Source organism: Comamonas terrigena NBRC 13299, assembly GCF_006740045.1.
Classification (GTDB): domain Bacteria; phylum Pseudomonadota; class Gammaproteobacteria; order Burkholderiales; family Burkholderiaceae_C; genus Comamonas; species Comamonas terrigena.
In genome coordinates, this window is sequence record NZ_AP019749.1 from 629418 (window position 1) to 857248 (window position 227831).

203 protein-coding genes and 3 tRNA genes (2 of these 206 cut by a window edge) are annotated in these 227831 nt (G+C 65.2%); 134 read left to right on the forward strand and 72 right to left on the reverse strand.

What is annotated here, in order from left to right:
- The 11 genes from CT3_RS02865 to CT3_RS02915 form a co-directional block, all read right to left on the reverse strand.
- On the reverse strand, positions 1-408 hold the start of the coding sequence (locus tag CT3_RS02865; protein ID WP_066540122.1) for a pilus assembly protein TadG-related protein. Its footprint begins 849 nt before the window's first position; the window shows 408 of its 1257 coding nt (coding positions 1-408); its start codon is at positions 406-408; the stop codon falls past the left edge of the window.
- 97 nt (positions 409-505) lie between these two features.
- Complete coding sequence (locus tag CT3_RS02870; protein ID WP_066540125.1) at positions 506-703, reverse strand: Flp family type IVb pilin; 198 nt, start codon at positions 701-703, stop codon at positions 506-508.
- Between the two features lie 47 nt (positions 704-750).
- Positions 751-960, reverse strand: coding sequence for a Flp family type IVb pilin (locus CT3_RS02875; RefSeq protein WP_066540127.1), 210 nt, complete (start codon positions 958-960; stop codon positions 751-753).
- A 158-nt stretch (positions 961-1118) separates the two neighbouring features.
- Positions 1119-1451 carry a hypothetical protein gene (locus CT3_RS02880; RefSeq protein WP_066540129.1) on the reverse strand — a complete coding sequence of 111 codons (333 nt, stop codon included), beginning with the start codon at positions 1449-1451 and terminating at the stop codon, positions 1119-1121.
- 13 nt (positions 1452-1464) lie between these two features.
- Positions 1465-2964: a type II and III secretion system protein family protein gene (locus CT3_RS02885; protein WP_370510819.1), complete on the reverse strand. Its 1500-nt coding sequence runs from the start codon at positions 2962-2964 to the stop codon at positions 1465-1467.
- A 139-nt stretch (positions 2965-3103) separates the two neighbouring features.
- Positions 3104-3952 (reverse strand): Flp pilus assembly protein CpaB, encoded by an 849-nt coding sequence (cpaB, locus tag CT3_RS02890; protein WP_066540132.1) that lies wholly within the window; start codon positions 3950-3952, stop codon positions 3104-3106.
- A gap of 29 nt (positions 3953-3981) precedes the next feature.
- Positions 3982-4572 (reverse strand): A24 family peptidase, encoded by a 591-nt coding sequence (locus CT3_RS02895; RefSeq protein WP_066540142.1) that lies wholly within the window; start codon positions 4570-4572, stop codon positions 3982-3984.
- Between the two features lie 1020 nt (positions 4573-5592).
- Positions 5593-6888 (reverse strand): TRAP transporter large permease, encoded by a 1296-nt coding sequence (locus CT3_RS02900; RefSeq protein WP_066540145.1) that lies wholly within the window; start codon positions 6886-6888, stop codon positions 5593-5595.
- Entirely contained in the window at positions 6881-7387 is a 507-nt protein-coding gene (locus tag CT3_RS02905; RefSeq protein WP_066540148.1) for a TRAP transporter small permease, read from the reverse strand. The genes CT3_RS02900 and CT3_RS02905 overlap by 8 nt, the downstream gene beginning before the upstream one ends.
- Positions 7388-7484: 97 nt before the next feature.
- Positions 7485-8468 (reverse strand): TRAP transporter substrate-binding protein, encoded by a 984-nt coding sequence (locus CT3_RS02910; protein ID WP_066540150.1) that lies wholly within the window; start codon positions 8466-8468, stop codon positions 7485-7487.
- Positions 8469-8685: 217 nt separating this feature from the next.
- Positions 8686-9357 (reverse strand): GntR family transcriptional regulator, encoded by a 672-nt coding sequence (locus tag CT3_RS02915; protein WP_066540152.1) that lies wholly within the window; start codon positions 9355-9357, stop codon positions 8686-8688.
- 71 nt (positions 9358-9428) lie between these two features.
- On the opposite strand from CT3_RS02915, the gene CT3_RS02920 reads away from it, so the two are divergent.
- From CT3_RS02920 to CT3_RS02935, 4 genes are all read left to right on the forward strand, one after another.
- Positions 9429-10181 carry a LamB/YcsF family protein gene (locus CT3_RS02920; protein ID WP_066540153.1) on the forward strand — a complete coding sequence of 251 codons (753 nt, stop codon included), beginning with the start codon at positions 9429-9431 and terminating at the stop codon, positions 10179-10181.
- A gap of 5 nt (positions 10182-10186) precedes the next feature.
- On the forward strand, positions 10187-11803 hold the full coding sequence (locus tag CT3_RS02925; protein WP_066540803.1) for a 5-oxoprolinase subunit B/C family protein: 1617 nt from the start codon (positions 10187-10189) through the stop codon (positions 11801-11803).
- A 9-nt stretch (positions 11804-11812) separates the two neighbouring features.
- Complete coding sequence (locus tag CT3_RS02930) at positions 11813-13552, forward strand: acetyl/propionyl/methylcrotonyl-CoA carboxylase subunit alpha (protein ID WP_066540154.1); 1740 nt, start codon at positions 11813-11815, stop codon at positions 13550-13552.
- A 92-nt stretch (positions 13553-13644) separates the two neighbouring features.
- A complete protein-coding gene (locus CT3_RS02935) occupies positions 13645-16134 on the forward strand; it encodes a heavy metal translocating P-type ATPase (protein ID WP_066540156.1) in 2490 nt (829 codons plus the stop codon).
- A gap of 79 nt (positions 16135-16213) precedes the next feature.
- Here the strand turns inward: CT3_RS02935 and CT3_RS02940 are convergent, their stop codons facing one another.
- Positions 16214-16918, reverse strand: coding sequence for a riboflavin synthase (locus CT3_RS02940; protein WP_066540159.1), 705 nt, complete (start codon positions 16916-16918; stop codon positions 16214-16216).
- Positions 16919-17040: 122 nt separating this feature from the next.
- Positions 17041-17910, reverse strand: a complete 870-nt coding sequence (locus CT3_RS02945) for a hypothetical protein (protein ID WP_225608839.1) — start codon at positions 17908-17910, stop codon at positions 17041-17043.
- 650 nt (positions 17911-18560) lie between these two features.
- Between CT3_RS02945 and CT3_RS02955 the strand changes: the two genes are divergently transcribed.
- The 8 genes from CT3_RS02955 (at position 18561) to CT3_RS02990 (ending at position 27512) form a co-directional block, all read left to right on the forward strand.
- Positions 18561-19238, forward strand: a complete 678-nt coding sequence (locus tag CT3_RS02955) for a DUF2760 domain-containing protein (protein WP_066540166.1) — start codon at positions 18561-18563, stop codon at positions 19236-19238.
- A gap of 3 nt (positions 19239-19241) precedes the next feature.
- Complete coding sequence (locus CT3_RS02960) at positions 19242-21218, forward strand: Hsp70 family protein (RefSeq protein ID WP_218568131.1); 1977 nt, start codon at positions 19242-19244, stop codon at positions 21216-21218.
- A gap of 211 nt (positions 21219-21429) precedes the next feature.
- Entirely contained in the window at positions 21430-22581 is a 1152-nt protein-coding gene (locus CT3_RS02965) for an acetyltransferase domain-containing protein (RefSeq protein WP_083520594.1), read from the forward strand.
- A gap of 70 nt (positions 22582-22651) precedes the next feature.
- Complete coding sequence (locus CT3_RS02970) at positions 22652-23032, forward strand: Fur family transcriptional regulator (RefSeq protein WP_225608838.1); 381 nt, start codon at positions 22652-22654, stop codon at positions 23030-23032.
- 11 nt (positions 23033-23043) lie between these two features.
- A complete protein-coding gene (locus tag CT3_RS02975; protein ID WP_066540172.1) occupies positions 23044-25941 on the forward strand; it encodes an Hsp70 family protein in 2898 nt (965 codons plus the stop codon).
- A gap of 127 nt (positions 25942-26068) precedes the next feature.
- Complete coding sequence (locus tag CT3_RS02980) at positions 26069-26518, forward strand: ribosomal maturation YjgA family protein (RefSeq protein WP_066540175.1); 450 nt, start codon at positions 26069-26071, stop codon at positions 26516-26518.
- Positions 26502-26915 (forward strand): DUF4087 domain-containing protein, encoded by a 414-nt coding sequence (locus CT3_RS02985; RefSeq protein ID WP_066540808.1) that lies wholly within the window; start codon positions 26502-26504, stop codon positions 26913-26915. The genes CT3_RS02980 and CT3_RS02985 overlap by 17 nt, the downstream gene beginning before the upstream one ends.
- A gap of 192 nt (positions 26916-27107) precedes the next feature.
- Entirely contained in the window at positions 27108-27512 is a 405-nt protein-coding gene (locus CT3_RS02990; protein ID WP_218568132.1) for a bleomycin resistance protein, read from the forward strand.
- An 8-nt stretch (positions 27513-27520) separates the two neighbouring features.
- Here the strand turns inward: CT3_RS02990 and CT3_RS02995 are convergent, their stop codons facing one another.
- A complete protein-coding gene (locus CT3_RS02995) occupies positions 27521-28885 on the reverse strand; it encodes an aminotransferase-like domain-containing protein (protein WP_066540813.1) in 1365 nt (454 codons plus the stop codon).
- A gap of 133 nt (positions 28886-29018) precedes the next feature.
- Here CT3_RS02995 and CT3_RS03000 point away from each other — a divergent pair, with 133 nt between their 5' ends.
- Positions 29019-29927 carry a DMT family transporter gene (locus CT3_RS03000; protein ID WP_066540177.1) on the forward strand — a complete coding sequence of 303 codons (909 nt, stop codon included), beginning with the start codon at positions 29019-29021 and terminating at the stop codon, positions 29925-29927.
- Positions 29928-29945: 18 nt separating this feature from the next.
- Here CT3_RS03000 and CT3_RS03005 read toward each other — a convergent pair whose 3' ends face one another.
- Positions 29946-30770, reverse strand: a complete 825-nt coding sequence (locus tag CT3_RS03005) for a GntR family transcriptional regulator (RefSeq protein ID WP_066540183.1) — start codon at positions 30768-30770, stop codon at positions 29946-29948.
- Between the two features lie 130 nt (positions 30771-30900).
- Between CT3_RS03005 and CT3_RS03010 the strand changes: the two genes are divergently transcribed.
- From CT3_RS03010 to CT3_RS03045, 8 genes are all read left to right on the forward strand, one after another.
- Positions 30901-32070, forward strand: a complete 1170-nt coding sequence (locus tag CT3_RS03010; RefSeq protein WP_083520571.1) for a CaiB/BaiF CoA transferase family protein — start codon at positions 30901-30903, stop codon at positions 32068-32070.
- 14 nt (positions 32071-32084) lie between these two features.
- Positions 32085-32888 (forward strand): enoyl-CoA hydratase/isomerase family protein, encoded by an 804-nt coding sequence (locus tag CT3_RS03015; RefSeq protein ID WP_066540186.1) that lies wholly within the window; start codon positions 32085-32087, stop codon positions 32886-32888.
- Positions 32889-32939: 51 nt separating this feature from the next.
- Entirely contained in the window at positions 32940-34121 is a 1182-nt protein-coding gene (locus tag CT3_RS03020) for an acyl-CoA dehydrogenase family protein (protein ID WP_066540192.1), read from the forward strand.
- 119 nt (positions 34122-34240) lie between these two features.
- Positions 34241-35659, forward strand: coding sequence for an MmgE/PrpD family protein (locus CT3_RS03025; RefSeq protein WP_225608836.1), 1419 nt, complete (start codon positions 34241-34243; stop codon positions 35657-35659).
- Between the two features lie 212 nt (positions 35660-35871).
- Positions 35872-36900, forward strand: a complete 1029-nt coding sequence (locus CT3_RS03030) for a Bug family tripartite tricarboxylate transporter substrate binding protein (protein WP_066540197.1) — start codon at positions 35872-35874, stop codon at positions 36898-36900.
- A 630-nt stretch (positions 36901-37530) separates the two neighbouring features.
- On the forward strand, positions 37531-38346 hold the full coding sequence (locus tag CT3_RS03035) for an HpcH/HpaI aldolase family protein (RefSeq protein WP_066540817.1): 816 nt from the start codon (positions 37531-37533) through the stop codon (positions 38344-38346).
- A gap of 218 nt (positions 38347-38564) precedes the next feature.
- A complete protein-coding gene (locus CT3_RS03040; protein WP_066540199.1) occupies positions 38565-40007 on the forward strand; it encodes an NAD-dependent succinate-semialdehyde dehydrogenase in 1443 nt (480 codons plus the stop codon).
- Between the two features lie 183 nt (positions 40008-40190).
- Positions 40191-40451, forward strand: coding sequence for a DUF2789 family protein (locus CT3_RS03045; RefSeq protein WP_066540821.1), 261 nt, complete (start codon positions 40191-40193; stop codon positions 40449-40451).
- Between the two features lie 73 nt (positions 40452-40524).
- On the opposite strand, the gene CT3_RS03050 is transcribed toward CT3_RS03045, so the two are convergent.
- Complete coding sequence (locus CT3_RS03050; RefSeq protein ID WP_066540208.1) at positions 40525-41634, reverse strand: YeiH family protein; 1110 nt, start codon at positions 41632-41634, stop codon at positions 40525-40527.
- A gap of 173 nt (positions 41635-41807) precedes the next feature.
- Between CT3_RS03050 and CT3_RS03055 the strand changes: the two genes are divergently transcribed.
- The 3 genes from CT3_RS03055 (at position 41808) to CT3_RS03065 (ending at position 43604) form a co-directional block, all read left to right on the forward strand.
- Positions 41808-42722: a LysR family transcriptional regulator gene (locus tag CT3_RS03055; protein WP_066540211.1), complete on the forward strand. Its 915-nt coding sequence runs from the start codon at positions 41808-41810 to the stop codon at positions 42720-42722.
- A gap of 139 nt (positions 42723-42861) precedes the next feature.
- Positions 42862-43080 (forward strand): hypothetical protein, encoded by a 219-nt coding sequence (locus CT3_RS03060; protein ID WP_066540824.1) that lies wholly within the window; start codon positions 42862-42864, stop codon positions 43078-43080.
- A gap of 62 nt (positions 43081-43142) precedes the next feature.
- Complete coding sequence (locus tag CT3_RS03065; protein WP_066540214.1) at positions 43143-43604, forward strand: GNAT family N-acetyltransferase; 462 nt, start codon at positions 43143-43145, stop codon at positions 43602-43604.
- Positions 43605-43734: 130 nt separating this feature from the next.
- On the opposite strand, the gene CT3_RS03070 is transcribed toward CT3_RS03065, so the two are convergent.
- A complete protein-coding gene (locus CT3_RS03070; RefSeq protein WP_225608835.1) occupies positions 43735-44238 on the reverse strand; it encodes a CreA family protein in 504 nt (167 codons plus the stop codon).
- Between the two features lie 447 nt (positions 44239-44685).
- Here CT3_RS03070 and CT3_RS03075 point away from each other — a divergent pair, with 447 nt between their 5' ends.
- On the forward strand, positions 44686-45888 hold the full coding sequence (locus CT3_RS03075; RefSeq protein ID WP_066540220.1) for an MFS transporter: 1203 nt from the start codon (positions 44686-44688) through the stop codon (positions 45886-45888).
- Positions 45889-45995: 107 nt separating this feature from the next.
- A complete protein-coding gene (locus CT3_RS03080) occupies positions 45996-46625 on the forward strand; it encodes a LysE family transporter (RefSeq protein WP_218333042.1) in 630 nt (209 codons plus the stop codon).
- Positions 46626-46652: 27 nt separating this feature from the next.
- Here CT3_RS03080 and CT3_RS03085 read toward each other — a convergent pair whose 3' ends face one another.
- A complete protein-coding gene (locus tag CT3_RS03085; protein ID WP_066540223.1) occupies positions 46653-47150 on the reverse strand; it encodes an Lrp/AsnC family transcriptional regulator in 498 nt (165 codons plus the stop codon).
- Positions 47151-47224: 74 nt separating this feature from the next.
- Here CT3_RS03085 and CT3_RS03090 point away from each other — a divergent pair, with 74 nt between their 5' ends.
- Positions 47225-48121, forward strand: a complete 897-nt coding sequence (locus CT3_RS03090) for an EamA family transporter (RefSeq protein WP_066540830.1) — start codon at positions 47225-47227, stop codon at positions 48119-48121.
- A gap of 207 nt (positions 48122-48328) precedes the next feature.
- Here the strand turns inward: CT3_RS03090 and cphA are convergent, their stop codons facing one another.
- Both cphA and CT3_RS03100 read right to left on the reverse strand, forming a co-directional pair.
- Positions 48329-50899 carry a cyanophycin synthetase gene (gene cphA / locus CT3_RS03095; RefSeq protein ID WP_066540226.1) on the reverse strand — a complete coding sequence of 857 codons (2571 nt, stop codon included), beginning with the start codon at positions 50897-50899 and terminating at the stop codon, positions 48329-48331.
- 78 nt (positions 50900-50977) lie between these two features.
- Entirely contained in the window at positions 50978-53149 is a 2172-nt protein-coding gene (locus tag CT3_RS03100; protein WP_066540228.1) for a cyanophycin synthetase, read from the reverse strand.
- Positions 53150-53343: 194 nt separating this feature from the next.
- Here CT3_RS03100 and CT3_RS03105 point away from each other — a divergent pair, with 194 nt between their 5' ends.
- From CT3_RS03105 to CT3_RS03115, 3 genes are all read left to right on the forward strand, one after another.
- Positions 53344-55641 (forward strand): cyanophycin metabolism-associated ABC transporter, encoded by a 2298-nt coding sequence (locus tag CT3_RS03105; protein WP_066540236.1) that lies wholly within the window; start codon positions 53344-53346, stop codon positions 55639-55641.
- A gap of 3 nt (positions 55642-55644) precedes the next feature.
- Positions 55645-56136, forward strand: coding sequence for a cyanophycin metabolism-associated DUF1854 family protein (locus CT3_RS03110; protein WP_066540238.1), 492 nt, complete (start codon positions 55645-55647; stop codon positions 56134-56136).
- Between the two features lie 179 nt (positions 56137-56315).
- Positions 56316-56774, forward strand: coding sequence for a hypothetical protein (locus CT3_RS03115; RefSeq protein WP_066540240.1), 459 nt, complete (start codon positions 56316-56318; stop codon positions 56772-56774).
- Positions 56775-56864: 90 nt separating this feature from the next.
- Here the strand turns inward: CT3_RS03115 and CT3_RS03120 are convergent, their stop codons facing one another.
- From CT3_RS03120 to ilvA, 9 genes are all read right to left on the reverse strand, one after another.
- Positions 56865-57281, reverse strand: a complete 417-nt coding sequence (locus tag CT3_RS03120; protein WP_083520572.1) for an EF-hand domain-containing protein — start codon at positions 57279-57281, stop codon at positions 56865-56867.
- Positions 57282-57492: 211 nt separating this feature from the next.
- Positions 57493-58401: a 5'-nucleotidase gene (locus CT3_RS03125; RefSeq protein WP_066540241.1), complete on the reverse strand. Its 909-nt coding sequence runs from the start codon at positions 58399-58401 to the stop codon at positions 57493-57495.
- Positions 58402-58483: 82 nt separating this feature from the next.
- Entirely contained in the window at positions 58484-59686 is a 1203-nt protein-coding gene (locus CT3_RS03130) for an ammonium transporter (RefSeq protein WP_066540833.1), read from the reverse strand.
- 249 nt (positions 59687-59935) lie between these two features.
- On the reverse strand, positions 59936-60943 hold the full coding sequence (locus CT3_RS03135) for an LLM class flavin-dependent oxidoreductase (protein ID WP_066540243.1): 1008 nt from the start codon (positions 60941-60943) through the stop codon (positions 59936-59938).
- 140 nt (positions 60944-61083) lie between these two features.
- The gene (locus tag CT3_RS03140) at positions 61084-61374 is read right to left on the reverse strand and encodes a hypothetical protein (protein ID WP_066540245.1); all 291 of its coding nucleotides are present in this window, start codon (positions 61372-61374) and stop codon (positions 61084-61086) included.
- 114 nt (positions 61375-61488) lie between these two features.
- Positions 61489-61752 (reverse strand): DUF2164 domain-containing protein, encoded by a 264-nt coding sequence (locus CT3_RS03145; protein WP_066540249.1) that lies wholly within the window; start codon positions 61750-61752, stop codon positions 61489-61491.
- A gap of 159 nt (positions 61753-61911) precedes the next feature.
- Positions 61912-62511 (reverse strand): histidine phosphatase family protein, encoded by a 600-nt coding sequence (locus CT3_RS03150; RefSeq protein WP_066540252.1) that lies wholly within the window; start codon positions 62509-62511, stop codon positions 61912-61914.
- Positions 62512-62518: 7 nt separating this feature from the next.
- The gene (locus CT3_RS03155; RefSeq protein WP_066540255.1) at positions 62519-63346 is read right to left on the reverse strand and encodes an adenosylcobinamide-GDP ribazoletransferase; all 828 of its coding nucleotides are present in this window, start codon (positions 63344-63346) and stop codon (positions 62519-62521) included.
- 198 nt (positions 63347-63544) lie between these two features.
- Complete coding sequence (gene ilvA, locus CT3_RS03160) at positions 63545-65101, reverse strand: threonine ammonia-lyase, biosynthetic (protein WP_066540258.1); 1557 nt, start codon at positions 65099-65101, stop codon at positions 63545-63547.
- Between the two features lie 427 nt (positions 65102-65528).
- Between ilvA and CT3_RS03165 the strand changes: the two genes are divergently transcribed.
- From CT3_RS03165 to CT3_RS03175, 3 genes are all read left to right on the forward strand, one after another.
- On the forward strand, positions 65529-65978 hold the full coding sequence (locus tag CT3_RS03165; RefSeq protein ID WP_066540262.1) for an OsmC family protein: 450 nt from the start codon (positions 65529-65531) through the stop codon (positions 65976-65978).
- A 249-nt stretch (positions 65979-66227) separates the two neighbouring features.
- Complete coding sequence (locus CT3_RS03170; RefSeq protein WP_066540268.1) at positions 66228-67283, forward strand: porin; 1056 nt, start codon at positions 66228-66230, stop codon at positions 67281-67283.
- A 179-nt stretch (positions 67284-67462) separates the two neighbouring features.
- Positions 67463-68782, forward strand: coding sequence for a porin (locus CT3_RS03175; protein ID WP_066540270.1), 1320 nt, complete (start codon positions 67463-67465; stop codon positions 68780-68782).
- 41 nt (positions 68783-68823) lie between these two features.
- On the opposite strand, the gene CT3_RS03180 is transcribed toward CT3_RS03175, so the two are convergent.
- On the reverse strand, positions 68824-69678 hold the full coding sequence (locus CT3_RS03180) for a MurR/RpiR family transcriptional regulator (protein WP_066540835.1): 855 nt from the start codon (positions 69676-69678) through the stop codon (positions 68824-68826).
- Between the two features lie 120 nt (positions 69679-69798).
- Between CT3_RS03180 and tal the strand changes: the two genes are divergently transcribed.
- From tal to CT3_RS03215, 7 genes are all read left to right on the forward strand, one after another.
- Positions 69799-70755: a transaldolase gene (tal, locus tag CT3_RS03185; RefSeq protein ID WP_066540272.1), complete on the forward strand. Its 957-nt coding sequence runs from the start codon at positions 69799-69801 to the stop codon at positions 70753-70755.
- Between the two features lie 33 nt (positions 70756-70788).
- Positions 70789-72378, forward strand: a complete 1590-nt coding sequence (pgi, locus tag CT3_RS03190) for a glucose-6-phosphate isomerase (protein ID WP_066540274.1) — start codon at positions 70789-70791, stop codon at positions 72376-72378.
- A 460-nt stretch (positions 72379-72838) separates the two neighbouring features.
- Complete coding sequence (locus CT3_RS03195; protein ID WP_066540837.1) at positions 72839-75073, forward strand: TonB-dependent siderophore receptor; 2235 nt, start codon at positions 72839-72841, stop codon at positions 75071-75073.
- A 13-nt stretch (positions 75074-75086) separates the two neighbouring features.
- Positions 75087-75389 carry a DUF3325 domain-containing protein gene (locus CT3_RS03200; protein ID WP_083520573.1) on the forward strand — a complete coding sequence of 101 codons (303 nt, stop codon included), beginning with the start codon at positions 75087-75089 and terminating at the stop codon, positions 75387-75389.
- Between the two features lie 63 nt (positions 75390-75452).
- The gene (locus CT3_RS03205; protein WP_066540276.1) at positions 75453-76634 is read left to right on the forward strand and encodes an efflux RND transporter periplasmic adaptor subunit; all 1182 of its coding nucleotides are present in this window, start codon (positions 75453-75455) and stop codon (positions 76632-76634) included.
- Positions 76628-78643, forward strand: coding sequence for an ABC transporter permease (locus CT3_RS03210; protein WP_066540277.1), 2016 nt, complete (start codon positions 76628-76630; stop codon positions 78641-78643). The genes CT3_RS03205 and CT3_RS03210 overlap by 7 nt, the downstream gene beginning before the upstream one ends.
- A 50-nt stretch (positions 78644-78693) precedes the next feature.
- Complete coding sequence (locus tag CT3_RS03215; protein WP_428042518.1) at positions 78694-80043, forward strand: efflux transporter outer membrane subunit; 1350 nt, start codon at positions 78694-78696, stop codon at positions 80041-80043.
- A 90-nt stretch (positions 80044-80133) separates the two neighbouring features.
- Here CT3_RS03215 and CT3_RS03220 read toward each other — a convergent pair whose 3' ends face one another.
- Positions 80134-81054: a LysR family transcriptional regulator gene (locus CT3_RS03220; protein ID WP_066540281.1), complete on the reverse strand. Its 921-nt coding sequence runs from the start codon at positions 81052-81054 to the stop codon at positions 80134-80136.
- Positions 81055-81265: 211 nt separating this feature from the next.
- Between CT3_RS03220 and CT3_RS03225 the strand changes: the two genes are divergently transcribed.
- The 11 genes from CT3_RS03225 to CT3_RS03275 all read left to right on the forward strand — a co-directional run bounded on the left by CT3_RS03225 (position 81266) and on the right by CT3_RS03275 (position 96083).
- A complete protein-coding gene (locus tag CT3_RS03225; protein WP_066540283.1) occupies positions 81266-82096 on the forward strand; it encodes an alpha/beta hydrolase in 831 nt (276 codons plus the stop codon).
- 217 nt (positions 82097-82313) lie between these two features.
- Positions 82314-83576 carry an efflux RND transporter periplasmic adaptor subunit gene (locus CT3_RS03230; protein WP_066540287.1) on the forward strand — a complete coding sequence of 421 codons (1263 nt, stop codon included), beginning with the start codon at positions 82314-82316 and terminating at the stop codon, positions 83574-83576.
- A 26-nt stretch (positions 83577-83602) separates the two neighbouring features.
- Entirely contained in the window at positions 83603-86845 is a 3243-nt protein-coding gene (locus tag CT3_RS03235; RefSeq protein WP_066540289.1) for an efflux RND transporter permease subunit, read from the forward strand.
- Positions 86846-86862: 17 nt separating this feature from the next.
- Positions 86863-88341 carry an efflux transporter outer membrane subunit gene (locus tag CT3_RS03240; protein ID WP_066540291.1) on the forward strand — a complete coding sequence of 493 codons (1479 nt, stop codon included), beginning with the start codon at positions 86863-86865 and terminating at the stop codon, positions 88339-88341.
- Between the two features lie 294 nt (positions 88342-88635).
- On the forward strand, positions 88636-89190 hold the full coding sequence (locus CT3_RS03245) for a sigma-70 family RNA polymerase sigma factor (protein ID WP_066540293.1): 555 nt from the start codon (positions 88636-88638) through the stop codon (positions 89188-89190).
- A gap of 20 nt (positions 89191-89210) precedes the next feature.
- Entirely contained in the window at positions 89211-90185 is a 975-nt protein-coding gene (locus CT3_RS03250) for a FecR domain-containing protein (protein ID WP_066540295.1), read from the forward strand.
- 200 nt (positions 90186-90385) lie between these two features.
- Positions 90386-92911, forward strand: a complete 2526-nt coding sequence (locus tag CT3_RS03255) for a TonB-dependent siderophore receptor (protein WP_098066051.1) — start codon at positions 90386-90388, stop codon at positions 92909-92911.
- A 26-nt stretch (positions 92912-92937) separates the two neighbouring features.
- Positions 92938-94575 carry a PepSY-associated TM helix domain-containing protein gene (locus tag CT3_RS03260; protein ID WP_066540841.1) on the forward strand — a complete coding sequence of 546 codons (1638 nt, stop codon included), beginning with the start codon at positions 92938-92940 and terminating at the stop codon, positions 94573-94575.
- Entirely contained in the window at positions 94572-94874 is a 303-nt protein-coding gene (locus tag CT3_RS03265; RefSeq protein WP_066540297.1) for a DUF3649 domain-containing protein, read from the forward strand. The genes CT3_RS03260 and CT3_RS03265 overlap by 4 nt, the downstream gene beginning before the upstream one ends.
- Positions 94871-95725 carry a DUF3325 domain-containing protein gene (locus CT3_RS03270; RefSeq protein WP_066540300.1) on the forward strand — a complete coding sequence of 285 codons (855 nt, stop codon included), beginning with the start codon at positions 94871-94873 and terminating at the stop codon, positions 95723-95725. The genes CT3_RS03265 and CT3_RS03270 overlap by 4 nt, the downstream gene beginning before the upstream one ends.
- The gene (locus CT3_RS03275) at positions 95712-96083 is read left to right on the forward strand and encodes a hypothetical protein (RefSeq protein WP_083520574.1); all 372 of its coding nucleotides are present in this window, start codon (positions 95712-95714) and stop codon (positions 96081-96083) included. Before CT3_RS03270 ends, CT3_RS03275 begins: the two co-directional genes overlap by 14 nt.
- Before the next feature lie 32 nt (positions 96084-96115).
- Here the strand turns inward: CT3_RS03275 and CT3_RS03280 are convergent, their stop codons facing one another.
- Positions 96116-97093, reverse strand: a complete 978-nt coding sequence (locus CT3_RS03280) for a LysR family transcriptional regulator (RefSeq protein ID WP_066540303.1) — start codon at positions 97091-97093, stop codon at positions 96116-96118.
- 126 nt (positions 97094-97219) lie between these two features.
- On the opposite strand from CT3_RS03280, the gene dsdA reads away from it, so the two are divergent.
- From dsdA to CT3_RS03340, 12 genes are all read left to right on the forward strand, one after another.
- Positions 97220-98557, forward strand: a complete 1338-nt coding sequence (dsdA, locus tag CT3_RS03285) for a D-serine ammonia-lyase (RefSeq protein WP_098066054.1) — start codon at positions 97220-97222, stop codon at positions 98555-98557.
- A 125-nt stretch (positions 98558-98682) separates the two neighbouring features.
- Entirely contained in the window at positions 98683-100260 is a 1578-nt protein-coding gene (locus CT3_RS03290; RefSeq protein ID WP_066540306.1) for an ABC transporter substrate-binding protein, read from the forward strand.
- Between the two features lie 31 nt (positions 100261-100291).
- Positions 100292-101233 (forward strand): ABC transporter permease, encoded by a 942-nt coding sequence (locus tag CT3_RS03295; RefSeq protein ID WP_066540308.1) that lies wholly within the window; start codon positions 100292-100294, stop codon positions 101231-101233.
- An 8-nt stretch (positions 101234-101241) separates the two neighbouring features.
- Positions 101242-102141, forward strand: a complete 900-nt coding sequence (locus CT3_RS03300) for an ABC transporter permease (RefSeq protein WP_066540310.1) — start codon at positions 101242-101244, stop codon at positions 102139-102141.
- 40 nt (positions 102142-102181) lie between these two features.
- The gene (locus tag CT3_RS03305) at positions 102182-103840 is read left to right on the forward strand and encodes an ABC transporter ATP-binding protein (RefSeq protein WP_066540312.1); all 1659 of its coding nucleotides are present in this window, start codon (positions 102182-102184) and stop codon (positions 103838-103840) included.
- 63 nt (positions 103841-103903) lie between these two features.
- On the forward strand, positions 103904-105406 hold the full coding sequence (locus CT3_RS03310; protein ID WP_066540315.1) for a M81 family metallopeptidase: 1503 nt from the start codon (positions 103904-103906) through the stop codon (positions 105404-105406).
- A 693-nt stretch (positions 105407-106099) separates the two neighbouring features.
- Entirely contained in the window at positions 106100-106390 is a 291-nt protein-coding gene (gene groES / locus CT3_RS03315; RefSeq protein ID WP_066540317.1) for a co-chaperone GroES, read from the forward strand.
- 141 nt (positions 106391-106531) lie between these two features.
- A complete protein-coding gene (gene groL / locus CT3_RS03320; protein ID WP_066540320.1) occupies positions 106532-108181 on the forward strand; it encodes a chaperonin GroEL in 1650 nt (549 codons plus the stop codon).
- A gap of 214 nt (positions 108182-108395) precedes the next feature.
- Complete coding sequence (aroB, locus tag CT3_RS03325; RefSeq protein ID WP_066540323.1) at positions 108396-109541, forward strand: 3-dehydroquinate synthase; 1146 nt, start codon at positions 108396-108398, stop codon at positions 109539-109541.
- Positions 109542-109630: 89 nt separating this feature from the next.
- Complete coding sequence (locus CT3_RS03330) at positions 109631-110806, forward strand: deoxyguanosinetriphosphate triphosphohydrolase (RefSeq protein ID WP_066540326.1); 1176 nt, start codon at positions 109631-109633, stop codon at positions 110804-110806.
- A 222-nt stretch (positions 110807-111028) separates the two neighbouring features.
- Positions 111029-111658: a DUF1415 domain-containing protein gene (locus tag CT3_RS03335; RefSeq protein WP_066540329.1), complete on the forward strand. Its 630-nt coding sequence runs from the start codon at positions 111029-111031 to the stop codon at positions 111656-111658.
- A complete protein-coding gene (locus CT3_RS03340) occupies positions 111658-112623 on the forward strand; it encodes a class I SAM-dependent methyltransferase (protein WP_083520576.1) in 966 nt (321 codons plus the stop codon). The genes CT3_RS03335 and CT3_RS03340 overlap by 1 nt, the downstream gene beginning before the upstream one ends.
- Before the next feature lie 120 nt (positions 112624-112743).
- Here the strand turns inward: CT3_RS03340 and CT3_RS03345 are convergent, their stop codons facing one another.
- From CT3_RS03345 to CT3_RS03380, 8 genes are all read right to left on the reverse strand, one after another.
- A complete protein-coding gene (locus CT3_RS03345; RefSeq protein ID WP_066540332.1) occupies positions 112744-114690 on the reverse strand; it encodes a sensor histidine kinase in 1947 nt (648 codons plus the stop codon).
- Positions 114687-115382, reverse strand: coding sequence for a response regulator (locus CT3_RS03350; RefSeq protein ID WP_066540335.1), 696 nt, complete (start codon positions 115380-115382; stop codon positions 114687-114689). The genes CT3_RS03345 and CT3_RS03350 overlap by 4 nt, the downstream gene beginning before the upstream one ends.
- A gap of 103 nt (positions 115383-115485) precedes the next feature.
- Positions 115486-117669, reverse strand: coding sequence for a TonB-dependent siderophore receptor (locus CT3_RS03355; protein WP_192334742.1), 2184 nt, complete (start codon positions 117667-117669; stop codon positions 115486-115488).
- A gap of 315 nt (positions 117670-117984) precedes the next feature.
- On the reverse strand, positions 117985-118980 hold the full coding sequence (locus CT3_RS03360; RefSeq protein WP_066540341.1) for a Bug family tripartite tricarboxylate transporter substrate binding protein: 996 nt from the start codon (positions 118978-118980) through the stop codon (positions 117985-117987).
- A 139-nt stretch (positions 118981-119119) separates the two neighbouring features.
- Positions 119120-119860: an SDR family NAD(P)-dependent oxidoreductase gene (locus CT3_RS03365; RefSeq protein ID WP_066540343.1), complete on the reverse strand. Its 741-nt coding sequence runs from the start codon at positions 119858-119860 to the stop codon at positions 119120-119122.
- A gap of 52 nt (positions 119861-119912) precedes the next feature.
- The gene (gene pcaF / locus CT3_RS03370; protein WP_066540345.1) at positions 119913-121124 is read right to left on the reverse strand and encodes a 3-oxoadipyl-CoA thiolase; all 1212 of its coding nucleotides are present in this window, start codon (positions 121122-121124) and stop codon (positions 119913-119915) included.
- Between the two features lie 105 nt (positions 121125-121229).
- Positions 121230-121895 (reverse strand): 3-oxoacid CoA-transferase subunit B, encoded by a 666-nt coding sequence (locus CT3_RS03375; RefSeq protein WP_066540347.1) that lies wholly within the window; start codon positions 121893-121895, stop codon positions 121230-121232.
- A gap of 23 nt (positions 121896-121918) precedes the next feature.
- The gene (locus CT3_RS03380) at positions 121919-122620 is read right to left on the reverse strand and encodes a 3-oxoacid CoA-transferase subunit A (protein WP_066540350.1); all 702 of its coding nucleotides are present in this window, start codon (positions 122618-122620) and stop codon (positions 121919-121921) included.
- Positions 122621-122771: 151 nt separating this feature from the next.
- On the opposite strand from CT3_RS03380, the gene CT3_RS03385 reads away from it, so the two are divergent.
- The 4 genes from CT3_RS03385 to CT3_RS03400 all read left to right on the forward strand — a co-directional run bounded on the left by CT3_RS03385 (position 122772) and on the right by CT3_RS03400 (position 131363).
- Positions 122772-123557 (forward strand): IclR family transcriptional regulator domain-containing protein, encoded by a 786-nt coding sequence (locus tag CT3_RS03385; protein WP_066540352.1) that lies wholly within the window; start codon positions 122772-122774, stop codon positions 123555-123557.
- A gap of 516 nt (positions 123558-124073) precedes the next feature.
- Entirely contained in the window at positions 124074-124853 is a 780-nt protein-coding gene (locus CT3_RS03390) for a transposase (RefSeq protein WP_225608834.1), read from the forward strand.
- A 227-nt stretch (positions 124854-125080) separates the two neighbouring features.
- Positions 125081-129814, forward strand: coding sequence for a glutamate synthase-related protein (locus CT3_RS03395; protein ID WP_066540354.1), 4734 nt, complete (start codon positions 125081-125083; stop codon positions 129812-129814).
- A gap of 73 nt (positions 129815-129887) precedes the next feature.
- Positions 129888-131363 (forward strand): glutamate synthase subunit beta, encoded by a 1476-nt coding sequence (locus tag CT3_RS03400; protein ID WP_066540356.1) that lies wholly within the window; start codon positions 129888-129890, stop codon positions 131361-131363.
- Positions 131364-131515: 152 nt separating this feature from the next.
- Here the strand turns inward: CT3_RS03400 and CT3_RS03405 are convergent, their stop codons facing one another.
- On the reverse strand, positions 131516-132001 hold the full coding sequence (locus tag CT3_RS03405) for a DUF3293 domain-containing protein (RefSeq protein ID WP_066540359.1): 486 nt from the start codon (positions 131999-132001) through the stop codon (positions 131516-131518).
- Positions 132002-132156: 155 nt separating this feature from the next.
- Between CT3_RS03405 and CT3_RS03410 the strand changes: the two genes are divergently transcribed.
- From CT3_RS03410 to CT3_RS03485, 16 genes are all read left to right on the forward strand, one after another.
- Positions 132157-132966: an amino acid ABC transporter substrate-binding protein gene (locus CT3_RS03410; RefSeq protein WP_066540362.1), complete on the forward strand. Its 810-nt coding sequence runs from the start codon at positions 132157-132159 to the stop codon at positions 132964-132966.
- A 158-nt stretch (positions 132967-133124) separates the two neighbouring features.
- Positions 133125-133778: an amino acid ABC transporter permease gene (locus CT3_RS03415; RefSeq protein WP_066540365.1), complete on the forward strand. Its 654-nt coding sequence runs from the start codon at positions 133125-133127 to the stop codon at positions 133776-133778.
- 16 nt (positions 133779-133794) lie between these two features.
- Positions 133795-134547, forward strand: a complete 753-nt coding sequence (locus CT3_RS03420; RefSeq protein WP_066540845.1) for an amino acid ABC transporter ATP-binding protein — start codon at positions 133795-133797, stop codon at positions 134545-134547.
- Between the two features lie 212 nt (positions 134548-134759).
- Entirely contained in the window at positions 134760-135584 is an 825-nt protein-coding gene (locus tag CT3_RS03425; protein ID WP_066540368.1) for an ABC transporter ATP-binding protein, read from the forward strand.
- Positions 135581-136363 carry a lipid asymmetry maintenance ABC transporter permease subunit MlaE gene (gene mlaE, locus CT3_RS03430; protein ID WP_066540371.1) on the forward strand — a complete coding sequence of 261 codons (783 nt, stop codon included), beginning with the start codon at positions 135581-135583 and terminating at the stop codon, positions 136361-136363. Before CT3_RS03425 ends, mlaE begins: the two co-directional genes overlap by 4 nt.
- A gap of 36 nt (positions 136364-136399) precedes the next feature.
- Positions 136400-136891 (forward strand): outer membrane lipid asymmetry maintenance protein MlaD, encoded by a 492-nt coding sequence (gene mlaD, locus CT3_RS03435; RefSeq protein ID WP_066540374.1) that lies wholly within the window; start codon positions 136400-136402, stop codon positions 136889-136891.
- Positions 136892-136897: 6 nt separating this feature from the next.
- A complete protein-coding gene (locus tag CT3_RS03440) occupies positions 136898-137638 on the forward strand; it encodes an MlaA family lipoprotein (RefSeq protein WP_066540847.1) in 741 nt (246 codons plus the stop codon).
- A 160-nt stretch (positions 137639-137798) separates the two neighbouring features.
- Positions 137799-138437, forward strand: a complete 639-nt coding sequence (locus CT3_RS03445) for an MlaC/ttg2D family ABC transporter substrate-binding protein (RefSeq protein ID WP_066540377.1) — start codon at positions 137799-137801, stop codon at positions 138435-138437.
- Positions 138434-138742 (forward strand): STAS domain-containing protein, encoded by a 309-nt coding sequence (locus CT3_RS03450; RefSeq protein WP_098066060.1) that lies wholly within the window; start codon positions 138434-138436, stop codon positions 138740-138742. Before CT3_RS03445 ends, CT3_RS03450 begins: the two co-directional genes overlap by 4 nt.
- Positions 138743-138894: 152 nt before the next feature.
- On the forward strand, positions 138895-139800 hold the full coding sequence (locus tag CT3_RS03455; RefSeq protein ID WP_066540381.1) for an ABC transporter ATP-binding protein: 906 nt from the start codon (positions 138895-138897) through the stop codon (positions 139798-139800).
- The gene (locus CT3_RS03460; protein ID WP_066540849.1) at positions 139800-140555 is read left to right on the forward strand and encodes an ABC transporter permease; all 756 of its coding nucleotides are present in this window, start codon (positions 139800-139802) and stop codon (positions 140553-140555) included. Before CT3_RS03455 ends, CT3_RS03460 begins: the two co-directional genes overlap by 1 nt.
- Before the next feature lie 66 nt (positions 140556-140621).
- The gene (locus tag CT3_RS03465) at positions 140622-140867 is read left to right on the forward strand and encodes a BolA family protein (RefSeq protein WP_066540383.1); all 246 of its coding nucleotides are present in this window, start codon (positions 140622-140624) and stop codon (positions 140865-140867) included.
- Between the two features lie 87 nt (positions 140868-140954).
- Positions 140955-142226, forward strand: a complete 1272-nt coding sequence (murA, locus tag CT3_RS03470) for a UDP-N-acetylglucosamine 1-carboxyvinyltransferase (protein ID WP_066540385.1) — start codon at positions 140955-140957, stop codon at positions 142224-142226.
- Entirely contained in the window at positions 142223-142885 is a 663-nt protein-coding gene (hisG, locus tag CT3_RS03475) for an ATP phosphoribosyltransferase (protein ID WP_066540386.1), read from the forward strand. Before murA ends, hisG begins: the two co-directional genes overlap by 4 nt.
- A 21-nt stretch (positions 142886-142906) precedes the next feature.
- Positions 142907-144223, forward strand: coding sequence for a histidinol dehydrogenase (gene hisD / locus CT3_RS03480; RefSeq protein ID WP_066540389.1), 1317 nt, complete (start codon positions 142907-142909; stop codon positions 144221-144223).
- A gap of 144 nt (positions 144224-144367) precedes the next feature.
- Positions 144368-145192 (forward strand): hypothetical protein, encoded by an 825-nt coding sequence (locus tag CT3_RS03485; protein WP_066540392.1) that lies wholly within the window; start codon positions 144368-144370, stop codon positions 145190-145192.
- A gap of 42 nt (positions 145193-145234) precedes the next feature.
- On the opposite strand, the gene CT3_RS03490 is transcribed toward CT3_RS03485, so the two are convergent.
- The gene (locus CT3_RS03490) at positions 145235-145552 is read right to left on the reverse strand and encodes a DUF2917 domain-containing protein (protein WP_172591856.1); all 318 of its coding nucleotides are present in this window, start codon (positions 145550-145552) and stop codon (positions 145235-145237) included.
- Between the two features lie 200 nt (positions 145553-145752).
- Here CT3_RS03490 and CT3_RS03495 point away from each other — a divergent pair, with 200 nt between their 5' ends.
- The 8 genes from CT3_RS03495 (at position 145753) to CT3_RS03525 (ending at position 152215) form a co-directional block, all read left to right on the forward strand.
- Positions 145753-147198, forward strand: a complete 1446-nt coding sequence (locus CT3_RS03495) for an aminotransferase-like domain-containing protein (RefSeq protein WP_066540398.1) — start codon at positions 145753-145755, stop codon at positions 147196-147198.
- Between the two features lie 58 nt (positions 147199-147256).
- Positions 147257-147538 (forward strand): DUF6364 family protein, encoded by a 282-nt coding sequence (locus tag CT3_RS21130; protein WP_066540400.1) that lies wholly within the window; start codon positions 147257-147259, stop codon positions 147536-147538.
- Positions 147535-147975 (forward strand): PIN domain-containing protein, encoded by a 441-nt coding sequence (locus tag CT3_RS21135; RefSeq protein WP_066540402.1) that lies wholly within the window; start codon positions 147535-147537, stop codon positions 147973-147975. Before CT3_RS21130 ends, CT3_RS21135 begins: the two co-directional genes overlap by 4 nt.
- A 62-nt stretch (positions 147976-148037) precedes the next feature.
- On the forward strand, positions 148038-149156 hold the full coding sequence (gene hisC / locus CT3_RS03505; protein ID WP_066540405.1) for a histidinol-phosphate transaminase: 1119 nt from the start codon (positions 148038-148040) through the stop codon (positions 149154-149156).
- Entirely contained in the window at positions 149153-149785 is a 633-nt protein-coding gene (gene hisB, locus CT3_RS03510; protein ID WP_066540408.1) for an imidazoleglycerol-phosphate dehydratase HisB, read from the forward strand. Before hisC ends, hisB begins: the two co-directional genes overlap by 4 nt.
- An 83-nt stretch (positions 149786-149868) precedes the next feature.
- Complete coding sequence (hisH, locus tag CT3_RS03515; protein ID WP_066540411.1) at positions 149869-150537, forward strand: imidazole glycerol phosphate synthase subunit HisH; 669 nt, start codon at positions 149869-149871, stop codon at positions 150535-150537.
- Between the two features lie 68 nt (positions 150538-150605).
- A complete protein-coding gene (gene hisA / locus CT3_RS03520; protein ID WP_066540413.1) occupies positions 150606-151358 on the forward strand; it encodes a 1-(5-phosphoribosyl)-5-[(5-phosphoribosylamino)methylideneamino]imidazole-4-carboxamide isomerase in 753 nt (250 codons plus the stop codon).
- Between the two features lie 5 nt (positions 151359-151363).
- On the forward strand, positions 151364-152215 hold the full coding sequence (locus CT3_RS03525; RefSeq protein WP_066540415.1) for a D-hexose-6-phosphate mutarotase: 852 nt from the start codon (positions 151364-151366) through the stop codon (positions 152213-152215).
- 160 nt (positions 152216-152375) lie between these two features.
- Here the strand turns inward: CT3_RS03525 and CT3_RS03530 are convergent, their stop codons facing one another.
- The 9 genes from CT3_RS03530 to CT3_RS03570 all read right to left on the reverse strand — a co-directional run bounded on the left by CT3_RS03530 (position 152376) and on the right by CT3_RS03570 (position 166576).
- Positions 152376-153098 (reverse strand): hypothetical protein, encoded by a 723-nt coding sequence (locus CT3_RS03530; RefSeq protein ID WP_066540424.1) that lies wholly within the window; start codon positions 153096-153098, stop codon positions 152376-152378.
- Positions 153095-153946, reverse strand: coding sequence for a DUF2167 domain-containing protein (locus CT3_RS03535; RefSeq protein WP_083520578.1), 852 nt, complete (start codon positions 153944-153946; stop codon positions 153095-153097). Before CT3_RS03535 ends, CT3_RS03530 begins: the two co-directional genes overlap by 4 nt.
- A gap of 160 nt (positions 153947-154106) precedes the next feature.
- A complete protein-coding gene (gene pelG / locus CT3_RS03540) occupies positions 154107-155480 on the reverse strand; it encodes an exopolysaccharide Pel transporter PelG (protein ID WP_066540425.1) in 1374 nt (457 codons plus the stop codon).
- Positions 155480-157024 carry a GT4 family glycosyltransferase PelF gene (gene pelF, locus CT3_RS03545; RefSeq protein ID WP_066540426.1) on the reverse strand — a complete coding sequence of 515 codons (1545 nt, stop codon included), beginning with the start codon at positions 157022-157024 and terminating at the stop codon, positions 155480-155482. Before pelF ends, pelG begins: the two co-directional genes overlap by 1 nt.
- Before the next feature lie 4 nt (positions 157025-157028).
- Entirely contained in the window at positions 157029-158033 is a 1005-nt protein-coding gene (locus CT3_RS03550; RefSeq protein WP_066540853.1) for a hypothetical protein, read from the reverse strand.
- Complete coding sequence (locus tag CT3_RS03555) at positions 158026-159345, reverse strand: PelD GGDEF domain-containing protein (protein ID WP_172591857.1); 1320 nt, start codon at positions 159343-159345, stop codon at positions 158026-158028. The genes CT3_RS03550 and CT3_RS03555 overlap by 8 nt, the downstream gene beginning before the upstream one ends.
- Positions 159346-159424: 79 nt before the next feature.
- Positions 159425-159976 carry a penicillin-binding protein activator LpoB gene (locus CT3_RS03560; protein ID WP_066540435.1) on the reverse strand — a complete coding sequence of 184 codons (552 nt, stop codon included), beginning with the start codon at positions 159974-159976 and terminating at the stop codon, positions 159425-159427.
- Between the two features lie 29 nt (positions 159977-160005).
- Positions 160006-163836, reverse strand: coding sequence for a tetratricopeptide repeat protein (locus CT3_RS03565; RefSeq protein WP_066540437.1), 3831 nt, complete (start codon positions 163834-163836; stop codon positions 160006-160008).
- Entirely contained in the window at positions 163796-166576 is a 2781-nt protein-coding gene (locus CT3_RS03570) for a bifunctional glycoside hydrolase/polysaccharide deacetylase family protein (protein ID WP_066540444.1), read from the reverse strand. Before CT3_RS03570 ends, CT3_RS03565 begins: the two co-directional genes overlap by 41 nt.
- Before the next feature lie 222 nt (positions 166577-166798).
- Here CT3_RS03570 and galE point away from each other — a divergent pair, with 222 nt between their 5' ends.
- The 10 genes from galE (at position 166799) to tatC (ending at position 173381) form a co-directional block, all read left to right on the forward strand.
- Positions 166799-167833, forward strand: coding sequence for a UDP-glucose 4-epimerase GalE (gene galE, locus CT3_RS03575; RefSeq protein WP_066540446.1), 1035 nt, complete (start codon positions 166799-166801; stop codon positions 167831-167833).
- 144 nt (positions 167834-167977) lie between these two features.
- Complete coding sequence (hisF, locus tag CT3_RS03580) at positions 167978-168778, forward strand: imidazole glycerol phosphate synthase subunit HisF (RefSeq protein WP_066540449.1); 801 nt, start codon at positions 167978-167980, stop codon at positions 168776-168778.
- Positions 168779-168888: 110 nt separating this feature from the next.
- On the forward strand, positions 168889-169278 hold the full coding sequence (gene hisI, locus CT3_RS03585) for a phosphoribosyl-AMP cyclohydrolase (RefSeq protein ID WP_066540456.1): 390 nt from the start codon (positions 168889-168891) through the stop codon (positions 169276-169278).
- A gap of 8 nt (positions 169279-169286) precedes the next feature.
- Entirely contained in the window at positions 169287-169685 is a 399-nt protein-coding gene (locus CT3_RS03590; RefSeq protein ID WP_066540855.1) for a phosphoribosyl-ATP diphosphatase, read from the forward strand.
- Entirely contained in the window at positions 169682-170074 is a 393-nt protein-coding gene (locus CT3_RS03595) for a DUF4870 family protein (RefSeq protein ID WP_066540459.1), read from the forward strand. Before CT3_RS03590 ends, CT3_RS03595 begins: the two co-directional genes overlap by 4 nt.
- Before the next feature lie 31 nt (positions 170075-170105).
- Positions 170106-171146, forward strand: a complete 1041-nt coding sequence (locus CT3_RS03600) for a patatin-like phospholipase family protein (RefSeq protein WP_066540462.1) — start codon at positions 170106-170108, stop codon at positions 171144-171146.
- 49 nt (positions 171147-171195) lie between these two features.
- Positions 171196-171570 (forward strand): histidine triad nucleotide-binding protein, encoded by a 375-nt coding sequence (locus CT3_RS03605; RefSeq protein WP_066540465.1) that lies wholly within the window; start codon positions 171196-171198, stop codon positions 171568-171570.
- Between the two features lie 131 nt (positions 171571-171701).
- Positions 171702-171953, forward strand: coding sequence for a Sec-independent protein translocase subunit TatA (tatA, locus tag CT3_RS03610; protein ID WP_066540467.1), 252 nt, complete (start codon positions 171702-171704; stop codon positions 171951-171953).
- Between the two features lie 21 nt (positions 171954-171974).
- Positions 171975-172460, forward strand: a complete 486-nt coding sequence (tatB, locus tag CT3_RS03615; protein ID WP_066540470.1) for a Sec-independent protein translocase protein TatB — start codon at positions 171975-171977, stop codon at positions 172458-172460.
- 114 nt (positions 172461-172574) lie between these two features.
- Complete coding sequence (gene tatC, locus CT3_RS03620) at positions 172575-173381, forward strand: twin-arginine translocase subunit TatC (RefSeq protein WP_066540857.1); 807 nt, start codon at positions 172575-172577, stop codon at positions 173379-173381.
- Between the two features lie 354 nt (positions 173382-173735).
- Here tatC and CT3_RS03625 read toward each other — a convergent pair whose 3' ends face one another.
- Positions 173736-174770, reverse strand: coding sequence for a trypsin-like peptidase domain-containing protein (locus CT3_RS03625; RefSeq protein WP_370510811.1), 1035 nt, complete (start codon positions 174768-174770; stop codon positions 173736-173738).
- Between the two features lie 359 nt (positions 174771-175129).
- Between CT3_RS03625 and CT3_RS03630 the strand changes: the two genes are divergently transcribed.
- The 3 genes from CT3_RS03630 (at position 175130) to pdxA (ending at position 178575) form a co-directional block, all read left to right on the forward strand.
- On the forward strand, positions 175130-176458 hold the full coding sequence (locus CT3_RS03630) for an MFS transporter (protein ID WP_066540472.1): 1329 nt from the start codon (positions 175130-175132) through the stop codon (positions 176456-176458).
- 120 nt (positions 176459-176578) lie between these two features.
- A complete protein-coding gene (locus tag CT3_RS03635) occupies positions 176579-177328 on the forward strand; it encodes a Nif3-like dinuclear metal center hexameric protein (protein ID WP_066540860.1) in 750 nt (249 codons plus the stop codon).
- Between the two features lie 188 nt (positions 177329-177516).
- The gene (gene pdxA, locus CT3_RS03640) at positions 177517-178575 is read left to right on the forward strand and encodes a 4-hydroxythreonine-4-phosphate dehydrogenase PdxA (protein WP_066540474.1); all 1059 of its coding nucleotides are present in this window, start codon (positions 177517-177519) and stop codon (positions 178573-178575) included.
- 115 nt (positions 178576-178690) lie between these two features.
- Here the strand turns inward: pdxA and mscL are convergent, their stop codons facing one another.
- Positions 178691-179128 (reverse strand): large conductance mechanosensitive channel protein MscL, encoded by a 438-nt coding sequence (gene mscL / locus CT3_RS03645; RefSeq protein WP_066540862.1) that lies wholly within the window; start codon positions 179126-179128, stop codon positions 178691-178693.
- A gap of 151 nt (positions 179129-179279) precedes the next feature.
- Here mscL and petA point away from each other — a divergent pair, with 151 nt between their 5' ends.
- From petA to CT3_RS03680, 7 genes are all read left to right on the forward strand, one after another.
- Positions 179280-179879: a ubiquinol-cytochrome c reductase iron-sulfur subunit gene (gene petA, locus CT3_RS03650; RefSeq protein ID WP_066540484.1), complete on the forward strand. Its 600-nt coding sequence runs from the start codon at positions 179280-179282 to the stop codon at positions 179877-179879.
- A 10-nt stretch (positions 179880-179889) separates the two neighbouring features.
- Positions 179890-181305: a cytochrome b gene (locus CT3_RS03655; protein WP_066540486.1), complete on the forward strand. Its 1416-nt coding sequence runs from the start codon at positions 179890-179892 to the stop codon at positions 181303-181305.
- Positions 181306-181323: 18 nt separating this feature from the next.
- Positions 181324-182082: a cytochrome c1 gene (locus tag CT3_RS03660; protein ID WP_066540488.1), complete on the forward strand. Its 759-nt coding sequence runs from the start codon at positions 181324-181326 to the stop codon at positions 182080-182082.
- 106 nt (positions 182083-182188) lie between these two features.
- Positions 182189-182800, forward strand: coding sequence for a glutathione S-transferase N-terminal domain-containing protein (locus tag CT3_RS03665; RefSeq protein WP_066540495.1), 612 nt, complete (start codon positions 182189-182191; stop codon positions 182798-182800).
- Between the two features lie 47 nt (positions 182801-182847).
- The gene (locus CT3_RS03670; RefSeq protein ID WP_066540497.1) at positions 182848-183384 is read left to right on the forward strand and encodes a ClpXP protease specificity-enhancing factor; all 537 of its coding nucleotides are present in this window, start codon (positions 182848-182850) and stop codon (positions 183382-183384) included.
- Between the two features lie 59 nt (positions 183385-183443).
- Positions 183444-183519 (forward strand) — tRNA-Thr (locus CT3_RS03675).
- 76 nt (positions 183520-183595) lie between these two features.
- Positions 183596-183671: transfer RNA gene (locus CT3_RS03680), tRNA-Thr, on the forward strand.
- A gap of 36 nt (positions 183672-183707) precedes the next feature.
- On the opposite strand, the gene CT3_RS03685 is transcribed toward CT3_RS03680, so the two are convergent.
- Complete coding sequence (locus CT3_RS03685) at positions 183708-184043, reverse strand: hypothetical protein (protein WP_083520580.1); 336 nt, start codon at positions 184041-184043, stop codon at positions 183708-183710.
- Between the two features lie 229 nt (positions 184044-184272).
- Between CT3_RS03685 and secA the strand changes: the two genes are divergently transcribed.
- The 4 genes from secA (at position 184273) to CT3_RS03705 (ending at position 189979) form a co-directional block, all read left to right on the forward strand.
- Entirely contained in the window at positions 184273-187008 is a 2736-nt protein-coding gene (gene secA, locus CT3_RS03690; protein WP_066540499.1) for a preprotein translocase subunit SecA, read from the forward strand.
- A 137-nt stretch (positions 187009-187145) separates the two neighbouring features.
- Positions 187146-188375 carry a bifunctional glutamate N-acetyltransferase/amino-acid acetyltransferase ArgJ gene (argJ, locus tag CT3_RS03695; RefSeq protein ID WP_066540509.1) on the forward strand — a complete coding sequence of 410 codons (1230 nt, stop codon included), beginning with the start codon at positions 187146-187148 and terminating at the stop codon, positions 188373-188375.
- A 136-nt stretch (positions 188376-188511) separates the two neighbouring features.
- The gene (locus CT3_RS03700) at positions 188512-189471 is read left to right on the forward strand and encodes an ATP-binding protein (RefSeq protein WP_066540511.1); all 960 of its coding nucleotides are present in this window, start codon (positions 188512-188514) and stop codon (positions 189469-189471) included.
- Positions 189472-189511: 40 nt separating this feature from the next.
- Positions 189512-189979, forward strand: coding sequence for an NUDIX domain-containing protein (locus CT3_RS03705; protein ID WP_227657853.1), 468 nt, complete (start codon positions 189512-189514; stop codon positions 189977-189979).
- Positions 189980-190225: 246 nt separating this feature from the next.
- Here the strand turns inward: CT3_RS03705 and CT3_RS03710 are convergent, their stop codons facing one another.
- From CT3_RS03710 to CT3_RS03735, 6 genes are all read right to left on the reverse strand, one after another.
- Positions 190226-190462 (reverse strand): DNA gyrase inhibitor YacG, encoded by a 237-nt coding sequence (locus CT3_RS03710; protein WP_066540517.1) that lies wholly within the window; start codon positions 190460-190462, stop codon positions 190226-190228.
- A 28-nt stretch (positions 190463-190490) separates the two neighbouring features.
- Positions 190491-191246, reverse strand: coding sequence for a cell division protein ZapD (zapD, locus tag CT3_RS03715; RefSeq protein ID WP_066540520.1), 756 nt, complete (start codon positions 191244-191246; stop codon positions 190491-190493).
- A gap of 99 nt (positions 191247-191345) precedes the next feature.
- Positions 191346-191957 (reverse strand): dephospho-CoA kinase, encoded by a 612-nt coding sequence (gene coaE, locus CT3_RS03720; RefSeq protein ID WP_066540522.1) that lies wholly within the window; start codon positions 191955-191957, stop codon positions 191346-191348.
- Positions 191957-192838, reverse strand: coding sequence for a prepilin peptidase (locus tag CT3_RS03725; protein WP_066540525.1), 882 nt, complete (start codon positions 192836-192838; stop codon positions 191957-191959). Before CT3_RS03725 ends, coaE begins: the two co-directional genes overlap by 1 nt.
- Positions 192839-193228: 390 nt before the next feature.
- Positions 193229-193305: transfer RNA gene (locus tag CT3_RS03730), tRNA-Pro, on the reverse strand.
- A 49-nt stretch (positions 193306-193354) separates the two neighbouring features.
- Positions 193355-194284, reverse strand: coding sequence for a polyprenyl synthetase family protein (locus tag CT3_RS03735; protein WP_066540529.1), 930 nt, complete (start codon positions 194282-194284; stop codon positions 193355-193357).
- A 216-nt stretch (positions 194285-194500) separates the two neighbouring features.
- On the opposite strand from CT3_RS03735, the gene rplU reads away from it, so the two are divergent.
- From rplU to proB, 4 genes are all read left to right on the forward strand, one after another.
- Positions 194501-194812 carry a 50S ribosomal protein L21 gene (gene rplU, locus CT3_RS03740; RefSeq protein ID WP_066540532.1) on the forward strand — a complete coding sequence of 104 codons (312 nt, stop codon included), beginning with the start codon at positions 194501-194503 and terminating at the stop codon, positions 194810-194812.
- A gap of 18 nt (positions 194813-194830) precedes the next feature.
- On the forward strand, positions 194831-195088 hold the full coding sequence (rpmA, locus tag CT3_RS03745) for a 50S ribosomal protein L27 (RefSeq protein ID WP_066540535.1): 258 nt from the start codon (positions 194831-194833) through the stop codon (positions 195086-195088).
- A 156-nt stretch (positions 195089-195244) separates the two neighbouring features.
- Entirely contained in the window at positions 195245-196369 is a 1125-nt protein-coding gene (gene cgtA, locus CT3_RS03750; RefSeq protein WP_066540538.1) for an Obg family GTPase CgtA, read from the forward strand.
- 107 nt (positions 196370-196476) lie between these two features.
- A complete protein-coding gene (proB, locus tag CT3_RS03755; protein WP_066540540.1) occupies positions 196477-197616 on the forward strand; it encodes a glutamate 5-kinase in 1140 nt (379 codons plus the stop codon).
- Between the two features lie 99 nt (positions 197617-197715).
- Here proB and CT3_RS03760 read toward each other — a convergent pair whose 3' ends face one another.
- Complete coding sequence (locus tag CT3_RS03760) at positions 197716-198363, reverse strand: RNA pyrophosphohydrolase (RefSeq protein WP_066540542.1); 648 nt, start codon at positions 198361-198363, stop codon at positions 197716-197718.
- A 90-nt stretch (positions 198364-198453) separates the two neighbouring features.
- Between CT3_RS03760 and CT3_RS03765 the strand changes: the two genes are divergently transcribed.
- On the forward strand, positions 198454-200199 hold the full coding sequence (locus tag CT3_RS03765; RefSeq protein ID WP_066540544.1) for a proline--tRNA ligase: 1746 nt from the start codon (positions 198454-198456) through the stop codon (positions 200197-200199).
- 173 nt (positions 200200-200372) lie between these two features.
- Here CT3_RS03765 and paeA read toward each other — a convergent pair whose 3' ends face one another.
- From paeA to hemA, 5 genes are all read right to left on the reverse strand, one after another.
- Positions 200373-201806, reverse strand: a complete 1434-nt coding sequence (paeA, locus tag CT3_RS03770) for a polyamine export protein PaeA (RefSeq protein WP_083520582.1) — start codon at positions 201804-201806, stop codon at positions 200373-200375.
- A 207-nt stretch (positions 201807-202013) separates the two neighbouring features.
- Positions 202014-202337 carry a Grx4 family monothiol glutaredoxin gene (gene grxD / locus CT3_RS03775; protein WP_066540866.1) on the reverse strand — a complete coding sequence of 108 codons (324 nt, stop codon included), beginning with the start codon at positions 202335-202337 and terminating at the stop codon, positions 202014-202016.
- Positions 202338-202392: 55 nt separating this feature from the next.
- On the reverse strand, positions 202393-203250 hold the full coding sequence (gene prmC, locus CT3_RS03780; RefSeq protein WP_066540547.1) for a peptide chain release factor N(5)-glutamine methyltransferase: 858 nt from the start codon (positions 203248-203250) through the stop codon (positions 202393-202395).
- Positions 203251-203351: 101 nt separating this feature from the next.
- Entirely contained in the window at positions 203352-204434 is a 1083-nt protein-coding gene (prfA, locus tag CT3_RS03785) for a peptide chain release factor 1 (protein ID WP_066540549.1), read from the reverse strand.
- A gap of 123 nt (positions 204435-204557) precedes the next feature.
- On the reverse strand, positions 204558-205850 hold the full coding sequence (hemA, locus tag CT3_RS03790; protein ID WP_066540550.1) for a glutamyl-tRNA reductase: 1293 nt from the start codon (positions 205848-205850) through the stop codon (positions 204558-204560).
- A gap of 72 nt (positions 205851-205922) precedes the next feature.
- On the opposite strand from hemA, the gene CT3_RS03795 reads away from it, so the two are divergent.
- The gene (locus tag CT3_RS03795) at positions 205923-206201 is read left to right on the forward strand and encodes a hypothetical protein (RefSeq protein WP_066540868.1); all 279 of its coding nucleotides are present in this window, start codon (positions 205923-205925) and stop codon (positions 206199-206201) included.
- 134 nt (positions 206202-206335) lie between these two features.
- On the opposite strand, the gene CT3_RS03800 is transcribed toward CT3_RS03795, so the two are convergent.
- Positions 206336-207268 carry a LysR substrate-binding domain-containing protein gene (locus CT3_RS03800; RefSeq protein ID WP_066540551.1) on the reverse strand — a complete coding sequence of 311 codons (933 nt, stop codon included), beginning with the start codon at positions 207266-207268 and terminating at the stop codon, positions 206336-206338.
- A 173-nt stretch (positions 207269-207441) separates the two neighbouring features.
- Here CT3_RS03800 and CT3_RS03805 point away from each other — a divergent pair, with 173 nt between their 5' ends.
- The 3 genes from CT3_RS03805 (at position 207442) to CT3_RS03815 (ending at position 210518) form a co-directional block, all read left to right on the forward strand.
- Positions 207442-208428, forward strand: a complete 987-nt coding sequence (locus CT3_RS03805; RefSeq protein ID WP_066540553.1) for a tripartite tricarboxylate transporter substrate binding protein BugE — start codon at positions 207442-207444, stop codon at positions 208426-208428.
- Positions 208428-209333, forward strand: coding sequence for an N-formylglutamate amidohydrolase (locus tag CT3_RS03810; RefSeq protein WP_066540556.1), 906 nt, complete (start codon positions 208428-208430; stop codon positions 209331-209333). Before CT3_RS03805 ends, CT3_RS03810 begins: the two co-directional genes overlap by 1 nt.
- A 204-nt stretch (positions 209334-209537) precedes the next feature.
- On the forward strand, positions 209538-210518 hold the full coding sequence (locus tag CT3_RS03815) for a Bug family tripartite tricarboxylate transporter substrate binding protein (protein WP_066540559.1): 981 nt from the start codon (positions 209538-209540) through the stop codon (positions 210516-210518).
- A gap of 162 nt (positions 210519-210680) precedes the next feature.
- On the opposite strand, the gene ugpQ is transcribed toward CT3_RS03815, so the two are convergent.
- The 5 genes from ugpQ to ugpB all read right to left on the reverse strand — a co-directional run bounded on the left by ugpQ (position 210681) and on the right by ugpB (position 215873).
- On the reverse strand, positions 210681-211457 hold the full coding sequence (gene ugpQ, locus CT3_RS03820) for a glycerophosphodiester phosphodiesterase (protein ID WP_066540561.1): 777 nt from the start codon (positions 211455-211457) through the stop codon (positions 210681-210683).
- Positions 211458-211545: 88 nt separating this feature from the next.
- Complete coding sequence (locus CT3_RS03825; RefSeq protein ID WP_066540567.1) at positions 211546-212553, reverse strand: sn-glycerol-3-phosphate import ATP-binding protein UgpC; 1008 nt, start codon at positions 212551-212553, stop codon at positions 211546-211548.
- Positions 212554-212623: 70 nt separating this feature from the next.
- On the reverse strand, positions 212624-213472 hold the full coding sequence (gene ugpE / locus CT3_RS03830) for a sn-glycerol-3-phosphate ABC transporter permease UgpE (RefSeq protein WP_066540570.1): 849 nt from the start codon (positions 213470-213472) through the stop codon (positions 212624-212626).
- A 2-nt stretch (positions 213473-213474) separates the two neighbouring features.
- The gene (gene ugpA, locus CT3_RS03835) at positions 213475-214356 is read right to left on the reverse strand and encodes a sn-glycerol-3-phosphate ABC transporter permease UgpA (protein ID WP_066540573.1); all 882 of its coding nucleotides are present in this window, start codon (positions 214354-214356) and stop codon (positions 213475-213477) included.
- 203 nt (positions 214357-214559) lie between these two features.
- Positions 214560-215873: a sn-glycerol-3-phosphate ABC transporter substrate-binding protein UgpB gene (ugpB, locus tag CT3_RS03840; protein ID WP_066540576.1), complete on the reverse strand. Its 1314-nt coding sequence runs from the start codon at positions 215871-215873 to the stop codon at positions 214560-214562.
- A gap of 352 nt (positions 215874-216225) precedes the next feature.
- Between ugpB and CT3_RS03845 the strand changes: the two genes are divergently transcribed.
- The 10 genes from CT3_RS03845 to CT3_RS03890 form a co-directional block, all read left to right on the forward strand.
- Complete coding sequence (locus CT3_RS03845) at positions 216226-220125, forward strand: DUF3683 domain-containing protein (RefSeq protein WP_066540577.1); 3900 nt, start codon at positions 216226-216228, stop codon at positions 220123-220125.
- Between the two features lie 8 nt (positions 220126-220133).
- Entirely contained in the window at positions 220134-220577 is a 444-nt protein-coding gene (locus CT3_RS03850) for an HIT family protein (RefSeq protein WP_066540870.1), read from the forward strand.
- Positions 220578-220632: 55 nt separating this feature from the next.
- Complete coding sequence (locus CT3_RS03855; protein WP_083520583.1) at positions 220633-221118, forward strand: gamma-butyrobetaine hydroxylase family protein; 486 nt, start codon at positions 220633-220635, stop codon at positions 221116-221118.
- Positions 221119-221317: 199 nt separating this feature from the next.
- Complete coding sequence (ubiE, locus tag CT3_RS03860; RefSeq protein ID WP_066540580.1) at positions 221318-222049, forward strand: bifunctional demethylmenaquinone methyltransferase/2-methoxy-6-polyprenyl-1,4-benzoquinol methylase UbiE; 732 nt, start codon at positions 221318-221320, stop codon at positions 222047-222049.
- 89 nt (positions 222050-222138) lie between these two features.
- Positions 222139-223122, forward strand: a complete 984-nt coding sequence (locus tag CT3_RS03865; protein WP_066540583.1) for a Tim44 domain-containing protein — start codon at positions 222139-222141, stop codon at positions 223120-223122.
- A gap of 33 nt (positions 223123-223155) precedes the next feature.
- The gene (locus tag CT3_RS03870; protein WP_066540586.1) at positions 223156-223761 is read left to right on the forward strand and encodes a ubiquinone biosynthesis accessory factor UbiJ; all 606 of its coding nucleotides are present in this window, start codon (positions 223156-223158) and stop codon (positions 223759-223761) included.
- On the forward strand, positions 223758-225326 hold the full coding sequence (gene ubiB / locus CT3_RS03875) for a ubiquinone biosynthesis regulatory protein kinase UbiB (protein WP_066540595.1): 1569 nt from the start codon (positions 223758-223760) through the stop codon (positions 225324-225326). Before CT3_RS03870 ends, ubiB begins: the two co-directional genes overlap by 4 nt.
- 34 nt (positions 225327-225360) lie before the next feature.
- Positions 225361-226824, forward strand: coding sequence for a high affinity choline transporter 1 (locus CT3_RS03880; protein ID WP_066540597.1), 1464 nt, complete (start codon positions 225361-225363; stop codon positions 226822-226824).
- A gap of 137 nt (positions 226825-226961) precedes the next feature.
- Complete coding sequence (locus CT3_RS03885; RefSeq protein ID WP_066540603.1) at positions 226962-227237, forward strand: FmdB family zinc ribbon protein; 276 nt, start codon at positions 226962-226964, stop codon at positions 227235-227237.
- An 8-nt stretch (positions 227238-227245) separates the two neighbouring features.
- A protein-coding gene (locus tag CT3_RS03890) for a DUF502 domain-containing protein (protein WP_066540605.1) crosses the window boundary here: on the forward strand, positions 227246-227831 show its 5' portion. It continues 38 nt past the right edge of the window; the window shows 586 of its 624 coding nt (coding positions 1-586); its start codon is at positions 227246-227248; its stop codon lies beyond the right edge, outside the window.

The following is a 227831-nucleotide window of genomic DNA, read 5'->3' on the forward strand; positions in this document are numbered from 1 at the left end:
CTGGGCATAGACCGCCGCAGTCGGGGCGGTGGTGTCGATGTAGCTGCTGTTGCGGAAGGTGATGTCGGCCGCGGTCACCTTGCCTTGGCCGTTCCAGGTGGCGGACTGCAGGTTCACGCCGTTTACGTTGGCGGCGGTGCTGCCGGCGCTCACGGCGCGGGTGATGGCATCGGACTTGCCATTGAGTTCACGTGCGGCCGCCAGTGCGCAGCTGTCCAGGGCGGTCTGCAGTTCGGTCTTGACGATGAACAGGCGGCCGAAATCCAGTGCGATGCCCATGAAGCCCAGCAGCAGCAGCAGGGCCAGTGCGGCGGTGATGATGATGGCTCCCCGCTGGCGCCGGTGTCCGCGGCAGCCAGTGAGTCCGGCAGGCCGCGCCAATCTGGGGGCTAGTGTGCGGGTGCTCATGATGGAACCTCATCGGGTGGAGAAAGGGTGGTGTGTGTGGACGCCGGGGGCGTCGGCACGGCAGCAGGCTGCCGTGCCGACCCCGTCGACATGGCCTCTAGGTGCATGTGCCCGTCAGGCAGTCCGAGACTCGGGTGATGAAGTCCGCGAACTGGCCGCCGGCCAGGCCCTGCAGTGCCAGCACCAGTGCAATGGAAACCACTGCAATGATCAGCGCGTATTCCACGACCTGTGCGCCTTCCTCATCCTTGAGGAAGTGGTGCACAGCGCCGCGCCATTGAGGTGATAAGTACATGGTTTCCTCCTGTGAGGGGTGTCAGGGCGAACGCTTGCTGCGTCAAATCATTCGCAGGTCGACGTGGTCAGGCAGGCGGAGACCCGGTCAATGAAATCGCTGAAGCCGCCACCGTCTTCAGTGAGTGCCTTGAGTGCAATCACCAGCGCAATGGAGACCACGGCGATGATCAGTGCGTACTCGACGACCTGTGCGCCTTCTTCGTCGCGGACAAAGGACAGCAGGGAATTGCCAAATTGATGAGCGATATGGGACATGGTGAACCTCAGTGTGTTGAAGGGTTGGAGACACGTGTGAAACATTGGCTCTAGGCCGTTAGCTGGCGTGCAAGGCCGGTGTGCGGTCTGGACTCCTTTCGAACTCAGGTTTTTGTGGCGTGTGGTGATGGATACAGCGGGTGTAGGAGGCTGAGGCGTCACGGCGTGCCGCCACTGCCACCGCCGCCGCCACCACCGCCACCCGCGCCGCTCAGGGAGCCGCCGATATTGATGACGTTGACGGCCTGGGGCGGGCTCTTGTAGCTTTGCTGGTAGCGCTCCAGGGTGTGCCGGGTGGCCCGGCCATCCATGCCGCTGGCGGCGTCGGCGCCGGTGCCCGGCGTCTTGCCCGCATCGGGGTTGATGGTCATCTGCATGCGGGCAGACCGGACGGCGTCTCCGAAGCGGGCGTCGTAGTGGGGGGTGGTGCTGCCGCAGCCCGCCAGCAGCGCGGCGGTGGCCAGTGGAAGCAAGGTGGTGCGAATGGACATGGCGGCCTCCGGTTCAGGTGGGCGGGTTTTGGGGGGCCGGACGGCTGGCTGGGGGCTCAGCCGAGGGCAGCGTCTGCATGTCCGGTGTGGCGGCCGCCGGAACCGGTGTCGCCATCGAGGCCGGTGCAGGCGCCGGGGCTGGCGTGGGCGAGGGCGGCGGTGTGGAGCTTTCCAGCGCACCGTTCAGGTACACCTCGGCACGTGAAGGCGGCACATGGTTGTCGGTGGGGACAGAGGGCGCTTGGGCCAGTGCCTGTACCAGGCGCGGGGTGATGATGAACATCAGCTCGGTCTGGTCCGTCTGGAACTCGGTGCTGCGGGCCAGTGCCCCCAGCACGGGAATCTCGCCCAGTCCCGGAAAGCGCTTGATGGCTTCGGTGATGTTGTTCTTGATCAGCCCTGCAATGACCAGGCTCTGACCGTCGTTGAGCTGCACCGTGGTATCGGCCCGGCGCACCGACAGCGAGGGGATGATGGAGGTGACTCCATTGATGGCGGTGAAGGGGGACCCGGTCTGGGACAGGTCGGACACTTCGGACACCAGCTTCAGGTTGACGCGTGCATTGCCCAGCACCGTGGGGGTGAACTTGACGCCGATGCCGAACTCTTTTTCCTCCAGCGTCATCACCGGCACACCGTTGGTATTGGTCTGCGCCACCGGGATGAAGATCTTCCCGCCGGACAGGAAGCTGGCCTGCTGGCCGCTGATGGCCATGATGTTGGGCTCGGCCAGGATGCGCACCAGGCCATCGTCCTTCTGTCCATCGATGTTCAGCGCGCCTTTGCCGACGCGCAGGGCGCTCAGCAGGCCGCCGCCGCCGCTCAGGAAGTTCGACACGACGGAGTAGGAGTTCATGCCACCGCTGGTGATGCGCTGGCCGCTGAAGCTGGAGCCCAGCTTGTCGAGCAGGGTCTTGCTGACTTCGGCGATCTTGACTTCCAGCATCACCTGGTGGGGCGAGGTGGTGCGCAGCAGGTTGACGATCTTCTTGCTGTCGCTGTAGGCCCCTGCCAGGGTGACGATGTCGTCCAGGCGCAGCGGATTGCTGATCTCGCCGCTGAGCACCAGGGCGTTGTCGGCGCCCTGGATGCGGATGCCGCGTTCTTCAGGCATCAGTTCAGCGAGCTTGGCTTGCAGCGGTCCCGGGTCGATGGTAACCACCACATCCTTGATGAAGCAGGTGCCCTGGGCGTTCTGCAGGATGACGTTCATGGCACCCGACTTGCGGCCGCGGAAGAACAGGTCGCGTGGGCTGAGCAGCTGCACTTCGATGTCGGCAATGCCGTTCTGTGCCTGTGCCTGGCCGCCCATGGCAGTGGCGGGGGCTGCCTGGCCGGCTGCGGGTGTCTGGCCGCTCACCAGGATGCGCGCCATCGGTGAGCTCAGGGGAATGACGACGGATTTGCCCAGCGTGACGGTGGCGGGTTCCTCCATGCGGATGGCGGTGCATTGCCGGGTGGGCGAGGCGGCACGTGGTGCCGCAGACGCTGCGGCGGGTGCCGCCATGGCCATGGCAGGGGATGCGCCAGCGGGCTGGGCATCGGCGGCCAGCGCGGATGATGCGCTGACCAGCAGCAGGTTCACTGCTGCACAGAGATGGTGGTATTTCACGGCCGGCCTCTCTCTCTTGGATATGTGGGTAGCGTGGATGTCAGAAGCAGTTGAGGGTGCTGGTGCCGCCCTGGATGACTTCGACACAGGTGGCTGCCGATGGCAGTGGTGCGGGCCGGGCGCGGGGCGCGGCGGGCTTGGCCACAGCCACCTTGACGGGGGCGCTGGGCGGTGTGGGTTCGGCCGTGCCGAACAGCTGGTGCTTGGTGATGCCCGTGGTGCTGACGGGATCCTTGTCAATCTGGTTGCGCAGCACCAGGGACAGATTGCCTACGCTGCGTGCCAGATCCAGTTTCTCGGCCTCTTCCGGGCTGAGTTCGAGCGTGACGGCGCTGACCACCTTGGGCTTGGTTTCGTCGCGATCGGCTTCCTGCGCCACGGCCAGGACCAGCACGTTCTCCAGCACGGTCTTGCTGATCTGGCGCGCATCGTCCGATTTGCCACCTTGCTCTGTTTGGGCGTTGACCACCACGTCCACGTGGTTGCCTGGCAGGGCAAAGCCCGCCACGCCCACCACATCGTTCACCCGCACGGTCATGGCCCGCTTGCCCGGGGCGATGACGGCGGCCAGGCCGCCCCGGGTTCCCACGGGGGCCAGCTTGCCTTCCAGTACGGCCTCCCCGCGCAGCACGCCCACCTTGACGACGCGGTCCTGCAACTGCTGGATGTCATGGAAGGCGCCGTTCGGGATGGATCCCCGGGGCCAATCCACCGTGCTGAGCATGGTGGGAAGAATCTTGCTGCCCAGAGGGATGTCGCTGGCGGCGACGATCACCTTGTCGGCATCGATGCTGCCGCGCTGGGCAACCCAGTTGGCGGCGTAGACCGCAGCGGCCAGGCTGGCAAGTGCAGCGAGGACGAACAGACCCAGGGCCTTGAGGTTTTTCATGGGGACCTCCCGCTATACCGTAGTGATGGTTAAACCCAGGTGAATTGCCGGGCGACGAGAAACGATGCCGTGCCCAGCGCGATGCTGACCCCGTAGGGCAGCGTGCCCACGGATGGCGCTGAACTGGTGCGTGCATCGGGACGGATCCCCGCGGCGACGGAGATGAACAGCAGCTGTGTGGTCTGCCGTGTGTTGTGCAGCAGCTTCCTGGCGGCCCTGTGCCACAGCGCGTAGACCAGGGCAGCGATGCCGCCAGCGATGAAGACGAAGACCACGGCATGCCAGGCGCCGTCGGGACCCAGGAATGCGCCCGCCATGGCCATGAGCTTGACGTCCCCTGCACCCATGGCGCGCAGCAGGTACAGCGGCAGCATGAGCACCAGACCCAGGCACATGCCGCCCAACGCCCAGAAGAATCCGCCGCCGTGGTGGGAGGAGGAGGTCAGGCTGTACAGCAGGGCGATGGCCGCACCACCGAAGGTCAGGGCATTGGGGATGCGGCGGCTGCGCAGATCGCAGATGGCGGCGGCCAGCAAAAGCAGCAGCAGCAGCAGCGAGCGTGGCTCGGTGAGCAGTGCGCCCACCAGCTCGGCTCCGGCGCGAAGTTCTGAAAAGTCCATGACCAGCCTCCACTCTCTGTGCTTGCTGAACCGTGTCCGTCACCGTGGCCGGTGTTGATCGGATGCGATCCAAAAGTGACATTGCAAGATAGATAATCTCTATCGGAATATTTATCTTGTTTTGAGAAATATTAGGCCTGGTGGATATTTTTCACAATCGAATAGTGCGTAAGAAATCTCCGATACCCATCGACGCGGTTACATAACCGTCGCTGTAGGCTAAATCGCATCTGACCCCATATGTAATTGCGACGTATTTGTATTTTGTTTACGGTTGGCCGATTCAATAAAGTGGAAAAGACCTTGTATGTCCGGGTGTGCCTGCGCTGGTCGCCAGGCGGGTCGGAGGGGGGGGGCTACCTGGCCCTACCTGGTTTGCGCCGGATGCCCAGGGTTTGCGCGCCGTGCAGGGCAAATTCATGTGCGCTTTGGCGCTCCACTTTTGCAAGCAAATCCAGTGTGCCGGCGGCCGATCATCTAGGGATTTAATGGGTATTTATTATTTAAAAAGATAAATATAAGTGGCAATCTATAGGCAGAACTGAGAATTTTTTGAGATGTGAATAGTAGTTTCTTGTGTAACTGAAAAAATAGATATTCACAATTAGTTCAGGTGATATTTGGTTTTTACCAACCAGATAAATATTCAGAATCCGTTCAGGTCAATCACATGGTCCATGGTATTTCCACCTATTTGGAAGTGGCTGCTGGAAAATGCGAGCCAGAAAAAAATCTGCTGTCGCGGAACGCGAACCATCCTTGCGTATCTCCACGCTGCTTTCGGAAAGGTCCGGTGGAAGGGGCCAGCGGGGCAGGCCGCAGTGCTTCACCGCAGATTGCGGCGTGCTTTGCCGGTGCATTCCTGCTGGGAGTGCAGGGCACAGTGGTGGCGCGGCATGCTGCAGAAGCGGCATGGGGAAAGCCGCTGTGGAGGCTGGAGCCGGCACCGCACCGTTGCACGGCCAAGAAAAAAAAGAGCGCTTCACAGGAAGCGCTCTGGGTGCGGGGCGTAGACGGGGTCTACATGTTGTTGGGCAGTGCAGTCACGATCTGCGGGAAGAACCACAGGATCACCAGGGCCAGCACCATCAGGAAGAAGTAGGGTGCGCAGACGCGGGCGATATAGGTGATCTGCTTGCCCGTCATGCCTTGCAGCACAAACAGGTTGAAGCCCACCGGCGGCGTGATCTGCGCGGTCTCCACGGTGATCACCAGGAAGATGCCGAACCACAGGGGGTCGATGCCAGCGGCCTGGATGATGGGCAGCACCACGCTCATGGTCAGCACGATGGTGGAGATGCCGTCCAGGAAGCAGGCGATCACGATGTAGAAGATGCCCAGCACGATGATCAGCATGGCGGGCGACAGGTGGAGGCTGCCCACGAATTCCGCCAGCTGGCGCGGCAGGCCGATGTAGCCCATGGACAAGGTCATGAAGGCAGCCCCGGCCAGGATCAGCGCGATCATGCAGTACAGGCGCGTAGCGCCAAACAGGGCGTCCTTGAAGTTCTTCCAGGTCAGCGCGCCTTGCACGGCCGACAGCACCAGCGAGCCGACCACGCCAATGGCGGCCGCCTCGGTTGCCGTGGCAATGCCCGAATAGATGCTGGCGATCACCGCCGCAATCAGCAGCACGACCGGAATCAGGTGGCGCGATTCGTAGATCTTCTCCTTGAAACTCATGGTCCCGTCGGCCTTGGGCACCTTCTCGGGGTTGAGCAGCGCCCAGATCATGATCCAGCCGCTGAACATGACCGCCAGCATGATGCCCGGCAGTACGCCGGCCATGAACAGCTTGGAGATCGACATCTCGGCCGACACGCCGTAGACGATCAGGATGATCGATGGCGGAATCAGCAGGCCCAGGGTGGCCGGGCCGCCCAGCGAGCCAATTACCTGGTCCTGCGGGTAGCCGCGCTTGAGCAGCTCGGGCACATTCATCTTGCCCACGGTGGCGCAGGTCGCGGCGGAGGAACCCGACACGGCGGCAAAGATGGTGCAGCCGATCACATTGGTGTGCAGCAGGCGGCCGGGCAGGGCGTTGACCCAGGGGGCCAGGCCGCGGAACATGCTCTCCGACAGATTGGTGCGGTAGAGGATTTCGCCCATCCACACAAACAGCGGCAGCGCGGTCAGTGTCCAGCTGCTGGCCGATCCCCAGATGGTCATGGCCATGGCATCACCGGCGGCGCGCGCGGTGAAAAACTCCATGCCGAACCAGGCCACGCCGGCCAGGGTCAGGCCGACCCAGACGCCGCCCGTGAGCAGGGCCAGCAGCACCACGATCAGTGCAATGCTTGCGGTAATTTCATTCATGGTGCGCGTCCTCGTTCGCAACGGCCTTGCGCTTGCCCATCAGCTCCAGCACCAGTTCGTCGCAAAAAGCGATAAAGAAAACAATGGTGCCCAGGGCCATGAAGATCTGGGGAATCCACATCGGCGTGGCATCGATGCCCACCGAGATATCGTCAATCTCCCACGACTGGAACACCAGGCGTGTGGAATAGAACGCCAGAAAGCCGGCCAGCGTGGTGGCGATCACCAGGGCAGTCACTTCCATGGTCTTGAGCGCCTTGCCTTTGAGGGCGCCCAGCAGCAGGGTGACGCGGATGTGCTCGCCCTTCTTGAGCGTGCTGGCCAGGGCCATGAAGCCGCAGCCGGCCATGGCATAGCCCGCATAGGCATCGGTGCCCGGGGCGTTGAAGCCGATGACGCGGCTCAACACCGTGAGCAGCACCATCACCAGAATTCCGATCATTCCCAGGCCCGCCAGCCAGGCCGTAGATCCGTACAGACCATCTAAAAATTTGCGCATGCTTGTGTTCCGCAGCAGGGGTTGAACCGGTCCCATCGGACAAGGCCCTTGCGCTGCCTGGTGCAATGCAAGGGCCTTGTTTCAGGGCTGCAACCGATTACTTGGCCTTCTTGTAGGCGTCCAGAATGGCCTGCCCGTCCGCACCGGCCTTTTCGGTCCACTCCTTGACCACGGTCTCGCCGACCTTGGCCAGATCGGCCTTCAGCTGGGCGGAGCCGGTTTCGATGCTCATGCCACCGGCCTTGAGCGCGGCGATGGACTTGGCATCCACTTCCTTGGATTCCTTCCAGCCGCGGGCTTCCGCGTCGGCTGCGGCCTTCAGCACGGCGTCCTGCGTGGCTTTGTCCAGCGCGGCAAAAGCCTTCTTGCTCACGGTCACGGCATTCTTGGGGATCCAGGCCTGCACGTTGTAGTAGTACTTCAGGTTTTCAAACAGCTTGTTGTCGGCACCGGTGGCGCTGGAGGTGATCAGGCCGTCCACCACACCAGTGGCCAGGGCTTGCGACAGCTCGGCTTCCTGCACGGTCACAGGCTGTGCGCCGATCAGCTCGCCGATGCGGGCGGTGGTGGGCGAGTACACGCGCCACTTCATGCCCTTGAGGTCTGCCACCGAGTTGACGGGCTTCTTGGTGTAGATGCCCTGGGGCGGCCAGGCCACCGAATACAGCAGCACCTGGCCTTGCTTGTCCAGCAGCTTTTGCAGCGCAGGCTTTTGCGCCTGGTAGAGCTTGAAGGCTTCGTCGTAGCTGCTCACCAGGAAGGGCAGGCCGTCTGCGCCGAAGATCTGCGATTCGTTCTGGAAGCTCACCAGAAAGAACTCGCCCATCTGCGCATTGCCGGTTTGCACGGCGCGCTTGATCTCGGGCATCTTGAACAGCGATGCGCCGAAGTGCGGCGTGATCTTGAGCTTGCCGCCGGTGGCAGCGTCCACCTCTTTCACAAACAGCTCGTTGTTCTTGGAGTGGAAGTTGCCGGGGCCGTAAGCGGTGGCGAAATCCCACTTGGTTTGGGCAGCGGCCGCACCGGCAAAACCGATGCTGGCGACCAAGGTGGCGGTAGCGCAAAAGATGCGACGCTTCATGTTGACTCCTTGAGGAAGGGCTGAAAGATGCAGGTGGTCACGTAAGGCAAGTTACGTGCCAAAAGTAGCATTGGTTTCAACAATCATCCATAAGGGATTTCAACGATGATGCAGTTGCGTAGGTGTTGTAGCTTCTTATTGTTGAGAGTCTGAATTCAGATTGTTCAACTAAATTGGTGCATACCCCTGTGGCGGTGCACCTTCCTGGGGATCGGAATCACGGCAGCTGGCGGGCATAGACGGCCAGCACCATGCGTTCGGATTGCACCAGATAGGTCTCCAATTCCTGGGCAGCCTCCTTGGTCTGCCCATCCATCAACATCTGCAGCAGGCGCGCGTTATGGTCGACATAGGGGGCATGAAGGTATTCGGGATCGTCCAGCATGCCGAAGGCCAGCCGCAGTTCGGCGGCCAGGTGGGCAAACATGGAGGACAGGCGTGCACTGTCGCTGAGCGCCACGATGCCCGCATGGAAAGCCATATTGGCCGAGCCCACGGTGCGCCAGTCCTTCACCTGGCGGGCGGCCAGGGCGTCGTCCACGGCCTGGCGCATGCGTTTGTGCGCAGGGTGCAGCGGCCATGCCTTCTCCAGCGACTGGCATTCGATCAGCCGGCGCACCCGGTAGATGTCAATGATGTCGGCAATGGAGGGGGTGGCCACGGAGACCCCGCGGTTGGGTTCATGCCGCAGCAGGCCTTCCTTGATCAGCGTGCGGAAGACCTCCCGCAAGGTGTTGCGCGAGATGTCCAGTTGCTGGCTCAGCGCGGCTTCCGACAGGCGCTGCCCGGCGCGCAACTCGCCGTGGATCAGCTGTTGGCGGATGCGCTCGGCCACGGCATCGCTCAGGCTCGTGGATTCGTTGCTGGAAGGGTCGCGTGGGCTTGGCATGGCAGATTGGTAAGGAATTTGCTAGATATTGTTGAACAAAGCGCTGGCATGTGGCGCAAGGAGCATACAAGATGGATTTGAACAGCGATCTGGGCGAAAGCTTTGGTGCCTGGAGCATGGGCGACGATACCGCCATGCTCGATATCGTCAGCAGCGCTAATGTGGCATGCGGCTTCCATGCCGGTGATGCCGCGGGCATTCTCGCCACCCTGAAGGCGGCCAAGGCGCGCAATGTGGTCGTGGGCGCCCATGTGGCCTACCGCGATCTGGCCGGTTTCGGCCGCCGCAACATGGATGTGGCCAGCAGCGATCTGGTGGCCGACGTGATCTACCAGATCGGCGCGCTGCAGGGCCTGGCCCAGGCGGCGGGCACCACAGTGCGGTATGTGAAGCCGCATGGCGCGCTCTACAACACCATTGCCCAGGACCGGCGCCAGGCCACCGACGTGATCAACGCCATCAAGGCGATCGATCCCTCGCTGGTGCTGATGGCGCTGGCGGGAGCACCGCTGATCGGCTGGGCGCGCGACGCCGGCCTGACCGTGGTGGCCGAAGCCTTTGCCGACCGTGCCTACACCCCCCAGGGGGCCCTGGTTTCGCGCCGCGAAGCCGGTGCCGTGCTGCACGATGAAACCCTGATCGCCCAGCGCATGCTGACCCTGGTGCGCGAAGGCGTGATCGAGGCCGTGGATGGCTCCATGGTGCGCGTGGAGGCCGATTCGATTTGCGTGCATGGCGACAGCCCCGGGGCGGTGTCCATTGCCCGTGCGCTGCGCCAGCGCTTTGAAGCAGAAGGCGTGCAGATCGCCTCGTTCGTGGCATGAGTGGCATGCGTTTTCTGCCGGTCCACCGCCAGGCCCTCATGGTGGAGCTGGACGATCTGCAGCAGACCCTGGTGCTGCTCCAGTCCCTGCAGGCCGAGCCGATTGACGGCGTGCAGGAGCTGGTGCCTGCTGCGCGCACCATCCTGGTGTACTTTGCTCCGCACCGGGTAACGGCGGCGCAGCTGGTGCAGGCAATTGCGGGCCGCAATCTGCAGGGCAGCGTGCAGCGCTCGGATGTGCTGGTGGAAATTCCCGTGCGCTATGACGGCGAAGACCTGGCCGATGTGGCGCAGATGCTGGGCATCAGCGCGCACGAGGTGGTGCAGCGCCACACCGGCAGCGAATGGTCGGTGGCGTTCACCGGCTTTGCACCGGGCTTTGCCTATCTGTCAGGGGGCGACCCCATTTTCAACGTGGCGCGCCGTACCACCCCGCGCACCAAGGTGCCGGCGGGCGCGGTGGCGCTGGCCGGTACGTTCAGCGCGGTCTACCCTCAGGCCAGCCCGGGCGGCTGGCAGATCATCGGCGTGACGGATGCCGCCATGTGGGATCTGGCGCGTGACCTCCCCGCGCTGCTGCAGCCGGGCTACCGCGTGCGGTTTGTCGATGCATCCACCGCCAGCGCCGGGGCAGACCCGCGCCTGGCGGATGCAGCACCCGTCCAGGCTGCGGCGGCGGTGCCCCCCGCAGCCATGGGGGACACCGGCCAGGCGCTGTGGGTGCGCGCCACCGGGTTGCTGACCGTGTTCCAGGACTGTGGCCGCCATGGGCAGGCGGGCCAGGGGGTTTCGGCTTCCGGCGCCATGGACCAGGCGGCTTTCAAGAGCGCCAACCGCCTGGTTGGCAATGCCAGCCACCTGCCGGTGCTGGAGACCGTGGGCGGCGGCCTGGTGCTGCAGAGCGTGGGCGAGAACGTGGTGGCCGTGACCGGCGCCGACGCGCCCCTCACTATCACCACCGCAGCCGGCCGCCGCTGGAATGCGCCGCGGTACGCGGCCATTGCGCTGGCCGATGGCGACAGCCTGGGCCTGGGGCAGCCCACGACCGGTGCCCGCTGTTATGTGGCGGTGCGCGGCGGCTACCGGGTGACCCCGGTGCTGGGCAGCGCATCCACCGATACCTTGGCCCAGGTGGGCCCGCCCGCCCTGCACAGCGGTCAGCTGCTGCCTGTGGAAGCGGCTTGGCATGCCGTGGTGGGCGATGCGGCCCTGGCACCAGACCTGCTGCCGGCCCCTGGCCAGGAGGTGGTGCTGGATGTGGAGCTGGGACCGCGCACCGACTGGTTCACGCCCGAGGCCGTGGCCCTGCTGGCCCGCCAGCGCTGGGAGGTCACGCCCCAGTCCAACCGGGTGGGCCTGCGCCTGGCCGGTGACGAGGCCTTGGCGCGTGCCATCACCAGCGAGCTGCCCAGCGAAGGCACTGCCCTGGGCGCCATCCAGGTGCCTGCCAGCGGCCAGCCGGTGCTGTTTCTGGCGGACCACCCTCTGACCGGGGGCTACCCGGTGATCGGCTGTGTGGTCCCCCACCACCTGGATCTGGCGGGGCAGATCCCGGTGGGTGCATGGATTCGTTTTAAGCCCGTTCGTGCATTCGCAGTGTTGAACCCTGCGGTGGCGGACTGAGGAAGCGGTATGAAAAAAGTCCTGATAGCGAACCGCGGCGAGATTGCCGTGCGCATTGCCCGTGCCTGCGCCGACTACGGCGTGAAGTCCGTGGCGGTGTATGCCAATGCCGACATCGATGCCTTGCATGCCCGCACGGCCGACGAAGCCTATGGCCTGGATGGCGACCAGCCTGCCGACAGCTATCTGCACATCGGCAAGCTGCTGGCGATTGCCCAGAAATCCGGCGCCGATGCGGTGCACCCCGGCTATGGCTTTCTGTCGGAAAGCGAAGCCTTTGCGCGCGCGGTGCTGGATGCCGGCCTGATCTGGATCGGCCCCCGGCCCGAGACCATTGCCCAGTTGGGCGACAAGGTGGAAGCCCGCAAGATTGCGCTGAAGGTAGGCGCGCCGCTGGTGGCGGGCACGCCCGGCCCGGTGCAGAACGCCGATGAGGTGCTGGTCTTTGCACAGCAGCATGGCCTGCCCATCATCATCAAGGCGGCGTTCGGAGGCGGTGGCCGCGGCATGAAGATCGCGTGGCGCATGGACGAGGTGGCCGAGCTCTATGCATCGGCCGTGCGCGAAGCCGTGACCGCCTTTGGCCGCGGCGAGTGCTTTGTGGAACAGTTCCTGGACAAGCCCCGCCATATCGAGGCGCAGGTGCTGGCGGACACCCACGGCCACGTGGTGGTGATGGGCACGCGGGACTGTTCGCTGCAGCGCCGCAACCAGAAGCTGGTGGAAGAGGCGCCTGCGCCCTTCATCACCGAGGAGCAGCGGGCACGCATCCACAACGCGGCCAGGGCGATCTGTGCCGAGGCGGGCTATGTCGGTGCCGGCACCGTGGAGTTTCTGCTCAGCGACAACGGCCAGGCCGGGGGCGCCATCTCTTTCCTGGAGGTCAACACCCGCCTGCAGGTGGAGCACACGGTGACCGAGGAGACCACGGGCGTGGACCTGGTGATCGAGCAGCTGCGCGTGGCCGACGGCCTGCCGCTGTCCGTCACCGAGACCCCGGTGCCACGCGCGCACTCCATCGAGTTCCGCATCAATGCCGAGGATGTGGGGCGCGGCTTTCTGCCCACGCCCGGCCCGGTGCTGAAGTTCGTTCCGCCATCCGGCCCCGGCGTGCGCCTGGACTCCGGGGTGGAATCGGGTTCGGTCATTCCCGGCAGCTTTGACTCCATGATGGCCAAGCTCATCGTGACGGGCGCCACGCGGGAGCAGGCCCTGGCCCGCGCCCGCCGTGCGCTGCGCGAGTTCCAGATCGAAGGCGTGGCGTCGGTGCTGCCCTTCCACCAGGCGGTGATCGGGCACCCAGACTTTGTGGGGCAGGACGGTTTCAAGGTGCACACGCGCTGGATCGAATCGGGCTTTGCCGAGCCGCTGGCCGCTGCCGTGCGTGCGGAGCCGCTGCCCGACGCCAGCCTGGTGCGCACCGCCATCGAGATGGATGGCCGCCGCGTGCAGCTGGGCTTGCCCGCGGTGCTGCTGCAAGGGCTGGCCGCAGGCACTGGTGGTGCAGTGTCGGTGTCTTCCGCCCCGGAGGCGGTGGATGCAGCGGCCGTGCAGTCCCCGATTGCAGGCAATCTGCATGCCTGGAAGGTGGAGGATGGCGATGCGGTCCAGGAAGGCGATGTGATTGCCGTGATGGAAGCCATGAAGATGGAAATGCAGGTCTCGGCGCACTGCAGCGGGCGCATCACGCTGGCGGCGGCCGCCGGCACGGCCCAGACGCTGGGGGCGGTGATCGCGCACATCCGCTGAATGGAAGGGGCGGCAGGCCAGGCTGGGCACCGTGCTTGACATTGACATGATGTCAATCTCTACAGTCATACTCCATAACCTTGGAGAGTGTGATGAACGCTGCAAACAGACTGCCTGCCCATTTCGATTTCACCGTAGAGGGAATGACCTGCGCGTCCTGTGTGGGCCGGGTGGAGCGTGCGCTCAAGAAGGTGCCCGGTGTGCAGGAGGCAGTGGTCAATCTGGCCACGGAAAAAGCCAGCCTGCAGCTGGATGATCCGGCGCAGGCTGCCGCCATCCTGCCGTTGGCGGTGGCGGCCATCGAAAAGGCTGGCTATGCCGTGCCCCAGCAGACCGTGGATCTGCAGGTCGGCGGCATGACCTGCGCCTCCTGCGTGGGGCGGGTGGAGCGGGCGCTGAAGAAAGTGCCCGGCGTGCAGGGCGCCAGTGTCAATCTGGCCACGGAGCGCGCCGCCGTGCAGGTCAACGACGGCACCGATGTGGGGGCGCTGATTGCCGCCGTGGCCAAGGCCGGCTACGAGGCCAGCGTGGTGCCGCAGGCCGGATCCGGCAAGGCGGTGGACGACGCGGCGGCCGAGCGCCAGGCGCAGGAGCGGGCCTCGCTGCAGCGCGCGCTGATTTTTGCCGCGGTGTTTGCATTGCCCGTGTTCCTGCTGGAAATGGGCGGCCACATGGTGCCGGCTTTCCACCATTGGGTGTCCCATACCATCGGCACGCAGAACAGCTGGTACCTGCAGTTTGCACTGACGGCCGTGGTGCTGTGCGGCCCGGGCCGCCGCTTCTTTGAAAAAGGCATTCCCGCCTTGCTGCGCGGGGCGCCGGACATGAATTCGCTGGTCGCCGTGGGTACCTCGGCCGCCTTTGCCTATTCGGTGGTGGCCACCTTTGTGCCGCAATGGCTGCCGGCCGGCACCGTGAATGTGTACTACGAGGCGGCCGCCGTCATCGTGGCGCTGATCCTGTTGGGGCGCTTCATGGAAGCGCGCGCCAAGGGCAATACCTCCGAAGCCATCCGCCGCCTGGTGCAGCTGCAGGCCAAGACCGCCCGCGTGCGCCGCGATGGTGCGGTGCTGGAGCTGGACATCGCCCAGGTGCATGCCGGTGATGTGATCGAAGTGCGGCCGGGCGAGCGCATTCCGGTGGACGGGGAGGTGGTCGAGGGCCAGAGCTTTGTCGATGAATCCATGATCAGCGGCGAACCCGTGCCGGTGGAAAAGACCGTGGGCGCCGAAGTCGTGGGCGGCACGGTGAACCAGAACGGTGCCCTGGTGTTCCGGGCCACCAAGGTGGGGGCCGACACGCTGCTGGCGCAGATCATCCGCATGGTGGAGCAGGCCCAGGGCAGCAAGCTGCCGATCCAGGCGCTGGTGGACAAGATCACCATGTGGTTTGTGCCTGCGGTGATGGCGGCGGCACTGCTGACCTTTGCCGTCTGGCTGGTCTGGGGCCCAGCGCCTGCGCTGAGCTTTGCGCTGGTGAATGCCGTGGCCGTGCTCATCATTGCCTGCCCCTGCGCCATGGGGCTGGCCACGCCGACGTCCATCATGGTCGGCACCGGCCGCGCCGCGCAGATGGGGGTGCTGCTGCGCAAGGGCGAGGCGCTGCAGCAGCTCAAGGATGCCAAGGTGGTGGCGGTGGACAAGACCGGCACGCTGACCAAGGGCCGCCCGGAGCTGACCGATCTGGTGCTATCTGATGGGCTGCAGCGCAGCCAGGTGCTGGCGCAGGTGGCGGCCGTGGAGGACCGCAGCGAGCACCCGATTGCCCGCGCCATCGTGGATGCGGCGCGTGCCGAAGGTCTGCAGATCCCGGCGATCAGCGGGTTTGAATCCGTCACCGGCTTTGGCGTGCGCGCGGTGGTCGACGGCCACCGGGTGGAGATCGGCGCGGACCGCTTCATGCGCGAACTGGGCCTGGGTGTGGACGGTTTTGCGGCTGAGGCGCTGCGCCTGGGCGGCGAAGGCAAGACGCCGCTGTATGCGGCCATCGATGGCAGGCTGGTTGCCATGATTGCCGTGGCCGACCCCATCAAGCCCACGACCCGGCCCGCGATTGAGGCGCTGCATGCGCTGGGTCTGAAGGTGGCGATGATCACCGGCGACAACCGCCACACCGCCGAAGCGATTGCCCGGCAACTGGGCATTGACGAAGTGGTGGCCGAGGTCCTGCCCGGCGGCAAGGTGGAGACCGTGCAGCGCCTGAAGGCCGAGCACGGCACGCTGGCCTATGTGGGGGACGGCATCAACGACGCCCCCGCGCTGGCCGAGGCCGATGTGGGCATTGCCATTGGCACGGGCACCGACATTGCGATCGAGGCGGCCGATGTGGTGCTGATGTCGGGCGACCTGTCGGGCGTGCCGAATGCGATTGCGCTGTCCAAGGCCACGATGAAGAACATCGGTGAAAACCTGTTCTGGGCCTTTGCCTACAACGTGGCGCTGATCCCCGTGGCGGCGGGTCTGCTGTACCCGTTCAACGGCACGCTGCTGTCGCCCGTGTTTGCGGCCGGGGCCATGGCGTTGTCCAGCGTGTTTGTGCTCTCCAATGCGCTGCGGCTCAAGCGGTTCAAGGCACCGTTGTAAGACCGCAGGTTGCCGGGGCGCGGCTGCGGCATGAAAAAAGCGCTTCCGGGGAAGCGCTGGAGGGAAGGGCAGTCCGGGGTCAGGACGGCAGCTTGGGCACGTCGATGAAGTCGTCCAGGCTCAGCCCCTTTTCTTTCAGCAGCGCTTCCAGCACGGGCTTCAAGCGGCCCAGGCTGGCTTCCACGGTTTCGCGCACCGTGTCCACCACCACCTGGGTGCTGCGTTCGATCTCGATGTTGACCAGATCGCCCACCTGCTTGCTGCCGAACACGGTCATGCGCAGCGTTTCGGGAATCAGCCAGACCTCGAACCAGCCTTCCTTGCGGTTCACCTCGGCCACTGTCAGGCTGGCGCCGTTGACGGCGATATAGCCCTTGGCAAACACATAGGGGCGAAAGGCTTCGGGAATGCCGAAGCGGATCTTGTGGTTGGTGTCGGTGCGCACGATGTCCAGCAGCGGCGCGGTGAAGTCCACATGGCCGGACAGCGGGTGGCCGCCGATTTCGGCGCCGTCCTTGGCGGCACGCTCCACATTCACATGGGCGCCGGCCTTGTAGCTGCCCAGCGTGGTGATGGCCAGGCTTTGCTGCATCACGTCGAAGGTGGCGCTGGTGGGCGAGAGGTTTTCTGTCACGGTCAGGCAGACGCCGTCGTGCGAGACACTGGCGCCCACCGCCAGGTCCTGGCAGAAGCCTTCGGGGAATTCCATGGTGAAGGTGCGCAGACCGTCCTGGTCGCGCAGCGCGGCAATGGTTGCCACGGCCTGAATGATGCCGGTGAACACGGGTGGGTTTCCTTGGGACGCGGCCGCAGCGCTTGCGCGCGGTAGCCATGGTGCAAAACGCTTATTGTGCCCGCGGCCCTGGCGCACGGCGGTCTTGGCCCTGTTGCCAATGCGGCAGCCGCTCAGGCGGCCAGTGCGGCGCCATCCCAGTGGCCGCTGACCAGCCCCAGCGGTTTTTTCAGCGCCCGCACCCAGGCGCAGTCCGGCCAGGCCTCCATCTGTACATTCATGCCGGCAAATACGCCGTAGCCGGGACCGGCGGCGATCTCCCCGTCGGCCTGCAGGGTCTCGCCCGTGCGGATGCTGCAGGCGGCGCGGATGTCGCCCAGCGCCTTGATGCCCCAACCCGCCTGGATGTGGTTGCCGCAGTCCAGGCTGTCCTGGGTGGCAATGCCATGGCCTGCGTCCAGCAGGCCCTGCACGGCAATGCGGCCGCCCGCGCGCAGGCCCTTGCCGCAGTGCAGGGCCCCCTGCACGTCCACTTCCTGGCCGATGTGGGCCTGTCCTTGCAGCGTCACATCGCCGCCGCAGCGCAGTTCCCAGCCGGTGCGCAGGTCTGCGGCGCGCAGGGCGCCTTGCACTTCCACGCTCCAGGCGGCCTTGATGGCATTGCCGGCCTGCAGCAGTTCGCCGCAGAAGATGGCGCCGCCGCTGTGGATGTTTTCCCCCGCTTCCAGCGTGCCGGCGCGTATGCCGCCGCCCACCTGCAGGCTGCGCCCCACCAGCAGTTGGCCGCTGACGCGGACATCGCCATGCACGATCAGCGTGCCGGCGTAGACCAGGTTATCGGCCTCCAGATGCTCCAGCTCCAGCACGGTGTTGGTGGGGCCGAAGTTCTCCAGCAGCCAGCGTGCGTCGTCCACGCGGCCGGCGGCCACCTGGGTGTCCATGGCCGCCTGGTAGTCGCCACCGCCCAGGTTGTTGCGCACAAACCAGCGGTACCCCATGGCGCAGGGGTTCTTGCCGCGCAAGAAAGTTTGGGTCAGTTCCATGTCCATTGTTCAACCTCGTCCATTCCGTGGGGGAAATGGGCGCGTGGCGCGGCCTGCGGGCGTGGTGGGGCCGTGGCTGCGCGCATGCGCCTTTGCATGTGCAAGTCGTGGAGGCCGTGCGGAGGAAAGGGACTGTGTGTGCCTTATGCCTTCCGCACGGCGGCGGAAAGCATGGCCGTAACGCCACTGAGGCTGACAAAGGCGGTCGGCACGCCATGGCGGCGGGTGTGCAGGGCACGCAGCACACAGGCACGCACTTGCGGCACTGCAGCAAGGGCAGCGCGGCGCAGGCGGGCAGAAAGGGGAAGGTGGGTGCAGACCATGGGGGGGGAAACTGCTGCAAATTATGCCCTGCCTGCTTTTTCGGCACGGGGCGCTGCGGTATCACTGTTACAAATCGGTCCGCCGATGACCGTCTGGGCGATACCTGCACCCGGACAGGTATTGCCTGCTTTGGGTAACATCACGGCCCTTGCGGGCGCGCGCACCGCTGGGGTGGCCGTTGTTTGTAACAACCGCACCGCCCGGCGTGTGTGCGCGGCATGCCACCGCGTTCCCTGTTTTTGCGGGTTGCAGTCTCCTTCCGGCCTTGGGTGCCGGTGGTTGTCCGCTGCAGCCGGCCCCTATTGCGCGCGACTGCGCACCCTGCCATGCCATCCAACCAGCCCCCTTCTTTCTTCAGCCGCATCGCGATTGCAATCGGCAGCTTCTTTGCCATTCTGGGCGACGGCCGCCTGGCGGCCGATGTGCGCCGCGTGCGCGCCGGCGAAGCCCTGGCCGCCGACGTCCAGCCCACGGAAGTGCGCGTTGAAGTGCCGGTCGAAAAGGTGGTGGAAGTCCGTGTGGAAGTGCCCGTGGAGAAGATCGTTGAAAAGACGGTCGAAAAGCGGGTGGAAGTGCCTGTCGAAAAGCTGGTGGAAAAACTGGTTGAGAAGACCATTGAGGTGCCCAACCACGCGGCCGCCCTGCAACTGCTGGGCCTGATGCAGCGGGAAGCCCGTTTTGTCGACTTCATCCAGGAAGATGTGGCGCCCTACACCGATGCGGAAATCGGCGCAGCCGCCCGGGTGGTGCACGAAGGCTGCCGCAAGGTGCTGCGCGAGCATTTCGCGATTGCCCCGGTGCGCAGCGAAGCCGAAGGCGCCCGCATCACATTGGAGGCGGGCTTTGACGCGGCCGCCGTGCGCCTGACCGGCAATGTGGTCGGCCAGGCTCCGTTCACCGGTACCCTGGGCCACCGTGGCTGGCAGGTCACCGAGGTGAAGCTGCCCCAGCTGACCGACAGCCAGGCCGCCAAGGTGCTGGCACAGGCCGAAGTGGAGCTGTAAACCATGAGCGTGTTTGCCTCCATCGCCGCATCCGGTGCGGCCCAGCCTGCGGGCTCTATGTCCGCTGCTGCTCCCGCGCCCGCTACGGCCACCACGACCCCCGCACCCGTTCCGTCCGCTGCGCCCGCCCGCTACAGCATCGGCATCGACCTGGGCACCACGCACTGCGCGCTGTCCTATGTGAACAGGGCGGCCAGCGACGGTGAAACCGTGGTGCAGGGCGTGCTGGAGATTCCCCAGCTGACGGGGCCCGCCAGCGTGGAAGCCAAGCCGCTGCTGCCGTCCTTTCTGTACCTGCCGCACGAGAGCGAGCTGACCGAGGCCGAGCGCCGCCTGCCCGGCGCGGCCGCGCAGGACTTCATCACCGGCGAGTTCGCCCGCAGCCGCGGTGCGGCCACGCCCATCCGGCTGGTCAGCAGCGCCAAGAGCTGGCTGTGCCACCCTGGCGTGGACCGCCGCGCAGGCATTCTGCCGCCCGATGCGCCCGAGGAAGTCAGCCGCATCTCGCCGCTGACCGCGTCCATCCGCTACCTGGAGCACCTGCGCTGGGCCTGGGAGCAGGCCCATCCCGAGGCCCCGTTTGCCGAGCAGGACATCACCGTCACCATTCCCGCATCGTTCGATCCTGCAGCGCGCGAGCTGACGGCCGAGGCCTGCAAGGCCGCCGGCTTTGACCGGCTGACCCTGTTGGAGGAGCCCCAGGCAGCGCTGTACAGCTGGATCCAGGCCAGCGGCGGCCAGTGGCGCAAGCAGGTCCGGCATGGCGACATCATCCTGGTGGTGGACGTGGGTGGCGGCACCACTGACCTGTCGCTGATCGCCGTGCTGGAGCGCGAGGGCAATCTGGAGCTGCAACGGATTGCCGTGGGCGAGCACATTCTGCTGGGCGGCGACAACATGGACCTGGCCCTGGCCTACGGTGTGGCGCGCAAGCTGGCGCAGGAAGGCAAGCAGCTGGATGCCTGGCAGACCCGCGCGCTGGCCCATGGCTGCCGCAGTGCCAAGGAGCAACTGCTGGCCGATGCGGCGCTGCAGTCCGTGCCGGTGGTGGTGCCCAGCCGGGGCAGCAAGCTCATTGGTGGCAGCATCCGCACCGAAGTCACGCGCGACGAAGTGCTGGCCATGCTGGTCGAAGGCTTCTTCCCCAAGGTGGCCGTCAGCGACAAACCCAAGACCCGCGCCCGGGGCGCGCTCACCCAGCTGGGCCTGCCCTATGCCCAGGATGCGGCGGTCACGCGCCATCTGGCCGCGTTCCTGACCCGCCAGGTCAATGCCCTGGCCGACATCGACGGCCTGGACGGCGACCAGGTGGACGGTTCCACCTTCCTGCACCCCACGGCCATTCTGTTCAATGGTGGCGTGCTCAAGGCCGGGCAGATCGAGCAGCGCATTGTCGAGGTCATCAACGGCTGGCTGGACGATGAAGCCTGCGCGCCCGCCCGCCTGCTGGACGGTGCCAATCTGGACCTGGCCGTGGCACGTGGCGCGGCCTACTACGGCCATATCGCCACCAGCGGCCGCGGCGTGCGCATCCGCGGCGGCACGGCCCAGTCGTATTACGTCGGTGTGGAGTCGAACATGCCCGCCATCCCCGGCATGGAGCCGCCGCTGTCCGCGCTGTGCCTGGTGCCGTTTGGCATGGAAGAGGGCTCGGAAGTGGCGCTGCCTGACGAGGAGTTCGGTCTGGTCGTGGGCGAGCCCGTGCGCCTGCGCTTCTTTGGCTCCAGCGTGCGCCGTGCCGATACCGTGGGCACCATGCTGGACTTCTGGGGGCCGGAGGAACTGGTGGAGCTGCAGGAGATCGAGCTGAACCTGCCGGCAGCAGGCCGTGTGGCCGGCGAGGTCGTGCCGGTGACCCTGCAGGCGCGCGTGACGGATATCGGCACCCTGGAGCTGAATGCCGTGCCGGTGGGCGGAACCGAACGCTGGAAGGTGGAGTTCGACGTGCGTGCGGAGACCGCCGCCGACGCTGCCGCCTGAAGCGGCGGTCCCTGGTGAAAAAGCCCGCTGGCCTATGGGGCTGCGGGCTTTTTTGGTGGGAGCTGGCGGCCGTGCGGAGATCGCCAATGCCCTGCCTGCCAGCAGGGGCCTGGCCTTGCATGCCACGGCATATGAAATGGCGCTCTGTATGATATTGATAAATCTTTATCAATAAAACGTGAAAACCTTTTCCGCTTCTGCGCCGCTGGCGCTGCCCGGTGCTGGCCGGCTGCAATCGATTGACGCCCTGCGGGGACTGGTCATGCTGTTCATGCTGCTGGACCATGTGCGCGAGACCTTCTATCTGCATCTGCAGGTGCCGGATCCGATGGTGGTGGCCGATACGCCGCCGGGCCTGTTCTTTCCGCGCATGCTGGCCCATCTGTGCGCCCCGGTGTTTGTGTTTCTGACCGGGCTGGGCGCCTATCTGTACGCCAGCCGCCACGCCGATGCCGGGCAGGCGCGGGCGGCGGCTTCGGGCTTTCTGTGGCGGCGGGGCCTGTTCCTGGTGCTGCTGGAGGTGACGGTGGTCAACTTTGCCTGGACCTTCCAGTTTCCACCGGCCAAGGTGTTCCTGCAGGTGATCTGGGCCATCGGCCTGTCCATGCTGGCGCTGTCGGTGCTGGTGTGGCTGCCGCGCCAGGCCTTGCTGCTGCTGGGAGCGGTGCTGGTGGCCGGGCACAACCTGCTCGACGGCCAGCATTTCCCCGCCGGCCATCTGCTGCACGCGCCCTGGGCCATCCTGCATGACCGGGGCTGGCTGGAACTGGCCGGGGTGCAGCTGCGCACCTCCTACCCGGTGCTGCCCTGGATCGGCGTGATCGCCCTGGGCTATGGCATCGGCCCCTGGTTTGGCAGGGCCTGCGCGGGGGCACAACGGCAGCACCGTCTGCTGGTGGCGGGCGCGGCCTGTCTGCTGGGCTTTGGGGTGCTGCGCACGCTGAATGTGTATGGCGATGCGCCCTGGCAGGCCGGTGCCAGCACGCTGCACACCGTCATGTCCTGGTTCAATGTGACCAAGTACCCGCCGTCGCTGCTGTTCCTGTTGCTGACGCTGGGGGTCGGGCTGCTGCTGTTGCACGCATTCGAGGCGCGTGCCGGCCGCCCCTGGCTGCAGCCGCTGGGCACGCTGGGCGCGGCGCCCATGTTCTTCTACGTGCTGCACCTGTATGTGCTGAAGTTCATGTACCTGGCGGCCGTGGCCGTCTGGGGGACCAACCAGGGTCAGCTGTTCGGCCTGGACCACCTGCTGTGGCTGTGGGTGCTGGCCGCCGTGCTGGCCGTGGCGCTGTACCCTGCGGTGCGCTGGTTTGCCGCGCTCAAGCAGCGCCGGCGCGACCTGGCATGGCTCAAGTACCTGTAGGCCGGCGTCGGCGGTGCAGGCGGCGGCACAATACCGCTTCCTTGAAGCAGCCCCCGCCATGACGTCTTCCATGCAACGATCCACCAAGCAGCGCACCGCCATCCAGCAGGCCATGACGCAGGCCGACCGGCCGCTGGCACCGCCGGATGTGCTGGAACTGGCCCAGGCCACGCTGCCGGGCCTGGGCATTGCCACGGTGTACCGCGCCCTCAAGGCCATGGCGGAAGAGGGCGTTCTGCGCGAGGTGCACCTGCCCGGGCGCAGCCCCATGTACGAGGTGGCCCACCACGGCCACCACCACCACTTTCAGTGCAAGCAGTGCCAGCGGGTGTTCGATGTGCACGCCTGCCCTGGCAATCTGGCGGGGCTGGCCCCGGCAGGGTTTGTGGTGGAGGGCCACGAAATCACGCTCTATGGCCGCTGCAGCGACTGCGCGGCCCAGCCGTCCTGAAGGCGCGCGGCGTGACCCGGCCTTCCGCGTCTGCGGCCTTTGTCGTTGGTATCGACCTGGGCACCAGCCACACCGTGGTGGCCAGCGTGCCCGTGCGCGGCACGGCTGCCGAGATTGCACTGCTGCACATTCCCCAGCGCAGCACGGCGGGCGAGGTGGCGCTGCTGCCCCTGCTGCCCTCGGTGCGCTACCAGGCTGCGCCGGGTGAGCTGGGTGAGGCCTGGCAGCAGCCCTGGCCGCCGCAGGGGGCATCGGCCGATGCGCCTGCCGTCATCGGCCGCTGGGCGCGGGATCTGGGCGCGGCGGTCCCCGGTCGCCTGGTGGCCAGTGCCAAAAGCTGGCTGTCCCACCCCGGCGTGGACCGTACGGCGCCCATCCTGCCCTGGGGGGCTGCAGAAGATGTAACCAAGGTCTCGCCGCTGGCGGCCTCTGCGTCCTACCTGGCCCATGTGAAAGCGGCCTGGGACCAGGCCCATCCCGCTGCGCCACTGCAGGACCAGATCGTGGTGCTGACGGTGCCGGCATCGTTTGACGAAGGCGCGCGCGCGCTGACGCTGGAGGCGGCAGCGCAGGCCGGTCTGCCTGGCGTGCAGCTGCTGGAAGAGCCCAAGGCCGCGTTCCACGACTGGCTGGTGCTGCAAGGCGCGCAATGGGCGCAGCAGCTGGCGGACAGCCGCCTGGTGCTGGTGGTGGACGTGGGCGGCGGCACCACCGATCTGACCTTGATCCGTGTGGACCCCGCTGCCGGCGCCGCGGATGGCGGCCTGCCCACCTTGACCCGCACTGCCGTGGGTGAGCATTTGATGCTGGGCGGCGACAACATGGATCTGGCGCTGGCCCACCAGCTGGAGCCGCAGTTTGCGGACGCCGGCCAGCGCTTGCCTGCGCAGCGTTTTGCCCAGCTGGTGCAGCGCTGCCGCCTGGCCAAGGAGCAATTGCTGGCCGCCGATGCCCCGGAACATGCCCGCATCACCCTGCTGGGGGGCGGCAGCCGCCTGCTGGCGGCCACGCAATCCGCCACCTTGACCCGTGCGCAGGTGCAGCAGTGGGTGGTGGAAGGGTTCTTGCCACCTGCACAGACCTCCGACCAGCCCGGCAAGCGCCAGGGTGCGCTGCGCGGTTTTGGCCTGCCGTATCCGGCGGATGCGGCCATCACAAGGCATCTGGCGCAGTTCCTGGCCCAGCATGCCGGTGGAGCCTGGCCCGACACCGTGCTGCTGAACGGCGGCGTGTTCCATGCGCATGCGATGGTGGAGCGGCTCACGCAGCAGCTGACCGCCTGGCGCGGCAGCCCCGTGCGGGTGTTGCACAACCCCCACCCGGACTGGGCCGTGGCGCGTGGCGCGGCAGCCCATGGCTTGGTGCGTACGCAGCAGGAGCATGCTGCACACGATGCTCTTTCCGAACAGACTCCCGAACGCACGGAAGGCGTTACAGAAACGATCGCCACCCGCAAGCCGGCGGCCGCGGCCCTGCCGGTGATCGGCGGCGGTGCGGCGCGCAGCTACTGGCTGGTGCTGCCGGGCAAAAAGGGCGCGGCCCCGCAAGGCCTGTGCCTGCTGCCGCGCGGCACGGAAGAAGGCGTGCGCATGGTGCTCTCCGGTCGGCGCTTTGCGCTCAAGCTGGGCCAGGCCGTGCGCTTCAGCCTGGTGGCGCACAGCGGCAACCTGCCGGCGCAGGCTGGACAGCTGGCGGCGCTGCACGGCGAGGGCTGGGTGGAGTTGCCGCCCATTGCCACCGTGCTGCCGGCGCCGGAGGGCCACAGCACTGCGCAGATCGAGGTGCAGTTGCAGGCCTGCATGAGCGAGGTCGGCACGCTGGAAGTGCGCTGCGTGGCGGTGGCGGATACCGCCCAGTCCTGGCTGCTGCCCTTCCATGTGCGTGCTGGCGGCCATGCCGTGGATGTCGGCGCTGCGCCCGTGCCGGCAGAAGGCCCGGAGAGCCCGCAGGGCGGGGACAGAACGGCGCAGCACCTGCCCCAGGCCGTGGCCCAGATCGAACGCATCTTTGGCAACCAGGCCCAGGAAGTGGGCGCCAAGGAGGTGCGCCAGCTGCGCCAGTCGCTGGAAAAGCTGCTCGGCCCGCGCGAGGGCTGGGAGGTGGCAACGCTGCGCACGCTGTTTGACGCGCTGCTGGCGCGCGCCAAGCGCCGCCGCCGCACGCCCGAGCATGAACGCGTGTGGCTGAATCTGTCCGGCTGGTGCCTGCGGCCCGGTGTGGGGGCGCAGCTGGACGGCTGGCGCATGGAGCAGGTCTGGGCCTTGTATGCCCAGGGGCTGGCCCATGCCAAGGAGGCCGCCAACTGGACCGAATGGTGGGTGTTCTGGCGCCGTGTGGCTGCGGGCCTGGATGCCGCGCAGCAACTGGCGCTGCTGGAAGACGTGGCCGGCCACATGCAGAAAGCCGTGCAGCAGACGGCACGCAGCGGCGGCAAAAGCAGCCATGGCAGCTACGACGACATGCTGCGCCTGTTTGCGGCCATGGAGGCCGTGCCCTGGCAGTACCGCCAGGAAATGGGCCAGTGGATGCTGCAGCGGCTCCAACGCGAGGGTGAATCCGTGCAGACCTGGTGGGCCATAGGCCGCCTGGCCGGGCGCCAGCCACTGGCCGCCAATGCGCACCTGGTGATGCCACCCGAGGCCGCACAGGAGTTTCTGAACGCCACCCTGGCCCAGGACTGGCGCAAGAACGACACCGCGATGTTTGCCGCGGTGCAAATGGCCCGGATGACGGGCGATAGGGCACGCGATCTGCCGGATGGGCTGCGCACCCAGGTGCTGGAAAAAATGCAGGCCAGCGGTGCGCCGCCGCGCTGGGTGGCCATGGTGGAGCAGGTGGTGCAGATGGACGCCGAAGACCAGAAGCGCAGCCTGGGGGACAGCCTGCCGCCCGGATTGGTGTTGCTGTGAGGGCGGAGGGTGCCGACGGCGGCGGCCATTCCCGCCAGTCTGGATGGCGGGAGGCTGGGCAACTGCAGACCCAAGCGGCCGCCCGCGCCCTGGCGCACAGGAAAATGAACAAAAAGGGGGGGATGTGATGTCTGTGGTGGGCCCTTTTTCGATGCCCAGGCGCAGCCGCCTTGCCCTGGTGCTGCTGGCGCTGCTGGTCATTGCCCTGGGCCTGGCCTCCCGGCGTGGCCTGGTGCCGTTTCCGGCGGCGCTGGGCAACTACCCCGGCGATGCACTCTGGGCCTGGGTGGTGTTGCTGTGTGTGGCCTGGGTACAGCCGGCCATGCCGCGCACCCGGCTGGTGGCATGGTCGCTGGCCATCGCGTTTGGCATTGAATTTCTGCAGCTCTACCAGGCCCCCTGGATGCAGGCGCTGCGCGCCAACAAGCTGGCGTATCTGGTGCTGGGCAATGGCTTTGATCCGCTGGATCTGGTGGCTTATGGGGTGGGCATTGCACTGGGGGCGGCGGTGGATGGGGTCTGGGGATGCGTGGCGGCCCGCCGCGTGCCGGGGAGTGGCCATGCGGCGCGGCATTGACTGGCGCCGTGCCGCAGTGCTGGCACTGTGCACCAGCCTCTGGGGTGCATGGGGTTTGCTCCCGGCGCAGGCCGGGACGGCGGACGCAGCCTCGGCGTCCCAGTTGCGCTGCGGCTGGTGGGAAAACCCCACACCGTCCAATGCCTGGTTGAACGACCGTGACGGCAGCTGGACCGTGGGTTCACAAGGCGGCCACCAGGCCGAAGGCGACTGGCCCAGCTTCAGCGACGCGCAATGGGTGCGCACCAATGGCTATTACGGCTACGGCTGCGCCTGTCTGCGCGTGGTGGCCGACGCCCGCAGCCAGAAGGTGGAGCGCATTCTGTCGGCCCGGGCCAGACCGCTGGCCGCCTGCCGCCAGGACCGTCATCTGCGCGAGCCGCTGCGGCCGGAGTGAGCGGCGTGGGGCTGCGGCGCACTGCGCTGCACCGGTGTCGGGTCCGCGTCCCCGCCCGCATGCAAGCCGCTACGATGGCTGCCGTGAGGTGCCCCCAAGCCCCCTTGGTGACGGATCAGTCCGTCACGCCCAGGAGACCTGTTTCGGGGGGGCTGTGCGCCCACCTACCGTTGTCCCTGCAGGAGTGATTGCATGACCATGCCGACCCAGACCGTGATTCCCCAGCTGCGCATGACCGACGCGGTGCGCAGCCTGCAGTTCTATGTGGACGGACTGGGTTTTGCCGTGGACTGGGAGCACCGTTTCGAACCCGGCTACCCGCTGTTTTCCCAGCTCTCCCGCGACAGCGGTGCGGGCCGGCAACTGATTTTTCTGACCCAGCACCGTGGCGACTGCGAGGTGGGCGGTGCCGTCTACTTTGTGGTGCCCGATGCGCGCGCCACGCTGGCGGCATTCGAGGCGCGGGGCATCTGGCCCACCAATCCGCTGGAAGCCACGCCCTGGGGGAGCTGGGAGTTTCTGCTGACCGATCCGGATGGCAACCGGCTGCGCTTTGCGTCGGACCAGGTCTCGGACGCCGTGGCGGACGACGCCTAAGGCGTAGGTCAGTAGCTGGCGTCCGCAATCGCCTGCCCCACCTGGCGCAGCGCCGGCTCCAGCACCTCCAGCGGCACCGATCCCAGCGCCAGGCGCAGCGCATGCGGCACCTGGGCGGTGGTGGCGAACGGCTCGGCCGTGGAGACGGCAATCCCTTGCTGCAGCAGGGTCGCCGCAATCTGGTCGGCGCGTGCTTCGGGCGGCAGCGGCAGCCACAGAAAGTAGGACAGCGGGTGGCTGACCCGCGGCAGACCGGGCAGCAGTGTGCCCAGCACGCGGGCTGCCAGTTGCTGGCGCAGCGCGGCGTCTTCGCGTTTGTGCGTTTCCAGCCGGGTGACGGTGCCGTCTTCCAGCCAGCCGCAGGCGATGGCGGCCATCACGCCCGGGGTGTTCCAGGTGGTGGCGCGGATGGCGCGCTCCAGCGCGGGCACCCAGTCCAGCGGCGCGGCGGCAAAGCCCACCCGCAGCCCGGCCGCCACATTCTTGGAAAAACCGGATACATACACCGTGCGCTCCGGCGCCAGCGCGGCCAGCGGCGGCGGGGCCGGGTCGGCCAGGTAGGCGTAGGCCCCGTCTTCGATCAGCATCAGATCGTGCGCGCGCGCCAATTCCACCAGCTGCAGGCGCTGGGCAAGCGGCAGCACCCAGCCCAGCGGGTTGTGCAGCGTGGGCATGGTGTAGACCGCACGCACGCTGCGCTGGCGGCACAGCTGCTGCAGCGCGGCCAGGTCGGGCCCCTGCGGTGTGGCGGGAAGGGGCAGCAGCTCCAGGTGCAGCTGCTGCGCCAGCAGCTTGAAGCCGGGGTAGGTGAGTGCGTCCACGGCCACCACGTCGCCGGGCGTAAGCCGCGCCATCAGCGCCACGGTCAGGCCGTGCTGGGCGCCATCCACCAATACCACCTGTTCACCGCTGACCTGCAGGCCGCGTGCACGCAGGTGCTGGGCCACGGCGGCGCGGTCGCGGGGGCGGCCGCCATGGGGCTGGTAGCGCAGCAGAGCTTCCAGGTCACCGGTCAGAGCCAGCTGGCGCAGCGCGGTGCGCAGCAGCTCGGCCTGGCTGGGCAAGGTCGGCACGTTGAAGCTCAGGTCCACGCTGCCCAGCGCTGCCGGCGGAATGTCGATGCCGTGGCCCGGCGGCAGTGCGGTTTCCTTGACGAAGGTGCCGCGCCCGGTTTCGCCGCTGACCAGGCCCATGGCGCTGAGCTCGGCGTAGACGCGGCTGGCAGTGACCAGGGCCAGGCCTTCGCGGGCCGCCAGTGTGCGGTGCGTGGGCAGGCGTGTGCCTGCCGGCAGCTGGCCGCTGCGGATGGCGGCCGCCAGGCGGTCCACCACGGTCTGGTAGCGGGAGGTGCGGGCTAGGGAAGTGGTGGCCATGGGGTGGATCAGCGCAGCCATCGCAGCAATTGCAACCATCGCAACGGCTTTGTACGCATGACAATTTTTTGATTGTATTGGGTTGTATGCCTAGCATGGCGGCCTTGTTCCTGTTGCACCGCGTTCCACTGCCATGACCTCTTCCGCCCAAGCTGCTTCGGCGTCTACCCCTGTCCACAGTTCCCAAGGCTGGCTCAACGGCCTGATCGGGGTGGTGATCTTCAGCGGCTCACTGCCGGCCACACGGCTGGCGGTGCTGGATCTGCCGCCGGTGTGGCTGACGGTGGCGCGTGCCAGCATTGCCGGGTTGCTGGCACTGGTGGTGGTGCTGTGGTGCCGGCAACCGCGCCCGGCGCGCTCCCAGATGGCGTCGTTGGCTGTGGTGGCGGGGGGCGTGGTGCTGGGCTTTCCGCTGCTGACGGCGCTGGCGCTGCAGCATGTGCCGGCGGCGCATTCGATTGTGCTGGTGGCGCTGCTGCCGCTGTGCACGGCGGTGTGCGGTGTGTGGCGGGGCGGTGAGCGCCTGCGGCCGGCGTTCTGGGCGCTGTCGCTGCTGGGCGCGGCACTGGTGCTGGGGTTTGCGCTGTGGGCCGCCTGGCAGCAAGGGGGGGAGACGTCGTTTGTGGGCGACGGACTGATGCTGCTGGCCGTGGCGGTCTGTGGCCTGGGGTATGCGGAAGGGGCCAAGCTCTCGCGCAGCCTGGGCGGCTGGCAGGTGATCAGCTGGGCGCTGGTGCTGTCGCTGCCGGTGATGCTGCCGCTCACCCTGTGGCTGTGGCCTGCTGACCTGAGCGCCGTGCGCGCCCCGGCCTGGTGGGGACTGGCCTATGTGGCGCTGTTCAGCATGTGGCTGGGCTTTGTCTTCTGGTACCGGGGCCTGGCGCAGGGCGGCATTGCGGCCGTGGGGCAGTTGCAGCTGCTGCAGCCTTTGCTGGGGCTGGCGCTGGCGGCCTGGCTGCTGGGTGAGGCGGTGAGCCCGGCCATGCTGGCGGTGACCGTGGCCGTGATCGCCTGCGTGGCCGGGGCCAAGCGGGTGGCGTGATCTGCCGTGCAGCGCGCCTCAGCGCGCGGTGATGGAATGTGCCACCGGCGCACCGCCGTCTTCGCGGCGCCAGGTGGTTTCCATGCGAAAGCGCGCAGGGATGTACCAGTTGACCGAGGCGGCCAGCAACTGGTCCTGGGTGTCGTAATAGGCCCGCACCACATGCAGGGCCGGGCTGCCGGCGGGCAGGCGCAGCAGGTGCAGCGCGGGATCGGGCATCAGGTCGGCTTCGATGCGCTGGCGGATGCTGTCGGCCTCTACGCCGCACAGCGTCTTCAGCAGCGTGTAGATGCTGGGGTGGTCGCCATGCAGGTGGGCAATGATTTCAGCGAATGCCGGGCGCAGGTAGATCTGCGAGTACGACATGGGACTGACCTGTCCCGTGGGGTGGCGCATGGCGGTCAGTTCCATCCACACCGATCGCTGGGGGCAGTGCAGGATGGCGGCCAGGGCGGCATCGGCCTCCTTGCGCTGGCTGGCCAGCACTTCCAGACGCGTGCTATCGCCATAGGTCATCGCATCCTGAAAGGTGCTTTCCGAGGTCAGCACATACGGCACCACCGGCTGGGTGGCCCGCACCACGCTGCCGGCGCCGGGCTGCTTGCTTATCAGACCTTCCTCCACCATGCGGCGCGTGGCTTCACGCACCGTGTGGCGGCTGACGCCGTACTGGGCGCAGAGCTGGACTTCCGTGGGAAAGCTGCTGTGCACGGGGTACTGCCCGTTCTGGATGGCGGCGCACAGCTGCTGGTAGAGCTGCTGGTAGAGCGGGCCATCGGCAGCCACAGGGCGTTTGGCCGTGCGAGTGGCGGTGTGCGAGGAGGGCGTGGCGGTTCGGGGCATGCGGGATGCAGTGTCGCAGAGAACGCAATCCTGCGGACAGGTTAAGCCATGTCAAAGCGGGTTTGTCCGTACATTGTTTTAAATGTACGTACATTACATTTTCATGCATCGGATTTGAAAGTGCCCGGCCATGTCTCTCCCCCCTCTCCAGTCCTCACCGCCACCCGCCCAGCCTTTCCAGGGGCTGGTGGTGGTGGAACTGGGTCACAGCGTGGCAGCACCGTTCACCGGACTGATCCTGGCCGAAATGGGCGCCGAGGTCATCAAGGTGGAAAAAGCCGAAGGTGACGATGCACGCCGCTGGGGTCCGCCTTTTTGGGAAGGCGAGGGCGCCTATTTCCAGGCGCTGAACCGCAACAAGCAGTCGGTGGTCTGCAACCTGCGCGATGCGCAGGAGGTGGCGGCGTTGCGCCGTCTGATCGCCGAGCGCGCGGATGTGGTCATCCAGAACCTGCGCCCCGGCCATGTGCAGCAGCTGGGCCTGGATGCGGCCACGCTGCGGGCAGACAAGCCGTCGCTGATCTACTGCAACCTGGGGGCCTTCGGTGCGGTGGGGCCGCTCAAGGACCGCCCGGGCTACGACCCGCTGATGCAGGCCTTCGGCGGCATCATGAGCACCACCGGCGAGCCGGGCCGGGCTTCGGTGCGTGTGGCACCGTCCATCGTTGACATGGGCACGGGCATGTGGGGGGCCATCGGCATCCTGGCCGCGCTGCACCGCCGCCACCAGACGGGGGAGGGCCAGACGGTGGACGTCTCGCTGTTCGAGACCGCTGCCACCTGGGTATCGCTGCTGGCCGGCCAGGTCATGGCCAGCGGCCAGCAGGTGCAAAAGCAGGGCTCGGGAGCGCCCGGCATTGCGCCCTACAAGGCCTATGCCACACGGGACGGGGAGGTGGTGATCTCTGCCGGCAGCGATGCGCTGTTCCAGCGCCTGTGCGGCGTGCTGGGCCACCCGGAATGGGCCACGCAGGCCCGCTTCATCGACAACCCGCAGCGCGTGGCGCACCAGGAGGCGCTGTACCGCCTGATCGACCCGCTGGTGGCAGCCCGACCCACCGCCCACTGGGTGGAGGCGCTGGAAGCCGCCGGCGTCCCCTGTGCCCCGGTCAATACGGTGGGCCAGATGCTGGAGCACGCCCAGACCCAGGCGCTGGACCTGGTGCATCCCGTGCCCGGTACCGGCATGCGCTTTGTGGCGCTGCCGCTGAGCCTGGACGGTCAGCGCCCGCGTGTGCGCAGCGCCCCGCCTGCGCTGGGCGCCCATACCCAGCAGTTGCTTTTTCCGGAGCTGGCATGACACAGGAGCCATGGATGGATGTTGTGAACACCGCCTACGAGACGCTGGATGTGGCGCTCGTGGGCCCGCACGTGCTGCAGGTGACACTGAACCGCCCCGATGCGGGCAATGCCCTCAACACCCAGATGGGGCGCGAACTGCTGCAGCTGTGGAGCGCGCTGACCGAGGATGCCGGCCCGGTGCGCTGCGTGGTGCTGACCGGTGCGGGGGGGCGGATTTTCTGTGCCGGAGGCGATCTGAAGGAGCGCAACGGCATGACCCAGCGCCAGTGGCAGCTGCAGCACGAATTGTTCGAGCGCATGTACTGGACGCTGACCGACCTGCCGCTGCCGGTAGTGGCCGCCGTCAACGGCCACGCCTATGGCGGCGGCATGGAAATGGCGCTGTGCTGCGACTTTGTCTATGCCAGCGAGGTGGCGCGCTTTGCCCTGCCCGAGGTGACGCTGGGCATCATGCCGGGCGCCGGTGGCACGCAGAACCTGCCCCGCGCCGTGGGCGAGCGCCGGGCCAAGGAGCTGCTGCTGACCGGCAGGCCGCTGTCCGCCACCCAGGCGTTGGAGTGGGGTGTGGCCAACAGCGTCTACCCCATGGGCGAAGTGCTGGAACGGGCGCACGAGACGGCGGCGGTGATTGCCGGCAACGCGCCGCTGTCAGTGCGGCAGATCAAGAAATCGGTGCGTTATGGCGGCCAGATGGAGCTGCGCACGGCCTACCGTTTCGAGGTGGAAGCCTACAACCACCTGGTGGGCACCCAGGACCGCATGGAAGGCGTGCGTGCCTTCAACGAGAAGCGTCCCCCCGTTTTCACGGGGCAGTGACACCCCCGGGAGCCCGTGTTTGAACAGCCAATTGACAGTGCGAGGACAGCCATGACCGAATCTGCCGTGGTCCACATCGAAGCCGGTACCGACTATGCCGACATCCGCGACAGCGTACGCCGCGTCTGCGCCGACTTTCCGGGTGCCTACTGGCGCACGCTGGAGGAGACCGGCGCTTACCCGTCGGAATTTGTCCAGGCGCTGACCGACGCCGGTTTTCTGGGGGCGCTGATTCCCGAGGAGTACGGCGGCAGCGGCATGCCGCTGCGCGCGGCGGCCGTGATCCTGGAGGAAATCCATGCCAGCGGTTGCAATGCCGGCGCCTGCCACGCCCAGATGTACACCATGGGCACGGTGCTGCGCCACGGCTCGCAGGCGCAAAAAGACCTGTACCTGCCGCAGATTGCCACCGGCACGCTGCGCCTGCAGGCGTTTGGCGTCACCGAGCCCACCACCGGATCGGACACCACCAAGCTCAAGACCCGTGCCGTGCGCGAGGGTGACCGCTATGTGGTCAATGGCCAGAAGGTCTGGACCTCGCGGGCGCTGTACTCCGACCTGATGCTGCTGCTGGCGCGCACCACGCCGCTGGAGGACTGCGCCCGCAAGAGCGACGGTCTGTCGGTCTTTCTGGTGGACATGCGCCAGCTGAAGGGCAAGGGGCTGGAGATCCGCAAGCTGCCGGCCATGGTGAACCACAACACCACCGAAATCTTTTTCGACAATATGCGCATTCCGGCCAGCAGCCTGATCGGCGAGGAAGGCAAGGGGCTGAAATACATTCTGGACGGCATGAATGCCGAGCGCATTCTGGTGGGCGCCGAATGCATTGGCGATGCGCGCTGGTTCACCGACACGGCGGTGCAGTACGTCAGCGAACGCCGGGTGTTCGACCGGCCCATCGGCCAGAACCAGGGGGTGCAGTTTCCCATCGCCAAGGCCTACGCCGAAATGCAGGCCGCCGATCTGGTGCTGCGCCGTGCCTGTGCCCGGTTTGCGGCCGGCCTGCCCTGCGGCGAAGATGCCAACATGGGTAAGCTGCTGGCCTCCGAAGCCTCCTGGCACGCGGCCGAAGCCTGTCTGCAAAGCCATGGTGGCTTTGGCTTTGCCACCGAATACAACGTGGAGCGCAAATGGCGCGAAACCCGGCTCTACCAGGTGGCGCCGATCTCCTCCAACCTGATCCTGTCCTATGTGGGTGAGCACATCCTGGGCATGCCCCGGTCGTACTGAGGAATGGAGATGACGTTTCCTCTGGGCTGCTGCACAGTGTCCGTCGACCACATTGCCCCGGCAGGGGCGGTCCCGGTTTCGGGGCGGGCTGAGGGCGCGCAGCGCCATGGAGCAACACGATGCCGATAGCTGAAATGACACCGGTGGCGGTGCCGCCTGCCCGCTTGAAGACCTCTTTGCCGCTGACGCAGGCGCTGGCGCGCTATGTGCGGGCGCCGCACTTTGGCGGCCAGGAGGCTGCAGCCTGTGCCCTGGCGCTGACCGGCACGCTGGACACGCTGGCCACGCTGCTGGCGGGCCAGAACGAGCCGGTGGTGCGCATCGTGCGTGCCCATCTGGCGGCCAGCGGCACCGGCCCTGCCGAGGCGCCGGCTCCGTCGCTGCAGCAGTTGCTGGGCACCGCCCAGGCGGCCCTGGTGAATGCCGTGGCCGGCCATGCGCTGGACTATGACGATGTGGCCATGTCGGCCCACCCCAGCACGGTGCTGGTGCCTACGCTGTGGGCCGAGGCCCACCGCCTGGGCGCCAGCGGCGCCGAACTGCTGCGTGCCTATGTGGTCGGTTACGAGGTCTGGGCCGAGCTGTTCAGCCGCGAAAGCGGGCAGTACCACCTCAAGGGCTGGCACCCCACCGGCGTGTTCGGCGTGGTGGGTGCGGCGGCCGGCGTGGCCTACCTGAACCGGGAGACACTGACCGAAGGCCAGGTGGCCCGGGCGCTGTCGCTGGCTGCCAGTTCGGCGGCAGGGCTGGTGGCCAATTTCGGCACCATGGCCAAACCCTGGCACGCGGGCCGTGCGGCGGCGGCGGCGATCGATGCCGTGCGGCTGGCACAACTGGGCATGACGGCGGCCACCGATGTGTTCGAGCACCATGCCGGCTTCCTTGCCGCGCTGTCGCCAAGCGGTGAATGCGATCTGCAGCGCCCGGCCACCATCGGCGGTGTTCCCCGGCTGCTGAGCTGGGGGCTGTCGATCAAGTGCTATCCGGTGTGCTACTCGGGCCACCGCGTGATCGACGGCGTGCTGCAACTCAAGGCAGCCCATGGGCTGCAGCCCCAAGACGTGCAGCGCGTGGATGTGACCATTGGCAATGCCCAGGCCAGCATGCTGCGCAACCACCGCCCGGTGAGCGGGCTGGAGGCCAAGTTCAGCATCGAGTTCGATGTGGCCTGCGCCCTGGTGGCCGGCGACGTGGGCCTGGCGCAGCTGACCGACGTTTTCACCCAGCGCACTGACATGCAGGCACTGATGGCCAAGGTGCAGGTGCACACCACCGAGCGCAGCGACCCGGTCGATCCGGCGTTTTCCGTGGCCGACAGCGTGCGCATCACCACGCGCGACGGCCGGCGGCTGGAGACCGGAGAGATCCGCTTTCCCAAAGGCCATGCCATGTACCCGCTCAGTGCCGAGGCGCTGCGCAGCAAGTTCCTGGACTGCGTGGCCTACAGCGGCCTGCCGTGCGATGGCGCCGCGCTGTACGACGCCGTGCGCAGCCTGGCCCAGATGCCCGATGTCCGCGCGCTGGCGCAGCATCTCTGAAGGAGGCTGTCGAGTCCCTGATACCCCCTGCAAGGCGCGTGCCGTGCACCGGCCCCACAAGGACCGCATGCCCCGCGCTGCAGCAGCCGCCCACCGGCGGTGGAAGACCGAAAGTGAGGCCGTCCGTGCTGGCTGCTGCCGCCGGACGCATGCGAACCCGGTGCGCCGTATGCCAACGATGAACGCGGCGCGCTGTTTTGACGGAGTCCACCATGTCCGATCTGTTAGTTGCTTCTTCCTCCGTCACCTCCGCCGGCTGGCGCCGCCGCGACTGGCTGGCTGCCGGTGCCGGCCTGCTGGGGGCCGGCCTGCTGCCCGGGGCCGCGCGTGCCCAGGGCTGGCCCGACAAGCCCATCCGCATCATTGCGGCCCAGGCGCCAGGTTCGTCCAATGACGCCACTTCGCGGGCGCTGGCTGACTATCTGTCCACCAAGCTGGGCGTGCCCGTGGTGGTGGAAAACAAGCCCGGTGGCGTGGGCATGATTGCCGCCGAAACCATCGTGCGCGCGCCGGCCGACGGCTACACGCTGCTGATGACCTTGCACAGCCAGCCGGCCCAGGCACCGGCCCTGCTCAAGCGCCTGCCGGTGGATCCGGACAAGGACATCGTGCCCATTGCCGCTATCGGCGTCGGGCCGGTGCCGGGCGTAGTGCACAAGGATTTCCCGGCCAGGACCATCCAGGAGGTGATTGCCTATTCCAAGAAGAAGCCGGTCAACGTGGGCAACTATGCCGTGGGGTCGGGCTGGCAGCTGATGCTGGACCAACTGGTCAAGGACACGGGGGCACAGTTCAACGTGGTCAACTACAAGGGCACGGGCGCCATGCTGATGGACCTGTACGGCGGCCAGATCGACATGGGGGCCGGTTCCCTGGCCGGCATTGGTGGCGGGCTCAAGCAGGGCAGCGTGCGGCCGGTGGTGATTGCCATGGGCAATCCCTCGTCCAAGCTGCCGGGTGTGCCGACCTGGAAGCAGGCAGGCTTCAGTGGGAGCGCCTACGAGAACCTGCCCGAATGCAATATGTTGTTTGCCAAGGCCGGCACCCCCCAGGCGCTGGTCGACCGTCTGGCCCAGCTGGTGCACAGCAGCTACACCGAATCGGAGCGTATCAAGAGCGTGCGCGAGACCCTCTCCGATGAAGACCCGGCCCTGACCGGCGCTGCGCTGCGCGCCTTCATCGACCGCACCTGGCCGACCTACCGCCAGCTGACGCGGGCGGCGGGGATTGCGGCGAGCTGAGCTTGCCCTTCAGAGGGCTGGACATGGCGCACGGCAGTGCTTGGTTCTTCCGGCGGCACGGCACGCGGGTGCCCGTGCCGCCATGTGTTGGCAGAGGGCGACAGATGCGGGTTGCATTTTGTACACGGTCTGGGAGACAAAGGCTGGCGCCCCAGAGGGGCGCGCCAGATTTTTGCGGAATGGGAATGGGAGCATCTCTTTTTCTCATGCCCCGGGATGGCCCGCATTGCTGAGAATGCGCACTGTATGGACGGCTCTCTCCCAGTGCTCCCCCTTTCCGTTTTGCAGGCCGCGTTGCGTGCGGCGTTCGAGCGCTGGATGGTCCTGTGCGAGCTCACGGCCCGCAGCGACGGCATTGCACCCGAGGAACTGCAGCGCGAACTGGACTGGCTGCGCAGCCGCAGTGCGCTGCTGGTCCAGCGCAGCACGCCGCAGCAAATGCGCCAGCTCATTGCGGACCTCCAGAACGCCGAATCCTGGGTGCACGCCAGCCTGCGCCTGCGCATGCAGGCCCTGCCTGGGGGGGAGGGTGGTGGCACGCAGGCGACTGCCGCAGGCTGTGGAGGCCGCGCAGCTTTGCTATGTTCCGGCAAATACCAGCACTGCGCAGTTTTCTGCCCTTCCACCGCCATGCCTCCTGTCAACCATTTCAAACGTGCCCTGCAAGCCGGCCAGGCCCAGATCGGTCTGTGGTCCACCCTGCCGTCGCCCTATGTCAGCGAACTGATCGCCGGCGCGGGCTTTGACTGGGTGCTGCTGGACACCGAGCACACCCCCACCGATGTGCCCCAAATGCTGCAGCAGCTGCAGGCGGTGGCGGCAGCCCGCCCGCGTGAAGGCCTGGGCTGCAGCCATGCCGTGGTGCGCCCGGCGTGGAACGATAAGGTGCTGATCAAGCGCTATCTGGACATCGGCGCGCAGACGCTGCTGCTGCCTTTTGTGCAGAACGCCGACGAAGCCCGCGCGGCGGTGGAGGCCGTGCGCTATGCGCCCCAGGGCCTGCGGGGCATGGGGGGATCGATGCGCGCCTCCAACTTCGGCCGTGACGCCGACTATGTGGCCAAGGCCGCCGACGAGATCTGCCTGCTGGTGCAGGTGGAAACCGGCGAGGCGCTGGACAACCTGGAGGCCATTGCCAGCGTGGACGGTATCGATGGCGTGTTCATCGGTCCGGCCGATCTATCCGCCAGCCTGGGCTACCCCGGCAACGCGGGCCATCCGGACATGGAGGCGACGATCGACCGGGCGCTGGTCACCATCCGCGCCTGCGGCAAGGCGCCGGGCATTCTGGCGGTGAACCCCGACCGTGCCCAGGCATGCCTGGACAAGGGCGCGCTGTTCGTCGCCGTGGGCATGGACATGCTGCTGCTGCGCCAGAGCGCCGATGCGCTGGCCCTGCGCTTCAAGCGCCCGGGAGATGCAGCGGTCAGTGCATCCATGTATTGAGTGTGGTGTCCCCCGCTTTCTAGAATGGATGCCGACGGGCGCCCAGGGCGCACCGCCACCTTCTATGAAAAACGCAGCTGCTTCTGCACTTGCAGCAAGGTTTTCACAGGCGTTGGATACTGAAAACCTTTGAGCCAGTGCACCAAAGCGCCTGTTTTCCTAATGCCCCTGGAGCGACCGCTCCGGGACTCTCCCTCTCAGCCATGGATGGATTTCGCATGTCGCATGCCTACCCCGATACCCAACTCCTGATCGACGGCCAATGGGTCGATGCCGCCAGCGGCAAGAAGATCGCTGTGCACAACCCGGCCACGGGAGCGGTGATCGGCCATGTGGCCCATGCCGGTATTGCCGATCTGGACCGTGCACTGGCCGCCGCTCAAAAAGGCTTTCAGGTCTGGAAGAACACCAGCGCCCACGAGCGCCAGGCCACCATGCGCCGCGCTGCGCTGCTGTTGCAGGAACGCGCCGACGCCATTGCCGCCGTGCTGACGCAGGAACAGGGCAAGCCCCTGGCCGAAGCCAAGGGCGAGGTGCTGGCCGGTGTGGGCATCATCGACTGGTTTGCCGACGAGGCGCTGCGCCTGTATGGCCGCATCGTGCCGGCGCGCCGCAGCGATGTGCTGCAGCAGGTCGTCAAGGAGCCCGTGGGCCCGGTGGCGGCGTTCACGCCCTGGAATTTCCCGGTCAACCAGATCGTGCGCAAGATCAGCGCTGCCCTGGCCACCGGCTGTTCCTTCCTGTGCAAGGCGCCGGAAGAAACGCCTGCCGCCCCCGCCGCGCTGCTGAAATGCTTTGTCGACGCCGGCGTGCCCGCGGGCGTGGTCGGTCTGGTCTATGGCGATCCGCATGAAATCTCCAGCTACCTGATTCCCCATCCGGTGATCCGCAAGGTCACCTTCACCGGCTCGACGGCCGTGGGCAAGCAGCTGGCCGCCATGGCCGGCGCCCACATGAAGCGCTGCACCATGGAGCTGGGTGGCCACGCCCCGGTCATCATTGCGGAAGATGCCGATGTGGAGCTGGCCGTCAAAGCCGCTGGCGCTGCCAAGCTGCGCAACGCCGGCCAAGTCTGCATTTCGCCCACGCGTTTCCTGGTACACAGCAGCCTGCAAAAGCAATTCACGGAAAGCGTGGTGAAGTACTTTGAGTCCGTCAAGGTGGGCAACGGCCTGGAAGCCGATTCCAAGATGGGCCCGCTGGCCAATCCCCGCCGCGTGACGGCCATGAAGGCGCTGGTGGAAAACGCCCACGCCAAGGGTGCGGACGTGCTGCTGGGCGGCAAGGCCCTGGGCGATGCCGGCAACTTCTATGCACCCACCATCCTGGGCAATGTGCCGCTGGATGCCGATGTGTTCAACAACGAACCCTTCGGCCCCGTGGTCGCCATGCGCAGCTTCGAGAAGCTGGAGGAGGCCATTGCCGAAGCCAATCGCCTGCCCTATGGCCTGGCGGCCTATGCCTTCACCCGCTCGCTGAAGTCGGCCCACCAGCTCAGCCAGCAGGTGGAAACCGGCATGCTGTGGATCAACCAGCCCGCCGTGGCGTCGGCGGAAATGCCTTTCGGCGGCATCAAGGATTCGGGCTATGGCTCCGAAGGCGGCACGGAAGCGCTGGAAGCCTATCTGATTCCCAAGGCCGTCTCGATTGCCATGGTGTGAGCACCGGCCCCGCTGACGGGGCTGCTGCTGCAAAACGGCCACCTGCGGGTGGCCGTTTTGCTTTCTGCCGTGCAGCCGGCTGGCCCGGCCGGTTGCAACATCTGGCTTGTCCTACAGCCAGCGGCCGAGAGGGCATTGCAGGATGCGGTGCAGAAGCACCTGTGTGCCGCGAAAGGAGCCTCCATGCCCTCCAAAGCCCCTACCTTGCAAGCGCTGTTCGTGCAGCTCGGTCTGGCGGCAGATGAGCTGGCCATCTTGCGCTTCATCCGCCAGCACCGCCCGATGCCCCCCGACGTGGACATGCTGCATGCCCGGTTCTGGACCCCTTCGCAGGCCGCGGTGCTGTGGCGGCTGCGCCGCCGGGGGCCGCACTGGGTGGAAGTACTGGACCAGTTGGAGGCCGCATTGCGCGGCCACCGTGGTCAGCAGCAGGAAAGCGCCTGACCCCGGTGTTCTCTGGCGAGCGCAGGCCGGCAGGGACGGCCCGTGCGATGGGGCGTTGCCGCAGCGATGGCTGTCAGAGCCACTGCGGCAGCCACAGATTCAGCAGCCAGCCTGCCCCCAGCAGCCAGCCAAACAACACCAGGGCCAGCAGCAGCGGCCGGGTGCCGGCGGCGCGCACGGCCGCGATGTGGGTGGTCAGTCCCAGGGCGGCCATGGCCAGGGTCAGCAGCAGCGTATCCAGCTGCACACCGGCCTGCACCAGCGCAGCGGGCAGCACGCCCAGGGAATGGATGCCAGCCACCAGCACAAAGCCCAGTGCAAACCAGGGGATGGTGATGCGGCTGTGCGGGGCGGCGGCCTTGACGGAGCCGCTGTCCATTGGCTGATGGTCGGCGCGGCGCTCGCTGCGCGCCAGCCACCACGACAGCACCAGCAGAAATGGGGCCAGCATCATCACCCGCACCATCTTGGCAATCACCGCCATGTCGGCCGCATCGCGGCCCACGGCTTCGCCGGCAGCCACCACCTGGGCCACTTCGTGCACGGTGGAGCCCACATACAGGCCGTACTGCTGGGCGCTCACCTCGAACCAGCCATGCGCAGCATTCCAGTTAAACAGCGCCGGATAGAGAAAGGTGGCCACGGTGCCGAACACCACCACGGTGGCCACGGCCACCGCCACATCGGACGCCCGGCCCTTGGCCACCGGTTCGGTGGCCAGCACGGCGGCCGCACCGCAGATCGCACTGCCGGCCCCCACCAGCAGGCTGGTGCGCGGATCCAGGCCGAACACGCGCCGGCCCAGCCATTGGGCCAGCACAAAGGTGCTGGAAAGCACCAGCGCGTCGGTGGCGATGCCGGCCCAGCCCAGCTGGCCCATGTCCTGGAAGGTCAAGCGCAGGCCATACAAGACGATGCCGGCGCGCAGCAGCCGCGCCTTGGACAGGCCCACGCCGCTGGCGCAGGAGGCGGCCAGGCGGGGGTAGACGGTGTTGCCCAGCACCATGCCCAGCACGATGGCCAAGGTCAGCGCGCTCAGGCCGCGCTCGGCCAGGGCCGGCAGCGTGGCGGCCCACAGGGAGGCGGCGGCGATGGCACCACACAGCAGCAGACCGGGCAGCCACTGCTGCAGGTGCTGGCCGGCGCGGGCCCAGACGGACAAGGGAAATGCGGAAGTGGACATGGCAGACACGGCCGTCCACGGGAGTGAAAAGCGTGCCAGGACCGGCCTGGAGCGTGGGCGACGGTCTGCACTTTAGATAATTTGGTTATATTTGTATAACCGATAGTTTGTGTAAAGACTATCGATGAAACAGGTAGATTCATGCGCCAGATCACGCGAAAAGGAGAGTGCCCATGCTGCATCTGACGCTGCGCCAGGTGGAAATATTCTGCGCGGTGGCCCAGTCCGGCAGCACCGTGGCGGCGGCCCAGGCGGTGTCGCTGTCCCAGTCCGCCACCAGCGCCGCGTTGCAGCAGCTGGAGCGTGCGCTGGGCAGCCAGCTGTTCGAGCGGGTCGGGCGCCAACTGGTGCTCAACGATGCCGGCCGCGCCCTGCTGCCGCAGGCGCTGGGGCTGCTGGAGCAGGCGCGCGCAATCGAGCAGGCATTTGTCGTGCAGGGCTGTGGCCTGCCGGTGCGGCTGCGGCTGGCGGCCAGCACCACCATCGGCAGCTATGTGCTGCCGCCGGTGCTGGCGGCGTTGGCGCGCAGCCACCCGCAGGTGGCGGTGGACCTGCAGATTGCCAACACCGCCGAAGTGGCCGAAGCGGTGCTGGCGCTGGAGGTGGATCTGGCCTTGATCGAAGGGGCCAGCCACTGGCCGGGGCTGGAGGTGCAGCCCTGGCTGCGCGACGAGCTGGTCATCGTCAGTGCGCCCCACGACCCGCTGGCAAGGCAGGCTGCCGGCCAGCCACTGGCATCCGACGCGCTGCGCAGTGCCCGCTGGCTGCTGCGCGAGGCGGGCTCGGGCACCCGCGAAATGGTGGAGCACGCGCTGCTGCCGCACCTGCACCAGTTGCATGCGGCCGCCACCCTGGGCAGCTCCGAAGCCATTGCCCGCTGCGTGGCCCAGGGGCTGGGCATCAGCTGCCTGCCACGTGTGCTGGTGCAGCCCTTGGTGGATGCGGGTGAGCTGGTGGTGCTGCCCACCCTGCTGCCGCAGATGCAGCGCTATTTCTCGCTGGTGCAACGGGCGGGCAAACGGCGTTCGCCGGCACTGCAGGCGTTTGTGGACGCCTGCCGGGCGATTGCGCCGCCATCCACGGATTGAGTGACCGGGCGGCTGCTGGGGCTGCAGCGGCTTCGCCAACGTGCCACTTCGCTTGCGGCCGCCGCTTTTGGCCCTATATTGGAATCACAAGCCCGGCGTGGGCTGCGCAGCGCCGGATGCCATCACCAGGGAGGCCACCATGAAAACCATCGACGAAATGCTGCACCTGGACCTGCTGACCCACGAACAGCACCTTCAGATCAGCACCTGGATTGACGCTGCAGATACCCCCGAAGCCATTTTGCAGATGCCCGCCTCCTTGTGGCAGGCCGTGGAGCGCGCCAGCCAGGCCATGGGCGTGAACGAGGATTTGCTGCGGCCGCCGGCACTGGACGCGGGCAACGCCGTCTTTGGCTGACGCGCAGCAGGCGCCGGGCCTGTGCGCAGGCCGGGGGCGGAAATCCCCCTGCCATCGCAGGCATGCCGCTGAATTCGCCCGCTCCATCCCCGTTTCTTGTCCGCCCGGCTGCCGCCGCCGATATCGATGCCATCTTCCATGTCCGGACTTCGGTCCGGGAAAATGCGCTCACAGGGGACGAGCTGGCAGCGCTGGGCATCACGCCCGCTTCCATCCATGCGGCGATCACAGCGGCACCGTGTGCCTGGGTGGCCGAACGCGATGGCAAGGTGGTGGGCTTTGCCATGGCCGATTTGCCCGAGGACTGCCTGTTTGCCGTGTTCGTGCTGCCGGAGCATGAGGGGCAAGGGGTGGGGCGCCAGCTGATACAGGCCGGCGAAGCCGCGCTGTTCCGGCACCATCCGGTCATCTGGCTGGAAACGGATGCGGCCAGCAGGGCCGCTGCCGTGTACCGGCATCTGGGGTGGACACCGGCCGGCGATGCGGGCGACGGGGATGTGCGCCTGCAAAAGCTGCGCCCCTGACGCGATAGCGGGAGCCGTGCAGGGGACGCTCCCCGACGGATGCGACCCGTTGCTGTGGCAATTGCTTCGGGCACCCCGAGGCCGGGCAGGTGCCGACGGCAGCAGCTCCGGTGCGCTGCCGCCGTGGTGTTTACTTCTTCAGCGGAATCGGCGTGCCCGCGGGCACGGCCACGGCGGTGACGCTGTTCTGGGGTGAGCCTTCGATCACCCGGTCGGAATAGGTCATGTAGACCAGGGTGTTGCGTTTGGCATCCACCATGCGCACCACGCGCAGGCGCTTGAACAGCAGCGAGGTCCGTTCGGTGAACACTTCTTCCTGCTGGCGCAGGGGCTGGGGAATCTGGATGGGGCCGGTGGCCTGGCAGACGATGGAGGCTTCGGAGCGGTCTTCGGCCAGGCCCAGCCCGCCCTTGATGCCGCCGGTCTTGGCGCGCGAGACATAGCAGGTCACGCCGGCCACCTTGGGGTCGTCATAGGCGTCGACCACGATCTTGTGGTCCGGGCCAATCAGCTTGAACACCGTGTCCACGGCGCCAATTTCTTCGGATGCGGCGGCACGGGTGGCCGGTGCCAGGGTGGTGAGGGCCGCCAGCAGCAGGGCGGACAAAGCAGGGCGCAGGGCAATGTGGTGCATGGCTGCCAAGCATACGCGCTGCGCGGGTGGGCGCCGGGCCGGCGATGGCACTGTGCCAGGCCCTGGTTTGCAAGGGACCACGGGCAGGCGTGTACCGGCCGCGGGACAATCCCCGTCCTCCACCACGGCAACCGGGGCGCACAGCGCGCCCAGACCGGTGGCCGGTGGAGCAGGCATGCCATGGCGGTTGCCGGACCCCGGGTCTTTCGGGTGTCTGCGACGGCCGCGCTGCATGCCTGCAGGCCCGGTGCACCGGGTGCCCAGCGCATGGCGCTGGCAGAACGCCCGCCCCGCGATGCCGGCCCTGACTGCCGCTGCGTTGCGGCATGGCCCACAGCCCCCGTGCAGTCTCCATGCGCGCGCGGCTTCTGAATTCAGAGTTTCCACCCGGTGGCACAGGCTGCGGGGGTGGGCTTTTCTTTTCCCGGAGGAAATGGTTTGGTAGGAATGCGAGAGAAGAACGTTGCGGCGTTGCCCGTGCTGGGCCGGTCTGCGCTGCTGTGGATGGCGCTGGCCTGTGGACTGTGCGCGGGCGGCAATTATTTCAACCAGCCGCTGCTGCACTCGATTGCCCGGCACTTTGGTGTGGACCAGGGAGTGGCGGCACTGTCGGTCACCTTGGCGCAGTCGGCCTATGCGCTGGGCCTGCTGCTTCTGGTGCCGCTGGGCGACATGCTGGAGCGGCGCAGTCTGGCGGTGGCCTTGATGCTGCTGGCGGCGGCCGGCCAGGCCATGGCGGGCTGTGCACCGTCGGTGGGCGGCTTCATGCTGGGCACGGTGGTGGCGGGCCTGTTTTCCGTCGCAGCCCAGGTGCTGGTGCCCATGGCGGCGGCGCTGGCCGCGCCCGGCCACAGCGGTCGCAATGTGGGGACGGTGATGACCGGGCTGCTGCTGGGCATTTTGCTGGCGCGCAGCGTGGCGGGCCTGGTGTCGGCATGGGCCGGCTGGCAGGCGGTGTACCAAGGGGCAGCGCTGTTGATGGTGCTGGTGGCCTGGTGGCTGTGGCGGGTGCTGCCCACCTCGCGCACGGCGCAGCCGGTGGCCTATGCCCAGGTGCTGTCCAGCATGCTGGAGCTGCTGCACACCCACCGCGCGCTGCGCCAGCGCACGCTGGCCAGCGGGCTGGCGTTTGCCTCGTGCAGCGTGCTGTTTGCCACCATGGCCCTGCAGCTGTCGGCCGCACCACTGGCGCTGGATGACGCACAGATCGGCCTGGTGGGGCTGGCGGGCGTGGCCGGGGCACTGGTGGCATCGCGCGCCGGACGCTGGGTGGACCGGGGCCTGGGGCGTACCACCTGCACGGTGGGGGCCATCGCATTGGTGGCGGCCTGGCCCATGCTGTGGTGGGGCGGGGAACACCTGGGCTGGTTTGCCCTGGGCCTGGTGGTGATCGACCTGGGCCTGCAATGCCTGAACATCACCAACCAGGCCACCGTGGCCCAGTTGCTGCCGGCGGCACGCTCGCGCATGAATGCGGTCTATATGACGGGGTATTTTGCGGGGGCGGCGGCGGGCTCGGCCCTGGGCACACTGGCCTGGCACTGGGGGCAGTGGCAGGGTGCCTGCCTGCTGGGGGCGGTGCTGGCGCTGGGGGCCGCACTGGCCGCAGTGCGGCTGCGTGCGCCGGCGGGGCAGATGGCTGCCGCCTGAAGTCTCGCGCTTTCTCTGTGGTGGCCGTGGCAGAGGCCACAATCGCCGGCGTGGTCTGCGCATGCCGAACCTGGCATGCGACAGGCCGTTTTCTGCAGGACACCGCTGTGCACCACTTTGCCTCCCTGTTGCTGATCGCCGGTATTTACCTGGCCGTGCTGGCCAGCCCCGGACCCAATTTCTTCATCCTCAGCCAGATGGCGCTGGATGGCCGCGCCCGCGCCGCGCGCTGTGTGGTGCTGGGGTTGACGACGGGGTCGGTCGCCTGGGTGCTGCTGTCGATTGCGGGTGTGGCCACCGTGCTGGCCCGGCACCCGCAACTGGGCACGGCATTGCGCGTGCTGGGGGCGGCCTACCTGGTCTGGTACGGACTCAAGCTGTTGCGCTCTGCCTGGAAAGTGCCTGCGGTCAACGCAGCACCGTCCACGGCGCTGGGGGGGCAGTCGGCCTGGGCGGCGTACCGCACCGGCTTGCTGACCGGCCTCACCAACCCCAAGGGCGCGGCTTTCTGGACCAGTGCGTTTGCTGCCATCTTTCCGGATGCGGCGCCGCTGTGGTTCTATGGCGCCACGGTGCTGCTGGTGGCGCTGATGTCGCTGGGCTGGCATCTGGGCATCACGCTGGTGTTCGGCATTCCGGCCCTGCGCAGCGGCTATCTGCGCATCGAGCGGGCCATCAACGGCCTGTCCGGCGCCGCCCTGGTGCTGTTGGGACTGCAGCGCATGGTGGCGCGCTGAAGGGTACGTCCAGTCGGCCTCGGCGCCCTATGCCTGCAGCGGGCCCCCGGGCAGCGGCACCTGCAGGCCCACTTTCAGGCAGTTCAGCGCCACCGAGGTGCGAAAGCGCCGCACATTCTCGTCCCCGCCGAACAGCCGGGTGGTGATGGCTTCGAAATCCGCCATGGTGGCGGCGGTGATGACCAGCAGATAGTCTGCTTCCCCGGTGATGGCATAGCACTGCTGCACGGTGGCTTCGTCCTGGATGCGCTGGCGCAGGCCAGCGGTGCGCAGCGGGTGTTCGTCGTGCACATGCACTTCCACCAGCAGGGTCAGCGGGCGGCCCAGGCGGGAGGCGTCCAGCACGGCGGTTTCCGCGCGGATCACGCCGCTGTCCCGCAGCCGGCGGATGCGGCGCTGCACGGCAGCGGCCGACAGGTGCACGGTCTGCGCAATGTCACGCTGCGCCACGGTGTTGTCGCGCTGCAGCAGGGCCAGGATGGCCAGGTCGAAATCGTCCAGGGACAGCGTGGAAGGCGTGGGCATGGAATGAGTGAAAGTTGCGTGAAGCCAGTCTATTCAGAAGCAAAAAACCAGGAGTGGCGCAATATATTCTCGCCATGTCGAATGTACGCAATGCACGCTGGCTGCCGTGGCTGGCCATCTTCGGTTCCGTGGTGTTTCTGGGGCTGGGTACGTCCTGGGCCAAGCACACGCTGTTTCCTGCCGTCGGGGCCCAGGGGACGACGGCGGTGCGGGTGGGCTTTTCTGCGCTGATCCTGTGGCTGCTGTGCCGGCCCTGGCGGTTGCCGCTGTCGCCGGCGGACCGGCGGGCCGTGCTGCTCTACGGGGCGGCACTGGGGGTCATGAACCTGTCTTTCTACATGGCGCTGCGCACGCTGCCGTTCGGCGTGGCGGTGGCGATCGAATTTTCCGGGCCGCTGGCGGTGGCGGTGTGGGCGTCGCGCCGGGCGCTGGACATGGTCTGGGTGCTGCTGGCCATGGCAGGCCTGGCCCTGCTGCTGCCGCTGGGCCATGCGGTCAGCAGCCTGGATCCGGTGGGCGTGCTGTGGTCGGTGCTGGCGGCGGTGTGCTGGGCCAGCTATATCCTGTTCGGCAAGCGCATAGGGCATCTGCCGGTGGGGCATTCGGTGTCGCTGGGGCTGGCCATGGCGGCGCTGGTGGTGATTCCGGTGGGCGTGGCCCATGCGGGCAGTGCGCTGCTGGCGCCTTCGGTGCTGCTGGTGGGGCTGGGCGTGGCGGCGGTGTCGAGTGCGGTGCCGCTGTCGCTGGAGATGGTGGCCCTGCAGCGCCTGCCGCCCCAGGCCTTCGGCATCATGATCAGCATGGAGCCGGCGGTAGCCGCCATGCTGGCCTTGCTGCTGCTGGACGAACAGCTGAGTGCCGTGCAGTGGCTGGCGATCGGCCTGATCGTGCTGGCATCCATGGGCAGCGCGTTGGCGGTGCGGAGGTCGGAGCCGGCCCCCAGGGCGGCACAGTTGCCGGCCGAGGCCTGAATCCCGCCGGGCGCCGCAGCCTTGGTGGTCCGTATGACGGCGCACACGGCCAAGGTGGCATAGACGGCATAGCTGCCCGGTGGCCCAGCGGCCATTTGGGCGCACTTCCTGTCTGCATCTCCCGCGGTGCATCCGAACGCAAAAAAGCCCCGGTGACGGGGCTTTTTCAGGGGCGGTACAGAGCAGGCTCTGCGGGCAGGCCGGAGATCAGACTTCGGCGATGCGTTTTTGCAGGTGGGCCAGGGCTTCTTCCACCTGGTCGACCAGCACCAGGCACAGATCGCCGGGTTGCAGACGGGCCAGCGCGTGGTCAATGGCGATGAACTCGCCATGGATGTCGGTCACATAGCTGGTGCGGCTGGCGCCTTCCAGACCCTTGCGCAGCAGGGCGATGACTTCGCCGTCCTCGCGGCCGCGCTGGCAGGCGTCCTGGTACAGGACCACATCATCGAAGGCGTGACCCAGGATCTGGGTCTGCTCGGTGATGTCCTGGTCGCGGCGGTCGCCGGCACCCGAGATCACCACGCTGCGCTTGTTGCCGGGCATGCCTTCGACCGCCTTGGTCAGGGCACGGATGGCATCCGGGTTGTGGCCGTAGTCGGCAATGATGGTGGCGCCCTTGTAGTCCATCACATTGAAGCGACCGGGGGCGTTGTCGCTGTCGTTCACAAAGCCGGCCAGGCCGCGCTTGATGGTGTCCCAGGGCAGGCCGGCACCCCAGGCGGCGCCGATGGCGGCCATGGCGTTGTCGACCTGGAAGCCGATGGTGCCGTTGCGGGTGACGGGAATGTCGCGCAGCGGCACGGATTCGCGCCACGAGCCTTCGGCAGCGACGATGGAGTCACCGTCCACATAGACCACGCGGTTGCCCTGGGCACGGTGTGTTGCCATCACGGGGTGGTGGCGGTCGGCACCGAAGAAGATCACCTTGCCGGTGCAGAACGGCGCCATGGCCGAGACGTGCGGGTCGATGGCGTTCAGCACGCCGTAGCCGTTGGGGGCCACGTTCTGCACGATGACGCGCTTGAGCACCATCAGCTCATCGACGGTGGTGATGAAGTTCAGACCCAGGTGGTCGCCTTCGCCCACGTTGGTGACCACGGCCACCTGGCAGCGGTCAAAGCCCAGGCCTTCGCGCAGGATGCCGCCACGGGCACATTCCATCACGGCGGCGTCCACCTCGGGGTGGCCCAGCACGTTGCGGGCGCTCTTGGGACCGGAGCAGTCGCCGCTGTCGATCTGGCGGCCGTTGACGTACACGCCGTCGGTGCTGGTCATGCCCACGCGCAGGCCTTGCGAGGTGAACAGCTGGCCGATCAGGCGGGCGGTGGTGGTCTTGCCATTGGTGCCGGTCACGGCCACCAGGGGGATGCGGCCGTCGTCGCTGCCGTTGAACAGCAGATCGACCATGGGCACGCCCACGTTGCGAGGCTTGCCATAGGACGGGGCCAGGTGCATGCGCAGGCCGGGGGCGGCGTTCACTTCGACGATGCCGCCGTTCTGCTCTTCCAGCGGGTGCAGCACGGATTCGCAGATCACGTCCACGCCGCAGATGTGCAGGCCGATGGTCTGGGCGGCTTCGATGGCGCGGGCCGCCACTTCGGGGTGCACGTCGTCGGTCACATCGGTGGCGCTGCCGCCGGTGGACAGGTTGGCGTTGTTGCGCAGCACCACGCGCTGGCCCTGGGCGGGCACGGATTCGGGGGTCAGGCCTTCGCCGGCAATGCGGGCAATGGCAATGTCGTCCAGGCGGATCTTGGTCAGCGCCGTGCCGTGGCCGGTGCCGCGGCGGGGGTCCAGGTTGACGATGTCCACCAGTTCACGGATGGTGTGTTCGCCGTCACCCAGCACCTGGGGCGGTTCGCGGCGGGCAGCGGCGACCAGCTGGCCGCCCACCACCAGCAGGCGGAAGTCGTGGCCGGGCAGGAAGCGCTCGACCATCACGTCATCACCGTACTGCTGCGAGGTGGCGTAGGCAGCTTCCAGCTGGGCGCGGGTGGTGATGTTCACCGTCACGCCCTTGCCCTGGTTGCCGTCCTGGGGCTTGACCACCACGGGCAGGCCCACTTCCTGGGCCACGGCCCAGGCGTCGTCCACGTCGGTGACGGGGCGGCCCAGCGGCACGGGAACGCCTGCGGCGTGCAGCAGGCGCTTGGTCAGGTCCTTGTCCTGTGCAATGGATTCGGCCACGGCGCTGGTCTGGTCCACTTCCGCGGCCTGGATGCGGCGGGCCTTGGAGCCCCAGCCCAGCTGGACCATGGAGCCGGCCGTCATGCGGCGGAAAGGGATGCCACGGGCTACGGCGGCGTCCACGATGGAGCCGGTCGAGGGACCGATGCGTTCATCTTCGTCCAGCTCGCGCAGGGCGGCGATGACGGGCGCCGCATCGAACGGGGTGTCGTTCAGAGCGGCCTGGATCAGGGCTTCGGCCTGTTCCAGGGCCTGTTTGCCCACGGCTTCTTCGGTGTATTCGACCACTACCTGGAAGGTGCCGGTCTCCAGTGTGGCATGGGTGCGGCTGAACGTGACCGGGCAGCCAGCCTGGGCCTGCAGCGACAGCGTGGCCAGTTCCAGCACATCGGCCAGCGACACCGGCTTGTCGGCGCCTTGCGGCAGCAAGGTGCCGATGGAGGGGAAGCGGGCGCGCAGGCGGTCTTCAAAGCCGGCCAGCTGGGCGATGTTGCACTCGGCCGGGGTGCAGAGCACGACGGCCTCTACAGCGGTGTTGCGGCTCCACAGATTGGGGCCACGCAGGGCACGGGTACGAGAGATTTCCATGGTGTGTGTCTCTTTTGAGGCTGCTGCAGCCCGGGATGCGGGCGCAGCGGCAATGCAAGGGTGCGCGGGCGCTCGGTCTCAGGCAGGCTGGTATTCGAAGGTCTTGATGCCGGCCGCGATCAGGTCGGGCGCAATGTCCATGGCCCAGGCTGTGGCAATGGCCGCCAGCAGGGCCGAGGTGTCCACCGCATGGCCCGTGGGCAGGCGCAGCGCGTCGAGCGTGCCCAGTGCGCGTTCCAGACCGCCGGTGGCCAGAATGACCTGCTGGTTGCGCAGCAGCACGGCACGGCCTTCGTTGGCGCCGCGGTGTGCGGCCACGACGGCGTTGTCGGCCTGGGCGCTGTAGAGCACCACTTCGCCGTCACACAGCTCGGCCAGGTCGGCCACTTCGGGCAGGTCGGCGTTCAGCACGCCGGCGCCATCGCTGAGTACCACATCGATCTGGGTGCGCAGCACGCGGCGCATCTGGGAGGCTTCGCGCACATCGTGGTCGGCCAGGGTCTCGAAACCGTCCATGTCGGTGACCACGCCCACCAGGCAGCGGTCATAGGCCAGGCCTTCTTCCAGAATGGAGCGCGAGGTGGTCTGGATCACCGCGGCCTGGGCCAGGCGGTTGGTCAGCAGACGGTGGGCGCCGGCCCAGTTGGCGGTATTGGTCTTCTGCGTCTGGCGGTTGTTCAGGAACATGCCTTCGCTGCTGGCCACGCCTGTGAGCTTGCCGGACAGCTGCAGCAGCCAGCCGACCAGGCGGGCGATGAAGGCGTTGTGGCGCGTACCGACAATGCCCACCAGGGGGATGCGGCCGGCATTGGCGCCGTCTTCACGCGGGAACAGGTGGTCGGCAATGGCCATCCCCACCGGGCGGGGAGCGCCGCTGGTGGGCTTGAGGTGCATCAGCAGGCCGGGGCCGGCATTGACTTCCAGGATGGCGCCCTGGCCTTGCATGGGCTGGGAGACGTCCTTGAGGATCATGTCCATGCCGGCGATGTCCAGGCCCACGATCTTGGCGGCCAGCGTGGCGTAGTAGGCCACATCGGGGTGCACGTCATCGGTGCAGTCGATGGCCATGTTGCCGTTGCGCTGCAGCAGCACGGCCTGGCCCTGAGGAATCACGGAGTCGGGCGTGACATGCTGGCGATTCAGTTCCAGCTTGACGGCGCCGGCATCCAGATTGATCCAGTCCAGCGGGTATTCCTGTTCGGGGCCGCGGCGGGGGTCCTGGTTCAGCACGGCCACCAGCTCGCGCAGCGTGGCCTTGCCATTGCCGTGCACCGACACGGTTTCGCCCTTGGTGGCAGCGACCACCTTGCCGCCCACCACCAGCAGGCGGTGTTCCACGCCGTCGATGAATTTTTCGACAATCACGTCCGAGCCTTCGGGCTCGGCCAGTGCAAAGGCGGCCTTGACGTCCGCTTCCTGGTACAGCTCCAGGGTCACGCCGCGGGCGTGGTTGCCGTCCGAAGGCTTGACGGTGACCGGGAAGCCGATGTCCTGGGCGACTTCCCAGGCTTCTTCGGCATTGGCCACGATCTGGCCTTCGGGCACGGGCACGCCGCAGGCGGTCAGCAGGCGCTTGGTGAAGTCCTTGTCCTGGGCGATGCCTTCGGCAATCGCACTGGTCTGGTCGGATTCGGCCGTCCAGATGCGACGCTGCGCTGCACCATAGCCCAGCTGGACCAGGTTGCCGTCGTTCAGGCGGATATGGGGGATGCGGCGCTCGCCGGCGGCATCGACGATGCAGCCGGTGGAGGGGCCGAGGTAGCGGTCGTTGATGGCCGTCTTGATGGCGTGGATGGCCGGCTTGCGGTCAAACGGCAGATCGTTGATGGCGGCCATCAGCAGCTTGTGGCCGTATTCCAGCGCCACGCGGGCCACCGCCTCTTCGGGGCAGCGGAACACCATGCGGTAGACGCCGCGCTGGGAAATTTCACGGGTCTGACCGAATTCGGCAGGCATGCCGGCCAGGTTCAGCAGCTCGATGATGACGTGCTCCAGCACATGGCCCATCCAGGTGCCACCTTCCAGGCGCTGGATGAAGCCGCCGCGCTCGCCCACTCCACAGGTGTGCTCGACCAGGTCGGGCAGCCAGGTGGTCAGTCGTTCGTTGAGGCCGGGAATCTTATTGGACGGGTAGTCTTCCAGCTCTCCCAGATCCAGCCAGACTTCCAACACGGGACGGTAGGTCCAGACGCTGGGGCCGCGCAAGAAGGTGGTGCGCAAGAGTTGGATGTCGTTGAATGTCTTCGCCATGGATGCAGCGCTTGATGAGTGGTGGGCGGGCGGTGTGAAAGGCCACATATCGTCGCTTTTCACAGAGGTTGTCAGCCTAATAGGGGTTTGGAGCGTTAAGTCGTCAGACACCATCGCAATGGGCGCGCACATTGAGTGCATCCATATCCATCCACTGGCAGCGATCCTGCCGGAACGGATACAAACTGTTCAATATGCAACATCACCATTCTGTAGATGCCTCTGGCGTCTCCGATGGCCCTTTCGGGGCTGACTTGCGGGCACAGCTCGCACCCCAAGAAAACGTATTGTCGGCCCTTCCGGTTGACTTGACCCGGGATTTGCGCTTCGCGCCAGGCCTGGTGGCGGTCACGCAAACGCATTTGTGGGCCCGTGCCGGGGACGATACGGCCTGGACTTCCTGGTCGCTGTCGCCGGCGCTGCGCCTGCAACTGGCGGACCATGCCGGGGTGGGAACGCTGGAGCTGCACGATGGCCAGCAGCGCCTGGCGCTGTGGCGTTTTCGCCTGGCCGCGCAGAACGAGGCCTTCCGCCTGATCCAGCGCTTCGATCAGCAGCGCGAGCTGCTGGCCCAGGGCGGTGTCCCGGGCCATGCCCATGAGGACGAGGAAATCCTGTGCGAGACCTGCGGCACCCCCTTGCCGCCCGACAGCGATGAATGCCCCGCCTGCGCCCGCCAGCAGGCCCCCCAGACATCGACCTGGGTGCTGCTGCGCCTGTGGCGCTTTGCCAAGCCCTACCAGGGCCAGCTGCTGCTGGGTTTTCTGCTGACGCTGGCCACCACGGCCGCGCAGCTGGTGGCGCCGTATCTGACCATCCCGCTGATGGACAAGATTCTGATTCCCTTTCAGAACGGCGAGAAGATCGACCAGGGTCTGGTGGCCTTCTATCTGGGGGCGTTGCTGCTGTCGGCGTTGCTGGCATGGCTGCTGGGTTGGGCGCGCACCTTCGTGCTGGCCAAGGTGTCCGAGCGCATAGGCTCCAATCTGCGCACCACCACCTACAACCACCTGTTGAACCTGTCGGTGGATTACTACGGCAGCAAGCGCACCGGTGACCTGATGGCCCGCATCGGTGCCGAAACCGATCGTATCAACCTGTTTCTGTCGCTCAACGCGCTGGATTTTGCGACCGATGTGCTGATGATCGTGATGACCTCGGTCATCCTGTTCTCCATCAATCCCTGGCTGGCGCTGGTGACCCTGGTGCCGCTGCCGTTCATCGCCTGGATGATCCACACCGTGCGCGATCGCCTGCGCACCGGCTTCGAGAAGATCGACCGTGTCTGGTCCGAGGTGACAAATGTGCTGGCCGACACCATCCCCGGCATCCGGGTGGTGAAGGCTTTTGCCCAGGAAAAGCGCGAGGCGGACCGCTTTGCCGACGCCAACCTGGTGAATCTGCAGGCCAATGACAAAGTCAACAAGACCTGGTCGGTGTTCACCCCCACGGTCACCTTGCTGACGGAAATCGGCCTGCTCATCGTCTGGGGCTTCGGCATCTATCTGGTGGCCGGTGGCTCCATCACGGTGGGTGTGCTGACGGCGTTCATTGCCTATATTGGGCGCTTCTACACGCGCCTGGATTCGATGAGCCGCATTGTCTCGGTCACGCAAAAGGCGGCCGCAGGCGCCAAGCGCATCTTCGACATCCTGGACCATGTCAGCAATGTGCCCGACCCGGTCAACCCGGTGAAGCTGCCGGGCAAGGCCCGCGGTGCCATCACCATGGAGGATGTGGGCTTCCGCTACGGCAGCCGTGCCGTGATCAAGCACCTGGACCTGCAGATCCAGCCTGGCGAGATGATCGGTCTGGTGGGGCACAGCGGTTCGGGCAAGAGCACGCTGGTCAATCTGATCTGCCGCTTCTATGACGTCAGCGAAGGCTCGATCCAGCTCGATGGTGTGGACGTGCGCCGCATGGCCGTGTCCGACTACCGCAGCAACATCGGCCTGGTGCTGCAGGAGCCGTTCTTGTTCTTCGGCACGATTGCCGAGAACATCGCCTACGGCAAGCCGGATGCGACCCGGGAAGAAATCGTGGCGGCGGCCCGTGCCGCCCATGCGCACGAGTTCATCCTGCGCCTGCCCCACGGCTATGACTCGCTGGTGGGCGAGCGTGGCCAGGGCCTGTCGGGCGGGGAGCGCCAGCGTATCTCGATTGCGCGTGCGCTGCTGATCGATCCGCGCATCCTGATCCTGGACGAGGCCACCTCGGCCGTGGACACCGAAACGGAAAAAGAGATTCAGAAGGCGCTCGACAACCTGGTGCAAGGCCGCACCACGATTGCCATCGCCCACCGTCTGTCCACGCTGCGCAAGGCCGACCGCCTGGTGGTGATGGACCGTGGCGAGATCGTGGAAGTGGGGCCGCACGACGAGTTGATGGCGCTCAAGGGCCATTACTTCCGTCTGTACGACGCCCAGGCACGCCGTGCCGAGGAAGATGCCCAGGCAGCGGGTTTGAAGCTGCAAGTGACGACCGAGGAATAAGCCATGCTGCACACGTCCCATGCTGATCTGACAGGGATGCGCCTGGCGCGCAACGCCCATGGCCGCCTGGTGCTGACCCTGGGCAGCGGCCAGGTCTTTGAATCTGTGGTGCCGGTGCGCGCCTTTCCTTTGGCGGCACCCGAGGAGGGGTTGTCCCTGGTGGGCAGCGACGGCAAGGAAGCACTGTGGGTGGACCGCATGGCCGACCTGCCCGCCGATGCCCGTGCACTGATCGAGGAAGATCTGGCGGTGCGGGAGTTTGTGCCCACTATCCAATCCATCCGCAAGGTGTCGAGTTTCTCCACCCCCAGCACCTGGGATCTGGAGACCGATCGGGGCAGCGCCCAGATGGTGCTCAAGGCCGAGGAAGACATCCGGAAGCTGGCGGGGCGCACCCGGCTGCTGATCAGCGGCAGCGACGGCGTGCAATACCGGATTCCGGATACGACCCAGCTGGACAAGCATTCCCGTAAGCTGTTGGAGCGATTTTTGTAAGCGCTTACTTTCTGTTTTTGGCGCAAAGTTTGTGTTCCAGAGACCGTTTGTCGGCCCCTTTGTACTGCGCTGGAAATGTTTGTAAAAAAACCTAAACTTTCCCTCACGACTGCCGAAAGGATGAAGGAACAGCGGAATTCCGCGTCCACTATCCATACAACACCACCGAGGGCCACGCTATGCAAATACCACCTGTTGATCGCAACCCCATCCAATGGAACTCGCAGGCTGCCAATTTGTATTCCACCGGCGCCTCGGGTCCGGCCCCCATTCGCCCGGTCAACCAGGTGAACAACGTCGAGTCCACCGACAAGATTGGCGAAGGTGCCCAGGCACGGACGCCCGAAAAGCCCACGGACAAGGACGACCGCAACCTGGACTGGACGCAGCGCGTAGAGCAAAAGGCCGAGGCGCAAAAGGCGGTGGAGGAAGAGCAGAAGAAAGAGCCCATCTCCAAGATGCTGATCGAGCACATCCAGTCGCTGTGGCGTGCCAGTGCCATGGCGGTGGAAGCTTCGCTGGAGGCACAGCAGAAGGAACAGGGCCAGGAGGTGCACCAGAAAGTGCAACCCGCCCGTGCCGCCAGCGAGCGACTGACCTACGAGGATGTCACGGTCAAACGCACCAACGGTCTGTGATGCCCAGCGCCGGCATTGATGAAAAAAAGCCATGCGAATGCATGGCTTTTTTCATGGGTGTCGCTAGCGTGCGCTGTACACACAGCGCGCTTACTTGGCCGTAGCTGCGGGGGTGTTGCTGGCCGCGTCGGGGGCAGGCGTTGGCGCGGCAGCCGCCTGGGCGGCCTTGGCGGCATCGCGCCGTGCGCGGTATTTGGCGGCGAATACCCGTACTTCTTCCAGTGACAGGTAGTTGTCCTTGTTGGTGTCGGCCTCGTCAAAACCCGCGTAGAGCTTGGGCACCAGCATCAGCTCCTTGCGGCTGATCTTGCCGTCCTTGTTGAAGTCCAGCATCTGGAAGTCCTTGATGGCCTTGATCTCGCCCTTGGACAGCGGCTTGCCGTCCGGGCCGGTCATGGCCACGGGGTCGATCTTGCCTTCTGCCCAGGCAGGCGCCAGCGGCGCTGCTGCGGCGCAGCACAGGGCCAGGGGCATCAACAGGCTGCGGGACAGAGTGGACTGGGGCATGGGCGCATTTCCAAAAAAGCAGGACAGGCCACCAGTGTGGTGCCTGTCTGCAAACCGGGTACGTTGCTGGGGTAAACCAGGGTAAGCCGATGTATCGCCGTCTGGTGGCCGCTATATGGAGTGATGCCGATCACCGGCGGCCTTATGCCCAGGCGGTTGAGACACGAAATGCGACATGCATTTCCTGGAAGGGGGCGCAGGCCGCAGTGGATCAGGGGTTGGCAATGCCGCTGCGCACATGGCCCGCCGGCACATGGGCCGCCGCCGAGGTGACATGACCGGTCTGGTCGTCAAAAAAGAAGTCGGGCTCGAATTCGCGCAGAAACTCCCCCTTGGCCAGACCGCCCAGAAACATGGCTTCGTCCACCCCGATGTTCCAGTCCATCAGCGTGCGGATGGCGCGTTCATGTGCCGGGGCGCTGCGGGCGGTGACCAGGGCGGTGCGCAGCCGCATGCCGCTGGTGGTGCCGGCCTGGGCGGCCTGCTGGAGCCGATGCAGTGCGGCCAGCAGCGGCTTGAACGGGCCATCGGGCAGCGGCTGGGCCACATGCTCCATTTCATGGCGCTGGAAGGCATCCAGCCCCTGGGTCTGGTAGACGCGCTCGGCCTCGTCGGAGAACAGCACGGCGTCGCCGTCAAAGGCAATGCGCACCTCCTGCGGATGGGCGGCGCTGGCGCCGGCGGATTCGGTCAGCACCCGGGCGGCGGGGTAGCCCAGGCGCAGGGCTTCGGTCACATCGGCGGCATTGGCGGACAGAAACAGATGGGCGCCCAGCGGCCGTAGATAACCGAAAGGGTCGCGCCCCTGGGTGAACACGCCGCGCTGGATGCTGGAAAGCCCATGGGCCTTGGCGCTGCGGAACACCCGCATGCCGCTGACCGGGTCGTTGCGCGAGAGCAGCACCACTTCCACCCGCTGTTCCTCGGGGGTGTTGAAGGCCAGCAGCTTGCGCACCAATGGCAGCGCCACGCCGGGCGGGGCCGGCTGGTCGAGCCGGCTGCGCTGCAGTGCCACATAGCCAGCCGGGTCCCGGTCGAAGAGCTGGTTTTCCTCTTCAAAATCGAACAGGGCGCGCGAGGAGATGGCCACCACCAGTTGGTCGTGCAGGGAAACGGGCATGCAGTCTTTCAGCCAGGGCAATGGCTAAGCATAGCGTTTCCCGGCACATGCCTGCTGCCTGCCTGTGGCGAGACAGCGGTGCTTACCAGTTGGCTTCGCGCTCGGGCGTGGCACTGATCCTGTGGATGGACAGGTCGGCGCCGTCGAATTCCTGTTCCTGGCTCAGGCGCAGGCCCATGGTCTTGCGAAGGAGCCCGTACACGGCAAAGCCGCCGGCCGTGGCCCAGGCCACGCCCATCAGCGTGCCGATCAGCTGTGCACCCAGGTGCACGCCACCCAGTCCGCCCAGTGTCTGGGTGCCGAAGATGCCGGCCGCAATACCGCCCCAGACGCCGCACAGACCATGCAGCGGCCAGACGCCCAGCACATCGTCGATCTTCCACTTATTCTGTGTCAGCGTGAACATGGCCACGAACAGCGCGCCGGCCACGCCGCCCACCACCAGGGCGCCCAGCGGGTGCATCAGGTCCGAGCCGGCGCAGACCGCCACCAGGCCGGCCAGCGGGCCGTTGTGCACAAAGCCGGGGTCGTTCTTGCCCAGGGCCAGTGCGGCCAGCGTGCCGCCCACCATGGCCATCAGCGAATTGACGGCCACCAGGCCCGAGATCTTGTCCAGGCTCTGGGCGCTCATCACGTTGAAGCCGAACCAGCCCACGGTCAGGATCCAGGCACCCAGGGCCAGGAAGGGGATGCTGGAGGGTGGGGTGGCGGCAATCGCGCCGTCGCGGCGGTAGCGGTTGCTGCGCGGGCCCAGCAGCAGCACGGCGCCCAGGGCAATCCATCCGCCCACGGCGTGCACCACCACGCTGCCGGCGAAGTCGTGGAACTCTGCTCCGGTCAGCGACTTGATCCAGGCCTGCACGCCAAAGTGGCCGTTCCAGGCAATGCCCTCGAAGAAGGGGTAGACCAGGCCCACGATGATGGCGGTGGCAATCAGCTGCGGGCAGAATTTGGCGCGCTCGGCAATGCCGCCCGAGATGATGGCGGGGATGGCGGCGGCGAAGGTCAATAGAAAGAAGAACTTCACCAGCGCGTAGCCGTTGTGTGCCGCCAGTTGTTCGGCGCCTACGAAGAAGCCCGTGCCATAGGCCACGGCATAGCCTACAGCGAAATAGACCACGGTGGAGACGGAAAAGTCCACCAGGATCTTGACCAGGGCATTGACCTGGTTCTTGCGTCGCACAGTGCCCAGTTCCAGAAAGGCGAAACCTGCGTGCATGGCCAGGACCATGACCGCGCCCATCAAAATGAACAGGGCATCTGCGCCCTGTTTTAGTGCTTCCATGAAGCGCTCCAGCTGATATTGGTTGTTCTTGGTGCGCGTGCACGTGAAAAGCACAGAGCGCACTAAAAACAAGCAAAAACCGCGCCAGGCGGTAGCTGGGGTGAGGCGGGTGCACCGGTGTGGGGCGCGTGGACTATCGTGCTGCAGCAAGGGGCTGCGCAATGGGACCCCTGCCCGCGCTGGGTGGGATGCCGCGGGGGAGGGGGCGACCCGCCCCGTTGTGGTGCGGGCCAGCCGGGTCCTGGGGCCTTACCAGATGGCGGCCTGCGCCGTGATCTCCAGGCTGCGCAGCCGCAGTGCGGGATCGTAGACATCGGACACCAGCATCAGCTCATCCGCCTGGGTGGCCTGGGCGATGGACCACAGGCCGGCACGCATGCGTTCGGGGCCGCCGACCACGCCCATGGCCAGAAAGTCCTGGATGGCGGCTTTTTCCTGGTGGCTCAGGCTGGCCATGTAGTGCTCCACCGGGGGCTGCAGGCGGCCGCGCTGGCCGGTGAGAATGCCCAGCACGCGCTGGTAGGTGCTGCTGGCCAGGAAATCGGCTTCGGCGTCGGTGGGGGCGGCAATCACCGGTACGCCGACGATCACATACGGCTTGTCCAGCTGGGCCGAGGGCTGGAACAACTGGCGGTACAGCGCAATCGCCTGGTGGAGCATGCGTGGCGCAAAATGCGAGGCAAATGCGTAGGGCAGGCCTTTGGCTGCCGCCAGCTGGGCGGAGAACAGGCTGGAGCCCAGCAGCCAGATGGGCACATGGGTGCCGGCGCCGGGCATGGCGACGATGCGCTGGTGGTCCTGCGCCGGACCCAGCAGGCGCTGCAGTTCGGTCACGTCGCGGGGGAAATCCTCTTCCGATTCCACGCGGTCGCGGCGCAGCGCGCGCATGGTAGGGCCATCGGTGCCGGGCGCCCGGCCCAGGCCCAGGTCGATGCGGCCGGGATAGAGCTCGGCCAGCGTGCCAAAGGCTTCGGCCACGACCAGCGGTGCGTGGTTGGGCAGCATGATGCCGCCCGAGCCCACGCGGATGGTGGAGGTGCCGCCGGCGATATGCCCCACCAGCACCGCAGTGGCCGAGCTGGCGATGCCCGGCATGTTGTGGTGTTCGGCCAGCCAGTAGCGGGCAAAGCCCAACTCCTCGGCCTTGCGGGCCGTGTCCAGGGCGATGTCCAGCGCCTGGCGCACGGTGCCGCCTTCGCGCACGGCCACCAGGTCCAGCATGGACAGGCGGGGCAGGCGTGGGGGAAAGTCGGTCATGGCAGTTCTCCAGAGGGAAAAATCAAATCGTGTCGCTGCGCGCCGGAAGCCAGTTGGAATGGGTTTTGTGCTTCAGGCGCGGGTTCAGCATGCTCACTGCTGCGTGGGCAGGAGTGCCGCGCGTCGCCGTGCGGTGCGGCTCACTCGCTGCGGCGGGACATTTCGTTCTTGCAGGTGATGCCGATGATCACGCACCACACCAGCGACAGGATGGCAATGCCCAGGTTCTGGCCGCCGCCGGTTTCCATGGCCAGCACGGAAAACGGCAGTGCCACCAGCGCCGCCAGGCGGATGAAGCGGCGCAGGCGTGCCGTGGGCACGCGCTCCTTGAAATACAGCAGCGCTGCATAGCTGGCCACGGCCAGCACGGTCAGGTACAGAAAGGCGTCGCCGCCATAGGGGGCGGCCCAGGTTCGTAGTGATTCCAACATGGGGTCATTGTCAGGCACATGCTGGCGGTCTTGGTGCGGTGCGGGGGATGGCCTCTGGCCTGTGGGGCTGCTGCACCGCTCGATACATGGATAGGTGCTGTCGGCAGCGGTGGCTCACTTGCGGCGGGATCGCTGGTTCCAGTAGGTGAAGGCCTCGTGGTGTACCTCGATGTCCAGTTCGGCCACGCGGGCCTGCAGGTTTTCCTGGGCATCGGCCACGCCCTGGTTGTAGAGCGCAGGACCCACTTCTTCCACGAGGAACTTCAGCAGCCCGCCGGCGGCGACATTGCCTATGGGCTCGTCCATGTGCTCGCGGAAGTAGCGTTCGATGGAGGCAATGGCCTGCTGCTGGGCTTCGGGAGACAGGGTCAAAGGCATGGGGGTGGACGCGAAATGAAGGGCAGGGCGGGTTCTGTGGCGCCCGCTCTACCCAGCCAGGATGGGGGCGCCCAGGAGTGGCAGGATGCGCAGAAACAGGCGCTATCTTGAGAGTGTGCCGTGCGCGGCACGAGGATCCAAGCCCGCACTGCGCAGCGGTCAAGGGTGTTGCTGCATGCCCGCCAGGCCATCCCATGGCAGGGCCAGCCATTGGCCATAGCCCGGTGCGGGCAGGTTCCATTCGGCGCTGGTGGGCAGCCCATTGCCGTGCTGCTGCAGCCATTGCACACAGCGGACCACGCCAGCATGCGTGACCCAGACTACATCACGCTGGCCCTGCCGGCTGTCGTAGGCCCAGCTGTGCTGCAGGGCCTGTTGCACGCGCTGCAGCATGGCGGCCAGCGATTCCCCGCCACCGGGGGCACAAGTGGCCAGATCAGCAGCCCAGGCATCGATGTCGGGGCGGGGGATCTGCGCCCAGGGCTGCCCTTCCCAGCGGCCAAAGTCCATTTCCTGCAGGCGCGAATCGGGGTGGCGGTCAGGTGCCAAAGCGGGTATATGCGCAACCAGTGCATCGGCCAGTTGCACACATCTGCACAAGGGGGAGTGGCGCAGCACGCTTCCGGCAGATAGCAAGCCCGAAAAATCGTGTGCAGCCTGCGCTGTGCGCACCGCATCGGCGGCCACATCCAGCCGGCCGTAGCAGACGCCGGCATCGACCAACGGGTGTGCATGGCGCAGCAGCCACAAGGTGCTCATGCCATGCTCACAGCAACTGGCGCAGGTAGAGGGCCGTGGCCAGCAGCAAAGCCAGCTCGGTGAACTGCTGGCAGGCACCCAGGCAGTCCCCCGTCATGCCGCCCAGGCGGCGCCACAGCCAGCGGCGCACCCACCAGATGGTCAGGGCCATGGCTCCCAGCAGGCAGATCACATAGCGGTAGGTGCCCAGCCAGCTCAGCAGGGCCAGGGCCGGAAGGCTCCACAGCGCGCCGGTGAGCAGGCCTTTCCAATCCAGCGGCTGTCCCGCGACATGCAGGGTCTTGCTGGCAGCGGCCAGGCCCACATGGGGCAGGGTGTGCATCAGCACCAGCGGCGCAAAGCGTGACAGCACATGGGTGCAACACACCAGTATCAGCACTGGCACCGGGCCCCAGAACGGCTCCATGGTCGCCAGCAGCAGCGCGATCAGTCCCAGCTTGGTGAGCAAGGCCATGGCCAGCGCCATCACGCCATACGCACCGATGCGGGAATCTTTCATGATTTCCAGCGCGCGCTCGGGTGGCACCATGCCACCCAGGCCGTCGGCCACATCGGCCAGGCCGTCTTCGTGGAAGCCTCCGGTCAGCCACAGCGTGCCTGCCGTGCTCAGGAGGGCTGCGACCAAGGGTGTCCAGCTGGTGGAGGGCAGCAGCCACAGCGATGCGCCCAGCAGCAGCGCGGCCCACAGTCCCACCAGCCAGCCCACCCCCGGCAAATGCCCGGCGCTGGCGCGCTGCAGGGCCGGGCTCCAGCCCACCCAGGAGGCCAGCCGCCCGCTGACCGGGATGCGGCTGAAGAATTGCACGGCCAATAGAAAGTGGCGCAAGGACTGCATGGCGGGTGAAGGACTCCAGGCATAGGCGCTGTGCGCGCCGATGCCGCAGGGGGCAAGGCGTGGAACACGCCACTTGGGAACACTGTATCGGATGCGGCATGCGGAACTGGCGCCGCCTTGCCCGCCGCCGCGGCAAGGGTGGCGGCACGTTGCGCCTCTCGAAAAGAGAGGGGAGGCAGCGCCGCCGTGCAGTGCGGCTTATTTCAGGAACAGCTGGTAGGCCGGGTTGTCGGTTTCCTCGACCCAGGGATAGCCCAGTTGCTTGAGGAAACTTTCAAACTTCTTGCTGTCCTTGGCCGGTACCTGCATGCCGACCAGGATGCGGCCATAGTCAGCGCCCTGGTTGCGGTAATGGAACAGCGAGATGTTCCAGGTCGGGGCCATCAGGCTGAGGAACTTGAACAGTGCGCCCGGGCGTTCCGGGAAGACAAAGCGCAGCAGGCGCTCGTCCTGGGCCAGCGGCGAATGGCCGCCCACCATGTGGCGCAGATGCTCCTTGGCCATTTCATCGAAGGTCAGGTCCAGCGCCTCGAAGCCGTTTTTCTGGAAGTTCTTGCAGATCTTCTCGGATTCGCCCTTGGTCGGCGTGGTCAGACCCACAAACACATGGGCCTTGCTGTCGTGGCTGATGCGGTAATTGAACTCGGTCACGCTGCGCGGACCGCCGGGCAGCTTGCCCACCACTTCGCAAAAATGCCTGAAGCTGCCGCGCTCTTCGGGGATGGTCACGGCAAACAGGGCCTCGCGCTCTTCGCCCACCTCGGCACGCTCTGCCACAAAGCGCAGGCGGTCGAAGTTCATGTTGGCGCCGCTCAGGATGGCGGCATAGGTTTCGCCCTTGGTCTTGTGCCGGGCCACGTACTGCTTGATGGCAGCCACGCCCAGGGCGCCGGAGGGCTCGACGATGGAGCGGGTGTCAGTGAAGATGTCCTTGATGGCGGCGCAGACGGCATCGGTGTCCACGGTCACAAAGTCGTCCACCAGGCCCTGGGTGATACGGAAGGTTTCCTCACCCACCAGCTTCACGGCCGTGCCGTCGGCAAACAGGCCGACATCGGCCAGCTCCACGCGCTGGGCGGCCTGCACCGACTGCTGCATGGCGTTGGAGTCCTTGGTGTGCACGCCAATCACCTTCACGTCCGGCCGCACGGCCTTGATGTAATTGGCCACGCCGGCAATCAGGCCGCCGCCGCCAATGGGCACGAACACGGCGTCCAGGCGCTGGCTGCCCAGTTGCTGCAGCTGGCGCAGCATTTCCATGGCAATCGTGCCCTGGCCGGCAATCACGTCCGGGTCGTCGAAAGGGTGGACAAAGGTCAGGCCCTGTTCCTTTTGCAGCTTGACGGCGTGCTTGTAGGCGTCGGAATAGCTTTCTCCTGCCAGCACCGCTTCGCCGCCGAGGGCGATCACGGCGTCGATCTTCACCTGGGGTGTGGTGGTGGGCATGACGATGACGGCCCGGCAACCCAGCTTCCTGGCGCTCATGGCCGTGCCCTGGGCGTGGTTGCCGGCGGAGGCGCAGATCACGCCTTTTTGCAGCTGCTCGGCCGACAGATGGGCCATCTTGTTGTAGGCGCCGCGCAGCTTGAAACTGAAGACGGGCTGCTGGTCTTCGCGCTTGAGCAGCACCTTGTTGTGCAGGCGGCGGCTGAGGCTCTTGGCAATGTCCAGGTCCGACTCCACGGCCACGTCGTAGACGCGTGCATTGAGGATGCGGGTCAGATAGTCGGCAGGGGTGAGGGGTGTCTTCGTCATGGAATAGGTGCCAGAAGCGGTGCCGCAGCGCCGGTGGGCGGTGCGCGAGGGCTACCATCATAGGCATTTGCCGCCCGGATGCTGCAGCGCACACTACGTAGCGTGCCGCCACATGGCATGGCGCTCAGGCCGGCATGAGCCGATGTGGTGCCGGGAAATCCTGCGGCGTGCGCCGGCCGCAGCACGAAAAAAAGCCCCAAGCCGTTGCGGGCTTGGGGCTGAATCCACCGTTAGAGGAGGTGGAGGAGACAATCGGTGCGGGGACGAAGAGAAAGTCTTCTTCGTGCTGTCCATCCGACAATCGGATAACGCATGATTCGCATTGTATGCAGTTTTCTGTTGCGTCGCAACAAATACTGAATTTTCAGGAACGGCTGAAACTTTCGGCCGGACTACGCTTACGCTTAGCACTAGGGAGAACCTTGATATGGAATGCACCGTCAGCTGGACTGGCGCTACGGGCACGCGCTCGGGCATGGGCTTTATTGCAGAAACCGGCAGCGGCCACATCCTGGCCATGGATGGCGCGCCGGACGAAAAGAACCCCGTCAACGGCGGCCAGAACCTGGCACCGCGCCCGATGGAGGCGCTGCTGGCCGGTACCGGCGGCTGCACGGCCTACGACGTGGTGCTGATCCTGAAGCGCGGCCGCCACGATGTGCGCGGCTGCAGTGTCAAGTTATCGGCTGAACGTGCCGATACAGAACCCAAGGTGTTCACCGCCATCAACATGCATTTCACCGTGACGGGCAAAGGCGTGCCTGCCACCGCCGTGGAGCGTGCGATCGCCATGAGCCATGAGAAGTACTGCTCCGCCAGCATCATGCTGGGCAAAACGGCGCAGATCACCACCAGCTTCGACATCGTCGAGGGCTGAATAGCAGCACATGGCCTCGTGCACTGTCACGGGGCGCGGGGGCGGCGTCATTCGCATCTGTTGCTTAAGAGCAACGTAAAAGCGCGTTTTTGGCAGTCATGTAGGTGAATTGCTTTGCGCATCCCTCCCCGGTCTGGTGCAATAGGCTCAACTTCCCCACCAGGAGGTTGGCGCGGATGTCGGCCAGGTTGTCCTGTAAGAAGACGATTCCCGCTCCGCCGCCCTCTGTAAACCTTGGAGTAACTCGCAATGAAGAAATCTCTGATCGCCCTGGCTGTGCTGGCTGCTTCCGGCGCCGCAATGGCCCAATCCTCCGTGACCGTGTTCGGCGTGGTCGACGAAGCCGTGACCTATGTCAACGGTGCTGACAACTGGAACGGCATCAACTCCGGTGGCAACGCTACCAGCCGTATCGGTTTCCGCGGCGTGGAAGACCTGGGCGGTGGCCTGAAGGCCAACTTCTGGCTGGAAGCCGGTATCCTGGCTGACTCCGGTTCCGGTCAATCCGGCGGTGCTTCGGGTTCCGGTCTGGAATTCAAGCGTCGTTCGACCGTGGGCCTGGAAGGCGGCTTCGGTGAAGTGCGTCTGGGTCGTGATCTGACCGAAGCCTACAAGGCCACCAGCCGTTACGACGTGTTCGGCCAAGTGGGTCTGGGCGTGTCCCGCCTGTGGGCTGATGCCAACGCTGTTGCTCTGACCAACCAACGCGTCAGCAACATGATCACCTACGTGTCGCCTAACATCAGCGGTTTCAAGGCTGCTGTGAACTACGGCTTCGGTGAAGTCGCTGGCGAAAACCGCGACAGCCGTTACGTCGGTGCTGGCCTGACCTATGACAACGGCCCTCTGAGCCTGGGTCTGTCGGGCGAGCGTTCGAACCGTGGCGCCAACAGCAACCTGACACGTGACGTGACCGCATGGGCCCTGGGTGGTTCGTACGACCTGGGCGTGGTGAAGCTGTCTGCTGCTTACCGCGATTCCAGCGCCAAGATTGTGTCTGGCGACAAGAACAAGGCCAAGGGTTACTACCTGGGTCTGTCCGCTCCTGTCGGCGCTGCTGGCGAAGTGAAGGCTTCGTACAACCGTTACGAAGGCGAAATCGCCGGTGCTGACAAGCACAAGGCCGACCAGTTTGCTCTGGGCTATGTGCACAACCTGTCCAAGCGCACTGCTGTGTACGGTACCTACGCCTACATCAAGAACAAGGATGACGGCGCTCTGGGTCAAACCCTGGGCACTGCCGCCACTCTGAAGGACAACGGCTCGCAGCACGGTCTGCAAGTCGGTATCCGTCACGCTTTCTAATTGGACGCAGGCGCAAGCCTGCTTCGGTTAGCAAGACAAAAACCAGCCTTCGGGCTGGTTTTTTCGTTTAGGGTTTCTGCCTGTGGCAAAAAAGCACGCGAGTGCACTTTTGTCGCCCTGCCCCTTCTAGAATGAAATTGCACACAGCCAATTACACATATTCACGAAGGAGACAGCTGATGCATACAAAGACCGCGGTGAGCGTGGCAATCGCTTTGGTGGGCCTGGGAGGCTCACTGGCCGCCCAGGCGCAGAGCAAGGTGGAGTTGTGGGGCATTGTGGACGTCGGCGTGCGCCACACCAACAACGAAGGCGCCGGCAAGGACGGCCTGACCAAGATGATTGGCGGAGGCATGTCCCAAAGCCGTTGGGGCCTGAATGTCGAGGAAGACCTGGGCGGTGGCTCCAAGGCCCTGGCGCACGTGGAGCACCGTTTCAATGCGGATACCGGTGAGAAGGATGCGACGGCGCCTTATTTCCAATTGTCCTATGTGGGTCTGCAAGGGCCTTATGGCAAGCTGACCATGGGCCGCCAGTGGAATGTGCTGTTTGATGTGGTGACTTCCACCTACGCATCCTTCCCTTATTCGCCCTATATGGATGCCTACAAGCCGGAGCTGGGCATGGCGGCCGGTGCGCGTTCCAGCAATTCGCTCAAATACACCCTGGCCACGCCGTCGCGCAACTGGGTGGGTACGCTGCAGTATTCGTTCGCAGAAGGCAATAACACCGACGCTTTGACGCAGGGCGCGCAAGCGGCCGGTGCAGCAAGGCAAGCCGCTTTGCAGGGCAACCTTGCGGCAACGTCAGCAGCAGCAACGGCAGCGGGAATGTCGGTGCCGCAATATATTGCAACGCAGGTCGGCACAGCCGTGAATACCTACGCCGCAGCCAATATCCCGGCTGTGGCTGCAGGCGCATTGAAGCAGGTGGGTGGTTTCCTGCGTTATTCCGAAAACGGCATTTCGGTAGGCGGTGGTTATCTGCGCACCTCGCTGCCAGGCGGTTCCGATCTGGATGCATGGACATTGGGGGGGTCTTACCGCTCGGGCCCGTTGTATCTGAATCTGGGCTACGGCCAGAACAAGATCAAGATCGAGCGTGCAGGGGCTACAGATATCGCCGGTCAGGTCCGCAATGCGACCGACTTGGCGATCGTGGGCAGCATGTGGTCCGGTCAGACCAATGGCGGTTTCCAGCCAGGTGGCGCGGACAAGCGCCAGATGATCAAGGTGGGTTTTGGCTACCAGATCACGCCCCAGTTGAATGCAGGCCTGCATTACTTCCATGCCAAGCAATCGGGTGATGCCGATGGCTCGCACAATGGCAAGGCCAATTTCATGATTGCTGCCGTGGATTACGCATTCAGCAAGCGCACGGATGCCTATTTCGCGGTGGATCACACCCGTATCAGCGGCGGTGCCGGCATGGAAATCGATACGGTCAGCCATGCACGTACCCGCACGGGTATTACTGCGGGTCTGCGCCATCGTTTCTGAAGCTGCGCAGCTTGCAAAAAACCGGCCATGGGCCGGTTTTTTCATTGTTCCGGGCTGTGGCGCTTGGACTGGAGGTTGGTGCGCAATTGCTGCAGCTGGTTTTGCAGCTCGGGCCCCATCTGCAGGGCGACGTGGGTGGCGAGCACATCGATGATCAGCAAATGCAGCAGGCGGGAGACCATGGGGCTGTAGACGTCATAGCCTTCCGGGTGGTCGGCTGCCAGATGGATGTCGCACAGACTGGCCAGAGGGGAATGGCTGGCGGTGATGGCAATCACGGTGGCGCCGTTGGCCTTGGCAATTTCCGCGGCGTCCAGCAGATCCCGGGTGCGACCGGAATTGGACACGATGACCGCGCAGTCGCCCGGACGCAGCATGGTGGCACTCAGCACCTGGATATGTCCGTCGCTGCTGGACAGGCAGGTGATGCCCAGGCGAAAGAACTTGTGCTGGCCGTCCTGGGCCACGATGCCGGAATTGCCGGCGCCGTAAAACTCCAGCCGCTGGCCTTGTTTCCAGGTGCGCAAGATGGCCAGACCGGCCTGCTCCAGCTGAGCCGGGGAGGCTGCATTGCGGTACTGCAAAAATGCGGCGACGGAGTTGTCGATGACCTTGACCAGAACATCGGCCGGCTTGTCGTCCGTATCGACACTGCGGTGGATGAAGGGCACGCCTTCGTTGGCATGGCCGGCCAGTTTCAGCTTGAAGTCCGCCAGGCCGTCATAGCCCATGCTGCGGCAAAAGCGCACCACCGTGGGTTTGCTGACATGGGCGCGTTCGGCCAGTTCGCGCACCGGCAGATGGGCGAATGCCTTGGGGTCGTGCAGAACCAGTTCGCCCACACGCTGTTCGGCGGGGGCGAGGGAGGGGAGGGAGGCAGCTATCCGGTCCAGCATGACAAACACTTGCGTTATTCAAAAAAAGGCACACAGCGCAGGCGCATACACTTACGCCCCAGCAGCCGGAGCTTTTGCCGGCCGATGCAACTGTCAGGCTTTCACATCAGGATCAGAAGTATGAACCAGCTCGAAGCGCTCAAGCGCTGGACGACGGTGGTCGCAGACACCGGTGATTTTCAGCAGATGGAACAGTTTCGTCCCCAGGACGCCACCACCAATCCGTCGCTGATTTTGAAAGCCGTGCAGAAACCGGAATATGCCCCATTGCTGCAACAAGTGGTTGCGCAGGGTAAAGGGGCGGAGATTTCTGCGCTGATGGACCAGTTGATCGTGCGCTTCGGGTGCGAGATCCTGACCAAGGTGCCGGGGCGCGTGTCCACGGAGGTGGATGCCCGCCTGTCGTTCGATGCGGCCGCCACCGTGGCGCGGGCGCAGCGCATTGTGGCCCTGTACCGGGCGCAGGGGGTGGATACGGCTTCGCGGGTGCTGATCAAGGTCGCAGCTACCTGGGAAGGCATCCAGGCCGCCGGCCAGCTGGAGCGGGAAGGCATTCACACCAATCTGACGCTGCTGTTCTCGCGCTGCCAGGCCATTGCCTGTGGCGATGCCGGGGTGCAGCTGATTTCGCCCTTTGTGGGGCGCATCTACGACTGGTACAAAAAGCAGGCCGGCGCGGGCTGGGACGAGGCGGCCATGGCCGGTGACAACGACCCCGGCGTGCAGTCGGTGCGCAGCATCTTTGATTACTACAAGCACTTTGGTATTCGCACCGAGGTGATGGGTGCCAGCTTTCGCAATGTGGGGCAGATTCTGGCCTTGGCCGGCTGTGACCTGCTGACCATTGCACCCGATCTGCTGGCACAGTTGCAGGCCGCTTCCGGTGACGTGCCGCACAAGCTGAATGCGGCAGCGGCCCAGGGCATGGCGTTGGAGCGTGTGCACTATGACGAAGCCGGTTTCCGCTTTGCCCTGAACGCGGACGCCATGGCCACGGAAAAACTGGCCGAAGGCATCCGCGCCTTTGTGGCCGATGCGGTGAAGCTGGAGCAACTGATGCAGGCAGCGGCGGTTTGAACCGGGTATCCGAACAACGAAGAGACACAGTGAATGGGTTGTGATCAGACGTCCGCATGGCAGTCCTTGGCGCTGCTGCGTAGCCAACAGACCCAGGACTGGGACATTCGGGGTGCATTTGCCAGCGATGCGCGGCGGCTGACGGATTTCAGTCTGCAGGCCCCCCATGTGTTTGCAGACCTGTCCAAAAACGCCTGGGATGCACAGGCCGAGGCTGCGCTGATGGCCCTGGCGCGCGAGCGCCGCCTGGAGTCCTGGCGCACGGCCTTGTTTGCCGGCGAAGCCATCAACACCTCCGAGCACCGTGCGGCCATGCACTGGCTGCTGCGCATGCCGGCTAATGGTGGTGAACTGGCGGCAGCCCTGTCCGGTAATACTGCATTGCAGCAGCCCTTGCGCGATGTGCACCAGACGCTGGACGCCATGCTGGCGCTGGCCGAGCGGGTGCGGGGCGACGCGCTCATCACCGATGTGGTCAACATCGGCATTGGCGGCTCCCACCTGGGGCCGGAGGTGGCGGTGAATGCCCTCGAAGACTGGGTGACCACCGGCAAGCGCTTTCACTTTGTCTCCAATGTCGATGGCCACGAACTGGGCCATGTGCTGGACAAGGTGGATGTCCGGCACACGCTGTTCATCGTGGCTTCCAAGTCTTTCACCACGGCGGAAACCATGCTCAATGCCCGTTCGGCACGGGCATGGTTCATGGCGCAGACGGCCGCACTGTCTGCCGAAGAACAGGCCCAGGCCGTGGCACGCCACTTTGTCGCGCTGACCACCAACACGGTCGCTGCGGCAGATTTCGGCATCCACACCACCTTGCCGTTCTGGGACTGGGTGGGGGGGCGCTATTCGCTGTGGTCCGCCATCGGCCTGCCGGTGGCGATTGCGGTGGGAGCGGAGCGCTTTCGCGAGATGCTGGCCGGCGCCCACGCCATGGATGCGCATTTCGTGCAGGCGCCGCTGGAGCAGAACCTGCCGGTGCGTCTGGCGCTGCTGGACGTCTGGTATCGCAACTTCATGGGCTATGGCAGCCGCTGCATGGCTGCCTACAGCCATGGCCTGCGCCGCCTGCCGGCCTATTTGCAGCAGCTGGAAATGGAAAGCAACGGCAAGAGCGTGGACCGCGACGGTCGGCCCGTCCGGGTGCAGACCTCGGCCGTGGTCTGGGGCGAGCCTGGCACCAACGGCCAGCACGCGTTCTTCCAGATGCTGCACCAGGGCCAGGATGTGGTGCCGGTGGAATTCATCGCCCTGCGCGACGGCGGCAAGCACCTGGGAGCCCACCACCGCAGCCTTGTGGTGAACGCAGTGGCCCAGGCCCAGGCCCTGCTGATGGGTCGCCACGACGGCCGGCCTGAACAGCATTGCCCAGGCAACCGGCCCAGCACCTTTCTGCTGCTGGAGCGGCTGGATCCGGCCTCGTTCGGTGCCCTGGTGGCACTGTATGAGCACCGCGTGTTCTGCTCGGGCGTGATCTGGGGCATCAACAGCTTCGACCAGTGGGGGGTGGAGTTGGGCAAGCTGCTGGCCAAGGACCTGCAGGACCGCATTGCCCGCAAGGACTGGCAAGGGGTGGATGCCTCGACCACGGCGCTGGTGCGCCAGCTGCTGCTGGACTGAGCGGCGGCCTCCCGGCGACGGCGGTGCCGGGTGTGCGCGGTCGCGCAGCACCATGGATCTCTGGTGGTGAGGCACATGCCGAGGCCTGGGCGCTTTTGCTGGGCCTTGGAACGACCGGCGTGTGCACTGCGGCGCCTTTTTCACTCTGGGCTGCCTCCCTTGTACCGCTCCACTGGCGGTTATGGTCCGGGGCATTCCACTGCAGCCATTTCCGCCCTTTGAACCGCTGTCGCCATCAGCGACCACTGCGGACGATCCGTCGCTGTATTTTTTGCGCCAATGCAGTTCGCAAAAATTTGCGCGTACTTTACAATTATTAATAAAACTAAGAATGATTCTTGGTTATTAAGCTGCCAGCCTACGGTCTCCGTCTTAGCCACAGCACTTCTGCTTGCCCGTGGCGGAGCGCATCGTGCTGTTCCCATGGGGTATTCCGTGGTTTCCGCACTTTGAGTCGTTCATGTCCACTCGCTTGTTCTCTTCCGGCCGCCATGCCGCACCCGGCGCTGTGCGCGCCTGCGCTCTGGCCGCAGCCTCATTGTTTGTTCTCCTCGATGCCTGCTGGGCGCAAAGCGCTGCGGCCACTGCCAACACCACAGCCCTGGGCGAAGTGACCGTCACGGAGAAGTCGGCGCCCAGTGTGTACAGCGAGGCCCTGAATTCCTATGCTCCCCAGGGGGTGGAAGTGGGCAAGGCGGCGCAATCGCTGCGGGAGATTCCGCAGTCCGTCACCGTCGTCACACGCCAGCGCATGGACGACCAGGCACTGCGTACGCTGGACGATGTGATGAACCAGACCACGGGGGTCACCCGTGAAGAGACCTGGCTGGACACCACCTACCTGTCGCGCGGTCTGGAGATCAAGAACATCCGCTATGACGGCGGCGCGGCCAATTCGACACGATCCGGCAGCCGCAGCCTGGACATGGCGCAGTTCGACAACGTCAGCCTACTGCGCGGTGCCGACGGCATGTTCGGTGCTGGCGAGGCCGGTGGTGTCATCAACTTCACCTACAAGCGGCCCCAGGTACAGCGCCAGACGCAGGTGCTGCTGTCCGGCGGTACGCTGAACAACTACCGGGCCGAGCTGGATACCACGGGGGCACTCAACGCCACTGGTAGCGTTCGCGGCCGCTTTGTGGCGGTCAACCACGATCGCCGTGAAATGGCGGATCCGTCGCGCCTGAAGCGGCAGATGCTGTATGGCGCCCTGGAAATGGACCTGAGCGCCAGCACCCTGCTGATGCTGGGCGCCAGCTACCAAAAAGACCGCAATACCGGCTTCAACGCCAGCCTGCCACGTTACGCAGACGGCAGCGACATCGGCCTGCCCCGTGACACCAATATGGGGGCGCCCTGGAACTGGATCGAGCGTGAGAACAAGACGGTGTTTGCCAAGCTGGAGCACCAGCTCTCTTCCGATTGGCAAGTGAAGGCGCAGATGCGGCACACGCGCTTCCATGAAGGCGTGAATGGCGCGGAAATCGAAAGTGCACCAGACCCGATCACCCTGGAAGGCGCGGATTGGTGGATTCACCAAAGCAAGACACGTTCGCGTGAAACCAGCCTGGATGTGAACGTCCAGGGTGGCTTCGATGCCTTCGGTCAACGCCACGATGTGATTGTGGGTTGGGACATGCAGCGCACCAGCGATACCGTTCGCAGCCTCTGGCCGATGATCGGCCCTGCCGACGTGTTCAACCGCATACCGCCGGTCAACCCCGGCTATCCGCTGGGGGCATGGGACAGCGGTTCGCAAACCAGCACCCAGAAGTCCGGCCTGTATGGTTCCTTGCGCCTGCGCCCTGTCAAGGACTGGGCCGTGGTGCTGGGGGGGCGCTACACCTTGCGGGACAGCAACACCCAGTACGACATGAGCGGGGTACTCAACTCCCGCAGCCGGGAAAACGGGGTCTTCGTGCCCTATGCCGGCGTGGTCTACGACTGGTCCGCCACCACCAGCCTGTACGCCAGCACGGCAGAGATCTACCAGTCCCAGGCCGGCAAATTCTCCGCCCCCTTGCCAGGCGCGCCGCTGGATCCGGTCCGTGGCCGGACTTACGAGCTGGGCATCAAGAACCAATGGGGCAAGGACCTGATCGCCAGCGCCGCGCTGTTCCGCACGGAAAAAAAGGGCGAGGCAGCCTATGACCCCGCTTACCCGCAAACCAACTGGCGTGGCGGTTGCTGCTATTTCCGGGACGGCTACCTGCTAAGCCAGGGCATCGACCTGGAGCTGATGGGGCGCATCACGCCCAATCTGCAACTGGCGGTGGGTTACACCTACAACGACAACGAAAACAAGCGCCAGGACGATGCCCAGTTCAGCACGATCACGCCGCGCCATCTGTTCAAGGCCTGGGCGGACTACCGCATGACCGGCGCTATGCGCGGCTGGAGCCTGGGGGCGGGCGTGGTGGCGCAGAGCTCGAACTTCCGCTCCGGGGGCATCAGTGCCTACAACCCGGTCACGGGCCGTTATGACGGCGCATGGACGCCGTACCAGTTCACCTCGCCTGGCCAGGCCGTCTGGTCTGCGCGTCTGGGCTACGCCATCAATCCGGACTGGAGCGTGGCCATGAACGTGGGCAATCTGTTCGACAAGACCTACTACAGCACCGTGGGCTACGCCGGTTATGGCAACTTCTATGGTGAAAAGCGCACGGTGACGGTCACCCTGAAGGGCCGATTCTGATCGGGCAGGGCGCATGAGCCGGCACCTCGATCGCCATCCCGGCATGGGGCTGGTGCTGCGCATGGCGGTGGCGTTGCGTGGGCTGCTGCGCTGCGTGGGCGTGCTGCTGCTGGCGTGCGTCTGGGTCCCCTGCGTAGCGGGCTGGAATGCCACCGTGGGCACGGTGGCGGCCATCGGCTTCTGGTCGCTGGGCGCGTTGCTGTCGGTGGGAGGAATATCCTGGTCCCCACGCTGGACGGCACGCACCGGTGCGGTGGCGGCGCTGCTAGGGGTGAGCGGCTGCGTGCTCCCGCTGCTGCCGGCGATGCTGTGGTGAGGCCGGAATGGGAATGTCGCTGGCGCAAGGCGGTTGTTATTGTTTTTTGAAAGTGCTCCTTTGATGTGGGTTGGTGGATTGAGGCGTTGGACGGTCGTGGCCCTGGCGGCCGCAAGTGGAATAGTTGGTGTTCTGTGGTGGGCCAGCCGGCCCTATACGGCCTACCAGACGGAGGCGGTGGCCCGCGGGGATGTGGAGGCCACGGTGACGGCCATCGGCACCTTGCAGCCGCGCCGCTATGTGGATGTGGGGGCGCAGGTCTCAGGGCAGATCACGCGCTTGCTGGTAGCCCCCGGCACCACGGTGGAAAAGGGCGCATTGCTGGTCGAGATCGACCCCAGCGTGCAACGCGCCACGGTCGATGCCGGGCGTGCATCGCTGGCAGGCTTGCGCGCGCAGCTGGCCGAACAGCAGGCGCAGCACCGGCTGGCCCAGCAGCAGTGGGAGCGCCAGCAGCAGATGGCCCGGGAGGGGGCCACGCGCGAAGAGGATGTGCAGTCCGCCCAGGCGCAGCTGGCAGGCGCTGCGGCACGCATCGAGCATCTCAAGGCGCAGATCGAGCAGACCCAGGCCACCCTCAAGGCCGATGAGGCCCGCTTGGGCTACACCCGCATCTATGCCCCCATGGCCGGCACCGTGGTGACGGTCGAGGCACGCGAAGGCCAGACGCTCAACGCCACCTACCAGACCCCCAATATCCTGCGCATCGCGGATCTGACTGCCATGACCGTCTGGACCGATGTCTCGGAGGCCGATGTGCGCCGGGTCAAACCAGGCATGCCGGTGTACTTCACCACCCTGGGCAGTGCAGGCCAGGACAAGCCGCGCCGCTGGAGCAGCGAAGTGCGCCAGGTCTTGCCGGCACCTTCTGCCAGCGTGGCGCCGGCCGGCAACGCGGCCAATGCGCCTGCAGCAGCCACCAAGGCGGTGGCCTATACGGTGCTGTTCGATGTGGACAACCTGGATGCCGAGCTGATGCCGCAGATGACGGCGCAGGTGGTCTTTGTCGCGGAACGGGCTCCCCAGGCGTTGACGGTGCCCCTGGTGGCGCTGCAGCCGGATGCCAAGGGCGACGGCCAGGTGGTGCGTGTCTTGAACGCGCGCGGCCAGCCGGAATCCCGCGCCGTGCAAACCGGTGTGCGCAGCCGCCACCAGGTGGCCGTGCTGCAGGGGCTGGAAGAGGGCGAGCAGGTGGTCACGGGTGAAACCACCAGTGCGGGCGGGCTGCGGTGGCTGCAATGGTGAGCACGGAATCGGCACCTTCCTCGGTATCCACAGACCGTTCCGTTCCCTTGATTGCGCTGCGCGGCATCTGCAAGCACTACGGCGGCAGTGGCGGCCAGCCGGAAGTCACGGTCTTGCGCGGCATTGATCTGGACATCCATGCTGGCGAATTTGTCGCGGTGGTCGGCAGCTCGGGCTCGGGCAAGTCCACGCTGATGAACATCCTGGGCTGCCTGGACCGTCCCAGCCAGGGCAGCTACCACTTCCAGGGACAGGATGTGGGCCAGCTGGATGCGGATGCGCTGGCATGGCTGCGACGCGAAGCCTTTGGCTTTGTGTTCCAGGGCTACCACCTGATTGCCAGCGAAACCGCCCAGGAGAACGTGGAGATGCCCGCCATCTATGCCGGCGTCTCCAAGGAAGCGCGGATGCAAAGGGCGCAGAGCCTGCTGAACCGCCTGGGTTTGAACACCAGGCTGCACAACCGGCCCCACCAGCTTTCCGGCGGGCAGCAGCAGCGGGTGTCGATCGCCCGGGCATTGATGAATGGCGGCAGCGTGATCCTGGCCGACGAGCCGACCGGCGCGCTGGACTCCCAGAGCGGGGCCGAAGTCATGGCGCTGCTGAACGAGCTGGCCGATGCCGGGCACACCATCCTGCTGATCACGCACGACCGGTCCGTGGCGGCCCAGGCGCGGCGCGTGATTGAAATCCATGATGGCCGCATCGTGAGCGACAGCCAGAGCCGGCACACGGCGGACCAAGCCGCGGCACCGGCACAGCCGCTGACCATCCCGACGGCAAAAGATGCGCCGCACCAGACGGCCACGGCTTCCTGGTGGGCCGATCTGCTGGAAGCGGCCCGCAGCGCCTGGCGCGGCATGGTCGTGAACCGGGTGCGTACCAGCCTGACCTTGCTGGGCATCGTGATTGGCGTGGCTTCGGTGATCGTGATGCTGGCCATCGGGGAGGGGGCGCGCCGCCAGGTGGTGGAGCGCATGGGCACCATGGGGACGGCCATTCTCTACATGGGAAGCAAGCCACCTGCCACCGGGGGGCCGGCTGGGCAGCTGACCGAGGAGGATTTGCAGGCCGTGCGCGAGCTGCCGGAAATCCGCCGCGTGCTGCCGGTCATCGGAGACCCGGTCACCGTGCGCTACGGCAGCGCGGACAAGCAGCTCTATGTGTTTGCCGCCAGCGAGGAAATGCCAGCCGTTCACCACTGGTCGGTGGCCCAGGGGCGTTTCTACACCCAGGCGGAAGACCATGACCTGGCACCCCTGGTGGTGCTGGGGCACAAGGCCTGGAAGCACTTCTTCCCCGATACCCCGAATCCGCTGGGCAAGCAGCTCATCATCGGCAACTCGGCCTTCGAGGTGATTGGCGTCATGAGCGAGCGCGGGGCAGATTCCGGTGCCCAGGACTATGACGACATGGTGTTCATCCCCTACAACGCCGGCCGGGCCCGCGTCTACCAAAGCCAGACCCAGCCGGACTATGTGGTGGTGGAGGCCATGTCCTCCACCCAGGTCCATGCGGCAGAGACCGCCATGCGCCAGCTGCTGATCGCCCGCCATGGCGGGCGGGAAGACTTTGGCATCGGCAACGCCGCGGCACGCATCCAGGCGGAAGCCGCCACCCGCAAGAGCATGGCCATGATGCTGGGCCTGATTGCGGCGGTCTCGCTGGTGGTCGGCGGGATCGGGGTGATGAATGTGATGCTGATGACGGTCAAGGAGCGCACACGGGAAATCGGCATCCGCATGGCCGTGGGCGCGCGCCAGCGCGACATCTTGCGACAGTTCCTGACCGAAGCCAGCCTGGTGACCCTGGTTGGCGGCAGCGTGGGTCTGCTGGTCGGGCTGGCGGTGGGGGCGGTGTTGATTGCCGCCGAGGTCGCCGTGGTGTTTTCGATGCGGGCCATGTTGGGCGCATTTGCCTGTGCCGTGATCACCGGGCTGATCTTTGGCTACAAGCCGGCCCAGACCGCTGCGCGTCTGGACCCGGTACGGGCATTGGCAGGAGAGTAGGAATGCAGGTATTAGCAATCGCCGGGGCATGTGTGGCCCTGTTGGCGTTAATGGGGTGCGCGTCACCATCGGTGCAACCCGCCGCATGGGCGCCGGCCTTGCCGACCCAGTGGCAGCAGGCGGCGCAGGGTGATCTGCAGCCGGTGAACCAGGATTGGTGGCGCAGCCTGGGCAGTGCAGAACTGGATGCCCTGGTGGCGCAGGCCCACCAAGGCAGCTGGGACATTGCCGCGGCAACGGCCCGTGTGGACCAGGCCGCTGCCAGTGCACGCCAGACAGGCGCTTCGCTGCTGCCGGCCGTGACTGCCTCTGTGGACGGCAACCGGGAAGGGCGGCTCGGTGGGCAGGCCAATGTCAGCGGGACCCGCTATGGCGCCGCGCTGTCGGCCAGCTACGAGCTGGACTTCTGGGGACGAAACCGGTCTGCACTGGAGGGAGCCCAGGCCAGCGTGCGCGCCAGCGCCTATGACCGCGATACCGTGCGACTGACTGTGACCGCGGGGGTGGCCAGTGCATGGCTGCAAGGCGTTGCCTTGCGCGAACGCACAGAGATCGCCCAATCCAATCTGCGCAGCGCCGAGCGGCTGCTGCAGCTGATCGACTCCCGGGTGCGCGCCGGTGCGGCGTCTCCGCTGGACCTGGCGCAGCAGCGCGGGCTGGTGGCAGCGCAACAGCGCAGCCTGGCCCTGCTGGAGCAGCAGGTGGCCCTGACCCAGACTTCCATGGAGATACTGCTGGGACAGACACCGGCTGCGCCCATGGTGGAGCGCAGCGTGATGGCCCTGCGTGCCCCAGCGCTGGATGCGGGCCTGCCATCGGAACTGCTGCTTCGCCGCCCGGACGTGGCGCGGGCCGAGGCGCAGCTGGCCGCCGCCCATGCCGATGTGGCGGTGGCCCGTGCGGCCATGCTGCCGCGCCTGACACTGACCAGCAGCCTGGGCACCGGCGATGACCGGCTGGGCGGCATGTTCGACAACCCCTTGTATACGCTGGCTGCGGGGCTGGTCGCACCGGTGTTCGACGCTGGCAGGCTGGCCGCGGGCCATGAGCTGGCCCAGGCCCGGCAAGCAGAGCTTCTGGCGGTCTACCGGCAAACCATCGTCCAGGCCCTGGGCGATGTGCAGGCGGCGCTGCATACGCTGGCAGGAGTGGATGCGCAAATCCTGGCGCACACCCAGGAGCTGGAGCAGGCGCGCCGTGCGCTGGCGCTGGCCGAGGTGCGTTACCGCGCAGGGGCTGAAAGCCTGCTGGCGCTGCTGGAGACCCAGCGCACCCTCTATGCAGCCCAGGACCAGGCGGTCCAGTTGCAGAACGATCGCCTGCAAGGGCATGTGGCCTTGTACAAGGCGCTGGGGGGCGGCTGGTCGCTGCAGACGGCGATGGAACTGCCGGCCTCTTGAGGCGGCTGTCTGCAGCGACCAGCCAGCTCCACTGGGCTGCGGTATCCGCGCGCCCTTGGAAGCATGCGCTGCGAAGCGCATGTCTTCATCTCAGGCGGCGCTGCGCTGCAGATGCGGGTTCTGCACAAACAGCTCGGCCGCCCAGTCCACAAAGGCACGCACCTTGGCGCTCAGGTGGCGGTTGGGCGGGTAGACCACATAGACGGGCAGCAGCGGCTGGGTCCAGTCGGGCAGCAGCTGCACCAGTTCGCCGGAGTCCAGATGGCTCTGGGCCTGGAAGGTGGTGATCTGGCCAACGCCCCGGCCCGCAACGATGGCCGCCACATAGGCATTGGCCTCGTTCACGGCCAGCTGGGCCGGGCTGCCGATCTCCAGGACTTCCCCGCCGCGGTGGAATTCCAGCGGGTAGCGGCGCATGGAAACCGGCGAGAAATAGATCACGTTGAGGTGGCCGTTCTCCAGATCCAGCGGGTGCTGGGGCGTGCCGTACTGGGCCAGATAACCGGGTGCGGCCACGGTCACGAATTCGAGGTTGCCGATACGCCGCGCCACCAGGGACTGCTCGGACAGCTCGCCACCACGGATCACGCAGTCCACGTTGTCACCGATCAGATCCACCGTGCGGTCGCTGACGCCCAGGTCGATCTGGATGTCGGGGTAGCGCGCCTGGAACTCGGCCAGCCGCGGAATGATGAGCAGGCGCGCCATGGAGGTGCCCACATCCACGCGCAGGCGCCCGCGCGGCGCGGCACGTGCCTGGCTGAGGCTGGCTTCCATGTCGTCAAAGTCGGCCAGCAGCCGCACGACACGGTCGTAGTAGGCCGCGCCATCGGCCGTGACCGTGACCCGGCGGGTCGTGCGGTTGAGCAGCTTGACGCGCAAGCGCGCCTCCAGGGCCTGGACGTGCTTGGTCACCGTGCCCTTGGGCAATTGCAGTGAATCGGCCGCGCGCGTGAACGTGCCGGCTTCGACCACGCGCGCAAACAGGCGCATGGCCTGGATCTGGTCCATGGACTCTCCCTTTTTCCTTCTCTGCCCCGAAAGGGGCAGAAGAATTCTCACACGCAGTTCCCTGCGCCATTGTTCGGGAATTGGAAACACTGCGGTGGCAATTGCCCGGTTTATCGGGGTCCTTTGCCGCGCTACATTTGCCCTCATCCGGCTTTGTCCGGTCCTGTTTGGTTCTGTCAGGTCCTGCCCGATCCCGTTCGGCCCCACCACCATGTCCACCACCTCTGCTGTCCCGTCGCCACCGTCCGTCTGCACCGATTCCACCCTCACCGTGGCCGGGCAGGAGGTGGCCGTGCGCGTCTATGGCAGCAAGCCGGCCGGCCAGGTGCTCCCTCTGGTGGTGCATTTCCACGGCGGGGCCTTTGTCTCGGGGGATCTGGACAACGGCTGCACCGTGGCCAGCCTGCTGGAAGGCGCTGGCGCCCGTGTGGTTTCGGTGGCCTACCCGCTCTCGCCGTTTCCCCAACCGCTGGAAACCGGGTATGCCGTGTTGCAGTGGGCCTACAAGCAGCGCACGCGTCTGGCCGGTGCCGGTGCCCAGGTGTACCTGGCCGGTGAAGAGGCAGGCGGCAATCTGGCGGCCGGTGTGGCCCTGATGGCGCGTGACCAGTCGCATCCGCCGCTGGCAGGACAGATACTGTTGTCGCCCATGCTGGATCCCTGTGTGGGCACGCCCTCGCTGCGCGCGGCCACAGGGACCGCCACCGCCTGCAAATGGGCCGATGGCTGGCTCAAGTTCCTGGGGTGCACGCGCGATGCCGAGCACCCTTATGCCGTGCCAGGTGCCGCCCAGCGCCTGGCAGGCCTGCCGCCCACCCTGGTGCTGGTGGGCAGCGACGACCCCATGCACGACGAAGCCCTGGCCTATGCGGCCCGGCTCGAAGCTGCGGGCCTTTCCGTGACCCGCCACGTGTTCAACCAGGCGCAGCAATGGCCCGACGCCCTGCTGCAGCCCGGCACCCGCGCCTGTCCCTGTGCGGACGAGGTGCAGGAGCAGTTTCGCCGCTTCTTTGCAGACAGCCGATGTCGGCCCTCGCCGTGACGGACGCTCCACCACTGCCACTGAATCTTTGCCTGTGACCGCTGCCTGAGCTCCAGACCGTTGGAGCATAGCCACGGTATCCCCTGACCGGCACCCGCCGGGGCAGGTCCTCCTGTTGTTCGGTTTTTTCCGGCGTGATCTGCCGGAGGGCACCGCTTTGCCCGGATTTTCAGCGTCCTGCCCCTCGGGGCGGGCGCACCATCTTTTAGGAACTGCCATGAACGCACCGCTTTCCCCTGTTTCCTCTTCCTCGCGCCGCTGGTGGACCGCCATCGGCCTGGCCACCGTGGTCGTCGCTGCCGGGGGCGCGGCGCTGGGCCTGCAGGCATCGCATGCCGAGGCGCCTGCCCAGGCCGCACCGCCTGCCATCCCCGTCTCCGTGGCCGCCGTGGTGCTGCAGGACGTGTCCCTGTGGGATGAATTCTCGGGCCGCCTGGAAGCCGTGCAGCGCGTGGACATCCGCCCGCGCGTGGCCGGTGCCGTGCAGGCCGTGCATTTCCGCGAAGGTGCCCTGGTCAAGCAAGGGGATCTGCTGGTCACCGTGGACCCCGCGCCCTATGTGGCGGAAGTGGACCGCGCCGAAGCCCAGGTGGTGGCCGCCCAGGCCCGCCTGTCCTACACCCGCAGCGAGATGGAGCGTGCCGCCCGCCTGCTGCAGGAAAGCGCCATCGCCCAGCGTGAGCACGACGAACGTGTGAACGCCCAGCGCGAAGCGGATGCCAATCTGCGTGCCGCCCAGGCTGCGCTGCAGACCGCCCGGCTGAACCTCTCCTACACCCAGGTGCGCGCCCCCGTGGCCGGCCGTGTGGGCCGCATCGAAGTGACCGTGGGCAACCTGGTCAGTGCCGGTGCCAGCGCCCCGGTGCTGACCACCCTGGTCTCGGTCAGCCCGATCTACGCCAGCTTCGACACCGACGAACAGGTCGTGGCACGCGCCATCGACGGGCTGGACGGCGGCAAGGGCACCCAGGGCGGGCGTGCACGCATCGAGCACATTCCGGTGCAGATGGGGACCGGCACGGCCGGCAGCACCCCCTTCAACGGCCATCTGCAACTCATCGACAACCAGGTCGATGCGCGCAGCGGCACGGTGCGTGTGCGCGCCGTGTTCGACAACGCCGACGGCAGCCTGATGCCGGGCCAGTTCGCGCGCATCCGCATGGGCCAGGCGCAGAGCACTTCGGCCGTGCTGATCAACGAGCGCGCCGTGGGCACGGACCAGAACAAGAAGTTCGTCATGGTCGTGGGCGAAGGCGACAAGGCCGAGTACCGCGAAGTGCAGCTGGGCGCACCGGTGGACGGTCTGCGTGTGGTGACTTCTGGCCTCAAGGCCGGGGAACGCATCGTCGTCAACGGCCTGCAGCGCGTGCGCCCCGGCGCGGTGATTGCGCCCCAGGAAGTGCCCATGGCCGCCAAGGCTGAACTGCAGGGTGAGCGCGCACCGGCTGCCAAGGCCGCCGCCAAGCAGCCCATCGCCTGAATGCGTCCGGCAAGAAAGACCCGCACATGAATCTCTCCCGCTTTTTCATCGATCGCCCCATCTTTGCCGGGGTGCTGTCGGTGCTCATCTTCCTGGCCGGCCTGATCGCCCTGCGCGTGCTGCCGATCTCGGAATACCCGGAAGTCGCTCCCCCCTCGGTGGTGGTGCGCGCCCAGTATCCCGGTGCCAACCCCAAGGTGATCGCCGAGACCGTGGCCACGCCACTGGAAGAATCCATCAACGGCGTGGAAGGCATGCTCTACATGGGCAGCCAGGCCACCACCGATGGTGTGATGACGCTGACCGTGACCTTTGCCCTGGGCACCGACCCGGACAAGGCCCAGCAACTGGTGCAGAACCGCGTGTCCCAGGCCGAACCGCGCCTGCCCGAGGAAGTGCGTCGCCTGGGCATCACCACGGTGAAGAGTGCGCCCGACCTGACCATGGTCGTGCACATGGTCTCGCCCAATGGCCGCTATGACATCGACTATCTGCGCAACTACGCGGTGCTCAACGTCAAGGACCGCCTGGCGCGCATTCCCGGCGTGGGCCAGGTGCAGATCTTCGGCGGCGGTGACTATTCCATGCGCGCCTGGCTGGATCCGCAGAAGGTCGCGCAGCGCGGCCTCTCGGCCGCCGATGTGGTGAGTGCCATCCGGGGCCAGAACGTGCAGGCCGCGGCCGGTGTGGTGGGCGCTTCGCCCGGCCTGCCGGGCGTGGACATGCAACTGTCCATCAATGCCCAGGGGCGCCTGCAAACCGAAGAGGAATTCGGCGACATCATCGTCAAGACCGGCGCGGACGGTGCCGTGACGCGCCTGCGCGACGTGGCCCGCCTGGAGCTGGGTGCGGCCGACTATTCGCTGCGCTCCCTGCTCAACAACGACCCCGCCGTGGGCATGGGCGTGTTCCAGGCCCCAGGCTCCAACGCCCTGGACATCTCGGCCAATGTGCGTGCCACCATGGCCGAGCTGCAAAGGCACATGCCCGAAGGCGTGGAGTTCCGTATTGCCTACGACCCCACGCAGTTCGTGCGTGCCTCCATCAAGTCCGTGATCCACACCTTGCTGGAAGCCGTGGCCCTGGTGGTGGTGGTGGTGATCCTGTTCCTGCAGACCTGGCGCGCCTCCATCATCCCGCTGCTGGCCGTGCCGGTGTCGGTGGTGGGTACGTTCGCCGTGCTGCACCTGTTGGGCTTTTCGATCAACGCGCTGTCGCTCTTCGGCCTGGTGCTGGCCATCGGTATCGTGGTGGATGACGCCATCGTGGTGGTGGAAAACGTGGAGCGCAACATCGAAGCCGGTCTGTCGCCGCGCGAGGCCACCTACCGCGCCATGCAGGAGGTGAGCGGCCCCATCATTGCCATCGCCCTGGTGCTGGTGGCCGTGTTTGTGCCCCTGGCCTTCATCAGCGGCCTCACCGGCCAGTTCTACCGCCAGTTCGCGGTGACCATCGCCATCTCGACGGTGATCTCGGCCATCAACTCGCTGACCCTGTCGCCGGCGCTCAGCGCGCTGCTGCTCAAGGGCCACCACGAGCCCAAGGATGCGCTGACACGCGGCATGGAACGCGTGCTGGGCGGTTTCTTCCGCCGCTTCAATACCCTGTTCCACCGCGGTTCCGATGCCTACAGCGGTGGCGTGCAGCGTGTCATCGGCCGCAAGGCGCTGATGCTGGTGATTTATGCCGTGCTGGTGGGCGCGACCTGGGGGTTGTTCAAGCTGGTGCCCGGCGGCTTTGTGCCGGCCCAGGACAAGCAGTATCTGGTGGGCTTTGCCCAGTTGCCCGATGGCGCCACCCTGGACCGCACGGAAGACGTGATCCGCCGCATGGGCGAGATCGTCAAGCAGAACCCGAATGTGGAAGATGCCATTGCCTTCCCGGGCCTGTCCATCAACGGCTTCACCAACAGCTCGAACTCGGGCATCGTGTTCGTCACACTCAAGCCCTTTGCCGAGCGCACACGCGCCGACCAGAGCGGCGGCGCAGTGGCGGGCCAGCTCAATCAGGCCTTCGGCAGCATCCAGGAAGCCTTCATCGCCATGTTCCCGCCGCCACCGGTGGCCGGCCTGGGCACGACCGGGGGCTTCAAGCTGCAGATCGAGGACCGCGCCTCGCTGGGCTATGACGCCATGGATCAGGCGGTGAAGGCCTTCATGGCCAAGGCCTACCAGACGCCGGAGCTGGCCGGGCTGTTCACCAGCTGGCAGGTCAATGTGCCGCAGCTCTATGCCGCCATCGACCGCACCAAGGCGCGCCAGCTGGGGGTGCCGGTGACCGACATCTTCGAGACCCTGCAGATCTACCTGGGCAGCCTGTATGCCAATGACTTCAACCAGTTCGGCCGCACCTACAGTGTGCGCGTGCAGGCGGATGCCTCCTACCGGGCGCGTGCCGAAGACGTGGGCCTGCTGAAGGTGCGTTCCACCACGGGCGAGATGGTGCCGCTGTCGGCCCTGATGAAGCTGGAGCCCAGCTTCGGGCCCGAGCGCGCCATGCGCTACAACGGCTTTCTGGCGGCCGATGTGAACGGCGGGCCCGCACCCGGCTTCTCCTCGGGCCAGGCCCAGGCCGCCATCGAGCGCATCGCTGCCGAAACCCTGCCACCCGGCATCGGCTTCGAGTGGACCGAGCTGACCTACCAGGAAATCCTGGCCGGCAATTCCGCCGTGCTGGTCTTCCCCCTGGCCATTCTGCTGGTGTTCCTGGTGCTGGCGGCCCAGTACGAAAGCCTGACCCTGCCCATCGCCATCATCCTCATCGTGCCCATGGGCCTGCTGGCCGCCATGACCGGGGTGTGGCTCAGCGGGGGGGACAACAACGTGTTCACGCAGATCGGGCTCATTGTGCTGGTGGGGCTGTCGGCGAAGAACGCCATCCTGATCGTGGAGTTTGCCCGCGAGCTGGAGTTTGTTGGCCGCACCCCGGTGCAGGCCGCGATCGAAGCCAGCCGCCTGCGCCTGCGCCCCATTCTGATGACCTCGCTGGCGTTTGTGATGGGTGTGCTGCCCCTGGTGCTGTCCACTGGGGCCGGTGCCGAGATGCGCAGCGCCATGGGCGTGGCGGTGTTCGCCGGGATGATCGGTGTGACGGCCTTCGGCCTGTTCCTGACCCCCGTGTTCTATGTGGTCCTGCGCCGCCTGGCGGGCAACCGTCCGCTGCAGCAGCACGGCCACCACACGGCACCACTGGGCGAGCGCGAGCTGCACAGCGGCCCGGGCGCAGCCGCCCACCCCGTGCTGGCCGCACCGCGCGGCTCCAACGAATGAAACCGAGGAATCCGGTGATGACGACTGTTCTTTCTTTTCCCGCGGCGCGCTGGCTGCCGCTGGCGGCGGCCCTGTTCCTGGCCGGCTGCATGAGCCACCCGCTGGCCCCCGTGACCGCCGACGCGGCTTTGCCTGTGCCAGCGCATTTCTCCAACAGCGTTGAAGGCCAAGGCCAGACCTGGACCACGGCGGCGCCGGCCGAAACCCAGCCGCGCGGGGCCTGGTGGCTGGGTTTTGCCGACCCGGTGCTCACCGGTCTGGTGGAACGTGCCGCAGATGGCAACACCAGCATCCAGGAGGCCGCGGCCCGGCTGGCCGAGGCGCGTTCCCTGCTGCGCACGGCCGATGCCCAGCGTGCGCCCCAACTGGGGGTGTCCACCGGGGCGGTACGCCAGGCCGGGATCACCACCACCGGCAGCGCCGTGCCGGCCACCGTGGTCACGGCTGGCCTGAATCTGTCGTACGAACTGGACCTGTTCGGCCGGCTTTCCAAGGCCAGCGACGCCGCACGGCTGGATGCCCAGGCGCGCGCCGCCTTGCTGCAGAGCACACGCCTGCTGGTGCAGGCCGAAGTGGCCCAGACCTATCTGCAGCTGCGGGCCGTCCAGGCCGAGCATGGACTGGTCACGGCCAGCCTGGCGGCCTACCGCGACACCTTGCACCTGACGCAGCGGCGCTTCCAGGCTGGCGATGTGGCCGAGCTGGACGTGGCGCGGGTGCAGACCGAGGTGGCAGCGACCGAGGCCGAAGCCCTGTCCCTGGCCCAGCAGCAGGCCCAGCTTCAGCATGCGCTGGCGGTGCTGGTGGGCGAGGTGGCCAGCGGCTTTGCCGTGCCAGCGGCTGCAGCCGAAGCGGCCCTGCCTGTGGTACCCCCTGGCGTGCCGGCCACGGTGCTGGCGCGCCGCCCGGATGTGGCGGCGGCCCAGGCCTCCGTCATGGCGGCCCAGGCGCGCGTGGGCGTGGCTGAGGCTGCCTGGTTCCCTGCCATCACGCTGACCGGCAACGGCGGTCATGCCTCGCCCGAGCTGGGCGACCTGTTCAAGTGGTCGGCCCGCTCCTGGGGCATCGGTGCGCTGCTGTCGCTGCCGTTGTTCGACGGTGGCCAGCGCGCGGCCCAGGAAGAGGGCGCCCGCGCCCGGCTGGAAGCGGCCATGGCCGCCCACCGGGGCCAGGTGCTGACGGCCTTCCGTGAGGTGGAGGACCAGCTCAGCGCGCTGCGGCTGCTGGAAGGCCAGGCCGAAGCCCAGGGCCGTGCCGTGCAGTCGGCACGGCGTGCGACCCAGCTGTCGGATTCGCGCTACCGCAATGGCCTGGTGAGCCAGCTGGAGCTGCTGGATGCGCGCCGCAGCGAACTGCGCAGCCAGCGCCAGGCCCTGCAGGTGCGCACGGCCCAGTACACGGCCACCGTCGGCCTGATCCGCGCCCTGGGCGGCGGGTGGGATGTGGCGCCGCAGGCGGCAGCCCAGGCACTGAACCTGGCCGTGGTGGCACGCTGAACGCGGCCAGGGCAGGGCGGGCCAGGGGCCCGCTCTCCAAAGCATGCGGTGTATCGGGGCATCGCATGCTGCCTCAGGATGGCGTTGCAGAATTGCTGCTGCCAGCGGGACCGTTGTCCCGTGTCTGGTGGCATGGGTTTGTCCGGCGGGGGACGTCCTTGGTGCCGTCCGCAAGCTCGTGTGCCGGTCGCATCGGCGGTCTACGGCAGATCGGCAGCCCGAATACACAATAGGATGCTAATGATTCTTGTTTGAGTTGTATTATCGCGCCAGCAACTCAACCGGCTTTCTGCCATGTCATCCGCCTCCAGCCCCTTGCACGCTGACATCAACGCGCTGTACATCGACCACCACAACTGGCTCCATGGCTGGCTCCGCCGGCGCTTGGGGTCGGCGGCAGAGGCAGCCGATCTGGCCCACGACACCTTTGTGCGATTGCTGACAGGCCGGACGGAGCGCTGTTTCACCCATCCCGCCGAGGCCCGTGCCTACCTGAAAACCACGGCACAGAATCTGTGCATCAATCTGTGGCGCCGGCAGGAGATCGAGCGGGCCTGGCTGGAAATCCTGGCAACAAGCCCTGAGGCCTCCTATCCGTCCGCAGAGCGCCAGGCCATGGTGCTGCAGGCGCTGGAAGAGGTCGGGCGCATGCTCCAGTCGCTGTCGCCCAAGGCGGCCCGCGCTTTCACGCTGGCCGTGGTCTGCGACATGACCGATGATGAAGTGGGCGCCGAGCTGGGCGTTTCCGGACGGATGGTCCGCAAGTATGTGGCGCAGGCCATGCTGGGCTGTCTGACGCTGGCGGCGCGCCAGACCGCCGCGGAGCTGCGGCACGAGCCCCTGCCTTGACACCCAGGACGCCGCTGCCGATGCGTGCAGAACCTTCCCATACCGACCTTGCGCAGGCTGCGCAGTGGTACGCATGCCTGCGTGATGGCTCTGCCAGTGCCGCCGACCGCGCGGCCTGGCAACGCTGGCTGGCGTCGGCAGACGCGCATGCCGCCGCCTGGCGCTACGTCGAAGACATCAGCCGGGCCTTCGAGCCGGTCCGGACCTTGCCGAACCCCCGCGCGACAGCGGACCATCTCTCGACAGCCGACCAGCGGTTGCGCACACGCCGGCGCGTCCTGGCCAGCCTGGGCATTCTGGCCAGCGGCGGTGTGGTCGGGGCCATGGGCTGGCAGCAGGCCTGGCTGCCAGCAGAAGTGATGGCATGGGGGGCCGACCATCGCACTGCCACTGGCGAATTGCGGCAGCTCACGCTGGCCGATGGCAGCTTGCTGTGGCTCAACACGGCCAGCGCGGTCGACATCCGGTTCGACACCGATGAGCGCCGCATCGTTCTGGTGGCGGGGGAGATCTTCGTCGAGACGGCCCAGGACCACCGGCCGCTGCGGGTCTACACACCCGACGGCCAGATGCGTGCCCTGGGCACGCGCTTCAACGTCCAGATGACCGCAGCGGGAACGCAGCTGGCGGTCTATCAGGGGGCGGTGGAAGTCCGGACCTTCGCCACCGGTGCTACGCGCATCGTGCCCACGGGCCAGCAGACCCTGTTCACCGCACAGGCCATCGCACCGCTGGAGTCCGGGGATGCCGCACGCGAGGCCTGGACGCAGGGCAGCTTCGTGGCCGACAACCTGCCGCTGCGCCTGTTCGTGCAGGAACTGCGCCGCTACCGCAGAGGACACCTGGGCCTTGCCGACTCCGTGGCCGATTTTGCCGTCTACGGCAACTTCCCCCTGCACGACACCGACCGTGTCCTCCAGATGCTGGCCGCCACGCTGCCGATACGCATCGCACAGCCCATCGCATGGTGGACCACGATCGAAGCGCAAAGCTGAATGTGAAAAATATTTCGGAAACCGGTTCCGGGTTTGGGCGGCTCGCTGGTTACTCCTGACAAGAAGACATCTTTCGCCGTTGCGCTGCTACCCCAGGACGATCTGCACGTTGGCATATTGCATGCCTGCCCAGGCAATCAGATGGATGGTGATTTGTGGTCTTCGCTCCGTCGAACACCTCTTTTCGGAACCTGCCGTCCATGCCATTACGCACCACAACGCGTGCTTCCACGCCACGCCACCAGAACGCCATCCAGCATCTGGGTATTCCGCTGCTCATTCTCGGCGCCGCGATCGGCGTTGCCACCCATGCGCCTGTGGCGCATGCACAGCCTTCCACCGCTGCCCAGGGCGTGCGCAGCTATGACATTCCGGCAGGTCCGCTGAGCCAGGCGCTCACCCGCTTCTCGCGGGAAGCGGGGATCTATCTGGCAGGCAACAGCCGCATGGCCGAAGGCAAGCAAAGCCAGGGGCTGCGGGGCAGTTACAGCGTGCATGCCGGGCTGTCGGTGTTGCTCGCGAACACCGGGATCGAAGCCCATGTCCTGCCCGATGGAAGCTACGGCCTGCGGGCCGTCCAGGCTGCCGCGCAGGACAGTGCGGACGGCTCTGCCACGCTCGGTGCGGTGACCGTCACCGGAAACGCCATACGCACCGGCGACACCGAGGGATCCGGCAGCTACGCGGCCACCGGCCCGCTCACCACCGCCACGCGCTTGCCTATGACGCTGCGCGAGACCCCGCAGTCCATCAGCGTGATGACGCGCCAGCGCATGGACGATGAAGGCATCGACAGCATCGAGACCGTGCTGGACCGCACGCCGGGGATTTCCGTGCAGAACATTGGCGCCAGCCGGTTCTCCATCCTGTCTCGCGGCTATGACATCGACAACTACCAGTACGACGGCATTGTCACGGCCACCGATATCGTCTCCCAGAACATTCCCCAGTCGCAGGCCGACCTCGCCATCTACGATCGGGTGGAAGTGCTGCGCGGCGCAGCAGGCCTGCTGACGGGAGCAGGCAATCCGTCCGGGACGATCAATCTGGTGCGCAAGAAGCCGACCCGTGAGTTTCAGGGGTACGCCAGCCTGAGTGCCGGGAGCTGGGACCACGGCCGTGCGGAAGTCGACCTTGCCGGTCCGCTGAATGCCTCCGGAAGCCTGCGTGGCCGCATGGTGGCTGCGCATGAGCAAGGCGGTACGCACATCGACTGGTACAAGCAGAAGAAGAGCGTGCTGTACGGGGTGCTGGAGGCCGACCTGACGCCCCAGACCTTGCTGACCGTGGGGCTGGATTACCAGCACTCCGATCCACGGGGCCAGTCCTCCACAGGCCTGCCGCTGTTCTACAGCAATGGCGAGCAAACGGATTTCAGCGCTTCGAAGAATGCGGCGGCCCGCTGGAAGCGCAACGAGATGGACGTCTATAACGCGTTCCTGAAACTGGAGCACAGCCTGGACAATGGCTGGAAGCTGGGCCTGACCGCCAACCACATGCGCGGCAAGCGCGACTTCTCGGGGGCAGATGCCAGCTGGGGTTTTCCCAACCAGCAGACGGGCGACGGTGTACGTCTGTATGGCGGACTGGGCTCTGCCACCCAGCGGCAAAGTGGGTTTGATGCCCAGGTGCAAGGCCCGTTCGAGCTATTCGGACGCAGGCATGAGGCGGTTTTCGGCTTCAACTGGTCCGACTTCAAGAACTTCCACGAACCCCAGCAGGGGGCGGGCATCGAAGGCCGCTATGTCAACATCTACGACTGGAACAACGAGACGGCCGGTCCCGCCATCACCGGTACCAAGCTCTATGACTATGACGGCTGGCAAAAACAGAGCGGTGCGTATGGTGCAGTGCGTTTCAAGCCGCGCGACGATCTGACCTTCATCGCCGGAGCCCGGGTCAGCAACTACCACTACCGGCTTGCGCTGGCCTATACCGCAGCGGCCTCCGCGCGTTTCAACCGGACGACCCGGATGGAAGAGTCCAATGTGGTCACACCTTACGCCGGCGTGGTCTATGACCTCAACCGCGTGCATTCGGTCTATGCCAGCTACACCAGCATCTTCAAGCCGCAAAGCAACCGTGACCGCTATGGCAATGTGCTGGACCCGCGCGATGGCGACAACTACGAGATCGGCCTGAAAAGCGATTGGCTCGGTGGCAAGCTCAGCAGCACCGTCGCGTTGTACGAGATCCGGCAGAACAACCTGGCGGAAGCCGACAGCGGTCAGACCGTGCCGGGCACCTCTCCGGTCGAGGCGGCTTACCGTGCGGTCCAGGGAGCCAAGACCCGGGGCATTGACCTGGAGGTGAATGGCGAACTGGCACGGGGCTGGCAGCTCAGCGCCAGCTACAGCTATGGCACCACGGAAGATGCCAGCGGCCAGCGTATCCGCACCACCTTCCCGCAGCAGATGGCCAAACTCTGGACCAGCTATCGCCTGCCTGGCGACTGGAGCAAGTTGACCGTGGGCGGCGGCGTCAACTGGCAGGATCGCATCTATTACACCGCGACCTCGTCGGGGCTCGCCTTGCGAGGCCAGCAGAAGGCCTATGCGGTGGCCAATCTGATGGCACGCTATGAGATCAACCCCAAGCTATCGGCCACGCTGAACTTCAACAACATCTTCGACAAGAAGTACCTGCAAGGTCTGGATACCACGTTCTACACCGGTATCTATGCGCCAACGCGCAATGTCCAGCTGACCATGCGTTACGCCTTCTGATGGCCCTGAGCGTGGAGTCACCGCTGATGAAAGCCAATCTGCGTCAATCCATGTCCTGGCTCCACACCTGGGTGGGGCTGGTGGCCGGGTGGGTGCTCTTCTTCGTCTTTGCCACCGGCACGCCCGGCTACTTTCAGCAGGAAATCACGCGCTGGATGCAGCCCGAGCGCCCCTTGGTGCGCGCAGAGATGGCCCAGCCGGTGCCGGCCGCGCAGCTGCTGGCCCTGGCCCTGGACCGGCTCGAGAAAGTGGCTCCCGCCGCAGCCAGCTGGCGCATCACGCTGCCACATGTGTCCTTGAACCCGCGCGGGTGGCAGGAGCTTGCCATCCGCTGGGAGGACATGCCCCAGGCCGGCCGTGAGCGGGGGGCCAGCGGCAACGAAGTCCTGGATCCCCAGACCGGGGCGGTCCAGTCGCATGGCATCGAGCCACGCGGCACCCACGGGGGGCTGGGCCTGTACCGCATGCACTACGAGCTGCGCTACATGCCGTTCGACTGGGCCGTACGCATTGTGGGCCTGTGCACCATGCTGATGCTGCTGGCCATCATCAGCGGCGTCATCACGCACAAAAGAATCTTCAAGGATTTCTTCACGTTCCGGCCCAACAAGGGCCAGCGCAGCTGGCTGGATGCGCACAACGCGCTCAGCGTGATGGCGCTGCCGTTCTTTCTGATGATCACCTACAGCGGCCTGGTGTTCTTCCTGTTCCTCTACATGCCGGCAGGGCGCGACATGCTCTACGGCAGCGGCCCCATGGCCAACAAGACCTACTACGACGAACTGCTGGACCGCGTCCACGAGCGTCTTCCCGTCCAGCGGCCCCGTGCAGATCTGGCTGCACTGGTGGCGCAGGCGCAGAGCCAATGGGGCGGGGCTGGCGTGGGCAGCGTGACGCTGGAGCACCGGAAAGGGGAAGCGCCGGTGATCACCGTTGCGGGCATGCACCAGGGCAGTGTCGATTTCTTCAATCCCCCCCGATTGCGTTTCGACGCGAACACGGCAGCACCGCTGGCCGAGGAGCTGGTTGCGGGTGGCAGTGCCCGCAAGGTCCAGGTTGTCACGCTGAATCTGCACGAGGGCCTTTTTGCCGATATCTGGGGCCGCTGGCTGTACTTCCTCGCAGGCCTGGCGGGGTGCGCCATGATCGCCACCGGCATGGTGCTGTGGGCCGTCAAGCGCCGCAGGCACCATCTGAGTCTGGCGGGGGAGTACCGCGAGCCTCTGGGGCTGCGTCTGGTGGAAACACTCAATGTCGCCACCATCGCCGGCCTGCCCTTGGCCATCGCCGCCTACTTCTGGGCCAACCGCCTGCTGCCCATCGGCATGGCGGGGCGGGCCGACTGGGAGATCCATATGCTGTTTGCCGCATGGCTGGCCGCGTTGTTCTACGCCCTTGCGCGGCCTTTGGCACGTGCATGGATCGAGCTGTGCGGGCTCGCTAGCGCGGCCTACCTGGCCGTACCGCTGCTCAACGCCCTCACCACCGACCGCCATCTCGGGCGCAGCCTGGCTTCCGGCGACTGGGTCTTCGCAGGTTTCGATCTCACGATGCTGGCGCTGGCCGCTGTTCTGGCATGGATGGCCGTGAAACTGCGGCGCCGCCTGGCCGTGACTGAGCAAGGTCTGCCAGCGGGGCAGGCCCTTGACAAGGAGGGCGCATGAGCCATCCGGACACCCTCCCGCTGCGGTACCGGCTGGCCGTGGCCTCCCGGGTGCTGGCGGCAGCCCTGGGCGGCTACGCCGTGGCTGCGGCTTCGACCCGGCTGCTCTCGCTGACCTGGCCTGCGCCGCCTGCCCAGGCCGTCATGTGGGCCAGCATGCTCAGCTTTGTTATCTGGGCCGTTGCCGTGCTCTGGGTGTTTGCCACCCGCAGCGCCTGGCGCGCCTGGTGGGGCCTGTCGGCTGCGACGGGCCTGGTGGCCCTGGCGGAGTGGCTGCAGAGAGCAGGTGGCGGGGTATGAACCATGTCCTCTTGAGTGCGGTGCACCTGGGCATGCTGGGGGTCAGCGGCCTGGGTTTGGCGGGCCTGGCGCTGGCGACGGACCGCCATGGTGCCCACCTGCTGGGCCATCAACCCACAACGGGGCAACGCCGGTGTGCGCAGGTGGTTGGCTGGCTGCTGCTGGCGACCGCCCTGGCATGGAGTGTGGCCACGCTGGGTGCGGGCATCGGCGTGACGCTGTGGCTGGGCTGGCTGGGCCTTGCGGCCTGGTGCCTGATCTTCGCGTTGCCCCAATGGCCGTGGCAGCCAGTGGAGCCCCAGCGCACTGCGCGGCGCGCGGCAGAAAAGAACATCCCTGCCGCTCCCGTGCCCCTGCGGGACACCCGCGTACGCCGGTGGTGTGCAGGGTTCGCGCTGTGCGCCACGCTGGTGGCTTTCACGGCGCTGCTGTGGCAGGAGCAGATCCATGACCAGTCGCAAAGGCGTGTGCTGCAAGGCAAGGTGGGGCCCTGGAGCTTCACCCTGGAAGAGGCCGACCAGAAGCCCCCGGAGCTGGTGGCGATGGACATCCCCATGAAAACCTTCCATCTGCGGTTCTGCGAGGCCTGCGACCCAGAGATCCGCCAGGTCACCTTGAAGGTGAACCGGCCGCGCAACACTGGCAGCACGGGGATGGCGTTCATGGGCCAGCGCTGGGAACGCAAGGTGGAAATCCCTCTGCCAGACACACTGCGGGCGGAGAGCGAACTCTGGTTGACGGTGGTCGGCAAGGACGCCAGCGTCTACCAGTCGGCGTGGCGCATGGACCATGTGTCGCCGTCGACGGTGCAGTGGTTTGAGCAGCAAAGGAAGTCCCATGCAATACCGTGAATCCGCCGTCGCCATGCTGCGCTGGAGCTGTGCCGTTGCTGCGCTGCTGTGCACTGCAGCGCAGGCCCATGAGCCCGTGGCACGCTGTTTTCTGCTGGATGACAGCACGGTCCGCTGCCGCGGGGTGACGAATGACGGGGATGAGATGCCTGGGGCCAGAATGGACGTTATCGGCCATGATGGACGCACCCTGCTGCAGGGCACACTCAGCGCACAGTCCACCCTGAGCTTTGCCCGGCCGGCGCAAGCGTTCTATGTGCTGTTCGAGATCGGCCCGGGTCTGCAGACCATCGTTGAGCAGGACGAGATCCGGGCGCAGACCACCCGGCAGCGCAAAGCGCCATGGCTGCGGCCGTGATGGCCGCACGGCCGACAGTCGCGGGCTTCAGCCTAGCGCTGTCGGCACTCAATCCCCATTTGCTCGAGCAGCTCATTGCGTTCGAGCTTGAACTGATCGCTGGTCGCATGCAGCCATTGGCGCAAGTGCTCGTTGGTGTCTGTTGACTTCTGCCCGCTGATGAAGCGGTAGCTGGCCTTGGACTTCACGGCACAGGGGAAGGGCGCCACGAGCCGCCCGCTCTTGAGTTCGTCATACACCAGGGCCAGACGGCCCATGGCGATACCTTGTCCCGTGAGCGCCGCCACCATGGCCAGCTGCGAGAGGTTGAAGTACACCCCGCCGGGCTTGCTGGGCGGTGCGTCCATCGCCTCCAGCCAGGTGTTCCATTCGACGTTCTGCGTGGCGCTGTGCCAGGGGTTTTCGTCGTGCAGCATCATGCCCGGCGCGACGTCGGCAATGCTGCGGATGTCCGGATGGCGGGCCAGGAACTCGGGCGTGGTGACGGGGATGATCCATTCGTCGAGGAACATCTCCTCGTTCAGGTCAACGTAATGCCCGGGGTCGAAGCGGATGCCGGCCTGGATGCCGCTCAGGCCCATGCCGACGCGGTCGAGCATGTGGTATTCGCCATAGATGCGCACCGTGACGCCTGACTTGCCCTGCAGCAGATCGCTCACGCGCGGCGTGAGCCAGAGCATTGCGAAGGAGGGCGAGCAGCTCAGGTTCAGCGGTGCGTTGGTGCTGCGCTGGTCACGCCGCAATTTTCCCACGGCCTGGTTCAGCGTCTCGAACGACTGCTCGGAGACCAGTGACAGCCGCGCCCCCTCGCGCGTCAGCGACAGCGATTTCCCCTCTCGGTAGAACAACGGCACACCCAGATATTCCTCCAGCTTCTTCACTTGCTGGCTGACCGAGCCCTGCGTGACATGCAGCTCCTTGGCCGCGAGCGTGAAGCTGTTGTGCCTGGCCACGGCGTCAAAGCACCTGAGCCAGGTGAGCAGCGACGGCGATAGATGGTTGGTGTTCATTGATGAAACTAATGAATGGATTGACAAGGTTGACTTGTCACATATGCATATCGTCCACAGAATGCAATTTCTGTTGCTTGGGTGTTGATCGCTTGCAAGTGCTGAATTTATATGGGGAAAACACCTATGTCGCAGGATGATGAAGAAGTTTTCAGCCAGGTTTCAACGCTGTGGATCAATGCGGGATGTGTGCCGGAGCCACCTGCTTCAAAAACTTCTGACATTATTATCAGTGATGTTGAAAAAGCGGAGCAGCGCTTGGCGCGCTTCGCCCCCTTGCTCGCCACGCTGTTCCCCGAGCTTGCACAAAGCGGTGGCATCGTGGAGTCGCCCTTGTGCGCGCTGCCGCCTGCGGTGATCGGTGCGGGGCCGTCGTTGCCTGGCAGCTTCTGGGTCAAGGCAGACCATCAGCTTGCGGTGGCCGGCTCGGTGAAGGCCCGTGGCGGCTTCCATGAAGTACTGGAGTTCGCCGAGCAGGTGGCACGGGACAACGGCTTGCTGGTGGGCGAGCACGGCTACCAGACCCTGGGCTCACCGGCTGCGCGCGAGGTGTTCTCGCACTACGAGGTGGCTGTCGGATCCACGGGAAATCTGGGCATGAGCATCGGCACCATGTCGGCTGCGCTGGGTTTTCGCGCAACGGTGCACATGTCGGCCGAGGCCAAGGACTGGAAGAAGCGCAAGCTGCGCAGCCATGGCGTGACGGTGCACGAATATGAGGGCGACTACGGTCAGGCGGTGGCCAAGGGGCGTGAGCTGGCGAAGGCCAATCCGATGTGCCACTTCGTGGATGACGAGCATTCGCTCTCGCTCTTCAGCGGTTATGCCGTGGCGGCGCTGCGCCTGAGTGCTCAGTTTGCTGCGCAAGGCATTGCCGTGGACGAGGAGCGCCCCTTGTTTGTCTACATCCCCTGCGGAGTGGGCGGGGCCCCGGGCGGTGTGTGCTACGGGCTCAAGCATGTTTTTGGGGCAGCGGTGCACTGTTTTTTCGTGGAGCCAGAGGACTCGGCGTGCTTTCTGGTGCAGATGCAGAACCCGGACAAGCCAGGTATCAGCATCTACGACGCGGGTCAGCACAATCGCACGATTGCCGATGGCTTGGCAGTGCCGCGAGCGTCGGAGCTGGTGTACCCGCTGATGCGGGAGCGCCTCGCCGGTGTGGCCGTCACGTCGGACGAATGCATGCATGCGGACGTGTGGCGCATGCAGTCGCTGGCGGGGTTCAAGGTGGAACCATCGGCAGCCGCTGCGGTCAGCGGGCCGCGTGCGCTGCTGCAATCCGAAGCGGGCCAGCGCTACATCGCGGAGCAGGGCTTGCAGGCACGGATGTTGCGGGCGAATCACATTGTCTGGACGACCGGCGGGGCGCTGATGCCGGGCGACGAATACGAGGCCCTGCTGCTCGAAGGCGAGCGCGCCAGCGATCGGCTGTTTGGCGCACTGGCCGACACGGGTGGCAACTAGTGCGGAGCATCCGCAGGCCACTCCTCCCGCACCTCCCTCCCTTTTTTCATTTCATTCACCCGGCGTGTGTGCCATGCCTTTCATTTCCATTGAGGAAACCACGGAGATTGACGATGAGTAAAGCAATGAGTTCTTTCGCACATGCGGCATTGGCAGCCTCGCTGCTCGCGTGCGGCCTGGTGGGATCCGTCCACGCTCAGGCAAAGACCACGGTCAACGCTGTGATGCATGCCCCGCTGCGCGTGCTGGACCCGATCATCACCACGGCCCACATCACGCGCAACCATGGCTACATGGTCTACGACACGCTGCTGGCCACGGACAAGGACAACCAGATCCGCCCGCAGATGCTTCAAGAGTGGAAGGCTTCCGCTGACGGCCGTACCTATACCTTCAAGCTGCGCGCCGGCCTCAAGTGGCACGATGGTGGTGCTGTGACGGCGGAGGACTGCGTTGCCTCCATCAAGCGCTGGGCCACGCAGGACAAGATGGGCCAGCTGATGACCTCGGAGATGGCCGACATGAAGGTGGTGGATGCCTCGACCTTCACCATCACCATGAAGGAGGCCAGCGACCTGGCCGTGCGCGCCCTGGCCAAGCCCAGCGGCGTGGCGCCGTTCATGATGCCCAAGCGCATCGCGGAGACACCTCCCACACAGGCCATCACCACGGCGATTGGATCGGGCCCGTTCAAGTTCGTGGCCGCCGAGTTCAAGCCGGGCGTGCAGGTGGTCTATGAAAAGAACACCGACTACGTAGCCCGCTCCGAGCCGGCATCGGGTCTGGCCGGTGGCAAGAAGGTGCTGGTGGACCGCGTGAAGTGGATCGCCACGCCCGACGCGATGACCTCGGTGAACGCGCTGGTCAATGGAGAGATCGACTATCTGGAGCAGCTGCCTTTCGACCTCGAGCCGATCGTGCGTGCCAACAAGGACATCGCCATCAAGGTGCTGGACCCCCAGGGCTACCAGACCGTCATGCGGATGAACCACTTGCATGCGCCGTTCAACAACAAGAAGATCCGCGAAGCGGCCATGTATGCCGTGGGCCAGGAGCCGGTGCTGCAAGCCATGATCGGCAACAAGCAGTACTTCAAGCCCTGCGCTGCCCTGTTTGGCTGCGACTCGGCCTATGCCAGCCAGGAAGGTGCCGATGTCACCATCAAGGCCAATCCCAAGAAGGCCCAGGAGTTGCTGAAGGAAGCCGGTTATGACGGCACGCCCGTGGTGATCCTGCAGCCCACCGACACGCCTTCGGTCAACACCCAGCCCGTGGTGATCGGTCAGGCCCTGCGCGCAGCGGGCTTCAAGGTGGAAATGCAGGCCATGGACTGGCAGACCGTGGTGACGCGCCGCGCCAACCAGGCGCTTCCCAAGGAGGGCGGCTGGAATATCTTTGCCACCAACAACGTGATGGCCGAAGCGTCCGACCCCCTGCGTGCCTTCGGGGTGGCCGCCAACGGCAAGGGGGCATGGTTCGGCTGGCCCGACGTGCCCGAGATCGAGCGCCTGCGCATTGAGTTCTCGCGTACCGCCGAGGAGGCCAAGCGCAAGCAGCTGGCCGGCCAGATCCAGAAGCTGGTGATTGCCGAAGGCGTGCTGCTGCCCATGGGCCAGTACTACGTGCCGGCCGCGTACCGCAACAGCATCAGCGGCGCACTGGAAGCTCCGGTTCCGGTCTTCTGGAATGTCCAGAAGAAGTAATCAGCCCGCATGAAAAAGTGAGTCTTTCGTCATGATTGCATTTGTACTCAAACGCATGGCTGCGGCACTGCCAGTGATGGTGGTGGTTGCCGCCGTCGTCTTTGCCATCCTGCGCCTCACGCCGGGGGATCCTGCGGCGATTCTGGCGGGAGACTCCGCGACGCCCGAGCAACTCGAGGCCATTCGCCAGAACCTGGGGCTCGACAAGCCGGTCTACCAACAGTTCTTCCACTGGGTCGGTCAACTGCTCAGTGGCGATCTGGGCACTTCCTTGCTGTCGGGCACGCCCGTGCTCGAGATGGTCGTGCAGCGCATGGGGCCCTCCATCGCGCTGTGCCTGAGCACCATCATCGTCGCCATTGTGGTCGCCATTCCGCTGGGTGTGCTGGCTGCATGGCGCCAAGGCAAGCTGTTGGACCGCGCGGTGATGGCCCTGTCGGTGCTGGGATTCTCGATTCCCGTATTCGTCACGGCCTATGTCCTGATCCTCGCACTGTCCCTGGGAGCTGGCTGGTTCCCGGTGCAGGGCTACAAGCCGCTGTCGGAAGGCCTGTGGCCCTTTCTGCGCTCCATCACCTTGCCAACGCTGGCGCTGAGCTCGGTCTATATCGCGCTGATCGCCCGCATCACGCGCACCAGCGTGATCGAAGTGATGAACGAAGACTTCATCCGCACGGCGCGGGCCAAGGGTCTCAACGAGCGAGGCGTATTGCTCGGCCATGCGCTGCGCAACGCGGCGGTGCCCATCGTCACCATCATCGGTGTAGGCATCGCCATGCTGATCGGTGGCGTGGTGGTGACCGAGTCGGTGTTCAACCTTCCCGGTCTTGGTCGCCTGGTGGTGGAAGCCGTGCTGGCCCGCGATTACCCGGTCATTCAGGCGCTGATCCTATTGTTTGCGCTGGTCTATGTGCTGATCAATCTGGTGGTGGACGTGTCCTACACCATCTTCGATCCGCGAATCCGCTATTGAGGTCCAGCATGACGCAACTCTCTTCAAGCCCCCCCGCCATCGCGGTCTCTGCCGCCACGGAATTGGCCGCACCCAAGCGCTCCCATCTGTGGGCAACGCTCAAGACCTGGCCTGTGATGCTGTCTCTGATCGTGCTGGCAGCCGTCATCTTCGTGGCGATTGCCGCGCCGCTCCTGGCAAGCAGCGACCCCACCGAGATCAACCCCGCACAGCGCCTGCGCCCGATTTCCGCCGAGCATTTCCTGGGAACAGACGCTTATGGCCGCGATGTGTTCAGCCGCGTCCTCTACGGTGCCCGCGTGTCGCTGGTCGTAGGGTTGGGCGTCGCGGCATTCAGCCTTGTCATCGGTCTGTTCATCGGTGTGCTCGCGGGGTATTTTCGCTGGGTCGATGCCATCGTCATGCGTGTCATGGACGGCCTGATGGCCATCCCGGGCATCCTGCTGGCGATTGCGCTGGTGTCGATCTCTGGCGCAAGCCTGCTGACCGTGCTCATCGCGATCACCGTTCCCGAGGTGCCGCGGGTGGTGCGGCTGGTGCGTGGTGTGATTCTGAGCGTGCGCAACGAGCCTTATGTCGAGGCGGCGCTCACGCTGGGGACGCCGCTGCCCACGCTGATGGTGCGCCACCTGGTGCCCAACACCATGGCTCCGCTGATCGTGCAGTGCACCTACATCTTTGCCTCGGCCATCCTGACCGAAGCCATCCTGAGTTTCCTGGGCGCCGGCGTGCCGCCCGAGATTTCCTCGTGGGGAAACATCATGGCCGAGGGGCGTGCCTACTTCCAGCTCCTGCCTGGCCTGGTGCTCTACCCCGGTTTGCTGTTGTCGTTGACGGTGCTGAGCGTCAATTTGCTGGGCGATGCCCTGCGCGATGCGCTCGACCCGCGCATGGCCAAGCGCATGTGATGCGCCGCTTTCCGCGTTTACTTCATTTGTGGATCCAGTGATGACACCAAACAATCCATCGAATCCCGCTGTACTGAGCATCCGGAATCTGTGCGTGCAGCTCAAGGGCGGCGACGGCAAGACGCTGGTCAGCGACCTGAGCCTGCAGGTGCATGCGGGCGAGACGCTGTGCATCGTGGGCGAATCGGGCTCGGGCAAATCGCTTACCTCGCTCGCCACCATGGGCCTGCTGCCTGCCGACAGCCTGCAGGTGTCCTCGGGCGTGATCGAGCTGGACGGGAAAGACCTGCTGCGCCTGGATGCCGCGCAGATGCGTGCGCTGCGCGCCTCGCAACTCGCCATGGTCTTCCAGGAGCCCATGACCGCGCTGAACCCCGTGCACCGCGTGGGCAAGCAGATAGAGGAAGTGCTGAAACTGCATTCCACGCTGTCGGCCCCACAACGCCGCACCAAGGTGCTGCAGATGCTGGAGGCCGTGCATCTGCCCGACATCGAGCGCATCTACGACTCGTATCCGCACCAGCTCTCGGGAGGTCAGCGCCAGCGCATCGTGATTGCGATGGCGCTGATCCTCAAGCCGCGCCTGCTGATTGCCGATGAACCCACCACGGCACTCGACGTGACCACGCAAAAGCAGATCCTGTCGCTGATGCGTGAGCTGCAGGAAAAGCATGGCACGGCGGTGGTCTTCATCACCCACGACTTCGGCGTGGTGGCCGAAATTGCCGATCGCATCCTTGTGATGAACCGCGGCAAGGTGGTGGAGTCCGGCACGCGTGAGGAGATTCTGGCCCGCCCGCTGCAGGAGTACACGCGCATGCTCGTGTCCTCCGTTCCCAGTCTGGTGCCGCATGCACGTGCGCAGCCTGAGGGCGAGACGATTCTGCAGGTGCGCAGCCTGAACAAGACCTATCCGAAGTCCAAGGGTTTTCTGCGCAAGCCCGAGATGGTGCTTGCTGCCAGTGAGGTGTCGCTCACGCTCAAGCGCGGCGAGATTCTGGGCATCGTGGGGGAATCGGGCTCAGGGAAATCAACCGTGGCGCGCTGCATCGTGCGACTGATCGACCCGAGCGGCGGCGAGATCCGGCTGAAGCAGGACGACATCACCCGCCTGAGCCGCAGCGCACTGTTGCCGCTGCGCAAGCGCATCCAGATCGTGTTCCAGGACCCGTACCGCAGTCTGAACCCGCGTCGCCGCATTGGCGATTCGGTCATCGAAGGGCTGCTGAACTACGGTATGCCTCGCGACGAGGCCATGGCCAAGGCGACCGAGGCGATGGATCTGGTGGGGCTTCCGCGCCAGGCGCTGGATCGCTTTCCGCACCAGTTCTCGGGCGGGCAACGCCAGCGCATCTGCATTGCGCGCGCACTGGTCATGGAGCCCGATGTTTTGGTGGCGGACGAGGCCGTTTCCGCGCTCGACGTTTCGGTGCAGGCGCAGGTGCTGGATCTGCTCGAAGAAGTGCGCCAGCGCGTGGGCATTGGCGTGCTGTTCATCACCCACGACCTGCGCGTGGCCGCGCAGATATGCGACAGCATCATGGTCATGAAGAGCGGCCAGGTGGTGGAGGCCGGCACGGTGCAGCAGGTGCTGGGCGCGCCGCAGCAGGCCTACACGCAGGCGCTGATCGATGCGGCGCCGGGACGCCACTGGGACTTCCAGAACTTCCGTCCGGTGACCCAGGCACTGGCGGCCTGACCGGTCCAGATTCCCTTCGCTGCCCCCTGTCCGGGGGCTCCCATTCAACAGAGAGAGATAGAAATGGCCAAAATTGTGTATGGCGGGTTTCAGCATGAGACCAATACGTTCGCGCCCGATCTGGCGGATTGGGCAGCATTCCAGGCTGGCGGTGGCTGGCCTGGTCTGGTTTCGGGCGAGAAGCTGTGGCCGACGATCCGCGGCTCCAACATTCCGGCGGCGGGCTTTGTGCAGGCGGCACTTGATGCTGGCGACGAAGTGGTGCCCACCACCTGGTGTGCGGCAAGTCCTTCGGCGCATGTGGAGCGGGAAACCTACGAGCGCATCGCCGCCCTGATCCTCGATGGCATCCAGCAAGCATTGCCGGTGGATGCCGTCTACCTCGATCTGCACGGCGCCATGGTGGCGCAGCATTTTGATGATGGCGAAGGCGAGTTGCTGCGCCGCGTGCGCGCGCTGGTCGGCAGTGGGGTGCCTGTGATCGCGACCCTGGATCTGCATGCCAACGTCACGACGCGCATGCTGAGCGAGGCAGACATGCTGGTGGCCTACCGCACCTATCCGCATGTGGATATGGCCGAAACGGGCGTGCGCGCATACAGCCAGCTCCAGCGCCGTCTGCAGACGGGCAAGCGCCCCGCCATGGCAGTGCAGCGTCTGCCGTATCTGGTGCCCATCTGCTGGCAGTGCACGGACATCGAGCCGGCGAAAACGCTGTACCAGCAGTTGGAGGCAGGCGAGACCCCCGACACGCACATCTCATTTGCCACCGGTTTTCCGGCCGCTGACTTTGAAGAATGCTCTCCGGTGCTCTGGGCCTATGCAGACACACAGGCACATGCTGACGCACTGTTGGCACCGCTTGCGCAGGCCGCACTTGCGGCAGAGTCGCACTTTGCGGGCAAGCTTTACGCTCCCGCAGAAGCCGTGCACTACGCCATGGCGCATGCGGGTAGTGGCAAGCCCACCATCATCGCCGACGCGCAGGACAATCCCGGTGCAGGCAGCAACTCTGACTCCACCGGCATGCTGCACGCACTGGTGGCGAGCAGGGCGCAGAACGCGGCGATTGGCCTGATCGTCGATGCGGCTTCTGCGGCCAGGGCACATGAAGCCGGCGAAGGCGCACGTGTGCGCCTGTCGTTGGGAGGAAAGTCGGGTGTGCGAGGCGATGTGCCGTGCGAAGCCGAATTCCTGGTCGAGAAAATCTCCGACGGCAAGGTCGATGCCACGGGCCCGTACTACCGGGGCTTCAAGCTGGATCTGGGCGCCTGCGCGTGCCTGCGCATCGAAGGGGTGCGCATCGTCGTCGCATCGCAAAAGGTGCAGATGGCAGACCAGGCCATGTTCCGTGTGGTGGGCATCGAGCCTACTGCGCAGGACATTCTTGTGGTGAAGAGTGCGGTCCATTTCCGCGCCGACTACACGCCGATCGCGCGCGAAATCATTGTCGCAACCGCGCCTGGATCGATGCCTATGGTGCTGGAAAACCTGCCCTGGTCCAAGCTCAAGCCGGGCATCCGCATCGATCCTTGCGGCAAGACCTTCGAGCCGGTGGCGGCCTGAGCGGAGCTGCTTCACCAACCCTGCTCCACACAGGGCGTGAGCCTGCAGAAATATCGCAAGCAAAGTGACGTGCCGCGCCAGCGAGAGTGCCTTGGCGGTGCGGGACGCCACGGGACAGTCGTTTTGCGTTGCGCCTAAGTATTTGTTTTAAATGGATCGCGTAGGTTTGGGCGGCATATTGGGCGTAGAGGCAGGCGGTGCCGCCCGCCAAAGCCATAGCCTGGGTCGCACGGTACTGTCTGGATCCAAGACACGCAGCACTGTGGGCGATGGGCGGAAGAGGGCGCGGGCACACGGGCATGCGTTACCAAGTATCGACTGGCTTGCACCGTCACCAGACGGTAGAACAGCGCCACGGTGTCTGGATCGGTGGTCAGGCTGCTGCAGCAGTTGCTGTCGCTGACGCCGAAGCACATAGACAGAGGTCGGAAGGCCTTGCCCAGGCCCCGGGCGGTGCAAAGCGAAAGTGAGGGACACCGGAACGAAAGTCAAATGACGTTCTGCCGCAGCAGCGTTCCACGGTAACCCTGCTTTTCAAGCGACCTTGGGACTTGAAAGCTTCCGATTTCGCCTTATTATTAGCACTCGTAGGGGTTGAGTGCTAACAAGCCCGGTCCCTCGCCTGTTTAGCCACGCTGGCTTTGCGCAGCGTGGAACGGATAAATCCACTTTGTTGATTTCTAGGAGAAGTGAATGAACCTGCGTCCTCTGCACGACCGCGTGATCGTCAAGCGCCTTGAGAACGAAACCAAGACGGCTTCGGGCATTTATATCCCTGACAACGCCGCCGAAAAGCCTGACCAAGGCGAAGTGCTGGCAGTGGGTCCTGGCAAGCGCAACGACAAGGGCGAACAGATCGCTCTGAACGTGAAGGTCGGCGACCGCGTGCTGTTCGGCAAGTACTCTGGCCAGACCGTCAAGATCGACGGCAACGAGCTGCTGGTGATGAAGGAAGACGACCTGTTCGCAGTCGTCGAGAAGTAAATCACCCGGTGATTTGCCGGTGCCAGAGGCCCGCGGCCCCAGGCACCCGTTCCCCAGCATCCAAACTTTCAAATTCATAGCTGTCTCAGCCCACTGGATGCGCTGAAACAGCCAAATTGAACCCATTTGTAGGAGCCAAACATGGCAGCAAAAGACGTAGTTTTCGGTGGTGAAGCACGTGCACGCATGGTCGAAGGCGTGAACATTCTGGCCAATGCCGTTAAAGTGACCCTGGGCCCCAAGGGCCGCAACGTGGTGCTGGAGCGCTCCTTCGGCGCCCCCACCGTGACCAAGGACGGCGTGTCCGTGGCCAAGGAAGTGGAACTGAAGGACAAGCTGCAGAACATGGGCGCCCAGCTCGTGAAGGAAGTGGCTTCCAAGACCAACGACATCGCCGGTGACGGCACCACCACCGCCACCGTGCTGGCCCAGGCCATCGTGCGCGAAGGCTCCAAGTACGTGGCTGCCGGTCTGAACCCCATGGACCTGAAGCGCGGTATCGACAAGGCTGTCGCCGCCCTGGTGGAAGAGCTGAAGAAGCAATCCAAGGCCACCACCACTTCCAAGGAAATCGCCCAAGTCGGCACCATTTCCGCCAACTCCGACTCCGACGTGGGCGAAATCATTGCCCAAGCCATGGACAAGGTCGGCAAGGAAGGCGTGATCACCGTGGAAGAGGGCAAGTCCCTGGCCAACGAACTGGATGTCGTGGAAGGCATGCAATTCGACCGCGGCTACCTGTCGCCCTACTTCATCAACAACCCCGAAAAGCAAGCCGCGATTCTGGACAACCCCTTCGTGCTGCTGTTCGACAAGAAGATCAGCAACATCCGTGACCTGCTGCCCACCCTGGAGCAAGTTGCCAAGGCTGGCCGTCCCCTGCTGATCATTGCCGAAGACGTCGAAGGCGAAGCCCTGGCGACTCTGGTGGTGAACACCATCCGCGGCATCCTGAAGGTCGTGGCTGTGAAGGCTCCTGGCTTCGGCGACCGTCGCAAGGCCATGCTGGAAGACATCGCCATCCTGACGGGCGGCAAGGTGATCGCCGAGGAAGTCGGCCTGACCCTGGACAAGGTGACCCTGGAAGACCTGGGCCAAGCCCAACGCGTCGAAATCGGCAAGGAAAACACCACCATCATCGACGGTGCTGGCCAAGCTGCTGAAATCGAAGCCCGCGTCAAGCAAATCCGCCTGCAGATCGAAGAAGCGACCAGCGACTACGACCGTGAAAAGCTGCAAGAACGCGTGGCCAAGCTGGCCGGCGGCGTGGCAGTGATCAAGGTCGGCGCTGCGACCGAAGTCGAAATGAAGGAAAAGAAGGCCCGCGTGGAAGACGCCCTGCACGCTACCCGCGCTGCTGTGGAAGAAGGCATCGTGGCCGGCGGCGGCGTGGCCCTGCTGCGCGCCAAGCAAGCCGTGGGCGCTCTGTCCACTGGCAATGCCGAGCAAGACGCCGGTATCAAGCTGGTGCTGAAGGCCGTGGAAGCCCCTCTGCGCGAAATCGTGTCCAACGCCGGTGGCGAACCCTCGGTGGTGGTGGACTCGGTGCTGAAGGGCCAAGGCAACTTCGGTTTCAACGCTGCCAACGACACCTACGGCGACATGCTGGAAATGGGTATTCTGGATCCCACCAAGGTGACCCGTACCGCTCTGCAAAACGCTGCTTCCGTGGCTTCGCTGCTGCTGACCACCGAGTGCATGATCGCTGACGCCCCCAAGGCCGAAGGCGCTGGTGCTCCCGACATGGGTGGCATGGGTGGCATGGGCGGCATGGGCGGCATGGGCATGTAATTGCCTGTTGGCCGCTGTGACAAGGGTGGAGCCCAGGCTCTGCCCGGTCCCAGACCGACACAACCCGCACGCCGCAAGGCCTGCGGGTTTTTTTCATGTCCGCACGCGACCATCGCCTCTGCCGTGGGTGTACCACCCGGTCCGCGATGCCTCGGCCTGCCGGCTGCCCTACACTTGGGCGCAGACCTTTCCCGTTTTCTGACTTTCTGCCCGCATGACCTCCGCTGCCCCGCTTGTCCCTTTCGCCTCTGCCACGGCCGACCAGGCCACCGTGCACATTGATCTGGGAGAGCGCAGCTACCCGATCCGCATTGCCGCCGGTCTGCTGGGCGATGCCGCCACCTATGCCGCGCTGCCCAAGGCGGCCAGTGCGCTGATCGTGACCAACACCACCGTGGCGCCGCTGTACCTGCAGCAGGTGCGTGCAGCGCTGGCGGGCCGCTACCCGCAGGTGCATGTGGTGGAGCTGCCGGATGGCGAGGCCTACAAGGACTGGCAGACGCTGAACCTGATTTTTGACGCCCTGCTGCAGCATGGCTGCGATCGCAAGACCGTGCTGTTTGCCCTGGGGGGCGGCGTGATTGGTGACATGACGGGGTTTGCCGCTGCCAGCTATATGCGTGGCGTGCCCTTTGTGCAACTGCCCACCACGCTGCTGTCGCAGGTGGATTCCAGCGTGGGCGGCAAAACCGCCATCAACCACCCGCTGGGCAAGAACATGGTCGGTGCCTTCTACCAGCCGCAGCTGGTGGTGTGCGATCTGGCATCGCTCGACAGCCTGCCTCCGCGCGAGCTGTCGGCAGGGCTGGCCGAGGTCATCAAGTACGGCCCGATTGCCGATATGGCGTTCTTCGAGTGGCTGGAGTTGCACATCGACCGTCTGCGTGCCGGTGACCGCACGGCCATGGCGCAGGCGGTCAAGCGCAGCGTGGAGATCAAGGCCTGGGTGGTCAGCCAGGACGAGAAGGAAACTGGTCTGCGCGCAGTGCTGAACTTTGGCCACACCTTTGGTCACGCCATCGAAGCCGGCATGGGCTACGGCAACTGGCTGCACGGCGAAGGCGTGGGTGCCGGCATGGTGATGGCGGCCCATCTGTCGCAGGAACTGGGCATGGTGGACGCGGCCTTTGTGGCACGGCTGACCCGCCTGATCGAACGTGCCGGCCTGCCCACGCGCGGCGCCGTGTTGGACGCGCAGGACAACGCCGGCGCCTACCTGGAACATATGCGGGTGGACAAAAAGGCCGAAGCGGGCGAGATCCGCTTCGTGCTGATCGACGGCCCGGGAAAGGCCACCATGCGCGGCGCACCGGATGCGCTGGTGCGCCAGGTCATTGACCGGTGCTGTGCACCCGCCTGACACGCCGACGGGGGAGGGGGCTGTGCGGCGAGGCTGTGCCGTGAATGGCGGTGGTGTCTCTGAAGTGTCTTTGAACAGAGGAGTGGTGGATGGCGATGCAGGCACTGGCCCCTTGGGCATGCGACCCGGCACAGACCCGGGGCAGGCGTTTTGCGGAGGTGGTGGCGCCCACGCGCAGCGACCACCAGCGGGACCGTGACCGCATCGTCCACTCCAGCGCCTTTCGCCGCCTCGTCTACAAGACCCAGGTGTTTCTGAACCACGAAGGGGATCTGTTCCGCACGCGGCTCACCCATTCGCTGGAGGTGGCGCAGCTGGGCCGCTCCATCGCCCGGCCGCTGGGCCTCAATGAAGACCTGGTGGAGGCCATCTGCCTGGCCCATGACCTGGGCCACACACCGTTCGGCCATGCCGGGCAGGACATGCTCAACGCCTGTATGCGGCCCTGGGGGGGCTTTGAGCACAATCTGCAGAGCCTGCGCGTGGTGGACCAGCTGGAAGAGCGCTATCCCGAGTTCGACGGCCTGAACCTGACCTTCGAGGCCCGCGAAGGCATCCTCAAGCACTGCTCCCAGGCCAATGCCCAGAAGCTGGAGGCACAGGAGCCCGGTGGCGTGGCCGCGCGCTTTCTGCAGGGCGGCCAGCCTTCGCTGGAGGCCCAGCTGTGCAATCTGGCCGATGCCATTGCCTACAACGCACACGATGTGGACGACGGTCTGCGCTCCGGCTACCTCACCTGGGAGCAGCTGCTGACGGTCCCTCTGGTGGCGCGCTACCACGCCCAGGCACTGGCCCAGCACCCGCAGCTGGCCCAGGCCGAGTACCAGCGCCGCCTGCTGTACGAAACCATCCGCCGCATGCTCAGCGACCAGGTGTACGACGTGATTGCCACCACCCGGCAGCGTATTGCGGCCGCAGGGGTGGACAGTGTGGCCGCGGTGCGCGCCCATCCGGACAAGCTGGTGGCCTTCAGTGCGGACATGGCCAGGGAAAGCCAGGCGCTGAAACAGTTTCTGTTCCGCAATCTCTACCGTCATGCCGAAGTCACACAGACCATGGACCATGCGCAGACGGTGGTCCAGGACCTGTTCTCCCTCTATCTGGCCCGCCCGCAGGAAATGAAGCCGCGCCACGCTGCCAAGGCCCAGGCGGCCGCCAGCGAGGCCGGGCGTGCCCGTGCCGTGGCGGATTTCGTGGCCGGCATGACCGACCGCTATGCCGCCCATGAGCATGAACGGCTGACCGGAAAACGCCTGCTGGTCTGAAACGCTGCAAAGCGTTACGCTTGCAGCCGGAGGAGTCACAGATACGCCGCTGCCACCAGAAGCCGGTAGCCGATACCGGGTGCCGCATGCCGGCGTTGTCGGGCTTTGCGCCAGCGCAAAGTCCGCACCGTGCACGCAAGAGCGGCAGCCCGATAGAATTCGCGCCACAGAATCGATGAGAGAGAGGGGGCGTTGCGCCCCCATTTGCTTTTTGGGGCCCACATGACCGATACCACCATCCAGACCGACGCAGACCAACCATCCTTTCCCGAAGACATGGTGATCGCCGACACCGTGCGCTGGCTGGAGCGGGCCGTGATCGGCCTGAACCTGTGCCCCTTTGCCAAGGGCGTGCATGTGAAGGGCCAGATCCACTACGTCGTCAGCCAGGCCACGGATGCCGAAGGTGTGGCCAATGACCTGCACCGCGAGCTGGAAGCCCTGGCCGAGACCAACCCCGAAAAGCGCGACACCACGCTTCTGATGCTGCCCGAGGCACTGCAGGATTTTCTGGACTTCAACGATTTTCTGGAAATCGCCGATGCCATGGTGGAAGAGCTGGATCTGGGCGGCATTCTGCAAGTGGCCTCCTTCCATCCACGCTTTCAGTTCGAAGGCACGGATGTGGACGACGTGACCAACTGCACCAACCGCTCGCCTTATCCCACGCTGCACCTGATCCGCGAAGAAAGCATCGACAAGGCGGTGGAAGCCTTCCCCGAGGCCGAGATGATTTTCGAACGCAACATGGAAGTGCTGGAAGACATTGGCCTGGAAGGCTGGCTGGATCTGGACGTGGGCGCGCGCTGCCCGGTGACTGGCCATGCTGAACCCCAGAAGGCAGGCAACTGATGGCCAAGCACGACAAGAAAGGCCAGGGCGCTGCGAACGCCGGCCAAGCTGCCAAGCCGGCGGCCCAGGACATTGCGGCCCAGCTGGAGCTGAAACCCGGCCAGAGCATCGCCTTGCTCAAGGCCCTGCACATCCTCACGCGCGACGGCAAGCTCAACCAGGATTCGCGCCGCAAGCTCAAGCAGGTCTATCACCTGTACCAGTTCATCGAGCCCATCCTCAAGGAGCTGGGGGCCGACGGCCACGCCGTGACGCTGGCCGACCATGGCGCGGGCAAGTCCTATCTCGGCTTCATCCTGTACGACCTGTACTTCAAGGCCCAGGGGCTGGGCCGCATCTACGGCATCGAAACTCGCGCACCGTTGGTCGAGGCGTCGCAGAAGCTGGCCGCCGATCTGGGTTTCGAGCGCATGGAGTTTCTGAACATGTCGGTGGCCGAATCCACCCAGGCCGATTTCATGCCTGAGCGCTTTGACGTGGTTACGGCCCTGCATGCCTGCGACACCGCCACCGACGATGCGATTGCCTTCGGCCTGGAGAAAAAGGCCAAGGCCATGGTGCTGGTGCCCTGCTGCCAGGCCGAAGTCGCGGCCTGCCTGCGCCAGACCAAGGCATTGAGCCTGGCGCGCACGCCGCTGGCCGAACTGTGGCGCCACCCCATCCACACGCGCGAGATCGGCAGCCAGGTCACCAATGTGCTGCGCTGCCTGTACCTGGAAGCCAGCGGCTACCAGGTGACGGTGACTGAGCTGGTGGGCTGGGAGCACAGCATGAAGAACGAGCTGATCGTGGCCCGCTACACCGGCCACAAGAAACGCGCGGCGGCCGATCGCCTGCAACAGCTGCTGGCCGAGTTCGGATTGGAAGCATTGGCGCAGAGCCGTTTCAAGCTGCCGCAACACGCGGTAGCGCCGGCCGCACTGGGTGAGCCAGCGGCTGCCGTTGCTGCTGAAAACGCCGCCTGAGGTGGTGTTGCCAAGGGCGCGAATGGTCTGCGCCTGAACGCCGGTGGTCTCCAGCGCGGTTCAGCCCTGCTTCGCGTTGTTTTCAGCAGCGGGGCATGCCTGCTGCGGCGGCGAGCCCGCTCACGGCATGGGCATGTGCGGTATGGGCAGACGGGGGGCGGGCAGAGGTGCTGCAGCGCCCAGGTCCGCCAGCGGCAGGCAGGCCTCGATCACGGTATGGCCCGGGCGGGAGCGGACATGCAGCGCGCCGCCCATGCGCTCCATGCGTGCCCGCATGCTGGACATGCCGATGCCCAGGCCGGCGCGCAGGGCGATCGGCGCGTCAAAGCCGATGCCGTCATCCTCGATGCGCAGCACCAGCTGCCTGGCATCCGGATACAGCAGGTTGACCCGCACCATGCGGGCCTGGCTGTGTTTGACGATATTCGTCAGCGCTTCCTCGGCCACCCGGGCCAGCAGCATGCACTGCAGGGCGCTGGGCGGGGTTTCCCAGTGCGCTGGGGTCAGCCATTCAGAGGACATCTCCAGGTCGTCGAACAGAGTGACAAATCGATAGCGCAGCGGAATGGTCCATTCCTCGGGGGTGGTCGGCGCGTTGGCGCCGATGCTGCCATCGCTGTCCACCACCTGGCGCAGGTCATCGCGCAGCAGCTTGAGCATGGACAGATAGCGTTCCTTGGAGGGGGGCGCATCGCTTTGCTCCACCAGCATGATGGAGCGCACGATCTGTCCACCCAGGCCATCGTGCAGATCTTGTGCCAGCTGCAGGCGTTCCTGCAGGTGGGCATTGGCCAGGGCCAGGGCATGTTCCTGGGAAAGTGTGGTGTTCAGCTCGTCGCAGGCGCGGGCCACGGTTTCGCTCAGCTCCTGGTTGAAGCGCTCGATGCGCTGGGCATCCTGCAGAATGCGCCGGCGCATCAGTACGGCCGACAGCAGCATGAACAGCAGGGCGGTGTAGGCACTGTAGAAGTTGCGGCTGGGCCAGATTTCCGCCACCACCAGCAGATCGCGCACGCCCATGGACACCATCAGCAGCAGATAGACGGCGACCAACTGGTGCTGCAGCGCACGGGTGCGCCAGGCATGCCGGATCACCAGCGCGGTATTGCCCAGGAAGATCAGGGTATAGAAGTCGGCCGCCCGCTGCATGGGGAACCACCCCGGGGTGGCCATAACGACCGCACCGGCCACCAGGGTCAATCCGCCCAGGCGTTGCAGCTGGCGGCGTGACAAAGGGCTTTCAATCAGCTGCCAGCAGAACACCGCGAAGCTGGCGATGTAGCCGATATAGGCCAGGTGGTTGACGCGTGCCATGGCCAGGCTGTCTGGAAAGGGCCAGGTCTCGGTCAGCAGCACATTGCTGCCGAACAGCACCCAGCACAGCGACACCAGTGCATACCAGCCCAGCAGAGACTGCTTGCGCCGGGGCAGCCATACCACCAGCGCCATGATGCCCAGGGTGGCGGACAGGGTGAGGTTCAGCTGGAACAGGGTGCGCGTGTTCCAGTCATGGTGGCGCTGGCTGGCGAGCATGGCTTCGGGGGTACCTACCTCCACCACGCCCAGACCGGGGCGCAGCTCCGGCACGCCGACCACGCGCAGCCAGATGGTGTTCGGTCCCTGGGGCTGTAAGGAGGATTGCGGCAGCACCCAGGAATGGGCGGTGCTCCAGGAGCGGGACAGCGGCTCCTGCAGATGGTGGTCGCGCCAGATCAGGTCCTGGTTGCTGTAGACCTCCCCGGCCATGTTGATGGAGTCCACGGTCATGGCCACGGGGCTTGTCAGCGGGCAGTCCGTGCTCCAGGTGATGCGGTACCAGACCGGGCCGTGGTGTCCGGGCCAGCGGCGCGACCAATTGTCCGGCAGCGTCACGGCTTCCCAGCCCTGGGTCGGTGCCTGGGTGGCTGCTGCATCCGCACGGGCAGCCATGGTGCTGTCGATGCGGGCGCTGCATGCCTGGGCTGCAGTGCTGGCATGGGCTGCAGGCATCCAGCACAGCCAGGCCAGCAGCAGACTGCACAGCCACCAGAGGCTGCGTGCCAGGCGGTGCCCGCCGAACCCCGTCATCGCGTCAGCAGTCCCCGGGCACGGGCTTCGCTGACGGCACGCATGCGCGAGCTGACGGCCAGTTTGCGGTAGATGTTGCGCACATGGGCTTCCACGGTGTGGCGCGAGATGAACATGCGCTCGGCAATCTCGCGGTGGGTCAGGCCGCTGGCCACCTGGTTGAGGATGTCGATCTCGCGTGCGCTCAGCACGGCATCGGAGTCGGTGGCGGCCGGCGGCTCGGTGGGCGCCTGCTGTTGCTGGAACTCGGTGATGACGCGGCGCGCGATGAAAGGGTCGATAGGCGCACCGCCGCGCAGCACGCTGCGGATGGAGAGGGTGACTTCCAGGTCGTCACGTTCCTTGAGCACATAGCCGGTGGCCCCGGCGCGCAGGGCGTTCAGGATGGCCTCCTTGGTGCTCCAGGCGGAGATCACAAGAATGCCCATGACGGGGTCGCTGCTGCGCAGCTCGCCAATCAGTTCCGTGCCATTGCCGTCCGGCAGGCCCAGATCGACCAGGGCCAGGGCAAAGCTTTGCTGCGCGGCCAGCTGGCGGGCCGGGCCCAGGGCCGAGGCGAAGTGCAGCATGTCGGCCTGGTAGCCCAGGCTGGCCAGGATCTGCCGCAGCCGTTGCTGGATCAAGGCATCGTCTTCCACCACCAGCACAGGGGTTGGCAAAGGGGCGGGCGTGGTCGGAGGAATGGCGGACATGGTGTTCAAGGAGTGCGCGCGGTGCGTGTTGCGCGCACTATCGCTGCTGGAGCCGGTGTTGCCAATCCCGAAACATAGGTAATTGCAGGCCGACGCCGGGCGCTCAATACTGGTAGCGCAGCGTGGCCTGCCAGCTGCGCGGCGGTCCATAGGCGGTGAACATGGGCGCTTCGATGCTGCGGTAATAGCGCTTGTCCAGCAGATTGTGCACGTTCAGCTGTAGCTGCCAGTGTGGCGTGATCTGGCGTGCCGCCATCAGCCCCACCAGGGTGTAGGAGGGCTGGCGGATGCGGTACTGGTAGCCGCTCAGGGTGTCCAGCCCGGTATTTCCGGTGCTGCTTTGGCGGTAGAGGCTGCCGCCCACACGCCAGGCGCTGTCCGGCAGGCGGTAGACCGTGCTCAGCTGCCACTGCAGGCGAGGCAGTTGCGGCTCGTAGCGCTGGCCTTGTTTCTGCGGGTCCTGGGTATGGCGGCTGTTGACCAGGGTGGTGCTGGCCGACAGCTGCCAGCCCGGGGTGATTTGCCCTTGCAGCTGCAGGGTCACGCCGCGGCTGCGCACCTGCTCGATGCTTCGGTAGCACGCCACGCCGGGGTAGCTGGGGCAGGTGAATTGCTGGTATTCCTGCTCCAGCGCATGGCGCTGGGTGGCCTGGAACAGGTGGATGCCGGCCTGCAGGCGCTGGTCCAGGTAGCGGCCTTGCAGGCCGGCGCCATAGGTGCGCCCCGTGGTCGATGGCAGCACCTGGCCCGCCATGTCGCGTTCGGTGCGGGGCTGGAAGATGTCCGAGGTCTGCAGGTAGGCGCTGTGCCGCGCATCCAGCTCCCACACCAGACCGGCGTAGCGGCTGAAGTGCTGCAGGCGGTCCTGGTCGGTGCGCTGCATGGGCATGCGGAAATTGTCGGCCACCAGTCCGGCATGGCGGTAGCGGTCCCAGCGTCCGCCCAGGGTCAGCTGCAGCCGCTCGTGCAGTTGCAGCTGCGTGGCCAGCCAGACACCCGTCTGGGTGGGGTCCAGCGTCTGGCGGTAGCGGTAGGCGTAGGCCGACAGCAGGCCCAGGTTCGGCGCCGCGACGGGGGTCATGGGCGCGTAGACATTCAGGCCGGTGATCCAGTTGGGGGCCGTCCAGCCCTGGCCGGAGGTGTCGCCCCGGCGGTGGCTCAGGCCCAGGGCCAGTTGGTGGGTGCGCCCGGCAAAGCGCCAGGGGCCGCGCAGCGACACGGCGTAGCTGTTCTCCTCCTGGCTGGAGTTGTACTGACCCAGGCTCTGGCGCATGGCCGTGGGGGTGCCCCCGTTCAGGTAGGTGCCCAGGTATTCCAGCTGGGAGTGCAGCCGCAGCAGGTCGGCGCGCAGGCTCCAGCCGCTGTCCCATTCATGTTCCAGCTGGGCAAAGGCGGTGTCGGTCTGCTGCTGCCAGTATTCCCAGTCGTAGCCCAGGTAGGTGGAGCGTGGCAGGTGCAGGTCGCCGCCGTCGGGGGCGGTGGGGATCTCGCTGAGCGAGTCGCGGTGGATGTTGCGCTGCTGACTGGCCCCCAGGCGCAGCGTGGTCTGGGCGGCAATGTCGGCCTCGACCACGCCGTAGTAGCTGCGTTTGCGGCTGGCCATGCGGTCCATATAGCTGTGGTGGTTGTTGGCATCCACCACGGCGCGGGCACGCAAGCTGCCGGCGGCATTCAGCGGGCCGGAGGCGTCGACCATGGCTTCGCGCTGGTTCCAGCGGCCGGCACGCAGCTGCAGTTCCACGCGCGGCTGGGCCGTGGGCAGCTTGCGCACCAGGTTCAGCGCTGCAGAGGGGGTGCCCATGCCGCTCATCAGGCCCGAGGCGCCCTGGACCACTTCCACCCGGTCGTACAGGGCCAGGCTCTGGCTCAGGTCGAAATTCTTGTCGGAGCTGACGCTCATGCCGTCCACCATCCAGTGGCTGAGCGCAAAACCCCGGGCGTACAGCTGCCCGCGCGAGGTGCTCAGGCCGGCCGAGAGCACGGCCAGATCCCGCACCGACTGGGCGTCCTGGTCGTTGAGCAGGCTGCGGGTCAGCACCTGCACGGGCTGGGGGGTATCCTGGCTGCGCAGTGCCAGGCCGGTGGCCGTGGCACTGGGGGCGGTGCTCAGGTACTGGTCGCTGCCTTCGGTGGTGGCAGAGGCTGGGGCGGTGACATCGACCGTACCCAGCGTGGCCACTGTGGGGGCAGTGCCCTCTGCCGCCTGGGTGGGCAGGGCCGCAGCCAGGCAGGCCAGCGCCAGGGCGGTGCGTGCGCACACGGGCCGGCCCACGGCAGGAAAACACAAGGCGGAGGGCAAGGCAACGCAGAGCACGGCAAGGGACGCAAAGACGCTGGGACAGCAGGAAAGGGGGGATGTTAGGTGACGATTGATGACAATTCGTCACTTTGTGATGAAAAAAGCACGCCTGCTCTTTTCTTTGCGTGGCTGACCTCTCCGTGCTTGTCTTGCGGTCCTGTTTTGTATACAGAATTTGGGAGCGCCCATAAAAAACGCGTCTGCACAGCCCGCTACAGGCTGTGACAGACGCGCAAAGGAGGAGATATGTCGACGTCGCGGGACGTCGACGGCAGCGCAACCCGGGCGCTGCCGCGTCGGCGATCAGACCTGAGCGCCAGACTCCTTGACGACCTTGCCCCACTTGGCGGCTTCGGACTTGATATAGGCATCGAACTGGGCCTGGGTGTCGATCACCACGTCACCGCCCTGGTCTTCGATCTTCTTGATCACGGCGGGGTTCTTCAGCACCTTGACCAGCGCGGCGTGGAGCTTTTGCTGCACATCGGCCGGGGTCTTGACCGGGGCCCACAGGCCGAACCAGGAGGTGGCCTCGTAGCCCGGCACGCCGGCTTCGGCGATGGTCGGCACATCCGGCAGTTCACGCGAGCGCTTGGCCGTGGTCACGGCGATGGGGCGCAGCTTGCCCGAGCGCACGTGCTGGATGGCGGAGGGCATGTTGTCGAACATCACCGAGATCTGGTTGCCCAGCAGGTCGGTCATGGCGGGGGCGCTGCCCTTGTAGGGCACGTGCACCATGTCCACCTTGGTCATGGACTTGAACAGCTCGCCCGACAGGTGCACGGAGGATCCGCTGCCCGAGGAGCCGAAGTTCACCTTGCCCGGATTGGCCTTGGCGTAGGCGATCAGTTCCTTCACGTTCTTGAACGGCTGGGCAGGGTTGGCCACCAGCAGGTTGGGCACGGTGGCCACGCGGCTCAGCGGTGCAAAGTCCTTGATCGGGTCGAAGGGCATCTTGCTGTAGAGCGACTGGTTGATGGCGTGCGTGCCCACCGTGCCCATGAACAGGGTGTAGCCGTCGGCGGCCGAGCGGGCGGCGGCCATGCCGCCGATGTTGCCGCCGGCGCCGGGGCGGTTGTCGATGATCACGGGCTGGCCCAGTTCTTCACCCAGGTACTGGCCGACGATGCGGGCCAGGATGTCGGTGGTACCACCGGCCGAGAAGGGGACGATGATGTTGATGGGCTTGCTGGGGAAGGCGCCCTGGGCAGCCGCACCGCCAGCCACGGCCAGGGTGGCCGCAGCGGCCAGCATCTTCAGACCATGGCGGCGCGAGAAAGAGCGGGTGGATTCAAACATCAAAGTCTCCAGTACACGAGGGAAAAGGCCCCTGCGCACCCTGCTGGCCAGGGCCAGGCACGCACGCCGGGGGTGGTGGCCGTGCATGCATGGCACGGCCATCCGGGGGAATCGGGAAAGTGAAACGGCTTGCGGGCGCTCAGACCGGGGCCACGCCCAGCGTCGTTCCGCCACACACGTACAGCACCTGACCGGTGACAAAGCCGTTGTCGGGCGACAGGAAGAACAGCGCCGCGCGGGCCACGTCTTCGGGCGTGCCCATGCGGCCCACGGCGATGCTGTTCAGGATGCGCTGCGTCTGCGGCGCGCCATCCGGGTTGCTGTTCTTGAACAGCTCGGTGGCAATGGGGCCGGGGCCGATGGCGTTGACCGTGATGCGGTCGCGGCCCAGCTCCATGGCCAGGGTGCGTGTCATGCCGATCAGGCCGGCCTTGGTGGCCGAATACACAATGCGCTCGCCCTTGCCCAGTGCGGCACGCGACGACATGTTGACGATGCGGCCTTCACCGCAGGCGCGCAGCGTGGGCAAAAAAGCCTGCACCAGCAGCATGGGCGCACGCAGGTGCAGACCCACCACATCATCGAGCTGGGCCGAGGTGGCCGTGTCGATGGTGCCGGGGCGGGTGGCTCCGGCGTTGTTCACCAGTGCGGTCACGTTGTGCGCTGCCGCAATCTTCTCGGCCGCGGCCTGGGTGGACTCTGCGCTGGTCAGGTCGGCCTGGTAGGACACCAGGCGTTCATGGCTCCAGCTGGGCAGCACGTAGTCCAGGTTGACCACGGTGCGGCCCTGGGCCAGCAGGGCTTCGGCGATCGAACGGCCAATGCCGTTGCTGGCGCCGGTCACTACGGTGCAGGCGGCGGATTGGGGGGCTTGGCTCATGCAAGGTCTCCTGAGCGGTGATGGGGGCAGGTTCCGGTCCGAGGGAAAAGGTTCAGACCTTTTCCAGAATCACGGCAATGCCCTGGCCCACGCCGATGCACATGGTGCACAGTGCGTAACGGCCGCCCAGCGTGTGCAGCTGGTTCACGGCGGTGGTGGCCAGGCGGGCACCGGATGCACCCAGGGGGTGGCCCAGAGCGATGGCGCCGCCCCACTGGTTGACGCGCTGGTCGTCATCGGCAATACCCAGGTCGCGCAGCACGGCCAGGCCTTGGGCTGCAAAGGCTTCGTTCAGCTCGATCACATCCATGTCGGCCAGTGTCAGGCCGGTCTGGGCCAGCACCTTGCGCACTGCAGGGGCGGGGCCGAAACCCATGATGCGGGGGGCGACACCGGCGGTGGCCATGCCCACCACGCGGGCGCGGGGCACCAGGTTGTATTGCTGGGCGGCTTCTTCGTTGGCCAGCAGCAGGGCGCAGGCGCCGTCATTCACGCCGCTGGCATTGCCGGCGGACACCGTGCCGTCAGGACGGACCACGCCCTTCAGCTTGGCCAGCGCTTCCAGCGTGGTGGCACGGGGGTGTTCGTCCTGGCTCACCACGATGGCATCACCCTTCTTCTGGGGGATGACCACGTTGACGATTTCCTTGGCCAGGTAGCCGGCAGCGATGGCCGCGGCGGCCTTTTGCTGGGAAGCCAGCGCCATGCGGTCCTGGGCTTCGCGTTCGATCTTGAAGTCGTCGGCCACGTTCTCGGCGGTTTCGGGCATGGAGTCCACGCCGTACTGCTGCTTCATCAGCTTGTTGATGAAGCGCCAGCCGATGGTGGTGTCGTACACGGCATTGCTGCGGCTGAAGGCGCTTTCGGCCTTGGGCATGACGAACGGGGCACGGCTCATGGATTCCACACCGCCGGCAATCATCAGGCGGGCTTCGCCGGACTTGATGGCGCGGGCGGCAGAGCCCACGGCGTCCAGGCCGGAGCCGCACAGGCGGTTGATGGTGGAGCCGGGCACATCGATGGGCAGACCCGCCAGCAGGCTGGACATGCGGGCCACGTTGCGGTTGTCTTCACCGGCCTGGTTGGCATTGCCGTACAGCACATCGTCCACGGCCTTCCAGTCCACGCCGGGGTTGCGCTCCATCAGCGCCTTGATGGGCAGGGCGCCCAGGTCGTCGGTGCGCACGCTGGACAGTGCACCGCCGTAGCGGCCGAAGGGGGTGCGGATGGCGTCGCAGATGAAGGCTTGGGGGGTGTTGCTCATGGTGTTGTCTCCGATGTGCGGTGGCCGGTGGGCCGGTCGATGTTCAAGAAATGGGGCGTCCTGTGCGCCTCTCCCGTCGCGGGAAGGGTACACAGGAGAGTGCGTTCAGGCTGCGACGGCTGCAGCCGGTGCGGCGATGGGCAGGCCGACGATGCGTTCCAGTTCGGCGTGGCTGAGACCGTCCACGGTGTCCACCAGGCGCAGACCCGAAGGCGTGCATTCCAGCGTGCACAGGTCGGTGTAGATGCGCTTGACGCAGCCCAGGCCGGTCAGCGGGTAGCTGCAGGCGGACACGACCTTGCATTCGCCGGTCTTGGTCAGCAGGTCCATCATCACCCAGGTCGCCTTGGCGCCGACGGCCAGGTCCATGGCGCCGCCCACGGCGGGAATGGCACCGGGCTCGCCCGTGCTCCAGTTGGCCAGGTCACCTGTGGCCGAGACCTGGAAGGCCCCCAGCACGCAGATGTCCAGGTGGCCGCCGCGCATCATGGCGAAGCTGTCGGCGTGGTGGAAGAAGCTGCCGCCTGCCAGCAGCGTGACGGGCTGCTTGCCTGCGTTGATCAGGTCATAGTCTTCCTGGCCTTCGGCGGGGGCCGGGCCCATGCCGAGGATGCCGTTTTCCGACTGCAGCACCACCTCGCGGTCGGCGGGGATGTAGTTGCCGACCAGAGTGGGCTGGCCGATGCCCAGGTTCACATAGGCACCGTCGAAGATGTCTTGGGCGACGCGGGCGGCGAGTTCGTTCTTGCTGCGCTTTTGGTAGCTGCTCATGAGGTATCTCCTTGATTCGCGGCTTAGGCGGCTTGTTTGAAACCACCGGCCTGGGTGGCCACGAACGGGATCTGGACGATGGAGTTCACATAGATTCCGGGGGTGACCACGGCTTCGGGGTCCAGCTGGCCCAGCTCCACGATCTCGTGCACGGTGGCGATGGTGTGCTTGGCAGCCACGGCGCACACCGGGCCGAAGTTGCGGGCGGCCATGCGGTAGGTCAGATTGCCCCAGCGATCACCCTGCTCGGCCTTGACCAGTGCCACATCACCGTAGATGGGGTACTCCAGCACATAGTGCTTGCCGTTGATTTCGCGGGTTTCCTTGCCGTTGGCCAGTTCGGTGCCGTAGGCGGTGGGGCAGAAAAAGGCGCCGATGCCGGCGCCGGCGGCGCGCATGCGCTCGGCCAGCGTGCCCTGGGGCACCAGTTCCAGCTCGATCTTGCCGGCACGGTACAGGTCGTTGAACACCCAGCTGTCCGCCGTGCGGGGGAAGCTGCAGATGATCTTCTGCACCAGACCGCTTTGCAGCAGTGCGGCCAGACCGGTGTAACCGTTGCCGGCGTTGTTGTTGACCACGGTGAGATTGCGGGCGCCATGGGCAATCAGACCGTCGATCAGCTCATTGGGGTTGCCAGCGGTGCCAAAGCCGCCGATGAGGACCACGTCCCCGTCTTTGACGACCGAAACGGCTTCGGCAATGGTGTCGGTGATTTTGTTGATCATGTGTTGTCTCCTGCTGACATGACCCCTTCGCGGTGTGGGCGAAGGCGTTAAAATGTTCGCATATAGAACAAAAGTTCGCTAAAAGAATTATAGGAAGAGGCTTTGCCTTTTCGCGCCTGTAGAAACCACATCAGGGAAAACCCTTGCAGCTATGGAAAACGAAGCACAAAAACCAAGCGACAGCTACGTTCAGTCGTTTGCGCGGGGGCTGGAGGTGATCCGCTCCTTCAGCGCACAAGCACCGGTTCAGACACTCAGCGAGGTGGCTGCGCGCACCGGCATGACGCGCGCTGGTGCCCGCCGCATCCTGCTGACCTTGCAGACCCTGGGCTATGTGCACAGCGACGGCAAACACTTCCGGCTGACACCGCGCATCCTGGATCTGGGCTTTGCCTACCTCAGCTCCATGCCGCTGTGGAGCCTGGCCGGCCCGGCCATGGAAGGCCTGGTGGATGCGGTGGGCGAGTCCTGTTCGGCCGCCGTACTCGACGGGCTGGATGTGGTCTATGTGTTGCGCGTGCACACCCACAAGATCATGAGCACCAACCTGGGCGTGGGCTCGCGCCTGCCGGCGTTCTGGACCTCGCTGGGTCGCGTGCTGCTGGCGGCCCAGCCCGATGCGCAGGTGCAGGCGCTGATGGACCGCTGCCCGCGCAGCCAGTTCACCCAGCTGACGCAGACCAGTGACGAGGCGCTGTGGGCTGCCATCCGCCAGACGCGCAGCCAGGGCTGGTGCCTGCTGAACCAGGAGCTGGAGGAAGGGCTGATTTCGATTGCCGCACCGGTGCGCAACAGCCTGGGCCAGACGGTGGCCGCGCTGAACATCAGCGGCCAGGCCAACCGCACCAGTGCCGAGATGATGCAAAACCAGTTGCTGCCGCAGCTGCTGCGCACCTGCGACACCATCTCGCAACTGCTGCGGGCGGCGGGGCGCTGAACAGCAGGGGCACCAGGCATTCTGTGCGGGTCTGCGGCGCAAGGCCCTCCTGGCCCTTCTGGGCCATCAGACCTGTCCGACCCGTCTGTCTGCGTGGCTGACGGATCTCCGATTCCGCGGCGCCCTGTGGATGGTGCGCTGGAGCCGCCATCGCGCGGCGTGCACGCTTGCCACGGGCATGCCCTGGAACCGGCGGTACCTGCACACCGATCCGGTGTGGGGGTTCTCCATGTGGCGCGTTGCCCGCAGCGCCGAGGTACAGCATGCTCCTGTTTTGATAGAGTGCAGCCAGGCTGTGCCGCGTGCTGTGGAGGCCGGGCGGCCACCCAGGCGATGGGCTTGTGCCAGCCACACCGTGTGTGGACGTCGTATGGAGACAGGAACTCCTCCGACAAATGGTCGCTGGTACGCTGCGCATAATGTATTTCAACCTTGTGCACTGCTGTTGATAGCCAAAACCTATTCTGGTCGGCGCACAGCGATGTGGTGTGCCTCCTCTTCAACCTGTGACGCTCCATGGCCCGCTTGCCCCGACTGACACTGCCAGGAATGGCCCATTACGTGATCCAGCGTGGGAACAATCTGCAGCCCATTTTTGAGGACGTGCAGGACTACGAGACCATGAAGGATCTGATGCGCGAGATGGCGCGGCGCTTCCAGGTCGATCTGCATGCCTATGTGCTGCTGCCGGCGCAGTTCCATGTGCTGGCCACGCCCGAGACGGAAGAGGGGCTGCCGCTGTTCATGCAGTCGGTGGGGCGCAGCTATGTGCGCTACTTCAACAACCGCCACGGCCGCAGCGGCACCTTGTGGGAAGGGCGCTACCGCTCCACCGTGCTGGAGGCCTCGGCCTATCTGCTGCCCTGCATGGTGGTGCTGGAAACCCAGCCGGTGGCGGAAGGCCTGGTGGGGCGCCCGCAGGACTACCTATGGTCCAGCTATGCGCACAACGCAGGCGTGCAGCAGGACAGCCTGGTGCGCTCCCATGCCCAGTACTGGGCCCTGGCCAATACCCCGTTCGCCCGGGAAGCCGCCTACCAGCGCACGGTGGAGCATGGGGTGTCGGCAGCCGTGGCGGAAGAGGTGCTGGCGGCGGCCAGCAAGGGCTGGGCCCTGGGATCGCCGGATTTTGTGGCGCAACTGCAGCACCAGACCCAGCGGCGCCTGACCCGGCGGCGTCCGGGGCGGCCGGCGCAGCGGCCGGTTGAGGCCAGTCCGCCACAGGGTGGTGAGGCGAGTTCGTCACCATCTGCAACGGCTGCAGATGCGGCGTTCGCACCATATCAGGGCAATTGATCCTTCCTGGTTATTGAATTTGCACTTTGTTGGTGCGTTTTGGTGCGTGAGCAGGCGCTCGCGTGCCGCGTGGCTTTCTTTTGGTGCATTTGATATGTCCCTAATTAAAATGAAAATGCGGATTTTTATTTTTAATTAGTATCTGACCCCAATTAAATTTTCTTGCATAGGTTTATGCGGTGTCGTACTCTCGCGTTCCCTGCGATAGACAAATAGAGGAAAACCCCATGACTACGGCTGCCGAAATTGCCCACTTGCAAGAGCACGGGCTGTACGCCAAGAGCAATGAACACGACGCCTGCGGTCTGGGCTTCGTGGCCCATATCAAGGGGCAGAAGCGCCATGACATCGTCCTGGGTGCGCTGAAGATCCTCGAGAACATCGACCACCGTGGCGCCGTGGGTGCCGACCCGCTGATGGGTGACGGTGCCGGTATCCTGATCCAGATTCCCGACCAGCTCTACCGCGAAGAGATGACCAAGCAGGGCGTGGAACTGCCACCCGCCGGCGAATACGGCGTGGGCATGATCTTCCTGCCCAAGGAGCACGCTTCCCGTCTGGCCTGCGAACAGGAGATGGAGCGCGCCATCAAGGCCGAAGGCCAGGTGCTGCTGGGCTGGCGCGATGTGCCGGTGAACCGCGACATGCCCATGTCGCCCACCGTGCGCGAAAAGGAACCCATCCTGCGCCAGGTCTTCATCGGCCGTGGCTCGGACGTGATCGTCCAGGACGCACTGGAACGCAAGCTGTATGTGATCCGCAAGACCGCATCGGCCGCCATCCAGAACCTGGGCCTCAAGCACAGCAAGGAATACTACGTTCCCAGCATGAGCAGCCGCACCGTGGTCTACAAGGGCCTGCTGCTGGCCGACCAGGTGGGCGTGTACTACAAGGACCTGGCCGATGAGCGCTGCGTCTCGGCCATCGGCCTGGTGCACCAGCGCTTCTCCACCAACACCTTCCCCGAATGGCCGCTGGCCCACCCCTACCGCTACGTGGCCCACAACGGTGAAATCAACACCGTGCGCGGCAACTACAACTGGATGGTGGCCCGCGAAGGCGTGATGGCCTCGCCCGTGCTGGCCGACGACCTGCAAAAGCTCTACCCCATCAGCTTTGCCGGCCAGTCCGACACCGCCACCTTCGACAACTGCCTGGAACTGCTGACCATGGCCGGCTACCCCATCAGCCAGGCCGTGATGATGATGATTCCCGAGCCCTGGGAACAGCACGAAGCCATGGACGAGCGCCGCCGCGCCTTCTATGAATACCACGCTGCGATGATGGAGCCCTGGGACGGTCCCGCTTCCATCGTGTTCACCGATGGGCGCCAGATCGGCGCCACGCTGGACCGCAACGGCCTGCGTCCTTCGCGCTATGTGGTGACCGAAGACGATCTGGTCATCCTGGCCTCCGAAGCCGGCGTGCTGCCCGTGCCCGACAGCAAGATCGTGCGCAAGTGGCGTCTGCAGCCCGGCAAGATGCTGCTGATCGACCTGGAACAAGGCCGCATGATCGAGGACGACGAGCTCAAGGCCAACGTCGTCAACACCAAGCCCTACAAGCAGTGGATCGAGAACCTGCGCATCAAGCTGGACCAGGTGCAGGTGCCGGCCGACTTTGTCGCGCCCGCCAAGCCTGCGCTGACGCTGCTGGACCGCCAGCAGGCCTTCGGCTTCACCCAGGAAGACGTCAAGTTCCTGCTGACCCCCATGGCCAAGAACGGCGAAGAGGGCGTGGGCTCCATGGGCAACGACAGCCCGCTGGCCGTGCTGTCGGACAAGAACAAGCCGCTGTACAACTACTTCCGCCAGATGTTCGCGCAGGTGACCAACCCGCCGATCGACCCCATCCGCGAAGCCATCGTGATGTCGCTGGTGTCCTTTGTGGGCCCCAAGCCCAATCTGCTGGACATCAACCAGGTCAACCCGCCGATGCGCCTCGAGCTGCAGCAGCCCATCCTCGACTTCGAGGGCATGGCCAAGCTGCGCGAGATCGAGAAGTACACCCACGGCAAGTTCAAGAGCGCCACCATCGACATCACCTACCCGCTGTCGTGGGGCCGTGAAGGTGTGGAAGCCAAGCTGGCTTCGCTGTGCGCCCACGCCGTGGACGAGATCAAGGGCGGCGCCAACATCCTGATCATCAGCGACCGCAACGTGAGCGCCACGCAGGTGGCCATCCCTGCGCTGCTGGCACTGTCGGCCATCCACCAGCACCTGGTGCGTGAAGGCCTGCGCACCACCGCCGGTCTGGTGGTGGAAACCGGCTCGGCCCGTGAAATCCACCATTTCGCCGTGCTGGCCGGCTACGGTGCGGAAGCCGTGCACCCCTATCTGGCGCTGGAGACCCTGGCCGACCTGTACCAGGAACCCGTGGACGGTCTGGATGCCGACAAGGCCATCTACCACTACGTCAAGGCGATCGGCAAGGGCCTGTCCAAGATCATGTCCAAGATGGGCGTGTCCACTTACATGTCCTACTGCGGCGCGCAGCTGTTCGAGGCCGTGGGCCTGAACACCGCCACCGTGGACAAGTACTTCACCGGCACCGCCAGCCGTGTGGAAGGCATCGGCGTGTTCGAGATCGCCGAGGAAACCATCCGCAACCACGTGGCTGCCTTCAGCGACGACCCGGTGCTGGAAACCATGCTGGACGCCGGCGGCGAGTACGCCTGGCGCGCCCGTGGCGAAGCCCACATGTGGACGCCCGATGCGATCGCCAAGCTGCAGCATTCCACCCGTGCCAACAACTTCAGCACCTACAAGGAATACGCCCAGCTGATCAACGACCAGAGCAAGCAGCACATGACGCTGCGCGGTCTGTTCGAGTTCAAGTGCGATCCCGCCACGGCCATTCCGGTGGACGAAGTGGAATCCGCTGCCGAGATCGTCAAGCGTTTTGCCACCGGCGCCATGTCGCTGGGCTCGATCTCCACCGAAGCCCACGCCACCCTGGCCGTGGCCATGAACCGCATTGGCGGCAAGAGCAACACAGGTGAAGGCGGCGAAGATCCCAAGCGCTACCGCAACGAGCTCAAGGGCATCCCCATCAAGCAGGGCGAAACCCTGGCTTCCATCATCGGCAAGGCCCAGGTCGAGTCCGATATCGAGCTGCGCGAAGGCGACAGCCTGCGCTCCAAGATCAAGCAGGTCGCTTCCGGCCGCTTTGGTGTGACGGCCGAGTACCTGGTGTCCTCCGACCAGATCCAGATCAAGATGGCCCAGGGCGCCAAGCCCGGTGAAGGCGGTCAGCTGCCGGGCGGCAAGGTGTCCGAATACATCGGCATGCAGCGGTACTCGGTGCCCGGCGTGGGCCTGATTTCGCCTCCGCCCCACCACGACATCTACTCCATCGAAGATCTGGCACAACTGATTCATGATCTGAAGAACGTGGCTCCGCACGCCGACATCTCGGTGAAGCTGGTGTCCGAAGTCGGTGTGGGCACGATTGCCGCCGGCGTTGCCAAGTGCAAGAGCGACCACGTGGTGATCGCCGGTCACGACGGCGGCACGGGCGCTTCGCCGCTGTCGTCCATCAAGCATGCCGGCGGTCCCTGGGAAATCGGTCTGGCCGAAACCCAGCAGACCCTGGTGCTGAACCGCCTGCGCGGCCGTATCCGCGTGCAGGCCGACGGCCAGATGAAGACCGGCCGCGACGTGGTCATCGGCGCCCTGCTGGGTGCCGACGAGTTCGGCTTCGCTACCGCACCGCTGGTGGTGGAAGGCTGCATCATGATGCGCAAGTGCCACCTGAACACCTGCCCCGTGGGCGTGGCCACGCAGGACCCTGTCCTGCGCGCCAAGTTCACCGGCAAGCCCGAGCATGTGGTGAACTACTTCTTCTTCATCGCCGAAGAAGTGCGCCAGATCATGGCCCAGCTGGGTCTGCGCAAGTTCGACGAACTGGTGGGCCGTTCCGACCTGCTGGACACCCGCAAGGGCGTGGAACACTGGAAGGCCCAGGGTCTGGACTTCAGCCGCCTGTTCTACCAGCCGAACGTGCCCGCCGATGTGCCTCGCTTCCATGTCGACAAGCAGGACCACTTGCTGGACAAGGCGCTGGACGTGAAGCTGATCGAGCGCTGCAAGCCCGCGATCGAAAACGGCGAGAAGGTGCGCATCATGGAAGTGGCGCGCAACGTGAACCGTTCCGTGGGGGCCATGCTCTCCGGCGCGGTGACCCGTGCGCACGCCGAAGGCCTGCCAGACGACACCATCCGCATCCACTTCGAAGGTACGGGCGGCCAGTCTTTCGGTGCCTTCCTGTGCAAGGGCGTGACGCTGAACCTGACCGGCGAAGCCAACGACTACACCGGCAAGGGCCTGTCCGGCGGCCGCGTGGTGGTGCGTCCCAGCCATGAATTCCGTGGCAACTCGGTGAGCAACACCATCGTGGGCAACACCGTGATGTTCGGCGCCACCCGCGGTGAAGCCTTCTTCAGCGGCGTGGCCGGCGAACGCTTTGCCGTGCGCCTGTCGGGTGCCACGGCGGTGGTCGAAGGCGTGGGTGACCACGGCTGCGAATACATGACCGGCGGTACCGTGGTGGTGCTGGGCAAGACCGGCCGCAACTTTGCCGCCGGCATGAGCGGCGGCGTGGCCTATGTGTACGACGAAGACGGCAAGTTCGCCGAGCGTTGCAACACCGCGTCCGTCAAGCTGGACAAGGTGCTGCCGCACGAAGAATTCGTCAGCAGCATCGACCCCGGTGTGTGGCACAACGGCCAGAGCGACGAGCAACAGCTGCGCGCCATGGTCGAAGCCCACAGCCGCTGGACCGGTTCGCAGCGTGCCCGTGACCTGCTGGACAACTGGGCCGCAGCGCGTGCCAAGTTCGTCAAGGTCTTCCCGACCGAGTACAAGCGTGCACTCGGCGAAATCTATGAACGCAAACAGAAGGAAAAGCAAGCTGCATCTGCGCAAGCCACTCCCAAAAAAGAAGCGGTAGCGGCCAAGTAAACACGGCCCGAACGCGGCGGCCCGGGCGGGCCGTCGCACCGCCAGCGAACACAGATTTCAAGGAATACACACCATGGGTAAGACCACCGGCTTTATGGAATACGACCGCATCGAAGAGGGCTACGCCCCGGTTGCGGAACGTCTGAAGAACTACAAGGAATTCGTCATTGCACTGACGCCCGAGCAGGCCAAGATCCAGGGCGCACGCTGCATGGACTGCGGCACCCCGTTCTGCAACAACGGCTGCCCGGTCAACAACATCATTCCGGATTTCAACGATCTGGTGTACCGCGGCGACTGGGAGAACGCGATCAAGGTGCTGCACAGCACCAACAACTTCCCCGAATTCACCGGCCGCATCTGCCCCGCGCCCTGTGAAGCCGCCTGCGTGGCCAACATCAATGGCGATGCCATCGGCATCAAGTCCATCGAACACGCCATCATCGACCGCGCCTGGGACGAAGGCTGGGTCACGGCCCAGAAGCCCAAGCTGCTGACCGGCAAGAAGGTGGCCGTGGTCGGCGCCGGCCCTGCGGGCCTGGCTGCCGCCCAGCAACTGGTGCGTGCGGGCCACGATGTGACCCTGTTCGAGAAGAACGACCAGGTCGGTGGTCTGCTGCGCTACGGCATCCCCGACTTCAAGCTGAACAAGTCCAACATCGACCGCCGTGTCGAGCAACTGGTGGCCGAAGGCCTGAAGATCCGCACCGGCGTGCTGGTGGCGGGCAAGGACGGTCTGGGCAAGGACAGCAAGGTCACCAACTGGGCCAAGGAAACCATCGCCCCCGAAACGCTGATGGCCGAATTCGACGCCGTGCTGCTGACCGGCGGTGCCGAGCAGTCGCGTGACCTGCCCGTGCCCGGCCGTGATCTGAAGGGCGTGCATTTCGCCATGGAGTTCCTGCCCCAGCAGAACAAGGCCACGGCCGAAGGCAAGTACAAGGGCCAGATCCGCGCCGACGGCAAGCACGTTGTGGTGATCGGCGGTGGTGACACCGGCTCCGATTGCGTGGGCACCTCCAACCGCCATGGCGCCACCAGCGTGACCCAGCTGGAACTGATGCCCATGCCGCCCGAGCAGGAAAACAAGCCCCTGGTGTGGCCCTACTGGCCGCTGAAGCTGCGCACCAGCTCCAGCCACCAGGAAGGCTGCGAGCGCGAGTTCGCCATCGGCACCAAGGAGTTCATCGGTGAAAAGGGCCAGCTGACGGCCGTGAAGACCGTGCGCCTGGAGTGGAAAGACGGCAAGATGACCGAAGTTGCCGGTTCCGAGCAGATCATCAAGGCCGATCTGGTGTTCCTGGCCATGGGCTTTGTCTCGCCGGTGCAGACCGTGCTGGACGCCTTTGGTGTGGACAAGGACCAGCGCGGCAACGTCAAGGCCACGACCGATCTGATCGGCGGCTACGCCACCAGCGTGCCCAAGCTGTTCGCCGCAGGCGACATCCGCCGCGGCCAGTCGCTGGTCGTCTGGGCCATCCGTGAAGGCCGCCAGGCTGCCCGCGCCGTGGACGAGTTCCTGGTGGGCGCCAGCCAGCTGCCCCGCTGAGCCCGGTCTGGTCTGTGTGGCGGCCCCAGGGCCGCTGTGCGGGCCGACGCCGTACACCTCCGAGCCTTTGCGATGTCTGTCGCAAAGGCTTTTTGCATCCCGGGCCTGCCCCCGGGGTGCGGGAGCGGAGGATCAGGCCGCGCCCTGTGCCGTCAGCGCAGCAGCAGCAACCGGGGGACGGCGTCGCTGCCCACCGTCAGCACGGCGTTCTGCTCCCAGTGCCGGCCCCAGGCGCGGGATTGGGTGGGGCCCATATGCCAGACCAGCAGGCTGTCTTCGCCCGGCCACTCGCCTTGCGGGTCCCGGCCCTGGGCCGGGGCCCAGCTCCAGCCGTCCTGCTGCAGTGCCACACGCAGCGCCTGCATGCGGCGTTCGTTGTCCGCGGGCGACAGTGCGACGCCCAGCGGGTTGCAGGCCGTCAGCAGGCAGGCCTGCCGGGCTCCGCACTGTTGCATGGCGTGCTGCAGGGCCGGCGAGTGCACGTCCACTTGCAGCCTGGAGGCGGTGGCACGGGCGGGCAGCGCCACGTCGTACCAGGCCTGGCGGTAGGCCTGCACCAGGGCTGCGGGCAGCAGGGTGGGGTGGCCGTCGGCACACAGGGGCGCGGGCTGGGTGGTGGATGCAGGACGAAGTGGCATGGGCTTGCAGGAAATGGGATGCGCGCCATGGCGCTCTGGGCGACAATAGCGGATTCGTCCGGCAGCGGAACAGCCTGGGGGCGTACACCACGCTTCTTGCAGCCAGTTCCGGTCGCGCCGTTTGCAGGTCTTTCATCACCTTTTCTTTCGACACCATGAAGAAACGCACCCTCCTGGCCACGGTGGCCCTGACTGCTTTGCTGGCCGCCTGCGGCAAGAATGAACCTGCCTCCACGGCAGCGGCCCCTGAAGCCGCTCCCGCACCGGCTGCCGTGACCAAGCTGGTCGTCGGTCTGGACGACAACTTCCCGCCCATGGGTTTCCGTGACGAAAAGAACGAGCTGGTCGGTTTCGACATCGACATGGCCAAGGAAGTCGCCAAGCGCGCCAACATCGAAGTGGAATTCAAGCCCATCGACTGGAACGCCAAGGAAGCCGAGCTGCTGGGCAAGCGCGTGGATGCGCTGTGGAACGGTCTGACCATTCTGGAAGAGCGCAAGGAAAAGATCCTGTTCTCCGATCCCTACATGGTGAACAAGCAGATCATCATCGTGAAGGCCGGTTCGGACATCAAGGGCAAGCCTGACATGGCTGGCAAGACCGTGGGTGCCCAGGAAGGCTCCAGCGCCGTGACCGCCATGGCCAAGGACAAGGAACTGTCGGACAAGTTCAAGGAAACCAAGCTGTTCGGCGACAACATCGCTGCCCTGATGGACCTGGAAGCCGGCCGCCTGGACGTGGTGGTGGTGGATGAGGTGGTGGGCCGTTACCTGGTCAACAAGAAGCCCGACAACTACACCGTGCTGGCCGACGACTTCGGTACCGAAGACTACGGTGTGGGCTTCCGCAAGGACGACGAAGCCACCCGCAACAAGGTCAACGACGTGATCGCCGAGATGAAGAAGGACGGCAAGGCCGCTGAAATCGCCAAGAAGTGGTTCGGCGCTGACGTCATCAAGCACTGAGTCTGACCGACCGTGCTGTACCGGCAATGCCTGGCATTGCCGGTTTTTTTTGCTTTGCGACGACAATCGCGTCCTGGCATGCGGGTTGCACCCGCCATGTCCGGCGCCTGTGCCTGTGGCAGCTGCCCTTCACCCAAGCGCCACCTTGAAGGCCATCGATGGATTATGTAATTTCGCTTTTGGGCCCCATGTCTGCCGGGGCCCTGGTTACGCTCAAGCTCTTTGTCATCACGCTGATCCTGTCCATCCCGCTGGGATTGGCATTGGCGTTGATGCGTATTTCCCGTTTCAAGGCGCTCAGCAGCCTGGTGGGCGGCTATATCTGGCTGATGCGCGGCACGCCGCTGATGCTGCAGCTGCTGTTCATCTACTTTGCCCTGCCGTTTGTGCCGGTGGTCGGCGTGCGCCTGCCTGACTTTCCGGCCGCCGTGGTGGCGTTCGCGCTGAACTACGCGGCCTACTTCGCTGAAATCTTCCGTGCCGGTATCCAGTCGGTGGACCGGGGCCAGTATGAAGGCGCCAAGGTGCTGGGCATGAGCTATGGCCAGACCATGCGCCGCATCGTGCTGCCGCAGATGTGGTCGCGCATTCTGCCGCCGGTCAGCAACGAGACCATCACCCTGGTGAAAGACACCTCGCTGATATACGTGCTGGCGCTGAACGACCTGCTGCGCGTGGCGCGCGGCGTGGTGCAGCGTGACTTCACGTTCACGCCCTTCATTGTGGCGGCCTGTTTCTATCTGGTGATGACGCTGGTACTGACCTGGATCTTCCAATACCTCGAAAACCGCCATGCAAAGTACGAAGCCTGAAGCCATGTCCGAAGTGATGATTTCTGCCCAGGGCATCCACAAAGGCTTTGGCGGCACGCCGGTGCTCAAGGGCGTGTCGCTGGAACTGGCGCGCGGCGAGGTGGTGGCCATCATCGGCCCATCCGGCTCGGGCAAGAGCACGTTCCTGCGCTGCCTGAACCACCTGGAGACCATCGACCGCGGCACCATCACCATCGAAGGCGAGGTGCTGGCGCGCTCGGAAGGCGAGGCCAGGGCCCAGTATGTGAGCGAGGCCGAGATCCGCCAGATCGGCCGCAAGATGGGCATGGTGTTCCAGTCCTTCAATCTGTTCCCGCACCTGACGGTGCTGGAGAACATCATCGAAGCGCCGATCATTGTCAAAGGCATGAAGCGCGATGCCATCGTGCCCAAGGCCGAGGCGCTGCTGCAGAAGGTGGGCCTGCTGGAAAAGCGCGATGCGTATCCCAACCGTCTGTCGGGCGGGCAGAAACAGCGCGTGGCCATTGCCCGTGCGCTGGCCATGGACCCGGACATTCTGCTGTTCGATGAACCCACTTCGGCCCTGGACCCGGAGCTGACCGGCGAAGTGCTGCGCACCATGCGCGAGCTGGCCGAAGAGCGCATGACCATGTTGGTGGTCACGCACGAAATGGGCTTTGCCCGCGAAGTGGCCAACCGCGTGATCTTCATGGACGGCGGACACATCGTGGAGCAGGGGCCGGCGGCCGCGTTTTTCGCCAACCCGCAGCAGGCCCGTACCCGCGCCTTTCTGCAAAATATGTTGTGATGCAGCAACACTCTGCCCCGTGACTGTCACAGCGCAGCCACAAGGCGGGTGCCGTTGGCTATGCTGCGCCGCAGCGTGACAGGGCCGCCCCGTGCTGCCACTGTCGCTGCGAATAAACATACACTGGTGTATGTTTATTCGCCAAATTGCAGCCAAGCCGGGCGCTTGTTTGCACAATAAGCCCCTTTGGGCCGTGGAAAACTTCAATCCCCATGTCTGATTCCCCTTCATTGGTAGAGCTGCGCAATGTCACGTTCGGCTATGGCGAACGGGTGATCCTGCGCGACCTCTCGCTGTCCGTGCCACGTGGCAAGGTGACGGCGCTGATGGGGGCTTCCGGCGGTGGCAAGACCACGGTGCTGCGCCTGATTGGCGGACAGAACCGCGCCCAGCAGGGCCAGGTGCTGTTCGATGGCCAGGATGTGGGCACCATGGACCAGACCCAGCTGTACGCCGCACGCCGGCGCATGGGCATGCTGTTCCAGTTCGGGGCTTTGTTCACCGACATGAATGTGTTCGACAACGTGGCTTTTCCGCTGCGCGAGCACAGCCAGCTGCCGCCGTCCATGGTGCGCGATATCGTGCTGATGAAGCTGCAGGCCGTGGGCCTGCGTGGCGCACGCGATCTGATGCCCAGCCAGATTTCCGGCGGCATGGCCCGCCGTGTGGCCCTGGCCCGTGCCATGGCCCTGGATCCCGAGCTGATCATGTACGACGAGCCGTTTGCCGGGCTGGACCCGATTTCGCTGGGCACGTCGGCGCGCCTGATCCGGATCCTGAACGACGCCATGGGCCTGACCACGATCCTGGTCTCCCACGATGTGGAAGAGACTTTCCGCGTGGCGGACCATGTGGTGATTCTGGGCGCTGGCGGCGTGGCCGCACAGGGCACGCCACAGGAAGTGATGGACTGCCCCGATCCATTGGTGCAGCAGTTTGTCCACGCCCGGCCCACGGGACCGGTGCCTTTCCACTATGCCGCCCCCTCGCTGGAGGCCGATTTTGGCGCCGCACACGGTGACGGAGGTGCACGATGAACTGGCTGCATCCCGCACGCATCGGTCTGGCCGTGCGTTCCAAGCTGGCCGACATGGGCTATGGTGCCCGCCTGTTCGGACGGCTGCTGGCCCTGTTGCCGGAAGCGCTGCGGCGCTTTCGCCTGACGGGTGACCAGATCCATTTTCTGGGCAATTATTCGCTGGCCATCATCGGGGTGTCCGGCCTGTTCGTGGGCTTTGTGCTGGGCCTGCAGGGCTACTACATCCTGCAGCGCTACGGCTCGGCCGAGGCCCTGGGCATGATGGTGACGCTCAGTCTGCTGCGCGAGCTGGGCCCGGTGGTGACGGCCTTGCTGTTCGCGGGCCGCGCCGGCACGGCGCTGACGGCAGAAATCGGCCTGATGAAGGCTGGCGAGCAGCTGTCGGCGATGGAAATGATGGCGGTGGACCCGATCAAACGCATTCTCGCGCCCCGTTTCTGGGCGGGGGTGGTGGCCATGCCCCTGCTGGCGGCGGTGTTCAGTGCCGTCGGCGTGCTGGGTGGCTGGATCGTGGGCGTGCTGCTGATCGGCGTGGATGCGGGGGCCTTCTGGGGCCAGATGCAGTCCGGCGTGGATTGGTGGAACGATCTGGGCAACGGCGTCATCAAGAGCACGGTATTTGGGGTGGCAGTGACCTTTGTGGCACTGCTGCAGGGCTATGTGGCCAAGCCCACGCCGGAAGGCGTGTCGCGCGCCACCACCCGCACGGTGGTGATGGCTTCGCTGGCGGTGCTGGGACTGGACTTCCTGATGACCGCATCGATGTTCAGCATCTGAGGCACGGCGCCCAGGCAAACAAGGAATAGATCAAAAATGCAGCAATCCAAAAATGACATCTGGGTCGGCATGTTCGTGCTGATCGGGGCTGCCGCGCTGGTGTTTCTGGCGTTGCAGGCAGCCAATCTGCTGAGCCTGAACTTTCAGAAGGGCTACCCGGTGACCGCCCGCTTCGACAATATCGGCGGGCTCAAGCCCAAGGCGGCGGTCAAGAGTGCCGGCGTGGTGGTGGGGCGCGTGGAGTCCATCACCTTCGACGACCAGACCTTCCAGGCCAGCGTGAACCTGGTGATGGAAGAACGTTACAAATTCCCCAAGGACAGTTCGCTGAAGATCCTGACCAGCGGCCTGCTGGGAGACCAGTACATCGGCATCGAAGCCGGCGCAGACGAGGAAAACCTCAAGGCCGGTGATCGCATCAGCTCGACCCAGTCGGCGGTGGTGCTGGAAAATCTGATCGGCCAATTCCTCTACAACAAGGCCGAAGAGGGGGCCGCCACGCCTGCGCCCGCAACCAACGGAAACTGACCCATGATGCAGAAGAACAAGACATCCCCCATCGTGCGCTGGAGCGCGATTGCCGCCGTGTCGGCCAGTGCCCTGGCGCTGGGCGGTTGCGCGGCGACCGGCAGCAACCCGCAGGATCCGTACGAGTCCTTCAACCGCAAGGTGCAGTCGTTCAACGACGGGGTCGATGACGCGGTGCTCAAGCCTGTGGCGACGGCCTACCAGACCGTGACACCCCAGCCGGTGCGCACCGGTGTGGGCAACTTCTTCGGCAACGTGGGCGATCTGTGGTCCATGGTGAACCATTTGCTGCAAGGCAATGGTCTGCAGGCCTACAACCACATGGTGCGCTTCACCACCAACACGGTGCTGGGCATTGGCGGTCTGCTGGACATTGCGACCGAAATGGGCGTGGACCGCCAGAAGCAGGACTTTGGCCGCACCCTGGGTGCCTGGGGTATCAAGCCCGGCCCCTACCTGGTGCTGCCTTTGCTGGGACCATCCACCGTGCGGGACACGGTGGCCCTGCCTGCGGACTGGAACGGCAATGTCCTGAGCGAGCTGCGTCCGATTTCGCACCGCAACGCGCTGGTGGGCCTCAAGGTCGTGGACGACCGTGCACGCCTGCTGAAGGCTGGCGACATTGTGGATTCGGTGGCGCTGGACCGCTATGTGCTGCTGCGCGATGTGTATCTGCAGTCGCGCCAGCCCAAGGGCGATGGTCGCGTCGAAGACATGGACGCCGGCAAGCTTCCGCCCGAAGAATGACGTTTCCCGGGCATGGCCCGCGCTGGCGCGGATGCATGGTGTTGCAAGACTTTACGCACGCCTTGCATGCTGTTGACCAGAATGCGGCACGCTGTGCCCTGGTGTGTTGCCCAGGCGCACCCCCCCACGGGCCGTAGCCCGTTGCTGAAAAGGATTACCCATGAAGATGAATCGACGTACCTCTGTGCACTCCCTGGTGGCCCTGGCCGCTGCTGCCTGCCTGCCGCTGGCGGTCCTGGCGGCCGAGGAAGCGCCAGATGCGCTGATCAAGCGCCTGTCGACCGACGTGCTGACCACCATCAAGGCGGATCCGGCCCTCAAGGGCGGAGACATGGCCAAGATCAATGCCCTGGTGGACCAGGTGGTGCTGCCGCATGTGAACTTTCGCCGCATGACGTCGGCGGCCGTGGGTCCCAAGTGGCGCCAGGCCACGCCGGCCCAGCAGGAACGCCTGCAAACTGAATTCAAGCAGCTGCTGATGCGCACCTACTCCGGCGCGCTGGCTCAGGTCAGCGACCAGACCGTGGTGGTCAAGCCGCTGCGCATGGCGGCCGGTGACACCGATGTGCTGGTGCGCACCGAGGTGCGTGGCAAGGGCGAGCCCGTGCCGCTGGACTTCCGTCTGGAAAAGAAGGACGGCGTCTGGAAGGTCTACAACTTCAACGTGCTGGGCGTCTGGCTGGTGGAAACCTACCGCACCCAGTTCGCCGAAGAGCTGAACAAGACCGGCATTGACGGCCTGATCCAGACCCTGGCCAGCCGCGGCACCATGCCGGCCAAGGCCGCCAATGCCAAATGAGCGTGATTGCACTGCCCGCCGATCTGGATAGCGACCAGGCCGCAGCCCTGCTGCCGCAGCTGCGCCGCCAGATCGCCGGTGGCGGCACCGGTGCCGTGGTGTTGGATGCCGCTGCGGTGCGGCGTTTTGATTCCGCCGCACTGGCGTTGTTGCTGGAATGTCGCCGTCTGGCCCTGACCAGCCAGCGCACCTTGGAAGTGCAGCATCTTCCCGCCGGCCTGCATTCCATGGCCCATGTCTACGGCGTGGACGGCGTGCTGGGCGTGCCGGTGGGCGCCAGCGCGGGCGCAGACCCCTTGGTCTGACACCCCGCGGCGGCAGCGCCATGCCGGTGGTGCGGCCCGCTGTGCGGGCGCTGGTGCAGGCATTGGTGCGGGGTTGCAGCAGCCCCGATAAGGTTTATCGCCCAGCCCCCCGGGCACACAGCGGTGGACTGCCTTTAAAATGACCGGCTGCCATGCCAGCTGTCTCATTCCAATCCATCTCCAAGACCTACCGCACGCCCAAGGGCGAGTTCCAGGCCCTGCAACAGGTCAGCCTGGACATCGGCGAGGGAGAATTCTTCGGCCTGCTCGGTCCCAACGGCGCAGGCAAGACCACGCTGATCAGCATTCTGGCGGGATTGGCCAAGGCCACTTCCGGCCGTGTCACCGTCCAGGGCCATGACGTGCAAAGCGACTTTGCTGCAGCACGTCGTCAGCTGGGCGTGGTGCCCCAGGAGCTGGTGTTCGACCCCTTCTTCAATGTGCGCGAGACGCTGCGCCTGCAGTCCGGCTACTTTGGCGTGAAGCACAACGACGACTGGATCGACGAATTGCTGGACAGCCTGGGCCTGGCCGACAAGGCCACGGCCAATATGCGCCAGCTGTCGGGCGGCATGAAGCGCCGGGTGCTGGTGGCCCAGGCCTTGGTGCACAAGCCGCCCATCATCGTGCTGGATGAACCCACGGCCGGTGTGGATGTGGAACTGCGCCAGGCCCTCTGGCATTTCATTGCCAAGCTTAATAAGCAGGGCCACACGGTGCTGCTGACCACCCACTACCTGGAAGAGGCTGAAGCGCTGTGCAACCGCATCGCCATGCTCAAGCACGGACAGATCGTGGCGCTGGACGATACCTCCAACCTGCTCAAGACGGCGTCGGCCAATGTGCTGCAGTTCAAGAGCGACCAGGCCCTGCCCGAGGTGCTGCTGCCCATCGCCCGCGTCACCGGCCGGGTGGTGCAGCTGCCGGCCCAGGGCCCCAACGACATAGAACGCTATCTGGCCACCTTGCGTGAAGCGGGCGTGGCCATGGAAGACATGGAAATCCGCCGTGCCGACCTGGAGGATGTGTTTCTGCAGGTGATGAAAGGAGCGGCATGATGCAAGGCTGGCAGTCGCTGTTCTACAAGGAAATCCTGCGGTTCTGGAAGGTGAGCTTCCAGACCGTGGCCGCGCCCGTGCTCACGGCCGTGCTGTACCTGCTGATCTTCGGCCATGTGCTGGACGGGCATGTGAAGGTCTATGGCAGTCTGAGCTATACCGCCTTCCTGGTGCCCGGCCTGGTGATGATGAGCGTGCTGCAGAATGCGTTCGCCAACAGCTCGTCCAGTCTGGTGCAAAGCAAGATCATGGGCAGCGTGGTGTTCATCCTGCTCACCCCGCTGTCGCACTGGGCCTGGTTTGTGGCTTTTGTCGGCGCGTCGGTGGTGCGTGGTCTGGCCGTGGGGCTGGGGGTGTACATCGTCACGCTGTTCTTCACGCCGCCCGTTGCGGTGGCGCCGCTGTGGATTCTGGCCTTTGCCTTCCTGGGCGCGGCGCTTCTGGGCACACTGGGCCTGATTGCGGGGCTGTGGGCCGACAAGTTCGACCAGATGGCGGCCTTCCAGAACTTCCTGATCATGCCCATGACGTTTCTGTCGGGCGTGTTCTATTCCATCCACTCGCTGCCGCCGTTCTGGCAGCAGGTGAGCCACCTCAACCCCTTCTTCTACATGATCGATGGCTTCCGCTATGGCTTCTTCGGCCTGAGCGACGTGTCCCCCTGGACCAGTCTGGCCATCGTGGGCGGCGCCTGGCTGCTGGTCAGCGCTCTGGCCGTGCGCCTGCTGCGCACCGGCTACAAGATGCGCCACTGAGCGGTACCACCACCATGTGCAAGATTTCCACTTTCTCTGTCGCCCGCGCTGCGGGTGCTTTGGCCCATGACCGCTGACCAACTCCAAGCCATCATCTCTGCCGGCCTGCCTTGCGAACACATTGCGCTCGAAGGCGATGGCCGCCATTGGTATGCCACCATCGTCTCGGCCGCATTCGAAGGCCAGCGCCTTGTCGGCCGCCAGCGCCTGGTCTATGCCACGCTGGGCAACCGCATGGCCACCGACGAGGTGCATGCGCTGTCCATGAAGACCTACACGCCCGCCGAATGGGCGCAGCAGGCGGCCCAGTAAGCCGCCGCATTCATTCATTACTCACTCGCTGTGGGGGCGCATTCAGAGCGCGCCACAGCCTGATTGGACCCATAAGGCAGTTTTGCGATGGACAAACTCAAGATCCGTGGTGGCCGTTCGCTCAAGGGCGAAGTCCTGATTTCCGGTGCCAAGAACGCAGCCTTGCCCGAGATGTGCGCGGCGCTGCTGACCGCCGAGCCCGTGCACCTGCACAATGTGCCGCGCCTGCACGATGTGGCCACGATGCGCAAGCTGCTGGCCAATATGGGCGTGCAGACCGAGACCCACGGCGAGCGTGGCGGCATGAGCTTTGTCGCACCCGACAGCCTGACGCCCGAAGCACCGTACGAGCTGGTCAAGACCATGCGCGCTTCGGTGCTGGCGCTGGGGCCGCTGCTGGCCCGCTTTGGCCGCGCCAAGGTGTCGCTGCCCGGCGGCTGCGCGATCGGTTCGCGTCCGGTGGACCAGCACATCAAGGGCCTGCAGGCCATGGGGGCGGTCATCACCGTGGAAAACGGCTACATGCACGCCAGCCTGCCTGCAGGCTGGACGCGCCTCAAGGGCGCGCGCATCACCACCGACATGGTGACCGTGACGGGGACCGAGAACTTCCTGATGGCTGCAGCGCTGGCCGACGGCGAGACCGTGCTGGAAAACGCTGCCATGGAGCCTGAAATCCCCGATCTGGCCGAGATGCTGATCAAGATGGGCGCCAAGATCACCGGCCACGGCACCAGCCGCATCGTGATCCAGGGGGTGGAGCGGCTGCACGGCTGCACCCATGACGTGGTGGCGGACCGCATCGAGGCAGGAACCTTCCTGTGCGCGGTGGCTGCCACCGGCGGCGAGGCTTTGCTGCACCATGCACGCGCCGACCACCTGGGCGCCGTGATCGACAAGCTCAAGGATGCGGGCGTGACCGTGGAGTCCGTGGCGGGCGGCCTGAAGGTCAGCTCCAACGGCAAGCTCAAGGCCCAGAGCTTCCGCACCACCGAATACCCCGGCTTTCCCACCGATATGCAGGCGCAGTTCATGGCGCTGAACCTGGTGGGCGAGGGAGGCAGCGTGGTGACCGAGACGATCTTTGAAAACCGTTTCATGCACGTCAACGAGATGCGCCGTCTGGGTGCGCAGATCTCCACCGATGGCCGTGTGGCTTCCATCGAAGGCGGCAAGCGCCTGACCGGCGCCGCCGTGATGGCCACCGACCTGCGTGCATCGGCCAGCCTGGTGATTGCCGGCCTGGTGGCCGAGGGCGAGACCCTGGTGGACCGTATTTATCACCTGGACCGTGGCTACGACCGCATGGAAGAGAAGCTGCGGGGCCTGGGTGCAGATATCGAAAGAGTGTCGGAATGACGATCGCAACCCCTGTGACGATTGCCCTGTCCAAGGGCCGTATCTTTGAAGAAACCGTGCCCCTGCTGGCGGCTGCCGGCATCGCGGTGACGGAAGACGTGGAAAAGTCGCGCAAGCTGATCTTCGACACCAACCAGCCCCATGTGCGCGTGGTGCTGGTGCGTGCGTCGGACGTGCCGGTGTATGTGCAGTACGGGGGCGCCGATCTGGGCGTGTCCGGACTGGATTCGCTGATCGAGCATGGCGGCCAGGGCCTTTACCAGCCGCTGGACCTGCAGATTGCCCGCTGCCGCGTGAGCGTGGCCGTGCGCAATGGTTTCGACTATGCGCATGCCGTCAAGCAAGGTGCGCGCCTGCGCATTGCGACCAAGTATCCCGAGATCGCACGCCATTTCTTCGCCAAGAAGGGGGTGCACGTGGACATGGTCAAGCTCTACGGTTCCATGGAACTGGCGCCGCTGACCGGCATGGCCGATGCCATCGTCGACCTGGTGTCCACCGGCAACACCCTCAAGGCCAATGACCTGGTCGAGGTCGAGCCCATCATGGACATCAGCTCGCGCCTGGTGGTCAACCAGGCGTCGCTCAAGCTCAAGCAGGCCCCGCTGCGCCACATCATCGATGCGTTCGCCCAGGCCGTTGCGGCCAAGAACAACTGATTTTCTCCACTGGTAAATACTATGGAATTCGTAGCTGCTCCCGTCCGTCTATCAACCGCAGATGCCCAGTTTGAGCATGATTTCGCTGCGCGTCTGCATTGGTCGGCGGACACGGACGCCGCCATCGAACAGCGTGTGGCCGACATCCTGGCCGATGTGCAAAAGCGCGGCGATGCCGCCGTGCTGGAGTACACCGCCCGCTTTGACGGCCTGAGCGCCGACTCCATGGCCGCGCTGGAGCTGACCAAGGAAGAACTCAAGGCCGCTTTCGACAGCCTGCCTGCAGACCAGCGCGAAGCACTGGAATCCGCCGCACGCCGTGTGCGCAGCTACCACGAGGCACAGAAGAAGGCCAATGGCGAAAGCTGGAGCTACCGTGACGAAGACGGTACCCTGCTGGGCCAGAAGGTCACGCCGCTGGACCGCGTGGGCATTTACGTACCCGGCGGCAAGGCGGCGTATCCCAGCAGCGTGCTGATGAATGCCATTCCGGCCCAGGTGGCGGGGGTGGAAGACATCATCATGGTGGTGCCCACGCCGCAAGGCGCCAAGAATCCGCTGGTGCTGGCCGCCGCCTATGTGGCCGGTGTGCACCGCGCCTTTACCGTGGGCGGTGCGCAGGCCGTGGCCGCCTTGGCTTACGGTACGGCCACCATCCCCAAGGTGGACAAGATCACCGGCCCCGGCAACGCCTATGTGGCCAGTGCCAAGAAGCGGGTCTTCGGTCTGGTGGGCATCGACATGATTGCCGGCCCCAGCGAAATTCTGGTGCTGGCCGACGGCACGACACCGCCCGCCTGGGTGGCAATGGACCTGTTCAGCCAGGCCGAGCACGATGAGCTGGCCCAGTCCATCCTGCTGTGCCCGGATGCGCCCTATATCGATGCCGTCCAGGCCGAGATCGATCGCCTGCTGCCCGAGATGCCCCGCAAGGCCATCATCGCCAAGAGCCTGAGCGACCGTGGCGCGCTGATCCTGACCAAGGACATGGAAGAGGCCTGTGCCATCAGCAACCGCATTGCGCCGGAGCACCTGGAAGTCTCCAGCCGGGATCCGCACCGCTGGGAGCCGCTGCTCAAGCACGCCGGTGCCATCTTCCTGGGTGCGTACACCTCGGAAAGCCTGGGGGACTACTGCGCGGGCCCCAACCACGTGCTGCCCACCAGCGGTACTGCGCGTTTCAGCTCGCCGCTGGGGGTGTACGACTTCCAGAAGCGCAGCAGCCTGATCGAGGTCAGCGAAGCCGGTGCCCAGATTCTGGGCAGGACCGCCGCCGTGCTGGCCTATGGCGAGGGCCTGCAAGGCCATGCCCGTGCGGCCGAAATGCGTCTGAAATAAAGCGGCACCGGACGCGTGTGCAAGCCGTGGCGGGTCCACGGCTTTTTTCTGCACGCGTTGCTGCGGCGGCTGCCACATACGGGCCGCACCCGGGCCGCACCGGGGTGCGGTGCATCCAGATTCCAACCACCAGGGAGTGTGAACATGAACCCCACCACCACATCCGGGCTGCGGCGCTGCTGGCAGACCCTGTGTGCCCTGCTGCTGGCCGCCGGTCTGGCGGCGTGCGGCGCCCCGCAGTCCAGTCCCGATCCGCTTGCCGCCGTGGCCCAGCGTGGTCCCCAGATGGAATCCACCTTGGGCACCCAGTGGGGGGAGGGGCGGGAGTCCGTGACCTACGATGTGGAAGCCACGCGTTTGCATCCCGAACATGCACAGGCGCTGTCGCAACTGCGCTATTCCGATGAAGCCAGCATCCGCCGTGCCCTGGGCGGCAGTGCCGACCGGCAGCTGAATGTGCTGCTGGCCGACGGTGCGGTGGAGTGGTCCTTGCTGGATGGGCAAGGCCAGGCGCTGCCGGTGTACAGCCAGCGCGGCAGCAGCAGCTACCAGCTGGCGGGCCGCCATGGCGAGCGCTATATGCTGGTGTTCACCAACCGCAGCAGCCGCAACTACGAGGTGGTGGCCACGGTAGACGGCCTGGACGTGCTGTCCGGCCAGGCGGGCAGCCTGCAGAACGCCGGCTACCTCCTGCGCGCGGGCCAGACCCTGCACATCGAGGGCTTTCGCAAGAACAGCCGCGAGGTGGCGGCCTTCCGCTTTGCCACCAAGGACCGGGCGTATGCGGCCCACACGGCTGACGGGGATGCGCGCAACATCGGCGTGATCGGTGCGGCACTGTTCGAGGTGCAACTGGCCGGCAACCCGGTGGCGCAGCCGCCCCGCAGCGGCGCTGGTGCGCCAGCACCCCAGGCTTTCCCCGGCGACGCTGGCCGCGGTGGCTACGCGCAACCACCGCAGTACCGCTAAGGCAAGCCTCGGGTGCCGGCGCCACCCGGTTGCCGGGGTGGCTTATGCCGGGGTATGGCTGCCCTGGGGCAGCAGCACCCAGCGCACCAGGGCCGGCGCATTGCCTTGCGCACCCAGGTACAGCCGGGCAGGGCCGGGGCAGTACAGGCGCTGGCCGGCTTCGGCAAACTTATCCTTTAGCAGGTCCTGTTGCGTGAGCCACAGGCGGCCCTGCTGGCATTCCAGTACCGCCATCCGGCCTTTCGGGACGAGCACCGCCTGCACCGTGCCGGCTGCGTCCAGGGATAGTGGCTTCCAGGGGGGCGGTGGTGTGCCAAGTTCGGCTCTCAACCGGCCCTCTGCACCGTGTGCGGATGCCATGGTGGAAGCGTGTGGGAGCGTATGGGGGGAGGGGTGGATCGCATACATGGCCTCACTGTCGGGCAATGCGGCGGGCGGCAACAGCGGCAGTCCGGTGTGAACCGAACCGGTACAGCCGCAGGGCCTCGGGCTTCTGTGCTGTATGGCTGGCAGGGTATCTGTACTGAAGGCAATAGGCCGGGGTAGTACAGAATGCCGGCATGGATTCCGTTGCCTCTCTTCCTCTGTATCTGCAGATTGCCGAACCCCTGGCCCAGTGCATACGCCAGGGCACCCTGGCGCGCGGCGACAAGCTGCCTTCGGTGCGGGCGCTGGCCCGCCAGCATGGCGTGGCACAGACCACGGTGGTGCAGGCATTTCACTGGCTGGAAGATGCGCGGCTGATCACGGCCCGCCCGCGCTCGGGCTTCTATGTGGCGGCGCGCCCAGCACAGCTGCCGGAGCCCAGCACGGTCCAGCCCCTGCGCCGGCCTCGCGCGCTGTCCAAGGACTGGCTGGGCCAGCGCGTGCTGGGGCGCAAGCAGCCCGAAGGCATGCTGTCGTTCAGCAGCGGCACACCGGGGCCGGACTTGCTGCATACCGACCGCGTGCGCCGGGCCGTCACGCGTGCCGTGCAGCAGCACCGCCATCTGCTGTCCACCTACCCGGATGCCAGTGGCCATGAAGACGCACGCCGCGCCCTGGCCCGCTATGCGGTGGGCCTGGGGTGCAGCCTGGACCCGGAGCGCATCGTCATCACCGGGGGCTGCATGGACAGCGTGGCTCTGTGCCTGCGTGCGGTGACCCAGCCGGGCGATGTGGTGGCGCTGGAGTCTCCCACGCATTTTTCGTTTCTGGAGGTGCTGCAGGCGCTGCAACTCAAGGCCCTGGAGATTCCCACGCATCCACGCCATGGCCTGTCGGTGGATGCACTGCAACTGGCGCTCGATACCCAGCCGGTCAAGGCCCTGCTGCTGGTGCCCACCCTCAGCAATCCGCTGGGCTGCTGCATGCCGCAGGCCGAGCGCAAACGCCTGGTGCAACTGGCGGCGCAGCATGGGCTGCCCGTGATCGAAGACGCCATCTATGCCGACCTGGCCGAGGGCGATGCCATGCGCCGCACGCTCAAATCCTATGACAGCAGCGGCCAGGTGATGCTGTGCCATTCGTTTTCCAAGACGCTGGCGCCGGGCCTGCGCCTGGGCTGGCTGGAGGCCGGCCGCTGGACGGCGCAGGTGCGCCACATCAAGGAAATGCAGGCCGGAGGACAGTCTGCCGTGCTGGAGCTGGCGCTGGCCGATCTGATCACCCAGACCGGCCACCATGCCGCCATGCGACAGTTGCGCGCAGCCATTGCGGTGCGGGTGGACCAGGCGCGGCAGGTGATTGCCGGGCATTTTCCTGCGGGGACCCGCGTCAGCGATCCGCCCGGCGGGCTGCTGCTGTGGCTGGAGCTGCCGCAGGGCGTGGGGGCCGTGCAGCTGCACGAAGCCTGTCTGGCCGAGCAGATCCTGATCCCGCCCGGACGGTTGTTCGGTGCGGCTGGGCGCTTTCCGCAGGGGGTGCGCATCGGCCTGGGAGGGGACTGGACCGCACAGCATCTGGATGCCTTGCGGCGGGTGGGCGAGATGGCCCAGCAGCTGCTGCGCAGAGCGGCTACTGTGTGACACGGATCTGGTGTGGCACGAATTTCGTGTTGCACGAATTTCGTGTACGATAGACGGCATGAAGAACCTCACCATCACCGTTGACGACAGCGTGCTCGAATGGGCGCGGGTGGAAGCGGCCCGGCGCGGCACCAGCGTCTCGCGCATGGTGGGAGACTTCATGGCCGAGATGATGCAGCGCGAGGACGCGTACGAACGGGCCTACCTGGCCTGGCGCACGGACGAGCGCAGCTGGCAGGCCGGTCCGGCAGCGGTGGCTGCAGCCAGCGCCCAGGTGCGCCGCGCCAGTGCCCGGCGCGCCGGTGATCCCCAAGACCTGAATTCCGGAGCGGCGGCATGAACCCGGTGTTTGTCGATACCTCGGTGCTGATTGCCGCCGAAGACGTGGCCGGCGGCCCGTTGTACGCGGCCACGCTGGCCTGGCTGGACGTGCTGTGGCGCACGCGCAGCGGTCGTACCGGCAACCAGGCCTTGGTCGAGTTCTATGACCAGGTCACCACCGCCGCCGTGCCGCTGCCCCAGGGCGATGCGCGTGCCGCCATCCGCCGCTACCAGACCTGGACGCCATGGAAGACCGATGCGGCCACGCTGGAAACGGCCTGGGCCGTGCAGGCCCGCCACCAGCTGGATTTCGGCGATTGCCTGGCCGTGGCCTGTGCCCAGCACAGCGGCTGCAGCCAGATGCTGAGCCTGCACCTGCCCCATGGTGCCGAATTTGGCGGCGTGACCGTGGTGCACCCGCTGCGGCAACCCGCTCCCGGATTGGAAGGAGCCTGAGCGCCCACACCATTGCAGCCGTGCAATGCAGGCCAACGCAGGCATCCCGTGGAAAGACGACCATGACCCCACCAGACAACCAAACCCGCGCCCTGCAGCGCATCCGTGCCGATGTGCGTGCCATGTCGGCCTACCATGTCCAGCCCGCCCAAGGCCTGCTGAAGATGGACACCATGGAGAACCCCTACCGTCTGCCAGCCGCGCTGCAGCAGCAACTGGGGGCGCACCTGGGCAGCCTGGAAATCAACCGCTATCCCGGCGAGCGCCTGGAGGTGCTCAAGCAGATGCTGGCCGACTACGCCGGAGCCCCGGCCGGAACGGCGGTGCTGCTGGGCAATGGCTCGGATGAAATCATCACCTTGCTGGCGCTGGCCACGGCCCAGCCGAGCGAAGGTGGTCGCGCCACCATGCTCGCGCCCATGCCCGGCTTTGTGATGTACCCCCTGAGTGCCAAGCTGCAAGGGCTGGACTTTGTCGGCGTGGACCTGACGGCAGACTTTGACCTGGATGTGCCCGCCATGCTGCAGGCCATTGCCGCCCACCGGCCCGCCATCACCTATATCGCCTACCCCAACAACCCGACGGCCACACTGTGGGCCGAGGACAAGGTCCAGGCCGTCATCGACGCGGTGGCCGCTGTGGGCGGTCTGGTGGTGATGGACGAGGCCTACCAGCCTTTTGCCAGCCGCAGCTGGATCACGCGCATGCAGGCCGATCCGGCCCGCAATGCCCATGTGCTGCTGATGCGCACGCTCAGCAAGTTCGGTCTGGCCGGCGCGCGCCTGGGCTATCTGATCGGCCCGTCCGCCCTGGTGAACGAGATCGACAAGGTGCGCCCGCCTTACAACATCAGCGTACTCAACTGCGAAACGGCGATTTTTGCGTTGCAGCATGAATCGCTGTATGCCGAACAGGCGGCGGCCATCCGCGCCGAACGCCAGCCGCTGATCGATGCCCTGGCGGCGTTGCCCGGCGTAGCCACGGTCTGGCCGTCCGAAGCGAATATGGTGCTGCTGCGGGTGCGCGATGCCGCCCACGCCCAGGCCCAGATGAAGGCGCGGGGCGTGCTGGTGAAGAATGTCTCGGCCATGCACCCGCTGCTGGCCAACTGCCTGCGCCTGACCGTAGGCACCGCCCAAGAAAATGCCCAGATGCTGGCTGCCCTGAAGGAATCACTATGAGCAACGCACTCGTCCCCTCCACCGTGTCCGACGATGGCACCGCCCGCATTGCGGAAGTGCAACGCAATACCGCCGAAACCCGCGTGCATGTGCGCGTCGATCTGGACGGCACGGGCAAGGCCAGCCTGCATTCCGGCATCGGCTTTCTGGACCACATGCTGGACCAGATTGCGCGCCACGCGCTGGTCGATCTGCACATCGAATGCGAAGGCGATCTGCACATCGACGGCCACCACACGGTGGAAGACATCGGCATCACCCTGGGCCAGGCCTTTGCCAAGGCCATTGGCGACAAGAAAGGCATCCGCCGCTACGGCCACGCCTATGTGCCGCTGGATGAAGCCTTGAGCCGCGTGGTGATCGACTTCTCCGGCCGTCCCGGCCTGCACATGGACTGCAAGTTCACCGCCGGCAGCATCGGCCAGCTCGATACCCAGCTGGTGTTCGAGTTTTTCCAGGGCTTTGTGAACCACGCCGGTGTCACACTGCACATCGACAATCTCAAGGGCTTCAATGCCCACCACCAGTGCGAGACCATCTTCAAGGCCTTCGCCCGGGCGCTGCGCTTTGCGCTGGAACGCGATCCGCGCATGGCCGGGGTGATTCCCTCCACCAAGGGATCGCTGTAAAAATGGGCGCTGCCCGTGCGCACCGCGTGCGCCATGGGAAGAAAGAGTATTTTGAAAACTGAGCTGCAAGCGCACAAGCTGCTATGAATGCTTTGAACAACACCGTGGCCGTGGTCGATTACGGCATGGGCAATCTGCGTTCCGTCTCGCAGGCGGTCATGGCCGCTGCGGCGGATTCCGCCGTGCGCGTGGTGGTCACCCAGGATCCGGCCGAAGTGCGCGCGGCCAGCCGCGTCGTGCTACCCGGCCAGGGCGCCATGCGCGATTGCATGGCAGCGCTGCGCGATTCGGGCATGGAGCAGGCCGTGCGCGAAGCCGCCGCCAGCAAACCGCTGTTCGGTGTGTGCGTGGGCATGCAGATGCTGCTGGACCACAGCGAAGAGGGGGACACCCCGGGTCTGGGCCTGATTGCCGGCACCGTGCAGCGCTTTGCGCTGGAAGGCCGCACCCAGGCCGACGGCAGCCGCTTCAAGGTGCCGCAGATGGGCTGGAACCAGGTCCAGCCCCAGGCCCCCGGAGGCCAGCGCCACCCCGTCTGGGGCGATACGCCCGACGGCGCCTACTTCTATTTTGTGCACAGTTTCTATGCCCGGCCGGCACAGGCGGCGCATTGCGCATCGTTGACCGACTACGGTGGGCTTTTCGCATCGGCCGTGGCCCGCGATAATATTTTCGCCACCCAGTTCCATCCGGAAAAGAGCGCCGACCAGGGCCTGGCCCTGTACCGCAACTTCCTGGCCTGGAAGCCCTGAGGCATTTTTCGTTCCACCCCTGTCGGACCGCTTTTTGAGGCGGACCATTTTTTTCACCGCACACCATCATGCTGCTCATTCCTGCCATCGACCTCAAGGACGGCCACTGCGTACGCCTCATCCAGGGTGATATGGACCAATCCACCACGTTCGGGGAAGACCCCGCCGCCATGGCCGCCAAATGGCTGGAAGCGGGCGCGCGCCGCCTGCACCTGGTGGATTTGAACGGCGCGTTCGCGGGCCAGCCCAAGAACCTGGGGGCCATCAAGAGCATCCTGAAAGAGGTGAACGGTGAGATCCCGGTGCAGCTGGGCGGCGGTATCCGCGATCTGGACACCATCGAGCGCTACATCGATCTGGGCATCGAGTACCTGATCATCGGCACGGCGGCGGTGAAGAACCCCGGCTTCCTGCAGGACGCCTGCAGCGCCTTTGCGGGCCACATCATCGTGGGCCTGGACGCCAAGGACGGCAAGGTCGCCATCGACGGCTGGAGCAAGCTGACCGGCCAGGATGTGATCTCGACGGCCAAGCGCTTCGAAGACTGGGGTGTGGAGTCCATCATTTATACCGACATCGGCCGGGACGGCATGCTGACCGGCATCAATGTGGATGCCACCGTCAAGCTGGCCCAGGCATTGAAGATTCCCGTCATCGCCTCTGGCGGTCTGGCCGGCATGGCCGACATCGAAGCACTGTGCGCGGTCCAGAAGGAAGGCGTCGAAGGCGTGATCTGCGGCCGTGCCATTTATACCGGTGATCTGGACTTTGCCGCCGGGCAGGACCGTGCCGACGAACTGACCGACGCCCAGGACGCCTGAGCGCCATGAGCGAGTTCCCGCGTGCCGAGCGCATGGTGTGGCGCGGGCTGGCCTGCACGCGCCTGGGCTTGCCCAACGGTGACAGTGCCGTGGTCTCGGACTTCGGCGCCCAGGTGCTGTCCTGGGAGGCGCAAGGGCAGGAGCGCCTGTTCCTCAGCCCGCGTGCCGTGCTGGACGGCAGTGCCCCCATCCGCGGCGGTATTCCGGTGTGTTTTCCCCAGTTCAACCAGCGTGGCCCCTTGCCCAAGCATGGCCTGGTGCGGCGGACCCCCTGGCACTACCTGGGCGCCGAAGTGCAAGAGGGATCTATCTCTGCCAGCTGGTGCTGGGACGCGGAGCCATCGCTGCACGCAGATTTTCCGCACGGCCTGCGTGCCGTGCTGCAGGTACAGCTGACGCCCGCCGGTCTGCGGGTGCAACTGCAGGCTACCAATACCGGCTCCACGGCGTTGGCTTTCACCGGTGCATTGCACAGCTATCTGGCCGTGCACGACGCCGAGACGGCGCGGCTGCAAGGGCTGGAGGGCCAGGCGTTCTGGGATGCCGCACGCGGCTTTGTACCTGCGGTGCAGGACGGCAGCGTGGTGCTGGGTGAAGAGGTGGACCGGGTCTATGCGCGCAGCCGTGCGGCATTGCAGCTGCATGGCCGGCACGGGGTGCTGGACATTGCCCAGGATGGTGCCTGGCCCGAAACCGTGGTCTGGAATCCCGGTCCGGCGCTGTGTGCCCAGCTCGGGGACATGGCGGCGGACAGCTGGCGCCAGATGCTGTGTGTCGAAGCGGCCTTGGTCAACCAGCCGCAGGCGCTGGCACCGGGTGCCAGCTGGCAGGCCAGCCAGCATTTCCAGGTGAGATAGGGCGCGGCGGCGGTATGTCCGCTGTCCGCCGGGGCGCGGCGGCGGCGTCGCACGGTCCCGGCCGAGCGCATTGGCAGGCTTTGCCGGGGCAGGCTAGGCTTGCGCGCCAAGCGCCAGAACACGCTGCCTGATGGAGGCGCACAGGCCCCTGTCTGGTGGGTTATTGCTTCTGCATGCCCTGCAGACGGTTCTTCGATGCCGCCCACCGGGCAGAACTGTCCTTCGAGTCGGCTGCGTCGATCTCGGCGTCCATGCAGGCGATCAGCTCCGCTTGCACACGCTCCCACTGTGCGGCATCCACCAGCTGAAAGGCGCTGTCCACGAAATTGGCCTGCAGCCGTCTGGCCAGAGACAGCTTGCGGACGATGTTGATCGTGAAGGGCGGACACAGCAGGCACTCCAGGAACAGCGACCAGGCATTTTTCGTGCTGACGCCAAGGGGCTTCTGGTGTCGGTACAGCAGCATGCCGGCCCCAACGGGCATCAGGTAGATCAGGGCCAGGCAGGCCAGCAATGCGGGATCGCTGCGAAAGAAACAGTAGGTGATGGGGGTGATGACGAACAGGGCCAGTGCCATGCCGTAGGCTGGCAGGCCAAACCATCCATACAGTGATTTTTCTTTCTGCCACTCCACCGAGGCGGCTTGCGACAGGCTTTCCGGCTGCCAGTGCAGCCTGAAAACAGGGCGGTGGGGGAGAAGCAAATTGGGGAAGAAAAGCCTTTTGCGCAGCAAAACCAATCCTTTGAGATTGGTTTGGGCGCTCCAGTTTTTCCAGGAGGGTGTGATCACGCCCTCGTTGGAAAATAGCAAGACACTGGAATCATAGATATAAAAAAGCACAGCCAGGATGAGCAACTGTGCCTCCAGGGGTACCAGGTTCATTGCTTCTTCTTGAAGATGCTCGCAATGCCTGCCAAGGCCGCAATGACCGCCGCGACAATCACTTTCCAGAAAGCGGCGGCAGCGCCTGCAATCGCTGCCCAGAAACCTTTCTTGGTGGCCACGGCGGCGGCGCCACCCAGAATCAAACCTGTGAGTCCATATCCGGCCACCTTGTCACCTGGCAAGAACTCGGCATAGGTTTTGCCCGGGTTGTAGGAAAAACCAGCCAGTGCCTGCTTGAAGCTGGTGATGTTCTGGTCCAGCATATCGTGGTCCGCGACCAGAATGGCATTCATGAAGCCTTCCCGACCCAGAATCCGGCTGGTGTAATTGATATTCTTCTGTCCGGAATCTGAATGCAGCTGTATGCCCCATTCCAGCTGTTTGGTCTTTTCATCGTAATGCGGCGGGATGACCCAGCCATCGGTATAGATGGCTTCCATCTTGAGACTTTTTCGTGCCTCGTTACTGGAAACATCTCCTTCTTTAATGGCCTTCATCAGAGCGTCGGAGTCAATCTTGTCATCGTCCGTGATGTATCCCGTTTCCGCAAATTCGAGAATGGTAAACCAGTCCAGGTTGTCGGGGGCAAGGGTGTAATTGTTGTCGTGCGGGGGATTGCCGTTGAGTTCCAGGAATTTACGGGTGTTGGCTGCATCCAGGAATGCATGATTTTTCGGGATCTCAATCGACGCATTGCTGCCGATGCTTGCCTTGGACGGCCCATGTTGCCATTGCAAATTGACAATTTCCTGGTATCTTTTCTCGGCCTCGGTGGGTTGCGGGGCTGGACCTTGGGCGAATACCAGAGTTGGAAGCAGCCAGAGAAGCAGCAAAAAACTTTTCATGATACGGAAAGCCTTGTTGTGTTTGGAGTGAATGTGCGGCTTGAAAAAGCCTTTGCAGTTTCCTGCAAAGGCATGAGGTTTTGCAACTGCTGATTCACCAGCCTGTCGGCTAAAAAAGCACACTTGGGGAGAGCGGCTTGCTGGAAAAGCGTTTTGCGGCTTATTGCAGCATGAAGGTTTTATATTCCAGCCGCCCGATTTCGCGGGACAGCAGGTGCAAGCCGGTACACAGCGTGATCAGCATGGCGCCCGCAAAGCCGTAGCCGTAGAAGGCTGCCCCCAACTCCAGCGACAGCGCCGTGAGCAGAATGTTCAGCACCAGCAGCTCCACGCAAAGCCAGACCACGATGCGGCGTTCATCCAGGTAGAAAAACACGTTCAGCACGGCCATCAGCCCCACCTGCAGCGCAGCCCCCACCACCTGCACATGCAGCAGGGGCAGGTAGAGCTCGGAAATGCCCAGCAGGCGCAAGACTGCCGGTCCGGCGACAAAGGTCACCAGCACGGCCAGGGTCTGGATCTTGGCGATTTCGCCCAGGCCGCTCTGGATGGCATAGGCCATTTCGTCGCGCATGGTGTCGATTTCTTCCAGGGAGCCGCCCTGGCGCACGGCCGTGAAGAATTTGTCGTAGTACTCCACAAAGTCGGTCTCGATACGGACCAGGAACACGGCCATGCCGGGGATGATGGAGAGGTAGGACAGGAACACCGGAATGTCGTAGATCAGTGACGCGCGCAGCCCGCCAATGATCACCTGGGAGGTGTCGGGATAGGCCCAGAACATCAGCTTGTCGGCCCAGATGCCCAGGTTGTAGAGAAAGCCGGTCAGCACCAGGGTGCCGTACAGCGATTTCGGCTGCAGAAAATCAAAGGCAATCAGGCGGCGGTGGGGATTGAACTCCCTGAGTACCAGCACCCACATGCCGCAAAACAGCAGCAGATGCCCGATCACAAAGCTGCCCAGCAGACCTTCCAGGCCGTAATAGCGCAGCACCAGGGAGATCAGCACAATCAGCGTGTAGCTCACCGCAAACAGCACGGTGATGGCCTTGTAGCGTTTCATGCCGGACAGCAGCACCGTCAGAATCCAGATGCCGCACAGCAAGGCGAATCCCGACAGCATCAGCATGCGGTAGAGCATGCTTTGCCCGGACAGCAGCGTGAAGCAGGCCGCGATCCCAATGAGGCTTGCACTGCCCAGCACCAGCAGCAGCAGGCCATGGAGATTGGGCAGCACCATTTCCGCGCGCTTCTCGAACAGGCGGTCGGAGATGAAGCGGGTGAAGGCCAGCTGGGCCAGCCCGGTCCAGATGAGACTGAACGCCACCAGGTAGGTGACGGATGTCTGGAACTGGGTTACCAGAAACGGCGGAGCGACCAGGCCCACGCTGAGCAGACCCATCAGCAGAATGCCGACGATGGAGAACACCCAGGGGCCGGAGCCGATCACGCTGGCATAGGCGTAGGTCTGTACCAGACTGAGCAGGGTGTTCTTGCGCAGCAGGCGGCGCAGTTCAAAACCGATACCGGCCATCAGCGTGCCTCCTTCCGGGATGCCAGGGCATCCTCATAGATCTTGCGGTAGCTGTCGAACATGCGGGTGTCGGTGTAGAACCGTTCCACGCGGGCGACAGCGCTTCGGCTGGCCGCTTGCCAGGCGGCGGTATCGGTGAGCAGTTCCAGCATGGCATCGGCCAGGCTCCGCGGGGAGGCGATGCCGACGACACGCCCACTGGGCCCCAGGGCCTTGTCTTCGCCATCCAGCCCTTCCACCAGCTGACGGCAGGAGCCCACATCGGTGGTGACCACCGGAATGCCGGCGGCATAGGCTTCCAGCACCACCAGTGGCAATGCTTCGCTGATGGAAGAGAGCACCAGGATGCCGGCCTGGGACAGGATGTCTGCGGTCTTCTGGAAGCCCAGGAACTTCACCTGCTGCTGCAGGCCCAGGCTTTCGACCAGATCGCGGCATTCCTGGGCATAGAGTTCGTCTTCGTCCGCAGGCCCGACGATCCAGGCCTGGGCCTCCGGGTACTGGTTGACGACGCGGCGCATGGCACGGATCAGGGTCTTGATGTCCTTGATGGGCACGACCCGTCCCAGCAGACAGATCACGGGCGGGACGGGCGCGCCTTCCGGCCGCCGGCCGGCGGCAAACTGGGCAATGCGAATGCCGTTGGGAATGTTGAGCGTGCGTTCCTTGGGAGCGCCATCGTGGATCTGGCGCTGCCGGTTGGTCTCGTACAGCGCGACGATGGGGTTGGCCGCTGCGTAGCAATAGCGTCCCATCCACTCAAACAGGCTGATCCACATCTTGCGGAAGTGGGAGACTTCGCTGGCGTTGCGCTGGAAGATGTTGCGGTTGTCGCGAATCCAGTCGCTCTTGAGCAGGTCGATCTGCCGTTCCTTGGTGTAGATGCCGTGCTCGGACAGCACGAAAGGAATGCCGCGGGTGTCATGGACCAGGGCGCCCAGAAAACCGGCATAGCCTGTGGAGGCACTGTGCACCATGCGAACCGGCAGCATGGACCGGGCCACCCGCGCCATGATCCACAGGGGCTGGAACATGATGCGCACGGTCCAGAAATAGTCCACGAACGAGGGGTCGGTGCAATAGTCTTCGTAGCTCTTGCGGATCAGCTCCCATGCGCCTTCGCTGTAGAGAAAATCATCCAGCGGGATCTGTCCGCCAGGCATGATTTCCTTGGTGACCGTGCGGATGGCGTCGACGACCTCTTCCGTGGAGGCCATGCCGGTGGCGTGGCGGCCGAGTGCATCGATCAGCACCTGGGCCTTGGCAAAGGCCTGGGAGTGGCCTGGGCGAGCGGATGGAATGAAATCTGCCTGGAGGTGCTCGTAGAGATAGTGCTCTTCGATGTGCACCACGTTCGAGGGCAGCTGGTAGCGCAGGCCCGCATAGTCATCGGCGCGGCTGCCGATGAAGATCAGCGCAAAACGGTATTGCGGATAGGCCTGGATCATCTGGTGGATCCAGCTGGACACGCCGCCGCTGATATAGGGGTAGGTGCCCTCTAGCAGGAGCGCAATGTCGGCCTCTGTGGCTTTGGGCAACGTCATCGGTTCAGCTCCAGTAATCAATCACGGGCCGCAGCTTGGGCAGGGCGTTGTGCTGCGCGATGCCCTGCATCATGGAACGCACCTGCACGAAATCACGCTGTGCGTAGCGGATCTGCGCCTGGTAGGGAATGACCTGGGTCGCCGGCATGCCCAGCTCCAGAGCCCTGGCATAGCACTGCTCGGCTTCCTGCTGGCGATCCATGGCGTGCAGCAGACGGCCGCGGCGCAGCACCAGCGGCGGTTCGTCGGGCTGCTGGCGCAGCACCATGTCGCAGTAGCGCAGCGACTCCTGTACGGCGAAGTCGTGCATATCGTCCGAGGCCAGCTCCTGGTAAAGCAGTTCCCAGTACAGATCGGAAAGGCGGTGCGCCGCCACCAGTCCCCGGGGGGAAAGCGCGGCAGGCCCAGAGGCTTCTTCCTTGAGGACCTGCAGCTCTTCGTGGATGGCCCGGGAGAGCTTTTGCTCCATGCGGTCCAGCATGCCGTAGGCCAGCAGGCGCAGGTCGTCGCTGGGGTCGTCCAGTACATCGCGCAGCAAGGGGGAGGCAATCCGCCCCTTGACATGGCTGAGCGTGACCAAGGCCTTGAAGCGCAGCTTGGTGGGGGCCTCGCGGTTGGACAGCAGCGACCGGATGCCCGAGGTCTGTGCGGTGCCTGGCAGATGCTGGTGCTGGTCGAACTCGGGCAGCACCACGGACGAGAAGTCCTCCGTCGGATCACGCGAGGGGTAGACACGGACGGTCATCACCGCCAGGAAGGCCAGCACAAAGCCCAGGACAGGAATGACAAAGCAGAAGCACGCGATCAGGCCGACGACGGCCCAGCGGGGCTGGGTATGCTTGCCCAGCAGCAGCGGCAGCATGCTGAAAGCCAGCACGGCGGAGGCCAGGGCATGCAGTGCGAGGTAGCCCCAGAGTGCCGAATCCGAGCTTTGGGTCAGAAAGCCGGAGACCGTCCAGCTGGAGATCTCCAGCAGCAGTGCGACGAAAGCCAGTTTGAAGTTAGCCATGGCGCAGGCCTTCAATGCGTTGCAGCAGCTCCTGCGAGGTGTGCTGCTCCAGCAGGAGCACATGCGGAAAGATGCCTGCTTCCATCAAGGAAATGTGCTGCTTGCTGCTGAGCGCCCATTGCTCCAGTCGCTGCAGAAAACCTTCGGCAGTGGCCGTGGTGCCCAAGGGCATCAGGATGGCGACCACCTGTTTGCCCGCCTGCGGCTCCGTCAGCCAGACTTCGTCCAGCATGCGCTTCATGCGCACCACCTGCTGGGGCACGTTGCGCGCAATGGCTTCCTGGGAGAACTCCAGGGCCAGCACCACGCTGCTGATGCCGGAGGATTGCTGCATGTGGGACAGGCGCTGCAGTTCCATGGCAAAGCTGTCGGGGCAGTCCGGGAACTGCGTGAGCACGGGCTTGGTCAGTTCGTGGGCGGACAGACCATCGGTGTAGTAGCTCAGCAGCAGGTTGATCACCTGCAGGTTCTCGGTCTGCAGCGCGAAGAACGGCATCTCCCTGACCACCAGCAGGGCGTAGAGATCGCCCTGCAGATCCAGCAGCGGCGCGGCCACCAGGTAGCGGCTGGTCTGGCCTTCGGCCGTGGATTCCACCACATGGCAGAGCCTGCGCATTTCCAGCGCCTGGCGCACCAGGGCATCCTGCGTGTCCACGCTGTCCGGGCTTCCGATGTGCGCAATGGCATGGGGTTGCAGCTGCTCGTCGGTCACCGCATGCAGGCTGGCATCGGTGATCTGGCAGTACTGGGACAGCAGTTGCAGCAGCCTCTGGGTGGCATCGGCGGAGTCCGCGCTGGCATGCAGTTTCAGCAAGGCGTCGCGCATGGACATGGGGCGCCCGATCAGCTCCTGCTCCAGCCGGTCATGCGAGAGGCGCAGCAGGTAATACTGCCGCACCAGATGCTCCAGGCGCTGGTCCAGGTAGTGCTGTACCGATTCCGCGCGGCGGGTCTTGGCGCGCCATTGGCTGGCCACTTCACCCACCACCATGATGGTGATCAGCCCTCCCAGGAAGTACAGCTGGGGAAAGTCTTGCCACTGGCCCCGGTGAAAGTAGAACCAGGCGGCCAGCAGGATGGTGGAGGAGCCCAGCCCGGCCAGGGCACCATAGCGCAGGGCGATGATGATGGGGGCCAGCCAGGACCACGGGAACTCGGTGTTGACCCACAGCGGGTTGTCGGGGGAGAACCACAGGCCCAGCAGCAGAAACAGCAGGGGGAGGATCACCACTTCACCGATCAGCACGCTGGTGCGCGTGCTGGGCAAAGCCAACTTGCCCAGGGGCGAGTTGGGGACCAAAGACGCCTGCAAAGGCCCTGGCTCCATTGACTGTCGGCGCGGCTCCATACTGGTGCTCCCTGGTTGCATGCGGGTTGTGCGGTGAGGAGGGTTAACGTACGTTGCCCAGACCGGAATCCAGCAGGCCGCGGATGAGCTTCTGGCCTACCGCAGACAGCGCTTCGCGGCTCCAGCCACTTTTCCCGCCGGCGCCGGTCCACAAGGTGGCGCCGGTTTTGACATCGATGATGCGCAGGGTCACGCCCGCGGCAGGCTCGCCATCGACCCCGACCTTGTAGCGCCACTCGTCGACGGCACCGGTCAGCGCATAGGCCACGCCCTGATCCCGTGCCCAGCCCAGGCCGCTGTCGCCGCCGGCACCGCCGGGCACGCCAAACAGCGGGTCCTGCTGGGCGGGGCCGGCATAGCGTTTGACCTCTCCCACGCCCCGGGCATGCAGCAGGGCGGCCGCAATGGCTTCTGCACGCTGTCCTGCCATGGGGGTCTCGGTGTGGTTCTCAAATGGCAGCACGGCCCAGCTTGCCTGGCGTTGCAGCGCCGGCGTGGAGCCTCGGTCGGTGGTGGAGCAGCCGGCCAGGGCACTGGCCAGTGCAAGACCTGCCAGGGTGGTGGCTGCAAGTGAGCGATGTGGGCGTGCGGTCATGGAAGTTCCCCTCGTGTGATGGCGTGGTGTCAGAAATGCCGGCGGTAGCTGACCTGCAGCTCACGCGTATGGCCGGTTGTCAAAGGACTGGACTTGGAAAAATTGAAGCCGACGCTGAGATGGTCCTGGCCCAGTACGCTGCCGGCCAGACCCACACTCAGGCCATAACCGGAGCCTTCGCGGCTGTGGCGTGTCAATGCCAGGCTGGCGAAGGGCCGGACGGCCCGGGTGTACTCTTCCATGAAGCGTTGATTGGTCGAGATCACCACGCCGTAGTACTGGAAGCTTTGCGGCAGCAGGTAGTTGGCTGGAATGGATGCAGGGGAGTCCGGCAGATAGCGCAGGATGTTCAGCTGGCGGCCTGACAGGCTCTGCAGATTGCGTTCGCTGAAATTGAAGTTGGACCAGAAGGCTCCGACATCCACACTGGGCGTTCCCCCGCGCAATGCATGCATGTACTGCAGTGTGGTGGTGTGGCCGCGGCCGATGTCGGCGCCCGTTTGCAGGTGGTAGCGGTCGCGGAAATGCTCCAGGCTGACGGTGTCCAGGCGTGTGGGCTGGTAGGTCAGCCCCACACCCAGGCGGTCTTTCATGCCGCCCAGTCGCATGGCCGTGGTTTCTTCGGTCGGCAGCTGGCGGCCCGCCTCCAGGCGCAGGCGCAGGCGGTTGTCGATGCGCTGCTCCCATTGCAGCTGCAGTGGGTTGTAGGTGTCCAGACTCTCTCTGCGGCCGGCACGGAAGCTGGCCGAGCTGTTGCCGTTCTTCCAGCGCAGGTAGGCATCGATGCCGCGTTCGTCGTCGACAGCAGCCAGCTGGGAGCGGTCCCGGATGCTGCGCTGTGTGCGGCTGGCATCCAGGTCCACGGACCAGCGCGGGTTGACGGCCCAGTGCAGGCGCGCCGTGGTCTGCTCTTCGGACAGTTCGTTGAGGCGCCGGCTGGCGTGCTGGATGCCGGCGTGGTCGCTGAAGGACAGCAAGGTATCCACCAGTTGCTGGTTCAGCTGGTCGTCATCGGGCTGGAAGGTCTGGGCTTCGAAGGCATCGCTCTGGGCGCGGCGCGTATCGCCCACCAGCACGGCGGCATTGATACGGTCATAGCGTGGGAGTGCGTCTTCATGCCGCTCCAGCAACTGGCCTGCCAGGGCCCGGTCGTCATTGGCCAGCGCCGTGGTGATCTCGGCCCACAATGGCAGATTGGCCGAGCGCTGCCGGCTGTAGCGTTCCCACAGGTGGGCACGCACCGCCTGGTACTCGCCAGCTTCCTGGTACCAGCTGATGAGGGTTTCCGTCGCCGCCTCGGACAACTGGGTTTTTCCTTGGCGGTCCAGGCGCAGGATTTCGCGCATGGCTGCCGTTCCGGTATCCCCGGGGCGCTGGGTCATGATGAGCCGATCGCGCGCCATGCGCCGCACGGCATCGTCCCCCGTGGCCTGCAGCCATTGCACCAGCTCGGCACGCTGGGACGTGCCAGGACGTGGGCGGGATGCCCATTCTTTTTCCAGAAGCTGGCGGCGCAGGCGCCAGGCCTGGTCCGCCTGCTGGTTCTGCTCCAGGGCATCGGCATAGCCCATCAGCCACAGGAAGTCATTGGCACGTTCCTGGACATGGGGCTGGAGGTACTGCGTAATGGCCACCTGCGGCAGCGACAGGGCCTGGTAGGCCGACGCCAGGGCATCGTGCATCGACGGATCGTGCTTCCATTGCGCTTCATGCGTGGCTAGCAGCTGTTTCAGCGTATCCGTGTCGTTGCTGTCGATCGCCAGCCACAGCAGCGACTGGCGCAGGTCGACCGAATCGGGGAAGGCTTTCAGACCGGCCTGGTAGATGGCGCGCGCTTGCTCAGGCCGTTGCATGCCCTGGTAGTAGTGGCCCAACAGGCTGAAATACAGCGGGTCGCTGCGCAGCTGCTGCACCGTGGCCGGCTCCAGACCGGAGGACAGCGAGTTCACCAGGGGCGTGGCGGCCGCCCAATCCTGCTGCTGTCCGTACAGCATCAGGGCCTGCACGAAGTGGCGCGGCGCATGGTGCTTGTCCCAGGCCGTGCCCGACAGCGCCGCGGCTTCACGCATCTGGCCTTGCTGGCGCAGCAGGTCAATGAGGGCGTCGTAGTCTTCGGGGGTAGACGTCGGGTTGCGCAGCAGGCTCTGGTAGGCCGTTGTCGCCTCGCCGGTGGCGTTCTGGCGGCTGGCCAGTTCGGCGTACAGGCGCAGAAAGTCTGCCGCAGCCTCGGGGTCTGATGGCAACGGACCCGATGCACCGCGCAACCACGCTAGCCCCTTGGCGCCTTGGCCCAGCCGCAAGGCCAGCACCGCGGCTTTCATGGCCCGCGCATGCGTGATGGTCTGGGGTTGCTGAAACAGGCTTTCCCACTGGCGCAGGGCTTTTTCATCTTCGCCGGTGTGCTCGTACATGCTGGCCAGCGCTTCGCTTTGCTCGGGCGTGCGCTGTGGCAGGCGCTGGAGCAGGGCGATGGCTTGCTCCGGCTGGCCAATGCGCTCGTAGTTGCTGACCATTTCCGCAATCAGGCGCTTGTCGCCCGGTGCGCGGCGCAGCTGGTACTGCAGTCCATCGGCCAGGGCCTGGTACTCCAGCAGGCCGGGCGCCAGGCGCAGCACCTGCTGCCAGGCGGCATCCTCGTTGGTTTGCTTGGCGATGATGTGCCACTGCGTCAGGGCTTCCTGCGGGCGGTTGCTCCACTCCGCGACCTGCGCCAGGCGGCGGCGCCATGTGATGTTGCTGGGCGCCTGCTGCACCGCGGCTTTGGCCACGCGCAAGGCATCTTCCAGGTTGCGGTTTTCCAGGAAGACGGTGTAGCCCAGCTCATAGGTCTTGTCATCGAACGCCAGTTTCGGCGCAGGCCGGTCTGCTGTGGCCCGAAACGCCGGGTGGCGCGCCGGCCCTTCGTCATCCCAGAAAACCTGCTGCGGCAGCAGCTGTGCCGGCGTGTGCGGTGCCCACTGTGCAGACCGTTCTGCCGGGTAGAGCTGTTCCAGCAGGGTGAGCTGCAGCAGCATCTTGGCGTAGCGCTGGGCCACCTCCGGGCGGCCTGCGGCACGCGCAATATCGATCAGCTGGCGCAGCACGGCGGGATCTGCGGTGTACGCCGCCAGCTCTTTCTCTGCCAGCGCCAATGCCTGTGCCGTGTGGTTGCCCGATTGCAGGACGGCCACAGCACCTTGCAGATAGATCTTTTTCTGCGCCTCGGTATTGGTGCCGGCCTGGCTGGCCTCCAGATACCAGCGGGATGCCACGTCATACAGGCCGTTGCCGAGTGCGGCCTTGGCGGCAATTTCCAGCACCTGTGGGGCATCGTTGGCGGATGCGCGCTGGAGCAGGATGTCAAAGCTGCGCCGGGCCAGATCGGCGTCCTGCATGGCCAAGGCAGCCTGCCCGGTGTAAAGCAGCTGGGCTTCGTCCAGCGCACCGAGCGGCAGCAGCTGTTGTTTGCGCACGGCATCCAGGCGTTGCGCTTCGCGTTGCGGTGTCTTGGCCGCTGTCTGCTGGAACTGGAGGTAGCTGGCTTCCCAGTCTTTCCACGCATCCTGTTGCGCCTGCTGCAGCGCTGTGGGTGGCGTGGTTTGGACTGCCAGTTGCTGTTGGCTTTTCTCTTTTTCGATGCGCTGCAGCAAGGCTTGCAGTTGCGCATTGTCCGGTTCGCTGCGCAGGAGATTGCGCAGATAGGACTCCGTCAGTTCAACGTTTCCGTGGGTGGCCTGCAGCCGCTGCTCCAGGTCATCGCGGGGATAGAGGACCCACAAGGCGCTGCCCACCAACCCTGCCAGCAGCAGGATCAGCCAGATGGGCGCGACTTTGGGTCGCTCAACGGCGGGCGCATTGCGCTTGGATGAGTGCTGCTGCATGTGACAGTCGGAAGCGTTGAACGGAAGTGCCGGCCATGGGGGTGACGGACGACGGAGTGGCTACGCGGTCATTGATGCGCACCTGGCATGTACGCGGCAGCACCAGGCTGAAATCCAGCGGTGCATGGCCCTCGAGGCGGAACTGCACCTGATCGCGTTGTGCATTCCACTCGGTGAGGCGGGCATTGGCTTCCGAGAGGGCGATGGGTGCGGACGGCGCATCCGCAGCGGTGCGCAGCAGGGCGGAGCTGCCGGTCAGGTGCACATAGGTGTTGGCGTCGGCGGCCTTGCTGCCGGCAATGCCTTCGCTGTGCGCCAGATCCACGGCGCCCCAGGATTGGGGGATGCGCACGGTGCGCAGATCGCCGCGGCCGCGGATGCGCCAGCCCTCCCCATCACGCGCCAGTGCCATGGCATAGAAATCGTGCACCTTGCGGATGTACTCCGAAGCGAACACCGGGTGCAAGGGCTGCTTCAAGGCCCAGCCATACACCTGATGCAGCGCGGTCAGACTGGCTGGCTTGCTGGCGGAATAGGTGTGGTAGTAAATGTCCACCGCCTTGAGCCGGCGCGGTGTTTCCGTCATGGAGAAGGTTTCGATGACACGCTCGAAGCCGTAGAACGGACCCCGCCAGAGGTTGGTGTAGAGGTTCTCGTTGGTGATGGGGGCGTAGACCTGCAGATTGCCTTTCTTGAAGATGCCGTGGCTGCGGACGGCCGTCAGCGATGCGCGGCTGCGGGTGATGAAGGTGTCCCCGCCGTTCATGTTCAGCAGACCGTTCTTGGCAACGATCTCCAGCGCATCGGCGCCAGGGGAGGTATCGCCTGACCACAGCAGGATGTTGACGGGCTTGCCTCCGGCCAGACGGTCGCGGATGTACTGCACCGAGCCCACGATTTCGCGCTGCAGGTTGATCTCGTAGCCGGGAATCCCCAGATTGATCGCGGCTTCGTGGTTGTGCTCGAACAAGCCATGGCGCACCGAGGGGTCCCAGAGATAGGGGTGCGAGTAGGTGTGGCTGGCAATTTCCACGTGGGGCAGCGCGAAGATGCGTTTGGCGATGCCCTCCAGCTGCGCGCTGAACTGGGGGTAGATACCCTGTGGCGACACTTCCGCCTCGATGACGGAGACGGTGTGCGGGATGCGGTACTTCTGCAGGATGTCGGTCAGCAGCCAGTCGGCCGCAAAACGGTTGCCCGGCATTTCCGCCTTGGAGGGAAATGCGTCGCCATCGATGTGGGCGAAAAGCAGGCGGCGTCCGTTTTCGGTGGTGACATCGGGCACCGGCAAGGGTGTCAGGCGCAGTGCCTGTTGCAGAAAGGCAAAGGGATCCAGGGCCCAGCGTGAGTCCTCCGTGCCGGGCACATCCTGTATGACGTAGGGGGTGTGCATGAACCCGCCCCATGCCGTGATGGCTCCGGCCGTGTAGCTTTGCCCCTTGCTGTCCTTGAGTGTCAGCAGCGCGCGCGCATTGGCGGCGGAGGGGGCGAGTAGCACGTCCTGGGGGGTGCGGTCGGCCGGGAAGTCGCGGATTTCAAAGCCGACCATGGCATCTTGCTGCGAGATCTGCAGCAATCCTGTGGACGCTTCCTTGGTCTGCAGGCCCAGCAGCCGGCTCCAGGTGGGCGTGAGGTCGAAACCGAACTGTCCCAAGGCGGCCCAGGGTAGTTGCTGCTGAACGACCTGGTACAGCCAGCGCTGCAGGGCGGGCTGGGACGCGCTGGCCACATCACCGCCCAGCCAGGTCACCACGCCGGCGTAGCGGTCTCCATACAGATTGGGCGGCAGCGGCTGGCGGACATCGAAGTATTCCGAGATGTAGCCCAGATAGTTGGTGGGCATGTCCAGGAAGCGGTGCACATCGGAATAGTTGGGGGCGGGGTACTCGTCGCTGCTATAGAGGACGGCAATGCGGCGTGGCACAAACTCCACACTCCCGATACCAATGGTGTTCAGTTGCTGGTCCGTGACCCAGGGGGTGAATCCCAGGGCCTTGATCTGGCGGGCGGTTTCACGCGTCTTGGCGCGGTCCTGGGGGGGCACGTAGTCAATCACCAGCACGGGGATACCCAGCTGATCCCGCGTGTTCTGCAATTGCTGCAGCAGCCATTCGCGGTCTTTGGCACTGACCGGGGCGTACTGCTTGCTTTGGGCATTCCAGCCCTGGAACAGAGATTCCGCCGCCACCATCTGCACCTTGTCGCTGACACGGGGCAGCACGTCAAAGCCGCGGTTCAGGATCAGCTGGATGCCAGGAAAGCGGCGGTGGAGTTCTTCCAGCACGGCGACCACGCCGTCTTGCTGCTGCTGTTCATCGAAGCGGGCCGCCAGACGGTAGGAGTCCAGGGTGTCCAGAAAGAAGCCCCGAAAGCCCCGTTCCCACAACGGGGCGATCACCTGTTCGGCAAAGAAACGGGGCCATTCCGGCTGGCTCTGGTCCACCAGCACCGAATCCCAGTCGGCGTTGCGGCCCAGGCGCCACTGCGCCGGGATGCGCTGGAAGTAGCTGCGGGTGGGGTGGACTTCGGTCAGGGCCGCATAGGCGTAGAGCTTGCTGTCCGGGCTGCGGTAGGTGGAGGGGTTGTAGCCATGGTCGGCATCCACCACCACGATGTCGAATACCTTCAGGTCCTCCAGCGGGGCCTGTGCACCGTAGTGCAGTGCCACGGATGGCGCGGCCTTGGGAGGGGCGGAAGGAGCGGGAAAAGCGGCTGCTGCCAGGCCCATGCTCAGTGCCATCACGCAGGATCGAACCAAGTTCAACACGTAAGCCACCTCCCCAGGTTTATAGATTTTCGCTATTAATTTCTCACTCTGATTGCCTGTCGATCGCTGTGCGTCGGACAAGGCTGTTACATGCGCGCAATCGGCCTTGTCTTCCGTTATGGTTGATTGAAGCTGTGCAACTTGAAAAGTGCAATCGTTGGGCGACGTACGTACATCTGAGTAGGGGGGATAGCTGTGATTCTCATTACTGGTGGCGCTGGATTCATTGGCTCACACACCTGCGTAGCGCTCGCAGCCTGCAGTGAGCCATTTCTGATCCTGGATCATTTCGGCAACAGCCGACGGTCGGTACTGGAACGCATGGGGCGCATCACCGGAATGGTTCCGCCATGCATCGAAGGCGATATCCGCGATGCCGGATTGCTGCGGCGGATCTTTGCGCAGTACCCGATCACCGAGGTGATCCACTTCGCGGCGCTCAAGTCGGTCGGAGAGTCGGTGCGCGAGGCCCTGCGCTATTACGACAACAATATCGCTGGCACCGTGACCCTGCTGCAGGCCATGCGCGCGGCGAATGTCCGCAGCATGGTGTTCTCCTCGTCGGCCACGGTGTATGGCGACCCCGCCTCGCTGCCCATCCGCGAGGACTTTCCGCTGTCCGCCACCAACCCCTATGGCCAGACCAAGCTGATGATGGAACAGGTGCTGGCCGATACGTCCGCCTCCGAACCCGGGCAGTGGCGCATTGCGCGGTTGCGCTACTTCAACCCCGTCGGGGCGCATGAAAGCGGCCTGATTGGCGAAGACCCGCAGGATGTACCCAACAACCTGATGCCTTATGTGGCCCAGGTGGCGGCCGGTCAGCGCCCTTGCCTGAGCGTGTTCGGCAACGACTACCCCACGCCCGATGGCACGGGGACGCGCGACTACATCCATGTGATGGACCTGGCGGCAGGCCATGTGGCGGCCTTGCGCTATCTGCGCCAGAACATGGGACTGCTGACCGTGAACCTGGGCACCGGCCGTCCGGTGTCGGTGCTGGAGATGGTGCGCAGCTTTGAAAAAGCCAGCGGCCGCCCCGTGCCCTATGCCGTGGTGGCGCGCCGCCCGGGCGATGTGGCGCAGTGCTGGGCCGACCCCGGCCTGGCCGAGCGGCTGCTGGGCTGGAAGGCCGAGCTGGATGTCGATCGCATGTGTGCCGATGCCTGGCGTTGGCAGAACGGCATGGCACGCAGCTTGCTGGAAGAAAGTGCCCTGGCGGCGCACTGAGCGCCGGCTGCGGCAGAGGGGTGGCGGATCGCGTGGGTTGCAGCGCCCTGCCTGGGCGCGGGAAAGCATGACCAGCCCGATGGGCGGCGGTACGCGTGGTATCTTGTGGCCCTTTTCCAACTCGCCATACGCTTTTCAGTTCCTATGCTCGCCAAACGCATCATCCCCTGCCTGGACGTGACCGGTGGTCGTGTCGTCAAAGGCGTCAATTTTCAGGAGTTGCGGGATGCCGGCGATCCGGTGGAAATCGCTGCGCGCTATAACGCCCAGGGCGCGGACGAGCTGACGTTTCTGGACATCACCGCCACCAGCGATGGGCGTGATCTGATCCTGCCCATCATCGAGGCCGTGGCTTCCCAGGTGTTCATTCCCTTGACGGTGGGGGGCGGTGTGCGCACGGTGGATGATGTGCGCCGCCTGCTCAACGCCGGCGCGGACAAGACCAGCTTCAATTCCGCCGCCATTGCGAACCCCGCCACCATCAATGCCTGCAGCGACAAATATGGCGCGCAGTGCATTGTCGTGGCGATCGATGCCAAGCGCCGTACGCCCGAGGACGAGCAGCGCATCGGCCCCGGCGGCACGGCCATGGGCCCCGGCTGGGATGTGTACAGCCATGGTGGCCGCAAGAACGTGGGCCTGGATGTGGTGCGCTGGGCGGCGGAAATGGCGCAGCGCGGCGCTGGCGAGATTTTGCTGACCAGCATGGACAAGGACGGCACCAAGAGCGGTTTCGATCTGCAGCTGACCCGTGCCGTGGCCGACGCTGTGGGCGTGCCGGTCATCGCCTCGGGCGGGGTGGGCAATCTGGACCACCTGGCCGACGGCGTGCAGCAGGGCGGCGCCGATGCGGTGCTGGCCGCCAGCATCTTCCACTACGGTGAGTACACGGTGCAGCAGGCCAAGGAGCGCATGCGCGAACGCGGCATTCCGGTGCGTATGTAAAAGATTTTCAACATGCGGGGCTGCGGGTGCTTTGGCCGCGCAGCCCTCGGGTTTTGTATTCAAAATGGCAGCCAGGGCGCACCGGCCGCCATGCCATCAGGGAACTGCCAATGAACTGGCTTGATGAAGTGAAGTGGGACGACCAAGGCCTGGTGCCTGTGATCGCCCAGGAAAAAGGCTCGGGCGATGTACTCATGTTCGCCTGGATGAACCGCGAAGCACTGCAAAAGACGGCCGAACTGGGCCGTGCGGTCTACTTCAGCCGCTCGCGCGGCAAGCTGTGGTTCAAGGGCGAAGAGTCCGGCCATGTGCAGACCGTGCACGAGATGCGCATCGACTGCGACAACGATGTGGTGCTGCTGCAGGTCACCCAGCTGGGGCATGAACCCGGCATCGCGTGCCACACCGGCCGCCACAGCTGTTTTTTCAGCATTTACAAGGACGGGGTCTGGGTTGCCAGCGATCCGGTCTTGAAAGACCCCGAATCCATCTACAAGTGAAGTGCACCATGTCTGAATCCTCTCCCAGCGCATCGGTGGAAGGCGGCCTGGCCCGTCTGGCCGCCGTGATCGAAAGCCGCAAGGTCGCCAACGGCGGCGACCCCGAGAAAAGTTATGTCGCCCGCCTGCTGCACAAGGGCCCGGATGCTTTTCTGAAGAAGATTGGCGAAGAGGCCACCGAAGTGGTGATGGCCGCCAAGGATGTGGACCATGGCGGCGACAAAGGCAAAATCCTCTACGAGGTTGCGGATTTGTGGTTCCACTCCATGATTGCGCTGTCGCACTATGGGTTGACCCCTGCCGACGTGGTGGCCGAGCTGGAACGCCGTGAAGGCACCAGTGGTCTGGAAGAAAAAGCATTGCGCAAAGCCAAGGAAAGGGCCGCGCAGGAAGGAGCTGCCGAGTGAACAACGACATCGTCGACGTCCACGCCGTGGACCAGGCCACCCTGGATGGGCTGAAGGCCTGGGGCTGGGTCAGTTACGTGCTGCACCTGATCGTGGCGGTCACCGCCGTGCTGCCGGGCACACAGGCCTCGGTGGCGCTGCTGATCGTGGCGCTGGTCATCGACCTGGTCAAACGCTCGGCCGCCAAAGGCACCTGGCACGACTCGCACTTTGAATGGCGCATCCGCAGCGTGATCTGGAGCGGGGTGCTGTATGTGCTCACCGCCCCGCTGTGGCTGTTGTTCCTGATCCCCGGCTGGATTGCCTGGGCGCTGATCTCGCTGTGGTTTCTCTACCGCATCGTGCGCGGCATGCTGGCCATGAGCCGGCAAGAACCCTTGCCTGCCTGATTCTTTCTTTTTCAGCACTGCTATACCGCCCATGGCCGCACGCCAAGCCAGCGCTCCCACCTGTCTGAACCTGGCCTTGCAGGGTGGCGGCTCCCATGGGGCTTTCACCTGGGGGGTGCTGGATGCCCTGCTGGAGGACGGCGGTTTTGGCTTTCCCGGTGTCAGCGGCACCAGCGCCGGTGCCATGAATGCGGCGGCCCTGGTCAACGGGTTTGCCAGTGCGGCACTGGAATTCCCGGACGACGCCGAACGCCGCCATACCGAGGGCTGCGCCCGTGCCCGCGAGAGCCTGAAGGCCTTGTGGGACGGGGTTGGCACCATGGGCAGCCTGATGTGGGGCGTGCCGGCGGCCCACCAGGCGCTGATGGGCATGATGACCCAGTGGCTGTCGCCCTACCAGACCAACCCGCTGGACTTCAACCCGCTGCGCAGCCAGCTGGAGCGGGTGGTGGATTTCGCGGCGCTGCAGAGCGCCGCCGGCCTGAAAGGCGTGCCCCAGGCCTTTGTCTGTGCCACCAATGTGCGCACCGGCCGGGGCAAGATCTTCAAAGGCGCGGAAATCACTGCCGATGCGGTGATGGCATCGGCCTGCCTGCCGCAGATGTTCCGTGCGGTGGAAATCGACGGCGAGCATTACTGGGACGGCGGCTATTCCGGCAACCCGGCGCTGTACCCGCTGATCTACGACACGCAATGCAGCGACATGCTGCTGGTGCAGATCAATCCCATCGAGCATGCCGAGCTGCCCAATACCGCCGCCGAAATCATGGAACGCATGAACGAAGTCACGTTCAACGCCGGCCTGCTGGGGGAGCTGCGCGCGATTGATTTCGTGCGCCGCCTGCTGGCCGAAGGCCGGCTGGACGCCAGCCGCTACAAGAGCGTGCTGCTGCACCGCATCGATGGCGGCGCGGCGCTGGCGGAATTCGGTGCGGCCAGCAAGACGCGCGCCGACAGCAGCTTTTTGCGCAAGCTGTTTGCGCTGGGCCGTGCCGAGGGTGAACGCTGGATCACCGCCCACCGCGACGATGTGGGTGTGCGCCAGACGTTGCAGATCGTCGACAATCCCTGAGTTTGTGAACCCTTGCCCGAGCCAACCGGCCGGGCGCCTTGCCTGAGCCATGACCGCTACCCACCACGACCACGATCCGAATTGCATCTTCTGCAAGATCATTGCGGGGCAGATTCCCTCGCGCAAGGTGTACGAGGATGACGATATCTTCGCTTTCCACGACATCCAGCCCTGGGCCCCGGTGCACTTCCTGCTCGTGCCCAAGAAACACATTGTCTCCATGGCCCATCTGACCGCCGAAGACGCACCGCTGATGGGCAAGCTCATGGCCCTGGTGCCCCGGCTGGCCCAGGAACAGGGCTGTAACCCCTATCCGGAAGGCGGCTTCCGCGTGGTGATCAACACGGGTGCCGAAGGGGGGCAGGAAGTGCACCACCTGCATGTGCATGTGATCGGCGGCCCCCGCCCCTGGAAAAAAGGCTAAGGCCTCGGTTGATCTGACCCCTATTACTGGCCGCAGCCATACCCCTTATGCCGCGATAGCCCTAAGGCTTGGTCGAGCAATGAGGCATGGCGGGCCGTCTACAATGAAACGCATTCGTTAGGAGAATATTCATGGGCTCGTTATCCCTTTGGCACTGGCTGATCGTGCTGCTCATCGTGGTTTTGGTGTTCGGCACCAAGAAGCTCAAGAACATTGGCAACGACCTGGGCGGTGCCGTCAAGGGCTTCAAGGATGGCATGAAGGAGGGCGGTGTCGGCCCGGCGGCGGACGCCGGCAAGACCGAGGCCCCTGCAGGCCAGGTCACGGCCACCACCACGGCCGACAAGGCCACCATCGACGTCGAAGCCAAGCAAAAGAGCTGAGCGGCGTGAAGGTGTGCGCACATGATTGATATCGGCCTGTCGAAAATGGCGTTGATCGGCGCGGTGGCCCTGGTGGTCATCGGCCCCGAGAAACTGCCGCGCGTGGCCCGCACCGTGGGCACGCTGCTGGGCAAGGCACAGCGTTATGTGTCGGACGTCAAGGCCGAGGTCAACCGCTCCATGGAGCTCGATGAGCTGCGCAAGATGAAGGAGACGGTGGAAACCGCCGCACGCGACGTGGAAAAGTCGGTGCACGAAACCTCCTCCAGCCTGGAAAAGGACTGGCGCGAGGCCACCGACTTCGACGGTGACAGCGGCAGCGACAGCCCGGGCACCGCCTATGACAGCTACAGCACCGTCACCCCGGTGTACAAGCACCCGGGCAAGAACTTCCGCCTCAAGCGGGGGGCCGTGCCCCAGTGGTACAAGGCCCGCTCCGGCGTGCGCACCAAGGTGCAGTCGGGGGCGGCGCGTGTGGCGCGGTTCCGGCCGAAGCGCTTTCACTGACACAGCGCAGGCATTGCCTGCAGGGCCGGCAACCCCCTAGGTGGTGACCGGCCCGTTTTCGTTTCAGGGCATCCGGCCTGCATGGCAGGCGATGTCCGGTACATTTCCCCCACCATGTCCGAAAAACCTTCCCGCGAAGACGAAATGGCCGGCACCGAGCAGCCCTTTGTGCAGCACCTGATGGAGCTGCGCGACCGGCTGCTGTACTGCATCTACGGCATTGCCCTGGCGGTCGCGGTCCTGGCCATCTGGCCCGGCCCCAACGGGCTGATCGATTTCATCGCACACCCCATCAAGATGCACATGCCGCCCGACGCGAAGCTGATTGCGGTGGGCGTGTTCTCGCCGTTCTTTGTGCCGCTGAAGGTGCTGATGATGGTGGCCGTGCTGGCCGTGCTGCCCTGGATCATGTACCAGCTGTGGGCCTTCGTCGCCCCAGGCCTGTACAGCCATGAAAAGAAGTTTGCCCTGCCGCTGATCATCTTCGGCAGCTTCCTGGCTTATGTGGGCATCGCCTTTGTGCAGTTCTTCGTGCTGGACAAGATGTTCGCCTTCATCCAGGGTTTCACGCCCGAGAGCGTGGCGGCCACACCGGACATCGCCTCCTACGTCGAAGCCATCCTGTCGCTGTACCTGGCGTTCGGCCTGGCTTTCCAGGTGCCCATCGTGGTGATGCTGCTGGTGCGCTTTGGCGTGGTGGACATCGACAAGCTCAAGAGCTTCCGCGGCTACTTCATCGTGCTGTCCTTCGTGATTGCCGCCGTGGTCACGCCGCCGGATGTGATTTCGCAGCTGGCGTTGGCCATTCCCATGTGCGTCCTGTACGAGGTGGGCATCATCGGCGCGCGCTGGTTCAAGAAGACTGCGCCCCTTTCCGAGTCCGAGGAAGAGGGCAAGACCTCGGTGGACAGCCACAGCTGATCCCCGGTGCGGCAGGCCGCGCCCGCTGCCATGTTCCCTAAGCCCGGTGCAGACCGATCTGCCCGGGCTTTTTTGTGCCCGGTGACCGTGTGCAAAAGGCCGGGCCGCACTGCAGCCGTCCTCATGCGAGCCCGTTGAGAGTGGGGGCACGGGGTGGAGGAGGCCGGAGTGGACGCTGCTGCTTGCAGACCGGGGTTGCCGCCATGGACGGTGCGCGCACTGCCTGTGTGCTGCAGCAGAGGGGCTGTGGAGGGGCTCCGGTGCGGCACCGGCACAAGAAAGCCCGGCCAAGGCCGGGCGAATGGGGTGCGATGGGGCTGCTGGCGTACTGCCAGCGGGCACCTCAACGCCGGTTCACCTGTTGCGGCGGGCTGGGGCGCACGCCCGGAGTGATCTGCAAGGTGGTGCTGCCGTCGGCGCGCTGCACGATGAAAGGCGCCGCCGTGCCGGGCCGTTGTGCAGCACGCCGGTGATGATGATGCCCTGCCCGGCCTTCACCCCGAAGGTCTCGGCCAGTTCCGGCGACAGCTCGTTGGGCTCCACGCCAATCCAGCCGCGCGTGACCTTGCCTTCCTTGACGATGCCGTCCAGCACCAGCTTGGCGGTCGAGACGGGGATGGCAAAGCCGATGCCCAGGCTGCCGCCGGAGCGCGAATAGATGGCCGTGTTGATGCCCAGCAGATTGCCGTTGATGTCCACCAGGGCCCCGCCGGAGTTGCCGGGGTTGATGGCCGCATCGGTCTGGATGAAGTTCTCGAAGGTGTTGATGCCCAGCTGGTTGCGGCCCAGCGCACTGACGATACCGCTGGTCACGGTCTGGCCCACGCCGAAGGGGTTGCCGATGGCCAGCACGGTGTCACCGACGGCAGCCTGGTCGGAGTTGCCCAGCACGATGACGGGCAGCTTGTCCAGCTCCACTTTCAGCACGGCCAGGTCGGTATCCGGGTCGGTGCCGATGATGCGGGCCTTGGCGCGGCGGCTGTCGGAGAGCGTGACTTCGATCTCGTCCGCACCGGACACCACGTGGTTGTTGGTCAGGATGTAGCCATCGGGGCTGATGATCACGCCGCTGCCCAGGCCCGCCTGCTCCTGCGTGCCGGCCTGGTCACCGAAGAAGAACTGGAACCAGGGATCGTTGGCGCGCGGGTTGGGGATGGACTTGCTGGTGTTGATGCTGACCACCGCCGGCATGGCCTGCTTGGCTGCGGCGCTCAGGCTGCCGGGGACGGGTTCGGGGCGCGGCTCGGACGGGGCTTCGAGCAGGGAGATGCCGGCGCGGCTGACGGTGGCGCCGCTGCGCAGCCAGCTGGGTTGCAGCGTGGCCACAATGAAATAGGCCGCCAGCAGCACGGTGACCGCTTGCGAGAACAAAAGCCAGTAACGCTTCATACAGAGGTGTTCAGAGGATGGAGGGGGGCGCCGATGCCGCCCAGAAACCTGAGCGTACGTCGATTTGCGCCAGGCCGCAGCGATTGTGCGCCATCGCGGCTCGGAATGGCTGACTTCGCCGTCCGTGGAGGTGCGGGGTTAATGTCGGCAGGGCGTCAGTTACATAGTGTTAACCCTAGAATATTTCCTCGACTGCGCCACGCCGCGTTCACTTTCCGCCCCGCACACCCGCGAGGCGGGGAGATGGTTCAAGCCTCCCCATCCAGAAGTCTTGCAGAACGGTCCGCCACCGCATGTTCACCCCTGCCGTGGCACCCACCGCGCTGTCTGGCCGAATAGATTTCTGGAAAGACGCTCCTATGAGTAAGACTGCCAATGCACGCGCCCACCAAGTGGCGGGCGGTGCGCACCACCGTCCTCTGAACCGAGAGGACTACAAGACACTGAGCCTGTCCGCCCTGGGCGGCACGCTGGAGTTCTACGACTTTGTCGTGTTTGTGTTCTTCGCGAACGTCATCGGCACGCTGTTCTTCCCGGCCGAGTTGCCGGACTGGATGCGCCAGCTGCAGACGCTGGGCATTTTTGCGGCCGGTTACCTGGCCCGTCCCCTGGGCGGCATCATCATTGCCCACTATGGCGACAAGATCGGCCGCAAGAAGATGTTCACGCTGTCCATCTTCCTGATGGCCGTGCCGACCCTGGTCATCGGTCTGCTGCCGACCTACGCCTCCATCGGCATTGCCGCGCCACTGCTGCTGCTGCTGATGCGCGTGCTGCAAGGCGCTGCCATCGGCGGTGAAATGCCCGGCGCCTGGGTGTTCGTGGCCGAGCATTCGCCCGCCAAGAACTACGGCCTGGCCATTGGCACGCTGACCTCCGGCATCACCGGCGGCATTTTCCTGGGCTCCATCTTTGCGGTGTGGCTCAACAGCACCTACAGCCAGGAAGAGATCCACGACTGGGCCTGGCGTCTGCCGTTCATCCTGGGCGGGGTGTTTGGTCTGGTGTCGGTCTATCTGCGCAAGTTCCTGCAGGAAACCCCGCTGTTCCAGGACATGCAAAAGCGCAAGGCAGCCGATGCCGAGCTGCCCATCAAGACCATCCTGCGTGACCACCGTGAAGCCTGCTGGCTGGTGGCCCTGATGACCTGGGTGCTGTCCACGGCCATCGTGGTGGTGATTCTGTTCACCCCCGCCTATCTGCAGAAGGTGTTCCACATCCTGCCGGCCGATGCCATGAAGGCCAACGCGGTGGCCACGGTCACGCTGACCATCGGCTGCGTGTTCTGGGGCTGGCTGAGCGACAAGATCGGTACCCGCTGGACCATGGTGCTGGGCTGGGGCGGCATGACCGTGACGACCTACCTGTTCTACCTGAACCTGCCCGGCCAGGAGACCCTGGTGCTGCGCTATGCGCTGGTGGGCTTCTTCGTGGGCTCCATTTCGCTGCTGCCGGTGGTGGGCGTGCGAGCCTTCCCGGTCGCGGTGCGCTTCACCGGCCTGTCCTTTGCCTACAACATGGCATACGCCGTGTTTGGCGGCCTGACCCCGATGCTGGTGTCCGTCTGGCAGCAGGTCGACATCATGGCCCCCGCCCACTACGTGGCCGCCATGGGCGTGCTGGGTGCGGCCCTCGGCTTCTGGAAGCTGGCCTGCTATGGCTGGCAGCCCAAGGTGGCCAAGGCCTGAGTCCGTTTTTCCTCTCCAAGGTCAGGGCAGCTGCGGCTGCCCTTTTTTGTGCCTGCGATGTGCCTGTGAATTGAGGGGCCGGGTGCCGGCAGGCACGGCGGCATGGGCACAATCGGGCCCATGATCCTGCGACACGACCTTCTGGCCCAGTTTGACGGCCTGCTGCAACCCGAACGCTTCAAGGACTACGGGCCCAACGGCCTGCAGGTGGAGGGCAAGGCCGAGATCCGCCGCATCGTCAGCGGCGTGACGGCCAGCCGCGCGCTGATTGAAGCCGCCATTGCCGACGGCGCCGATGCCATCTTCGTGCACCACGGTCTGTTCTGGCGCGGCATGGATGGGCGCATCACCGGCTGGATGAAGGAGCGGATTCGCCTGCTGCTGGCCCACGACATCAATCTGCTGGCCTACCACCTGCCCTTGGACGCGCACCCCACGCTGGGCAACAACGCCCAGCTGGGCCTGCGACTGGGTCTGCAGCACGACGCCACCTTTGGTGACCAGAATCTGGGCATGGTGGGTGGTGGCAGCTTTGCCAACGCGGCAGCGCTGGCCGCCCAGGTACAGCAGACGCTGGGCCGCACGGTGACCTGCGTCAGCGGGGCGGAGGCGGCTCCCATCCGCCGCGTGGCCTGGTGCACGGGCGGAGCGCAGGGCTTTTTCGAGGGGGCGATCGCCGCAGGAGCGGATGCCTTCATCACCGGCGAAATCTCCGAACCCCAGGCGCACCTGGCACGCGAGACCGGCACCACCTTCATTGCGGCGGGCCACCACGCCACCGAGCGCTATGGCGCTCCGGCGGTGGCCGCCCATGTGGCGCAGCAGCTGGGGCTTGAGCACCGTTTTATCGACATCGACAACCCGGCGTGACCTGGCATCGGCTGGCGCGGTCCCCTCAGCTTCGCCTGCACGGCACGCTGCCCGCGCCATGCCCCGACGGGCTGGGTCGCCCGCAGCGCCCGTGTCGGCCGCAGCCATGGCCGGGCCGGTTGATGTAAAACCAGGAGCTGGACATGCCGATCCGGTCTGCATGTTCGGACTATTTGGATCCATACACCATGTCAGCATCCCGCATGCCACTGCCCGTGGCCATCACCCAGGGCGATTCGGCCGGTATCGGCCCGGAAATCATTGCCAAAGCCTTCCGCGACCATGGCCCGCTGTTGCGCGGCTGCTTTGTGGCCGGGGATGTGGACACCGTCCGTCGCGGTGCCCAGGCGGTGCGGCGTGGGGGTGAAACCTACTTGCCGGTTGCCGCCATTGGCGCTCCAGCCCAGGCGTGGGATGTGCCGCCGCGCTGTATTCCAGTGCTGCAACTGCCCGATATGCCTGCCGCCGCGCCCTGGGGGCAGGTCAGCCGGGCGGCCGGCGAAGCCGCCGCACGCAGTGTGCAGTGGGCAGCGCGGGCGGCCCTGGCGGGTGAGGTGGCGGCACTGGTGACCGCGCCTTTGCACAAGGAAGCGCTGGCGCTGGCCGGCGTGGACTTTCCTGGCCACACCGAGCTGCTGCAGGCCGAAGCGGCGCGCCATGCGGGCGTGCCCATCGCCCAGATGCCGGTGCGCATGATGCTGGCCAACGACCAGCTGCGCACCGTGCTGGTGAGCATCCATGTGTCCTTGCGCGAGGCACTGGATGCGGTGACCCAGCCCCATATCCTGCAGACCCTGCGCATCACCCATGCCGCGCTGAGCCGCAGCCTGGGGCGCGCACCGCGCATCGCCGTGGCCGGACTGAACCCGCATGCGGGGGAGGGCGGTCTGTTCGGGCGCGAGGAAATCGAGGTGATTGCACCCGCCGTGGCCCAGGCGCAGACCGAGGGAATGCAGGTCTGGGGACCGATTTCCCCCGATACCGTCTTCATGCGGGCCCGTAACACCCCGCAGCGTGCTGGGGAATTCGACGTGGTGTTGGCGATGTACCACGACCAGGGTTTGATCCCTGTCAAATATCTTGGTGTGGAGGAAGGGGTCAACGTGACCCTGGGACTGCCCTTGGTGCGCACCAGTCCGGACCATGGAACGGCGTTCGATATTGCCGGTCGGGGCATCGCCGATGCCTCCAGCATGGTGGAGGCGGTGCGGGTCGCCAAGCGCCTCGCCGGCCTGCCGGTGGACTGAGGTTGAGGAGCCTCCATTCATGCGTTTGCACCAATCTGGTGCTGTGCAAAATCCGGCGGAAGCCGGCAGCAAAAAGCCCCGCCAAGCGGGGCTTTTTGCTGGGTGCGCAGGCGCTTCAACGCTGCGGATTGCGCAGGCTGTCGCGGATTTCGCGCAGCAGCACCACGTCTTCCGGCGTGGGGGCCGGAGCCGCGGGTGCGGCCGGTGCTTCGCGCTTCAAGCGGTTGATTTGCTTGACCATGATGAAGATGATGAAGGCCAGAATCAGGAAGTTCACGGCCACCGTGATGAAGTTGCCGTAGGCAAAAACGGGCACCCCGGCCTTGCGCAAAGCATCCAGCGTGCGGGGGATGCCATCGGGCACGGTGCCCAGGATGACGAACAGGTTGGAGAAGTCCAGTTTGCCGAAAATCAGGCCCACGACGGGCATGATCAGGTCGTTCACGACGGAGTCCACGATCTTGCCGAAGGCCCCGCCGATGATCACGCCGACGGCCAGATCCATCACGTTGCCCTTGATCGCGAACTCGCGAAATTCTTGCATCATTCCCATGGCTGACAGCTCCATAAAACGGGTTGAAGTTGGGGGCAAGTATGGGGGTGAACACTGGTTTTCCATGTCGGACAGGCACTGGAATAACCCTAATCGCTCCGCTACAATTTTTCGATTGACCCCAATCTAGCGATGTTCATCGAGGATTCCCATGAGTGAAACTCCAGTCGACTCCAGCAAACGGACGTGGATCATCACGTCCGCTTGTGCCGGTGCGGTGGGCGGCGTGGCCGCTGCCGTGCCTTTCGTGAGTACGTTCCAGCCTTCCGAGAAGGCGAAGGCGGCCGGTGCTGCCGTGGAGGTGGACATTTCCACCCTGAATCCTGGTGAAAAGATCACCGTGGAATGGCGCGGCAAGCCGGTGTGGATCATCAAGCGCACCCCCGAGCAGCTCAAGGAGCTGCCCGAGCAGGATCCGCTGCTGGCCGATCCCCAGTCGCTGCGCCACCCCGACCAGTTCACCCCGGTCTATGCCCGCAACGAAGGCCGCTCCATCAAGCCCGAAGTGCTGGTGGTCGTCGGCATCTGCACCCACCTGGGCTGCTCGCCCACGGACAAGTTCGTGGCCGGTCCCCAGCCTTCGCTGCCTCCCGACTGGAAGGGCGGCTTCCTGTGCCCCTGCCACGGTTCGACCTTCGACATGGCGGGCCGCGTGTTCAAGAACAAGCCCGCTCCAGACAACCTGGAAGTGCCGCCCCACATGTACCTGTCGGAGACCAAGCTCCTGATCGGTGAAGACAAGAAGGCTTGAGGGAGTCGACATGGCCCACGAATTCAAAGAAATCGATCCCAATGCGTCCACGGGCGCCAAGGTGACCAACTGGTTCGAGAACCGTTTTCCCACGGCGTTCTCGGCCTACAAGGTGCACATGTCGGAGTACTACGCTCCGAAGAATTTCAACTTCTGGTACATCTTCGGCTCGCTGGCGCTGCTGGTGCTGGTGATCCAGATCGTCACCGGCATCTTCCTGGTGATGCACTACAAGCCGGATGCCGAGAAGGCATTCGCTTCGGTGGAATACATCATGCGTGATGTGCCCTGGGGCTGGCTGATCCGCTACATGCACTCCACGGGGGCGTCGGCCTTCTTTGTGGTGGTGTATCTGCACATGTTCCGCGGTCTTCTGTACGGTTCTTATCGTAAGCCGCGCGAACTGGTCTGGATCTTCGGTTGCGCCATTTTCCTGGCGCTGATGGCCGAGGCCTTCATGGGCTACCTGCTGCCCTGGGGCCAGATGTCGTACTGGGGCGCCCAGGTGATCGTGAACCTGTTTGCCGCGATTCCCTTTGTCGGTCCCGATCTGGCCATCCTGATCCGTGGCGACTATGTGGTGGGTGATGCCACGCTGAACCGCTTCTTCAGCTTCCACGTGATCGCCGTGCCCCTGGTGCTGCTGGGCCTGGTGGTGGCGCACTTGCTGGCGCTGCACGATGTGGGCTCCAACAACCCCGACGGTGTGGAAATCAAGGCCCCCAGCGCCCCCAAGGACGCACAGGGCCACCCGCTGGACGGCATTCCCTTCCACCCCTACTACACGGTGCACGACATCTTCGGCGTGGCAGTGTTCCTGTTCCTGTTCTCGGCCGTGGTGTTCTTCGCGCCCGAGTTCGGCGGCTACTTCCTGGAATACAACAACTTCATTCCGGCCGATCCGCTGAAGACGCCCAACCACATTGCTCCGGTCTGGTACTTCACGCCCTTCTACTCGATGCTGCGTGCGATCACTTCCGAGATGATGTATGTGCTGGTCGCCTGCGTCGTGCTGGCTGCGCTGTTCACCTTCGTGAAGACCAAGCTGCCCGGCATTGCCAAGGCCATCGTGGGTGGTGCTGCCGTGGTGGCCGTGGCCCTGATGCTTTCCATCGACGCCAAGTTCTGGGGTGTGGTGGTGATGGGCGGCGCCGTGATCATCCTGTTCGCACTGCCCTGGCTGGACTGCAGCCCGGTCAAGTCGATCCGCTACCGTCCGAGCTGGCACAAGTACCTGTACGCCGTGTTTGTCGTGGTGTTCGTGGTGCTGGCCTACCTGGGTGTGCAGCCTCCGTCGCCGATCGGCGAACGGGTGTCGCAAGTCGGAACCCTGTTTTACTTCGGTTTCTTCTTCCTGATGCCCTGGTGGAGCCAGATCGGCACGCCCAAGCCCGTGCCCGATCGCGTGACTTTCAAGCCCCACTGAGCCTAGGAGAGAACAACAATGAAAAAACTGATCCTCACGCTGGTAGCCGCTCTGGGCATCGCCACCGGTGCCCAGGCATCGGGTGACCTGCTGGTTCCGCTGGACAAGGCACCGGTCGACACCACCAACCAGGCCTCGCTGCAAAACGGCGCCAAGCTGTTCGTGAACTACTGCCTGAGCTGCCACTCGGCCGCCTTCATGCGCTACAACCGTCTGCAGGACATCGGTCTGACCGAGCAGCAGATCAAGGACAACCTGCTGTTCACCACCGACAAGGTGGGCGAGACGATGATTTCGGCCATCGATCCCAAGCAGGCCAAGGACTGGTTCGGTGGCAATCCTCCCGACCTGACCGTGATTGCGCGCTCTCGCGCCAGCGGCAACGGCACCGGTGCGGACTACCTCTACACCTTCCTGCGCACCTTCTACAAGGACGAAACCAAGCCCACCGGCTGGAACAATCTGGCCTTCCCCAGCGTGGGCATGCCGCACGTGCTGTGGCAGCTGCAAGGTGAGCGCCGCGCCCTGTTCGAAGAGCAGGAAGTGCATGGTCAAAAGACCCATGTGTTCAAGGGCTGGGAGGAGTTGACTCCGGGCACCATGACGCAGGTACAGTACGATCAGGCAGTTGGCGACTTGGTGAACTACCTGCAATGGATGGGCGAACCAGCGCAAAATACCCGCATCCGCCTGGGTGTGGGCGTGCTGATCTTCCTGGGGCTGTTCATCTTCATTGCCTGGAGACTGAATGCCGCGTTCTGGAAAGATGTCAAGTAAGTAGTCGGTCTGCAGCCGCTTTCAGCCCCGGTTGAAAGCGGTTCGGTCTTTGTGGAGTGGGCGCTGTAGAGCGTCCCACTCTTTTTGATTTTTAGGAGCTTCCACCATGATGGTGCTTTATTCGGGAACTACGTGCCCTTATTCCCACCGTTGCCGCTTTGTGCTGTTCGAGAAGGGCATGGACTTCGAGATCCGCGACGTGGATCTGTACAACAAGCCCGAAGAGATCAGCGTGATGAACCCGTACGGCCAGGTGCCCATCCTGGTGGAACGTGACCTGATCCTGTACGAATCGAACATCATCAACGAATACATTGATGAGCGCTTCCCCCATCCCCAGCTGATGCCTGGCGACCCGGTGGACCGCGCCCGCGTGCGCTTGTTCCTGCTGAACTTCGAAAAAGAGCTGTTCGTGCACGTGAACACGCTGGAAGAGCGCAATGCCAAGGGCAACGAAAAGGCCATCGAGAAGGCCCGTGCCCACATCCGCGACCGCCTGACGCAGCTGGCCCCCGTGTTCCTGAAGAACAAGTACATGCTGGGTGAAGGCTTCTCCATGCTGGACGTGGCCATTGCACCGCTGCTGTGGCGTCTGGACTACTATGGCATCGAGCTGAGCAAGAATGCTGCGCCGCTGCTGAAGTATGCCGAGCGCATCTTCTCGCGCCCTGCCTACATCGAAGCGCTGACGCCTTCCGAAAAGGTCATGCGCAAGTAAGACCTGCCGGCCCTGTTCCCCTGAAATCTGATCCACCGCTTGCTGCCATGAATGCCCAGGACTCCACGTCGACCCGCCCCTATCTGATCCGGGCCATTTACGAGTGGTGCACCGACAACGGCTTCACGCCGTATCTGGCCGTGCGTGTGGACAAGACGGTACAGGTGCCGCGCGAGTACGTGAACGACGGCGAGATCGTGCTCAACGTCAGCTACGACGCCACCAGCGGTCTGCAGATGGGCAATGAATTCATTGAATTCAAGGCCCGTTTCGGCGGCAAGCCGCGCGAGATCATGGTGCCGGTGGAGCGCGTGCTGGCGATCTACGCCCGCGAAAGCGGCCAGGGCATGTCCTTCCCCGTGGTGGACGGGGCCGTGCTCGACGCCCAAGGCGACGCGGAGTCCGTGGTGGATGCCGTGGACGACAGCGTCGAGGCCAATGCGTCCGACCGGGTGGTGCAACTGGTGCCTACGGACACCGCTGCGGCGCCCTTGGCCGCCGTGCCGCGCGCGGAGGATGATGACGGCGACAAGCCGCGCCCGCCTTCGGGTGGGGGCCGTCCTTCGCTGAAATTGGTGAAGTGACAGAAAACATGCAGGACTGCCCCTGGGGCCGATCATTCCTGCATTAGAATCAGCGGTTTGCCGGTTTAGCTCAGTTGGTAGAGCACCCGCCTTGTAAGCGGTAGGTCGTCAGTTCGAATCCGACAACCGGCACCATCTCTTTTTGCTGCATGCGCTGGCATGCGGCCCGTGTCCTGAATTTTGTCCTGCACACCGCTTGCAGTGGCAGAACGCCGGTTTAGCTCAGTTGGTAGAGCACCCGCCTTGTAAGCGGTAGGTCGTCAGTTCGAATCCGACAACCGGCACCATCTCCTCCCCCTCCTTTTTTGTGCCGCCCGCGCGTTTCAGCGCGCTTCCCATTCCTGGGTGCTGCGCACCTTCAGGCGGATGTGCTGCACATCCCAGCCTTTGACACGCAGGTGCGCCTCCATGCCCGGCAGCAGGTAGCGCAGCTTGCTGGCGGCTGCGTTGTTGCGCACCAGCAGGCACCAGGTGCTGCCTTCGATGGGGCCTGCTTCCAGGCAATTGCGCAGGGTGGGAGGCACCAGCGGCAGGATGGAGCGCAGGCGCTCCTTGGAGTCCTGGGTCAATGCCACCAGCTGGGCCAGGGTGGGGGATTCGCGCGCGGCCTGCTCCACGGAGACGGCATGGTGGCGGCGGGTGATGGGGCTGTGGGACATGGAAAATACCGGGCTGGCTAGCACAGGATTATGCGGGGCACTGCTGCTGCGACAAGGGCTGTGGTGCGGCGGCATTTCCCCCAGGGTGGCAGACAGTTAGAATCAATTTTTGGCTTGCACTGCTTCCCGGCTCTTGCAGGAAGCAGCGCCAGTCCCCATCTGCAGTTTCATCTTAGGGATTCTGACCCGCCGCAGGGCCTGTAGGGCTGTGCTGGTTGGGTCTGTTCGCATGGCCACCAACTTCCTCACCAAACTATTCGGCAGCCGCAACGACCGGCTTCTCAAGCAATACCGCAAGACGGTGGCTCGCATCAATGCGATGGAGCCTGAGTTCGAAAAGCTCGGCGACGAAGCTTTGCGTGCCAAGACCGATGAGTTCCGTGGCCGTCTGGCGCAGGGTGAAACGCTGGACCAGATCCTGCCCGAAGCCTTTGCGGTGGTGCGTGAAGCCTCCAAGCGCGTCATGAAGATGCGCCACTTCGATGTGCAGATGATCGGCGGCATGGCGCTGCATGACGGCAAGATCGCCGAAATGCGCACCGGTGAAGGCAAGACACTGACTTCCACCCTGCCTGTGTACCTGAACGCACTGTCCGGCAACGGTGTGCACGTGGTGACCGTCAACGACTACCTGGCCAGCCGCGATGCGGCCACCATGGGCCGGCTGTACCACTTCCTGGGCATGGCCGTGGGCGTGAACCTGCCCAATGCGCCGCGCGACGAAAAGCAGCAGGCCTATCTGGCCGATGTGACCTACGGCACCAACAACGAATTCGGTTTCGACTACCTGCGCGACAACATGGTGTACGACGCGGCCGATCGCGTGCAGCGCAGCCTGAGCTACGCCATCGTCGACGAGGTGGACTCCATCCTGATCGACGAAGCGCGCACGCCGCTGATCATCTCGGGCCAGGCCGACGACAACACGGCCATGTACCTGGCCATCAACCAGCTGGTGCCCCAGCTGGTGCGCCAGGAAGGCGAAGAAGATCCCCGCACCGGCGAAGGCGTGACCAAGCCCGGCGATTTCACCCTGGACGAGAAGAGCCACCAGGTCTTCCTGACCGAGCAGGGCCATGAAGTGGCCGAGCGCATTCTGGCCAATGCCGGCCTGTTCCCGGAAGGCGCTTCGCTGTATGACCCTTCGCACATTGCGCTGGTGCACCACCTGTACGCCGCGCTGCGTGCCCACCACATCTACCACCGTGACCAGCACTATGTGGTGCAGAACGGTGAAGTGGTCATCGTCGACGAGTTCACCGGGCGTCTGATGTCCGGCCGCCGCTGGAGCGACGGCCTGCACCAGGCGGTCGAAGCCAAGGAAGGCGTGTCCATCCAGGCCGAGAACCAGACCATGGCCTCGATCACCTTCCAGAACTATTTCCGCCTCTACGGCAAGCTGTCCGGCATGACCGGTACGGCCGACACCGAGGCCTACGAGTTCCAGTCCATCTATGGTCTGGAAACCGTGGTGATCCCTCCCAACAAGCCCAGCAAGCGCGAAGACCAGCTGGACCGCGTCTACAAGACCACCAAGGAAAAGTACGACGCCGCGATTGCCGACATCCGTGAATGCCATGAGCGCGGTCAGCCGGTGCTGGTGGGCACCACCTCGATCGAGAATTCCGAAATCATCGACCAGCTGCTGCAGCAGGCCGGCCTGCCGCACCAGGTGCTGAACGCCAAGCAGCACGCCAAGGAAGCCGACATCATTGCCCAGGCCGGTCGTGAAGGCATGATCACCATTGCCACCAACATGGCCGGTCGCGGTACCGACATCGTGCTGGGCGGCAACATTGAAAAGGAAGTCCAGGCCATCGAAACCGATGACAGCCTGGATGCCGGCACCAAGCAATCCCGGATTGCGGCGCTGCGTGCGCAGTGGAACGCCGACCACGAGAAGGTGCTGGCCCTGGGCGGCCTGCGCATCATCGCCACCGAGCGCCATGAATCCCGCCGTATCGACAACCAGCTGCGTGGCCGTTCGGGCCGCCAGGGCGACCCCGGTTCCTCGCGTTTCTACCTGAGCCTGGACGATTCGCTGATGCGCATCTTTGCGGGTGACCGCGTGCGCGCCATCATGGACCGCCTGAAGATGCCCGAGGGCGAAGCCATCGAAGCCGGCATCGTCACCCGTTCCATCGAATCGGCCCAGCGCAAGGTGGAAGCCCGCAACTTCGACATGCGCAAGCAACTGCTCGAATACGACGATGTCGCCAACGATCAGCGCAAGGTCATCTACCAGCAGCGCAACGAGATCCTGGACGCCACCGAGCTGGAATCCATGATCACCGCCATGCGCGAGGACTGCATCAGCGATGTGGTGCGCCAGTACGTGCCGGCCGAGTCGATGGAAGAGCAGTGGGATGTGCCCGGGCTCGAAAAGGCCCTGGCCCAGGACTGGCAGGTCGAGGTGGATCTGGTCGAATGGCTCAAGACCAACGACCACGCCACCGACGAAGAGATCCTGGAACGCGCCGTGGCCGCTGCCAATGCGGTCTACCAGGCCAAGGTGGATCTGGTGGGTTCCGAGCAGTTCATGAACTTCCAGCGCGCCGTGCTGCTGCAAAGCTTCGACACCAACTGGCGCGACCATCTGGCAGCGCTGGATTACCTGCGCCAGGGCATCCACCTGCGCGGCTATGCCCAGAAGCAGCCCAAGCAGGAATACAAGCGCGAAGCGTTCGAGCTGTTCCGCCAGCTGATCGACCAGGTCAAGAACGAAGTCACCCGCGTGCTGCTGACCGTGCGTATCCAGCAGCCCGAAGCGCTGCAGGAAGCGGCGGCCGGTATCGAACACCGCGCCGAGCATGTGCAAGGCCTGCAATACGTCAGCGCCGATGGCGACAAGAGCGATGCGCCCGAGGCCTTCCAGCTGCCCGAAGGTGCGCGCGTGGGACGCAACGATCCCTGCCCCTGCGGCAGCGGTGAAAAGTTCAAGAACTGCCACGGCAAGCTGTCCTGATGGACGCACCGGCATGAACCTCTGACAACACGGGCTGCGGCCCGTGTTGTGCTTTGTACGTAGGCCTGCGTAACGTGGAGGCCCTGTGATCGGCCGATAATCGGCCCCTGTTTTTAATTTCTGTAGGAAGCCCTGCAATGCCCGTGAATCTCCCCGCTCCCGTTGCCGCAGACCTGCACCCGGTCGCAGGCGTGCGCATTGGCGTCACCGAAGCCGGTGTGCGCAAAGCCAACCGCAAAGACCTGACCGTGTTCCTGCTGGACGAAGGCACCACGGTGGCCGGCGTGTTCACGCAAAACCGCTTCTGCGCCGCACCCGTGCAAGTGGGCCGCGAGCACCTGCAGGCCGGCAAGGGCATCCGCGCCATGGTGATCAACACCGGCAATGCCAACGCCGGCACCGGCGCGGCCGGCCTGGCCAATGCCCGCGCCACCTGCGCGGCTCTGGGCAAGGAACTGGGTCTGGCCCCCGAGCAGATCCTGCCGTTCTCGACCGGCGTGATCATGGAAGAGCTGCCGGTGGACCGCATCGTGGCCGGTCTGCCCCAGGCGATTGCTGCGGCCCGGGCCGACAACTGGGCCACGGCAGCCGAAGGCATCATGACCACCGACACCCAGCCCAAGGCCTACAGCCGCCAGCTGCAGGTCGGCGGCAAGACCGTCACCGTGACCGGCATCAGCAAGGGCGCGGGCATGATCCGTCCCAATATGGCCACCATGCTGGGCTTTGTCGCCACCGATGCGGCCATTGACCCGGCGCTGCTGCAGGGCCTGGTCAAGGAGCTGGCCGATGGTTCGTTCAACCGCGTGACGATCGACGGTGACACCTCCACCAATGACAGCTTTGTGTTGATGGCCACCCACCAGGCCGGCCATGCGCCCATCGCCAGCTGGGATGGGGTCGAGGCCCAGGCCCTGAAGGCCGCGCTGTTGGATGTGGCCCGCCTGCTGGCCCAGGCCATCGTGCGCGACGGCGAAGGTGCCACCAAGTTCATCACCGTGCAGATCGATGGTGGCAAGACCGAAGAAGAATGCCGTCTGGCCGCCTACGCCATCGCCCATTCGCCCCTGGTCAAGACCGCGTTCTTTGCCTCCGACCCCAACCTGGGCCGCATTCTGGCGGCTGTGGGCTACGCCGGCATCACCGACCTGGACCAGACCGCGATCGATCTGTTCCTGGACGATGTGCATGTGGTGGTCAACGGTGGCCGCAACCCGTCCTACCAGGAAGCCGACGGCCAGCGCGTGATGAAGCAGCAGGAAATCACCGTGCGCGTGGTGCTGGGCCGTGGCAATGCCAGCCAGACCGTGTGGACCTGTGACTTCAGCCACGAGTACGTGACCATCAACGCCGACTACCGTTCCTGAGCCCGCGGGGCTGGCGGTTCGCGCCAGGCAGGCGCCGAAGCTGCGCGAACCGCTGCTGCCAGCATCCGCCTTGGCAGGCCGTGCGGCATGTGCTGGAGCCCCCTCAACACTACCATTCCCGGAGACCGACCCTGCCATGACCGATTCCACCCTGTCTGCCTTGAGTCCGCTGGAGCGCCTGGTGGCCCGTGCCGAGCAACTGATGCAGCGCATCGAAACCGTGCTGCCCCAGCCGCTGCAGGCGCCGGTCAGCTGGGACGATGCCATTGCCTGGCGTTACCGCAAGCGCGCCAACGGCTGCGGCGTGCTGGAGCCGGTGCGCCATGTGGGGGCCATGCAGCTGTCCGATCTGCAGAATGTGGACGTGCAAAAAGACAAGATTGCCCGCAACACCGAGCAATTTGTGCAGGGCCGTACGGCCAACAACGTGCTGCTGACCGGCGCACGCGGGACGGGCAAGTCGTCGCTCATCCGCGCCTGCCTGCACGCGTACGCGCCCCAGGGCCTGCGCCTGATCGAAGTGGACAAGGCCGATCTGACCGACCTGCCCGACATCGTGGACGTGGTCGCCGGCCGGCCCGAGAAGTTTGTCATCTACTGTGACGACCTGAGCTTCGAGGAAGGCGAGCCCGGCTACAAGGCCATGAAGTCCATCCTGGATGGTTCGGTCAGTGCCGCCACCCCGAATGTGCTGGTCTATGCCACCAGCAACCGCCGCCATCTGCTGCCCGAGTACATGATCGACAACCTGGCCCAGTCCAAGGGCGAGAACGGCGAGATCCACCCCGGCGAAGTGGTGGAAGAGAAGATTTCGCTGTCCGAGCGCTTTGGCCTGTGGGTCAGCTTCTACCCCTTCAGCCAGGATGAATACCTGCGCGTGGTGGCGCAGTGGCTGTCGGCCCTGGGTGTGTCGGCCGAGGAGATCGAGGCCTCCCGGCCCGAAGCCCTGGTCTGGGCGCTGGAGCGCGGCTCGCGCAGCGGCCGCGTGGCCCACCAGTTCGCACGGGACTGGGCCGGGCGTGCGCAGCGCGCCGTGGAAGGCCGCCAGCGCATTGCCGATGTGGACGGCCTGAGCGAAGAAGCCGAAACCGATTGAAGCCCGGCGGCCTGGGGCCGCCGTGAGAGGAAATACTGTTGTGACCGATACCCCTGCCGTTCGTACCCACACCGAAGTCGCCGTGGGCGTGCTGATCCGCGAAAGCGATGGTGCGTTGCTGATCACCAGCCGCCCCGTCGGCAAGCCGCGGGCGGGCTGGTGGGAGTTTCCGGGCGGCAAGCTCGAAGCCGGCGAGACGGTGGAGCAGGCCCTGCGCCGCGAACTGCAGGAGGAGCTGGGCATCACCATTACCAACTGCATCCCCTGGAAGGTGACGGAGCACGACTATTCCCACGCCCTGGTGCGCCTGCACTGGTGCAAGGTCACGCAGTGGGACGGTGTGTTCGAGATGCGCGAAGGCCAGCAGATGGCCTGGCAGCAGCTGCCGTTGACGGTGCGTCCGGTGCTGGAGGGTTCCTACCCGGTGCTGGCGTGGCTGAGCGCCGAGCGCGGTCTGCCGTTTGATGGGGCGCTGTATGCCCAGGATGCCGCTGCCGCAGAAAAATAAATGCCAGCCTGTGCGCCGCTGCACGGGCGCTAGAGACGCTGCCCGCGTGGCATGCCATGCTCCACCTTGGGCACTGAAAAAATCTTTGCAGGCAGCCTCTGCGGCGCCGGTCTGTGGACAAGTCCGCAGCAGCTGCCGCAGTCCGCAGGCGGTCGTGCGCAAGCTGCGTCGTGCGGGCACTCAAGCAGGGGAACCCGGGCATTGCAGGCTGCTGCCTGTGTGCAGCGGGGCGTTCACCCGGCGGATTCAGTCTTCGAAGCGCGGGTCGCCGTACTGTGCGTCCTGTGGCGGGGTCTGGACGGGAACGCGGAATTCCTCGTTGCCCCAGGCGCCCAGGTCGATCATCTTGCAGCGTTCGCTGCAGAAGGGGCGAAAGCGGTTGCTGCGCGCGAACAGCGTAGCCTGGCCGCAGGTGGGGCAGTTGACCACCGGTGCGTCCGGGTTGGAAGAGGGTGGGGAAGAAGGGTCGGCAGGTGTCGTCATAGGGCGGCTAGCCTAGCGCAAAGCCTGCTCAGGCACAGAGCGTGAGCTCAAAAGCCGCCTCTTCCGTGGTGGACTGCAGCTTGCCGTCCTCGTCGGGCCGCATCAGCCGCACCGACACCATCAGGCGGTTGCCGCTGATTTCGGGCACCAGATTCAGTGCCGGGTCGATGCGCAGGCGCAGCAGATGGTAGCTGCGGCCGGCGGGCAGGTACTGCTGGAAATGGCCGTTGGTGGCCGCCACTTTCTGCGGTGTGCCGGTATCGCGCAGCAGGCCCAGCACCAGAAACAGCGCATCCGACAGCGGCTGGAAGCAGGCCGACCAGCGCTGCAGATCGGCGCGGCGGCGTTCGCTGGGCTGGTGTTTCCAGGTGTGGTAGGCCGGCAGGTCGAAGCCGCAGGTACCGCCGGGAATGCCCATGCGGCTGCGCACGGCCATCAGCCAGTCGTTTTCGGTCAGTGTCTGGCCGGTTCTGCCGGCCTGGCTGTTGAGGGCGGTGAAGGCGGCATCCAGCCGGCCGATGATGTGGTCCAGCATCTCTTCGGCAATCGATGGATTACCGCGGTAGCTGTCCAGCTGGCCCTTATGGCGCTCCAGATCCTTGAGCACATCGGCCTTCAGATCGGCCCGGGCGGCCACATCCATCAGCTCGAACAGGGTGGCCAGCGCGTAGTGGTGGTCCAGCGCGGTGTCTCGTTCCAGCAGTTCACCGAGACGGCGAAACAACTGCTCCAGGCGCAGATAGGTTCTCAGCCGTTCGTTGAAGGGATATTCGTAAAGGATCACGCTGGCGGCTTCCGGGGAGGCTTATCCAATCTGGGGACACATTGCGGAAATCGTGCAAAGGCAGAACGCGCTTCGATCTGATCTTCAGACTTTATAGCATCATAGCTGGAAGAAGTCAGCAATTTGATGCGCATGATCCCGCAATTGATCCAGCGTAATGCCGTCGTTGTAGATCACCCAGTCGGCTGCGGCGCGGCGTTGGGACCGTGTGGCCTGGGTGGCGATGATGGCCTCCACGGCGCTGCGCTCCAGCCCGCTGCGCTGCATCACGCGCGCAATCTGGGTCTCGGTGGCGCAATCCACCACCACGATCTGGTCCAGGCGGGCGGGCCAGCGGGATGATTCCACCAGCAGCGGAATATCGAACACCAGCAGCGGGGCTCCGGCCGCGATGGCAGCCTGGGCATGCGCCTCGGTGGTGCTGCCCACCAGGGGGTGGATGATGGCTTCCAGCTGGTGGCGGGCATCGGCATGCTGGAACACCAGGGCGCGCATGGCCGCCCGGTTCAGACTGCCGTCGGCGTCGATCACCTCGCTGCCAAAGCGTTCGCGGATCAGCGGCATGGCCGCGCCGCCAGCGGCGGTCAGACTGCGGGAGATGGCATCGGCATCCAGTAGGGCCGCGCCCCGTGCCGCCAACATCTGGCCCACGGTGCTTTTGCCGCTGCCGATACCGCCTGTCAGACCCAGGCGCAAAGGGTGTCGGTGCATCACATTCCTGCCAAAGCAAACAGGCTGCGCAGCACCGTGTCGGAACCGAACACCATGGCGGCGAAGCCGGCCCCTGCCAAAAAGGGACCAAAGGGAATGTAACCGCCTTCCCGCAGCCGCTGGAACAGCAGCATGGGGAGGGCCACCAGCACGCTGCTCAGCGAGGCGATCAGCAGTAGCGGCACCAGTGCCTGCCAGCCCAACCAGGCGCCCAGCGCCGCAAACAGCTTGAAGTCGCCGTAGCCCATGCCCTCCTTGCCGGTGAGCAGCTTGCAGCCCCAGTACACCAGCCACAGCGACAGATAGCCGGCCGCGGCACCAAACACCGCATCCGGCAGTGCCACGCCGGTCCATGCCAGGGCACTGGCCAGCACGCCGGCCCACACCAGGGGCAGGGTGATGCTGTCGGGCAGCAGCTCGGTGTCCCAGTCGATCAGTGCCAGGGTCAGCAGCGCGGCGCTGAAGCCGCACCAGGCCAGCCCCGTGGGGCTGAACCCCCAGCGTGCGGTGCAAAAGGCAAACCCTGCGGCCGTGGCCAGCTCCACCAGCGGATAGCGCAGGCTGATCCGGGTATGGCAGCTGCGGCAGCGTCCCCGCAAGACCAGGTAGCTGAGCACGGGAATGCGGTCGTGCCAGGCGATGGACTGGCTGCAGTGCGGGCAGTGGGAGCGCGGGCGGGTCAGGGTGAGCGGCGCTGTGGCGGCTGCGTCAGCCCCCATGGCGCCGCAATGGCAGTGGGTCTGGTGGTGCGCGGCGCATTCCGCGGCGAAGTCCTGGTCCATCATGCGCGGCAGCCGGTGGATGACGGTGGTCAGAAAGCTGCCGACCAGCAGGCCGAGCAGGGCGGCCCCACAGGCTTCGAGCCCCCAGACCAGTTCCATCACGCGCCCTGTCCCAGTGGAAATGTCGGTCGAGACAGGGGGGCGGGAAGGCTGTCCATGAGCAAAGGCAGGTTGGTCAATGTCCTGGGCTGCAGGCGATGGAGCATGCATGGGCTGCGTCGCCTTGCAGGTGCAGTGCCGAAGGTGCGGGGCTGTGGGTCAGCGAGCGGTCGATGGGGTGGAGTCACCCTGCTGCGCAAACCAGCTGCCATCTGCACGCATGCCCGCCCGGAAGGTCCGGGCGATTCCATGGGAGGGGTGTGCAGCAGCGGGGCAGGCATGTAACGGTGTGGCGGATGGACGGTGGAGGACTTCCATCATCCGTGATCCCACACAGGCTGCATAGACACAAAAGCCCGCTTTCGCAGGCTTGTGGTGGCAGAAAATGGATGGTCGGGGTGAGAGGATTCGAACCTCCGGCCTCTACGTCCCGAACGTAGCGCTCTACCAGGCTAAGCTACACCCCGACTTTTTCCGGCCTGCGTTGCAAGCGGAAGCCGAAATTCTAAACCCAAATCAGGTGCGGCGCAGCAAAAGCTGCGAGGCCAGCTGGCGCATGGCATCGGTGTGCGTGTTGGCGGGCAGGCTGTCCAGTGCCTGCATGGCGCGCATGGCTTCGTTGTGAGCGGCCTGGCGGGTGGCGTCAAGCGCGCCGGTGCTGCGCACAATGGCCAGGATTTCAGGCAGCTTGTCGGTGGAGCCCTGTTCGATGGCTTCACGGATCACGGCGGCCTGTTCGGCCGTGCCGCGCTGCATGGCAATGATGAGCGGCAGCGTGCATTTGCCTTCGCGCAGGTCATCGCCCAGGTTCTTGCCCATTTCGGCGGCATCGCCGTCATAGTCCAGCACATCGTCAATGATCTGGAAGGCGGTGCCCAGGGCTTGGCCGTAGGTGACGCTGGCGGCTTCCTGCTCGGGGCTGGCGCCGGCGAGGATGGCGGCAATCTGGGTGCTGGCTTCGAACAGCTTGGCGGTCTTGGAGCGGATCACATGCAGATAGCCGGCTTCGCTCAGCGACGCGTCGTGGGTGTTGATCAGCTGCTGCACTTCGCCTTCGGCAATGATGTTGGTCGCATCCGACAGCACCTGCAGGATGCGCATATTGCCGGCTGCCACCATCATCTGGAAGGAGCGGGTGTGCAGAAAGTCGCCCACCAGCACGCTGGCGGGGTTGCCGAAGTTCTCGTTGGCCGTGGGGCGGCCGCGGCGCAGGGTGGACTCGTCCACCACGTCGTCGTGCAGCAGGGTGGCGGTGTGGATCAGTTCCACCACGGCCGCCAGCTCGAAGCGGCGGGCATCTTCGCAACCCAGGGAACGGGCCACCATCAGCAGCAACGCAGGGCGCAGGCGTTTGCCACCTGCAGCAATGATGTACTGGGAGATCTGGCCGATCAGCGGAACACTGGTGGTCAGGCACCGCGCAATGACGCCGTCAACTTCGCGCATGTCATCGGCGATGAGGGCCAGCGGGTTGGTGTTGGAATGAACTGTAGTCAAGATATGCCGCCTTCGAGAGGCTGGATTATAGGAAAGCTGCAGCGGCCCTAGGGTGCTCACTCGGACGCGTTGTTCAGGCCTTGCACACAAATCTGGAAGGGGTGGTACAATCGCCAGCTCCATGGAAATTAGTCCATGGGTGATTCCCCTTTGAAAGAGGTTTACATGTACGCGGTCATAAAAACCGGTGGCAAGCAATATCGCGTTGCTGCTGGCGAAAAAATCAAAGTAGAACAGATTGCTGCGGACGTAGGCCAGGAAATCGTGATCGACCAGGTTCTGGCAGTCGGCAACGGCGCTGAACTGAAGGTTGGCACGCCCCTGGTGTCCGGCGCAACTGTGAAGGCAACTGTGGTTGCTCACGGCAAGCACGACAAGGTGCGCATCTTCAAGCTGCGTCGTCGTAAGCACTACGCCAAGTCCCAAGGCCATCGCCAGCAGTTCACCGAACTGCAAATCGTGGCGGTTGCTGCTTAATTCTGAAGGAGCTCAGTCATGGCACAGAAAAAAGGCGGCGGCTCTACGCGCAACGGACGTGATTCCAAGCCAAAAATGCTGGGTGTGAAGGCCTTTGGTGGTCAGCTGATCAGCGCTGGTTCCATCATCGTGCGTCAACGTGGCACCAAGTTCCACCCCGGCACCAATGTCGGCGTGGGCAAGGACCACACCCTGTTTGCTCTGGTCGAAGGCAATGTGGTTTTTGAAACCAAGGGCGCCTTGTCCAAGCACACGGTCAGCGTGACTCCCGTCTAAGCAGACGGTCTTCACCAGACCCTGGCAAAGCCCCGCACAGTCGGGGCTTTGCTGTTTATTCCGGGCGAAAGCCCTGCCATACCCGGCGCGGTGCGTCAGACGGTATGCTTGCCCGGTGCCGGATGCGCCGGTTATTTCAGTGGAACGGGATCCCCCATGAAGTTCGTCGATGAAGCTTTTATTGACATTGCCGCAGGCGATGGCGGCAATGGCTGCGTGTCGTTCCGGCACGAAAAGTACAAGGAATTCGGCGGTCCGGACGGGGGCGACGGCGGCCGTGGCGGCCATGTGTTCGCCGTGGCCGATCCGGCCCTGAACACCCTGGTGGACTATCGCTATTCGCGCCGCCATGAAGCCAAGCGCGGTCAGCACGGCATGGGCTCCGACATGTTCGGCGCGGCCGGCGATGACATCACCCTGAACATGCCGGTGGGCACCATCATCACCGACGCCGAGACCGGCGAAGTGCTGTTCGAGCTGCTCGAAGCCGGCCAGAAGATCACCATTGCCAAGGGCGGCGATGGCGGCTTCGGCAATCTGCGCTTCAAGAGCGCCATCAACCGCGCCCCGCGCCAGAAGACGCCGGGCTGGCCCGGCGAGCGCCGCAACCTGAAGCTGGAGCTGAAGGTGCTGGCCGACGTGGGCCTGCTGGGCATGCCCAATGCGGGCAAGTCGACGTTCATTGCGGCCGTCTCCAACGCCCGCCCCAAGATTGCCGATTACCCCTTCACCACTTTGCACCCCAACCTGGGTGTGGTGCGCGTGGGCCCGGAGCAGAGCTTTGTGATCGCCGATATTCCCGGCCTGATCGAAGGTGCGTCCGAGGGCGCCGGCCTGGGGCATCTGTTCCTGCGCCACCTGCAGCGCACCCGCCTGCTGCTGCACGTGGTGGACATGGCCCCGTTCGACGAGGGCGTGGACCCTGTCGCCCAGGCCAAGGCCATTGTGGAAGAGCTGCGCAAGTACGATGAAGGCCTGCACAGCAAGCCACGCTGGCTGGTGCTGAACAAGCTGGACATGGTGCCGGTCGAAGAGCGTGCGGCCCTGGTCAAGGACTTTGTCAAGCGCTTCAAGTGGAAGGGCCCGGTGTTCGAAATCTCGGCGCTGACCCGCGAAGGCTGCGAGCCGCTGATCAAGACCATCTACCAGCATGTGCGTGCGCAGCAGCTGGCCGAGCTGGCACCGGATCCCAAGGACATCGATCCCCGCTTCGCCGATGCCGATGACAGCGGACTCGATCTGAGCAACGACCCCCGTTTCGCCCCCCGCGATGCGGACTGAGCTGCACGGCTAGAACCAACAGCGCTCATGGGCGCTGTTTTGCTTTCCATTCAATCGCTGTTGGCGCGCCTGCAGAGTGCGCCAGGGCCCACAAACGCTGATATTTCATGGCTTCCAATGTGCTGCGCGATGCCCACCGCATCGTGGTCAAGGTCGGTTCCAGTCTGGTCACCAACGAGGGCCGCGGCCTCGACGAGGCGGCCATCGAAGAGTGGTCGCGCCAGCTGGCCAGCCTGGTGCATGGCGAGGACGGCAGCAAGCGCGAAGTCATCATGGTCTCCAGCGGCGCCGTGGCCGAAGGCATGAAGCGCCTGGGCTGGGCCACCCGTCCCAAGGAACTCCACGAGTTGCAGGCCGCTGCAGCGGTAGGCCAGATGGGCCTGGTGCAGATGTATGAAACCAAGCTGCGTGAGCAGAATGTGGGCAGTGCCCAGGTGCTGCTGACCCATGCGGACCTGGCCGACCGCGAGCGCTACCTGAACGCCCGCGTCACGCTGCTGACCTTGCTGCAGCTGGGCGTGGTGCCGGTGATCAACGAAAACGACACCGTCGTCAACGACGAAATCAAGTTCGGCGACAACGATACCCTGGGCGCCCTGGTGGCGAACCTGGTGGAAGCCGATGCGCTGGTGATCCTGACCGACCAGAAGGGCCTGTACACCGCCGATCCGCGCAGCAACCCCGATGCCCAGTTTGTGCACGAGGCCCAGGCCGGGGACCTGGCGCTGGAAGCCATGGCTGGCGGCGCAGGCTCCAGCATCGGCAAGGGCGGCATGCTGACCAAGATTCTCGCGGCCAAGCGGGCCGCCGGCTCGGGCGCGTCCACCGTGATTGCCTGGGGGCGCGAGCAGGATGTGCTGCTGCGCCTGACGCGCGGCGAAGCCATCGGCACGCTGCTGGTGGCGCCCACGCACAAGAACCAGGCGCGCAAGCAGTGGATGATGGACCATCTGCAGCTGCGTGGTGCCGTGACGGTGGACGAAGGTGCGGCCCGCGTGCTGCGCGCCGAAGGCAAGAGCCTGCTGCCCATCGGCATGACGGCGGTGGAAGGGGATTTCTCGCGTGGTGAAGTGATTGCCGTGCGCGACCCGCAGGGCCAGGAGTTGGCCCGTGGCCTAGCCAACTACGCCAGCTCCGAAGCGCGGCTGCTGTGCCGCCATGCTTCCAGCGAGATCGAGCGCCTGCTGGGCTATACGGCCGAACCGGAAATGGTGCACCGCGACAACATGGTGCTGACGGCGCATTGAAGCGCACCGGAGCGCGCTACAGGCCGTGCGGCGGCCATGCAAAAAGGAGTGGCATGCCACTCCTTTTTTGATGGGGATCAGACCGGCTGCGGATGCCGCTCAGGACTTGGGGGTCTGGGGATCCGGATCGAAACTGGCACCGGGGGGCAGTTCCAGCCCCGGGTTCAGCAGCAGGCCGGTGCGCTGCGGAGGAATCAGGGGATCGGGCTCACCGGCCAGCGGAGCGCCATCGCGTCCCCGCATGCCGCTGCGCAGATAGCGGTTGCGCTGTTCATGGCGGGGCAGAAAGCGGGCCAGTTCCGTCAGGGCCAGTTCGTACACCCCGCGTTTGAACTCCACCACCACATCCAGTGGCACCCAGTAATCGTTCCAGCGCCAGGCATCAAACTCGGGGTGGTCGGTGGCACGCAGGTTCAAATCCCAGTCGTGTCCGGTCAGCTGCAGCAAATACCAGATCTGCTTTTGCCCCTTGTAATGGCCCCGCGCGTCACGGCGTATGTAACGGTCTGGCACCTCGTAGCGCAACCAATCCCGGGTGCGGGCCACCACGCGAACGTGGTTGGGCTTCAGCCCCACTTCTTCATGCAGTTCCCTGAACATGGCCTGTTCGGGCGTTTCGCCCCGATCAATGCCGCCTTGTGGGAATTGCCAGCTGTGGGTGCGGATGCGTTTTCCCCAGAACACCTGGTTCTTGTGGTTGAGCAGGATGATGCCGACGTTCGGGCGAAATCCGTCCCGGTCAAGCATAATCGAACCCCAATTTTGTCTATTGCGGCCATTATGCACGGTGCTCTGCACCCGGCAAGGTCGCCGACCCGATATTCCGTTTTCCTGCCCATGAAAGCTTCCCAATTTCTCATCTCCACCCTGAAAGAAGCTCCGGCCGACGCCGAAGTGGTCAGCCACAAGCTCATGACGCGGGCTGGCATGATCAAAAAGCTGGGTGCAGGCATCTACAACTACATGCCCATGGGCCTGCGCGTGATCCGCAAGGTCGAAGCCATCGTGCGCGAGGAAATGAACCGCGCCGGTGCGATCGAGGTGACCATGCCCGTGGTCCAGCCTGCCGAGCTGTGGCAGGAGACCGGCCGTTTCGAGAAGATGGGCCCCGAGCTGCTGCGCATCAAGGACCGCCATGAGCGCGACTTCGTGATCCAGCCCACCTCCGAGGAAGTGGTGACCGACATCGCCCGCCAGGAGTTCAAGAGCTACAAGCAGCTGCCCAAGAACCTCTACCAGATCCAGACCAAGTTCCGCGACGAGCGCCGTCCGCGTTTTGGCTTGATGCGTGGCCGCGAGTTCATCATGAAGGACGCCTATTCCTTCGACAAGGACCGCGACACCGCCCAGATCAGCTACCAGACCATGCGCGAAGCCTACAAGCGCATCTTCGACCGCTTTGGCCTGCAGTACCGCGCGGTGCGGGCAGACTCGGGCGCCATCGGTGGCGATCTGAGCGAAGAATTCCAGGTAATTGCCTCCACGGGTGAAGACGCCATCGTCTACTGCCCACAGAGCGACTACGCCGCCAATATTGAAAAGGCCGAAAGTCTGGCCCCCACCCAGGCCCGCCCTGCGGCTGGCCAGGCCATGGCCAAGGTGGCCACGCCCGGCAACAGCACCTGCGAATCCGTGGCCGCCCAGCTGGGCTTGCCGCTGGCGCAGACCGTCAAGTCGCTGGTGCTGGCCACCGACGAACTGGACGACAAGGGCCTGATCGCCAAGACCCAGGTCTGGCTGCTGCTGCTGCGCGGCGACCATGAGATGAACGAGATCAAGGTCGGCAAGGTGGACGGTCTGGCCGGTTTCCGCTTTGCCTCGGTGCCCGAGATCGAAGACCACTTCGGCTGCAAGCCCGGCTACCTGGGCCCCATCAACCTGAAGAAGCCCGTGAACCTGGTGGTGGACCGCGATGTGGCCGTGATGGCTGACTGGGTCTGCGGTGCCAATGAGGAAGACTTCCACATCACCGGCGTGAACTTCGGCCGTGATCTGCCCGAGCCCGCCCTGGTGGCGGACCTGCGCAATGTGGTAGCGGGCGATCCATCGCCTGATGGCGCCGGGGCACTGGCGATCGAGCGCGGCATCGAGATCGGCCACGTGTTCTACCTGGGCACCAAGTACTCCCAGGCGATGAATGCGACCTTCCTGGGCGACAACGGCAAGCCCCAGCACTTTGAAATGGGCTGCTACGGCATTGGCGTGACCCGTCTGCCGGCCGCGGCCATCGAGCAGAACCACGACGAGCGCGGCATCATCTGGCCCGACGCGATTGCACCCTTCACCGTGGTGGTCTGCCCCATCGGCATGGGCCGCAGCGAAGCCGTGAAAACCGCCGCCGAGCAGCTCTACAGCGAACTGCTGGCGCTGGGCGTGGACGTGATCCTGGACGACCGTGACGAGCGCCCCGGCGCCATGCTGGCCGACTGGGAACTGATCGGCGTGCCCCACCGCGTGGTGCTGGGTGACCGCGGCCTGAAGGACGGCGTGGTCGAGTACCAGCACCGCCGCGATACCGAAGCCACCAAGATCGCTGCAGGCGATATCCTGTCGGACCTGAAGGCCCGTCTGGGCCTGAACTGAGCTCTCACGCCAGCGCGATGACCAAGAAGGCAGCCACGAGGCTGCCTTTTTTCATTGTGGGGCAGGCAGCGGCTGTCCGAAGCGGGAGCTTGTCCTCTGTGCTCAGGGGCTGCAAGCGCCATAAAAAAGACTGCCCCGGCAGTCTTTTTTTGCGGGGCACGCAGGCCAGGGGCTCAGGGCACGCTGGGGGTCGGGTTTTCGCGCCCGGCCGCCGGCTGCTGTGGCGACTGGAGGGGGGGATGCGCCACGCCGGTGTGCAGCGGCGGGGGCAGCTCGGGCGCTGGCGGGGTGGGGGGCAACGGGGTCTTGCCGTCGTCCGACAGGCGCGAGACCAGCACCTGGTCGATGCGGTAGCTGTCCACATCGATCACCTCGAACTTGTAGCCCCCCCAGTTCACGCTGTCGGTGCGGCGCGGTACGCGGCGCAGCATCACCATCAGAAAGCCGGCCAGGGTCTCGTACTCTTCTTCGTGGGGCATCTCTTCCAGGTTCAGCGCCCGCAGCACATCGTCGATGGGTGTGACCCCGTCGATCAGCCAGGAGTGTGCGTCGCGGCGCACGATCTGCTGTTCGTCGTCATCGGGGGTTACCAGGTCGCCCATGACCGTGCTCATCACGTCGTTCAGCGTGACCACACCCACCACCAGGCTGTACTCGTTCAGGATGATGGCAAAGTCTTCGTGCACCTGCTGGAACTGGTCCAGCACCTCGGCCAGTGTCAGCCGGTCCGGCACGATCAGTGCCTTGTGCACCAGGGGACTGCCGTCCTTGAGCGAGATGGGCTGGTTGTTCAGCGCGCGCTGAAACAGGTCCTTGGCATCCACATATCCCACCACATGGTCGATATCGCCATCGCATACCGGGTAGGTGGAGTAGGGCTCCTCGGCAATGCGGGCGCGGATCACCGGGTCTGGGTCGTCGCGCAGAAAGTAGGCGATGCGGTCGCGCTGCGTCATGGCCGACGACACGGTGCGCGAATCCAGCTCGAACACATTGGCGATGACCTGCTGCTCGCGCCGGGCCAGTACGCCGGCTCGGGCACCGGCTTCGGTCATGGCCAGAATGTCGTCCGAGGTGATTTTTTCGTCGCGCTTGTCCGGCAGGCCAAACAGCCGGAACAGCGCATCGGTGATGCGGCTGTAGAACCAGACGATGGGCTTGAACAGGGTGATGCACAGCTGCATGGGGCGCAGCACGCGCACCAGCAGGTATTCCGGCTCGGTCATGCTCAGGCGCCGTGGCAGCAGGTCGGCGAACAGAATGAACAGCGAGGTGATGACGAAGAAGGACAGCACCGAGCCCGCGCTGTGCGCCGAACCCGCCGGCAGCCACCAGGCCAGCAGCTCGGCAAAGCCGGCGCTGAACGTGCCTTCCCCCACGATACCGCCCAGGATGGCGATGGCGTTCTGACCCACCTGCACCACGGTGAAGTAGTCACCGGGCTGCTCCTGCATCTTCATCGCCTTTTCTGCGCGGGGGTCGCCTTCGTCGGCCATCTGGCGCAGGCGCAGACGGCGGGAAGCGGCCAGGGAAATTTCGGCCACCGCCACGAAGGCACTGGCGGCAATCAGCAGGGCAATGATGAGCAGGCTTTGGGTCAAGGTCATAGGTCAGTGGGGTGGCTGGTGACTGCCTAGCGTCACCATTGTGCATGCCTCCTTCGCATGCAGGCAAAGGGGATTCCGTGCCGCTGCCCTGCGGCCGGAAACGAAAAACCGCCCAGGAGGGCGGTTTCGGACAAAGCAGGGGCCATGCCAGCCAGACTGGTCATCGGGGTCGGCATTGGTCCCAGCAGGTGCATGGTGTGCGCGGCTTCAGGCCTGGCCGTCCAGCAGTTGCTTGAGCTCACCGGACTCGTACATCTCCATCATGATGTCCGAACCGCCGATGAATTCACCCTTCACATACAGCTGGGGGATGGTGGGCCAGTTGCTGTAGTCCTTGATGCCCTGGCGGATTTCCTGGTCTTCCAGCACGTTCACGGTGGAAATCGCCTTGGGCTCCACGCCGCAGGCCTTCAGGATCTGAATGGCACGGCCGGAGAAGCCGCACATGGGGAAGCTCGCGCTGCCCTTCATGAACAGCAGGATGTCGTTGTTCTTGACCAGTTGGTCGATGCGTTGTTGAACGTCGCTCATGGGGTGCTCCTTGTAGGGGATCTGCAGGCGCATTGCTCTGCAGCATTGCCGCTGATTATTTCACTGTCTGGCCATCGCCGGGTGCGCACGGTATTTGCCCGCCCGTGCAACGGGCAATCCCGGCCAGATCCTGGCGGCTGTGCACCAGGGTGAATCCGGCGGTTTTCAGCAGTTGCTGCACAGCCTCCGACTGGTCCCAGCCGTGCTCAATCAGCAGCCAGCCGCCGGGCACCAGGTGGGCCGGGGCCTGGGCGCAGATGGCACGGATGTCATCCAGCCCGTCGGCACCACTGGTCAGGGCCTGGCGTGGCTCGTGCTGCAGCGCGGGCATGTGGGGGTCGTCCTCGCGGATATAGGGCGGGTTGGTGACGATGGCATCAAACCGGCCTTCCACCTGCTCCAGCCATGACGAATGCAGCACACGCACCGGCAGCTTCAGCTGCGCGGCATTGGCGCGTGCCACGGCCAGGGCATCTTGGCTGTAGTCCACCGCGGTGACCTGGGCGTCGGGGCGCTGGTGCTGAATGGCCAGCGCGATGGCGCCGCTGCCTGTACCCAGGTCCGCCACTTGCGGGGCGGACAGCGGTTGCAGCACTTCCAGGGCCCATTCCACCAGGGTTTCGGTGTCGGGGCGGGGGTCCAGCACGCGGGCATCCACCTGCAGCGGCAGGCCGAAAAATTCCTTGCGGCCGGTCAGATAGGCCACGGGCTCGCCGTTCAGGCGGCGTGCCAGCAACTGTTCCCACAGGGCAGCCTGCGCCGGGGACAGGATGTCGTCGTCGTGCGCCAGCAACCAGGCGCGACCGGCATCCGGCCGGCCCACACAGTGCAGCAACAGCAGTTGCGCATCGATGCGGGCCAGACCGCGCTGGGCCGCGTGCTGCAGGGCCTGGGCCAGGGTGGGGGCGTTCATGGTGGTGACAGTCTGTCCGGTTGCGGGGCCCGGTGGCGGGCGGAAACGTTGGGGGACGTGGCGAAGCGCACGCACCGCGTGTGCCTGCAGAGGTCCAGGCGTCAGCCGTTGACTTCCAGCTCGGCCAGCAGCTCCGCCTCGCGGGCATGCTGCAGCGCGTCCAGCACGTCGCCCAGATCGCCTTCCATCACTGCCAGCAGCTTGTACAGCGTCAGGTTGATGCGGTGGTCCGTCAGGCGGCCCTGGGGAAAGTTGTAGGTCCGGATACGGTCCGAGCGGTCGCCCGAGCCGATCAGGCCCTTGCGCAGCGCGGCCTCCTTGGCGGCACGCTCGCTGCGCTTCTTTTCCTGGATGCGCGCCTGCAGCACTTGCAGGGCCTTGGCCTTGTTGCTGTGCTGGCTGCGGCCGTCCTGGCATTCGGCCACGATGCCGGTGGGCAAGTGCACCACGCGCACGGCCGAATCGGTCTTGTTGATGTGCTGGCCGCCGGCGCCGCTGGCGCGGAAGGTGTCGATGCGCAGATCGGCCGGGTTCAGGGTGATGGCCTGGTGCTCGTCCGGCTCCGGCATCACGGCCACGGTGCAGGCGCTGGTGTGGATGCGGCCCTGGGTTTCGGTGGCGGGCACGCGCTGCACGCGGTGACCGCCGGATTCAAAGCGCAGACGGCCGTAGACGTTGTCGCCGTCCACGCGCAGCACCACTTCCTTGTAGCCGCCGATTTCGTTCTCGTTGGCGCTCATCACTTCCACCTTCCAGCCCACATTGGTGGCATGGCGGGTGTACATGCGGGCCAGGTCGCCGGCAAACAGCGCGGATTCGTCGCCGCCGGTGCCGGCGCGGATTTCCACAAACGCAGGGCGGGCGTCGTCCGGGTCCTTGGGCAGCAGCAGGCGCTGCAGTTCGTCCTCCAGCTGCAACAGCGCGGCTTCGCCGGCGCTGATTTCGTCCTGTGCCATCTCGGCCATGTCGGGGTCTGCCAGCATCTCGCGTGCGGCGGCGATGTCGGCCTCGGTCTGCAGGTAGCGCTGGTAGCGGCCGGCCACGGCCGTCACGTCGGCGTGTTCGCGCGAGATGCTGCGGTACTTCTGCATGTCGCCCATGATGTCTTCACGGGAAAGCAGAAAGTCCAGTTCTTCCAGGCGCTGGGCAAAGCGCTCCAGCTGGTTGCGCAAAAAAGGCTTCATGGCGGGGCAGGGTGCGGATGGGTGCTATCCGAAGGATAGCTGCTCACGCAGATGGATTTGGCGTGAGAGGGCGATCTGGCTGCAGCACGCCGAGCGCGGTCACAGCCTGGCAGGGGGTCTGCGCTAACGGTCGCTGCGGCGGGCGCGCAGGAACAGGCGGGAGACGGTGGCGGCGGTCTGGGCGCGCTCTTCCGCATCGCCCTGGTGCAGGGCTGCCATGGTGCCGTGCATCATCTTCTGGGTCAGGCCGCGGGACAGGGCTTCGAGCACGGTGTCCATGTCTTCCCCCTTGGCCAGGAGCTTTCTGGCACGGGCGATTTCCAGGGCGCGCCATTCGTCGGCCTGGGCGTTGATCTGCTGGATCAACGGCACCACACCGCCCAGGGAACGCTGGTCCATCCACTGCACGAAATTCAGCACGCCGGCATCGATGATGGCTTCGGCCTGGGCCACAGTGGCCTGGCGGCTGGCCTGGGCGGTCTTCACCACGCTGGCCAGGTCGTCGACGGTGTACAGGTACACGTCGCGCAGGTCCTTGATTTCGGGCTCGATGTCGCGTGGCACGGCCAGGTCGACCATGAAGATCGGGCGGTGCTTGCGTTTCTTCAGCGCACGTTCCACGGCGCCCAGGCCGATGATCGGCAGGCTGGAGGCGGTGCAGCTGATGATGGCGTCGTATTCGTGCAGGTGGTCAGGAATGTCGGCCAGGCGCATCACGCTGGCGCCCAGGCGGCACGCCAGCTTTTCGCCGCGCTCCAGGGTGCGGTTGGCGATGGTGATCTGCTGCGGGTTGCGCGCCGCAAAGTGGGTGCTGGCCAGCTCGATCATCTCGCCCGCGCCCACGAACAGGATGCGGATCTTGGAGAGGTCTTCAAACAGCTGGCCGGCCAGGCGCACGGCGGCGGCGGCCATCGAAATGCTGTGCTCGCCGATTTCGGTGGAGCTGCGCACTTCCTTGGCCACGGCAAAGCTGCGCTGGAACAGCTGGTTCAGGGTGGTGCCCAGGGCGCCCGCATCTTCGGCGGCGCGCACGGCGTTCTTCATCTGGCCCAGGATCTGGGTTTCACCCAGCACCATGGAATCCAGACCCGAGGCCACACGGAAGGCATGGCGTGCGACCGAGCCGCTTTCCAGCAGATAGGAATGCTGGCGCAGCACGTCGGGGGTGACACCGCCGGACTGGGCCAGCCAGCCCAGCGTGTGGTCCAGCGCGGGGGCGTCGGCGGCGCAGTAGATCTCGGTGCGGTTGCAGGTGGAGATGATGGCCGTTTCCACCTCGGGGTGGCGGGTGGCACTGGTCAGCGACTGGCGCAGACCGGTCAATGTCGGTGCAATCTGGTCGAGTGCGAACGCAAACCGGCCCCGTAGATCCAACGGTGCCGTGTGATGGTTGATGCCGAGAGCCCAGACTGCCATAGACCATGATTATAAAATTCAGCGGCCTTTTGCGTTGACCCACAACGCAAAGACTTGATCTGTGTCATTTTCATGCCTGCCCTGACCTTCCTCAACCACCTGCTCAATTTTCTGGCACCGGCCGTTTTTCTGGCGGTGCTGCTGGGCGTGGGAGGGCGGATCTTCTGGCGTTCGGCCACGCCCCTGGTGAACCTGTGGGAGCAGATGTTGCTCAACGCCGTCCTCGGCGCAGCGGTGCTGGGCCTGTGTTTGGCGCTATCGGGCCGTGACGGCAAGCTGGCCACCTACGCACTGCTGGTGCTGGCCATGGGCAGCTGCCAGTGGCTGCTGCTGCGCGGCTGGAAAGCCTAGCCCGGGCGGCGAAGGCGGTGGACAACCGCTCTGGAGCGGGCCGGCTGCCCGCCCCATATATCTGCTGACCTCAGGGGTATAGCACCGCGCGGGCGGGGATCTGGGGTGTTGGGGTTGCTACATAAAAAGCGCTTTTAGGGCAACTCGGCGGCGGTCCCGAGTGGCTGCGCCGCACGGTCCAGGGCCGCCTGCTCCAGCACCCAGTGGCGGAAATCCTGCAGTTCGGCGCTGGCGGGGCGCTGGGCCGGACGGCAGAGAAAGTAGCCGCGCTCGATGCGGAAGGCCCGTTGCACCGGCACCACAATGCGCCCGCTCGCCAGGTCCTCCTCGATCAGGCAGCGCTGCACCACGGCCACGCCCATGCCGGCAATCACGGCCTGCACCAGCAGCGTCACCTGTTCGAAGTCTGCCACCGGCGCGGGACACAGGTCCTCGCAGCCCATCTTGCTGAACCAGCGTGCCCAGTTGTCGGGGTAGTTGGTATGGGCCAGCAGCGGGCGGGCCATCAGGTCTTCGGGCCTGCGGATGGCCTGTGCGCCTTCCACGTCCTGGGGACGGCAGATGGGCACCAGGTCCTGGCCCACCAGGTAGTCGGCGGCCAGCTGGTCCGGCCACGGGTCGGCGCCGATGCGCACCCAGGCATCGGTCTGCGGATCGGTCAGCGGGTCGTCGCGGCGGTAGGGGGCAAAGCTCAGCACCGTGCCGGGATGGCGGGCGGTGAAGTCCGGCAGGCGCGGAATCAGCCAGTGGCTGAACAAGGTGGGCGGCACCGACAGGCGCAGCTGGCGCCCGCTGCGGCGGCGGCGCATGGCCGCGGTGGCGGATTCGATGGTGAAGATGGCCGGGCCGATGGCATCCAGATACTGCCGGCCGGCAGTGCTCAGCACGCTGCGGCGTCCCTGGCGTTCGAACAGGGCAAAGCCCAGATGCTCTTCCAGCCGGGCGATGGCGCGGCTGATGGCGCCCTGGGTGACGCTCAGCTGCTCGGCCGCCAGCGTGTAGCTGCCCAGGCGCGCTGCCTGGGCAAAGGCATGGAGTTCGGACAGGGAAGGGGACTGGATGCGCATGGGGCAGGAAGGCGGAAGGATGTGGAGGGACGCCGTCCCTGCAAGCAGCTTTTGCGCCAATTATGAGCATTGGTCATGCATGCGTGCCTTTTTGTCCCTTTTCGCCGGGCACGACGCAGCCAAGAATGGCCGCATTCACAACAATCCCCCGATCCTTGAGGAGAAGCACCCCCATGCAACTGCGCCGTACCCTGCTGGCTTCCGTGGCCGCTGCCGCCGCCCTGAGCGCCCTGGCGCCTGCCGTCTTCGCGGCCGACGCTGTCTACCCCAGCCGCCCGATCAAGCTGATCGTGCCGTTTGGCGCTGGCGGTTCCACCGACATGGTGGCCCGGTTGCTGGCCGAGAAGATGGGCCCCATCCTGGGCCAGGCCGTGGTGATCGAGAACAAGGGCGGCGCCGGCGGCTCGATTGGTGCGTCGGAAATCGCCAAGTCCGCACCGGACGGCTACACCATCGGCATGGCGACGGTGTCCACCCATGGTGCCAATCCGGCCATCATGACCAAGCTGCCGTATGACGCGAAGAAGGACTTTGCCCCCATCACCAATGTGATGAGCGTGCCCAGCGTGTTTGTGGTGCACCCCAGCGTGCCGGCCAAGACCATGAAGGAGTTCATTGCCCTGGCCAAGGCCCATCCCGGCAAGTACACCTTCGCCTCGCCCGGCACCGGCTCGCTGGGCCACGCCAACATCGAGAACTTCATGAATCTGGCTGGCATCGAGCTGCTGCACATCCCCTACAAGGGCGCGGGCCAGGCCCTGACCGATGCGCTGGGCGGCCAGGTCAACGCCATGACGGACAACCTGCCGTCTTCGCTGTCCAACATCCAGGCCGGCAAGCTGCGTCCGCTGGCCGTGCTGGCCTTCAAGCGTGCCGAGGTGCTGCCGGATGTGCCGACCTACACCGAGCTGGGCTATGCCCAGATGGGCGACGGCGGCTGGTTCGGTCTGGTGGCCCCGGCCGGCACGCCCAAGGCCGTGATCGCCAAGCTCAATGCGGCAGCGCACAAGGCGATGCAAGACCCCGCCTACCTGGCCAAGCAAAAGGAAATCTCTGGTGAAGGCATGGCCAACACGCCGGAACAATTTGCCAAGCAGATCGACACCGCCATTGCCCGCTACACCGCCGTGGCCCAGCGCGCCAACATCAAAATCAACTGATGACTGCGACTGCTGCCTTGCCTGATTTCCTGCAACCCCTGCCATTGCAGCCGGTGGTGGTGCGCCCGCCCCAGGGCGCGGTGCTGCCGCTGGTGTGCGATTCGCCGCACAGCGGCACCGCCTACCCGGCCGACTTCGGCGTGGCGGTGCCCCTGGCGCTGCTGCGCCGCGGGGAAGACACCCATGTGCACCGCCTGTGGGAGGCCCTGCCCGACTACGGCGCCACGCTGATCGAAGCCACGTTTCCGCGCACCTACATCGACCCCAACCGCGCGGAAGGGGACATCAACCCCGCCATGCTGGACGGGGAGTGGCCCGTGGCGCTGCAGCCCGGTCCCAAGACGCTGCAGGGCCTGGGCCTAGTGTGGGAGCGCATCAGCCAGGCCGGCCAGTCCACCCCGGTGTACGACCGCAAGCTGAGCGTGGCCGAGGTGCAGCAGCGCATCGAGCGCTACTGGCGCCCCTACCATGCGGCGGTGAGCCAGGCCATCCGCTGGAGCGTGGACCGCTTTGGCGGTGTGTGGCACATCAATCTGCATTCCATGCCCAGCGATGTCTACCAGCGCCTGGGTACGCCGGACAAGCAGCTGGCCGATTTTGTGCTGGGCGACCGCGACGGCACCACCTGTGCGCCGGAGTTCATCCACCTGATTGGTGACACGCTGCAGGCCCAGGGTTACAGCGTGGCCTACAACGAACCCTACAAGGGCGTGGCGCTGCTGGCCGATATCGGCCAGCCCCATCTGCAGCGCCACAGCATGCAGATCGAGATCAACCGCCCGCTCTACATGGACGAGGCCACGCGGGAACCCAACGCCGGCTTCGAGCCGCTGCGCCAGAACCTGCAAAAAGTGATGGCCGTGGTGAGCGACTACGTGCGCCAGCAGTTGCCCGTGCGTGGCTGATGGCCTTGCCTGGGGTAACAGCGGTGGGGATGCCGCTGTCGCCCAGGCAGCTTGCACAGGCTGACGGCTGGGGTTGCCCCCGTCTGTCCGCACGGCCCCCGTTTCTACAATCGCGCCAACGGCCCCGGCAGGGGCCGGATTTGCGTGGGCTGTTCGCACCGGCCTGCGCAGACCTTGCATTGCCAAAAAACGGGAGACAACACCATGCAAAAAATCGTGCGCACCGGCCTGGCCCTGGCGGCCGGCGCTTTGCTGTCCGTGGCCCAGACCCAAGTTCTGGCCCAGACGTTCCCCAGCAAGCCCATCCGTGTGGTGGTGGGCTTTCCCGCCGGCGGCCCGCTGGACCAGCATGCCCGCCTGCTGAGCGACAAGCTGCAGGCCGTGCTGGGCCAGCCCATCGTGATGGACTACAAGCCCGGTGCCGGCGGTACCGTGGGCGCGCAGGACGTGATGAAGGCCCCGGCCGACGGTCACACCCTGATGGTGGCCAACACCGGCGTGATGGCCATCAACCCAGCGCTCTACCCCAAGCTGCCCTATGGCACGCTGAAGGATTTCACCCCCATTGCCCGCACCGCCATGCAGCCGCTGGCGCTGCTGGTCAACAACCAGGTGCCGAGCAAGACGCTGCCGGAATTCATTGCCTACGCCAAGTCCCATCCGGGCAAGGTCAACTACGGCTCGGCCGGCAACGGTGGCATCAGCCACCTGGTGCCCGAGATGTTCAAGATCGCCACCGGCACGCACATGGTGCATATCCCCTACCGCGGCAGCGCCCCGGCGTTTGCCGACCTGATGGGCGGCCAAGTGCAGTTCATGGCCGAAAGCATCCCCCAGGCCGCCAACTACCACAAGCAGGGCAAGGTGCGCGCCCTGGCGGTGACCAGCAAGACCCGCAACCCCGCACTGCCCGATACGCCCACGGCCATCGAAAGCGGCCTGAAGGGCTTCGAGGTGGTGGGGTTCTACGGTTTCCTGGCCCCAGCCGGCACGCCCAAGGAAGTGGTGGCCAAGCTGAGCGACGCCTTCCAGCAGGTGATGAACAACACCGATGTGCGCGAGCGCATGGTGACCCAGGGGGCCGACCCTGCCTTCCTGGGCGCGGACGATTTCGCCAAGTTCCTGGGCGGCGAGCTGCCGCGCTGGGCGGCGGCGGTGAAGGCCTCCGGCACCAAGATGGATTGACCGCCAGGGCCTTGCCTCTTCGCATCTTTGCCGCTTCGCCTGTGCTCCGGTGTGGCGTGGGCGCGGGGAGGGCGGCGTCCATGCCAAGGCCTGCGCACAGGAGGCACCGCCATCTAGAAAAAAAGCCCGGGACTGCCGGGCTTTGTGGCCACGGTGCTTTGCTTACAGCTGGCTGTGGGTCTGCGCCGGGCTGAACAGGTCCACGCGGTCGGTGATGATGCCGTCCGTGCCCAGGTCGATCAGGCGCTGGGCGGCCCATTCGTCGTTCACCGTGTAGCTGCTGCAGCGCAGGCCGGCGCCGTGCACCTTGGCCACCAGCTCGGGGGTCCACAGGGCGTGGTTGAGCACCATGGCGCTGCAGTCCAGATCCAGGGCGGTCTGCAGTTCGGCATCGCCGCTGCCATCGGCCAGTTGGTCCACCAGCAGGCCGCGCGGAATGTGGGGGGAGATTTCCCGGGCGCCGCGCAGCGAGTCCGGCTTGAACGAGGTGAACAGCGGCGGCACTTCCGCCTGGGGCCAGATGCGGTTCATCAGCACACCGCAGGCGCGGCCCGTTTCCAGCTCCTGGCCGGGCGTGGGCTTGATTTCCACATTCAGGTGCAGGTGGTTGGCCAGGCACCAGCGGGCCAGGGCCTCCAGCGTGGGCAGCGCTTCGCCCGCATAGGCGCGCGAATGCCAGCTGCCGGCATCCAGCTCGGCGATCTGGCCCATGGTCAGTTCGCCACCGATGCCGTGGCCGTTGGTGGTGCGCTCCAGCGTGGCGTCGTGCATCAGGAACAGCACGCCGTCGCTGCTGAGCTTGGCATCGCATTCGAAGAAGCGGTAGCCGTGCAGCGCGCCCAGGCGGAAGGCGCTCAGGGTGTTTTCCGGAGCCAGCTTGCCGGCGCCGCGGTGGGCCACCCAACGGGGGTAGGGCCAGGGTTTCAATGCAGTAGTCATAGTCTTGCCAGTGCGAACGTGACAAGAGCACCACAAGCTGGGCCTGGGGTGCTCTTCTTTCAGGATTCAGTGAACCGGGGGGCGGGCTTTATGCGCGCTTTCCCGTTTCGGCGTTGAACCAGTGCAGCCGGTCTTCGCGGGCCGAGATGCGGGCCGTTTCGCCGGGCTTGGGGAAGGGCTTGCCTTCTTCGATGCGGACGGTGACGTCCTCATCGCCCACCTTGCCGTACAGCAGGCGCTCGGCACCCAGCAGTTCCACGGTGTGCACCTTGAATTCCACGCCGCCGGTTTCGACCAGGTCGATGTGTTCGGGGCGGATGCCCAGGATCAGGCCGGGCTTGCCATTGGGCGAGTGCTTCAGCAGGTTCATGGGGGGCGAACCGATGAAGCCGGCCACGAAGGTGGAGGCCGGGGTGTGGTAGACCTCTTCGGGCGTGCCGAACTGCTCCACATGGCCGCCGTTCATCACCACCATGCGCTGGGCCAGGGTCATAGCCTCGACCTGGTCGTGGGTCACGAACAGGCTGGTGATGCCCAGCTCGGCGTGCAGCTTCTGGATTTCCAGGCGGGTCTGGCCGCGCAGCTTGGCGTCCAGATTGGACAGGGGTTCGTCAAACAGGAACACCTGGGGCTGGCGCACGATGGCACGGCCCATGGCCACACGCTGGCGCTGGCCGCCGGACAGCTGGCGGGGCTTGCGGTCCAGCAGGTGGCTCAGTTCCAGAATCTTGGCGGCCTTGTCCACGCGGCGCTTGATCTCGTCTTCCGGCACCTTGGCGAGCTTCAGGCCGTAGGCCATGTTCTCGTAGTTGCTCATGTGCGGGTACAGCGCGTAGTTCTGGAACACCATGGCGATGTTGCGCTTGGCGGGTTCCAGGTCATTGACCTTCTTGTCGCCGATGACCAGATCGCCATCGGTGATTTCTTCCAGGCCGGCAATCATGCGCAGCAGCGTGGACTTGCCGCAGCCCGAAGGGCCGACCAGCACGACGAATTCGCCGTCCTTGATCTCGACGTTGATGCCGTGGATGACGGGCACGGCAGTCTTGCCGATGCCGTAGCGCTTGACGATGTTCTTGAGGGAAATGGAAGCCATAACAGTCGTATTTCGTTCAATGGGTCACAAGGTGGTGGGTACAGCCAACAGGGTCAGGATTGGTCGAGATTTACTTCTCGGTATCCACCAGGCCTTTGACAAACCACTTTTGCATCAGGATCACCACGGCCGTGGGCGGCAGCATGGCCAGGATGGCGGTGGCCATCACGATATTCCAGTCCACGGCGGCTTCGCCACCGGCCAGCATGCGCTTGATACCGATCACCACGGGGTACATGTCTTCCGAGGTGGTCATCAGCAGCGGCCACAGGTACTGGTTCCAGCCATAGATGAACTGGATCACGAACAGTGCGGCAATCGAGGTCTTGGACAAGGGCACCAGGATGTCCTTGAAAAAGCGCATGGCGCCGGCGCCGTCGATGCGGGCGGCTTCCACCAGCTCGTCCGGCACCGTCAGGAAGAACTGGCGGAACAGGAAGGTGGCGGTGGCCGAGGCGATCAGCGGCAGGGTCAGACCGGCATAGCTGTTGAGCAGGCCGAGCTCGGCCACGACCTTGTAGGTCGGCAGGATACGCACTTCCACCGGCAGCATCAGCGTCAGGAAGATGGCCCAGAAGCAGACCATCTTGAAGGGGAAGCGGAAGTAGACGATGGCGAAGGCCGACAGCAGCGAGATGGCGATCTTGCCCACGGTGATGATGATGGCCACCCAGAAGGAGACCCACATCATGTGCACGACGTTGGTGTTGGAGCCCAGCTTGCCGGAGCCCAGCAGGGCTTCGCGGTAGTTTTCCCACATGTGGGCGCCGGGCAGCAGCGGCATGGGCGACTGGACGATGGCTTCCGCGGTGTGGGTGGAGGCAATCAGGGCCAGGTACAGCGGGAAGGCCACGATGGCCACGCCGAGGATCAGCACGGCATGGGACAGGATATTCAGCCAGGGGTTGCGATCAACCATGATCAGTACTGCACTTTCTTCTCAACATAGCGGAACTGAACCACAGTCAGCACGACAACGATCAGCATCAGGATCACGGACTGGGCTGCCGAGCCGCCCAGGTCCAGTGCCTTGAAGCCGTCCTGGTAGACCTTGTAGACCAGGATGGAGGTGGACTGGCCGGGGCCGCCCTGGGTGGCTGCGTCGATGATGCCGAAGGTGTCAAAGAACGCGTAGACGATGTTGATCACCAGCAGGAAGAAGGTGGTGGGCGACAGCAGCGGCAGCTGGATGTTCCAGAAGCGGCGCCAGGGGCCGGCACCATCGATGGAAGCGGCTTCGATCAGCGCCTTGGGAATGGACTGCAGGCCTGCCAGGAAGAACAGGAAGTTGTAGGAGATCTGTTTCCACACCGAGGCGATGACGATCAGGGTCATGGCCTGGCTGTCGTTCATCATGTGGTTCCAGTTCACGCCCAGCTTGCCCAGGTAGTAGGTCACCACGCCGATGGACGGCGAGAACAGGAACACCCACAGCACGCCGGCGATCACCGGGGCCACGGCGTAGGGCACGATCAGCAGGGTCTTGTAGACCATGGCGAAGCGCACGATGCGGTCGGCAAAGATGGCCAGGGCCAGCGACACTGCGATGCCCACGCCAGCCACCAGCACCGAGAACAGGGCCGTGCGGTTGAAGGAATTCAGGTAGGTCGGGTCGGCGAGCAGGTTGCGGAAGTTATCCAGCCCCACCCATTCGGTGCTCATGCCAAAGGCGTCTTCCATCTGGAATGACTGGAGCACTGCCTGGCCCGCAGGCCAGAAAAAGAAGATGCCAATGATGAGCAGCTGGGGTGCGATCAGCAACCAGGGCAACCATTTGGACCGGAAAAGTACGCGTTTTTCCATGGGATTCACAAACTCAAAAGCCGCCGTTGCCCATGAAAGGAACTGCGGGGGGCTGGGGTCGCTGCCTCCACCGCAGCAGGTGGGGAAGCGAGTCGAAACGAAACGAAACGCTTTTTAGCGAATTTGCGCGTATTGTGCCCAGTGAAAAGCCGCTGCGCCAGAGGCTGCAGCGGCTCTACCCCCAAATCGAGGGGAATTACTTATTACTTGTAAGAGCGCTCGAAGCGTGCCAGCAGTTCGTTACCGCGCGACACGATAGCGTCCAGGGCTTGCTGGCCGGTCTTCTTGCCTGCCCACACCTGTTCGAGTTCTTCGTCCTCGATGGTGCGGATCTGCACGTAGTTACCCAGACGGATGCCGCGCGACTTGTCGGTCACCTTGCGGATCATCTGCGTCACGGCGGTGTCCGTGCCAGGGTTCTTCTGGTAGAAGCCGGACTTGTTGGTCAGGTCATACGCGGCCATGGTCACAGGCAGGTAGCCGGTGCGTTGGTGCGAAGCGGCCTGGACCTTGGTCTGCGACAGGAATTCGAAGAACTTGGCCACGCCCTTGTACTCTTCGGACTTCTTGCCTGCCATCACCCACAGCGATGCGCCACCGATCACGGTGTTCTGGGGCGCGCCCTTCACATCGGGGTAGTAGGGCAGGGGAGCCAGTGCGTAGGCGAACTTGGCGTTCTTGGCCACGTCGCCGTAGAAACCGGACGAGGTCTGGATCATGGCGCATTCACCGGCGGTGAACGAAGCCTGGGCGGTGGAAGCGCGGCCCTTGTACACAAACTCGCCGGCCTTGGCTGCGGCAGCCAGGTTGTCGATGTGCTTGACGTGCAGGGGCGAGTTGATCTTCAGGCGGGCCTTGTGGCCGTTGGCGCTCAGACCGTTCTGCTCGGTCGCGAATTCGACGTTGTGCCAGGTGGAGAAGGATTCCAGCTGGGTCCAGCCCTGCCATGCCAGGGTCATGGGGCAGCTGTGGCCGCTGGCCTTGAGCTTCTTGGCGGCTTCGAACACTTCAGGCCAGGTGGTGGGGGCCTTGTCGGGGTTCAGGCCGGCCTTCTTGAAGGCGTCCTTGTTGTAATAGAAGATGGTGGTGGAGCTGTTGAACGGGAAGCTCAGCATCTGGCCGTTGGGGGCTGTGTAGTAACCGGCCACAGCGGGGATGTAGGCCTTGGGGTCGAAGGACACGCCGGCATCGGACATCACCTTGCCCACGGGCACGGTGGCGCCCTTGGAAGCCATCATGGTGGCGGTGCCCACTTCGAACACTTGCAGGATGTGGGGGGCATTGCCCGAACGGAACGCGGCAATGGCGGCCGTCATGGACTCGTCATACACGCCCTTGAAGGTCGGGACGATCTTGTATTCCTTCTGGCTTTCGTTGAATTCCTTGGCCAGATCGTTGACCCATTCGTTGTTCACGGCGGTCATCGAGTGCCACCACTGGATCTCGGTGGCGGCGTGGGCGGTGCCGATGGCGGCTGCGGTCATTGCGGCGGACAAAGCCAGGCGCTTGAATTGCATGCAGGAACTCCTTGGATTGCTATGCGGGGAGAGATATGCCAGCCATATTAAAGGGCGAGCATGGCGTTTGTGTGACGGGCACGTGACGGGGTTTCCCCCTGGCGCGGATGCCACATGGCTCCGATTTCATGCAGTTGTCACTAAACGTTGTGGCGCATTCTATGTTCGCTTCTATTCGATGTCGTTCCTGATTTTTCCTATCTGGGGTCTTGAAGCCGTGCGCTGGATCAGAGAATGCAGTGGCGGCGCGGTGGCTTAGGGTGAACCCCGGCAGAAACCGGGGCCCTGGCATAAAATCACGCTCCCCATGGCTAAGGAGCGCCCTTCAGGGTGCCCACCCCCGGTCCACCACATGAATGCACCGATTGCGCAGGCCGCCTTGTTGGGCAAGACGGCTGAACCTGCCCGACTCCGCGAGATTCCCTATAACTACACCTCGTTTTCTGACCGGGAAATCGTGATCCGCCTGCTTGGCGCGCCAGCCTGGAGCGTGCTGGAGCTGTTGCGCAGCGAACGCCAGACCGGCCGTTCTGCCCGCATGCTCTACGAAGTGCTGGGCGACATCTGGGTGGTGCAACGCAACCCCTACCTGCAGGACGACCTGTTCCACAACCCCGACCGCCGCAAGCAGCTGGTGGAGGCGCTGGAACACCGCATGGCCGAGGTGCAAAAGCGCCGCGTCCCCGAGGCCGATGCCCAGCGCGACGCCCTGGTGGGCGAGCTGATCGAGGCGGCCAACAATGCCGTGCGCGAGTTCGACCGCACCTTTGACGAAGCCGAGAAGCTGCGCCAGCGCGTGCGCAAGACGCTGGGCAAGCTGACGCACAAGGACAACATCAAGTTCGATGGCCTGTCGCGCGTCAGCCATGTGACCGATGCCACCGACTGGCGGGTGGAATACCCCTTTGTGGTGCTGACCCCGGATTCCGAAGTGGAGATGGCCGGCCTCGTCAAAGGCTGTATCGACATCGGCCTGACCATCATCCCGCGTGGAGGCGGCACCGGCTACACCGGCGGCGCGATTCCGCTGACCTGGCGCTCGGTGGTGATCAACACCGAAAAGCTCGATGCCATCACCGAAGTCGAGATGGTGCAGCTGCCCGGCGTGAGCCACCCCGTGCCCACGGTGTGGACCGAGGCCGGCGTGGTGACCCAGCGCGTGGCCGATGCGGCCGAGCGTGGCGGCTTTGTGTTCGCCGTGGACCCGACATCGATTGAAGCCTCCTGCATCGGCGGCAACATCGCCATGAATGCCGGCGGCAAGAAAGCCGTGCTGTGGGGCACGGCCCTGGACAACCTGGCCAGCTGGCGCATGGTGACACCCGATGCGCAGTGGCTGGAAGTGACCCGCGTGGACCACAACCTGGGCAAGATCCACGACGCCGAGATGGCCAGCTTCGAGCTGAAGTACTTCGAGGCGGACGGCAAGACCCCGGTGCGCAGCGAACGCCTGGACATTCCCGGCCACAAGTTCCGCAAGGAAGGCCTGGGCAAGGATGTGACGGACAAGTTCCTCTCCGGCCTGCCCGGGGTGCAGAAGGAAGGCACGGACGGCCTGATCACCAGCGCCCGCTGGGTGGTGCACCGCATGCCGGCCCATACGCGCACGGTGTGCATGGAGTTCTTCGGCAACGCCAAGGATGCCGTGCCCTCGATCGTCGAGATCAAGGACTACATGTTCGCCGAGCAAAAGCGCAGTGGCGTGCTGCTGGCCGGCCTGGAGCATCTGGACGACCGCTATCTGCGCGCCGTGGGCTATGCCACCAAGAGCAAGAAGGGCGATGGCCACCTGCCCAAGATGGTGCTGATCGGCGACATCGTGGGCGACGACGCCGACGAAGTGGCGCGCGTGACCAGCGAAGTGGTGCGCATTGCCAATTCGCGCAACGGCGAAGGCTTCATCGCCATCAGTGCCGAGGCGCGCAAGAAGTTCTGGCTGGACCGCAAGCGCACGGCGGCCATCAGCCGCCACACCAACGCCTTCAAGATCAATGAGGACGTGGTGATCCCGCTGCCGCGCATGGCCGAGTACACCGACGGCATCGAGCGCATCAATATCGAACTCTCTCTGCGCAACAAGATCAAGCTGTGCGATGCGCTGCTGGCCTTCCTGCAGCAGGGCAATCTGCCGCTGGGCAAGCAGGACGACGCCGGCGACATTCCCACGGCCGAGCTGCTGGAAGACCGCGTGCTCCAGGCCGTGGAGCTGGTGCAGGAAGTGCGTGATCTGTGGGCGGGCTGGCTGCGCGATGTGGCGACCCTGTTCCCGCAGCTGCAGGACCACACGCTGCGCTCCAGCTGGAAGACGCAGATCAAGGCCCCGCTGGCGCAGATCTTCAACGGCGAAGCCTTCAAGCCTTTGCTGGACGAGGCAGCGCAGGTCCACCAGCGCGTGCTCAAGGGCCGTGTGTGGGTGGCGCTGCACATGCACGCCGGCGACGGCAATGTGCACACCAACATCCCGGTCAACTCCGACGACTACGAGATGCTGCAGACCGCCCACGAAGCCGTGGCGCGCATCATGCAGCTGGCCCGCAGCCTGGATGGCGTGATTTCGGGTGAACACGGCATCGGCATCACCAAGCTGGAGTTCCTGACCGACGAAGAGCTGCAGCCGTTTGCCGACTACAAGCAGCGCGTGGACCCTGAGGGGCGTTTCAACCGCGGCAAGCTGATCCGCGAGAAAAGCGGCCTGGTGCCCGCCCGCTCGCCGCGCGAAGCGCTGATGTATGCCGACCTGACCAACGCCTACACGCCATCGTTTGGCCTGATGGGGCATGAGTCGCTGATCATGCAGCAGAGCGACATCGGCGCCATTGCCGACTCGGTCAAGGACTGCCTGCGCTGCGGCAAGTGCAAGCCGGTGTGCAACACGCACGTGCCGGGCGCCAATCTGCTGTATTCGCCGCGCAACAAGATTCTGGCCACCTCGCTGCTGGTGGAAGCCTTTCTGTACGAGGAGCAGACGCGCCGTGGCGTGTCCATCAAGCACTGGCAGGAGTTCGAGGATGTGGCCGACCACTGCACCGTCTGCCACAAGTGCTTCACGCCCTGCCCGGTCAAGATCGACTTCGGCGACGTGACCATGAACATGCGCAATCTGCTGCGCAAGATGGGCAAAAAGAGCTTCAATCCGGGCAACAAGATGGCCATGGCCATGCTCAATGCCACCAACCCCGACACCATCAAGCTGCTGCGCAAGGGCATGGTGGGCGTGGGCTTCAAGGCGCAGCGCATTGCGTCCGACCTGCTGCATGCGGTGGCCAAGCCGCAGCTCAAGCACCCGCCAGCGTCGGTGGGCAAGCCTGCGCTCAAGGAGCAGGTGATCCACTTCGTGAACAAGAAGCTGCCCGGCGGTCTGCCCAACAAGACGGCCCGCGCGCTGCTGGACATCGAAGACAAGGAGTACGTGCCCATCATCCGCAATCCGCAGACCACCAGTGCGGACACGGAAGCGGTGTTCTACTTCCCCGGCTGCGGCTCGGAGCGCCTGTTCAGCCAGGTGGGCCTGGCCACGCAGGCCATGCTGTGGCATTCCGGCGTGCAGACCGTGATGCCTCCGGGCTATCTGTGCTGTGGCTACCCGCAGCGCGGCAGCGGCCAGTACGACGTGGCGGACAAGATGATCACCGACAACCGGGTGCAGTTCCACCGCGTGGCCAACACGCTGAACTACCTGGATATCAAGACGGTGGTGGTGTCCTGCGGTACCTGCTATGACCAGCTGCAGGGCTACCACTTCGACAAGATCTTCCCGGGTTGCCGCATCATCGACATCCACGAGTTCCTGCTGGAAAAGGGCATCACCTTGCCGCAAGGCCAGGGCGGCTACCTCTACCACGACCCCTGCCACAGCCCCATGAAGCTGCAGGACCCGATGAAGACCGTGAAGGCTCTGGTGGGCGACGGCGTGATCAAGAGCGACCGCTGCTGCGGCGAATCCGGCACGCTGGCGGTGTCGCGTCCCGATATCTCCACCCAGATCCGTTTCCGCAAGGAACAGGAAATCCTGAAGGGCGAGGCCGAGTTGCGCGCCAACGGCGCGGTGGGCGAGAAGGAGAACGTGAAGATCCTGACCAGCTGCCCCGCCTGCCTGCAAGGGCTGAGCCGTTACGGCAATGACCTGAAGGATGGCCTGCTGGAAGCCGACTACATCGTGATCGAGATGGCCAAGCAGATCCTGGGCGAGAACTGGCTGCCCGAGTACGTGGCCCGCGCCAACAACGGCGGCATCGAACGGGTGCTGCTGTGAGCACCGCCGTGGCCTCCACCGCACCAGCCGGCTGCCCCTTGTGCGACGGCCTGGGTGGCGCGCTGGTCTGGCAAGGGCGCAACGCCCGCGTGATCCGTGCGCAGGAAGAGGGCTTTCCCGCCTTCTACCGCGTGGTGTGGACGGCGCATGCGGCCGAGTTCACCGACCTGAGCGCCGCCGAGCGCGCCGAGTGCATGGAACTGGTGGCCGCGGTGGAGCGCGTGCTGCGCGACCGGCTGTCGCCCGACAAGGTCAATCTGGCCGCCTTGGGCAATATGGTGGCCCATCTGCACTGGCACGTGATTGCGCGCTGGCGCTGGGACAGCCACTTTCCCGGTTCCGTCTGGGCCGCGGTGCAGCGCCCGCGCGATCCGGGACGCGAGGCCGAGGTGCAGGCCCAGCTCGACGCCACGGACCGCGCGATCGCCGCGGCACTGGATGCGCGGACGTGAACACAACAGCAGCTGCATGTGCACCAGCAGCGCAGGTTTTAGATAGGTAATTGCCATGGCTGACATGCCTCTTCCCCAGTCCATCACCCTGCACGGCGCCTCGCGCGTGCTGGAGCTGGGCTATGCCGACGGCGCCGTGCACCGTCTGCCGTTTGAACTGCTGCGCGTGTATTCGCCTTCGGCCGAAGTGCAGGGCCACGGCCCGGGCCAGGAAGTGCTGCAGACCGGCAAGCGCGATGTGACCATCGTCAACCTGGAGCCCGTGGGCAATTACGCGCTCAAGCCCTTCTTCAGCGACGGCCACGAAAGTGGTCTGTACACCTGGACCTATCTGTACGAGATGGGCAGCAAGCAGGAGGCGCTGTGGGCCGACTATCTGGCACGCTTGGCGGCGGCCGGTGTGGACCGTGACACGCCCATGCCAGGCAAGGCCAGCGGCGGCAGCTGCGGCACGGGCGGTGGTTGCGGCAGCAGCAGCGCCGAGGCCCCGGCCGCCAGCGGTGGCGGCTGCGGCAGCGGTTCTTGTGGCTGCGGCGCCTGATCCCGCGCAACCCCCTTCGTGGCGACGGCAGGAACTTGGACCCCGTACAGCAGTCCAATTCTCTGCGGTGCTATAGTTAAAGTAGCTTGCGCTGCACGTGGCGCAAGCGTTTATCGCCCCTTTGGCTTGAAGTGATGCCCTGTTGCACTACGGGGTTGTCGCTGTACGAGCCGCCCGGGGCTGCTTACATTCCTGTCCTATGAGCAGCACACATTTTGGTTTCGAGACCGTTGACGAGAAAGACAAGGCCAGCCGCGTGCGCGGCGTGTTTGACTCGGTCGCGTCCAAGTACGACATCATGAATGACTTGATGTCCGGCGGTCTGCACCGTGCCTGGAAGGCCTACACCGTGATGGTGGCCAACCTCAAGGAAGGGGACCAGGTGCTGGACATCGCCGGGGGGACCGGCGATCTGTCGATGGCGTTTTCCAAGAAGGTCGGCAATAGCGGCCGCGTGGTGCACACCGACATCAACGAAGCCATGCTGCGCACGGGCCGCAACCGTCTGGTGGACAAGGGCATCATCCTGCCCACCCTGGTGTGCGATGCCGAAAAGCTGCCGTTCCCCGACGCGCACTTCGATCTGGTGAGCGTGGCCTTCGGCCTGCGCAACATGACGCACAAGGACGCTGCGCTCAAGGAAATGAACCGCGTGCTCAAGCCTGGCGGCAAGCTGCTGGTGCTGGAGTTCTCCAAGGTGGCCAAGCCGCTGGAGAAGTCCTATGACTTGTACTCATTCAAGGTGCTGCCCTTCCTGGGTAAGCTGGTGGCGGGCGATGACTCCAGCTACCGCTATCTGGCGGAGTCCATCCGCATGCACCCGGGGCAGGAAGCGCTCAAGACCCTGATGCAGGACGCGGGTTTCGGGCATGTGGACTATCACAACATGACGGGCGGCATCGTGGCCCTGCATGTGGGTATCAAGTGCTGACGCTGAAAGGACAGGTACCTATGCAGTACGGATTTTCAAAAGGTTTTGGTTAGTTCGGAATTTTTTCCCATTATTAGGAGAGCAAAGCAATGATGAAGGTGTGGGCAGTGGTTTTGGTCGCAGCGTTGGCTGTGGTGCATCCCTCCGTGGAAGCCAAACGCATGGGCGGTGGCGGTTCCATGGGCAAGCAGTCGAGCAATGTGACGCAGCGTGAAGCTGCGCCCCGTGCACCCCAGCAAGCACCGGCCCAGCAACAGGCCGCAACCCCCAAGCCCGCTACCCCGGCCGCCACGCCGGCAGCGCCTGCCAAGAAGCCCTGGGGCGCCATGCTGGGCGGCCTGGCCGCAGGTCTGGGCCTGGCCTGGCTGGCCCATTCGCTGGGTTTTGGTGAAGCCTTCGCCAACATGCTGATGTTCGGTCTGCTGGCACTGGCCGTGATGGTGGTGATCGGCATGGTCATGCGTGCCCGCAGCAAGCCCAAGGCCGCCGCCAGCGCTGCAGCATCGCCTTTCGCCTTCCAGGGCGCGGGGGCCCCGGTCCCGGAGGCCGTGGTGCAGCCGCGTGACTACAACCCGAAGAATGTGGGCAATGACGCATCGGCCCGCCCCTGGGAGCAGGACCATGTGCCGGCCACCGGCGGCAGCATGATCGGCTCCGGCCTGGCAGCGTCGGCACCGAACTGGAGCGTGCCGGCCGACTTTGATGCCGCAGGCTTCCTGGAAGCCGCCAAGCGCAACTTCGTGACCCTGCAGGCCGCCTGGGACCGTGGCGATGTCGCCACGCTGCGTTCCATGATGACCGACGAGATGCTGTCCGAGATCAAGAGCCAGCTGCAAGAGCGTGAAGCCCAGAGCGGCGGCGTGCTCAACCAGACCGATGTGGTGATGATCGAAGCCCAGCTGCTGGGCATTGAAGACCTGGGCCATGCCTACATGGCCAGTGTGGAGTTCTCGGGCATGATCCGTGAAGATGCCTCCGCAGGCCCCAGCCCCTTCCGCGAAGTCTGGAATATGACCAAGCCGAAGAGCAATTCCAGCGGCTGGCTGGTGGCGGGATTGCAGGCACTGCAATAAAAATCTTTCCACTTCAGGAATAATCGGGGGACTATGGCAACACAGTCCCCTTTTTCTTTTCTCAACGGCCTGGTCGAACGCGTGGTGGAAACCGTGCAGCCGCCCCAGTGGCTGGTGCACGAAACCCAGCAGCGCGTCGTGCTCTTCCTCAACCATGTGCTGATGCAGGAGAAAGCGGCCATGGAGCGCCTGGTGCGCCAGAAAGGGCGTGTGGCCCGGGTGCAGTGGCGCAATTTCAATATGGCGCTGCTGATCACGCCGGCCGGCCTGTTCAATCTGGCCCCCGAAGGCGCCACCCCCGACCTGCTGCTGGAAATTGCCGACAGCAACCCGCTGGTGCTGGCCAAGACGGCCCTGCGCGGCGACAAGCCCGCCATCCGCATCGAGGGTGATGTGCAGCTGGCGGCCGACATCCACTGGCTGGTCGACAACGTCGAGTGGGATGTGGAAGAAGATCTGGCACGCATCATCGGTGACACGCCGGCCCACATGATCGGCAGCGCGGCCCGCAAGCTGGCCCAGGGGCTGCGCCAGTTCGTCGGTGCCCGCATGGCCAAGGCCGATGAGGCCACCACACCTGCCCCCGGCGCACAGAACAACCTGCCGGTGGCCGACGCCGAGCCGCGCCAGCCGCAATGAGCAAGTTCCTGCGGGGCGCCACCATCCTCTGGGTGGCCTTGCGCTATGGGCTGGATGAGCTGGTGCTCTCTGGCTTCGAGCATCCCTGGCTGCGCGGCCTGCGCCGCGTGCTGACACTGGGCCGCAAGCTGGACGCGCCGCGCGGCGTGCGCCTGCGCGAGGCGCTGGAATCGCTGGGCCCGATTTTTGTGAAGTTCGGCCAGGTGCTGTCCACACGCAGCGACCTGATGCCGCCCGATGTGGCAGAAGAGCTGGCCAAGCTGCAGGACCGCGTGCCGCCGTTCGATCCCCAGATTGCGGTGGACACCATCGAGAAATCGTTTCGCAAGCCGCTGGACCAGGTGTTCCTGAGCTTCGAGCGCGTGCCCGTGGCCAGTGCCTCGATCGCCCAGGTGCACTTCGCCACCGTGGTGGACCGGGATGGCAAGGAGCGCGAAGTGGCCGTCAAGGTGCTGCGCCCCGGCATGAAGCGCGTGATCGACAAGGATCTGGCGCTGATGCACATGATGGCCAGCTGGGTGGAGCGGCTTTCCGCCGATGGCAAGCGCCTCAAGCCCCGCCAGGTGGTGGCCGAGTTCGACAACTACCTGCACGACGAGCTGGACCTGATCCGCGAAGCCTCCAATGCAGCGCAGCTGCGCCGCAACATGGACGGCCTGGATCTGGTGCTGATTCCCGAGGTGTACTGGGATTTCTGCCGCCCCGACGTGATGGTGATGGAGCGCATGAAGGGCGTTCCCATCAACCAGATCGAGCGTCTGCGTGAAGCCGGGGTGGACATCCCCAAGCTGGCGCGCGACGGAGTCACCATTTTCTTCACCCAGGTGTTCCGCGACGGCTTTTTCCACGCCGACATGCACCCGGGCAACATCATGGTCAGCCTGGAGCCCGAGACCTTCGGGCGCTATATCTCGCTGGACTTCGGCATCGTCGGCACGCTGACCGAGTACGACAAGGAGTATCTGGCGCAGAACTTCACGGCCTTCTTCCGGCGTGACTACAAGCGCGTGGCCGAGCTGCACATCGAAAGTGGCTGGGTGCCGCCCACCACCCGGGTGGACGAGCTTGAAGCCGCCATCCGCGCCGTGTGCGAACCGTACTTCGACCGTCCGCTGGCCGAGATTTCGCTGGGCATGGTGCTGATGCGTCTGTTCCAGACCTCGCGCCGCTTCCAGGTGGAAATCCAGCCGCAGCTGGTGCTCCTGCAAAAGACCCTGCTCAACATCGAGGGCCTGGGCCGCCAGCTGGACCCGAATCTGGACCTGTGGAGCACGGCCAAGCCCTTCCTGGAAAAGTGGATGCTGGACCAGATGGGGCCGCAACGTCTGTGGCGCGAACTGAAGGCCGAGGCCCCGCGCTATGCCAAGTTGCTGCCCGAGCTGCCCCGTCTGGTACAGCAGTTCCTGCAGCAGGACCGCCACGGCAGCCAGCAGGCCATGCGGGAGCTGCTGGCCGAACAGAAGCGCACCAACCGATTGCTGCAGATGATTCTGTACGGGGGCGTGGGCTTTGTGCTGGGCCTGGTGGTGGTGCGCATCTTGCTAGTGACGCACTTCATTTTCTGAATCTACAAAAACAACTTTCAACGGGAGAACCAGCGTGCTGCTCTTCATGGTGATTGCTTACCTGTTCGTCACCATCGGCATCGGCCTGTGGGCGGCCAGGCGGGTGAAAAACACGGCCGACTTCGCGATTGCCGGCCGGCATTTGCCGATGTACATGATCATCACCACCACGTTTGCCACGTGGTTCGGTTCGGAGATCGTGCTGGGCGTGCCGGCCAAGTTCATCGAAGGCGGCCTCCATGCCGTGGTGGAAGACCCGTTTGGCGCCGGCATGTGCCTGATCCTGGTGGGCCTGTTCTTTGCCGGCAAGCTCTACCGCATGACGCTGCTGACCATCAGCGACTACTACCGGGGCCGTTTCGGTCGCGGCATCGAAGTGGTCTGCTCGCTGATCATCATGCTCAGCTACCTGGGCTGGGTCTCGGCCCAGGTCACAGCGCTGGGCCTGGTGTTCAATCTGCTGTCCGGTGACCTGATCAGCGTGCCCTGGGGCATGGCGATCGGCGTGCTCTCCATTCTGGTCTACACCCTCTGGGGTGGCATGTGGTCGGTGGCCGTGACGGACTTCATCCAGATGATCATTCTGGTGCTGGGTCTGGTGGTGCTGGCCTTTTTTGCGGCCGACATGGCCGGCGGTGCGGACAAGGTGATCGATCTGGCCACCAGCCGCGATCTGTTCAAGTTCTGGCCCGAGCCCAGCTGGCACGAAATCCTGTTCTTCTTCGGCGCGGCCATCACCATGATGCTGGGCTCCATTCCGCAGCAGGACGTGTTCCAGCGCGTGATGTCGGCCAACAGCGAAAAGGCGGCCGTGCGTGGCACCGTGATCGGTGGCACCGCCTACATCTTCTTCGCCTTTGTGCCCATGTTTCTGGTGGCCAGTGCGCTGCTGATCATGCCGGAAGAGGCCACGGCCCTGCTGGGAGACGATCCGCAGAAGGTGCTGCCCACGCTGGTGATGGACAAGATGCCCGTGGTCATGCAGGTGCTGTTCTTCGGTGCGCTGCTGTCGGCCATCAAGTCCTGCGCATCGGCCACCTTGCTGGCCCCCAGCGTGACCTTCACCGAAAACATCTGGCGCCAGTTCCGCCCGATGACCAGCGACCGCGAAAACTTGCTCACCATGCGCATCAGCGTGCTGGTGTTCGCCGCCTGCGTGCTGACCTATTCCATCCTGATGGAAGGCACGCCCATCTACGAACTGGTGTCCAGCGCCTACCAGGTGCCGCTGGTGGGGGCTTTTGTGCCGCTGGTGTTTGGTCTGTACTGGAAGCGGGCCAGCACCCAGGGCGCCATTGCCGCGGTGACGCTGGGCATTGGCGTGTGGCTGTTGTTCATGGTGGTGCCGGGCTGGGCGGACGTATTCCCGCAGCAGCTGGCAGGCCTGCTGGCGGCCATGACCGGCATGGTGACGGGTTCGCTGCTGCCGCAGTGGATCACCAACCGCCGTGATGAAGTGGTGCACTACACCTCGGACACGCCGGTTGTCGGGGTCTGAGTTCCTGTCTTGTTGCGGGCCCCGCCGCCGGGTTTGGCAACGGGCGCCCGATGGGGATTGGGCCTTGCCGGGCTTCGCCAAGTCTGGCTGCCTATAATGAAGGGTTTTGCGAAATCCTTTTTTCCTCCCTCTGCGCTATGCCGATCTATGCATATAAGTGTGGCTCCTGTGGCCACGCCAAAGACGTTCTGCAGAAAATGTCGGATGCGCCGCTGACGGCCTGTCCGGCCTGCGGTGCCGAGGCCTTTTCCAAGCAGCTGACGGCCCCGGGCTTCCAGCTCAAGGGCTCGGGCTGGTATGCCACCGACTTCAAGGGCGGCTCGACCTCCCAGGCGGCGGCTGCGCCTGCCTGCGACAGCGGTGGCAGTGCCTGCGCGGCTGCGGGCTGCCCATCTGCTTCGGCCGAGGTGTAAGCCGCCCTATGTCAGCACTGCGCAAATGGCTCTTCACCGGTCTGCTGGTCATCGTGCCCGGCGTCATCACCGCCTGGGTGTTGAACTGGATCATCAGCACGCTGGACCAGACCCTGCAGATCCTGCCGGAGCACTGGCAGCCCGACAAGCTGCTGGGCATGCACATCCCGGGTTTCGGGGTGCTGCTGACCTTGCTGATCCTGCTGCTGGTGGGCGGTGTGGCCAGCAATTTCGTAGGCCGCAAGTTGGTGAGCTGGGGCGATGCCATCATTTCCCGCATCCCGGTGGTACGCTCCATCTACTCCAGCGTCAAGCAGGTGTCGGATACGGTGTTCTCCGACAGCGGCAACGCGTTTCGCACCGCCGTGCTGGTGCAATGGCCGCGCGAAGGCGTGTGGACGGTGGCTTTCATCACCGGCCAGCCATCGGGCGAAGTGGCCAGCTACCTGCGCGATGAATATGTGAGCGTGTTCGTTCCGACCACGCCCAACCCCACGGGCGGCTACTTTGTGCTGATGCGCAAGAGCGATTGCGTGGAGCTGGAGATGAGCGTGGACACCGCGCTCAAGTACATCGTTTCGATGGGTGTCGTGG

What these genes read in the sequence shown, in the direction of transcription:
- CT3_RS02870 (WP_066540125.1), bottom strand. Translation starts at nt 703, where the DNA reads ATGTACTTATCACCTCAATGGCGCGGCGCTGTGCACCACTTCCTCAAG.
- CT3_RS02875 (WP_066540127.1), bottom strand. Translation starts at nt 960, where the DNA reads ATGTCCCATATCGCTCATCAATTTGGCAATTCCCTGCTGTCCTTTGTC.
- CT3_RS02880 (WP_066540129.1), bottom strand. Translation starts at nt 1,451, where the DNA reads ATGTCCATTCGCACCACCTTGCTTCCACTGGCCACCGCCGCGCTGCTG.
- CT3_RS02885 (WP_370510819.1), bottom strand. Translation starts at nt 2,964, where the DNA reads ATGGCCATGGCGGCACCCGCCGCAGCGTCTGCGGCACCACGTGCCGCC.
- cpaB (WP_066540132.1), bottom strand. Translation starts at nt 3,952, where the DNA reads ATGAAAAACCTCAAGGCCCTGGGTCTGTTCGTCCTCGCTGCACTTGCC.
- CT3_RS02895 (WP_066540142.1), bottom strand. Translation starts at nt 4,572, where the DNA reads ATGGACTTTTCAGAACTTCGCGCCGGAGCCGAGCTGGTGGGCGCACTG.
- CT3_RS02900 (WP_066540145.1), bottom strand. Translation starts at nt 6,888, where the DNA reads ATGAATGAAATTACCGCAAGCATTGCACTGATCGTGGTGCTGCTGGCC.
- CT3_RS02905 (WP_066540148.1), bottom strand. Translation starts at nt 7,387, where the DNA reads ATGCGCAAATTTTTAGATGGTCTGTACGGATCTACGGCCTGGCTGGCG.
- CT3_RS02910 (WP_066540150.1), bottom strand. Translation starts at nt 8,468, where the DNA reads ATGAAGCGTCGCATCTTTTGCGCTACCGCCACCTTGGTCGCCAGCATC.
- CT3_RS02915 (WP_066540152.1), bottom strand. Translation starts at nt 9,357, where the DNA reads ATGCCAAGCCCACGCGACCCTTCCAGCAACGAATCCACGAGCCTGAGC.
- CT3_RS02920 (WP_066540153.1), top strand. Translation starts at nt 9,429, where the DNA reads ATGGATTTGAACAGCGATCTGGGCGAAAGCTTTGGTGCCTGGAGCATG.
- CT3_RS02925 (WP_066540803.1), top strand. Translation starts at nt 10,187, where the DNA reads ATGCGTTTTCTGCCGGTCCACCGCCAGGCCCTCATGGTGGAGCTGGAC.
- CT3_RS02930 (WP_066540154.1), top strand. Translation starts at nt 11,813, where the DNA reads ATGAAAAAAGTCCTGATAGCGAACCGCGGCGAGATTGCCGTGCGCATT.
- CT3_RS02935 (WP_066540156.1), top strand. Translation starts at nt 13,645, where the DNA reads ATGAACGCTGCAAACAGACTGCCTGCCCATTTCGATTTCACCGTAGAG.
- CT3_RS02945 (WP_225608839.1), bottom strand. Translation starts at nt 17,910, where the DNA reads ATGGAACTGACCCAAACTTTCTTGCGCGGCAAGAACCCCTGCGCCATG.
- CT3_RS02955 (WP_066540166.1), top strand. Translation starts at nt 18,561, where the DNA reads ATGCCATCCAACCAGCCCCCTTCTTTCTTCAGCCGCATCGCGATTGCA.
- CT3_RS02960 (WP_218568131.1), top strand. Translation starts at nt 19,242, where the DNA reads ATGAGCGTGTTTGCCTCCATCGCCGCATCCGGTGCGGCCCAGCCTGCG.
- CT3_RS02970 (WP_225608838.1), top strand. Translation starts at nt 22,652, where the DNA reads ATGCAACGATCCACCAAGCAGCGCACCGCCATCCAGCAGGCCATGACG.
- CT3_RS02980 (WP_066540175.1), top strand. Translation starts at nt 26,069, where the DNA reads ATGTCTGTGGTGGGCCCTTTTTCGATGCCCAGGCGCAGCCGCCTTGCC.
- CT3_RS02985 (WP_066540808.1), top strand. Translation starts at nt 26,502, where the DNA reads ATGCGGCGCGGCATTGACTGGCGCCGTGCCGCAGTGCTGGCACTGTGC.
- CT3_RS02990 (WP_218568132.1), top strand. Translation starts at nt 27,108, where the DNA reads ATGACCATGCCGACCCAGACCGTGATTCCCCAGCTGCGCATGACCGAC.
- CT3_RS02995 (WP_066540813.1), bottom strand. Translation starts at nt 28,885, where the DNA reads ATGGCCACCACTTCCCTAGCCCGCACCTCCCGCTACCAGACCGTGGTG.
- CT3_RS03000 (WP_066540177.1), top strand. Translation starts at nt 29,019, where the DNA reads ATGACCTCTTCCGCCCAAGCTGCTTCGGCGTCTACCCCTGTCCACAGT.
- CT3_RS03005 (WP_066540183.1), bottom strand. Translation starts at nt 30,770, where the DNA reads ATGCCCCGAACCGCCACGCCCTCCTCGCACACCGCCACTCGCACGGCC.
- CT3_RS03010 (WP_083520571.1), top strand. Translation starts at nt 30,901, where the DNA reads ATGTCTCTCCCCCCTCTCCAGTCCTCACCGCCACCCGCCCAGCCTTTC.
- CT3_RS03015 (WP_066540186.1), top strand. Translation starts at nt 32,085, where the DNA reads ATGGATGTTGTGAACACCGCCTACGAGACGCTGGATGTGGCGCTCGTG.
- CT3_RS03020 (WP_066540192.1), top strand. Translation starts at nt 32,940, where the DNA reads ATGACCGAATCTGCCGTGGTCCACATCGAAGCCGGTACCGACTATGCC.
- CT3_RS03025 (WP_225608836.1), top strand. Translation starts at nt 34,241, where the DNA reads ATGCCGATAGCTGAAATGACACCGGTGGCGGTGCCGCCTGCCCGCTTG.
- CT3_RS03030 (WP_066540197.1), top strand. Translation starts at nt 35,872, where the DNA reads ATGTCCGATCTGTTAGTTGCTTCTTCCTCCGTCACCTCCGCCGGCTGG.
- CT3_RS03035 (WP_066540817.1), top strand. Translation starts at nt 37,531, where the DNA reads ATGCCTCCTGTCAACCATTTCAAACGTGCCCTGCAAGCCGGCCAGGCC.
- CT3_RS03040 (WP_066540199.1), top strand. Translation starts at nt 38,565, where the DNA reads ATGTCGCATGCCTACCCCGATACCCAACTCCTGATCGACGGCCAATGG.
- CT3_RS03045 (WP_066540821.1), top strand. Translation starts at nt 40,191, where the DNA reads ATGCCCTCCAAAGCCCCTACCTTGCAAGCGCTGTTCGTGCAGCTCGGT.
- CT3_RS03050 (WP_066540208.1), bottom strand. Translation starts at nt 41,634, where the DNA reads ATGTCCACTTCCGCATTTCCCTTGTCCGTCTGGGCCCGCGCCGGCCAG.
- CT3_RS03055 (WP_066540211.1), top strand. Translation starts at nt 41,808, where the DNA reads ATGCTGCATCTGACGCTGCGCCAGGTGGAAATATTCTGCGCGGTGGCC.
- CT3_RS03060 (WP_066540824.1), top strand. Translation starts at nt 42,862, where the DNA reads ATGAAAACCATCGACGAAATGCTGCACCTGGACCTGCTGACCCACGAA.
- CT3_RS03065 (WP_066540214.1), top strand. Translation starts at nt 43,143, where the DNA reads ATGCCGCTGAATTCGCCCGCTCCATCCCCGTTTCTTGTCCGCCCGGCT.
- CT3_RS03070 (WP_225608835.1), bottom strand. Translation starts at nt 44,238, where the DNA reads ATGCACCACATTGCCCTGCGCCCTGCTTTGTCCGCCCTGCTGCTGGCG.
- CT3_RS03075 (WP_066540220.1), top strand. Translation starts at nt 44,686, where the DNA reads ATGCGAGAGAAGAACGTTGCGGCGTTGCCCGTGCTGGGCCGGTCTGCG.
- CT3_RS03085 (WP_066540223.1), bottom strand. Translation starts at nt 47,150, where the DNA reads ATGCCCACGCCTTCCACGCTGTCCCTGGACGATTTCGACCTGGCCATC.
- CT3_RS03090 (WP_066540830.1), top strand. Translation starts at nt 47,225, where the DNA reads ATGTCGAATGTACGCAATGCACGCTGGCTGCCGTGGCTGGCCATCTTC.
- cphA (WP_066540226.1), bottom strand. Translation starts at nt 50,899, where the DNA reads ATGGAAATCTCTCGTACCCGTGCCCTGCGTGGCCCCAATCTGTGGAGC.
- CT3_RS03100 (WP_066540228.1), bottom strand. Translation starts at nt 53,149, where the DNA reads ATGGCGAAGACATTCAACGACATCCAACTCTTGCGCACCACCTTCTTG.
- CT3_RS03105 (WP_066540236.1), top strand. Translation starts at nt 53,344, where the DNA reads ATGCAACATCACCATTCTGTAGATGCCTCTGGCGTCTCCGATGGCCCT.
- CT3_RS03110 (WP_066540238.1), top strand. Translation starts at nt 55,645, where the DNA reads ATGCTGCACACGTCCCATGCTGATCTGACAGGGATGCGCCTGGCGCGC.
- CT3_RS03115 (WP_066540240.1), top strand. Translation starts at nt 56,316, where the DNA reads ATGCAAATACCACCTGTTGATCGCAACCCCATCCAATGGAACTCGCAG.
- CT3_RS03120 (WP_083520572.1), bottom strand. Translation starts at nt 57,281, where the DNA reads ATGCCCCAGTCCACTCTGTCCCGCAGCCTGTTGATGCCCCTGGCCCTG.
- CT3_RS03125 (WP_066540241.1), bottom strand. Translation starts at nt 58,401, where the DNA reads ATGCCCGTTTCCCTGCACGACCAACTGGTGGTGGCCATCTCCTCGCGC.
- CT3_RS03130 (WP_066540833.1), bottom strand. Translation starts at nt 59,686, where the DNA reads ATGGAAGCACTAAAACAGGGCGCAGATGCCCTGTTCATTTTGATGGGC.
- CT3_RS03135 (WP_066540243.1), bottom strand. Translation starts at nt 60,943, where the DNA reads ATGACCGACTTTCCCCCACGCCTGCCCCGCCTGTCCATGCTGGACCTG.
- CT3_RS03140 (WP_066540245.1), bottom strand. Translation starts at nt 61,374, where the DNA reads ATGTTGGAATCACTACGAACCTGGGCCGCCCCCTATGGCGGCGACGCC.
- CT3_RS03145 (WP_066540249.1), bottom strand. Translation starts at nt 61,752, where the DNA reads ATGCCTTTGACCCTGTCTCCCGAAGCCCAGCAGCAGGCCATTGCCTCC.
- CT3_RS03150 (WP_066540252.1), bottom strand. Translation starts at nt 62,511, where the DNA reads ATGAGCACCTTGTGGCTGCTGCGCCATGCACACCCGTTGGTCGATGCC.
- CT3_RS03155 (WP_066540255.1), bottom strand. Translation starts at nt 63,346, where the DNA reads ATGCAGTCCTTGCGCCACTTTCTATTGGCCGTGCAATTCTTCAGCCGC.
- ilvA (WP_066540258.1), bottom strand. Translation starts at nt 65,101, where the DNA reads ATGACGAAGACACCCCTCACCCCTGCCGACTATCTGACCCGCATCCTC.
- CT3_RS03165 (WP_066540262.1), top strand. Translation starts at nt 65,529, where the DNA reads ATGGAATGCACCGTCAGCTGGACTGGCGCTACGGGCACGCGCTCGGGC.
- CT3_RS03170 (WP_066540268.1), top strand. Translation starts at nt 66,228, where the DNA reads ATGAAGAAATCTCTGATCGCCCTGGCTGTGCTGGCTGCTTCCGGCGCC.
- CT3_RS03175 (WP_066540270.1), top strand. Translation starts at nt 67,463, where the DNA reads ATGCATACAAAGACCGCGGTGAGCGTGGCAATCGCTTTGGTGGGCCTG.
- CT3_RS03180 (WP_066540835.1), bottom strand. Translation starts at nt 69,678, where the DNA reads ATGCTGGACCGGATAGCTGCCTCCCTCCCCTCCCTCGCCCCCGCCGAA.
- tal (WP_066540272.1), top strand. Translation starts at nt 69,799, where the DNA reads ATGAACCAGCTCGAAGCGCTCAAGCGCTGGACGACGGTGGTCGCAGAC.
- pgi (WP_066540274.1), top strand. Translation starts at nt 70,789, where the DNA reads ATGGGTTGTGATCAGACGTCCGCATGGCAGTCCTTGGCGCTGCTGCGT.
- CT3_RS03195 (WP_066540837.1), top strand. Translation starts at nt 72,839, where the DNA reads ATGTCCACTCGCTTGTTCTCTTCCGGCCGCCATGCCGCACCCGGCGCT.
- CT3_RS03200 (WP_083520573.1), top strand. Translation starts at nt 75,087, where the DNA reads ATGAGCCGGCACCTCGATCGCCATCCCGGCATGGGGCTGGTGCTGCGC.
- CT3_RS03205 (WP_066540276.1), top strand. Translation starts at nt 75,453, where the DNA reads ATGTGGGTTGGTGGATTGAGGCGTTGGACGGTCGTGGCCCTGGCGGCC.
- CT3_RS03210 (WP_066540277.1), top strand. Translation starts at nt 76,628, where the DNA reads ATGGTGAGCACGGAATCGGCACCTTCCTCGGTATCCACAGACCGTTCC.
- CT3_RS03215 (WP_428042518.1), top strand. Translation starts at nt 78,694, where the DNA reads ATGGGGTGCGCGTCACCATCGGTGCAACCCGCCGCATGGGCGCCGGCC.
- CT3_RS03220 (WP_066540281.1), bottom strand. Translation starts at nt 81,054, where the DNA reads ATGGACCAGATCCAGGCCATGCGCCTGTTTGCGCGCGTGGTCGAAGCC.
- CT3_RS03225 (WP_066540283.1), top strand. Translation starts at nt 81,266, where the DNA reads ATGTCCACCACCTCTGCTGTCCCGTCGCCACCGTCCGTCTGCACCGAT.
- CT3_RS03230 (WP_066540287.1), top strand. Translation starts at nt 82,314, where the DNA reads ATGAACGCACCGCTTTCCCCTGTTTCCTCTTCCTCGCGCCGCTGGTGG.
- CT3_RS03235 (WP_066540289.1), top strand. Translation starts at nt 83,603, where the DNA reads ATGAATCTCTCCCGCTTTTTCATCGATCGCCCCATCTTTGCCGGGGTG.
- CT3_RS03240 (WP_066540291.1), top strand. Translation starts at nt 86,863, where the DNA reads ATGACGACTGTTCTTTCTTTTCCCGCGGCGCGCTGGCTGCCGCTGGCG.
- CT3_RS03245 (WP_066540293.1), top strand. Translation starts at nt 88,636, where the DNA reads ATGTCATCCGCCTCCAGCCCCTTGCACGCTGACATCAACGCGCTGTAC.
- CT3_RS03250 (WP_066540295.1), top strand. Translation starts at nt 89,211, where the DNA reads ATGCGTGCAGAACCTTCCCATACCGACCTTGCGCAGGCTGCGCAGTGG.
- CT3_RS03255 (WP_098066051.1), top strand. Translation starts at nt 90,386, where the DNA reads ATGCCATTACGCACCACAACGCGTGCTTCCACGCCACGCCACCAGAAC.
- CT3_RS03260 (WP_066540841.1), top strand. Translation starts at nt 92,938, where the DNA reads ATGAAAGCCAATCTGCGTCAATCCATGTCCTGGCTCCACACCTGGGTG.
- CT3_RS03265 (WP_066540297.1), top strand. Translation starts at nt 94,572, where the DNA reads ATGAGCCATCCGGACACCCTCCCGCTGCGGTACCGGCTGGCCGTGGCC.
- CT3_RS03270 (WP_066540300.1), top strand. Translation starts at nt 94,871, where the DNA reads ATGAACCATGTCCTCTTGAGTGCGGTGCACCTGGGCATGCTGGGGGTC.
- CT3_RS03275 (WP_083520574.1), top strand. Translation starts at nt 95,712, where the DNA reads ATGCAATACCGTGAATCCGCCGTCGCCATGCTGCGCTGGAGCTGTGCC.
- CT3_RS03280 (WP_066540303.1), bottom strand. Translation starts at nt 97,093, where the DNA reads ATGAACACCAACCATCTATCGCCGTCGCTGCTCACCTGGCTCAGGTGC.
- dsdA (WP_098066054.1), top strand. Translation starts at nt 97,220, where the DNA reads ATGTCGCAGGATGATGAAGAAGTTTTCAGCCAGGTTTCAACGCTGTGG.
- CT3_RS03290 (WP_066540306.1), top strand. Translation starts at nt 98,683, where the DNA reads ATGAGTTCTTTCGCACATGCGGCATTGGCAGCCTCGCTGCTCGCGTGC.
- CT3_RS03295 (WP_066540308.1), top strand. Translation starts at nt 100,292, where the DNA reads ATGATTGCATTTGTACTCAAACGCATGGCTGCGGCACTGCCAGTGATG.
- CT3_RS03300 (WP_066540310.1), top strand. Translation starts at nt 101,242, where the DNA reads ATGACGCAACTCTCTTCAAGCCCCCCCGCCATCGCGGTCTCTGCCGCC.
- CT3_RS03305 (WP_066540312.1), top strand. Translation starts at nt 102,182, where the DNA reads ATGACACCAAACAATCCATCGAATCCCGCTGTACTGAGCATCCGGAAT.
- CT3_RS03310 (WP_066540315.1), top strand. Translation starts at nt 103,904, where the DNA reads ATGGCCAAAATTGTGTATGGCGGGTTTCAGCATGAGACCAATACGTTC.
- groES (WP_066540317.1), top strand. Translation starts at nt 106,100, where the DNA reads ATGAACCTGCGTCCTCTGCACGACCGCGTGATCGTCAAGCGCCTTGAG.
- groL (WP_066540320.1), top strand. Translation starts at nt 106,532, where the DNA reads ATGGCAGCAAAAGACGTAGTTTTCGGTGGTGAAGCACGTGCACGCATG.
- aroB (WP_066540323.1), top strand. Translation starts at nt 108,396, where the DNA reads ATGACCTCCGCTGCCCCGCTTGTCCCTTTCGCCTCTGCCACGGCCGAC.
- CT3_RS03330 (WP_066540326.1), top strand. Translation starts at nt 109,631, where the DNA reads ATGGCGATGCAGGCACTGGCCCCTTGGGCATGCGACCCGGCACAGACC.
- CT3_RS03335 (WP_066540329.1), top strand. Translation starts at nt 111,029, where the DNA reads ATGACCGATACCACCATCCAGACCGACGCAGACCAACCATCCTTTCCC.
- CT3_RS03340 (WP_083520576.1), top strand. Translation starts at nt 111,658, where the DNA reads ATGGCCAAGCACGACAAGAAAGGCCAGGGCGCTGCGAACGCCGGCCAA.
- CT3_RS03345 (WP_066540332.1), bottom strand. Translation starts at nt 114,690, where the DNA reads ATGACGGGGTTCGGCGGGCACCGCCTGGCACGCAGCCTCTGGTGGCTG.
- CT3_RS03350 (WP_066540335.1), bottom strand. Translation starts at nt 115,382, where the DNA reads ATGTCCGCCATTCCTCCGACCACGCCCGCCCCTTTGCCAACCCCTGTG.
- CT3_RS03360 (WP_066540341.1), bottom strand. Translation starts at nt 118,980, where the DNA reads ATGTTTGAATCCACCCGCTCTTTCTCGCGCCGCCATGGTCTGAAGATG.
- CT3_RS03365 (WP_066540343.1), bottom strand. Translation starts at nt 119,860, where the DNA reads ATGAGCCAAGCCCCCCAATCCGCCGCCTGCACCGTAGTGACCGGCGCC.
- pcaF (WP_066540345.1), bottom strand. Translation starts at nt 121,124, where the DNA reads ATGAGCAACACCCCCCAAGCCTTCATCTGCGACGCCATCCGCACCCCC.
- CT3_RS03375 (WP_066540347.1), bottom strand. Translation starts at nt 121,895, where the DNA reads ATGAGCAGCTACCAAAAGCGCAGCAAGAACGAACTCGCCGCCCGCGTC.
- CT3_RS03380 (WP_066540350.1), bottom strand. Translation starts at nt 122,620, where the DNA reads ATGATCAACAAAATCACCGACACCATTGCCGAAGCCGTTTCGGTCGTC.
- CT3_RS03385 (WP_066540352.1), top strand. Translation starts at nt 122,772, where the DNA reads ATGGAAAACGAAGCACAAAAACCAAGCGACAGCTACGTTCAGTCGTTT.
- CT3_RS03390 (WP_225608834.1), top strand. Translation starts at nt 124,074, where the DNA reads ATGGCCCGCTTGCCCCGACTGACACTGCCAGGAATGGCCCATTACGTG.
- CT3_RS03395 (WP_066540354.1), top strand. Translation starts at nt 125,081, where the DNA reads ATGACTACGGCTGCCGAAATTGCCCACTTGCAAGAGCACGGGCTGTAC.
- CT3_RS03400 (WP_066540356.1), top strand. Translation starts at nt 129,888, where the DNA reads ATGGGTAAGACCACCGGCTTTATGGAATACGACCGCATCGAAGAGGGC.
- CT3_RS03405 (WP_066540359.1), bottom strand. Translation starts at nt 132,001, where the DNA reads ATGCCACTTCGTCCTGCATCCACCACCCAGCCCGCGCCCCTGTGTGCC.
- CT3_RS03410 (WP_066540362.1), top strand. Translation starts at nt 132,157, where the DNA reads ATGAAGAAACGCACCCTCCTGGCCACGGTGGCCCTGACTGCTTTGCTG.
- CT3_RS03415 (WP_066540365.1), top strand. Translation starts at nt 133,125, where the DNA reads ATGGATTATGTAATTTCGCTTTTGGGCCCCATGTCTGCCGGGGCCCTG.
- CT3_RS03420 (WP_066540845.1), top strand. Translation starts at nt 133,795, where the DNA reads ATGATTTCTGCCCAGGGCATCCACAAAGGCTTTGGCGGCACGCCGGTG.
- CT3_RS03425 (WP_066540368.1), top strand. Translation starts at nt 134,760, where the DNA reads ATGTCTGATTCCCCTTCATTGGTAGAGCTGCGCAATGTCACGTTCGGC.
- mlaE (WP_066540371.1), top strand. Translation starts at nt 135,581, where the DNA reads ATGAACTGGCTGCATCCCGCACGCATCGGTCTGGCCGTGCGTTCCAAG.
- mlaD (WP_066540374.1), top strand. Translation starts at nt 136,400, where the DNA reads ATGCAGCAATCCAAAAATGACATCTGGGTCGGCATGTTCGTGCTGATC.
- CT3_RS03440 (WP_066540847.1), top strand. Translation starts at nt 136,898, where the DNA reads ATGCAGAAGAACAAGACATCCCCCATCGTGCGCTGGAGCGCGATTGCC.
- CT3_RS03445 (WP_066540377.1), top strand. Translation starts at nt 137,799, where the DNA reads ATGAAGATGAATCGACGTACCTCTGTGCACTCCCTGGTGGCCCTGGCC.
- CT3_RS03450 (WP_098066060.1), top strand. Translation starts at nt 138,434, where the DNA reads ATGAGCGTGATTGCACTGCCCGCCGATCTGGATAGCGACCAGGCCGCA.
- CT3_RS03455 (WP_066540381.1), top strand. Translation starts at nt 138,895, where the DNA reads ATGCCAGCTGTCTCATTCCAATCCATCTCCAAGACCTACCGCACGCCC.
- CT3_RS03460 (WP_066540849.1), top strand. Translation starts at nt 139,800, where the DNA reads ATGCAAGGCTGGCAGTCGCTGTTCTACAAGGAAATCCTGCGGTTCTGG.
- CT3_RS03465 (WP_066540383.1), top strand. Translation starts at nt 140,622, where the DNA reads ATGACCGCTGACCAACTCCAAGCCATCATCTCTGCCGGCCTGCCTTGC.
- murA (WP_066540385.1), top strand. Translation starts at nt 140,955, where the DNA reads ATGGACAAACTCAAGATCCGTGGTGGCCGTTCGCTCAAGGGCGAAGTC.
- hisG (WP_066540386.1), top strand. Translation starts at nt 142,223, where the DNA reads ATGACGATCGCAACCCCTGTGACGATTGCCCTGTCCAAGGGCCGTATC.
- hisD (WP_066540389.1), top strand. Translation starts at nt 142,907, where the DNA reads ATGGAATTCGTAGCTGCTCCCGTCCGTCTATCAACCGCAGATGCCCAG.
- CT3_RS03485 (WP_066540392.1), top strand. Translation starts at nt 144,368, where the DNA reads ATGAACCCCACCACCACATCCGGGCTGCGGCGCTGCTGGCAGACCCTG.
- CT3_RS03490 (WP_172591856.1), bottom strand. Translation starts at nt 145,552, where the DNA reads ATGGCATCCGCACACGGTGCAGAGGGCCGGTTGAGAGCCGAACTTGGC.
- CT3_RS03495 (WP_066540398.1), top strand. Translation starts at nt 145,753, where the DNA reads ATGGATTCCGTTGCCTCTCTTCCTCTGTATCTGCAGATTGCCGAACCC.
- CT3_RS21130 (WP_066540400.1), top strand. Translation starts at nt 147,257, where the DNA reads ATGAAGAACCTCACCATCACCGTTGACGACAGCGTGCTCGAATGGGCG.
- CT3_RS21135 (WP_066540402.1), top strand. Translation starts at nt 147,535, where the DNA reads ATGAACCCGGTGTTTGTCGATACCTCGGTGCTGATTGCCGCCGAAGAC.
- hisC (WP_066540405.1), top strand. Translation starts at nt 148,038, where the DNA reads ATGACCCCACCAGACAACCAAACCCGCGCCCTGCAGCGCATCCGTGCC.
- hisB (WP_066540408.1), top strand. Translation starts at nt 149,153, where the DNA reads ATGAGCAACGCACTCGTCCCCTCCACCGTGTCCGACGATGGCACCGCC.
- hisH (WP_066540411.1), top strand. Translation starts at nt 149,869, where the DNA reads ATGAATGCTTTGAACAACACCGTGGCCGTGGTCGATTACGGCATGGGC.
- hisA (WP_066540413.1), top strand. Translation starts at nt 150,606, where the DNA reads ATGCTGCTCATTCCTGCCATCGACCTCAAGGACGGCCACTGCGTACGC.
- CT3_RS03525 (WP_066540415.1), top strand. Translation starts at nt 151,364, where the DNA reads ATGAGCGAGTTCCCGCGTGCCGAGCGCATGGTGTGGCGCGGGCTGGCC.
- CT3_RS03530 (WP_066540424.1), bottom strand. Translation starts at nt 153,098, where the DNA reads ATGAACCTGGTACCCCTGGAGGCACAGTTGCTCATCCTGGCTGTGCTT.
- CT3_RS03535 (WP_083520578.1), bottom strand. Translation starts at nt 153,946, where the DNA reads ATGAAAAGTTTTTTGCTGCTTCTCTGGCTGCTTCCAACTCTGGTATTC.
- pelG (WP_066540425.1), bottom strand. Translation starts at nt 155,480, where the DNA reads ATGGCCGGTATCGGTTTTGAACTGCGCCGCCTGCTGCGCAAGAACACC.
- pelF (WP_066540426.1), bottom strand. Translation starts at nt 157,024, where the DNA reads ATGACGTTGCCCAAAGCCACAGAGGCCGACATTGCGCTCCTGCTAGAG.
- CT3_RS03550 (WP_066540853.1), bottom strand. Translation starts at nt 158,033, where the DNA reads ATGGCTAACTTCAAACTGGCTTTCGTCGCACTGCTGCTGGAGATCTCC.
- CT3_RS03560 (WP_066540435.1), bottom strand. Translation starts at nt 159,976, where the DNA reads ATGACCGCACGCCCACATCGCTCACTTGCAGCCACCACCCTGGCAGGT.
- CT3_RS03565 (WP_066540437.1), bottom strand. Translation starts at nt 163,836, where the DNA reads ATGCAGCAGCACTCATCCAAGCGCAATGCGCCCGCCGTTGAGCGACCC.
- CT3_RS03570 (WP_066540444.1), bottom strand. Translation starts at nt 166,576, where the DNA reads ATGGCACTGAGCATGGGCCTGGCAGCAGCCGCTTTTCCCGCTCCTTCC.
- hisF (WP_066540449.1), top strand. Translation starts at nt 167,978, where the DNA reads ATGCTCGCCAAACGCATCATCCCCTGCCTGGACGTGACCGGTGGTCGT.
- hisI (WP_066540456.1), top strand. Translation starts at nt 168,889, where the DNA reads ATGAACTGGCTTGATGAAGTGAAGTGGGACGACCAAGGCCTGGTGCCT.
- CT3_RS03590 (WP_066540855.1), top strand. Translation starts at nt 169,287, where the DNA reads ATGTCTGAATCCTCTCCCAGCGCATCGGTGGAAGGCGGCCTGGCCCGT.
- CT3_RS03600 (WP_066540462.1), top strand. Translation starts at nt 170,106, where the DNA reads ATGGCCGCACGCCAAGCCAGCGCTCCCACCTGTCTGAACCTGGCCTTG.
- CT3_RS03605 (WP_066540465.1), top strand. Translation starts at nt 171,196, where the DNA reads ATGACCGCTACCCACCACGACCACGATCCGAATTGCATCTTCTGCAAG.
- tatA (WP_066540467.1), top strand. Translation starts at nt 171,702, where the DNA reads ATGGGCTCGTTATCCCTTTGGCACTGGCTGATCGTGCTGCTCATCGTG.
- tatB (WP_066540470.1), top strand. Translation starts at nt 171,975, where the DNA reads ATGATTGATATCGGCCTGTCGAAAATGGCGTTGATCGGCGCGGTGGCC.
- tatC (WP_066540857.1), top strand. Translation starts at nt 172,575, where the DNA reads ATGTCCGAAAAACCTTCCCGCGAAGACGAAATGGCCGGCACCGAGCAG.
- CT3_RS03625 (WP_370510811.1), bottom strand. Translation starts at nt 174,770, where the DNA reads ATGAAGCGTTACTGGCTTTTGTTCTCGCAAGCGGTCACCGTGCTGCTG.
- CT3_RS03630 (WP_066540472.1), top strand. Translation starts at nt 175,130, where the DNA reads ATGAGTAAGACTGCCAATGCACGCGCCCACCAAGTGGCGGGCGGTGCG.
- CT3_RS03635 (WP_066540860.1), top strand. Translation starts at nt 176,579, where the DNA reads ATGATCCTGCGACACGACCTTCTGGCCCAGTTTGACGGCCTGCTGCAA.
- pdxA (WP_066540474.1), top strand. Translation starts at nt 177,517, where the DNA reads ATGTCAGCATCCCGCATGCCACTGCCCGTGGCCATCACCCAGGGCGAT.
- mscL (WP_066540862.1), bottom strand. Translation starts at nt 179,128, where the DNA reads ATGGGAATGATGCAAGAATTTCGCGAGTTCGCGATCAAGGGCAACGTG.
- petA (WP_066540484.1), top strand. Translation starts at nt 179,280, where the DNA reads ATGAGTGAAACTCCAGTCGACTCCAGCAAACGGACGTGGATCATCACG.
- CT3_RS03655 (WP_066540486.1), top strand. Translation starts at nt 179,890, where the DNA reads ATGGCCCACGAATTCAAAGAAATCGATCCCAATGCGTCCACGGGCGCC.
- CT3_RS03660 (WP_066540488.1), top strand. Translation starts at nt 181,324, where the DNA reads ATGAAAAAACTGATCCTCACGCTGGTAGCCGCTCTGGGCATCGCCACC.
- CT3_RS03665 (WP_066540495.1), top strand. Translation starts at nt 182,189, where the DNA reads ATGATGGTGCTTTATTCGGGAACTACGTGCCCTTATTCCCACCGTTGC.
- CT3_RS03670 (WP_066540497.1), top strand. Translation starts at nt 182,848, where the DNA reads ATGAATGCCCAGGACTCCACGTCGACCCGCCCCTATCTGATCCGGGCC.
- CT3_RS03685 (WP_083520580.1), bottom strand. Translation starts at nt 184,043, where the DNA reads ATGTCCCACAGCCCCATCACCCGCCGCCACCATGCCGTCTCCGTGGAG.
- secA (WP_066540499.1), top strand. Translation starts at nt 184,273, where the DNA reads ATGGCCACCAACTTCCTCACCAAACTATTCGGCAGCCGCAACGACCGG.
- argJ (WP_066540509.1), top strand. Translation starts at nt 187,146, where the DNA reads ATGCCCGTGAATCTCCCCGCTCCCGTTGCCGCAGACCTGCACCCGGTC.
- CT3_RS03700 (WP_066540511.1), top strand. Translation starts at nt 188,512, where the DNA reads ATGACCGATTCCACCCTGTCTGCCTTGAGTCCGCTGGAGCGCCTGGTG.
- CT3_RS03710 (WP_066540517.1), bottom strand. Translation starts at nt 190,462, where the DNA reads ATGACGACACCTGCCGACCCTTCTTCCCCACCCTCTTCCAACCCGGAC.
- coaE (WP_066540522.1), bottom strand. Translation starts at nt 191,957, where the DNA reads ATGCACCGACACCCTTTGCGCCTGGGTCTGACAGGCGGTATCGGCAGC.
- CT3_RS03725 (WP_066540525.1), bottom strand. Translation starts at nt 192,838, where the DNA reads ATGGAACTGGTCTGGGGGCTCGAAGCCTGTGGGGCCGCCCTGCTCGGC.
- CT3_RS03735 (WP_066540529.1), bottom strand. Translation starts at nt 194,284, where the DNA reads ATGCGCGAAGTTGACGGCGTCATTGCGCGGTGCCTGACCACCAGTGTT.
- rplU (WP_066540532.1), top strand. Translation starts at nt 194,501, where the DNA reads ATGTACGCGGTCATAAAAACCGGTGGCAAGCAATATCGCGTTGCTGCT.
- rpmA (WP_066540535.1), top strand. Translation starts at nt 194,831, where the DNA reads ATGGCACAGAAAAAAGGCGGCGGCTCTACGCGCAACGGACGTGATTCC.
- cgtA (WP_066540538.1), top strand. Translation starts at nt 195,245, where the DNA reads ATGAAGTTCGTCGATGAAGCTTTTATTGACATTGCCGCAGGCGATGGC.
- proB (WP_066540540.1), top strand. Translation starts at nt 196,477, where the DNA reads ATGGCTTCCAATGTGCTGCGCGATGCCCACCGCATCGTGGTCAAGGTC.
- CT3_RS03760 (WP_066540542.1), bottom strand. Translation starts at nt 198,363, where the DNA reads ATGCTTGACCGGGACGGATTTCGCCCGAACGTCGGCATCATCCTGCTC.
- CT3_RS03765 (WP_066540544.1), top strand. Translation starts at nt 198,454, where the DNA reads ATGAAAGCTTCCCAATTTCTCATCTCCACCCTGAAAGAAGCTCCGGCC.
- paeA (WP_083520582.1), bottom strand. Translation starts at nt 201,806, where the DNA reads ATGACCTTGACCCAAAGCCTGCTCATCATTGCCCTGCTGATTGCCGCC.
- grxD (WP_066540866.1), bottom strand. Translation starts at nt 202,337, where the DNA reads ATGAGCGACGTTCAACAACGCATCGACCAACTGGTCAAGAACAACGAC.
- prmC (WP_066540547.1), bottom strand. Translation starts at nt 203,250, where the DNA reads ATGAACGCCCCCACCCTGGCCCAGGCCCTGCAGCACGCGGCCCAGCGC.
- prfA (WP_066540549.1), bottom strand. Translation starts at nt 204,434, where the DNA reads ATGAAGCCTTTTTTGCGCAACCAGCTGGAGCGCTTTGCCCAGCGCCTG.
- hemA (WP_066540550.1), bottom strand. Translation starts at nt 205,850, where the DNA reads ATGGCAGTCTGGGCTCTCGGCATCAACCATCACACGGCACCGTTGGAT.
- CT3_RS03795 (WP_066540868.1), top strand. Translation starts at nt 205,923, where the DNA reads ATGCCTGCCCTGACCTTCCTCAACCACCTGCTCAATTTTCTGGCACCG.
- CT3_RS03800 (WP_066540551.1), bottom strand. Translation starts at nt 207,268, where the DNA reads ATGCGCATCCAGTCCCCTTCCCTGTCCGAACTCCATGCCTTTGCCCAG.
- CT3_RS03805 (WP_066540553.1), top strand. Translation starts at nt 207,442, where the DNA reads ATGCAACTGCGCCGTACCCTGCTGGCTTCCGTGGCCGCTGCCGCCGCC.
- CT3_RS03810 (WP_066540556.1), top strand. Translation starts at nt 208,428, where the DNA reads ATGACTGCGACTGCTGCCTTGCCTGATTTCCTGCAACCCCTGCCATTG.
- CT3_RS03815 (WP_066540559.1), top strand. Translation starts at nt 209,538, where the DNA reads ATGCAAAAAATCGTGCGCACCGGCCTGGCCCTGGCGGCCGGCGCTTTG.
- ugpQ (WP_066540561.1), bottom strand. Translation starts at nt 211,457, where the DNA reads ATGACTACTGCATTGAAACCCTGGCCCTACCCCCGTTGGGTGGCCCAC.
- CT3_RS03825 (WP_066540567.1), bottom strand. Translation starts at nt 212,553, where the DNA reads ATGGCTTCCATTTCCCTCAAGAACATCGTCAAGCGCTACGGCATCGGC.
- ugpE (WP_066540570.1), bottom strand. Translation starts at nt 213,472, where the DNA reads ATGGTTGATCGCAACCCCTGGCTGAATATCCTGTCCCATGCCGTGCTG.
- ugpA (WP_066540573.1), bottom strand. Translation starts at nt 214,356, where the DNA reads ATGGAAAAACGCGTACTTTTCCGGTCCAAATGGTTGCCCTGGTTGCTG.
- ugpB (WP_066540576.1), bottom strand. Translation starts at nt 215,873, where the DNA reads ATGCAATTCAAGCGCCTGGCTTTGTCCGCCGCAATGACCGCAGCCGCC.
- CT3_RS03845 (WP_066540577.1), top strand. Translation starts at nt 216,226, where the DNA reads ATGAATGCACCGATTGCGCAGGCCGCCTTGTTGGGCAAGACGGCTGAA.
- CT3_RS03855 (WP_083520583.1), top strand. Translation starts at nt 220,633, where the DNA reads ATGGCTGACATGCCTCTTCCCCAGTCCATCACCCTGCACGGCGCCTCG.
- ubiE (WP_066540580.1), top strand. Translation starts at nt 221,318, where the DNA reads ATGAGCAGCACACATTTTGGTTTCGAGACCGTTGACGAGAAAGACAAG.
- CT3_RS03865 (WP_066540583.1), top strand. Translation starts at nt 222,139, where the DNA reads ATGATGAAGGTGTGGGCAGTGGTTTTGGTCGCAGCGTTGGCTGTGGTG.
- CT3_RS03870 (WP_066540586.1), top strand. Translation starts at nt 223,156, where the DNA reads ATGGCAACACAGTCCCCTTTTTCTTTTCTCAACGGCCTGGTCGAACGC.
- ubiB (WP_066540595.1), top strand. Translation starts at nt 223,758, where the DNA reads ATGAGCAAGTTCCTGCGGGGCGCCACCATCCTCTGGGTGGCCTTGCGC.
- CT3_RS03885 (WP_066540603.1), top strand. Translation starts at nt 226,962, where the DNA reads ATGCCGATCTATGCATATAAGTGTGGCTCCTGTGGCCACGCCAAAGAC.